General features: G+C 60.5%; 183 protein-coding genes and 10 pseudogenes (1 of these 193 cut by a window edge). 116 read left to right on the top strand and 77 right to left on the bottom strand.

Annotation, left to right across the window (positions count from 1 at the left end; all coding sequences use genetic code 11):
* Positions 1 to 313, bottom strand: the 5' portion of a protein-coding gene (locus tag SB753_RS18710) for a phage holin family protein (protein WP_410801256.1). Its footprint begins 74 nt before the window's first position; 313 of the gene's 387 nt are visible here — the first part of the coding sequence; its start codon is at positions 311 to 313; the stop codon falls past the left edge of the window.
* A gap of 139 nt (positions 314 to 452) precedes the next feature.
* Positions 453 to 755, bottom strand: coding sequence for a YqjD family protein (locus SB753_RS18705; protein WP_006047848.1), 303 nt, complete (start codon positions 753 to 755; stop codon positions 453 to 455).
* A 341-nt stretch (positions 756 to 1,096) separates the two neighbouring features.
* Between SB753_RS18705 and SB753_RS18700 the strand changes: the two genes are divergently transcribed.
* On the top strand, positions 1,097 to 1,735 hold the full coding sequence (locus tag SB753_RS18700) for a peroxiredoxin (protein ID WP_408484339.1): 639 nt from the start codon (positions 1,097 to 1,099) through the stop codon (positions 1,733 to 1,735).
* 178 nt (positions 1,736 to 1,913) lie between these two features.
* Here SB753_RS18700 and SB753_RS18695 read toward each other — a convergent pair whose 3' ends face one another.
* Positions 1,914 to 3,104 carry an acyl-CoA dehydrogenase gene (locus SB753_RS18695; RefSeq protein WP_410801253.1) on the bottom strand — a complete coding sequence of 397 codons (1,191 nt, stop codon included), beginning with the start codon at positions 3,102 to 3,104 and terminating at the stop codon, positions 1,914 to 1,916.
* A gap of 94 nt (positions 3,105 to 3,198) precedes the next feature.
* Here SB753_RS18695 and SB753_RS18690 point away from each other — a divergent pair, with 94 nt between their 5' ends.
* A complete protein-coding gene (locus SB753_RS18690; RefSeq protein ID WP_408127436.1) occupies positions 3,199 to 3,984 on the top strand; it encodes an IclR family transcriptional regulator in 786 nt (261 codons plus the stop codon).
* 110 nt (positions 3,985 to 4,094) lie between these two features.
* Here the strand turns inward: SB753_RS18690 and SB753_RS18685 are convergent, their stop codons facing one another.
* Positions 4,095 to 4,928, bottom strand: a complete 834-nt coding sequence (locus tag SB753_RS18685) for a diguanylate phosphodiesterase (protein WP_410801251.1) — start codon at positions 4,926 to 4,928, stop codon at positions 4,095 to 4,097.
* 322 nt (positions 4,929 to 5,250) lie between these two features.
* Between SB753_RS18685 and SB753_RS18680 the strand changes: the two genes are divergently transcribed.
* Genes SB753_RS18680 through fahA form a run of 3 tightly spaced genes read left to right on the top strand, consistent with a single transcriptional unit; the run spans position 5,251 to position 9,291 of the window.
* The gene (locus tag SB753_RS18680; protein WP_020069745.1) at positions 5,251 to 6,615 is read left to right on the top strand and encodes an MFS transporter; all 1,365 of its coding nucleotides are present in this window, start codon (positions 5,251 to 5,253) and stop codon (positions 6,613 to 6,615) included.
* A 31-nt stretch (positions 6,616 to 6,646) separates the two neighbouring features.
* Positions 6,647 to 7,993: a homogentisate 1,2-dioxygenase gene (gene hmgA / locus SB753_RS18675; protein ID WP_410801249.1), complete on the top strand. Its 1,347-nt coding sequence runs from the start codon at positions 6,647 to 6,649 to the stop codon at positions 7,991 to 7,993.
* Positions 7,990 to 9,291: a fumarylacetoacetase gene (fahA, locus tag SB753_RS18670; protein ID WP_410801247.1), complete on the top strand. Its 1,302-nt coding sequence runs from the start codon at positions 7,990 to 7,992 to the stop codon at positions 9,289 to 9,291. The genes hmgA and fahA overlap by 4 nt, the downstream gene beginning before the upstream one ends.
* Positions 9,292 to 9,358: 67 nt before the next feature.
* On the opposite strand, the gene SB753_RS18665 is transcribed toward fahA, so the two are convergent.
* Together SB753_RS18665 and SB753_RS18660 are read right to left on the bottom strand one after the other, a co-directional pair.
* The gene (locus tag SB753_RS18665) at positions 9,359 to 10,525 is read right to left on the bottom strand and encodes an MFS transporter (protein WP_410801374.1); all 1,167 of its coding nucleotides are present in this window, start codon (positions 10,523 to 10,525) and stop codon (positions 9,359 to 9,361) included.
* A gap of 239 nt (positions 10,526 to 10,764) precedes the next feature.
* Positions 10,765 to 11,588, bottom strand: a pseudogene (locus tag SB753_RS18660) (crotonase/enoyl-CoA hydratase family protein).
* A gap of 96 nt (positions 11,589 to 11,684) precedes the next feature.
* On the opposite strand from SB753_RS18660, the gene SB753_RS18655 reads away from it, so the two are divergent.
* A complete protein-coding gene (locus tag SB753_RS18655) occupies positions 11,685 to 12,299 on the top strand; it encodes a plasmid fertility inhibition factor family protein (RefSeq protein ID WP_410801245.1) in 615 nt (204 codons plus the stop codon).
* Here the strand turns inward: SB753_RS18655 and SB753_RS18650 are convergent.
* Positions 12,296 to 13,321, bottom strand: coding sequence for a 2-hydroxyacid dehydrogenase (locus tag SB753_RS18650; protein ID WP_310065756.1), 1,026 nt, complete (start codon positions 13,319 to 13,321; stop codon positions 12,296 to 12,298). The genes SB753_RS18655 and SB753_RS18650 overlap by 4 nt on opposite strands.
* A 518-nt stretch (positions 13,322 to 13,839) precedes the next feature.
* Between SB753_RS18650 and aspT (SB753_RS18645) the strand changes: the two genes are divergently transcribed.
* The 4 genes from aspT (SB753_RS18645) (at position 13,840) to SB753_RS18630 (ending at position 20,463) form a co-directional block, all read left to right on the top strand.
* The gene (aspT, locus tag SB753_RS18645; RefSeq protein WP_410801243.1) at positions 13,840 to 15,522 is read left to right on the top strand and encodes an aspartate-alanine antiporter; all 1,683 of its coding nucleotides are present in this window, start codon (positions 13,840 to 13,842) and stop codon (positions 15,520 to 15,522) included.
* Positions 15,523 to 15,608: 86 nt separating this feature from the next.
* Entirely contained in the window at positions 15,609 to 17,291 is a 1,683-nt protein-coding gene (gene aspT / locus SB753_RS18640) for an aspartate-alanine antiporter (protein ID WP_410801372.1), read from the top strand.
* 92 nt (positions 17,292 to 17,383) lie between these two features.
* Positions 17,384 to 19,048, top strand: a complete 1,665-nt coding sequence (locus tag SB753_RS18635; RefSeq protein ID WP_020069754.1) for a bifunctional aspartate transaminase/aspartate 4-decarboxylase — start codon at positions 17,384 to 17,386, stop codon at positions 19,046 to 19,048.
* Positions 19,049 to 19,239: 191 nt separating this feature from the next.
* Positions 19,240 to 20,463, top strand: a complete 1,224-nt coding sequence (locus tag SB753_RS18630) for a pyridoxal-phosphate-dependent aminotransferase family protein (protein ID WP_027804906.1) — start codon at positions 19,240 to 19,242, stop codon at positions 20,461 to 20,463.
* Between the two features lie 19 nt (positions 20,464 to 20,482).
* Here the strand turns inward: SB753_RS18630 and SB753_RS18625 are convergent.
* Positions 20,483 to 20,707: pseudogene (locus SB753_RS18625) on the bottom strand (hypothetical protein); the annotation flags it as partial.
* Between the two features lie 5 nt (positions 20,708 to 20,712).
* Here SB753_RS18625 and SB753_RS18620 point away from each other — a divergent pair.
* A complete protein-coding gene (locus SB753_RS18620) occupies positions 20,713 to 20,901 on the top strand; it encodes a PAAR domain-containing protein (protein WP_131317737.1) in 189 nt (62 codons plus the stop codon).
* Between the two features lie 188 nt (positions 20,902 to 21,089).
* On the opposite strand, the gene SB753_RS18615 is transcribed toward SB753_RS18620, so the two are convergent.
* Positions 21,090 to 22,301, bottom strand: coding sequence for an MFS transporter (locus SB753_RS18615; RefSeq protein WP_310354254.1), 1,212 nt, complete (start codon positions 22,299 to 22,301; stop codon positions 21,090 to 21,092).
* Between the two features lie 375 nt (positions 22,302 to 22,676).
* Between SB753_RS18615 and xdhA the strand changes: the two genes are divergently transcribed.
* The 3 genes from xdhA to xdhC are packed head-to-tail and all read left to right on the top strand — an operon-like array spanning position 22,677 to position 27,247.
* Positions 22,677 to 24,230 carry a xanthine dehydrogenase small subunit gene (gene xdhA, locus SB753_RS18610; RefSeq protein WP_310354256.1) on the top strand — a complete coding sequence of 518 codons (1,554 nt, stop codon included), beginning with the start codon at positions 22,677 to 22,679 and terminating at the stop codon, positions 24,228 to 24,230.
* Between the two features lie 47 nt (positions 24,231 to 24,277).
* A complete protein-coding gene (xdhB, locus tag SB753_RS18605) occupies positions 24,278 to 26,641 on the top strand; it encodes a xanthine dehydrogenase molybdopterin binding subunit (RefSeq protein WP_410801240.1) in 2,364 nt (787 codons plus the stop codon).
* 6 nt (positions 26,642 to 26,647) lie between these two features.
* Positions 26,648 to 27,247 carry a xanthine dehydrogenase accessory protein XdhC gene (gene xdhC / locus SB753_RS18600; protein ID WP_310354260.1) on the top strand — a complete coding sequence of 200 codons (600 nt, stop codon included), beginning with the start codon at positions 26,648 to 26,650 and terminating at the stop codon, positions 27,245 to 27,247.
* Between the two features lie 165 nt (positions 27,248 to 27,412).
* Here xdhC and SB753_RS18595 read toward each other — a convergent pair whose 3' ends face one another.
* The 3 genes from SB753_RS18595 to SB753_RS18585 form a co-directional block, all read right to left on the bottom strand.
* Positions 27,413 to 28,366 carry a LysR substrate-binding domain-containing protein gene (locus SB753_RS18595; RefSeq protein ID WP_087751526.1) on the bottom strand — a complete coding sequence of 318 codons (954 nt, stop codon included), beginning with the start codon at positions 28,364 to 28,366 and terminating at the stop codon, positions 27,413 to 27,415.
* Positions 28,367 to 28,567: 201 nt separating this feature from the next.
* Complete coding sequence (locus SB753_RS18590) at positions 28,568 to 29,212, bottom strand: 2-hydroxychromene-2-carboxylate isomerase (RefSeq protein ID WP_020069762.1); 645 nt, start codon at positions 29,210 to 29,212, stop codon at positions 28,568 to 28,570.
* A 99-nt stretch (positions 29,213 to 29,311) separates the two neighbouring features.
* Positions 29,312 to 30,811 carry a TAXI family TRAP transporter solute-binding subunit gene (locus SB753_RS18585; RefSeq protein ID WP_410801237.1) on the bottom strand — a complete coding sequence of 500 codons (1,500 nt, stop codon included), beginning with the start codon at positions 30,809 to 30,811 and terminating at the stop codon, positions 29,312 to 29,314.
* Positions 30,812 to 31,500: 689 nt separating this feature from the next.
* Between SB753_RS18585 and SB753_RS18580 the strand changes: the two genes are divergently transcribed.
* Both SB753_RS18580 and SB753_RS18575 read left to right on the top strand, forming a co-directional pair.
* On the top strand, positions 31,501 to 31,854 hold the full coding sequence (locus tag SB753_RS18580) for a BON domain-containing protein (RefSeq protein ID WP_020069765.1): 354 nt from the start codon (positions 31,501 to 31,503) through the stop codon (positions 31,852 to 31,854).
* Between the two features lie 369 nt (positions 31,855 to 32,223).
* Positions 32,224 to 32,472, top strand: coding sequence for a hypothetical protein (locus SB753_RS18575; RefSeq protein ID WP_020069766.1), 249 nt, complete (start codon positions 32,224 to 32,226; stop codon positions 32,470 to 32,472).
* A 90-nt stretch (positions 32,473 to 32,562) separates the two neighbouring features.
* On the opposite strand, the gene SB753_RS18570 is transcribed toward SB753_RS18575, so the two are convergent.
* Together SB753_RS18570 and SB753_RS18565 are read right to left on the bottom strand one after the other, a co-directional pair.
* Positions 32,563 to 33,351, bottom strand: coding sequence for a sulfite exporter TauE/SafE family protein (locus tag SB753_RS18570; RefSeq protein ID WP_087751523.1), 789 nt, complete (start codon positions 33,349 to 33,351; stop codon positions 32,563 to 32,565).
* A gap of 223 nt (positions 33,352 to 33,574) precedes the next feature.
* On the bottom strand, positions 33,575 to 34,222 hold the full coding sequence (locus SB753_RS18565; protein WP_088173058.1) for a LysE family translocator: 648 nt from the start codon (positions 34,220 to 34,222) through the stop codon (positions 33,575 to 33,577).
* Positions 34,223 to 34,489: 267 nt separating this feature from the next.
* On the opposite strand from SB753_RS18565, the gene SB753_RS18560 reads away from it, so the two are divergent.
* The 5 genes from SB753_RS18560 (at position 34,490) to SB753_RS18540 (ending at position 40,942) form a co-directional block, all read left to right on the top strand.
* Positions 34,490 to 35,383 (top strand): LysR substrate-binding domain-containing protein, encoded by an 894-nt coding sequence (locus SB753_RS18560; protein WP_204520303.1) that lies wholly within the window; start codon positions 34,490 to 34,492, stop codon positions 35,381 to 35,383.
* A gap of 295 nt (positions 35,384 to 35,678) precedes the next feature.
* Positions 35,679 to 36,662: a hydroxymethylglutaryl-CoA lyase gene (locus SB753_RS18555; protein ID WP_131317726.1), complete on the top strand. Its 984-nt coding sequence runs from the start codon at positions 35,679 to 35,681 to the stop codon at positions 36,660 to 36,662.
* Entirely contained in the window at positions 36,659 to 37,897 is a 1,239-nt protein-coding gene (locus SB753_RS18550) for a CaiB/BaiF CoA transferase family protein (protein ID WP_087751519.1), read from the top strand. The genes SB753_RS18555 and SB753_RS18550 overlap by 4 nt, the downstream gene beginning before the upstream one ends.
* 62 nt (positions 37,898 to 37,959) lie before the next feature.
* Positions 37,960 to 39,441 (top strand): MFS transporter, encoded by a 1,482-nt coding sequence (locus SB753_RS18545; RefSeq protein WP_020069773.1) that lies wholly within the window; start codon positions 37,960 to 37,962, stop codon positions 39,439 to 39,441.
* A gap of 415 nt (positions 39,442 to 39,856) precedes the next feature.
* Entirely contained in the window at positions 39,857 to 40,942 is a 1,086-nt protein-coding gene (locus SB753_RS18540) for a glycosyltransferase family 4 protein (protein ID WP_027804908.1), read from the top strand.
* Positions 40,943 to 40,988: 46 nt separating this feature from the next.
* Here SB753_RS18540 and SB753_RS18535 read toward each other — a convergent pair whose 3' ends face one another.
* From SB753_RS18535 to SB753_RS18520, 4 genes are all read right to left on the bottom strand, one after another.
* The gene (locus tag SB753_RS18535) at positions 40,989 to 43,385 is read right to left on the bottom strand and encodes a PIG-L family deacetylase (protein WP_410801234.1); all 2,397 of its coding nucleotides are present in this window, start codon (positions 43,383 to 43,385) and stop codon (positions 40,989 to 40,991) included.
* Between the two features lie 122 nt (positions 43,386 to 43,507).
* On the bottom strand, positions 43,508 to 43,960 hold the full coding sequence (locus SB753_RS18530; RefSeq protein WP_027777968.1) for a GDP-mannose mannosyl hydrolase: 453 nt from the start codon (positions 43,958 to 43,960) through the stop codon (positions 43,508 to 43,510).
* A gap of 73 nt (positions 43,961 to 44,033) precedes the next feature.
* Complete coding sequence (locus tag SB753_RS18525; protein ID WP_310354268.1) at positions 44,034 to 44,183, bottom strand: hypothetical protein; 150 nt, start codon at positions 44,181 to 44,183, stop codon at positions 44,034 to 44,036.
* Between the two features lie 125 nt (positions 44,184 to 44,308).
* Entirely contained in the window at positions 44,309 to 46,309 is a 2,001-nt protein-coding gene (locus SB753_RS18520; RefSeq protein ID WP_410801232.1) for a hypothetical protein, read from the bottom strand.
* 788 nt (positions 46,310 to 47,097) lie between these two features.
* Between SB753_RS18520 and SB753_RS18515 the strand changes: the two genes are divergently transcribed.
* From SB753_RS18515 to SB753_RS18475, 9 genes are all read left to right on the top strand, one after another.
* A complete protein-coding gene (locus SB753_RS18515; RefSeq protein ID WP_204520310.1) occupies positions 47,098 to 48,081 on the top strand; it encodes a helix-turn-helix domain-containing protein in 984 nt (327 codons plus the stop codon).
* Positions 48,082 to 48,167: 86 nt separating this feature from the next.
* Positions 48,168 to 49,715 carry a mannose-1-phosphate guanylyltransferase/mannose-6-phosphate isomerase gene (locus tag SB753_RS18510; protein ID WP_408192927.1) on the top strand — a complete coding sequence of 516 codons (1,548 nt, stop codon included), beginning with the start codon at positions 48,168 to 48,170 and terminating at the stop codon, positions 49,713 to 49,715.
* A 52-nt stretch (positions 49,716 to 49,767) separates the two neighbouring features.
* A complete protein-coding gene (locus SB753_RS18505; RefSeq protein WP_310354273.1) occupies positions 49,768 to 51,153 on the top strand; it encodes an undecaprenyl-phosphate glucose phosphotransferase in 1,386 nt (461 codons plus the stop codon).
* Positions 51,154 to 51,221: 68 nt separating this feature from the next.
* The gene (locus SB753_RS18500; RefSeq protein WP_020069782.1) at positions 51,222 to 52,361 is read left to right on the top strand and encodes a polysaccharide biosynthesis/export family protein; all 1,140 of its coding nucleotides are present in this window, start codon (positions 51,222 to 51,224) and stop codon (positions 52,359 to 52,361) included.
* A 49-nt stretch (positions 52,362 to 52,410) separates the two neighbouring features.
* A complete protein-coding gene (locus SB753_RS18495; protein ID WP_020069783.1) occupies positions 52,411 to 54,645 on the top strand; it encodes a polysaccharide biosynthesis tyrosine autokinase in 2,235 nt (744 codons plus the stop codon).
* A 98-nt stretch (positions 54,646 to 54,743) separates the two neighbouring features.
* Positions 54,744 to 55,862, top strand: coding sequence for a GDP-mannose 4,6-dehydratase (gene gmd, locus SB753_RS18490; RefSeq protein WP_020069784.1), 1,119 nt, complete (start codon positions 54,744 to 54,746; stop codon positions 55,860 to 55,862).
* A 5-nt stretch (positions 55,863 to 55,867) separates the two neighbouring features.
* Positions 55,868 to 56,824, top strand: coding sequence for a GDP-L-fucose synthase family protein (locus tag SB753_RS18485; protein WP_408413455.1), 957 nt, complete (start codon positions 55,868 to 55,870; stop codon positions 56,822 to 56,824).
* A gap of 25 nt (positions 56,825 to 56,849) precedes the next feature.
* On the top strand, positions 56,850 to 57,992 hold the full coding sequence (locus SB753_RS18480; protein ID WP_131317712.1) for a glycosyltransferase family 4 protein: 1,143 nt from the start codon (positions 56,850 to 56,852) through the stop codon (positions 57,990 to 57,992).
* A 64-nt stretch (positions 57,993 to 58,056) separates the two neighbouring features.
* A complete protein-coding gene (locus SB753_RS18475) occupies positions 58,057 to 59,388 on the top strand; it encodes a glycosyltransferase WbuB (RefSeq protein ID WP_410801228.1) in 1,332 nt (443 codons plus the stop codon).
* A 31-nt stretch (positions 59,389 to 59,419) separates the two neighbouring features.
* Here SB753_RS18475 and SB753_RS18470 read toward each other — a convergent pair whose 3' ends face one another.
* Complete coding sequence (locus tag SB753_RS18470; RefSeq protein ID WP_087751509.1) at positions 59,420 to 59,914, bottom strand: hypothetical protein; 495 nt, start codon at positions 59,912 to 59,914, stop codon at positions 59,420 to 59,422.
* Between the two features lie 183 nt (positions 59,915 to 60,097).
* Here SB753_RS18470 and SB753_RS18465 point away from each other — a divergent pair, with 183 nt between their 5' ends.
* On the top strand, positions 60,098 to 60,712 hold the full coding sequence (locus tag SB753_RS18465; RefSeq protein ID WP_408470188.1) for a putative colanic acid biosynthesis acetyltransferase: 615 nt from the start codon (positions 60,098 to 60,100) through the stop codon (positions 60,710 to 60,712).
* 169 nt (positions 60,713 to 60,881) lie between these two features.
* Complete coding sequence (locus tag SB753_RS18460) at positions 60,882 to 62,615, top strand: FAD-dependent oxidoreductase (protein ID WP_410801226.1); 1,734 nt, start codon at positions 60,882 to 60,884, stop codon at positions 62,613 to 62,615.
* Positions 62,616 to 62,713: 98 nt separating this feature from the next.
* Here the strand turns inward: SB753_RS18460 and SB753_RS18455 are convergent, their stop codons facing one another.
* Positions 62,714 to 63,931: a glycosyltransferase gene (locus SB753_RS18455; RefSeq protein WP_410801224.1), complete on the bottom strand. Its 1,218-nt coding sequence runs from the start codon at positions 63,929 to 63,931 to the stop codon at positions 62,714 to 62,716.
* The gene (locus SB753_RS18450; RefSeq protein ID WP_410801222.1) at positions 63,928 to 65,370 is read right to left on the bottom strand and encodes a hypothetical protein; all 1,443 of its coding nucleotides are present in this window, start codon (positions 65,368 to 65,370) and stop codon (positions 63,928 to 63,930) included. Before SB753_RS18450 ends, SB753_RS18455 begins: the two co-directional genes overlap by 4 nt.
* Positions 65,371 to 65,648: 278 nt before the next feature.
* Here SB753_RS18450 and SB753_RS18445 point away from each other — a divergent pair, with 278 nt between their 5' ends.
* Complete coding sequence (locus SB753_RS18445) at positions 65,649 to 66,797, top strand: acyltransferase family protein (protein ID WP_020069793.1); 1,149 nt, start codon at positions 65,649 to 65,651, stop codon at positions 66,795 to 66,797.
* Positions 66,798 to 66,857: 60 nt separating this feature from the next.
* Here the strand turns inward: SB753_RS18445 and SB753_RS18440 are convergent, their stop codons facing one another.
* Positions 66,858 to 68,060, bottom strand: coding sequence for a glycosyltransferase (locus tag SB753_RS18440; protein ID WP_204521183.1), 1,203 nt, complete (start codon positions 68,058 to 68,060; stop codon positions 66,858 to 66,860).
* A 370-nt stretch (positions 68,061 to 68,430) separates the two neighbouring features.
* Between SB753_RS18440 and SB753_RS18435 the strand changes: the two genes are divergently transcribed.
* A complete protein-coding gene (locus SB753_RS18435) occupies positions 68,431 to 69,684 on the top strand; it encodes an oligosaccharide flippase family protein (RefSeq protein WP_408484282.1) in 1,254 nt (417 codons plus the stop codon).
* Complete coding sequence (locus SB753_RS18430; RefSeq protein WP_410801370.1) at positions 69,684 to 70,757, top strand: glycosyltransferase family 4 protein; 1,074 nt, start codon at positions 69,684 to 69,686, stop codon at positions 70,755 to 70,757. The genes SB753_RS18435 and SB753_RS18430 overlap by 1 nt, the downstream gene beginning before the upstream one ends.
* 19 nt (positions 70,758 to 70,776) lie before the next feature.
* Here the strand turns inward: SB753_RS18430 and SB753_RS18425 are convergent, their stop codons facing one another.
* The 3 genes from SB753_RS18425 to SB753_RS18415 form a co-directional block, all read right to left on the bottom strand.
* Positions 70,777 to 71,844, bottom strand: a complete 1,068-nt coding sequence (locus SB753_RS18425; protein WP_410801220.1) for a hypothetical protein — start codon at positions 71,842 to 71,844, stop codon at positions 70,777 to 70,779.
* An 89-nt stretch (positions 71,845 to 71,933) separates the two neighbouring features.
* On the bottom strand, positions 71,934 to 72,569 hold the full coding sequence (locus SB753_RS18420) for a hypothetical protein (protein WP_410801218.1): 636 nt from the start codon (positions 72,567 to 72,569) through the stop codon (positions 71,934 to 71,936).
* Positions 72,570 to 73,804: 1,235 nt separating this feature from the next.
* Positions 73,805 to 74,107: a hypothetical protein gene (locus SB753_RS18415; protein ID WP_410801216.1), complete on the bottom strand. Its 303-nt coding sequence runs from the start codon at positions 74,105 to 74,107 to the stop codon at positions 73,805 to 73,807.
* Positions 74,108 to 74,153: 46 nt separating this feature from the next.
* Between SB753_RS18415 and SB753_RS18410 the strand changes: the two genes are divergently transcribed.
* The 4 genes from SB753_RS18410 (at position 74,154) to SB753_RS18395 (ending at position 80,311) form a co-directional block, all read left to right on the top strand.
* On the top strand, positions 74,154 to 75,875 hold the full coding sequence (locus SB753_RS18410) for a hypothetical protein (protein WP_410801214.1): 1,722 nt from the start codon (positions 74,154 to 74,156) through the stop codon (positions 75,873 to 75,875).
* Between the two features lie 1,274 nt (positions 75,876 to 77,149).
* Entirely contained in the window at positions 77,150 to 78,304 is a 1,155-nt protein-coding gene (locus tag SB753_RS18405) for a glycosyltransferase (RefSeq protein WP_408170264.1), read from the top strand.
* 58 nt (positions 78,305 to 78,362) lie between these two features.
* Positions 78,363 to 79,304: a glycosyltransferase gene (locus tag SB753_RS18400; protein WP_088173034.1), complete on the top strand. Its 942-nt coding sequence runs from the start codon at positions 78,363 to 78,365 to the stop codon at positions 79,302 to 79,304.
* A 74-nt stretch (positions 79,305 to 79,378) separates the two neighbouring features.
* Positions 79,379 to 80,311 carry a glycosyltransferase gene (locus SB753_RS18395; protein WP_408170261.1) on the top strand — a complete coding sequence of 311 codons (933 nt, stop codon included), beginning with the start codon at positions 79,379 to 79,381 and terminating at the stop codon, positions 80,309 to 80,311.
* On the opposite strand, the gene SB753_RS18390 is transcribed toward SB753_RS18395, so the two are convergent.
* Positions 80,305 to 81,390, bottom strand: a complete 1,086-nt coding sequence (locus SB753_RS18390; RefSeq protein WP_410801211.1) for a hypothetical protein — start codon at positions 81,388 to 81,390, stop codon at positions 80,305 to 80,307. The two genes, SB753_RS18395 and SB753_RS18390, sit on opposite strands and share 7 nt — an antisense overlap.
* 79 nt (positions 81,391 to 81,469) lie before the next feature.
* Positions 81,470 to 82,333: a hypothetical protein gene (locus tag SB753_RS18385; RefSeq protein ID WP_410801209.1), complete on the bottom strand. Its 864-nt coding sequence runs from the start codon at positions 82,331 to 82,333 to the stop codon at positions 81,470 to 81,472.
* On the opposite strand from SB753_RS18385, the gene SB753_RS18380 reads away from it, so the two are divergent.
* Positions 82,316 to 82,738 carry a hypothetical protein gene (locus tag SB753_RS18380; RefSeq protein WP_410801207.1) on the top strand — a complete coding sequence of 141 codons (423 nt, stop codon included), beginning with the start codon at positions 82,316 to 82,318 and terminating at the stop codon, positions 82,736 to 82,738. The genes SB753_RS18385 and SB753_RS18380 overlap by 18 nt on opposite strands.
* 65 nt (positions 82,739 to 82,803) lie before the next feature.
* On the opposite strand, the gene SB753_RS18375 is transcribed toward SB753_RS18380, so the two are convergent.
* On the bottom strand, positions 82,804 to 85,056 hold the full coding sequence (locus SB753_RS18375) for a polysaccharide biosynthesis tyrosine autokinase (RefSeq protein WP_410801205.1): 2,253 nt from the start codon (positions 85,054 to 85,056) through the stop codon (positions 82,804 to 82,806).
* Between the two features lie 604 nt (positions 85,057 to 85,660).
* Between SB753_RS18375 and SB753_RS18370 the strand changes: the two genes are divergently transcribed.
* The 4 genes from SB753_RS18370 (at position 85,661) to SB753_RS18355 (ending at position 91,470) form a co-directional block, all read left to right on the top strand.
* Complete coding sequence (locus SB753_RS18370; RefSeq protein WP_410801203.1) at positions 85,661 to 86,590, top strand: polysaccharide deacetylase family protein; 930 nt, start codon at positions 85,661 to 85,663, stop codon at positions 86,588 to 86,590.
* Between the two features lie 345 nt (positions 86,591 to 86,935).
* Positions 86,936 to 88,495: a NosD domain-containing protein gene (locus tag SB753_RS18365; RefSeq protein WP_410801201.1), complete on the top strand. Its 1,560-nt coding sequence runs from the start codon at positions 86,936 to 86,938 to the stop codon at positions 88,493 to 88,495.
* A gap of 346 nt (positions 88,496 to 88,841) precedes the next feature.
* Positions 88,842 to 89,486 (top strand): SCO family protein, encoded by a 645-nt coding sequence (locus SB753_RS18360; protein WP_408201164.1) that lies wholly within the window; start codon positions 88,842 to 88,844, stop codon positions 89,484 to 89,486.
* Between the two features lie 25 nt (positions 89,487 to 89,511).
* The gene (locus SB753_RS18355) at positions 89,512 to 91,470 is read left to right on the top strand and encodes an RICIN domain-containing protein (RefSeq protein ID WP_410801199.1); all 1,959 of its coding nucleotides are present in this window, start codon (positions 89,512 to 89,514) and stop codon (positions 91,468 to 91,470) included.
* A 508-nt stretch (positions 91,471 to 91,978) separates the two neighbouring features.
* On the opposite strand, the gene SB753_RS18350 is transcribed toward SB753_RS18355, so the two are convergent.
* A complete protein-coding gene (locus SB753_RS18350; RefSeq protein WP_410801197.1) occupies positions 91,979 to 92,614 on the bottom strand; it encodes an FMN-binding negative transcriptional regulator in 636 nt (211 codons plus the stop codon).
* A 184-nt stretch (positions 92,615 to 92,798) separates the two neighbouring features.
* On the bottom strand, positions 92,799 to 94,361 hold the full coding sequence (locus tag SB753_RS18345; protein ID WP_204520328.1) for a hypothetical protein: 1,563 nt from the start codon (positions 94,359 to 94,361) through the stop codon (positions 92,799 to 92,801).
* Between the two features lie 928 nt (positions 94,362 to 95,289).
* On the opposite strand from SB753_RS18345, the gene SB753_RS18340 reads away from it, so the two are divergent.
* Positions 95,290 to 96,333: a hypothetical protein gene (locus SB753_RS18340; protein WP_410801195.1), complete on the top strand. Its 1,044-nt coding sequence runs from the start codon at positions 95,290 to 95,292 to the stop codon at positions 96,331 to 96,333.
* Positions 96,334 to 96,409: 76 nt separating this feature from the next.
* Here the strand turns inward: SB753_RS18340 and SB753_RS18335 are convergent, their stop codons facing one another.
* Entirely contained in the window at positions 96,410 to 97,384 is a 975-nt protein-coding gene (locus SB753_RS18335) for an FkbM family methyltransferase (RefSeq protein WP_020069815.1), read from the bottom strand.
* 219 nt (positions 97,385 to 97,603) lie between these two features.
* Positions 97,604 to 99,136: a methyl-accepting chemotaxis protein gene (locus SB753_RS18330; RefSeq protein WP_410801193.1), complete on the bottom strand. Its 1,533-nt coding sequence runs from the start codon at positions 99,134 to 99,136 to the stop codon at positions 97,604 to 97,606.
* A gap of 404 nt (positions 99,137 to 99,540) precedes the next feature.
* Here SB753_RS18330 and groES point away from each other — a divergent pair, with 404 nt between their 5' ends.
* Positions 99,541 to 99,831: a co-chaperone GroES gene (gene groES / locus SB753_RS18325; RefSeq protein ID WP_006047749.1), complete on the top strand. Its 291-nt coding sequence runs from the start codon at positions 99,541 to 99,543 to the stop codon at positions 99,829 to 99,831.
* Between the two features lie 52 nt (positions 99,832 to 99,883).
* The gene (groL, locus tag SB753_RS18320; RefSeq protein ID WP_020069817.1) at positions 99,884 to 101,524 is read left to right on the top strand and encodes a chaperonin GroEL; all 1,641 of its coding nucleotides are present in this window, start codon (positions 99,884 to 99,886) and stop codon (positions 101,522 to 101,524) included.
* 177 nt (positions 101,525 to 101,701) lie between these two features.
* Here the strand turns inward: groL and cysC are convergent, their stop codons facing one another.
* From cysC to SB753_RS18305, 3 genes are all read right to left on the bottom strand, one after another.
* Positions 101,702 to 102,316 carry an adenylyl-sulfate kinase gene (gene cysC / locus SB753_RS18315; protein ID WP_410801191.1) on the bottom strand — a complete coding sequence of 205 codons (615 nt, stop codon included), beginning with the start codon at positions 102,314 to 102,316 and terminating at the stop codon, positions 101,702 to 101,704.
* A gap of 17 nt (positions 102,317 to 102,333) precedes the next feature.
* Positions 102,334 to 103,545 (bottom strand): chondroitin 4-O-sulfotransferase, encoded by a 1,212-nt coding sequence (locus SB753_RS18310; protein WP_410801189.1) that lies wholly within the window; start codon positions 103,543 to 103,545, stop codon positions 102,334 to 102,336.
* Between the two features lie 266 nt (positions 103,546 to 103,811).
* Positions 103,812 to 104,672, bottom strand: coding sequence for a hydroxymethylpyrimidine/phosphomethylpyrimidine kinase (locus SB753_RS18305; RefSeq protein ID WP_020069820.1), 861 nt, complete (start codon positions 104,670 to 104,672; stop codon positions 103,812 to 103,814).
* A 285-nt stretch (positions 104,673 to 104,957) separates the two neighbouring features.
* On the opposite strand from SB753_RS18305, the gene SB753_RS18300 reads away from it, so the two are divergent.
* The 8 genes from SB753_RS18300 to SB753_RS18265 all read left to right on the top strand — a co-directional run bounded on the left by SB753_RS18300 (position 104,958) and on the right by SB753_RS18265 (position 111,961).
* Positions 104,958 to 105,128 (top strand): rubredoxin, encoded by a 171-nt coding sequence (locus SB753_RS18300; RefSeq protein ID WP_006047743.1) that lies wholly within the window; start codon positions 104,958 to 104,960, stop codon positions 105,126 to 105,128.
* A 244-nt stretch (positions 105,129 to 105,372) separates the two neighbouring features.
* Positions 105,373 to 106,782 carry a hypothetical protein gene (locus tag SB753_RS18295; RefSeq protein ID WP_410801187.1) on the top strand — a complete coding sequence of 470 codons (1,410 nt, stop codon included), beginning with the start codon at positions 105,373 to 105,375 and terminating at the stop codon, positions 106,780 to 106,782.
* A 228-nt stretch (positions 106,783 to 107,010) separates the two neighbouring features.
* Positions 107,011 to 107,589, top strand: a complete 579-nt coding sequence (locus SB753_RS18290; RefSeq protein ID WP_020069822.1) for a YqgE/AlgH family protein — start codon at positions 107,011 to 107,013, stop codon at positions 107,587 to 107,589.
* A gap of 10 nt (positions 107,590 to 107,599) precedes the next feature.
* A complete protein-coding gene (gene ruvX, locus SB753_RS18285) occupies positions 107,600 to 108,040 on the top strand; it encodes a Holliday junction resolvase RuvX (protein ID WP_128587340.1) in 441 nt (146 codons plus the stop codon).
* On the top strand, positions 108,027 to 108,566 hold the full coding sequence (pyrR, locus tag SB753_RS18280) for a bifunctional pyr operon transcriptional regulator/uracil phosphoribosyltransferase PyrR (RefSeq protein ID WP_410801185.1): 540 nt from the start codon (positions 108,027 to 108,029) through the stop codon (positions 108,564 to 108,566). The genes ruvX and pyrR overlap by 14 nt, the downstream gene beginning before the upstream one ends.
* Before the next feature lie 86 nt (positions 108,567 to 108,652).
* A complete protein-coding gene (locus tag SB753_RS18275; protein ID WP_410801183.1) occupies positions 108,653 to 109,678 on the top strand; it encodes an aspartate carbamoyltransferase catalytic subunit in 1,026 nt (341 codons plus the stop codon).
* 93 nt (positions 109,679 to 109,771) lie between these two features.
* Positions 109,772 to 111,052 (top strand): dihydroorotase, encoded by a 1,281-nt coding sequence (locus SB753_RS18270; RefSeq protein WP_410801181.1) that lies wholly within the window; start codon positions 109,772 to 109,774, stop codon positions 111,050 to 111,052.
* Between the two features lie 69 nt (positions 111,053 to 111,121).
* Positions 111,122 to 111,961 carry a lysophospholipid acyltransferase family protein gene (locus tag SB753_RS18265; RefSeq protein WP_410801179.1) on the top strand — a complete coding sequence of 280 codons (840 nt, stop codon included), beginning with the start codon at positions 111,122 to 111,124 and terminating at the stop codon, positions 111,959 to 111,961.
* 12 nt (positions 111,962 to 111,973) lie between these two features.
* Here the strand turns inward: SB753_RS18265 and SB753_RS18260 are convergent, their stop codons facing one another.
* A complete protein-coding gene (locus SB753_RS18260) occupies positions 111,974 to 112,858 on the bottom strand; it encodes a symmetrical bis(5'-nucleosyl)-tetraphosphatase (protein WP_410801177.1) in 885 nt (294 codons plus the stop codon).
* Positions 112,859 to 113,061: 203 nt separating this feature from the next.
* On the opposite strand from SB753_RS18260, the gene SB753_RS18255 reads away from it, so the two are divergent.
* The 17 genes from SB753_RS18255 to SB753_RS18175 all read left to right on the top strand — a co-directional run bounded on the left by SB753_RS18255 (position 113,062) and on the right by SB753_RS18175 (position 133,115).
* Positions 113,062 to 113,973: a GDP-mannose 4,6-dehydratase gene (locus SB753_RS18255; RefSeq protein ID WP_410801175.1), complete on the top strand. Its 912-nt coding sequence runs from the start codon at positions 113,062 to 113,064 to the stop codon at positions 113,971 to 113,973.
* A 408-nt stretch (positions 113,974 to 114,381) separates the two neighbouring features.
* A complete protein-coding gene (gene rfbB, locus SB753_RS18250; protein ID WP_410801173.1) occupies positions 114,382 to 115,443 on the top strand; it encodes a dTDP-glucose 4,6-dehydratase in 1,062 nt (353 codons plus the stop codon).
* A gap of 10 nt (positions 115,444 to 115,453) precedes the next feature.
* Entirely contained in the window at positions 115,454 to 116,347 is an 894-nt protein-coding gene (gene rfbA, locus SB753_RS18245) for a glucose-1-phosphate thymidylyltransferase RfbA (protein WP_410801368.1), read from the top strand.
* Positions 116,332 to 116,883, top strand: a complete 552-nt coding sequence (rfbC, locus tag SB753_RS18240) for a dTDP-4-dehydrorhamnose 3,5-epimerase (protein ID WP_410801171.1) — start codon at positions 116,332 to 116,334, stop codon at positions 116,881 to 116,883. The genes rfbA and rfbC overlap by 16 nt, the downstream gene beginning before the upstream one ends.
* A gap of 11 nt (positions 116,884 to 116,894) precedes the next feature.
* Positions 116,895 to 117,821, top strand: coding sequence for a dTDP-4-dehydrorhamnose reductase (rfbD, locus tag SB753_RS18235; RefSeq protein ID WP_410801169.1), 927 nt, complete (start codon positions 116,895 to 116,897; stop codon positions 117,819 to 117,821).
* Positions 117,822 to 118,123: 302 nt separating this feature from the next.
* Entirely contained in the window at positions 118,124 to 119,542 is a 1,419-nt protein-coding gene (locus SB753_RS18230) for a mannose-1-phosphate guanylyltransferase/mannose-6-phosphate isomerase (protein ID WP_410801167.1), read from the top strand.
* A 1-nt stretch (position 119,543) separates the two neighbouring features.
* Positions 119,544 to 120,365 (top strand): ABC transporter permease, encoded by an 822-nt coding sequence (locus SB753_RS18225; protein ID WP_131320506.1) that lies wholly within the window; start codon positions 119,544 to 119,546, stop codon positions 120,363 to 120,365.
* Between the two features lie 4 nt (positions 120,366 to 120,369).
* Entirely contained in the window at positions 120,370 to 121,146 is a 777-nt protein-coding gene (locus SB753_RS18220; RefSeq protein WP_408484227.1) for an ABC transporter ATP-binding protein, read from the top strand.
* Between the two features lie 254 nt (positions 121,147 to 121,400).
* Positions 121,401 to 122,783, top strand: coding sequence for a phenylacetate--CoA ligase family protein (locus tag SB753_RS18215; protein ID WP_410801165.1), 1,383 nt, complete (start codon positions 121,401 to 121,403; stop codon positions 122,781 to 122,783).
* On the top strand, positions 122,780 to 124,360 hold the full coding sequence (locus tag SB753_RS18210) for a polysaccharide deacetylase (protein ID WP_408484223.1): 1,581 nt from the start codon (positions 122,780 to 122,782) through the stop codon (positions 124,358 to 124,360). The genes SB753_RS18215 and SB753_RS18210 overlap by 4 nt, the downstream gene beginning before the upstream one ends.
* Positions 124,357 to 125,478 carry a non-hydrolyzing UDP-N-acetylglucosamine 2-epimerase gene (wecB, locus tag SB753_RS18205; RefSeq protein WP_410801163.1) on the top strand — a complete coding sequence of 374 codons (1,122 nt, stop codon included), beginning with the start codon at positions 124,357 to 124,359 and terminating at the stop codon, positions 125,476 to 125,478. Before SB753_RS18210 ends, wecB begins: the two co-directional genes overlap by 4 nt.
* Positions 125,471 to 126,694 carry a glycosyltransferase gene (locus SB753_RS18200; protein WP_410801161.1) on the top strand — a complete coding sequence of 408 codons (1,224 nt, stop codon included), beginning with the start codon at positions 125,471 to 125,473 and terminating at the stop codon, positions 126,692 to 126,694. Before wecB ends, SB753_RS18200 begins: the two co-directional genes overlap by 8 nt.
* The gene (locus SB753_RS18195; protein WP_408484218.1) at positions 126,691 to 127,824 is read left to right on the top strand and encodes a glycosyltransferase; all 1,134 of its coding nucleotides are present in this window, start codon (positions 126,691 to 126,693) and stop codon (positions 127,822 to 127,824) included. Before SB753_RS18200 ends, SB753_RS18195 begins: the two co-directional genes overlap by 4 nt.
* Positions 127,825 to 128,000: 176 nt before the next feature.
* Positions 128,001 to 129,041, top strand: a complete 1,041-nt coding sequence (locus SB753_RS18190) for a glycosyltransferase family 2 protein (RefSeq protein ID WP_408484216.1) — start codon at positions 128,001 to 128,003, stop codon at positions 129,039 to 129,041.
* Between the two features lie 81 nt (positions 129,042 to 129,122).
* Positions 129,123 to 129,473 (top strand): 4-amino-4-deoxy-L-arabinose-phospho-UDP flippase, encoded by a 351-nt coding sequence (locus SB753_RS18185; RefSeq protein WP_408484214.1) that lies wholly within the window; start codon positions 129,123 to 129,125, stop codon positions 129,471 to 129,473.
* Positions 129,474 to 129,606: 133 nt separating this feature from the next.
* Positions 129,607 to 132,093, top strand: coding sequence for a hypothetical protein (locus SB753_RS18180; protein WP_410801159.1), 2,487 nt, complete (start codon positions 129,607 to 129,609; stop codon positions 132,091 to 132,093).
* A gap of 68 nt (positions 132,094 to 132,161) precedes the next feature.
* Entirely contained in the window at positions 132,162 to 133,115 is a 954-nt protein-coding gene (locus SB753_RS18175; protein WP_408484210.1) for a class I SAM-dependent methyltransferase, read from the top strand.
* Positions 133,116 to 133,412: 297 nt separating this feature from the next.
* Here SB753_RS18175 and SB753_RS18170 read toward each other — a convergent pair whose 3' ends face one another.
* The 10 genes from SB753_RS18170 to SB753_RS18125 form a co-directional block, all read right to left on the bottom strand.
* A complete protein-coding gene (locus tag SB753_RS18170; RefSeq protein ID WP_408484208.1) occupies positions 133,413 to 134,426 on the bottom strand; it encodes an acyltransferase in 1,014 nt (337 codons plus the stop codon).
* Positions 134,427 to 134,665: 239 nt separating this feature from the next.
* Positions 134,666 to 135,424 carry a glycosyltransferase gene (locus SB753_RS18165; protein ID WP_408484206.1) on the bottom strand — a complete coding sequence of 253 codons (759 nt, stop codon included), beginning with the start codon at positions 135,422 to 135,424 and terminating at the stop codon, positions 134,666 to 134,668.
* 16 nt (positions 135,425 to 135,440) lie between these two features.
* Positions 135,441 to 136,457: a glycosyltransferase gene (locus tag SB753_RS18160; RefSeq protein WP_410801157.1), complete on the bottom strand. Its 1,017-nt coding sequence runs from the start codon at positions 136,455 to 136,457 to the stop codon at positions 135,441 to 135,443.
* A 69-nt stretch (positions 136,458 to 136,526) separates the two neighbouring features.
* Positions 136,527 to 137,366: a hypothetical protein gene (locus SB753_RS18155; protein WP_408484202.1), complete on the bottom strand. Its 840-nt coding sequence runs from the start codon at positions 137,364 to 137,366 to the stop codon at positions 136,527 to 136,529.
* An 87-nt stretch (positions 137,367 to 137,453) separates the two neighbouring features.
* Positions 137,454 to 138,245: an SDR family NAD(P)-dependent oxidoreductase gene (locus SB753_RS18150; RefSeq protein ID WP_408484200.1), complete on the bottom strand. Its 792-nt coding sequence runs from the start codon at positions 138,243 to 138,245 to the stop codon at positions 137,454 to 137,456.
* Positions 138,242 to 139,309, bottom strand: coding sequence for a glycosyltransferase (locus SB753_RS18145; protein ID WP_408484198.1), 1,068 nt, complete (start codon positions 139,307 to 139,309; stop codon positions 138,242 to 138,244). The genes SB753_RS18150 and SB753_RS18145 overlap by 4 nt, the downstream gene beginning before the upstream one ends.
* Positions 139,306 to 141,636 carry a glycosyltransferase family 4 protein gene (locus tag SB753_RS18140; RefSeq protein WP_410801155.1) on the bottom strand — a complete coding sequence of 777 codons (2,331 nt, stop codon included), beginning with the start codon at positions 141,634 to 141,636 and terminating at the stop codon, positions 139,306 to 139,308. Before SB753_RS18140 ends, SB753_RS18145 begins: the two co-directional genes overlap by 4 nt.
* A gap of 58 nt (positions 141,637 to 141,694) precedes the next feature.
* Positions 141,695 to 142,627 (bottom strand): phytanoyl-CoA dioxygenase family protein, encoded by a 933-nt coding sequence (locus tag SB753_RS18135; RefSeq protein WP_408484194.1) that lies wholly within the window; start codon positions 142,625 to 142,627, stop codon positions 141,695 to 141,697.
* Between the two features lie 24 nt (positions 142,628 to 142,651).
* Positions 142,652 to 144,601, bottom strand: a complete 1,950-nt coding sequence (locus SB753_RS18130) for a glycoside hydrolase family 99-like domain-containing protein (protein ID WP_410801153.1) — start codon at positions 144,599 to 144,601, stop codon at positions 142,652 to 142,654.
* Between the two features lie 14 nt (positions 144,602 to 144,615).
* Positions 144,616 to 145,608: a glycosyltransferase family 4 protein gene (locus SB753_RS18125; RefSeq protein WP_410801151.1), complete on the bottom strand. Its 993-nt coding sequence runs from the start codon at positions 145,606 to 145,608 to the stop codon at positions 144,616 to 144,618.
* A gap of 464 nt (positions 145,609 to 146,072) precedes the next feature.
* On the opposite strand from SB753_RS18125, the gene SB753_RS18120 reads away from it, so the two are divergent.
* The 5 genes and pseudogenes from SB753_RS18120 to SB753_RS18100 all read left to right on the top strand — a co-directional run bounded on the left by SB753_RS18120 (position 146,073) and on the right by SB753_RS18100 (position 151,900).
* Positions 146,073 to 147,032, top strand: coding sequence for an NAD-dependent epimerase/dehydratase family protein (locus SB753_RS18120; RefSeq protein WP_408484187.1), 960 nt, complete (start codon positions 146,073 to 146,075; stop codon positions 147,030 to 147,032).
* Positions 147,033 to 147,132: 100 nt separating this feature from the next.
* A complete protein-coding gene (locus SB753_RS18115; RefSeq protein ID WP_410801149.1) occupies positions 147,133 to 148,155 on the top strand; it encodes an MraY family glycosyltransferase in 1,023 nt (340 codons plus the stop codon).
* An 11-nt stretch (positions 148,156 to 148,166) separates the two neighbouring features.
* Positions 148,167 to 150,041, top strand: a complete 1,875-nt coding sequence (locus SB753_RS18110) for a polysaccharide biosynthesis protein (RefSeq protein ID WP_410801147.1) — start codon at positions 148,167 to 148,169, stop codon at positions 150,039 to 150,041.
* A gap of 467 nt (positions 150,042 to 150,508) precedes the next feature.
* Positions 150,509 to 151,587, top strand: a pseudogene (locus SB753_RS18105) (IS5 family transposase).
* Positions 151,588 to 151,729: 142 nt separating this feature from the next.
* Positions 151,730 to 151,900 (top strand): IS1096 element passenger TnpR family protein, encoded by a 171-nt coding sequence (locus SB753_RS18100; RefSeq protein ID WP_410801366.1) that lies wholly within the window; start codon positions 151,730 to 151,732, stop codon positions 151,898 to 151,900.
* Positions 151,901 to 153,594: 1,694 nt separating this feature from the next.
* Here the strand turns inward: SB753_RS18100 and SB753_RS18095 are convergent.
* Positions 153,595 to 154,065: a hypothetical protein gene (locus tag SB753_RS18095; RefSeq protein WP_410801364.1), complete on the bottom strand. Its 471-nt coding sequence runs from the start codon at positions 154,063 to 154,065 to the stop codon at positions 153,595 to 153,597.
* A 2,241-nt stretch (positions 154,066 to 156,306) separates the two neighbouring features.
* Between SB753_RS18095 and SB753_RS18090 the strand changes: the two genes are divergently transcribed.
* A complete protein-coding gene (locus SB753_RS18090) occupies positions 156,307 to 157,275 on the top strand; it encodes a hypothetical protein (RefSeq protein WP_408484179.1) in 969 nt (322 codons plus the stop codon).
* A 564-nt stretch (positions 157,276 to 157,839) separates the two neighbouring features.
* Complete coding sequence (locus SB753_RS18085) at positions 157,840 to 158,502, top strand: NERD domain-containing protein (protein ID WP_408484177.1); 663 nt, start codon at positions 157,840 to 157,842, stop codon at positions 158,500 to 158,502.
* A gap of 3,223 nt (positions 158,503 to 161,725) precedes the next feature.
* On the opposite strand, the gene SB753_RS18080 is transcribed toward SB753_RS18085, so the two are convergent.
* The gene (locus tag SB753_RS18080) at positions 161,726 to 162,301 is read right to left on the bottom strand and encodes a hypothetical protein (protein WP_410801145.1); all 576 of its coding nucleotides are present in this window, start codon (positions 162,299 to 162,301) and stop codon (positions 161,726 to 161,728) included.
* A 1,277-nt stretch (positions 162,302 to 163,578) separates the two neighbouring features.
* Here SB753_RS18080 and SB753_RS18075 point away from each other — a divergent pair.
* The 6 genes and pseudogenes from SB753_RS18075 to tnpC all read left to right on the top strand — a co-directional run.
* A complete protein-coding gene (locus SB753_RS18075; RefSeq protein ID WP_410801362.1) occupies positions 163,579 to 164,763 on the top strand; it encodes an integrase domain-containing protein in 1,185 nt (394 codons plus the stop codon).
* A gap of 162 nt (positions 164,764 to 164,925) precedes the next feature.
* Positions 164,926 to 165,321, top strand: a complete 396-nt coding sequence (locus SB753_RS18070; protein ID WP_410801143.1) for a hypothetical protein — start codon at positions 164,926 to 164,928, stop codon at positions 165,319 to 165,321.
* 541 nt (positions 165,322 to 165,862) lie between these two features.
* Positions 165,863 to 166,258, top strand: coding sequence for an IS66-like element accessory protein TnpA (gene tnpA / locus SB753_RS18065; RefSeq protein WP_410801141.1), 396 nt, complete (start codon positions 165,863 to 165,865; stop codon positions 166,256 to 166,258).
* Entirely contained in the window at positions 166,255 to 166,500 is a 246-nt protein-coding gene (tnpB, locus tag SB753_RS18060) for an IS66 family insertion sequence element accessory protein TnpB (protein ID WP_410801139.1), read from the top strand. The genes tnpA and tnpB (SB753_RS18060) overlap by 4 nt, the downstream gene beginning before the upstream one ends.
* Positions 166,403 to 166,603: an IS66 family insertion sequence element accessory protein TnpB gene (tnpB, locus tag SB753_RS18055; RefSeq protein WP_410801137.1), complete on the top strand. Its 201-nt coding sequence runs from the start codon at positions 166,403 to 166,405 to the stop codon at positions 166,601 to 166,603. Before tnpB (SB753_RS18060) ends, tnpB (SB753_RS18055) begins: the two co-directional genes overlap by 98 nt.
* 51 nt (positions 166,604 to 166,654) lie before the next feature.
* A pseudogene (gene tnpC / locus SB753_RS18050) lies at positions 166,655 to 167,650 on the top strand (IS66 family transposase); the annotation flags it as partial.
* Between the two features lie 95 nt (positions 167,651 to 167,745).
* Here the strand turns inward: tnpC and SB753_RS18045 are convergent.
* Both SB753_RS18045 and SB753_RS18040 read right to left on the bottom strand, forming a co-directional pair.
* Positions 167,746 to 168,744 (bottom strand): tyrosine-type recombinase/integrase, encoded by a 999-nt coding sequence (locus tag SB753_RS18045; RefSeq protein ID WP_410801135.1) that lies wholly within the window; start codon positions 168,742 to 168,744, stop codon positions 167,746 to 167,748.
* Positions 168,737 to 170,896, bottom strand: coding sequence for a tyrosine-type recombinase/integrase (locus SB753_RS18040; protein WP_410801133.1), 2,160 nt, complete (start codon positions 170,894 to 170,896; stop codon positions 168,737 to 168,739). The genes SB753_RS18045 and SB753_RS18040 overlap by 8 nt, the downstream gene beginning before the upstream one ends.
* A 153-nt stretch (positions 170,897 to 171,049) precedes the next feature.
* On the opposite strand from SB753_RS18040, the pseudogene SB753_RS18035 reads away from it, so the two are divergent.
* The 3 genes and pseudogenes from SB753_RS18035 to ltrA form a co-directional block, all read left to right on the top strand.
* Positions 171,050 to 171,241 (top strand): annotated as a pseudogene (locus SB753_RS18035) (IS66 family transposase); the annotation flags it as partial.
* A gap of 37 nt (positions 171,242 to 171,278) precedes the next feature.
* Complete coding sequence (locus SB753_RS18030; RefSeq protein ID WP_410801131.1) at positions 171,279 to 171,974, top strand: sensor histidine kinase; 696 nt, start codon at positions 171,279 to 171,281, stop codon at positions 171,972 to 171,974.
* A 659-nt stretch (positions 171,975 to 172,633) separates the two neighbouring features.
* Positions 172,634 to 173,944, top strand: a complete 1,311-nt coding sequence (ltrA, locus tag SB753_RS18025) for a group II intron reverse transcriptase/maturase (protein ID WP_410801129.1) — start codon at positions 172,634 to 172,636, stop codon at positions 173,942 to 173,944.
* A 412-nt stretch (positions 173,945 to 174,356) separates the two neighbouring features.
* On the opposite strand, the gene SB753_RS18020 is transcribed toward ltrA, so the two are convergent.
* Positions 174,357 to 175,325 (bottom strand): AraC family transcriptional regulator, encoded by a 969-nt coding sequence (locus SB753_RS18020; RefSeq protein WP_410801127.1) that lies wholly within the window; start codon positions 175,323 to 175,325, stop codon positions 174,357 to 174,359.
* A gap of 85 nt (positions 175,326 to 175,410) precedes the next feature.
* Here SB753_RS18020 and SB753_RS18015 point away from each other — a divergent pair, with 85 nt between their 5' ends.
* On the top strand, positions 175,411 to 175,767 hold the full coding sequence (locus tag SB753_RS18015) for a nuclear transport factor 2 family protein (protein ID WP_042320185.1): 357 nt from the start codon (positions 175,411 to 175,413) through the stop codon (positions 175,765 to 175,767).
* Positions 175,768 to 176,555: 788 nt separating this feature from the next.
* Here the strand turns inward: SB753_RS18015 and SB753_RS18010 are convergent.
* The gene (locus tag SB753_RS18010; protein WP_410801125.1) at positions 176,556 to 177,452 is read right to left on the bottom strand and encodes an AraC family transcriptional regulator N-terminal domain-containing protein; all 897 of its coding nucleotides are present in this window, start codon (positions 177,450 to 177,452) and stop codon (positions 176,556 to 176,558) included.
* Positions 177,453 to 177,595: 143 nt separating this feature from the next.
* Between SB753_RS18010 and SB753_RS18005 the strand changes: the two genes are divergently transcribed.
* On the top strand, positions 177,596 to 178,375 hold the full coding sequence (locus tag SB753_RS18005) for an SDR family NAD(P)-dependent oxidoreductase (RefSeq protein WP_410801123.1): 780 nt from the start codon (positions 177,596 to 177,598) through the stop codon (positions 178,373 to 178,375).
* Between the two features lie 595 nt (positions 178,376 to 178,970).
* Here the strand turns inward: SB753_RS18005 and SB753_RS18000 are convergent.
* Together SB753_RS18000 and SB753_RS17995 are read right to left on the bottom strand one after the other, a co-directional pair.
* Entirely contained in the window at positions 178,971 to 180,083 is a 1,113-nt protein-coding gene (locus SB753_RS18000) for an NADH:flavin oxidoreductase (RefSeq protein ID WP_410801121.1), read from the bottom strand.
* Positions 180,084 to 180,118: 35 nt separating this feature from the next.
* A complete protein-coding gene (locus SB753_RS17995) occupies positions 180,119 to 181,003 on the bottom strand; it encodes an alpha/beta fold hydrolase (protein ID WP_408492792.1) in 885 nt (294 codons plus the stop codon).
* 114 nt (positions 181,004 to 181,117) lie between these two features.
* Here SB753_RS17995 and SB753_RS17990 point away from each other — a divergent pair, with 114 nt between their 5' ends.
* The 5 genes from SB753_RS17990 (at position 181,118) to SB753_RS17970 (ending at position 188,035) form a co-directional block, all read left to right on the top strand.
* Entirely contained in the window at positions 181,118 to 181,609 is a 492-nt protein-coding gene (locus tag SB753_RS17990) for a winged helix-turn-helix transcriptional regulator (RefSeq protein WP_410801119.1), read from the top strand.
* A gap of 1,181 nt (positions 181,610 to 182,790) precedes the next feature.
* Positions 182,791 to 184,497, top strand: a complete 1,707-nt coding sequence (locus SB753_RS17985) for a M14 family zinc carboxypeptidase (protein ID WP_408492791.1) — start codon at positions 182,791 to 182,793, stop codon at positions 184,495 to 184,497.
* A gap of 499 nt (positions 184,498 to 184,996) precedes the next feature.
* A complete protein-coding gene (locus SB753_RS17980; protein ID WP_410801117.1) occupies positions 184,997 to 186,190 on the top strand; it encodes an amidase in 1,194 nt (397 codons plus the stop codon).
* A gap of 76 nt (positions 186,191 to 186,266) precedes the next feature.
* A complete protein-coding gene (locus SB753_RS17975) occupies positions 186,267 to 186,992 on the top strand; it encodes an HAD family hydrolase (protein WP_220032419.1) in 726 nt (241 codons plus the stop codon).
* Positions 186,993 to 187,051: 59 nt separating this feature from the next.
* The gene (locus SB753_RS17970; protein WP_410801115.1) at positions 187,052 to 188,035 is read left to right on the top strand and encodes a threonine/serine dehydratase; all 984 of its coding nucleotides are present in this window, start codon (positions 187,052 to 187,054) and stop codon (positions 188,033 to 188,035) included.
* Positions 188,036 to 188,053: 18 nt separating this feature from the next.
* On the opposite strand, the gene SB753_RS17965 is transcribed toward SB753_RS17970, so the two are convergent.
* A complete protein-coding gene (locus SB753_RS17965) occupies positions 188,054 to 188,788 on the bottom strand; it encodes a GntR family transcriptional regulator (protein ID WP_084167059.1) in 735 nt (244 codons plus the stop codon).
* Positions 188,789 to 189,128: 340 nt separating this feature from the next.
* Here SB753_RS17965 and SB753_RS17960 point away from each other — a divergent pair, with 340 nt between their 5' ends.
* Complete coding sequence (locus SB753_RS17960) at positions 189,129 to 189,425, top strand: LysR substrate-binding domain-containing protein (RefSeq protein WP_408492879.1); 297 nt, start codon at positions 189,129 to 189,131, stop codon at positions 189,423 to 189,425.
* Here SB753_RS17960 and SB753_RS17955 read toward each other — a convergent pair.
* From SB753_RS17955 to SB753_RS17945, 3 genes are all read right to left on the bottom strand, one after another.
* Positions 189,399 to 190,139, bottom strand: a complete 741-nt coding sequence (locus tag SB753_RS17955) for an SDR family oxidoreductase (protein WP_110402813.1) — start codon at positions 190,137 to 190,139, stop codon at positions 189,399 to 189,401. The genes SB753_RS17960 and SB753_RS17955 overlap by 27 nt on opposite strands.
* Entirely contained in the window at positions 190,136 to 191,293 is a 1,158-nt protein-coding gene (locus SB753_RS17950) for an alkene reductase (RefSeq protein WP_408492786.1), read from the bottom strand. Before SB753_RS17950 ends, SB753_RS17955 begins: the two co-directional genes overlap by 4 nt.
* A 65-nt stretch (positions 191,294 to 191,358) precedes the next feature.
* Positions 191,359 to 192,063: a type 1 glutamine amidotransferase domain-containing protein gene (locus tag SB753_RS17945; RefSeq protein WP_410801113.1), complete on the bottom strand. Its 705-nt coding sequence runs from the start codon at positions 192,061 to 192,063 to the stop codon at positions 191,359 to 191,361.
* Positions 192,064 to 192,481: 418 nt separating this feature from the next.
* Here SB753_RS17945 and SB753_RS17940 point away from each other — a divergent pair, with 418 nt between their 5' ends.
* The 7 genes from SB753_RS17940 to SB753_RS17910 all read left to right on the top strand — a co-directional run bounded on the left by SB753_RS17940 (position 192,482) and on the right by SB753_RS17910 (position 199,650).
* Positions 192,482 to 193,168, top strand: a complete 687-nt coding sequence (locus tag SB753_RS17940; RefSeq protein WP_410801111.1) for a type 1 glutamine amidotransferase domain-containing protein — start codon at positions 192,482 to 192,484, stop codon at positions 193,166 to 193,168.
* Positions 193,165 to 193,476 carry a DUF1330 domain-containing protein gene (locus SB753_RS17935; RefSeq protein ID WP_410801109.1) on the top strand — a complete coding sequence of 104 codons (312 nt, stop codon included), beginning with the start codon at positions 193,165 to 193,167 and terminating at the stop codon, positions 193,474 to 193,476. Before SB753_RS17940 ends, SB753_RS17935 begins: the two co-directional genes overlap by 4 nt.
* Positions 193,477 to 194,155: 679 nt before the next feature.
* Positions 194,156 to 194,977, top strand: a complete 822-nt coding sequence (locus tag SB753_RS17930; protein ID WP_410801107.1) for an alpha/beta fold hydrolase — start codon at positions 194,156 to 194,158, stop codon at positions 194,975 to 194,977.
* Between the two features lie 218 nt (positions 194,978 to 195,195).
* Complete coding sequence (locus SB753_RS17925; protein WP_410801105.1) at positions 195,196 to 195,624, top strand: DUF3331 domain-containing protein; 429 nt, start codon at positions 195,196 to 195,198, stop codon at positions 195,622 to 195,624.
* 5 nt (positions 195,625 to 195,629) lie between these two features.
* Positions 195,630 to 196,028, top strand: coding sequence for a BON domain-containing protein (locus SB753_RS17920; RefSeq protein WP_408492878.1), 399 nt, complete (start codon positions 195,630 to 195,632; stop codon positions 196,026 to 196,028).
* Between the two features lie 227 nt (positions 196,029 to 196,255).
* Positions 196,256 to 198,517 (top strand): catalase/peroxidase HPI, encoded by a 2,262-nt coding sequence (gene katG / locus SB753_RS17915; protein ID WP_410801103.1) that lies wholly within the window; start codon positions 196,256 to 196,258, stop codon positions 198,515 to 198,517.
* A gap of 323 nt (positions 198,518 to 198,840) precedes the next feature.
* Positions 198,841 to 199,650, top strand: a complete 810-nt coding sequence (locus SB753_RS17910; RefSeq protein WP_410801101.1) for a helix-turn-helix transcriptional regulator — start codon at positions 198,841 to 198,843, stop codon at positions 199,648 to 199,650.
* Positions 199,651 to 199,837: 187 nt separating this feature from the next.
* On the opposite strand, the gene SB753_RS17905 is transcribed toward SB753_RS17910, so the two are convergent.
* The gene (locus tag SB753_RS17905) at positions 199,838 to 201,292 is read right to left on the bottom strand and encodes an amidase (RefSeq protein ID WP_410801099.1); all 1,455 of its coding nucleotides are present in this window, start codon (positions 201,290 to 201,292) and stop codon (positions 199,838 to 199,840) included.
* Between the two features lie 136 nt (positions 201,293 to 201,428).
* Here SB753_RS17905 and SB753_RS17900 point away from each other — a divergent pair, with 136 nt between their 5' ends.
* From SB753_RS17900 to SB753_RS17885, 4 genes are all read left to right on the top strand, one after another.
* Positions 201,429 to 202,331: a LysR family transcriptional regulator gene (locus SB753_RS17900; RefSeq protein ID WP_410801097.1), complete on the top strand. Its 903-nt coding sequence runs from the start codon at positions 201,429 to 201,431 to the stop codon at positions 202,329 to 202,331.
* 171 nt (positions 202,332 to 202,502) lie between these two features.
* Positions 202,503 to 203,906 (top strand): NAD-dependent succinate-semialdehyde dehydrogenase, encoded by a 1,404-nt coding sequence (locus tag SB753_RS17895; protein ID WP_410801095.1) that lies wholly within the window; start codon positions 202,503 to 202,505, stop codon positions 203,904 to 203,906.
* Between the two features lie 60 nt (positions 203,907 to 203,966).
* Complete coding sequence (locus tag SB753_RS17890; protein WP_410801093.1) at positions 203,967 to 205,082, top strand: alkene reductase; 1,116 nt, start codon at positions 203,967 to 203,969, stop codon at positions 205,080 to 205,082.
* 63 nt (positions 205,083 to 205,145) lie between these two features.
* A complete protein-coding gene (locus SB753_RS17885; RefSeq protein ID WP_410801091.1) occupies positions 205,146 to 205,916 on the top strand; it encodes an alpha/beta hydrolase in 771 nt (256 codons plus the stop codon).
* Positions 205,917 to 205,925: 9 nt separating this feature from the next.
* Here SB753_RS17885 and SB753_RS17880 read toward each other — a convergent pair whose 3' ends face one another.
* Complete coding sequence (locus SB753_RS17880) at positions 205,926 to 206,915, bottom strand: SDR family oxidoreductase (RefSeq protein WP_410801089.1); 990 nt, start codon at positions 206,913 to 206,915, stop codon at positions 205,926 to 205,928.
* A gap of 150 nt (positions 206,916 to 207,065) precedes the next feature.
* On the opposite strand from SB753_RS17880, the gene SB753_RS17875 reads away from it, so the two are divergent.
* On the top strand, positions 207,066 to 207,203 hold the full coding sequence (locus SB753_RS17875) for a LysR family transcriptional regulator (protein ID WP_410801087.1): 138 nt from the start codon (positions 207,066 to 207,068) through the stop codon (positions 207,201 to 207,203).
* Positions 207,204 to 207,388: 185 nt separating this feature from the next.
* Positions 207,389 to 207,811 (top strand): annotated as a pseudogene (locus SB753_RS17870) (LysR substrate-binding domain-containing protein); the annotation flags it as partial.
* Between the two features lie 883 nt (positions 207,812 to 208,694).
* On the opposite strand, the gene SB753_RS17865 reads toward SB753_RS17870, so the two are convergent.
* The 5 genes from SB753_RS17865 to SB753_RS17845 form a co-directional block, all read right to left on the bottom strand.
* Positions 208,695 to 209,303 carry a TetR/AcrR family transcriptional regulator gene (locus tag SB753_RS17865; protein ID WP_042317837.1) on the bottom strand — a complete coding sequence of 203 codons (609 nt, stop codon included), beginning with the start codon at positions 209,301 to 209,303 and terminating at the stop codon, positions 208,695 to 208,697.
* 514 nt (positions 209,304 to 209,817) lie between these two features.
* On the bottom strand, positions 209,818 to 211,155 hold the full coding sequence (locus SB753_RS17860; protein ID WP_114196660.1) for a dicarboxylate/amino acid:cation symporter: 1,338 nt from the start codon (positions 211,153 to 211,155) through the stop codon (positions 209,818 to 209,820).
* A 109-nt stretch (positions 211,156 to 211,264) separates the two neighbouring features.
* Positions 211,265 to 211,879, bottom strand: coding sequence for a 3-isopropylmalate dehydratase small subunit (gene leuD / locus SB753_RS17855; protein ID WP_408492772.1), 615 nt, complete (start codon positions 211,877 to 211,879; stop codon positions 211,265 to 211,267).
* The gene (leuC, locus tag SB753_RS17850) at positions 211,876 to 213,294 is read right to left on the bottom strand and encodes a 3-isopropylmalate dehydratase large subunit (protein WP_410801084.1); all 1,419 of its coding nucleotides are present in this window, start codon (positions 213,292 to 213,294) and stop codon (positions 211,876 to 211,878) included. The genes leuD and leuC overlap by 4 nt, the downstream gene beginning before the upstream one ends.
* Positions 213,295 to 213,298: 4 nt before the next feature.
* Positions 213,299 to 214,177, bottom strand: a complete 879-nt coding sequence (locus SB753_RS17845) for an alpha/beta fold hydrolase (protein ID WP_408492770.1) — start codon at positions 214,175 to 214,177, stop codon at positions 213,299 to 213,301.
* Between the two features lie 114 nt (positions 214,178 to 214,291).
* On the opposite strand from SB753_RS17845, the gene SB753_RS17840 reads away from it, so the two are divergent.
* The 4 genes and pseudogenes from SB753_RS17840 to SB753_RS17825 form a co-directional block, all read left to right on the top strand.
* Entirely contained in the window at positions 214,292 to 215,194 is a 903-nt protein-coding gene (locus SB753_RS17840; protein ID WP_408492769.1) for a LysR family transcriptional regulator, read from the top strand.
* Positions 215,195 to 215,969: 775 nt separating this feature from the next.
* Positions 215,970 to 216,284: a hypothetical protein gene (locus tag SB753_RS17835; RefSeq protein ID WP_410801082.1), complete on the top strand. Its 315-nt coding sequence runs from the start codon at positions 215,970 to 215,972 to the stop codon at positions 216,282 to 216,284.
* Between the two features lie 13 nt (positions 216,285 to 216,297).
* Positions 216,298 to 216,711, top strand: coding sequence for a hypothetical protein (locus SB753_RS17830; protein ID WP_410801080.1), 414 nt, complete (start codon positions 216,298 to 216,300; stop codon positions 216,709 to 216,711).
* Between the two features lie 87 nt (positions 216,712 to 216,798).
* Positions 216,799 to 217,194: pseudogene (locus SB753_RS17825) on the top strand (DEAD/DEAH box helicase family protein); the annotation flags it as partial.
* Between the two features lie 35 nt (positions 217,195 to 217,229).
* Here SB753_RS17825 and SB753_RS17820 read toward each other — a convergent pair.
* The 4 genes from SB753_RS17820 to SB753_RS17805 all read right to left on the bottom strand — a co-directional run bounded on the left by SB753_RS17820 (position 217,230) and on the right by SB753_RS17805 (position 220,975).
* Positions 217,230 to 218,024: an ABC transporter substrate-binding protein gene (locus SB753_RS17820; protein WP_410801078.1), complete on the bottom strand. Its 795-nt coding sequence runs from the start codon at positions 218,022 to 218,024 to the stop codon at positions 217,230 to 217,232.
* A 62-nt stretch (positions 218,025 to 218,086) separates the two neighbouring features.
* A complete protein-coding gene (locus SB753_RS17815) occupies positions 218,087 to 219,547 on the bottom strand; it encodes an FAD-dependent oxidoreductase (RefSeq protein WP_410801076.1) in 1,461 nt (486 codons plus the stop codon).
* Entirely contained in the window at positions 219,544 to 219,846 is a 303-nt protein-coding gene (locus SB753_RS17810) for a (2Fe-2S)-binding protein (RefSeq protein ID WP_410801074.1), read from the bottom strand. Before SB753_RS17810 ends, SB753_RS17815 begins: the two co-directional genes overlap by 4 nt.
* Positions 219,830 to 220,975: an NAD(P)/FAD-dependent oxidoreductase gene (locus tag SB753_RS17805; RefSeq protein WP_410801073.1), complete on the bottom strand. Its 1,146-nt coding sequence runs from the start codon at positions 220,973 to 220,975 to the stop codon at positions 219,830 to 219,832. The genes SB753_RS17810 and SB753_RS17805 overlap by 17 nt, the downstream gene beginning before the upstream one ends.
* Before the next feature lie 101 nt (positions 220,976 to 221,076).
* Between SB753_RS17805 and SB753_RS17800 the strand changes: the two genes are divergently transcribed.
* Complete coding sequence (locus SB753_RS17800; protein WP_408492763.1) at positions 221,077 to 221,994, top strand: LysR substrate-binding domain-containing protein; 918 nt, start codon at positions 221,077 to 221,079, stop codon at positions 221,992 to 221,994.
* Between the two features lie 164 nt (positions 221,995 to 222,158).
* On the opposite strand, the gene SB753_RS17795 is transcribed toward SB753_RS17800, so the two are convergent.
* A complete protein-coding gene (locus tag SB753_RS17795) occupies positions 222,159 to 222,521 on the bottom strand; it encodes an IclR family transcriptional regulator C-terminal domain-containing protein (RefSeq protein ID WP_408492762.1) in 363 nt (120 codons plus the stop codon).
* Between the two features lie 497 nt (positions 222,522 to 223,018).
* Here SB753_RS17795 and SB753_RS17790 point away from each other — a divergent pair.
* Positions 223,019 to 223,844, top strand: a pseudogene (locus tag SB753_RS17790) (alpha/beta fold hydrolase).
* Between the two features lie 533 nt (positions 223,845 to 224,377).
* Here SB753_RS17790 and SB753_RS17785 read toward each other — a convergent pair.
* The 3 genes and pseudogenes from SB753_RS17785 to SB753_RS17775 all read right to left on the bottom strand — a co-directional run bounded on the left by SB753_RS17785 (position 224,378) and on the right by SB753_RS17775 (position 227,425).
* Positions 224,378 to 225,772, bottom strand: a complete 1,395-nt coding sequence (locus tag SB753_RS17785; RefSeq protein ID WP_410801071.1) for a dihydrolipoyl dehydrogenase family protein — start codon at positions 225,770 to 225,772, stop codon at positions 224,378 to 224,380.
* 105 nt (positions 225,773 to 225,877) lie between these two features.
* A pseudogene (locus SB753_RS17780) lies at positions 225,878 to 227,331 on the bottom strand (NAD(P)/FAD-dependent oxidoreductase); the annotation flags it as partial.
* The gene (locus SB753_RS17775) at positions 227,300 to 227,425 is read right to left on the bottom strand and encodes a hypothetical protein (RefSeq protein WP_408417651.1); all 126 of its coding nucleotides are present in this window, start codon (positions 227,423 to 227,425) and stop codon (positions 227,300 to 227,302) included. The pseudogene SB753_RS17780 and the gene SB753_RS17775, both read right to left, overlap by 32 nt.
* 143 nt (positions 227,426 to 227,568) lie before the next feature.
* Between SB753_RS17775 and SB753_RS17770 the strand changes: the two genes are divergently transcribed.
* Complete coding sequence (locus SB753_RS17770) at positions 227,569 to 228,006, top strand: SET domain-containing protein (RefSeq protein ID WP_408417650.1); 438 nt, start codon at positions 227,569 to 227,571, stop codon at positions 228,004 to 228,006.
* Positions 228,007 to 228,044: 38 nt separating this feature from the next.
* Here the strand turns inward: SB753_RS17770 and SB753_RS17765 are convergent, their stop codons facing one another.
* The 4 genes and pseudogenes from SB753_RS17765 to SB753_RS17750 form a co-directional block, all read right to left on the bottom strand.
* On the bottom strand, positions 228,045 to 228,254 hold the full coding sequence (locus SB753_RS17765) for a hypothetical protein (RefSeq protein WP_408417649.1): 210 nt from the start codon (positions 228,252 to 228,254) through the stop codon (positions 228,045 to 228,047).
* 308 nt (positions 228,255 to 228,562) lie between these two features.
* A complete protein-coding gene (locus SB753_RS17760; RefSeq protein WP_408492759.1) occupies positions 228,563 to 228,928 on the bottom strand; it encodes a type II toxin-antitoxin system VapC family toxin in 366 nt (121 codons plus the stop codon).
* On the bottom strand, positions 228,922 to 229,140 hold the full coding sequence (locus SB753_RS17755) for a ribbon-helix-helix protein, CopG family (protein ID WP_408417655.1): 219 nt from the start codon (positions 229,138 to 229,140) through the stop codon (positions 228,922 to 228,924). Before SB753_RS17755 ends, SB753_RS17760 begins: the two co-directional genes overlap by 7 nt.
* A 1,030-nt stretch (positions 229,141 to 230,170) precedes the next feature.
* Positions 230,171 to 230,617 (bottom strand): annotated as a pseudogene (locus tag SB753_RS17750) (ATP-binding protein); the annotation flags it as partial.
* Between the last annotated feature and the right edge of the window lie 69 nt (positions 230,618 to 230,686).

Here is a 230,686-nt window from a genome sequence, read left to right as displayed (position 1 = left end):
GCAGACCACTGCGCGCTTTTAGCGCGCAGATCAGTCCGGCAATCGCATAAACCAGTGTGATGCCGGCAAGCGCCTGCCACCGGTATGTGTCCCAGAACGCGATGGCGACCAGCGCGGTAAGAGCGATCAGGGCCATGGTGGTCAGCATCATCGCCGCAAGGCCAAGAAAGAGCACGCCCAGAAGGCGGTCTTTTTCCTCAGCCAGTTCAATGCCGACCAGTTCAAGGCGTGTTTGCAGAATGGCAGACACCGAACCGATGATGCGGCGTAACGGGCTATGTAGTTCGCGCTGCGAATGTGTGTCGGTCGTCATGGCTGTGGGCGTTGCGCGTGGTGGCCTAAGCGGCGCGTGCAAACGTGCGCGCCAAGATAAGCGGACCGGCCGGACATGCGCCGGTCCGCTTGATTCGCTGGCAAGCCGGACTTAGTTCGTCCGGCAACGTGCAATGGTGTTACTTGCGGTTGATCAGCAGACCCAGCAACACGCCGGCGCCCGCAGCAATGCCGATGGATGCCCACGGATGCTCGTGAACGTAGTCGTCGGTTGCGCGAGCAGCCTTCTTGCCTTTCTCGACCACGACGACTTGCACGTCGGCAGCTTTTTCCCGGGCTTGCTTCAGACGGGACAGCGCCGTTTCGCGCAGTTCCGAAGCGCGCTCGCCCGTTGCGCTTGCGGCCTGTTTCAGCAGGTCTTCCGCGTCCGCGAGGACGGTTTTGATATCCGACATCAATCTCTCCTTGTTGACTTCCGACATTGACTGCTCCCCTTTTCGTCTCACGCCACGCGTGAATCCTAACCAAAGAAACGGCGGCTGGCGAGCGCACTGCCCGGTCTGCGGAGCCGAACGCACGAACCGTTCCCGGCGAGGCTCAACACTTCCGGACAACATCTGCATGACTCTCACAGATGATGTTAGTGCATGATTGAGTTGATCTGTCCCGCAAAGTTTCCACTAAATCGGCGAAAATTACAAAAAGGCATAAAGTAGTGAGCCGATGTTCGTTCGTCATGTACGGTCGCTGCCGTATGCTTTATCTTTGCCAAGCGCTGCGGGCAAATGCTCGCGCTGGTGTCCGAATACTTAAGGAGATGCACATGAGTCTACGTCTTGGCGATACCGCACCGGATTTCGAGCAGGAATCCAGTATCGGCCGCATCAAGTTTCATGAATGGCTCGGCGACAGCTGGGGCGTGCTGTTCTCGCACCCGGCCGACTTTACGCCGGTCTGCACCACGGAACTCGGCCTGACTGCCAAGCTCGCCGAGGAATTCGAGAAGCGCAACGTGAAGACCATTGCGTTGTCGGTCGACAGTGCCGAGTCGCACAAGGAGTGGATCAAGGACATCAACGAGACGCAGGCCGCCAACGTCGGATTTCCGATTCTGGCCGATGGCGACCGCAAAGTGTCCGAGTTGTACGACATGATTCACCCGAACGCCAATGAAACGCTCACGGTCCGCTCGCTGTTCATCATCGATCCGAAGAAGAAGGTGCGTCTGATCATTACGTACCCGGCAAGCACGGGGCGCAACTTCGACGAAGTGCTGCGCGTAATCGATTCGCTTCAGCTCACCGACAACCACTCGGTTGCAACGCCCGGCAACTGGAAGCAGGGCGACGACGTCGTGATCGTGCCGTCGCTGAAGGACGAAGAGGTGATCAAACAGAAATTCCCGAAAGGCTACAAGGCGCTGCGTCCGTATCTGCGCATGACGCCGCAGCCGAACAAGTAAGCGCGGGCTTGGCGCAAGGCCGAAGGCATTAAAAGGCAGAAAGTCGAAAGCAGAAAGGCGGAAGCCGAAAGTCGCGCCATACACGGACAAAAGGCCGGTTCATCGCGAACCGGCCTTTTACTTTTGACGCAGGAGCAAACCGCGCTGCGACAAACCTCGGTTTGCCGTCAGAAAGGCTTTAGAAAAACGCCTGGATGCCCGTTTGCGCGCGTCCGAGAATCAGCGCGTGAATGTCGTGCGTGCCTTCGTAGGTGTTGACCACTTCGAGATTCACCAGATGCCGCGCGATGCCGAACTCGTCGGAGATCCCGTTCCCGCCCAGCATGTCCCGCGCGAGCCGCGCAATGTCGAGTGCCTTGCCGCATGAATTGCGTTTCATGATCGACGTGATCTCGACGGCCGCCGTGCCTTCATCCTTCATACGACCGAGGCGCAGCACGCCTTGCAGCCCGAGCGTGATCTCCGTCTGCATATCGGCGAGTTTTTTCTGGATCAACTGGTTTGCCGCGAGCGGCCGGCCGAACTGCTTACGGTCGAGCACGTACTGACGCGCGGTGTGCCAGCAGGATTCCGCGGCTCCCAGCGCGCCCCACGCGATGCCGTAGCGGGCTGAGTTCAGGCACGTGAACGGACCGCGCAGGCCGCTCACTTCTGGAAAGCGGTTTTCTTCCGGTACGAACACTTCGTCGAGCACGATCTCGCCGGTGATCGACGCGCGCAGGCCCACCTTGCTATGGATGGTCGGCGCTGAGAGTCCCTTCCGACCCTTCTCGAGGATGAAGCCGCGAATCGCGTCCTTGCCGTTTTCCTCGAGCTTGGCCCACACCACGAAAACGTCGGCGATCGGCGAATTGGTGATCCACATTTTCGAGCCCGACAGCGAATAGCCGCCGTCGACCTTCTTTGCTCGCGTCACCATGCTGCCCGGATCCGAGCCATGATTCGGCTCGGTCAGTCCGAAGCAGCCGATCCATTCGCCGGTGGCGAGCTTCGGCAGGTATTTCTGCTTCTGTGCCTCGGAGCCGAACTCGTAGATCGGCACCATGACCAGCGAAGACTGGACCGACATCATTGACCGGTAGCCGGAGTCGACGCGCTCCACTTCACGCGCGATCAAGCCATACGCCACGTAGTTCAGCCCGGGACCGCCGTATTGCTCCGGAATGGTCGGACCGAGCAGGCCCAGTTCGCCCATTTCGCGGAAGATTTCGATGTCGGTCTTCTCGTGACGGAACGCTTCCAGCACGCGCGGCTGCAGCTTGTCCTGCGCATACGCCGCGGCGGCGTCGCGCACCATGCGTTCGTCTTCGGTGAGCTGCTGATCCAGCAACAGCGGGTCTTCCCAGTGAAACTGCGCGGCCTCGGCCATGACGTATCTCCTGATTCTTTGCTTGATTCAAGCTTGACTAGAGTTCCGCTATGCAGAACAATGTTTTGCAAACCACGACTGAGTGTATCACCCGATGACGCCCGCATCCACTGTGTCCGATCCGCTCGACGAGCGCAAATTCGTTGTCGCCCTCGCACGCGGGCTCGATTTGCTGCGCGCATTCAAGCCTGGCGAAACGATGCTCGGGAATCGGGACTTCGTCGAACGCACGGGTTTGCCCAAGGCGACTGTGAACCGTCTCGCCTATACGCTGACCGTGCTCGGCTATCTTCGGCTCGATGAGGCGTTGGGAAAGTACGCGCTCGATGCAGGGGTGCTGTCGCTCGGGTTTGCGCTGCTCTCGGGCACCGACACGCTCGAACTCGCCCGCCCGCACATGCGCGGGTTTGCGCGCGAGGTAGGCGCGGCTGTTTCGCTTGGCTGCCGTGACGGGCTCGACATGATCTACCTCGACACGATACGCAGCGAAACCGCGCTGACGCTCGGCCTCGCGCCCGGCTCGAAACTGTCGATGCTGACGAGTTCCATGGGTCGCGCATATCTCGCTGTGCAACCTGTCGACGCGCGCGCCGCGTTGCTTGCGGAACTCAGGAAAGCGGCGGGGAGGGGCGGTGCGGCGCTGGTGGCCGACGCCGTGAAGGAAATCGCCGCCTTCGAAAAGGAGCGTTGCTGCTATTCGTTCCGCGCCTGGCACGACGACGTCAACGCGGTTGCCGTGCCGTTTCGCGAGCCGCGCGAAGGGCGCTGGCTCGTGCTCAGTTGCAGCGGGCCGGCTTCGTCGATGGGAGAAGACGTGTTTCGGGAGAAGGTTGCGCCGCGGCTCAAAGCGCTTGCGCGGCGCCTCGGTGACGCTGGCTGAGGATTCGCGTTCGAGCCGAGTGGCTTGCATCAAGCGCATCGACCGCATCATCCGCATCAATCGGATCAAGCCAGGGGAACCGCCCCGAGCGGATCAAGCCAACCCGCGAATCAAGCCGCGCGGTCGTGATAATGCGCATTGAACAGCGGCCCTTGCACGAAGCGCACATCGTATTGCTGCAACGCTTCGAATTGCGGTTCGTCCATCACGCGATTGAAGATCAGCGGAATCCGCAGCCGGCTCGCGTATCCCACTAACGGCTTGACCGTCGCGTCGCGCAACGCGGTCGCCGCATCCATCTTGATGAAGTCCAGCCGAGCGGTGTCCGAGACCGACAGAATCTGCCCCGCGTTGGACAGGTTGCCTGCCACCTTGAAGCCGTAGTGCTGATAGCTCTTGGTCAAATAGCCGAGAAACGTCTTATGCGCGACCGCGGCTGCCGGCAGTTCGATCACTATCCTCGACGGGTTCAACCCGAACGACGTGAGCACGCTCGAAAAGTGCCGCCCGTGATCGTATTTCACGCTCTTCAGAAGCCGCTCGTGTACGCGTAGAAATAGCAGCCCGTGCCGTTGTGCGCCGAAGAAATTGACCGAGTGGAGCGCGCGCGACATGCGGTCGAGCGCAACGACTTCCTGGTCGTCGGCGATGCGGTCGAACGCGTCGAACATATCGAACGGCGCGGCGTCGAGCCGTTGCGTGACAGCCTGGAAGCCCAACTCATCGCCGAAACGGTCGACGTTTTCCACGTCCGACGACATCGATTGCGCCAGCGCATGCACGCTGATATCGAAGATCGGTTCGTAGGCGCTCGTGAGCTCGAGGTCGTGGAACCGGGCGAGCGCAATCTCGCCGTGCGCGCCATGTCCCATCGCCAGATGTGTGCCGAGGAACGGTTGCTCAGAGGCGCGGGCAACGAGGCTGGGAATGGTCGGCGGAATCATTTAGGCGAATGGGTCAGGTGAGTGGTGCGTTCGCTCGAGACTCCAGACAGAGCTCATGCGCCGCATGCTTCGATGGTAGCAGTCCGCATCGCGCGCACATGAACAAAATGCTGCTAACGATATCCGCCAGCCCTTGCCTGGCGGCGGCGCCGCGCGTTTGTTGTCCCGCTTCCAGGGTATACGTTAATTTCACTTAACGTAATTAGTTTTACCATGCGTAAATTGCCGCGCGACTGACGAGAGCCGACTCGCGCCGTTTCGTGCAATTTGCATTGGCCCGCAGCCGCCGACATTCCAACCATTACACGCGGAGACAATTCCCATGAGCGCCAAGCCGGCATCAGCCGCCACTAACGTGATCGAAGTCGAGCGGGTGCTCGGCGAGACGCATCACCCGGCATTCCAGTTCATGCTGCTCGCGCTGTGCGGACTCTGCCTCGTGATCGACGGCTTCGACGCGCAGGCCATGGGTTACGTCGCGCCGAGCGTGATCGGCGAATGGCATGTGTCGAAGGCGGCGCTCGGCCCGGTATTCAGCGCAAGCCTGTTCGGCATGCTGCTCGGGGCATTGGGGCTGTCGGTGCTGGCGGACCGCATCGGTCGGCGTCCGGTGCTGATCGGTGCAACGTTTTTCTTTGCGCTGTCGATGCTGGCCACGCCGTTTGTCTCGACGATTCCCGCATTGATCGCGCTGCGCTTCATCACGGGCCTCGGCCTCGGTTGCATCATGCCGAACGCGATGGCGCTAGTAGGCGAATTTTCGACGCCCGCGCATCGCGTCAAGCGCATGATGCTGGTGTCGTGCGGCTTCACGTTGGGCGCGGCGCTGGGCGGCTTCATCAGCGCTGCGCTGATTCCGGCCTACGGCTGGCGCGCGGTGTTCTGGGTCGGCGGCGCGGTGCCGTTGGTGCTGGCGGTCGCCATGCTCGTCGCGCTGCCCGAGTCGTTGCAATTTCTCGTACTGAAGGGCCGCAGCGAGCGCGCGTTGCGCTGGCTCGCGAAGTTCAATCCCAGCCTGCCGATCGATGCGAACACACGCGTCGTCGTGCGCGAGAAGGGCAATGCCGGTGCGCCGGTCGCGGAGTTGTTCCGCGCGGGGCGTGCTCCGGTCACCTTGATTCTGTGGGCGATCAGTTTCATGAACCTGATCGATCTGTACTTTCTGTCGAACTGGCTGCCGACCGTCATGCGCGATGCCGGCTATTCGCCGGGCACCGCGGTGATCGTCGGCACGGTGTTGCAGACTGGCGGCGTGGTCGGCACGTTGCTGCTCGGCTGGTTCATCGAACGCTTTGGTTTCGTGCGCGTGCTGTTCGTGTGCTTCGCGGGCGCGGCACTCGCTGTCGGCACCATCGGCAGCGTGGCGCATGCTTTGCCGTGGCTGCTGATCGTTGTGTTTGCGGGCGGCTTCTGTGTAGTCGGCGGGCAGCCAGCGGTGAACGCGCTCGCAGGCCACTTTTATCCGACCACACTGCGATCGACGGGCATCGGCTGGAGCCTCGGAATCGGGCGTATCGGCTCGGTAATCGGGCCGCTGGTCGGCGGTCAGCTGATCGCGCTGAACTGGTCGAACGAATCGCTGTTCCATGCGGCCGCGGTGCCGGTGCTGTGTTCCGCGTTGCTGGTGATCGCGCTCGCCGCGGCGACGCGGCAACGCAGCCGCCCGTCCGAACCGCAAACCGCGTGAAGTGATGTCTAGGGTCAACGGAGAATCTTGCATGGATACCTCAACACGTCAGCCGAATACCGTCAGGTCGCGGCTCGAGATCGAACCCGGCTATCAGTCGGGCTTCGGCAACGAATTTGCGACCGAGGCTTTACCGGGTGCGCTGCCTGAAGGGCGCAATTCGCCACAGCGCGCGGCCTATGGTTTGTATGCCGAGCAGTTGTCCGGCACCGCTTTCACCGCACCGCGCGGGCACAATCGGCGCACCTGGCTGTACCGCATTCGTCCCGCGGCAGTGCATAAGCCGTTCACGCCGTTGCCTTCGGAGCGGCTCGTCGCGAATTTCGCCGAAGTGCCGCCGACGCCGCCAAATCAGCTGCGCTGGGACGCATTGCCGATGCCAGGCGAGCCGACGGATTTCGTCGACGGCTGGGTGACGATGGCGGGCAACGGCGCCGCCGAATCGATGAGCGGCTGCGCGATTCACCTGTACGCGGCGAACCGCTCGATGACGGACCGTTTCTTCTACAGTGCCGACGGCGAGTTGCTGATCGTGCCGCAGGAAGGGCGCCTCGATATCGCGACGGAACTGGGCCGGCTCGAAGTGGGGCCGTTCGAGATCGCGGTGATTCCGCGCGGCGTGCGCTTCGCGGTGAGCTTGCCGGACGGCACGGCGCGCGGCTACATCTGCGAAAACTTCGGCGCGTTGCTTCGCTTGCCGGACCTCGGGCCAATCGGCTCGAACGGCCTTGCCCATCCGCGCGACTTCCTCACGCCGCATGCGGCTTACGAGGACCGCGAAGGCGACTTCGAACTCGTCGCGAAGATGAACGGCAATCTGTGGCGCGCGGATATTGGACATTCGCCGCTCGACGTGGTCGCGTGGCACGGCAATTACGCGCCGTATAAATACGACTTGCGGCGCTTCAACACCATCGGCTCGATTAGCTTCGACCATCCGGACCCGTCGATCTTTCTGGTGTTGCAATCGCAAACCGACACGCCGGGCGTGGATTCGCTCGACTTCGTGATCTTCCCGCCGCGCTGGCTCGCCGCCGAAGACACGTTCCGCCCGCCATGGTTTCATCGCAATGTCGCGAGCGAATTCATGGGACTCGTGCACGGCGTCTACGACGCGAAGGCCGAGGGCTTCGTGCCGGGTGGCGCGAGCCTGCATAACTGCATGTCCGGCCACGGCCCGGACGCGGATACATTCGAGAAAGCTTCGCACAGCGATACGTCGAAGCCGGTCAAGGTCGGCGACACCATGGCGTTCATGTTCGAAACCAGGACGCTGATCAAGCCGACCCGTTTTGCGCTCGAGACTGCGCAACTTCAGGCGCACTACTACGAGTGCTGGCAAGGTCTTAAGAAACACTTCAACCCGGAGCAACGATGAGCGCATTGAGCGATCTTCAGGCGACGCTCGATCCGTCGCGTAGAAGTTGGGTGCAGTCGGCCAACGAACCGAGCAACGATTTTTCGATTCAGAACTTGCCGTTCGGCATTTTCAGCGACAGCAAAGACGACACGCCGCGCGTGGGCGTTGCGATTGGCGATGAGATCGTCGGTCTGGCCGCGCTGGAAGCGGCGGGATTGCTCACGGTGCCCTCGAAGGGCGGCGTTTTCGCGCGCGATACCTTGAACGAGTTCATCGCGCTCGGCCGCGACGCATGGCGCAGCGTGCGCATCCAGTTGAGCAATCTGCTTTCGCGCGACACCGCGACTTTGCGTGACGACGCTGCGTTGCGCGCGGAGGCGCTGGTGCGTCAGGCCGACGCGCGGCTCCATCTGCCCGTGCAAATTCCAGGCTACACGGATTTCTATTCGTCGAAGGAGCACGCAACGAATGTCGGCTCCATGTTCCGCAATCCGAAGGATGCGCTGCTGCCGAACTGGTCCGAGATGCCGATTGGCTACAACGGACGCGCGTCGTCGGTCGTGGTGAGCGGCACGCCGGTGCGCCGGCCGAACGGTCAATTGAAGCTGCCCGATCAGGAGCGTCCCGTGTTCGGCGCGTGCCGTAAGCTGGACATCGAGCTGGAGACCGGCTTCGTGATCGGCGGCGGCAACGCATTGGGCGAGCCGATCGCCTGTACCGATGCCGAAGCGCATATCTTCGGCATGGTGCTGTTGAACGACTGGAGTGCGCGCGACATCCAGCAATGGGAGTACGTGCCGCTCGGCCCGTTCAATTCAAAATCATTCACGACCACCATTTCGCCGTGGATCGTCACGCTGGATGCGCTCGAGCCTTTCCGCGTCGCACAGCCCGTGCAGGAGCCGGAGCCGCTTGCGTATCTGCGGCACGACGGCGAGCATGCATTCGACATAGCGCTGGAAGTAAAACTACGTCCGCAAGGCGCGAAACAGGCCACGACCATTGCGCGAACCAACTTCAAGTACATGTACTGGACGATGGCTCAGCAACTCGCGCATCACACGGTGGGGGGGTGCAACACGCGAGTGGGCGACCTGATGGGCTCGGGCACGATCAGCGGGCCGACGGAAGACTCATACGGCAGCCTGCTCGAACTCACGTGGAACGGCAAGAAGCCGCTGGAATTGAACGAGGGCGGCACGCGCAGCTTTATCGAAGACGGCGACGAGTTGACGCTCTCGGGTTGGTGCCAGGCAGACGGTTATCGCGTGGGGTTTGGAACGTGCGTCGGCGAGATTCTGCCGGCGAAGGCGTGAGGTAGAAACGGCCGCGCTAGCGCGAAGCGCGCCGGCATGAACCGGCGCGAGCCCGCGCGGGCCGCTGTCAACCCGCCACCGCCATCCGCTGCGTGCGCCGGTCGATGGACACCGACCACAGCGTGAGCACGAGCGCCCCGATCGAGGTGGCGACGCCGACCCACGGCAGCGTGGTCAACGGCGCGCCCGCGCCGATCGCCATGCCGCCGAGCCATGCGCCGGTTGCGTTGCCGAGGTTGAATGCGCCCTGGTTCAACGTCGACGCAAGATTCGGCGCGTCGCTCGCGCGGTTGACGATCAGCATCTGCAATGGCGGCACGATTGCAAATGCCAGAACACCCCAAACGAAAACGGTGATCATTGCCGGAACTTCGGCATGCATGGTGCCTGCGAAGATCGCGAGAATCACGACGATGGCGAGCAGAAAGGCCACAAGCGACGGCATCAGGCGCCAGTCGGCGAGCTTGCCGCCAAGCGTGCTGCCGACCGTCAGGCCGAGCCCGAACAGCAGCAGCACGAGTGTGACGGCGTGCGGCGTGAAGCCGGTCACGTCTTCGAGAATCGGCGTGATGTACGTGAACGTGGAGAAGAGGCTCGCTGAAGCGAGCACGCTGATGCCGAGCACCATCAACACCTGCGGATTTTTCAGCACGCTGAATTCGCGCACGAGGCTCGCCTTCTGCATCTCGATCTGCGCCGGCAGGCACACGGCGAGCGCGGCAGCTGCGGCAATGCCGATGGCCGTCACGGCCCAGAAGGTCGCGCGCCAGCCGACAGCCTGGCCGAGCGCGGTGCCGAGCGGCACGCCGAGCACATTCGCGAGCGTGAGGCCGGTGAACATCAGCGCGATGGCCTGCGCGCGGCGGTTCGGCGCGACGAGACCCGCGGCGACCACCGAGCCGATGCCGAAGAACGCGCCATGGCAGAACGCCGTGACGATCCGCGCGGCCATCAACACCGCATAGCCCGGCGCCAACGCGCACAGCAGATTGCCGACGATGAATACGCCGATCAGGCTCATCAGCGCTTTCTTGCGCGGCATGTTGGCGACCGCGATTGCCACGATCGGTGCGCCGATGGTCACGCCAAGCGCGTATGCCGAGACCAGCATGCCCGCTGCCGGGATCGAGACAGACAGGTCGCGGGCGACGTTGGGCAACAGCCCCATGATGACAAATTCGGTGGTGCCGATGCCAAAGGCGGCAACGGCAAGAGCAAGCAGGGGCAAAGGCATGGCGGCAGACGGTGGATCGGCGCGGCGCGAAGCGTCGCGCGGCCGGCGCGCGTTTTCGGGACGAGAGCGCATGCGCCGTGCGGGATGCAAAACAGTCAGGGATTCTACCTAAGTCAAAACGATAGTGCTGAGCGCCGATGCACATGTTGTTTTTCGCTGAACACCGCGGGATTCCACGCCGCTTGAGTGTGTACGACCCGCGGTGCCGATAGCTGCAGCCACTCCTTTTCCGCGCCCCGCTAGTTGCTTCCTTCATGCGAATCCGGCGTCTCGCCGTGACGTCCAGCGCCTTTTGCAAAACGCGCGGCACCGGCGATACCTTCGTCGAATACAGCCCGATATCCGCCGGCGCCTTCGCGCTGGAGTGCCTCGGCCAGGTCGCCGAGCATGCTGTTTTCGAGCACCGAAAGGCGGTCAGCCAGTAGCGCCGCCTGCGGAATGCTGCGAGATCCGCGGCCAGTTGCTCTGCCGCAGCGCGCGCCTCGCCCCTTGCGACCACACGGTTAACGAGGCCGAAACCGAGCGCTTCCTGGGCGCTCACCGCACGTCCCGTCAGAATCAGATCGAGCGCGCGCGACATGCCGATCAGCCGCGGCAAGCGGATCGTGCCGCCGTCGATCAACGGAATGCCGACGCGCCGGCAGAACACGCCGAGCACCGCATCGTCCTCCGCGACACGTAGGTCGCACATCGCAGCCAGTTCCAGGCCGCCTGCCACCGCATAGCCCGCGATGGCCGCGATGACCGGCTTCGTGGAGCTCGTGCGCGTCGGTCCCATTGGGCCAGGTCCGCTGCCGTCTGCGTGTATTTCGTTGCGGAGGTTTTCGTCCGCCAGCGCGCTCAGATCCGCGCCCGCGCAAAAGGTGCCGCCTGCGCCGAACAGCACTGCGGCGCGCCACGCCGGTTCAGCCTCGAAGCATTGGAACGCGGCGCTCAAAGCGTCGGCGACAACGCGGTCGACAGCATTCCGCCGCTCGGGGCGCTCAAGCACGACCGTTGCTACGCCGTTATCCTGGTTAGCCTCTATGCGCACATATCGATTGAAATTCAGGGTGTCTTTCATCGTTGTGTCCTTGAAGGTCCGCGTTCGCCCGTCAGTTCGGGCGCTTGTGCCGCGCTCGTCGGCACTCATGCAGAGCAGTTAATACCGTGGCTTGACATGCTTCTTTCACAATCGACTCGTAGCGTTAGCGCTCTCTTAACGCGCTGGCGAACCTTCGCCGGCTCTTCGAGCCTGCCTTTGCCTCTAATCAATTCATCGTCCGGAACTGCGCCGGCCTGCGCTGAGACGGCCTGGATCGTGCCGCTGCATCAACATTCATGGTACGACCATGTGCGCCTGAAACGCGTGTTCGTCGCCGACGGCACCCGGCATCAGGTCGTGCTGGTCGACGTGCGCAAGCTGCTTGCCTGCGCCGATCGCGACAACACCGACTACGTTCTGAAGCCTATCGCCGAATGGCATGCGGGCAAGGTGCGGGGCATTCGCGAATTTCTCGATCCGGACAATCCTCGTATTCCGCAGATGCCCTACGTGACGATTTGCACGCGCCGCGCACCGGGTCTACTGGGTTGGTTCGGTTTCGAGCGCGAGGGTGTGGTGGCGTTTCGCAATGGCCAGCATCGCGCACGTTATCTTGCCGACGCCGGCGCACGCTGGTTTCCGGTGGAAGTGCACGAGCGCGAGGCGGCCTTGCTGCGTGAGATGTGCGGTGCGCCGGACGACGCCCGCACCGCGATCCGCCCCGTTTCGCTGAAGGTCGGCGGCGTCTAGCTTGCTGTGCCCGCTGCGCTCGTTGTGCCCGTTGCAGAGACCGTGTTGCGAGGCACACCCGTTTGCCAGGCGGCGACGTTATCGAGCGTGGTCTGCGCGATCTCGTTCATCGCCTCGCGTGTGAAAAACGCCTGGTGCGCGGTCACGATGACGTTCGGGAACATCAGCAGACGCGCGAGCACGTCGTCTTGCAGCGGGAGATTCGAATGGTCTTCGAAGAAGAGACCGCCTTCTTCCTCGTAGACGTCGAGCCCCAGATGGCCAAGCTGGCCGTCCTTCAGTGCACCGACCAGCGCATTGCTCTCGACGAGTCCGCCGCGCCCCGTGTTGATCAGCATAGCGCCGCGCTTCATTTTGGCCAGCGCGGCGGCGTCGATCAGATGGTAGGTCGACGGCACCAACGGACAGTGCAAACTCACGATGTCCGATTCCGCCAGAAGCGTGTCGAGCGCGACGTAGCGCGCGCCGAGCGCGAGCAGGTCGCTCGCGGGCGTGCCGGGGTCGTGCGCGAGAACACGCATGCCGAAGCCCGCCATGATGCGGCCGAACACGCGGCCAATCATGCCGGTGCCTATCACTCCCACCGTCTTGCCGTGTAAATCGAAACCGAGCAGTCCATGCAGCGAGAAATCGCCTTCCCGTGTACGGGCGACGGCGCGCGGAATGCGCCGGTTCAGCGCGAGGATCAGGCCCACTGCGTGCTCGGCCACCGCGTGCGGCGAATAGGCGGGCACCCGGGCGACCGCGATGCCGAGACGTTCAGCCGTTGCGAGGTCCACGTGGTTGAAGCCCGCCGAACGCAAGGCAATCATCCGCGTGCCGCCTGCATATAGCCGCTCCAGCACGGCCGCGTCGACCAAGTCGTTGACGAATGGGCACACCACCTCGTAGCCCTGCGCCAGAACAGCAGTTTCGCTGTCCAGATGCGATTCCTGGAAATGCAGCTCATAGCCATGGCGGCTGTTCGCTCCAGTGAAAGTTTCGATGTCGTACTGGCGGCTGCTGAAGAGAATGATGCGCATCGCGTATCCCCATGAACGTTTCGCGGCGCTCGCGAATTCCCGGCTAATGCCGACGAGTCAAGTCTGCCTGGAGCGAATGAGTATAAGGGAGCTATCGCAATAAGCAATGCGCTAAAGCGAATGCGGATGGAGTTTGTTTAGGTCCGCGCTCTGTGAAGTCAAGTGTTCATGGCAAAAAAATAGCATTGACAGGGATACTAAACTTTCATAATTTAAAAAAGCTCGTGAATCACCGCTCCATTCATGAGTAAAGGCATTTCGTGCAAACCGCACTTGCGGTGTTTCACCCTGCCGGGCGCATCAAGCGAAGTCCGGTCAGCAATTTGTTCCGTCTAATGACGCAGTAGTCAGCGCGGCATTCGTGATTTGCTGCGCGCTATCTTTGCGCCATATGACGCCATTCCATCTTTTCCGCGGGATAGCTGATTTAAGTCAACTATCGACAACTGCAACGGGCTTAATTTCTCTACGTAGATATTTAGCAATTTGCGAATAAATTCAAAAATCGGCTAGTCAACATGATCGGTGAATTGCTGAGGACTCAACCGGAGATCGCTCTGTTCACGAGCCTCGCAATCGGCTATTTGATTGGCTCTTTTCGTATTGGTCCTATCCAGCTGGGCGGTGTTTGCGGCACATTGATCGTTGCGTTGTTACTTGGCCAGACAGGCGCGCGCCTCGCGCCCGATCTGAAGAACATCGCCTTCGCATTGTTCATCTTTGCGCTGGGCTTCACCGGTGGGCCGCAATTCTTCGCCAATATCGGTCGGGGGTGGCGCTATGGGCTGCTGTCAGTGGTCGAGATCGTGTCGGTGCTCGTGCTGATCATGATCGCGGTGACCGTCATGCGGCTCGATGCCGGCACTGCGGCTGGTCTGCTGGCCGGCGCGGCGACGGAGTCGGCCGTGATCGGCACGGCCTCCGAGGCGATTGCCAGGCTCGGCTTCGACGAAGCGCAGACGCTGCGTCTGCAAGCCAACATCGTCACCGCGTACAGCGTGAGTTACCTGTTCGGGCTGATCACTATCGTCCTCTTCACGAGCCAGTTTGCACCTTTGCTGTTGCGCATCGATTTGCGCGAGGAGGCGGCGCGCGTATGGCGCAAGCTAGGCGGCGACGGAGCGTTGAGCGAGGGCCAGCATGCCGCCGCACCGGCGCTGGTGGGCCGCGTTTTTCGCATCGGCGCGGCGCATGGTGCGACAGTTCTCACCATCGAACAGCAGCACGGCTTCAATCTCACCATTGAGCAGGTGCGGCGCAACGGCGCGAATGTGCCGGTAGATCCGCACCTCGCGCTGGCCTCGGGCGACATTGTGCTCGTCGCGGGCCGCCGCGAAGCGATCGTCGCCGCGGCGCCCGATCTCGGCGATGAAGTCGACGGCGCCGGCTTCGGCCAGGTGCTTGCCGAGAAACTCGACGTCGTGTTGACACGGCGCGACGCGCACGGTCTCACGGTTGCCCAGATGCGTGAGCGGGCACCGCCGGACGAGGCGCGTGGCGTCTATATCGCGGCCGTCACGCGACTGGAGACGACGATACCCGCGTTGCCCGGCACCGAACTGAATCGCGGCGACGTGCTGACGCTGGTCGGCGCCAAGGCCGATGTCGAGCGCGGCGCGCGGCGTCTCGGCTATGTGCTCGTCGCAACGCAAAAGACCGACTTCGTCTATCTGGGCCTCGGCGTGCTGGTCGGCATGGCGATTGGCCACCTGGGCGGGCGCATCGGCGGCGTATCGCTCGCATTGGGCACCGGCGGCGGCTGTTTGTTGTCCGGGCTGCTGTTCGGCTGGATCCGCTCGCGCCATCCGCTCGTCGGCTCGCTGCCTCCGGCGGCTGCGCAGATTCTCAAGGACTTCGGGCTCGCCACGTTCATCGCCGCGGTGGGATTGTCGGCGGGACCGGACGCCATCAAGCTGGTGCGCGAATACGGCCTCGCGCTGCCCGCAGCCGGCATTCTGATGGTGCTCGTGCCGGGGCTGCTGTCGTTGTGGATTGGCCGCATGTTCCTCAAGCTCGAAACGCCGATGCTGCTCGGCGCCATCGCCGGTCAGCAGTGCAGCACGCCGGCAATCACCGCGCTCGTCGGTGTGACCGGCAACTCCACGCCGGTGATCGGCTACACGATCACCTACGCGCTTTCCAACATCTTTCTGCCGTTGATGGGACCGGTCGTGGTCGGCCTGGCCGGCAAGCTCAGCTAGCCGGTCGGATTCACCGCGCGGGGGTCGAACACCCGCGGCGGGCAGTGTCGGGTAATTAGCATCGCAAACTATTCAGCGAGGACATGATGGACTGGCTACATCACATATTCCAGAAATCACCTGAGATCGCGCTGTTTTTGTCGCTCGCGGCTGGCTACTTCATTGGCCAGATCAACTTCGGCAAGTTCCAGCTGGGCGGCGTCGGCGGATCGCTGCTGGCGGCGGTGGTGATCAGTCAGGCAGGCGTGACGATCGACAACGGCGTGAAGTCGGTGATGTTCGCCGTATTCATCTACGCGGTCGGCTACGACTCCGGTCCGGGTTTCTTCAATTCGCTGAACCGCAAGACGCTGCGGGAAATCGCGATGGCCGTTTTCCTCGCGGTCACCGCGCTGATCACTGTGGTGGTCTGCGCAAAGCTGTTCCACCTGAACAAGGGGCTGGCGGCCGGGCTCGCTGGCGGCGCGCTGACGCAGTCGGCGATCATCGGCACTGCGGGCGACGCGATCGCGCGCCTAGGGCTGCCCGCCGACGAGGTGAAATCGCTGCAATCCGACGTTGCGATCGCCTATGCGGTGACGTACGTGTTCGGCTCGCTCGGCGCGATCATCGTATGCGTGAATATTTTGCCGAAGTTCATGGGGCAGAGTCTGCGCGATGCCTCCATCGAAGCAGAACGGGAGCTCACCGCGGGCGCGCCGGCTCGCGGGCCAGGACAGCTTCTGGCGTTGCCGGAACTGGTAGGGCGCGCGTACCGGATTGACGTCAGCGCGGGCAAGACGGTGAAGCAGGTCGAGACGCTGCATCGCGACATGCTGACAATCGAGCGCGTCAAGCGAGGCGGCCATACGCTCGATCCCACACCCGACCTGGTACTGGATCACAACGATGTCGTGCTCGTCGTGGGCCGTCGCGAAGCCGTCGTCGAGTTCGGCTCGAACGGCAGCGAAGTTGCAGACATTGGCGATGTCGGCGTCGTCATGCAAACGCGCGAAGGCGTATTCACCCGCAAAGGCATGAACCACACGACGATCGCGGCCGCGAGGGAAATGGTGGATCGCGACATGCGCCATGGCGTCTACCTGCAGGGCGTGACGCGCGCCGGGCAGCCGCTGCCGCTGCTGCCGGAAACCCATCTGGAACATGGCGACGTGCTGACGTTTTATGGCTCGCCGAAAGACACCAAGCGCGCCGTGGAAGCCGCGGGTTACGAGCTGCCGTACAGCAACAAGACCGATTTCATCTACATGGGCGTCGGTCTCGTGCTCGGCTTGCTGATCGGGCTCATCGTTATCAACGTGGGTGGAATTCCGCTCACGCTCGGTTCAGGCGGCGGCTGTCTGCTCGCCGGCCTGCTGTTCGGCTGGATGCGCGGCAAGCACCCCATGTACGGCGTGATGCCCACGGCAGCCTCGCAACTGCTGAAGGACTTCGGGCTCGCGGCCTTCGTCGCCGTGGTCGGTCTGAATTCCGGCCTGCAGGCCGTGGTCACGGTCAAGCAGAGCGGTATGACGATCTTCCTGCTCGGCGTGTTCGTCACGCTGTTCCCGCTCCTGCTCACGATGCTGTTCGGCCGCTACGTGCTTCGCTACAACAACGCGGCCATTCTGGCAGGTGCGCTGTCGGGCTCACGTAGTGCGAATCCGGCTTTTGGCGGCGTGCTGGACAAGGCGGAAAGCGCGGTGCCGACCGTGCCGTTCGCCATTACCTATGCAATCGCGAACGTCGCGTTGACGTTGCTCGGCCCGCTCGTGGTGGGACTCGTGTAGCAAACGCGTTGTATCGATCTCTTCGCGCCGGCCGCGGCATCGCGCTAATCAATGCCCGGCGGCGTCTTTCATCTGGCTCAGGAGAACACATCATGGCAAAAGAGAAGGACGACAAGAAACATGGCGACATGGCACAGCCGGGTCTTGCCGCGCTCAGCCCGTTCGAGCTGAAGGACGAACTCATCAAGGCTGCGGGCGGGGGCGCAGTCGAGCGGCCAGCCAATGCGTCGATGCTGAACGCCGGTCGGGGCAACCCGAATTTTCTCGCAACGATACCGCGCCACGGCTTCTGGCAGCTCGGGCTCTTCGCCATGCGCGAGTCGGAGCGCTCGTTCGCTTATATGCCTGAAGGCGTCGGCGGATTTCCGCGGCGCGAAGGCCTCGAAGAGCGCTTTGACCTGTTCCTGCGCGAAAACAAAGGCGTCGCGGGGATCGACTTCTTGCGCGGCGCGGTATCGTACGTGCGCGATCAGCTGGGGCTTTCCGCCGGCGACTTCCTTTATGAAATGTGCGAGGGGATTCTCGGATCGAACTATCCGGTGCCCGACCGGATGCTCAAGCTATCCGAAGTTATCGTCGGACAATATCTGCGCCGGGAGATGATCGGCCGGCATCCGTTCGTCGGCGAATTCGACGTGTTCGCGGTGGAGGGCGGCACGGCGGCCATGACGTACATCTTCAACACGATGCGCGAGAATCACCTGATCAAGCCGGGGGACACCATCGCGCTCGGCATGCCGATCTTCACACCGTACATCGAGATTCCGCGGCTGAACGACTACCAGTTGAATGTGGTGAATCTGAACGCCGGTGTTGAGAATGGCTGGCAGTACACCAAAGAAGAACTCGACAAGCTGCGCGATCCGAAAGTGAAGGCCTTCTTTCTCGTGAATCCGAGCAATCCGCCTTCGGTGAAAATGGACGACGAGAGCCTGCAGTACATTGCCGACATCGTCAAGGAACGGCCCGATCTGATTCTGCTCACCGACGACGTGTACGGAACATTCGCCGACGATTTCGTGTCGCTGTTCGCGCTTGCGCCGAAGAACACGATTCTCGTGTACTCGTACTCCAAATATTTCGGTGCGACCGGCTGGCGTCTCGGAACCATTGCGACGCATCGCGACAACGTGCTCGACAGGCTGATTTCGGAACTGCCGAAAGACGTGAAGAAGCAGTTGCACGAACGTTATGAGTCGATCACCACAGAGCCTGAAAAGCTTAAATTCATCGACCGTCTGGTGGCCGACAGCCGCACCGTCGCGCTGAATCACACGGCGGGGCTGTCGACGCCGCAGCAGGTGCAGATGGTGTTGTTCTCGCTGTTCTCGCTGATGGATACGCCCGACGCATACAAGAACGCGCTGAAGCGCCTGATCCGCAAGCGCAAGCAGGCGCTTTATGAGGAGGTCGGCATTGCATTCGACGACAGCGACCCGAACCAGGTCGACTACTACACGATTCTCGACGCCGAGTACCTTGGCGAACGGATGTTCGGGCGCGAGTTCGTCGATTGGCAGTTGAAGAGCACGCAGCCTACCGAATTGCTGTTCCGGCTCGCGCGCGAGGCTCGGGTGGTGCTGTTGCCGGGGCTCGGCTTCGGCACGCAGCATGCGTCGGGGCGTGTGTCGCTGGCCAACCTCAACGAGTCGGACTACCGGCAGATCGGACGCGCGGTGCGGCGGCTGATCGAAGAATACGTCGAGCGTTTCAATGCGGAAACCGGCAAGAAGCTCGATAAGACCAAGGTGAAGTGAGGTTTTGCCGCGGTGCGGCCAGGCGCGTCGCCTACGCGCGTTTGCGGCGCCCGCCGGTAAGGCACGGTCAAAAAACTTGCGCAATTGCTCGGATCGGTGAATGATCGGACGACGGCCTCGCCAGTGTCATAGCTGGCGAGGCCGTTGGCTCCTGTGCATTCCATCTTTGCGCTTTCCTTCAAGTACCGATCATGCCGACTTCATCATCTAACGTTGCGTCTACTGCTGTGCCGTGTCCGGTTGTCGAATCGCTCGACGCCATTCTTCCCGAAGAGCCGTTACTGATGATGGGCGCCGGCCCCGTACCGATTCCCGCAGCGGTCGCCAAGGCCAATACGATCGTCATCAACCATTTGGGCGCAACCATGGTGAAGGTGATCGGTCAGGTGAAGACGATGGCGCGCTACGTGTTCCAGACCAATTCGAAATGGGTGCTGGGCGTGGCGGGACCCGGTTCGGCCGCGATGGAAATGGCAATCTCGAATCTCGCGTGGGAAGGTACGCGCGTGCTGAGCATCAAAAACGGCTTTTTCAGCGGGCGCATGGCGGAGATGGGCCGCCGCGTCGGCGCGCGAGTGACGGAACTGGAAGTGGCCGACCGCACGGTGGCGAGTCTCGACGAGATCGCCGAGGCAATCCGCCGTGAGCGACCGGAGATCGTCACGGTGGTGCAGGGCGAGACTTCGAATACGGTCTGGAATTACCAGCTGAAGGACATCGCCGCATTGGCGAAGGCGGCAGGCGCGCTGGTGATCGTCGACGCGGTGTGCACATTGAGCACCATGCCGCTCGCCATGGACGCGTGGGGTATCGACGCGGTGATCACGGGCGGGCAGAAGGGCTTGTCGTCTATTCCGGGAGTCTCGCTGATTGCGTTTTCCGATGCAGCCTGGGAGCGCGTGAAAGGACGTACCGCGCCGAATGCGCACTGGTGTCTCGACGCGTCGCTCGCCGAGAACTTCTGGCATAACGCGGGATATCACTACACGGCGCCCGTGTCGGGCGTGCTGGCTTTACATGAGGCACTGCGGCTCGTGTGCGCGGAGACGCTTGAAAAGCGTTTTGCGCGGCACCTCAAGTGTTCGGTGGCGTTGCAGGAAGGCGTGACCGCGCTCGGCTTGCAGCTATATGCGCCGGTCGCTTGCCGGCTGAATTCGGTGGTGGGCATCGAAGTGCCCGCGGGGCTGAGTCCAGGTGACGTATGCGCGCATATTTCGCGGCAGCATCAGGTCGAAATTTCGGGGTCGTTCGGATTGCCGATTGTCCGGATCGGGCAAATGGGCGAGCAATGCCGCGAGCACAATCTGTTTCGCACTCTGCACGCGCTGGGCCGGACGATGGTCGATCTCGGGGTGAAGGTCGATTTGCCCGCCGGGGTCGCGGCGTTGGAGCGGGGATTGTCGGAAGGGAAGTAGAGGGCTGGGAACCACTCCGCTAATGCGACACGCTCGAAAGTCCGCCTGCCGGAGGTAGTCTTGACGGCGGACCACTGTCGGTCAAACTGAACGCCGACATGGAACTCGGACAGTGGAACGTCTTCAGCACATCGCTCGTCAGTGGATTGGCAACGCTGCCCGCCCGCACAATGTTGAATATCGCTTTGCGCCCGCCGAAGTTGAACGCCACGCGCGTACCTCCGGATGTAGCTGTTCCCAGCACCAACGATGATCTTCGATGGTCGTCCGGTCGCCCGTATGGGCGACGAAGTCTTCTGCCCGCGGCATCCGGAAATTAGACCGAACCTAATTGTTGCGGGTGATGAGTCGATGATGGACGACAGCCTTCCTGTTGCTCATCATGGACATCGTGCGACATGTGGTTGCCGATTGATTTCCAGCCTGTCGCAACGATGATCGCTTTAGCCGCTCGACAAACGCAACTTGGGGCGACTCGAGGCCGAGCGTTCCCACGAGTACCAGCTGAACGTACGACTACCTGCTCACCAAGGCCAGGCGTTCCACGGCGCTGGTCCTGATTACACCGCTGCCTGCCCGGAGCCACGGAACTCAAGTGTGAGTTGGTGCGTTGAGCCGAAAAGCCCTCAAAGCGCCGCAGGCATCTTCCCAACCTTCACATCCCGAAGATAAAGAAAACTGGAAAGCCCCACAGCCGCTGCAGCGGCAATTGCTGCAAACAGAAACACTGACCCATATCCAAACTCGCCGGCAATATACCCCGCCAACGGCCCCGTAATTCCCAGCGACAGATCCAGAAACACCGAGTAGGCCGACAACGCCGCACCTCGGCTCGCGGGCGGTACGAGTCCGACTGCCTCGACGCCGAGCGCCGGAAATACCAACGCAAACCCGAATCCGGTCAACGCCGCCCCCACGAGCGCAATATGCGGCTCAGGCGCAAGCCACAGCATCAGCAAGCCGACACATTCAAACGAAAACGAAACAATCGCGACCCGGAAACCTCCGTAGGTCTTGATCGTGTTGGCGAACAGCAGCCGCGCGCCGATGAACAGCGTGCCGAACACCGTCAGCGACAACGCCGCGTTCGGCCACTGCTTCGCCGCATAGAACAATGTGATGAACGTCGCAATCGATCCAAAACCGGCCGAGCCGAGCGCGAGGCCGATGCCGTGCGGCAGGACGCGCGTGAACACGCTTCGGTACGACATCCGTTCGCCGTGCACGATTGGCACGGATGCCATCGGCCGCGCGAGGTAGAAGCCGAGCGCCGCCAGCAGAATCACTAGAATGCCGAGCGCCGCAAATCCGACCGTCCGCTCGATCGCAACGCCGAGCGGCGCGCCGACCGCCAGTGCGCCATACGTGGCGATGCCGTTCCACGAGATCACTCGCGCGTTGTTGCTCGTGCCCACTCGGCCGATCCCCCACAGAATGGCGCCGGTGCCGCACAGACTCTCGCCGAATCCGAGCACGAGCCGGCTGCACACGAGCAGGCCAAGGCTCAGCACGGGCCAGCGTCCGCACAAAACCGCCAGCAGCAAAAGAACGCCGCTCGCGCCGCATCCGAGCAAGCCGATCGTCACCGTGCGCTTTGGTCCCAACGTGTCTGCCGAACGTCCTGCCAGCGGCCGCGACGCCAGAGTCGCCAGATACTGCACGCTGATCGCCGCGCCCGCGAGCACCGCGCTGTAGCCGAGGTCGTCATGCACGTAGCCTGGCAGCACCGCCAGCGGAATGCCGATCGTCAGATAGCAAAGAAACGTGAAAAAGACGACCGGAATGATCTGCATGGTCGTGGCGAATTCGCTGCGGGGTGTCGCTGTGTCGGTGGACATGGGGAAAACCAGACTTGAAAACGGCGGGAAGGCGTGATTTTCCCATGGAACCGATTCTCTTGCAGCATTTGCTTAATAATTGGTCAGACGTAAGCCGGTGCGAAGCCCAGATAGTGGGGCGTCGGACGCTCAATTTGCCCTCGGCGAAGGGCGAAATGCTCACCGCGCGCCCTACAAAATGGCTGAAATCAAGCGTTGCACCAACAAACATCTAAAACCAGCCAACCCAATATAAGCCCACAGCGCGCCAATTCCATCTCGATATCGCATTGCGCATATGTCCCGCATGCGACCCGGGCTATGGGTTGTATTTATTGACGGTGATAGTTTTCGAACCATCCCTGCTGGACAAAGAACATTCGAGAGCGATAAGACATGACTGAGCCAATCCGCTTTTACCATCGCAACGCGATCCGCGAATTCAAGGACGCGCCTGTCACCCGCACGGTCCTGCAGTATCTGCGTGAAGATGCGCACTGCACCGGCACCAAGGAAGGCTGCGCCGAAGGCGATTGCGGCGCGTGCACGGTCGTGGTCGGCGAGCGCAACGAAAAGGGCGGCGTCGACTTCAAGGCGGTCAATGCCTGCATCCAGTTCATGCCGACGCTCGACGGCAAGGCGCTCTTCACCGTCGAAGATCTGCGTCAGCCCGACGGCTCGCTGCATCCGGTACAGCAGGCGATGGTCGAATGCCACGGCTCGCAGTGCGGTTTCTGCACGCCGGGCTTCGTCATGTCGATGTGGTCGCTCTACGAAAAGCACGGCCACGAGCATGGCTGCGCAAACAGGACGGTGCCCTCGCGGGAAGCAATCAGCAACGCGCTCACAGGCAATCTGTGCCGCTGCACCGGCTATCGTCCGATCGTGGATGCGGCCGTGCGCATGTTCGAAGTCCCCGCGCCCAAGGCACCGGTGAATGTGGAGGCGCTCGCAGGCGCGCTCGCGACGCTGCAACGCGACGACACGTTCCATTACGAGCACGCCGGCCAGCGCTTCGACGCGCCGCGCACGGTCGAAGCGCTCGCACAGATCAAGCAGGCCGAGCCGGCCGCGCGCATTCTCGCGGGCAGCACCGACATTGGCCTGTGGGTCACCAAGCAGATGCGCGAACTCGGCAATGTCGTGTACGTTGGACAGATCGCCGAATTGCAGAAGCTCGAAACGCGTGCCGACTGGATCGAAATTGGCGCGGGCGTGACGGTAGAAAACGCCTACGCGGAGATCGCAAAGCAGTATCCCGAGCTTACGGAAATGTGGCTACGCTTCGCTTCGCTGCCCATTCGCAACGCGGGCACACTCGGCGGCAACATCGCGAACGGCTCGCCGATCGGTGATTCGATGCCCGGTCTCATCGCGCTCGGCGCGCGCGTGATTGTCCGAGGTGGCGACGTCGAACGCGAAATGCCGCTCGAAGACCTGTACGTCGCGTACCAGAAGAAGAATATGGCCGAGCACGAGTTCGTCGTCGGCCTCAAAGTGCCGACTCGCACGGGCACGCGTGCAAAGCTGCAATTTCGCACCTATAAGCTGTCGAAGCGCTTCGACTCGGACATCTCCGCTGTGTGTGCCGCATTCTCGTTTATCGCGGACGGCGAGTTGATTCGCGAGCCGCGCATCGCGTTCGGCGGCATGGCAGCGACGCCGAAGCGCGCAACGCACGCAGAAGCCGTGCTGCGCGACGCCGAATGGCATGAATCCACCGCGCAAGCCGCGATGCTCGCGCTCGGCAATGACTACGCACCGCTTTCCGATATGCGCGCGACCAGCAATTACCGTCTCGAAGCTGCAAAGAACACGCTGTATCGCTTCTGGCTCGAAACGCGCCCCAACAATCCGTTGCCGAAAAGCTCGCTCGATGTGCGCGCGGTGGTTGCGGCGTGCTCGACTGCGGACGCCGGTGTCGCCGGCAATGTCGTGGCAAATGCCTGAAGCGCACGAAGCGCACGAAGCGCACGAAGAATACGGAGAACACAACAATGAATCAGCATGCTGAACCCTTCCTGAAGGACACTCAGGCGCTCGACGACTTCACGCAGGTTCATGTGTCGCGCCCGCATGAATCGGCGCATCTGCACGTGAGCGGCCGCGCGACTTATACCGACGACATCCCGACGGTCGCAGGCACGCTGCACGCCGCGCTCGGGCTGTCGAGCAAAGCACACGCGAAAATCGTGTCGGTGTCGCTCGACAAGGTGCGCGCGACGCCCGGTGTGGTCGCTATCTTTACCGCGGACGATATTCCCGGCGCCAACGACGTCGCGCCGATCGTCCACGGCGACGATCCGATTCTCGCCGAAGGCATCGTTCAGTACGTCGGTCAGCCGGTGTTCATCGTGGTCGCGACGTCGCACGAAACCGCGCGGCTCGCCGCGCGCCGCGCGGAGATCGTCTATGAGGAATTGCCTGCCATCCTGACCGCGCAGCAGGCGCGTGCCGCCAATCAGCACGTGCTGCCGCCGATGAAACTCGCGCGCGGCGAGGCCGGCACGAAGATCGCACGCGCGTCGCATCGTGAGGCTGGCGAAATGCTGCTCGGCGGCCAGGAGCAGTTCTATCTGGAAGGGCAGATTTCGTATGCCGTGCCGAAGGACGACGACGGCATGCACGTCTATTGCTCAACGCAGCATCCGACTGAAATGCAGCATCTTGTCGCTCACGCGTTGGGCATTGCGTCCCATAACGTGCTGATCGAATGTCGCCGAATGGGTGGCGGCTTCGGCGGCAAGGAATCGCAGTCGGGTCTCTTCGCGTGCTGCGCAGCGCTCGCCGCGTGGAAGCTGCTGTGCCCCGTCAAGCTTCGCCCGGATCGCGACGACGACATGATGGTGACGGGCAAGCGGCACGACTTCCACTACACGTATGAAGTCGGCTACGACGACAAGGGCGTGATCGAAGGCGTGGCCGTCGACATGACCTCGCGCTGCGGTTTTTCGGCCGACCTGTCCGGCCCGGTGATGACGCGCGCGCTGTGCCACTTCGACAACGCGTACTGGCTGTCCGATGTGACCATCGACGGCTTTTGCGGCAAGACCAACACGCAATCGAACACCGCGTTTCGCGGCTTCGGCGGTCCGCAAGGTGCGTTTGCGATCGAATACATCATGGACAACGTGGCGCGCTCGATCGGCGAGGATTCGCTCGACGTGCGCCGCCGCAATCTGTATGGCAAGACCGAGCGTAATCAGACGCCGTATGGCCAGATCGTCGAAGACAACGTGATTCACGAACTGATCGACGAACTGGAAGCGACTAGCGAATATCGCGCGCGCCGCGCAGCGATCAACGAATTCAACGCCAACAACGAGGTGCTGAAAAAAGGCCTCGCACTGACGCCGGTCAAGTTCGGCATTGCGTTCAACGTCACGCACTTCAATCAGGCCGGCGCGCTGGTGCATATCTACACCGACGGTTCGGTGCTCGTGAATCACGGCGGCACCGAAATGGGCCAGGGCTTGAACACGAAAGTCGCACAGGTCGTCGCACATGAACTGGGCGTCGGCTTCAACCGGATTCGCGTGACGGCAACGGATACCAGCAAGGTCGCGAATACCTCGGCGACGGCGGCTTCGACGGGTTCGGATCTGAACGGCAAGGCTGCACAGGACGCGGCGCGCCAGCTACGCGAACGGCTCGCCGCGTTTGCCGCCGAGCGTTTTGGTGCCGGCGAGGTGAATGCTTCCGACGTGCGCTTCGCGCATGACCGCGTGATTGTCGGCGAGGCAGTGGTGCCGTTCGAAGAAGTCGTCGCAAAGGCTTATCTCGCGCGAATCCAGCTGTGGTCCGATGGTTTTTACGCGACACCGAAGCTCTACTGGGATCAGGCGAAGCTGCAAGGCCGGCCGTTCTATTACTACTCGTATGGCGCGGCCGTGTCCGAAGTGGTGATCGACACGCTGACCGGCGAAATGCGCGTGCTGCGCGCGGACGCGCTGCATGACGTAGGCGCGTCGCTGAATCCGGCGCTCGACATCGGCCAGGTGGAAGGCGCGTTCATTCAGGGCATGGGCTGGCTCACCACCGAGGAGTTGTGGTGGAACGCCGGCGGCAAGCTCATGACGCACGCGCCGTCCACGTACAAGATTCCGACTGTCAACGATACGCCGCCGGTTTTCAACGTGCGTCTGTTCAAGAACCGCAATGCAGAGGACAGCATTCACCGCTCGAAAGCGACTGGTGAGCCGCCGCTGCTGTTGCCGTTCTCGGTATTCTTTGCGATTCGCGACGCGGTGTCGGCAGTCGGCGGTCATCGGGTGAATCCGCCGCTCAATGCACCTGCCACGAGCGAGGAAATCCTCAGGGCGATCGGCGCGGTGCGGGCTGCCGCGTCGGCCGCAAGGTGATTGAAGATGAACGCGATCAACCACTGTTCTTCGATTCGCATCGGCCGGCGCAGCGAGGTCGACGAGTCCCGTCCCGCGCCCATGCACATCGTGCTGTTCGGCGCGGGCCATGTGGGTCATGCGCTCATTCAATTGCTCGGCAACCTGCCGTGCGTGGTTCAGTGGGTGGACGAGCGCGATGAACTGTTCCCCGACGAAACGCCCGCGAATGTGCAGATCGAAGCCACCGACACGCCAGACGCGATCGTCGATACGGCACCGCCCGGCGCCTGGTTTCTGGTGATGACGCATAACCATGCGCTCGATTTCTCGCTCGCTGAACGCATCATGCGGCGACGCGATTTCAGCTACTTCGGCATGATCGGTTCGAAGACAAAACGCGTGAAGTTCGAGCGGCGCCTGCTCGCGCGTGGCGTGGAACTTGAACGGTTGCAGCAGATGACATGTCCGATCGGCGTGCCAGGTATCGTCGACAAGGCGCCGGCCATGATCGCGGTGGCGGTATGCGCGGAGTTGCTGCAGGTTCGCGGGCGGCGAGCCGCGGTTCAGCCCGCAACGGCAAACGGAACGCAAGCGGCGCTTCAACCTGTGGCGGCAAACGTCTGAAATGGATTGGCTGCGTTTAGCGCCGTTAGTACCATTAGCCGAAGCGACCTGATCGATTAAGTCATCCGCACGACAACATCAGCCGCCGATCACTCGTTAACCGTCTCAATCGCATGGACGCCTCATCGCTCCATTAGCGCGTTCGCCTCGCCCTCAGGTGGACCCTTACCGCGGCTGCTTCGCGCGCCGAACCTTCTGCGCGACCAGCCCGTCCGACACCTGTGACATCAATGCGCGCAGCCAGCCGAGATCGCTCGGGCGATCCGGCTGCGGATGCCACATCTGATAGCACTTGATACGCGGAAAGGGGATGGGCGCCTCGACAACCGCGAGCGGCAGAATGCTCGCGTAGTGCGTCGCGAAGCGCCGCGTCGTCGTGAAGATCAGATCGGATTGCAGCAGCGTCTGCGGTACGAGGCCGAAGTACGGCAGCGTGGCGACGATGCGCCGCTCGGCGCGCGCTCTCGCAAATCCGATGTCGATGGCGCCACCGCGCGCGCCGCTATAAGGAGTCGGTGCAAGATGCGGCGCCGCGAGATACGCGTCGCGCGTGAGCGGCGCGCGCGCCAACGGATGATCCGCCCGCATCAGACACACAACTGTGTCCGAAAACAGGTCGCTGCGCTCGAAACGCGGATCGGGCTTCGGCCAGTTGCCGATTACCAGGTCGAGTTCGCCCGCATCGAGCGAGGCAGTGTGGTCGAGCATCGGGCTCAGCGAATCGATTTCGAGCCGGGCGTGCGGCGCCGCCTCGCGGAACTGCGCGATCACGGTCGGCATGAAGAAGTCGTTCAGATAATCCGGCGCGGCTACCCGAAAGGTGCGGCGCGAACGGCCGGGGTCGAAGTCGCCGTGCGGCGTGGCCACGAAATCGACCTCACGCAACACCCGTTGCGCGGATGCAAGCAGCGACTCGCCATATTCGGTCGGCACCATGCCCGACTTGCCGCGTACGAGGATGGGGTCGTTCAGCGTCTCTCGAAGCTTACGCAGCGCAGTGCTGATTGCGGGCTGCGTCTGGTTCAGGCGCAGCGCGGTTTGCGTGACGCTGCGCTCGACCAGCAACGTGCGCAGCACACGCACGAGCCAGATATCGAGGGAGGCGGCGGTGTCGTCCATGGAAAAGAGGGAGGCGAAGTCGAGCGGGCGTCACAAGAATCCGCACGAGAGGCGATCAGCACGCGGTCTATGCGTGGCGCAAAGGTTATAACCTTAGGCCCGATTGCACTGCGGCCGCCATAGCGGGCGCGGTATGTCCGGCATCAGCAGCGCCCGGTCCACACGCGCGCCCCACGCACTCCACTGCATCGAACCGAACGCTCAGATGTTGGGCAAACCCGACGGCAGCGCACTGATCCGCTTCACTTCGCTCGATTCCAGCCAGTTGGGCGTGCGTGCGCAGTACAACACCATCGGCAACGCATCTTCGCCCCAGAACAACTGGTCGTTCAGCCGGAAGGTCGGCACGCCGTACACGCCGAGGCCGATGGCGTCGGCGGTATTGCGCTGCAACTGCGCCTTCACTTCTTCGCTCTTGATGAGTTCGGGGCCGTCCGGTATGCCCACCCGTTCGCACAATTCGGCGAATGCCGCGTCGCTCGACGGATCGCGGCCTTCACGCCAGATGAAGCGGAAGATTTCGCGCACACAGACCACGTCGGCCTGAGCGGCAGTGGCGAGCAGCAGCGGCTTCATGGAGTCGAAAGGATGAGCCGGCGGCATCTTGTACGGTATGCCGAGTTGCTCCGCGCGAAAGAGCGCGTGCCGGTACAGGAAGGTGCGTTTGGCCGGCACGCTGTAAGCCGGCCGTTGCCCCCAGTGACGATACAGGTCGTTCAGCACCACTGGCGTGAATGCGAAGTCGAAGCCCGGCCATTTGTCGTGTTGTTCGAGCAGCAGATACGTGAACGGCGAGACGAAATCGTAAAACCACAGGGGCTGCGCGGCGTCGATGCCAACGGTCATATGTGTCTCCCGGATTGCCTGTCCGACAGATCGGCGGTTGCGTCTGCCAGATCGTCGGAATTGTAATGATCTTACGCGGTGCGGCGGCGGCTTGCACCGTCAATCTGGTTTGCGGCGCTCGTCGGCGCGTGTCTCGCCGATCTCTGCGGCTTCGTCCGGCGCGCCAGGCGCGGCGGCCGCGTCGCCGGCTTCGGTCACCGCGTCGAAGTCCTGGCCGGCGCCTTCGTCCGGCTCTTCCTCGGACATCTCGCGCTGCGCTTCGCGGCTTTGCATGAGCCTTGCCCGCACGAAACCGATGTGCTCGCGCAGCACATAGAACTGATCGGCATAGGCGAGCGGCATCTTCAGACCATTCACCGAGTCTTCGATCGCGTCGAGCCGTCGCAGAAGCGACGCGCGCTCGGCCGGCGAATGGTCGCTAAGCGCGCTGCGCTCGATAGCGATCAGTGCGCCATACCAGCGATAGATGCGTGACCTCACCCGCCATGCATACAGCGACGGCACGAGCCGCAGCGCCGGGATCAGCAGCACCACGAGCGGCACGACCACCACGAGCAGCCGGTCGGCAAGGCTCGCGAGCCAGAACGGCAACAGACGGTAAAGGAAGCCCTTGCCCGACTTGTAGTAGCGCGCGGCGTCGTCGCTAATCGTGAAGTCATGGGCCAGCGGGGCAGGGAATTCACCCGCGCGCTGCATGATGTTGGCCCTGCCGTGCACTTCGCGCGCGGCTTCGATCAGCAGGTCCGACAGCGCCGGGTGCAGCGAGTCGCGCGCCACCAGTTCGGCGGTCGGCGCGACCATATGGATCGGCGCGGACGGCAGGTTCTTACCGAGATCGAACGCGCCCATCGGCAATTCGAGTTGCGTCAGGTACGGAAAGCGGCGGGTGTATGCGTCGGCCTGCGTGAAATCGTAGAACTGCACGTTTGGCGTGCGGTAAAGCTTGCCCATGACCGCGGGTTGCGCGGAATCGCCGGCGAGGAAAGCCGCGTCGACCTTTCCGGAGATGAGGGCCTGCGCCGCGTCTTCGCCGGATAGCGGCAGCAGTTTGGTCGCGCCGCCCGGCTCGATGCCGTTGGCCTTCAGGAGCGCGAGCGCCAGTTCCCGGGTGCCGCTGCCTTCGGCGCCGACTGCGAGCCGCTGGCCCTTGAATTCGGAAAGCCGCGCGACCGTCGGCCCGTGATAGAAGATCGCGAGCGGCACATACGACACGCTGCCGAGCGACATCAGGCCGTTGCTTGCTGCGCCGGGCGCGACGCCATCCTGCACGAAGCCCACGTCGACGTTCGAGTTCGGGTCTGACAGCCGTTTGAGATTTTGCAGCGAGCCTTCCGACGGCAGAACATTCAACGTGATGCGGTTGCGCGCGAGAATCTCCTTGTACTTTTGAGCCGCCGTCCAGAAGCTGCTGCCTTGCGGACCGGCGCTAATGGTGAGCGTGCTGGGCGGCGCGGGCTGGATCAGACGCACCGCGAGCCAGATCGCGACGACAGCGATCAGCACGATCGGCCCGAACGACACGGCCAGATCGCGCCACGAGATCGCGACGAAACGGGCAACGAGGTGGGTAGGGTGTTTGCGGCCGGTGGCTGGCTTCATCGGATGACAGGACGGCTACGGTCCGGAGTGAACTGGATGGGGCGCTGCGCGTGGCGCCGATGGTACCTGAGATTGCTGCGGCGGCGGAATGGACGACTAGGCAGGGCGCGGAGAAACCCGTAACAAAAAGTGACTACCGGGTAGCGGCCAAGCGGCGAGCGCGGGGCGAGGAGCGCGCAATGAAGGCTCGGTGACCGGCGAGAGCTTCGCCGGCAAGCAGAGCGCAGGCGGCCATTAAAAAGCGCCGCGGCGACAAGTGCTTCAGCAGGTTAAGCACATATAAGAAGCACGTGAACAGCATATGAACGCCTGCAAACATCCGTATTTAACTCAGCCCCCTCGCATCGAGCACAACTAAACCCTTTGCGCTTCTGGCGCGGCTAGATTAAATTGTGCATCGCTGCCGCGAACACACGTTTCGCGCGGCGCGACCCGGCACGACACACAAGAACCGGGCGCGTCTGCGAATATCGCGGCTTGCCGGTCTGCGGACCGCATCGCATGAGCGTCTTCGCCATCGCGTGCGGCACATGGCAGCCGGCCTCCCTTCGCCTCTCGCATCTCGTGTCGCAGCCACAGCCGGCTATTGCCTCGCCTCGCGCCTCGTCGCGCCTCGGGCATGGCCGCAGGTAGTCGTAACGAAGCCGCTTATTCAAGCGGTCCAATGTGAAGCTAAGGAGAGAAGCAATATGAAATCGGTCGGTTTTCTGAAGACGCTGGGCTCGGTGGTGGCAATGGTGGTGGCATGCAACGTCTATGCTCAGGCAAGCGATGCAACGGCAACGGGCACGACAGCCGCTCCCGCCGCCACCGCGAAGGCGAGCAAGAAGGCCAATAGCCAGCTGGGTCGCAAGGTGCGCGCCGCACTCGCCAAGACGCAAGGCATCGACGTGTCCAACATCGCGGTGCGCGCCCGCGGCGGCGCCGTGACGCTCACGGGCTCGGTGCCCGATCAAGGTCAGATCGACGCGGCCGGCGAGGCAGCGAAGGGTGTTGCCGGCGTGACGTCGGTGTCGAACAAGCTGAACGTGATGCAGCAGTAAGTGCGGCGAGCGGGCGCATCGGTAAGCCCGCTGTGACGGCGCACTGATCAGGCGGCTAGCGGCGCGGCAATCAGCGCGCCTCACAGGGCGCGGCTTGTGAGGTGGCGGTGCCGCGTCGGGCGTTTTCCGACGCAACGCACCACTTCGATGTGCACGAACGAAAAAGCTCCGGCAGCCATGCCGGAGCTTTTTTGTTTTGTGCGAATTCGTTGAAGAAACGGCAGCGGCAAAAGGGTGACGACAAAGCGGCAACGACGGTTTCATCAGACGCTGCACTGCAAGCCACGCGCCGTCGCCCAATGTGTGGGATGACACATTGGCGACGCCGCGCCAAGCGTACCGTATGCATGAAGAACCGGAGTCAACGCCATGCAAACTACGCTCCTGCGCTATACCGATCTGCCCATCACCGACCGGGCCGCATTCGAACTGGTGTGCGCGCGGCACGGCTTTGCGCCCTCGCATTTCGACGTCAGCATTTGCGCCGATCCCGCCGATGCTGCTCACGAGCGCCTCGTCACCGTGCGACGTGGCGGCTGGGCTCAATCGTATTACGACCGCCAGGGTCAATGGGTCAGACAGTTCGAGGCCGATCTGACCTGCCGCTTTTTCAGGTGACGGCGACGGCGGGAGCCCGGCATCGGGGTTGCGTCATCAGTCTGAGACAAGGCGAAAATCAGACCGGCCTGACGCCAGCATCTCGCGGCTTCACGCCAGCACCAGACGCACGCCTACCAGCGTGAGCGTCGCCGCGAGCAGATTGCGCAGCAGCGCATCCGGCGCGCGCGCGGAGAGCATGCTGCCCACCGCGATGCCAGGCAGCGACCCCACGAGCAGCGACAGCAGCATCGACCAGTCGACCGAACCGAGCAGCCAATGGCCCGCGCCTGCCAGCAGCGTAAGCGGTACCGCATGCGCAATGTCGGAGCCGACGATGCGGGTTGTCGGCAGCATCGGATAAAGCAGCAGCAAAACGGTCACGCCGATTGCGCCCGCGCCCACCGAAGTCAGCGATACGAGCACACCGAGCACCGCGCCCGTCAGCATGGTGAGTCCGAGCGTGCGTCCCTGGCTGGGCGTGCGTTGACGGTGCGCGCCCAGCGCCGCGAGTTGCGGGCGGAACACGAGCGCGACTGCCGTCACCAGAAGCGCGATCCCAAGCACGATCTGGATCAGTCGGCTCGCGCCCGGCGTGTCCATCCCGTAGCGGTGCAACAGCACCAGCGTGACCGTCGCGGCCGGCACGCTACCGGCGGCGAGTCGCAGCGTCACCTGCCAGTCCACGGAGCCTTTCAGGCCGTGCACCAGCGTTCCGGTCGCCTTGGTGGCAGCCGCGTACAAAAGGTCAGTGCCGACTGCGGTCGCCGGGTGTACGTTGAACAGGAGGACCAGGATCGGCGTCATCAGCGAGCCGCCGCCAACGCCCGTCAGCCCGACCAAAAAGCCGACGAACAGGCCGGAGGCGGAGTACAGCAAATCGATATGGGGAAGAGCCATTGATGAGACCGCTGGCGGTCGGTGGATTGACCGTGGATTGACAGTTAGGGCACGGGCGGCGCGCGTGTTCCCCACCGCCGACGCAGGTCGGCAGATCGGGCATCAGGCAACGCTCGGCGCAGCGAAAGCCGCTATTGTCGCAAAACTGACGCGCGAGCGTACGAACGGCGCGGAACGCGCGCGCCGGGGCCGTCCGCGCGAGGCTTAACGCGCTGCTCAGCGCTCACAGCGCGCGACGAATTTCGACGACGCCGAAGGCCGCGAGCATGATCCCGACGAGCCGGTCGATCGCGAGCCGCAATTTGCTGCCGATAGCGTGCCGCGCGAGCGAGACCACCGTCACCAGAAAGCACCACCACGCGATCGAGCCGCAGAAAACGCCGCCGACCGTCGTAAGCGCAATCGTCGACGAAAACGCGCCGCGCGGCGCCAGCGTCGTGAACAACGCGGCGAACATGATGACCGTCTGCGGGTTGGTCAGCGTGAGCAGCAAGGAACTCGCGTAAGCGCGCAGCGCCCCCGCACGGCCCACTTGCGCGAGCTTGCCGTTCCCGTTCGCTTCGCCGTTGGCCGCGTCGACCGGGGGCTTTTGCAGCAGCGTGCGCACGCCGAGGTACAGCAAAAACAATCCGGCAAGCAGATGCAACGGCCGGTCATATGCCAGCATGAACTGCGAAATGCCGACGAGTCCGAGCGCCGCGATCAGACCATAGAACGCGTCGCCGCTCGCAATGCCCAGGCCGATCGCGAGTCCGGCGCGCGGGCCGCCCGTCAGCGTGCGGCGGATGCAAAGCATACCCATGGGCCCGACCGGCGCGGCAATCGCAAGGCCGACGCCGGCAGCGGTAATGAAGAGGCTGGTCATGGACATGGCTATTTCCGTGAAGTGGTCATGGTCGGTTGCGATAAGTCACCGGGCGGGCCGCATGCATCGCGAAACATTTAGAGAATGCGTCGGCATCCGCGAGCATCGCTCAGCATAGCGAGCGCGCAAGCCGCGAGCAAGCGGCCAGCGGTCCAAGAGCAGAGCCGGCGCACAAGCGCTGCGCATGAATCGACCGTGGATACCTTGGCATCAGGTCGGGCACCGCTTTACTCGGGCATAATTTTCCCCACTCTAACTTTGGAGCCGTCCCGCATGTGGCAGATCGATCAGGTGACGTTGCGCTTGTTCATTGCCGTTTGCGAGGAAGGCACGATCGCGCGCGCCGCGGAACGCGAGTTCATCGCGCCGTCTGCGGTCAGCAAGCGGCTCGCCGATCTCGAGGCGCTCGTCGACGTCGCGCTGCTTTCGCGCAGTCAGCGCGGTGTGCGCGCCACTGCCGCCGGCGAGGCATTGTTGCGGCATGCACGGCTCATCATGCGCAGCCATGAACGCATGCAGGCCGAGCTGAGCCAATATGCAGCCGGCGCGCGCGGCCATGTTCGCGTGCTGGCGAACGTGTCGTCGATGGTCGAGTTTTTGCCCGAGGCGTTGTCCGAATTTCTAAAGGCGAACCCGCAGATACGCGTGGATGTCGAAGAGCGCGTGAGCACGGAAATCGTTCGGGGCCTCGAAGAAGGCGTGGCCGATCTCGGCATCTGCCGCGACGTAGTGCCGATGGGAAGTCTCGACGCGCTGCCGTATCGAGCCGATCACCTCGCGCTAATCGTGCCGCGTGGCCATCCACTTGCCGGCGAGGCGGCCATCGGCTTCGAGCAGACGCTTGCGTTCGATCACCTCGGGCTCTCGTCGAATGCGTCGGTCAATGCGCTGATGCAGCGGATCGCGGCTGAGAAAGGACGCGAACTCAACTATCGCACCTACGTGTCGACCTTCGACGCCGCCTATCGTTTTATCCAGGCCGGCCTCGCGGTAGCCATTCTGCCGGGCGAGGCGCTGCCCCGTCATGCCGCCGACGAATACGGGATCGTCGCCGTGCCGTTGCGCGAAGCGTGGGCCGAGCGGCGCTTCGTGATCTGCGTGCGCGACCGCAACGCGTTGACGCTCGCCGCGTCGCATCTGCTGGAGCATTTGCTGCGCACGGTTTGAGGCATGCGCAGAGGTAGCGTCCCGGCTTCCGGTCCGCTGCGGAACCAGGCGGCTTAACCGCTCATCAATATGCGATTCAAGCGACGCGCATGGTCGCGCAGGTCCGCGCTTCGCATCCTCTGAAAAGCCCTTAAGGGTTTCCCCTTTGCGACGGCGCATGCCCGTCCCGCTTGAGTCGCCGGCCATCGTCAACGGCGATGGAGTGCTTCGTCAACGCAGACTTTGCGACGCGGCATCGCGCAGGCACGCTGTGATCCGTGCTTCATTTCCCCGCATTTTCCGCAGGATTCAAAACATGAGTGATATCAGGGAGCGCGTCGTCGTGACCGAGGTCGGCATGCGCGACGGTCTGCAAAGCATCGCCCAAACGATGCCCACCGAATCCAAACGCCGCTGGATCGACGCCGCCTATGCCGCCGGCGTGCGGCACATGGAAGTGGCTTCCTTTGTGCCGGCGAAACTGCTGCCGCAAATGGCCGACGCCGATGAGGTCATTGCACACGCGCTGGGTTATGGCGATCTGATCGTGACCGCACTCGTGCCGAACCTGAAAGGCGCGCAACGTGCGCTCGAAGCGGGCGTGCATCGGATCGTCGCACCGATCTCGGTGAGCGCCGCGCACAGCCTCGCGAACGTGCGCAAGACGCCGGCCGAAATGATCGACGTGTTCGCGGCAATGCGCGAGGCGATCGACAGCGCGCCGGGTGCAGGCACGCGGCGTGTGGAGCTCATTGCCGGTTTGTCGACGGTATTCGGCTGCACGCTGCAAGGCGCGGTGCCCTATGAAGACATCGCCGCGATTGCAGGCGACGCGGTGCGCGCAGGCGCCGATGTGATCGCACTCGGCGATACGACCGGCGAAGCGACGCCGCGCCAGGTCGGCGAAATTATCGAAATCGTGCGCGGCGTGGCGGGCGACAAACTGCGCTCGCTGCATCTGCACGACACGCGCGGCCTTGCGCTCGCCAACACGTTGGTCGGACTGCAACACGGCATTCGCGAATTCGACGCGTCGCTCGCCGGGCTTGGCGGTTGCCCGCACGCGCCTGGCGCGACCGGCAACGTCAACACCGAAGATCTCGTCTTCATGCTCGAAAGCATGGGCTATGAAACCGGCATTGACCTCACGCGTCTGATCGCGTCGCGTGCAGTGCTCGCCGATGCATTGCCCGGCGAGCCGCTTTACGGTTATCTCGCGCGTGCCGGCTTGCCCACGCAGTTCGCCGCTTCGAGACAGATCGAATCTTTACCCTCTTCGTGCTCACAGGTGCTGCAATGAACGCCCATTCCGCTACCGCCAGTTCCGCCACTGAAGCGCCGCAGCAGAGCGCATTGCCGCTTGCCGGCATTCGCGTGATCGAGTTGTCGCATATGGTGATGGGCCCGACCTGCGGGATGATTCTCGGCGACCTCGGCGCAGAAGTCATCAAGGTCGAGCCGCCGCGCGGCGACGGCACGCGCCGCTTGCTCGGCACCGGCGCCGGTTTTTTCCGCACCTTTAATCGCAACAAGAAGAGCGTCGCGCTCGATCTGGATAGCGAAGCGGGATTGGCTGCACTTCACAAGCTTGTCGATACTGCCGACGTGTTCGTCGAAAACTTCAAGCCGGGCCGCATGGCGACGCTCGGTCTCGACTATGCGTCGCTGCGCGAGCGCAACCCGAAGCTGATCTACGTATCGCATAAGGGCTTTCTCAATGGCCCGTATGAACACCGCCTCGCGCTCGACGAAGTCGTGCAGATGATGGCGGGCCTCGCGTATATGACCGGTCCGGTGGGCCGCCCGCTGCGCGCGGGCAGTTCGGTCAACGACATCATGGGCGGCATGTTCGGCGCGATCGGCGTGCTCGCGGCACTGCACGAACGGCATGCGAGCGGGCGCGGCAAGGAAGTGCAAAGCGCGCTCTTCGAAAACTGTGTGCTGCTGTCCGCGCAGCACATGCAGCAGTACGCCGCGACCGGTGTGCCGCCGGCGCCGATGCCGGAGCGCATCAGTGCATGGGCCGTCTACGACGTCTTCACGCTCGCGAACAACGAGCAGATGTTCATTGCCGCGACCGGCGACGGCCAATGGCGCGCATTGTGCGCGATTCTCGGCCGCGGCGATCTGCTCGCCGACCCGCGCCTCGCAACCAACAACGACCGCGTGCTCGCGCGCTCATGGCTGCTGCAAACGTTGGGCGACACCTTGAGCCGTTTCGAAGGCGCGGCGCTCGTGCCGCTGTTCGAGCGCGACCACATTCCGTTCGCGTCGATTGCGAAGCCCGAAGAACTTTTCGACGACCCGCACCTGAAAGAAAGCGGCGGCCTTGCTCGCCTCACGCTAGACGACGGCAGCGAAACCGCCATGCCGTTGCTGCCTATTTCGATCGACGGCGCGCGTTTGCAGCCGCGTCAGCCCATCGCGAAGATCGGCGAGCACACGGTGGCGGTATTGCGCGAGCTCGGTTATGACGAGGCGCAAATCGCGCTGTTGAACAACGACTCGAATCGGGCGCCACGCGAGGCTGCGTGATCCGCAGCGCGCACAGTCAATCAAGCTTATCCGGCGCAGACCGGCATTCAAGGAGACAGACGATGAAGTCGTCGAATCAGACGGTGTATGCGACAGCGGTCGGCGATGCCGGCGCCCTCGGCTTGCCCTCGGGCGCAGGTGCATCGGCGGGCAGCCGTGCAGAAGAAATAGCGCTGGGCGGCGCGCGCATTTCGGCGCGGCTCGACCGCTTGCCGGCCACGCGTTCCATCTGGAAGCTGGTGATGTTGTTGAGCCTCGGGCTCTTCTTCGAACTGTACGACCTCATGTTCTCGGGCTATATCGCGCCAGGGCTCGTGCGCAGCGGCATTCTGACCGCGACGACGCACGGCCTGTTCGGCACGAGCGGCGTGGCGAGCTTCATCGCCGCGTTGTTTGCGGGACTCTTCATTGGAACCGCGGCTTGTGGCTTTCTCGCCGACCGCTTCGGGCGCCGCGCAATTTTCACGTGGTCGCTGCTTTGGTACACGGCGGCGAACGTCATCATGGCGTTTCAGGACACGGCGCTCGGGCTCAATCTGTGGCGTTTCATCGCGGGCATCGGCATAGGCGTGGAGATCGTGACGATCGGCACGTACATCTCCGAACTCGTGCCCAAGCACGTGCGCGGCCGAGCGTCTGCGTGCTCGCAGGCAGTCGGTTTTTGCGCAGTGCCGATCGTCGCATTTCTCTCGTATCTGCTGGTGCCTCATCAGTTCTTTGGTCTGGACGGCTGGCGTCTTGTCGTGTTGACCGGCGTGGTGGGCGCGATCGTCGTGTGGTGGATCCGGCTCGGTTTGCCGGAGAGCCCGCGGTGGCTCGCACAAAAAGGCCGGATCGACGAAGCGGACGCGATCATGACGCGGCTCGAAGCGCGAGTCGAACGCGAATACGGACGAGCGCTGCCGGAACCCGCATTGCCGGAGCCGGTTCGGGCCCGCGCAGCATTCCGCGATCTGTTGGTGCCGCCGTACCGCAAGCGCACGCTGATGCTCATCATCTTTCATGTATTCCAGACGATGGGCTACTACGGCTTCGCCAACTGGATCCCGACGCTGCTGATCAAGCAGGGCATTACGGTGACGACGAGCCTGATGTACGCAAGCATCATTGCGGTGGCGGCGCCGCTCGGACCGTTGCTCGGCTTGCTGATTGCCGACCGTTTCGAGCGCAAGACGGTGATCATCTTCATGGCAGCCGTGAACGTGGTGTGCGGCCTGCTGTTTAGCCAGGTTCGCGAGACGGTGCTGCTGGTCAGCCTCGGCGTGTGTCTCGTGCTCGCGGGCAACATCATTTCCTATAGCTATCACGCGTATCAGGCAGAACTCTTTCCGACGAGTATCCGGGCACGCGCAGTGGGCTTCGTCTATTCGTGGAGCCGGCTGTCGGCAATGTTCTCCGCATTCGTGATTGCTGGTTGCCTGAGCCGCTTCGGCGTAAATGGCGTGTTCGTGTTCATATCTGGTGCGATGGCAATTGTGATGCTCGCTATCGGCACGCTGGGCCCGAAGACGCGCGATGTCGCCTTGGAGGACATCTCGAAGTAGGGTCTTTCTTTGGTTCCTGCCTCGCGTATAGACCGTCAGATGCCGCCGCTTTCATCGCCCGTTTCGCCAATGTGCGGTAGCGCTCATTAACGCTCGTCAGACATTTGGCGAAATGGTGTAATGGATCGGCCGGCCCATTCGGTCTCCAGAAGAAATTCACCGCCCAAGTGGGCGATACCGCTCATTTCGAAGCCGAAGAAGTCTTGGACTTGGCGCAAACTTGCAGGATCTTGGGTGTAACGTTTTCTCGCGACGAGAACCGGTGCATTGGCCGGTCGCGTGTTGCGGAAAGGGCGCGCGTTGCAAAGGCGTGCGCCACATACAAACTATCGGATGAGAGCGCCCAGTGTGGCGTTGTTCGCTGGGCCGACTCATCTATCCGCTGCAAAATGGGCGGTCATCAGAGAGATAAATCGTGAGGATTCTTCAACTGGTTCACGCACCACGATTGTCCGGGGCAGAAGTACTCGTAAAAGGTCTTGCGATTCACCATCAGCGTGCCGGACACGAAGTTTGCATGACTTCGCTGTTGCCGCAGCAGGACGACTTCGTCGCTATTCGAGCCGAGCTCGCGGCGGCGGGTGTCATGTGCCGTTTTCCCGATGTGCGGCACGGCAGGATCGGCAAACTGCTGCACCTGTATCGCGTGGTGCGCGAGTTTCGCCCGGATTTCATCATTGCGCATGCGACGCTTGCTGCGCTGTACGTGCGTCTGTTGCCAGTGCACACCCCTATCGCATGGGTGATGCACTCGGGCGTCAACGACTTCGAAAACGGTGCGCTCAAGCGCGCCGAACGCCTGCTATCGCGCCGGGCGAGAGCCATCATCGGCGTCTCGCAGCAGAATATCGACGACTACATGCGCGAGATCGGCCGGCATCCTTCGATGGTGGTCATTCCCAATGGCGTCGACGCGTCGCTATTCGCCGGACACGACAGTTCGCCCGCACCCGACAGCGCGGTGCCTTCGAAGCAGATCGTTCAGCTCGGCCGATACATAGAAGGAAAGAGTCAGCTGGACACGGTTCGCGCATTCGAGCGTGTACTTCAGGTCGAACCCGAAGCGCGTTTGCTGCTGTGCGGCGTGGTCGAGGAACTCGATTATCACCGCGCAGTGGTGTCGCTCGTGAGGCAACTTGGTCTGGAGAGCAAGGTCAGCGTATGCGGACCGCGCTCGGACGTTGCCGCGGTGCTGCGCTCCTCGCGCGTGTTCGCGATGCCATCGCGCTTCGAAGCCCAGAGCATAGGATTTCTGGAGGCGCTCGCGTCGGGAATTCCGGTCGTGGCGAACCGCATTCCTTCATTCGGTTTCGCGAGCAATCTGGCCGGCGTGAATCTCGTCGACACGACGGACGTCGACGCCTATGCCCACGCGCTCGTCAAGGCATTGGAAACGCCGCGCGCGCACCGGCAACTCGCCGGTTATACGCTGCACGACACCGCGGACCGCTACATGTCGATCGTGCGCAAGTTCGCTCAGCCGATGCAGGTATCGGCCTGAGTTGCCCCTGAGTTTATTCTGAGCTTAAGGACCGGCGCGCCACGCGTTATTGCGCGAGCCGGTCTATTCTCACCGTCTCCGAAAACAGCCCTGGTAGCTCGCCGAGATCGTGCGGCGCGCCCAGGGCGAAGCCGTTCTCCAGCGGATAGCGCGATAGCGCCGGTGCGCCGCCAGTAAAGTAAAAGTCGCCGAGCGTCGCGTCGGTTCTGCGATAAAGCACGAGTGCAGCGCCATGCGTGTCGCGCACATAGCCAGGGAATACATCCGACCACGACATGCCGCGCAACGAAGCTACGTGCACCGGCGTCGCTGCGGATGCAGCGAGGTCGAGTGTGGCGATGTCGATCAGCGTGTCAGCGTCGGTGCCATTTACACGCGGCGTGACCAGCATTAGCGTGTCGCGATCGTCGCCGCGCGACGACGCGACCGTCGTCTTCACGAAGCCCGGCACGAAGTTAGCCGGCAACATTCTGCGTTCGCCGATGCTCATCCGCGCCCCGACGTTCGAGATGACCGTGAGCGACATGCGTCCTTGCGCCGTCTCCATGGCGACGAGCGACGAGCGCGAGCCCGCGTTGCCGAACGGCAGCAACGCAGCGTTCTGTGCGAGGCCTCGAGCTTGCGCGACGAGCACAGGGGCGGTGCCACGATCTGCAGCGCCGGCAGATGACGCGATCCACAAGTCAAGGCCGCTGTCTGCGCGCTTTTGTGCAATGAGCACACTGGCTCTACGCGTGCCGGTGAAATCCGCAGCCACGTATTGCTGAGCAAATTCGGGTTTGAATGCCGCGTCCGTTTGCAACCAGAGGCGGGGTGCATCGAAACGATCGCCCAGACTGCGCAGTAGCCAGAAGGCCGTGCCGTTCTCTCGCGCAGTAACAACCATCAGGTCAGTTTTGCCGTCGCCGTCGAAGTCGCCGAGCAGGAAACGCGCGCTGTCGAAGCACAGTTTGTCGCCCGCGCAGCTCGCCGCGGTGGCGTCCGGGTCGAACGGCACTGCGGCTGCATACCAGAGCGCCGGGGGCGCGGTTTTTTCGAGCGACGCTGCGTAGACGTTAAAGCCGGGACCATCGTGCTGCCGCTGCACATAGATTGCGGATTGTGCTCCCGTGCCCGTCACGTCTGCGTACATTGCGGTGGCAAGCCGGGGATCGTTTGCCTGGATGCGTTGCGTCGTGGCCCAACGGTAACGCGTGGTGAGCGCGGTGCACCCGCGCATTGTCAGCTTGCCGTCGTTTTCACCGAGGCAATGGCGCATAGGCGTATAGACGAGGCCGAAGTCCCATGGCGTCCAGCGTTGCGCAAGGTCCCACTGACCGCAGCTTTCCGAGCGCAGATAACCGTCGCGCTCGGCGATGCATTGCGACGTCGCCACGCTGACAAGCGCCGCATTGCGCGCGTTGCCGGGATAGACCGGTACCGGCTCCCATCGCCATTGCTGCGCGGCGGATCCATTGCATGCGGCGAGCGTGGGTGCACGGCCGGGCCCGCTTGCGGTTACGCAGCGATTCGTCGCGACATTGAATAGCTGTATGGGACGCGCCTGGAAGTCCGGCACGCGGCGATCGCTGCGATCCGCGAATGCATAGCGCCGCGCGATCCAGTTGCCGTCCCACTGAAACTCGCCGAATACATGCGACGACTCGCTTCCGTCGATCGAAAAATAGCTCGCGACAATGTCGCGCTTGCGCTGCACTTCGGTCGCGGGAACATTGGCCGGCCAGCCGCCCGTCGGGTATGTCACGTGATAGACGATCGGCACGCTCTTCGCGAGAGACTGCGCAACATGACGCGCAATGCGTGCGGCAACGATGTGATCCGGATGTTCGACAAATGGTACGGTGTCCGGATTAAGCGTGTAGATCAGCGTAGCCTGAGCGAGAATTGCCTTCAATGTGGCCGACAGCGTATCGCGGTCGTATTTCATGCGCCCCGAGCCGTCCGTGCTCATCGGATACGAGAAAAGCGTTGCGCGCTGCTCCCACAGCAAGCCGAGCGGCTGGCGTCCGCCGCGCACGCCTCCGCCGGGCAGCCGCAATTCGAGCAGGCGAACCTGGGGCTTTGCTTTCAACACCATTTGATGCACGAGCTTGCCGGCAATCTCGACGTTCGATTCGCTCCACGCGTCAGGCACCCCCGCCATGCGCGAATACGCGAGCCGGGAGGCCCGTTCGCGCGTGAGCACGTAGGAGAAGTTCGCACCGTTTGCGCCGCCGATCAGATGCACCGTAGTGATGCACCATCCGGCATCCAGACGCTCGCTGATCGCGGGATCGACAAACAGCAGATCGTCGTCGAGATGCGCGACGACCGTGACGAGTGTGCCCGCCTTGCAGGCGGCTGCGCGCGCTGTCGCTGGGAACATGGCGCACACGAGCACTGCGAGCACCGCGACAAGCGCAATGCATGATTCCCGAACAGAACTGGCTACTGCTGATCGCATGTCGATTCGAGCCGTTAAAAGTGGGCTCGATCATACTGCAATGGTCTGACGTTCCACGTTGCCGGGATAACACTGCGCGCGACATGATGCCCGCGCTTCGCCGGTCAGCAATATCGGCGCGACTAGCGGAAGTACGCCTTGGTGTTTTCGTGGACGTCCGGGTGAGCGAGCAGCTCGGCGGGCGTGAGCCACAGATAGTCGCTGTGCTGATCGGGCCGCCCGATCTGCTGCGTGTTGCCGGGCGACAGCGCATAGGCGAGCACGATGTAGTGAGTCGACACGCCGGGCTCTGCCGCGAAATTGTCGCTGTAATGATGTTCGAATACGCCTTCGAAGCGCGCGGACGAACGCGCAAGCTTTGCGATACCTAGTTCGGCGTCCGCAATGCGCGCGAACGCGGCGTCGAGCGTTTCATCTTTCAGAATGCGGCCGCCGGGCACAAACCACGTGCCGCGCGCGGGCCGGTTCCGGCGATGGCCGATCAGGATTCGTCCGTCCGCGTCCCTCACGATCAGATCGATCGCGACGAGTGGCGTTAGACGAACAACGTCGAGAAAGTCGATCTCCGTCAGCATTTCAGTTCCTTAAGCGAAGGTGCTATGTCCGGCGCGACTCTTCTGTTGCAAGCGCCCGGATGGCTAATGATCGCTAGTAATCGCCGCGGCTGTCATCGTCGCGGGTCAGCTTCTCGGCTACATAGGCGAACAGCAACAGGAGCACGAGTGTGCCCGCCGCCGCAAGCACAAACGCGCCGGCCACCGCCGCGAGTAACAGCTTGATCCATGCAACGCCGTTCATTGGGCGGCTCCAGCGCGTCGATAAGAATGCTAGCTTTACCGGCGCGGAGTTTTTGTGCGCTACCTAGCTATCGCGGCGGTTTCGCCGCGCGATGTCGCGTACCGATCGCGTCATGCGTCCGGACCCTATCGGGCAACGTAGCCTTCCGGCGCAGTCACCGCGTCCTTGAACACGTCGGCGTTCCTGGACAGCACATAGAGAGGCGCGGGCGACAGTTTCAGGTTCGCCACGCCGTCGCGATACGGTACGGCCGTTGCGTTGCCCATCATGTCGAGCGCAGTGACTTCGCCGCTCGTGCCGGGTGCGTCGACACGCAAGCGGTAGTCGACGCTTTGTCCCGCGTTGAAACCCGTTTTCGCGCTCCATCGGCCGTTGTCGTGAGTCCACAGCGCAGTCACGATCTTGCCGCCGCCAAGCCGTCTGAACGCATATGCATGGACACCTGCTGGCAGGCCCTTCAAAGGCCCAAGCGTATTGGTTCCGTCGATGATGCGTGTCATTGCCGCAACCGCGAGCGCCGCGGGTTTTGGGCTGATCCGCGAGGGACCATATGCGCCTTTCGCGTGTTCGAGCTCGAAGAAGATGCCGTAGCCCGGCGCGGCATCCGGCATGTCCGCGAGATAGAACACGTAGGTCATGTCGGCGCCCTCGCCGAGCAGGATCAAATGCGTGCGGGCGACAACCGCGGCTTGTGCGTACAGCACGTCCGCGCCTGGATAGTTCTTGCCGTACGATTCGCCGATGTCGTAACTGATGCCCGTTTCGGTAACGAAGAGCGGCGCGCCCGGCTTCAGGTATTGACGCATTTCGTGGCGCAGCGCACGCATCGAAGCAGCCAGTGCTCCGGACACGGTGCCCTCATTGCGTGTGTCGGCGACACGCTCCGGCGGATGCGATGGCGTGGTGCCGATGTCGTAATAACCGTGAACGGTCATGCCGTCCATATAGCGTCCGATGCCTAGCGGACCCAGACGGCGCATCCACGTCACGTTGCCCTGCACCGATGAATACGTGAGCCCCATGACCACCGCATGCGGGTCTGTCTGATGGATGCCTTCCCACACTGCCTTGTACATCGCGACGAAATTTGCGTCGCTATCGCGCCACGGCAATCCGCCATCCGCGTCGGGCTCCCACGTCACCTGATAGTAGTTGTCACGCTGCTTCGGAAAATACGTGGTGCGGACCCGGTTCGATTCCGTGCCGACCTTTGCCATGTAGTCCTTCATCTGCGCGAGTGAAGTAGGTGCGTAGCTATGAGTCTCCTTGCCCGTGGGGCTTGCCCACTTCGGGATGCCGTCGAGCTGGATCAGACGCATGATGTCGCCGCGCTGGAAGTACGGCGTGAGCTGCTTCGTCGCGGGATTGAAGGTGCCCGGCTTATCGGGCTCCTCCATATACCAGTTGCGATTGTCGTTGGCCCACGTCAGGCCGAGCGCGGTATAGACCGGACGGTAGCCGTCGCCGTCGCAGCAATGCTGGCCGGGCGCGAGATAAGCGGTGCCCTGGCCGCCAAAGCGGTGCAGGTCGTCGTAGGGAAACCGCACCGGGGGCAAGGCCGGCGCGTTATCGGGCAGTACCCCGAAGGTCGCGATTCCTGCGGGACGTGTGCCGCGCGATTCGAGCTGGCCTCGCGCACGTTCGAGCGAGGCCGACACGGCAAAGTAACCCGCTACGGTAGATGAGCAACTTAGCGTCGCCGACGTCGTGCCCGCCGCGACGCCGAAGCTCCCACTTGCACGCACAACGTTCCACGTGTCGCGTATCTGCCAGTTGAGCGTGTCGTTTTGCGGTGCGCGCGTGGTGATGACGAGCGTGAACGGTTTCGACGCGGCGAAGAGGCGCGTGCCGTCGCTGGGCGTGTCGGCTTCGATGAGATCGCCGTTGGATGCCGCGCGCGTCTGCGATGACGGCGCCGAGCAGCGCAGACCTTGACCCGACGGCGCTTTAAGATCCGCTGGCGCTGCGGATGCGGCCGCGGCCGCAGCGGCTGCGTCGCATTGAGCCGGGAAACACCACAGTAGGGTGACGACGGCGAAAAAGAGGGCGGCGGGCCGCGTTGGAGCGCGCGCTCCGGATGGATCGCTCAAGCTCCGCGTTGCGCCGTATTTGCTTCGATTCGACATACATTCCCCCGTGCGGTTCGCGGCGTATGTGGACGCGCGAACGTCGTCAAACTGCTAATTCACCAGGTCAGAGCCGCCTCGGTATAGCGTCCGTTTCGGCGTGTTGCGGAAAGCGCATAGTGCAATTCCGCAATTTCGTGGCGGTTTCCGCCGGTTTCCGGTCTCGCGCCTTACGCTTCTGGTCCGTCATTTGCGCTGCCCCGTTATCCGATGTTATTTCGATGTTTCAGGTCTGAAACATTAATCGGCATCTTTATATTCAAGTCGCCCAATAAGAACAAATTAAATAATTTAAGTGAGCAGTAACGCGCCTATATTAGACACTTCTTTGCGCTATTGAAGTGCGTGGTGTCCATCGAACTCGCGAAGTTGCGCAGCAAGTTGGGCGGCGAGCCTTGGCGCGGAGGAGAAAACATCTGCACATCGCGCAGAAACCGGCAAAAACAGCTTTATAACAGCGACCGGCGCGCGCGGATTGGATTGTAACCGCCCTTTTTTGAGTCGTGATCCAGTGTGCGGTGGCGAACGAAATGCGCTCCTGGTTTGCACTAACATTCGCACAACGCCAATTCAATGATATGCGGAATCGGCAATTAATTCGGTGCAATTCGGTGTCGGCAGAATATTGCCGAAAATCACCGGCGAGCCACCCCTGTCAATGCGCCAACATGTCAACACTATCGGTCATGGCGGCTAAATACTTGATTTAGGGTGGCTATGATGCACTGCTCGGAGTCGGCCCGTAGTGGCCGTGACGGTGAAGGAAGCCGTTTTCTGGTGAGGAAGCTATGACCTGCGCGAGTCTCGAGTCAGCAATGCTGCGCTGGGTGCACGCACCGAACAAAGGGATGCGTCGCATCGCGATATTGATGTTCAACGACTGCTCGCTGCAAGGCGCCGGCGTCGTAGCCGAAGTGTTTCAGGCGGCGAACGATCTCGCGTCCACGGGCTCCGGCGGCTGTTCTTATGACGTGTGTTTCCTGTCGGCAGACGGCGGCATGGTGACTTCATCGTCGGCTCTGCGAGTGTGGACGGATGGTCTCGACGCGAGACATTACAGCGGCTTCGACGCGTTGTACGTGGCCGGCGGCAAGGGTGCCCTGGCCGCTGCGAAGGACGAACGCCTGATTGCCTGGTTGCGCCGCGTGCGTCACAACACAGGGATGATCCGGCCGATCGCGGAAGGGCGCGCACTGCTCGACGCGGCATACGTGCCGGACGCAACCGGCGGCAGCGAGTTGCGCGAGCCGTCGGCACTGCCGCGCCAGACCGAGCAGACCGCCGACGCAGGCGATCGTCTCGAGTCCATGCGGAGTGCGCTCGCAATGATCAAGCGCGATCTGGGCGCCGCGACCGCGCGCACCGTTGCGGAGCGTTTGCTGGCCGACTCGTGCTCGAACCTCGGCCCGCTGCTGAGCGAAGACGGCGCGCTCACGCCGGGTGACAAGGTCCGCGCGGCGGCGCGCTGGCTGCAGGAAAACTGTCAGCAGTCGATTTCGATTGCCGACGCTGCGCAGTTCGCGGCGATGAGCGAGCGCAACTTTCTGCGCCGCTTCAAGATGGAAATGGGCATTACGCCCTCCAGTTTTCTGCTGCACGAGCGTCTCGCGGTGACGTGCAGTCTGTTGACCGAGTCCGAACTGCCGGTCGACAAAATCGCGCGACGCACCGGCATGGGCAACGGTGACAGGCTCGCGAAGGTGTTTCGCAAGCGAATGAGAATTTCGCCTACGGAGTTCCGGATTCAAAGCCGCCGCATGGTGGGCCAATAGCCTCGACGGCGCGAACCGGGCCCGCCTGATACACGCAGTCGCCACGTCTGCTCTGGCGTTATTGAAGAATCATAAGGATTACGAATATGTTGACTCAGGGAACCGAAAACGGCGCGTCTTCCAATGCGAGTGGCGAGGCAACCGGCGCGCGTTGCACGCGCATCGTCCCCGTCATCCTTGCGGGCGGATCGGGCACGCGGCTGTGGCCGGTGTCGCGCGAGAACTATCCGAAGCAGCTTATCGACGTGGTGGGTTCGGATTCTCTGCTGCAAGCCACTGCGCGGCGCATGAACGGATTCCCGTCGAACTGGCAGGTCGACGCTTCGCCCATCATCGTTTGCGGAGAAGAGCACCGCTTCGTGATTGCCGAGCAGTTGCATGAGAACGGTGTCGAGGCGCGCCTGATCGTCGAGCCCGCTCGTCGCGATACGGCGCCCGCGCTTACGCTCGCGGCATCGCTTGCGTGTGCGGACGGTAAGGACGGCATTCTCGTCGTGATGCCGGCCGATCATTCGATCGCGGATCTCGGCGCATTGCAGGCCGCGCTGGAAAGCGCAGCGCTTTACGCGGAACGAGGCGCGATCGCGACGCTGGGCGTGCCGCCCACGCGGCCGGATACCGGCTTCGGCTATATCCGTATCGGTGCCGCGTTGCCCGACGGTGGACATGCGATCGACAGCTTCGTGGAGAAGCCAGCGGAGGAACTCGCTGCGAAGTACGTTGCCGCGGGAACGTACTGGTGGAATAGCGGCATCTTCATCGTGCGTGCGAGCGTGTGGCTCGATACCCTCGCGCGCCTCCAGCCCGAGATGCACGCTGCATGCGAGCGCGCGTTCCGTGACGGGCGCAGCGAAGGCGCGTATTTCCGGCCGCTCGTTGACGCGTTCCTCAGTGCGCCTGCCGATTCGATCGACTACGCCGTGATGGAGCGCCTGACCGATACACCGGACGCAAATGCGACCGAGGCCGCTCACGCAGACGGCGCATCGCCGGCGGGTGTGGTCGTCAGGCTGGAGGCCGGTTGGTCCGATCTGGGTTCGTGGGATGCGGTGTGGGCCGCGATGGAGAAAGACGCCAACGGCAACGCAGGGCGTGGCCGCGTGACGTTCGAAGGAGCGGTGTCGAGCTACGCGCATTCCGAAGGACGCCTTGTTGCGTGCGTCGGCACGACGAATGTGGTGGTCGTCGAAACCGCTGACGCGGTGCTCGTGGTGGACCGCTCGCATGTGCAGGACGTCAAGGGTCTCGTGTCGCGCATCAAGGCGCAGCACGCACCGGAAGCCGATGCGCATCGCAAGGTGCATCGCCCGTGGGGTTTTTACGATTCGATCGATCACGGCGAGCGCTTTCAGGTGAAGCGCATCGTCGTGTCGCCCGGCGCACAGCTTTCGCTCCAGCTGCATCATCACCGCGCGGAACATTGGGTCGTGGTGCGCGGCACGGCGCTCGTCACGCGAGGCGAAGAGCAATTCCTGCTGAGCGAGAACGAGTCGACTTACATCCCGCTCGGCACGCGCCACCGGCTCGAAAACCCGGGCAAGGTGCCGCTCGAAATTATTGAAATCCAGTCGGGTACTTATCTGGGCGAAGACGACATCGTGCGATTCAACGACAACTACGGCCGTTGCTCATAGGCAGCGGGCCGGACGGGTTGCGAACAGGAACGGCCAGTACGAGGTAAGCAAAATGCGCAAGTTTCAGGATTTGCTCGCGCGAATGTTCGATGTCGCGTTGGTGCTGGCGGGTGCGGCGGTAGCGTCGCAGATCCGCTTCGATTACCTCGCTCAATCTGGTTTCTATTGGGCGCTGGTGATGTTTGCCGCTGCCTTCGCGCTGGCGATCTTTCCCGCGTTCGGCGTGTATGAATCGTGGCGCGGCCGCTCGAAGCTGATGCTGGCCGGTCAGGTGTCGCTTGCATGGCTGATCGTGCAGGGCAGTGCGCTCGTGCTCATGTATTCGCTGCATCGGATCGACTTCGTGTCGCGTTTGTGGTTCTCGTACTGGACTGCCGTAACAGGTGGCTTGCTGATCTCGTACCGGCTCATCACGCATGCGGTGCTTGCGCGAGCACGCAGTGCGGGCATGAATCTGCATCAGGTGGCGATAGTAGGGAGCGGCTCGCAATGCGACGCGATCATTCGCCGTATCGAATCCGCACCCACCACGGGCTTTCGCGCGACTGCGGTCTACAACACGAGCCCGGAGAAGTCGCCGGTCACGAGTACGCGGGTGCCGGTGTTCGACAGTGTGGATGCGCTCGCTGAATACATCCGCACGAACGATGTTCACGAGTTGTGGCTGATGTTGTCGCTCTCCGAAGAGCCGTTGATCTGTTCGCTCGTCAGCGAGTTCCGCGACGATCTGGTGAACATCCGTTTCATGCCCGACGTGCGCAGCCTGGCACTCTTCGAAGGCAGCGGCGTGATCGACCTTCTCGGCGTGCCGGCGATCAACCTGGTTGCGTCGCCGCTGTCGGCGAACTCAATGCTGAAGAAGGAGATCTTCGACCGCCTGTTCGCGGCCGCCGCGCTCCTTTGTCTCGCTCCGGTTCTGGTTGCGATCGCCATTGCGGTGAAGCTGTCTTCGCGTGGGCCGGTGTTTTTCAGGCAGAAGCGCAAGGGTGCGGACGGACGCGTATTCACCATCTACAAGTTCCGTTCGATGCGCCTGCACACCGAAGAAAAAGGCACCGTCAAACAGGCCACGCGCAACGATCCGCGCGTGACGAAGGTGGGTGCGTTCCTGCGCCGCACGAGCCTCGACGAACTGCCGCAGTTTTTTAACGTATTGCGTGGCGACATGTCGGTCGTTGGACCGCGTCCTCATGCGCTCGAGCACGACGACCTCTATCAGAAAGTGGTCGCGGGCTACATCAATCGCTATCGGATCAAGCCGGGCATTACAGGTTGGGCGCAAATCAACGGCTTTCGTGGCGAGACCGACCGCATAGAAAAAATGGAACGTCGCGTCGAACATGACCTCTACTACCTGGGGCATTGGTCGTTCGCACTCGACATGCGGATCATCGGCGCGACGATTGTTGCCGGACTGGTGCATCGAAACGCTTACTAGTTGTTAACAAAGCACGCGGGGCGTCGCCTTATCTGGGGAACGCCGCTCCCGCGCAAGGAGGAAATGTTATGAGCTCGCTTGGTACACGCACGGGAAGTCTTACGGTTTTCGCCATCGCTGCATTGCTCGCGGGCTGCGCCGCCGCGCCTGGTCAGCGGATGGACACACCGGCCATGCTTCAGGAAACAGGTGGCGATTTCAGCACCGAACCCGCGCAGCAACAGACGATACCGATTACCGATATCAATCTGTCGCTGGTGCGCAAGATGCGCACCGAGCAATCTACTGCCGCATTGCCGCCCGAAACACTGGCGCTTTTCGGCAAGCCGACCCCCTATCGCGTGGGCCCCGGCGACGTGCTGCAAATCGTCGTGTGGGATCACCCGGAACTCGCGGCAGCTTTGGGCCAGCCGGCGCAGAACGGCAAGACGACCGACGCCGCATCGGGCTTTCTCATCGACGAAAAGGGCGATGTGCAGTTCCCGTACGCGGGCACGGTGCACGTGGCCGGCAAAGACGTCGGCACGATCCAGAAGGAACTGTATAGCCGCCTGAGCAAGGTCTATCAGAAGCCGGAAGTGACCGTGCGTGTAGCGTCTTTCCGCGCTGCGCAGATTTACGTAGACGGTGAAGTGCGCACGCCTGGCACGCAGTCGATCAACGACATTTCGATGTCGCTCACGAGCGCGATCAACCAGGGCGGTGGCTTCAGCCCGAATGCCGATCGCAGCCGCGTCGAGCTGGTTCGTAATGGCGTCACGTATCAGCTGAACATGGACGAGCTGCTCAAGCGCGGACACAACCCGTCGAACATCTATCTGCAACCGGGCGACGCGATCCGCGTGGCTTCGCGCGAAGACAGCGGTGTCTATGTGATGGGCGAAGTGAACAAGCCTGCGACGATCACGCCGATGCGCAACGGTTCGCTGACGCTTTCGCAAGCCATTTCGGATAGCGGCAGCTTCGATTCGAACACAGCCGCCACGCGGCAACTGTTCGTGATCCGCAACTCGACGAGCGATTCGCCGCAGGTCTATCACCTCGACGCAACCTCGCCGGTTTCGATGATTCTCGCCAACCAGTTCGAGCTGCAACCGAAGGACGTGGTGTATGTCGGTCAGGGCGGACTGGTTCGCTTTAACCGTGTGTTGAACCTGCTGCTGCCGGCAATCAATGCGGCTGTGACTGGTGCCGTGCTCGCGAAATAACGACCCTATAACGTAAATCAGAACCGCCGGGTTCCGCTGGGTGACCAAAATGGCAATCAATTTCGAAAACCGCTACACCGACGTGTCCGGACCGGACGAGCTTCATCTGTCGGACTATCTCCGCACGATCGTGCGGGGCTGGCGCACCATTGCTATGGTGACGCTGATCGCGCTCGCGCTGGGGTGCGCGTACGCTTTCCTGGCCCCGCCAACGTATCGAGCGGATGTGTTGTTTCACGTCGAGGACAAGACGGCGAATGCCAACGCGAACGGCAAGGACTCCTTGCCGCCGCTCACGGGGATGTTCGATACGAAGCCTTCGACCGCGGCCGAAATCGAGCTGCTCAAATCGCGTCTCGTGACCGAGGAGACCGTTAAGAAGCTGCATCTCGACATCACCGCTACGCCGCGCTATATGCCGGTTATCGGCAGCCTGATTGCCGGGCTCGTGAACGGGCAGTGGGGCTTCAAACTGCCGCAGTTCATCAATCTGTCCGGCTACGCATGGGGCAATGAAAGTATCGCGGTGTCGCGTTTCGACACGTCGAAAGAGATGTACGACACGACGTTCACGCTGATCGCCGGCAACGACCGTTCGTATGTGCTGCGCGACAAGAACGGCATTGCGATTCTGTCTGGCCACGTTGGCGAAACGGTGGAAACCGACACGGCCGACGGTCCGATCGCCCTGCGTGTCGATTCGCTGACCGGCGCGCCGGGCTCGCAGTTCGAGTTGTCGCGTGCATCGACGTTGAGCACGGTTGATCGTTTGCAGAAAGCGCTCGTCGTGCAGGAAACCACGCTGCAGTCCGGCGTGATCCGCGCGAGTCTCGAAGGCGGCGACAGCGCGTTGACCGCAGCGATCGTCAACAGCATGGCGCGTGAATTCGTGCGCCAGGACGTTGCGAGCCGTTCGACGGAAGCCGAGCACATGCTCGCATTCCTCGATCAGCAATTGCCGGGCTTGCGCAAGGAGCTGGACGACGCCGAACAGCGCTACAACAAGTTCCGCAATACGCACGGTACGGTGGATCTTGGCGAAGAGAGCCGCTTGCTGCTTCAGCAGATCGTCGACAACAAGACCAAGCTGCTGGACCTGCAAACGCAACGTGCGGAGATGTCGCAACGCTTTACTGCGAACCACCCGGCGGTCGCCTCGCTGGATGCGCAAATCGCAGCACTGCAGGGCGCGCAGACCAATATGAACCGCAGCGTATCGGTGATGCCTGACACGGAGCAGACCGCGTTGCGTCTGTTGCGCGATGTGCATGTCAATACCGAGCTCTACACGAACCTGCTCAATAGCGCGCAACAACTGCGCGTGGCGAAGGCGGGTCAGGTCGGCAACGTGCGGGTGGTCGATTTCGCCGAGGCGCCGGATGAGCCGGTCCGTCCGAAGCGCGTGATCGCAATCCTGATCGCGCTTGGCGGCGGCCTCGTGCTCGGCATCATGCTGACCTTCTTCAAGCGCGCGATGTACGGCGGCGTGGAGCGTCCTGACGAGCTCGAAGCGGTGCTGGGCGTCCCGGTGTTCGCCGTGGTGCCGCGCAGCCAGACGCAGTTGCGGTTGCAGGAAAACGTCATGTTGCGCCGTCGCGGCTTGCATGTTCTCGCCCAGCAGGCACCGGAAGATATCGCCGTCGAAGGCGTGCGGAATCTGCGTACGTCGCTGCAGCTTTCACTCGACCACGCACCGAATAACGTGGTGATGATCACGGGTTCGCGGCCCGACGCGGGCAAGTCGTTCCTGTCGGTGAATCTGGCGGCACTGGTGGCGTCGGCAAACAAACGCGTGCTGGTTATCGACGGCGACATGCGGCGCGGTGACGTGCACTCGCATTTCGGCATCGCGCATCAACCCGGTTTGTCGGATGTGCTGAGCGGCGGCGATCTGGCGTCGATGATCCAGCGTGACGTGCTGCCGGGTCTGGACGTGCTGGCGAAGGGCACGCTGCCGTCGCATCCGTCCGAACTGCTGATGAGCTCGCGCTTCGAGTCGATGCTCGAAGAACTGAAGGCGCGTTACGACCTGGTGATCATCGACACGCCGCCGGTTCTCGCGGTGACCGATTCGACACTGATCGGCAAGCATGCGGGTACGACACTGCTGGTGGTGCGCCATGGCCGTCATCCGGTGAATGAAATTGCGGAGACCGCCAAGCGTCTTCGTAATGGAGGCGTCGGACTCAGAGGTGTATTGCTCACTGATGTGCCGCAGGAAGGAGCATTCCTCGGTTCGGGTTATCAGGGCGGCTATTACGGATACGACAGTATCGCGGGTTGAAAAGACAGTATCGCGGGTTGAAAGACAGTATTACAGGTTGAAAATCGGGGCTGAGTTTTCTCGCCACAAGTACTAAAAAGTTCAAAAGGGGAAGCTTCATGAAACGCAAGGTCGCGCTGATCACGGGGATCACGGGGCAGGACGGGTCGTATCTTGCCGAGCTGTTGCTCGCTAAGGACTACGAAGTTCACGGCATCAAACGCCGCTCGTCGCTATTCAACACAGATCGAATCGATCACCTGTATCGCGATCCACACGATCCGGAACAGCGGCTCTTTCTGCATCATGCGGATTTAACGGATTCCACCAGCATTCTGCGCGTGATTCAACGCGTGGAGCCGGACGAGATTTACAACCTGGCGGCGCAAAGTCACGTTGCAGTATCGTTTGAAGAGCCGGAATACACGGCTAACGCGGACGGTCTCGGCACGCTGCGTATTCTCGAGGCTATTCGTATCCTGGGACTCCAGAACAAGACGCGCTTTTATCAGGCGTCGACTTCGGAACTGTATGGCCTCGTCCAGCAGGTGCCGCAATCGGAGACCACGCCGTTCTATCCGCGCAGCCCTTATGCAGTGGCGAAGATGTTCGCGTACTGGACGACCGTCAACTATCGCGAAGCCTATGGCCTTTATGCATGCAACGGGATCCTGTTCAATCACGAATCGCCCGTACGCGGCGAGACCTTCGTGACGCGCAAGATCACGCGTGCCATTGCACGTATCGCGGTCGGCATGCAGAAAACGCTGTATCTCGGCAATCTTTCCGCGTTGCGCGACTGGGGCCATGCGCGCGACTACGTCGAGATGCAATGGCGCATGCTCCAACAGGAGCGGCCGGAGGATTATGTCATCGCCACTGGTGTGCAGTACAGCGTGCGTCAGTTCGTTCAGCACGCTGCCGCCGAACTGGGCGTTACCGTGCGTTTCGAAGGCAGCGGTGTCGAGGAAATCGGCATTGTCGAGAAGGTGGAAGGGCGCGAAACCAGAATGTCGCCGGGCGACGTGATCGTGCGTGTCGATCCGCGCTACTTCCGTCCAGCGGAAGTGGAGACGCTGCTCGGCGATCCGTCCAAGGCGCATGCGCAGCTCGGATGGCAGCCGACCACGTCGTTCGCTTCGCTCGTCAAGGAGATGGTTCGCTCCGACTTTCAGATTGCACGTCGTGACGCGCTCGTCACGCTCGCCGGTTTCACGGCGCTCGAACATCACGAGTGACTGCGATGAACAAACATTCACGCATTTTCGTCGCGGGGCACCGCGGCATGGTCGGCTCTGCGCTGGTCAGACGGCTCGCTGCCGCGGGCTATACCAACGTGATTACCCGGTCGCGCGTCGAACTCGATCTCACGGATCAGGCAGCCGTGAACCGCTTCTTTCAGGCGGAGAAGATCGATGTCGTGCTGCTGGCCGCGGCGCGCGTGGGCGGCATTCTTGCCAACGCGTCGCGGCCGGGCGAGTTCATCTATGAAAACCTGGTGATCGAAACCAACGTGATTCACGCGGCGTATCGCGCACAGGTGGAACGGCTCGTCTTCTTCGGATCGTCGTGCATTTATCCGAAGCAGTGTCCGCAGCCGATTCGCGAGGAATATCTGTTGACCTCGTCGCTCGAGCCGACCAACGACGCGTACGCGATTGCGAAGATCGCGGGCGTGAAGTTGTGCGAGGCGTACAACTGCGAATACAACACGCAATACGTGTCGTTGATGCCGACCAATCTGTATGGCCCGAACGACAACTACGACCTGAACAGCAGTCACGTGTTGCCGGCGCTTTTGCGCAAGGCGCATGAAGCGAAGCTGAACGGAGCGGACACGTTGACGGTGTGGGGCTCGGGTACTCCGCGCCGCGAGTTCCTGCATGTCGACGATCTGGCAGCGGCCACGTTGTTCGTGCTTGAAAACAACGTGACCGAAGGTCTCTTCAACGTGGGCGTCGGCGAAGATCTGTCGATTCGCGAACTGGCGGAATGCATTTGCAAGGTGGTGGGTTTCGGGGGCGAACTGGTGTTCGATGCATCGAAGCCGGATGGCACGCCGCGCAAGCTGCTCGACGTCTCGCGTCTTGGGAAGATGGGCTGGCGCTCGACGATCGGACTCGAGCAGGGAATCGCATCGACGTATCGGGATTTCGTCGAATCGTATACCGGGTCGGCGACTACGGCTGCCATGCAATGACGCCTTGTCGAGGAGCTGCATAAAAATGTCTGCATCAGTCACCATCTTCCACAACGTCGTATGGTCGCGTCACAAAGGTGTCGTCTTTTCTGCGCTGCATAATATTTCGGCATCCGGAGCAATTCGCTATTCGATGGTCCAGATCGCCGATACCGAGCACGACCGCATCGGCTTCTCCGATGTCGATTATTCGTACCATCGGTATCCGATGCAAAAGCTGTTCGACGGCTGCTACGAAGACGTGCCGACAATCAAGATGATCGCCCGGCTCACATGGGAGGTGCTGAAGGCCAAGTCCGATCTGATCGTGCTTCCCGGCTATCACCGTCCGGAATATTGGGCGATGCTTGCGGCGTGCATCGTGACGGGCAAGCGGCGCGCGGTGTTTTGCGATTCGACAGCGCGGGATCGGCCGAAGAAGCTCATTACGTCGATTCCAAAGCGCGTGTTCTTTTCGCTGTGCGACGGCTATTTCGGGTTCGGCGAACGCAGCCGCGAGTATCTGCTGTCGCTCGGCGCGAAGCGGGAGAAGATTTTCGTGCCGTGTCAGGCTGCCGCGTTGCCGGGCTCGTTTTCCCCGGAACGCGCGTTAGTGGAGCGCGTCGCCGCGCGCGCCGGCAATCCCCCGGTTTTTCTGTACGTGGGACGTCTGTCGGAAGAGAAGGGCATCGGCACGCTGATCGAAGCGTTCGCCGGCCTGCGCAAGCGTATTCCTGCAGCACAGTTGCGCATTGTCGGCACGGGGCCGATGGCCGACGCATTGCACGCGAAGGTCGCGGAACTGCAACTGACCGGCGCGGTGACTTTCGCCGGCAGTCTGCAGGACGAGCCGCTCACGCGGGAGTACTACGGCGCGACGTGCATGGTGTTGCCGAGCTATAGCGAGCCGTGGGGCCTCGTGGTGAACGAGGCGCTCGCGCACGGTTGTCCGGCAGTGGTCAGCGAAAGCTGCGGTTGCGTGCCGGAGCTCGTCGTCGATGGAGTGAGCGGCTATTCGTTTACCGCCGGCGACGTTGCCGGATTGCAGCGCACGCTCCTGAAGGCGATGGAGGCTTTCGCCGATGCGAGCGGCACCGCTCACCGGTGCATGGATGTAATTCGTCGTTTCGATCCGCCTTCTGCAGCCGCCAATATTGCCCGGGGCTGTGCGCTGATGCTGAGCGATTGACGGGCGTCGCGGCGTCGCCGCGAGGTCGCGGCATAGCAGCCTTAAACACGTTCAGACACGCACAATGAAGATCCTGATCTACGGCCTCAATTACGCGCCCGAACTCACGGGGACTGGCAAGTACACGGCAGAAATGGCCACGCTGCTTGCGAGCCGGGGGCACGACGTCCGCGTGGTATGCGCTCCGCCTTACTACCCGGATTGGCGAGTTTCCTCGGGGTATACATCGTGGCGCTATCGTCGGGAAGAGCGCGACGGTGTCACGGTATGGCGCGCGCCGCTATGGGTGCCTTCACGCCCGAGCGGCGTGAAGCGGATGATTCATCTGGCCAGCTTCGCGGCAACGTCTTTGCCGTTGCTCGCGTTGCAGGCCTTCTGGCGCCCCGATGCAGTACTGTTGATCGCACCGACCTTGATGTGCGCCCCCGCGACGATCGCGCTCGCTAAGGTCGCCCGTGCGAGCGCGTGGCTGCACATTCAGGACTATGAGGTCGACGCCGCCTTTGAACTCGGCCTGCTAAAAGGCTCGCGTGCCGCGCGGATCGCGCGCTGGATCGAGAGCCAGTTATTGCGCCGCTTCGATGCAGTGTCGTCCATCACGCGGCAAATGAGCGCGCGTGCGTCGACAAAGGGCGTCGAGCCTTCGAAAGTGGTGTGCCTGCCCAACTGGGTCGACGTGTCAGCGGTGTTCCCGCTGTCGCGGCCGAGCGAGTATCGAAGCCTGCTCAACATATCCGACGAGCAGAAGGTCGTTCTGTACTCGGGCAACATGGGCGCGAAGCAGGGTATCGAGACGCTTGCGGAAGCGGCGGCCTCGCTCGCGTTTCGCCCCGACGTCACGTTCGTGTTCTGCGGTAGCGGCGCCGCGAGAGAGAACCTCGTCAAGCGCTGCGCCGCGTTGCCGAACTGCATCTTTCTTCCGCTGCAGCCGGTGGAGCGCCTGAACGAACTGCTTAATCTTGCGGACATTCACGTGCTGCCGCAACGCGCCGATGCGGCCGATCTCGTGATGCCGTCGAAGCTGACCGGCATGCTCGCGAGCGGTCGCGCGACGATTGCGATGGCACGGCGCGGCACGGCGCTTCACGAGGCGGTGCATTCGCGTGGCGTAGTGGTGCCGCCGGATAACGTGAAGGCGCTGGTCGGCGCTATCACTGCACTGGCAAACGACTCGCAGCGGCGAGCTGCGCTCGGCCGCGCCGGGCGTGACTATGCGGAGAGCACGCTGTCGCCCGATTCGACGATCAGTACGTTCGAAGAACGCGTTGGAATGCTGTGCCGCGCGGCAGGAAGAAGGCGTGCGAAAGCGAGCAAGACGTATTTCGACGCAAGGCCTTCAGCGGTGGCGGTGCCGCACGCAAAGCCGGCTACTACGGAGGATGCCGCGCCGGACTGAACCGGCATGCGGCCTTCTCATGAATGCGCAATCACCACGGCGACCGGTAGACGGAGCGCTTACCCGTTGCGTACGGGTCGGTGTAGGCGGCCTTAGCGGCGCCGTCGGGCAGCAGCTTGTCCGCCGCGCGTTGGCCGGGGGCCGCGTCGGCCACGCGCAACTGGCCGTTGGCTGCGGCAGGCGCCTTGCGCTTACCCGCGGCGCCCTGCTGACCGGCTTGCTCGCCTCCGATAACAGTCATGCGTTGCTCGTCCATCAACGCCGCGCGGCGTGCGTCGTCGATATTGCCGCCTCGTGCATCGGCGGCGCCGTATCCGTCGGGCGCGCCGAGCAGCTTCTGCTCCCGCTTGCGCTGCACGGCGCGGCGATCGATGGGAGCTTGCTGGGGCGCGCCATAGCCGGTCGGCGCGGTGGCGGTCATTGCCGGTGCTCGCGCGGGCGCGGCGTTCTGGGCGAGCGCGGGTCCTGCGCACGCGGCGGCAAGGACGAGCATGCAGGTGGCAGTACGTTGAAGCGAAGTGGTCATTGTGGTCCCCGGGTTAATACAGTTGTGGTGAAGATATCGTGCGCCAGAATCCATGCACGTAGCCGCCAAAACGCTTGCCTGGACCGACACGTTTGAACGTACCTTGGCGGCCAATGCCACTCTCAGCAAACTAATCAGTATCCCTGTGTATATACGCAGGAAAGCAAGGTATGGAGGAAGATGATGGGCAACATTGCTGACGATCCGCGGCTCGCATGTGCGCCGCAAGCAGAAAGCGGCGCCGCCGAGCGCCGCGTCATCGACCTGAGTCTCGCCGGCAAGGGGAATTACCGCGCGGGGCGCAGTGCGCTCGTAGAGCTCATCTGGTTCTTCGTGGAAGCCTGCGTGATCAACAACAAGCTACTGCCGTTCTCATTCGTGCGAGTGGCTTTGCTGCGCCTCTTCGGCGCAAAGATCGGTACAGCGTGCCGTTTCGTGCATCCATTGCGCGTGAAGGCACCGTGGAATCTCGAGGTCGGTGACAAGTGCTGGTTTGGCGTCGACGTATGGATCTACAACCAGGCTCTGATTCGCATCGGCTCGAATGTTTGCATCTCTCAAGGGACGTTCCTCACGGCCGGCTCGCATGACATGAGCACCACGATGGACCTGCGGGTGGCGCCTATTGTGATCGAGGACGGCGTGTGGATCACGTCGAAATGCGTCGTGCAAATGGGCGTGACGATCGGCCGCTCGGCAGTCGTCACGCCGCTGTCTGTCGTACATCGTTCGCTTGAAGCCGAGGGCGTGTATGGCGGAAATCCGTGCCGTTTTTTACGGAAGAGGTTTCTTTCGTGACCTGAAGCACAGAAGTAAAGCCGCAGCGTTTATACGCTGAGGAGACCGACGTGGTGGCAACCGGAGAAAAGGCACATCCGGTCACGGCATATGGGCGCGTTGCTCGCGAGCCGCTCGCTTGCGAGCCAGCGACGCCCCACAAACATTATGAAGAATACGGGAGCTGCGGATGTTCATCGATACTCGCAATGTCGAGCAAAACACGGTCATTGAAACGACGGTTTGCATCATCGGGGGAGGGGTCGCGGGCATTACGCTCGCTCGCGAAATGTCGCGGATCGGCGTGGATACCTGCATGCTTGAAAGCGGCGGCCTCGTTCCCGACGAGGAGACACGCGACCTCTATCGCGGCGAGAACGCCGGGCTGCCGTACCGGTTCGCGGACGGCTCGCGCAGCCGCTATCTTGGCGGCAGCAGCAACTGCTGGGGCGGCTGGTGCCGCCCGCTCGATCCGTGGGACTTCGAGAAGCGCGACTGGATTCCGCATAGCGGCTGGCCGTTCGGTCTGGACGAGCTCGCGCCATACTATGCGCGCACGCACGATCTGCTGAAGCTCGGCCCCCAAACCTTCGACCCCGCCTACTGGGAGCGCGAGATCGGCCGCCCGGACGTGCGCCGCATCCCGCTAGGTACCGGCGATATGCGCGACACTGTCGCTCAGTTCAGCCCTCCGGTGCGCTTCGGCAAGGTGTATCGCGAGGAACTGGCGCGCTCTACGCGCGTGCGCGTGTTTCTGTACGCGAACGTTCTGAACATCGACGCGGATGCTCAAGGCACGACGATCACACGAGTGCAGGTCGGCACGCTCAGCGGCCGCAGAATGGCGGTGAAGGCGCGCATCTTCGTGCTGGCGACGGGCGGAATCGAGAACGCGCGCCTGCTGCTTGCTTCGAACAACGTGCAGGCGGCGGGACTCGGCAACGCGAACGATCTGGTGGGACGCTACTTCATGGATCACCCGCGCATGATGTCGGGGAAAGTGCGTTTCCTGCCGGGCGTTGCGCGCAACAAGCTGTATGACATCAAGTACCACTACCAGAACCCGGCTGTCTCGGCACACGGTACGAAGATCTCTTCTCAGTTCGCGCCGAGACCGGAGATGATGGAGCGCGAAAAACTGCTCAATTCTCGCGTGTGGCTTTATTCGCGGTGGTACGGCGAAGGCAGTGCGGGCTCCGAGGCGCTGATTCGCTGCAAGGAAGCGCTGATGCACAAGGACCAGCCGGGGCGCAGCCTGAAGGCGGACATTGCGACGATGGCGGCGCATCCTCTGCATACGGTGGGATATGGCTTGACGCGGCTGCTACAGTGGCCGGCGCTGATCACCGACGTCACGCTGCAGGCAATCGTCGAGGCGGTGCCCGATCCGGACAGCCGCGTCACACTGAGCGCCGATAAACGCGATCAGTTCGGCATGCCGCGCGTGAAGGTCGACTGGCGCCTCGGCGACCAGGTGAAGCGTACCTTCGACAAAACGTTCGACGCGCTCGCGAAGGAACTGCGGCTCGCACGTGTCGCCGAAGTCCAGCTCGATGCGCCGCTCCAAGGCAGGGCTTGGCCGCAAAAACTGGAAGGGACGTGGCATCACATGGGCACGACGCGCATGCATGATTCGCCGCGCGAGGGCGTGGTCGATCGCGATTGCAAGGTACACGGCATCAGCAATCTTTACATTGGCGGCAGTTCGGTGTTCCCGACTGTCGGCGCGAACTTCCCGACCATTACGATCGCCGCGTTGTCGTTGCGGCTCGCCGGCCACCTGGCCCGGCAGCTCGACGTTCCGAACATCGTCGGCAATACGCACGCGGAAGCGGCCAATAGCGGTGTTGCGCCGGCGCAGTCGCCGGTAGAGACGCTGCCGATCGCGGCCTCGACGTTGACGCCGTTGATGAAGGAGCAGTGAACCGGCAGTGCAATGAAAAGGCGACGGCGCGGTGAACGCGGCGTCGCCTGGAATAAAAAAAGGCGGCGCTTATATAAGCGCCGCCTTTTTTATGGATGTCAGCGAGCCTGCTGAGTGGCTTTGCGAAAAGCGGGGAGCGTGGCCTTCTCTGCTTCGTCGTGGTGACCGCCTCTCGTTTCAAGCAAAGTGGTCAACGCGCTCACCATGGTTTCGATCCTGAAGCGGGCGTTGAATGTGCGCGCGGCTTGCACACGCATCGCTTCACGAGCAGCGTCGTCCAGTTCGAGCCAGCGAACCAGGCTCTTTTCGGTGCCCTCGACGGTGTCCGGTCCGATCAACCCAGCGCCGTCTTCTTCGATTTCGCGCCACACGTTGACCTTATCGGAGATCAGCGCGGGCAAACCGCAGCCGAGTGCCTCGGCCACCGCGACGCCGAAGTTCTCCTGATGTGACGGCAGCGCGAATACGTCGCTTGCGTGAAAGGCTCCCCACTTCAGATCGCCCTGCAGCATACCCGGCAAGCTCATGCGATGTGCGATCCCGGCAGCCTGCGCCTGAGCGCGCAGACTCGCGGCCCAGCCGGTTTCATCCGGGCCGGCGACCACGAGATGCAGCCTCTCGTCACGTTTGGCCACGCGAGCGAATGCGTCGATCAGCAGATCACAGCCTTTTTTCGCGTGCACTCTGCCGAGAAACAGCACGACGCGTTTGCCGCGTGCGCTGGGTACTGCCTGCAAAAACGCTTCGCGTACCGACGCTGCGTCGACCTTGGGCACCGTTGTTCCGAACGGCACGATGCGCTCGCGAGCGCGATAGAGCCAGAACGATTGGCGGGCCCTGGTGCGTTCTTCTTCGGTGGTGAAGATCACAGCGCGCGCGTCGCGCAGCACACGATACTCAGCCCACGGCCAGTAAAGCCACTTCTTCAGATGCTTGAGCGGATATGCCTCTTTGAACCACGGGTCCAGCATGCCGTGCGTGTACACGTAGTACGGCACGCCGCTGTCATGCAGCGCTTTCCATGTCGCAAAGCCATGGTATTGCCACAGGCCGTGCACGACGACGGCGTCGAAGCGCTTCGCATGATTCGCGAGCCACGGCGCGAGATAGGCGCTATAGCTGTAGCGGTTGGTCGTGGGTCCGAACGCATGAACCGGGAACGGAAAAGCCGCGAGGTATGGATCGTCCGGGGCATCGCAGGTGGCAACTTCGACTTCATGACCGGCATCCTGCATGGCCACGCCGCTACGGCGAACGCCTTCAACTGGACCGCCGGCGCGCGGATCGATGCTTGCAAGCACGTGTAGGATTTTCATCGCGCGATATCCGGTCGGTTGGAACCCGGCAGCCGTGCCGTCTGCGACATGCCCAGCGTACTGGCGACATCCGTGCGGCCCATGCCCGGTTGCATACGGCGCGGCAAGTCAGGCGAGGCGGCGGCCCGCATGCGGCGCGCGGCGCTCATGCGGTTCGCGCGTGCCGGCAGCGCGCGCTGCAAACGCGTGTAAGTGGCAATCATCAAACCGAGTCCAATGCCGAATACGAGCCCCGAAAAGCGAGGCCCAAGTGGATTGCCGCCAATAGAGGTGGCCGGCAGCGCGGCGAACAGCATGATCGCGCGGCCGAGTATCGGCAGCATGGGCGCATCGGGCACTACCGAGCGCCAGTAGCGATAGGCGAAGAAACAGAGCGCGAGCGCGCCGAGTGTGGCAAGAGGCATCGCGATACCGAACACGAGCCCGCCCGCGAACAGCTGGTAGACCCAGAAGTTGTGGCCCGCAGCCCATTCGTTGATCGCGTAGAAATCCTGCTTGCTGAACTGGCCTGCAAGGTCCGGCAGGTAGTCCGGCGAATAACGGTAGTAGTGCCCGTAGCCCGCACCGAACAACAGCGTTTCCGGCGAAGCGGTGACCTGGTCATACTGGTCACGCATTTCAGCCAGACGCGTGATGGTGGTCGGATCCTTGCCGGAGATGGTTGCTTCCGCCACGAAAATGCGCTGCGTCCAGTGCTCCGCGACATTGGGAACCGCCAGTACCGCGATACCGGCCACGCCCGCCAACACCACGACAACCATGAGGCCACGAGCGACGGCACGCCAGATCTGCCGCATCGACGGCGCGCTCAGTGCCATTGCTATCACGAACAGAAGCACCGTACCGATCAGCAGGCTGCGAGTCACGCTCAGCAGTTCGACAATCACGGTGCCGGCAAAGACGGCGATGGTGAACGGCGAATAGCGTTTGGCGACCACGAATTCGTGAAGCAGCACGCCTTGCAGTCCGAGCAAAGTTACGGAGATGATGCGAAAGCGCGCGTCGTCCAGGCCGCCGCTCGTCGCGAGACCATAGACGAAGGTGAACACGAGACTGACTACGTTCGCCGCGAACAGCGCTTTTTCGAACTGCGCGATTCTTTGCTCGCTCCACGGTCTGCACGCGACAAGATAGCCGAGCAGGAAAAGCATGAACGGCAGCAGCACGCGTAAATAGTTGCCGCCGTCGTTATCCTGGATGAGTTGCGCAACGACACTACCGAATACGCACAACAGCAGGCTCGTGGTGACGATCGTGCGAAGCCGGGAGCGCTCGTGAAAGCGCGGTGCAATGAGCAGGAGGGCGAGCCCCGCTGCCACTGCTGGAGCGACGAATATGAATTGGGCGAAATGGCCCGTGGTCGCGTTGGTAGCCTTGTAGTCCAGCGCAAGCGGTAATAGAAAAATCCATATCCAAGGTGCTGCATACTGATGGCGCATTCTTTTTTCCTCCCCGTCGCCGTTTGCCGTCGTCTAAGCGGACGGTCTCGCGTCGGGTCATTGTGAGCGCAACTTTGTGCTTGCGGATATCACAAATTGCTGTTCGTCTCCGCCTGCCTGGATTCTGGCGACAGTGGAAAGGGCTATGCCTGCAAGACGCACGCAAGCTCTCGTTTATTGTCGGTGAATGCCTTGATCTTGGCGGTCGCTTGTACCTGCCGACACCGAAGATGCAAAGACGGGGGATGCGACCGAAAAAACGGAAAGGGGAAAACAAAATGAAGCTATTTGGCGGGACGGGACCCGCGAAAGCCGGACGTGCGATCGAACTGGACTTCGTTCGTGGCATCGCAATCATTGCGGTGATGGGCTTTCACTTTCACGCTGTTCATACCGACAATGTACTCCTTCAGATTATCGAGTATCCACTCAAGAACTTTGGACGAGAGGGCGTCAATCTCTTCTTCACATTGAGCGGCTTTCTCGTCGGAGGCCTGCTGCTTCGGCAATACGCTGAAACGGGTCATGTCGACGCGCGCCGCTTTATCGTGCGGCGGATGTTCCGTATCTGGCCCGCGTATTACGTTCTGATTGTTTTCCATGTGCTGGCCGGCCGGCATCCGTGGAATACATTTCTTTTCCAGAACATGACGCATCTGCAGAATTACCTCGGCACTTCGATCACGCAGACATGGAGTCTCGCGGTTGAAGAACATTTTTATCTCGTGCTGCCGGCGCTGCTTCTACTTTTCTCACGCTTGCGACTCGGTGCGTGGACCATTATCGGCGTACTGTCGGCAATCTGTGCGGTAACGCTCACAGCGCGTTGCTTTGCGGTGGCAGGCGGCGACCTGCAAGGGGCGTTTGCTTATACCCAGTACCGCATCGACAGCTTGCTGATTGGCGTGATCCTGTCCGCGATCTACTGGATGAAGCCGGGCATCTATCACCAGATCGCTAAGCGCAAGTGGCTGCTGATTGGGAGCGTCGCGCTGCTATGTGCATGGCTCGTATTGGCGACGAGCAACATCGCACTCGACGAAAGCATTGGATACACGATCCAGGCACTTGGCTTTGCGGCGCTGATCGTGCTGGTTCTGGAGTACTCGGGGTCGCTGCGCACGACATGGATTTATCGCGGCGTGGCCTGGGTGGGTCTGTATTCGTACGGAATCTACTTGTGGCACTCTCTCGCGCTCGCCCCCGGCGACATGGTGATTCGCAAGGCCACCGCGCTTGGCTTCGCGCCCAGCGTCATCTGGATCGTTGCGCTCACGGCGCAGTTCGTCATTGCAATCGTGATTGGTTATGTGACTACGCGCGCAATCGAATATCCGTTCCTGCTAATGCGCAACGCGTTGTTTCCGGAAAAGCGCAGCAGCTCGGTGCGCGAGGAAGTGCCTGTGGCCAGCGGCCAGTTGTCGTGAGTAAACGCATGATGTGCGCCGGCGTGACCGGCGGCGCACATCATGCGGACGGCGGTTAAATCACGCCATCTGTTGCAGCAAGGTTTGCTTGAATTCGCCGAGCGTATTCCGCGACAGTAGATTGTCGCGCGACGATGCCGTTGCATGTTCGTGCGGCCACGAAGTCATTGTTTCGGCAATGGCCTTGCCGATCGACGCGGAGCTCAGGTCGCTCAGTATCGGTCCCAGTTCGCAGCGCCTGCTGAACCAGCCAATGAGCCCGTCTTCTGTTGCGATTACCGGCTTGCCGAATCGGTAAGCCTGCACGAGCACGCCGCTCATGCCGTAATGGCCTTTGTAGCCGAGCCATACCGCGTCGCACGCGGAGAACAGATCGCGCTCCATGTCGATGGAGATAAACGAATCCAGCACGAGCGGCGCGGGCGTCAGACTGCGAACGTGATTGCGCATGAAGTGCCGCGTACCTGGATCCTGTTCGCCTGCAACGATCAGCGTGGGGGCGCTCTCGAGACGCGTCATCGCATGAACGAGTTCGTAGATGCCTTTGCGCTCGGTAATCGCACCGTACACGAGCAGGTAGCGTTGCGCGGGATCGAGCCCGAGCCGCTCGCGCGCGAGTGCAGGGTCTTCCGCGCGTTCATCCGGGAAAGGGTCGGCCACATACTCGACCTTTGCACTGTCTTTCGACGTATTGAGCGCCGCCCATTCCGGCAAGGTGGGATCGATGCTCAGTAACGTGCGCAGTCCCGGCGTGCGAACCGCGCGTTTGAACAACTGTGCCTTGATGGCGTTGACGAGCGGACGATCGGGCGCCTTGATGCCGACCTTGTGATGATGAAACGTCGAGCGCATCGTAATGCCGACCCACGGCGTCTTGCCGAACGGCGAGCCGAGAAACGGCAGTCCATTGAAGAAATAATCGGCATAGGGCACGACGACCAGCCGGATCGACTGAGTGCGGCTGAGAATGCGATATGCACGCTGGAAATAGTTGTGAAAGCGCCAGTACTGATTGCGCTCGCGCAAACGGTGAGTGCGGCTTTCGTCCGGATCGACAAAAGCGATCTGCTGATCGGGGCGGTTGGCTGCAGTGATCTGTTTGGCGAGCCGGTGATCTTCGTTGGCGCACTCAGTGACCAGAATGCACGGATAGCCGGCCTCTGCGCAGGCTTGCATCGTCCACTCGGCATACCGCCACCGGTGGCCGGTGAGATTGGGCTCCACGATCAGGACAAAGTCAGGTTCGATCACGTCGGTAGGCATAGTGAAAATAGGCGTGCATGGGTGGACGAATTGCGTCAGCGGGTTCTCCGCAGCGAGCGGAAATGGCCCGAGCCGCGGGCTCTGCCGTGGCGTCAGATGAATAACGGTAGCACTCGCCACAGCATGAAAAACACCTATCTCTCGCGTTGTGTGGGTAAACGTACTACCAGACAAAGGCTTGGGCCGAAGCCGCCTGGTTGATGGCGGTTGACGGCGAATGTCTCGCGGTATGGTCCTGCTTACGGTGATAGATGAACCGTCGCCAGCTTGCTGGCGGGACCAATTCCAATCAGGCGCCGCGGCGTTCACAGCGAGTCACGACACGCTGGTTAAACCGCTGCAAAGCGCTGCAATTAGACGGAGAACCAGCTTGCGGGCGATCAGGCTTCCCGCGCTCTCGATAGCCAGCAGTTTCGGCGCGAGCGCGGCGACATGGGTGTTATTGCAACAGTTCGCGGTGCGTGGACTGGTGGCCATCAAATTTCTTGCGATCGGCCGGATGCTCGGGCCGGCGGCGATCGGCAGTGTGAGCGTGGCTTTGCTCGCGGTCGCGATTGCCGAGGCGCTATCCGACACGGGACTCGCGCAGGCAGTCATTCAAGGCGAGCACGCACCGACGCGCTCGCAACTCGGCGCGGTTTGGACCACACTAACGACGCGTGGTCTATTGATTTCGCTGTTACTGGTGGCGCTCGCGCCGTTACTGAGCAGCCAGTTTCATCTCGACGGATCGCTCGTGCTCATCCAGCTTGCCGCGTTGCTGCCGCTGTTGCGCGGGCTCGCGTCGCCGACCTATTACGTGGTCCAGCGCGAGCGGCGCTTTCAGCATATCGCGGGGGTTGAGGTGGCAGCGGCGTTTGTCGACTGCTCGGTCGGCCTTGCGCTCGCTTATCTCGGCGCGGGCGCAGCTTCGGTACTGATCGGCCTCGTCGCCGGCGAATCGCTCAAAAGCGTGCTGACGTGGGCCACCATGACACCCAGGCCGCCGGTGCGCCCGGTGTGGTCCGGCATTGGCCAGTATGTCGGCTTCAGTCGATGGATCTGGGCGAGCAGTGTGATCAACCTGCTGCTCAACCAGTTCGACAAGGTGGTGGTCGGCAAGCTGCTCGGACCCGCGCAACTCGGCGGCTATCAGATGTCGTCGCGTCTCGCGCAGATGTTGCTGGCCGATGCGGCGATCGCGATGTCGCAATACCTGTTTCCGACTTTTGCCGCGCATCATCGCCGCGATCCCAAGGCGGCGTCGCGCCTCATCAGGGTTTATCTGCTGGCGGCCGCAATCGGGCTCGCTGCGTTTGTCGAGGTGCTGCGGCTGATCGCGGAGCCAATGTTCTCGCTGATTCTCGGCGCGGCGTGGCTGCCCGCGGTGCCGCTCTTCAGAATACTAGTCATCAACATGGCAATCGGCGCTTTGATTGCGGTGCTCGTTTCGTATTTGCGGGCAATCGGCGATGCCAAAGCGACGGTGCATGCATCGGCGATTCAGGTAGTGGTGCTGCTGATCAGCGCGCCGCTCGCGGTTCGCTGGTGGGGCGTGACCGGTATCGCATGGTCGATGACACTGGGCCTCGGCTGCGCCGCGGCGTGGATGCTTTATAGAACCTTGAGAGCAAGGACTGCATGATGCGCGTCTTCCATCTCGTACTTGCGCCGCGCTTGTCCGGCGCCGAAGTGCTCGCGAAAGACCTCGCGCTCGATCAGTGCGCTGGCGGCATGGCGGTATGCGTGGGGTCGCTACTGCCTGCGCATGATGACTTCGCTTCGCTGGCGAGCGAGTTGCAGGCGCACGGTGTGCAGTGCTGGTTTCCACAGAAACGGCACCACGCGGCACGCAAACTGTGGAATCTGTTCGTCGCGGTGCGGCGGTTCCGCCCAGACGTGATCTTCGCGCATGCGACTATTCCGTCGTTCTACGCGCGTGCGTTGCCGCTGGGCGTGCCTGTTGTCTACGTGATGCATTCCGCGACCAACGATTTCGAGCGCCCGCTGTTCCGGCGCATCGAACATCTTCTGTCGGGGCGCGCGAGCGTCGTGATCGGCGTATCGCAGCAAGGCGTCACGGACTACATCCAGGCAATCGGCGTGCATCCGTCGATGACGGTGGTGCCGAACGGCGTCGATCTAGCCCGCTTCGCATTTACCGACGGTGCGCAGCGAGCTGCAAGTGTTCCGCAGATCGTTCAGATCGGCCGATACGCGTCTGTCAAAAATCAGCTGCTCACGGTGCGCGCTTTCGGGGAAGTGCTCAAACAGATCGACGACGCACGGCTCGTGCTGTACGGCGTAGTGGAGGACCCCGACTATCAGCGCGCGGTCGTTGCGCTCGCAACGGAGCTGGGCATCGCAGAGCGTGTCGTGGTCGCCGGGCCGCGCAGCGATGTGGCGACCGTGCTCTCCGAGTCGAACGTTTTCGTCATGCCTTCGCGTTCGGAAGGGCACAGCGTCGCGTTTCTGGAGGCGTTGGCTTCGGGCGTGCCGATCGTTGCGAGCAGGATACCGGCGTTCGCATTCGCCAATGGTTTCCCCGGCGTGCAATTGGTCGATACCGACAACGTGAGCGGTTACGCCGACGCCATCGTAAAGGCGTTGAGCGAGAAGCGCGTGCAAAGATCGCTTGTGGGGCTCACGCTGAGAGACACGGCCGAGCGATATCGCGCGATCGCGCGACAAGTGTGCCCGGCAGTGTCGGCGCGTTAAACGCGGAGCCGGGCGCGCTTTAATGATGCAAGTTGATGTCGCGTGTATCGGGCGCAGTGCCGGTTGCCGGCTCGATCGTCCGCGCACTATCTAGTGCCGACTCCTGTGCCGCAAGTGTCATCAGATGCCGCGCTTCCTTGCTGCTCGAATCGATACCGAGTGCGCTGCCTGCATTGAGCGACACGCAATCCCACCGGCCGATGTGGCCGCAGCCTCGCGCAAGACTCAACAATGCGTCGCGCTGCTGTTCGCGTGTTTTGACGGCCGCGCGCAGGTTCTGAGCGTCGCGGCTTTGAGGTTGTACCGCGATCGCCGCGGCGACGCGCGCCTTCGTCGCAGATAGATTATTGTTCTGAAGGCTTGCACGCGCGGCACGCAGATGCCGCGCCAGGTCGGCACGCGCTTTTTCTTCTGGGCTGAGCGGCGGTGCGACATCCGGATTGCGTTTTGCTTGCGCGGATGCAGTCGTGAGAGCGGCGGTGGCCGGCGCAGCGGACATGGTCCCGGCAGCCGAAGCGGCCGGCGCGGTGCGGCGCGCGGGCAACGACGCGAACGCGGCTGACTCCGCGGTCGTTGCCGCTGGCAACTTGGGCGCCGTGTCGACGCGCGGAGCGGCAGTGACCGCTGTCGCGCGCGCAGGCGCAGCAGTTTCAGGACGCTGCACCGCCAGGACCGGCGGCGCGCTCTTCGGTCTGCTGATCGCACCCGACACCGTTATGGGGTCGCCGTCTGCCTCGCTGTCCTGGTTGTGTATGAAGCCGACGTAGACCGCCGAAGCCACGATTAGAGCGGAGGCGGCCAGAGCCAGCGGCTCGCGCATCCGTTGATAGGTGCTCTGCACGATGGCTGCATCTTCCACCACAGCATATGGATTGGCGAGCGCACGTGTCGGGTTCCAGACTCTTCGCGTCGGTAGGCGCCGCGCTTTCGGCGGCCGCGCGTCGGTGAGTCGCACGGTAAGCGTGGGCACCATTGCGGCGTACGCAGGCACGTTGCGCGCATGACATGAGGGGCAGGGAACGTCGCGGCTCACGAGCGGTGCGCCACATTGTTCGCATTCCGAATAATAGTTTTGGTCTCTATTCATGTCGTTATATCCGCGATGTTGCCGAAGGCGTGCGGCGCGCTCCCCGTAGCCGGCGTAGTGGACGCCGCAAGCATGCTTGCGGCGAAGGCTCACTGCGCAACGACATAGCCTCGTGCCTGCATGCATGAGCCGTAGGCGGCCCAGTAGCGGGTCATGGGTGGCTCGGGCGCCGGTAGTGGCGGCAGGGCGGCGGTGCCCGGTTGCGACGCGCCCGCAGCGCTTGCCGTGGTCGCTGGCTCAGAGGCGGGCTGCTGCACGATTGCCGCGGAAGGCGGCAATGCGGCAGATGCAGCGTGCCCCGCATCTGCGGTTTTGGGTGCCGCTGGAACTCCACTGGCGGGTGCCGCACGAGTCGCAGACGCGCCATTGCTGGCTGTGGCGGCACCGGGTTTCGGCGCCGAAGCCGCGTTGGGCGCGGCCGGCGCTGTGCCATCAGGCAGCGCGGGACCAGCAGGCGCGGCTGAGAACGTGCTCGGCGGTAGCGGCGGACGCGATGGTGCGCCAGTAGAAGACGTCTTGGTTGCCGTTGGCTTTGGCGGCGGCATTTGCGCCTCGCGCACGGTGTTGACTTTGGTTTCCTTATTCGCAGACGCGTAGCACAACGCACTGTCGACGCTGCGCTGATACGCGGTTTGACTTCGAATAGGGTAGATGAGCGGCTGCCACGCTTGGGCTGCGTTGCTAACCGCCAGTAAGGTCATCAAGGTATAGGTTTTGTATCCCATCGCAGTGGCTCCCGCAGCGATGTTGAGCCGTTAGCCGGCAATTGCGCTTCGCGGTGCGTTCTAGTCGCTCGATTGTCGCCGCAATGCGGCGGCTCACTGCCCGCGAAGGCTGCTTTCTTCAGCGTACCACTCTGGTGCGTAATATCAGTGCGTTGCGTAACACACGAAAACGCCATGGTGCAGTCGAATCAGGACAGTCCGCAATGGTCTTTCGCCTCGGTTAAACACTACGCAATACGCGTACCTGTGTCACGCATTCTTCGAAAATTGCTAAGTTCCTTCTGGCGATGCGGCCGAAAACGGCGATCAAATAATTCTAAACGCAACAGTTATGGCCTTATCCGCCGACGAATAGAGCTTTTACGTTTTCCGAGCAATGCGGAGGCGAGCTTTTCGTACAGAGGCGAATTGGGGAACGCACAGGCTCGTCAGGGCAAGTACGGTTTCAATTGCTACTTATTGAAGCGTGCCCCCCTTGGTTGCAGTTTTGAAACGTTTATAATTCTCCCGCCGAGACGCTCAGTAACTAATGCTGCAGCGTTCTCCACAGACATCGGTTCTGAGTAACTTTTTCTTATTGGCCTTTTGCGCCGAGCATTTGCCGCGGGGCCGCGCTAATGGCGCAGATTCTCAAGGCGTTTGTCGCTTGCTTCGTTTCTGCGGCCAGTCTGTGATTCATGTGGCGGACGTTACACCAACGAACAGATTGATCGTTGATGAAAAGCCATTTGGCTGAAGTAGTAGGTTAGCCATCCTAATCATTGAATGTTAGGAACGGCGGCGTTCGCACAGCCGTGATTTTTGTTTCGCACCGCGCGCATAGGGCACAGCCGCGCCGGCCCTCGATCGTCCCGCGTTTGATGCTGCAAGACGGACCACATTGCGTCCGGGGGACAGCTTTTCTCTCACATCCAATAAGACAAAGGCGTGACGGCTCTGCCGATCCTGCCTACTTTTTCGGGGATAACTTCTCTTCACAAAGACAGGGACATGGTTAGATATTCGAGGTTGGTAGGAATCGCGGCGACGACGGCGCTGACATCCCTGGGTGCTCAAAGCGCGCAAGCGCAGCCAAGTACGATTACGGTTGCGGGTCAACAATTCAAGCTGTGCGCGCAAGAGAACGGCAAGTGCTCGTTTCTCGGCACGGCTTCGGTGGTGTTCGGCGCGGTCCCGCCCGATGCACCGTCGACAATGTTGACGAGTCCCCGTACGTTCAGTAACGGCGTCGGGTGTTATGTCGGCTCCGTTTCGCAGGCCGATCCCGCGTTCGGATACAACAAGGCGTGCTGGATGAGAGCCGCGGGAGCGACGCCGTCACCTGCGCCCGCGCCCGCACCTGCGCCCGCACCTGCACCTGCACCTGCACCTGCACCTGCACCTGCACCTGCACCTGCACCCGCGCCAACGCCAACGCCAACGCCAACGCCAACGCCTGCGCCAACGCCCACTCCCGCGCCCGCGCCCGCGCCCGCGCCAACACCGACACCAAGCACTACACCGTCTTCGTCTGCAGCGGCGTCTACGAGCGCTGCCATCTCATGTGGCAACCCGACGCAAACGGCGGGCGGAACTGCTAACGGCGTGATCAGCGCCGACACGCCGACCACCGACGGTCTGCGCGTGTTTCCGAACAACGCCGCGTTCAAGATCGCCATTACGACGAACGCACCGAACGCCGACACCGTCGTCTGGTCAATGGCGGACTCGAATGGCGCAATCAAGACGCAGGGCAGTTTCGCCGTGAGTTCGGGCGTGCAGACCAACACGCTGTCATGCAAGTCGACGTGGGCCGGCTACGGCGCACTGACTGCTACGTTGCGCTCCGGCGGCGGCACGCTGCCCAGAAGCGGGACGCGACCGGTGGGCATCGCAACGTTCGGTGTTCTGCCCGATCTGAGTTCCGCGATCGGGACCGTCGCCTATGCGCATCAGGATCAGCACCGCTTCGGTATGCAGGGCTTCAACGGCAATATCGCGGCACTGCATGCGCTCGGCATCTCGTGGACGATCGACGATCGGCAAGTGTCGGCGATGGAACCCAACGGTCCAAACACCTACACGCCGAGCGTGAACGACCTGGATCCGTTCTATAAGGCCAATCCCGATCAGATGCGCATTGTGCGTCTCGACGGTTTGCCTGCGTGGGACTCGAAGACGGGGCAGTTCAACGACAGCTATTACGCGCCGTCGAACATGCCGGAATTCCAGAACTTCATGGCAAAAGTCGGCACCGATACGAGCGCAATTCGCGCCGCAAACTATCCGAACCAGCAGAAGAACTACTATCAGGTAACGTGGGAACCGAGCCTCGGCTGGGCAGATAGCGACGCGAATTTCGTTGCCATGTACAAGGCCGCATACGAAGGTATTCACTCGACAGATCCGAACGCGATCGTGATGGGTACGGGTAATCCATTCGCCGCGAATTGCGACACCTGCACGACCGGATATCTGAAGAAGTTCGGTGCGCTGGGTCTGTGGAATTACATCGACGCCGTGTCGACGCATGGTTACTGGAACGCCGGTACTTATCCGGCACATCCGCCGGAATTGCAGGACTCCGACCCGGACCCGGCGAACCAGGCCAACGCGCTCGACAACCAGATGACGCAATTGCGTTCGGTGATGCAAGCGGGCAAGCCGAACATGAAGCTCTTTTTCACCGAAGCGGGTACCAGCTACGATCCGGGCCTCAGTTATGGTCCGACGGTGCCGTCGCAGAACCAGTTGTTCGCTCACGCGGCAGTCGGCGTGCGCGCACACATCATCGTGCTCGGCGGCGGCGCGCAGGTCACCACACTGTTCTACGGCCCCGACTATCCGGGCGAAGTGGGCTACGGCTCGTTCTTCGATCTGAACAACTCGCAAGGTGCATTCGGCGCGACTAATCTGTCGCCAAAACCGGAGGCAATGGCATTCGCCACGATGACCCGCGTACTCGACGGCACTAATACGCTCGGTCGCGTAAAGGGCACGCCGTCGGGCGCATTTGTGTACGCGTTCCAGCAACTCGGCAACGGCAAAGTGGTGACGGCCGCCTGGGCGCATAGCAACGCGCAATGGCCGGCAAGCAACGGCGCGTACAGCCAGACCTACTCGAGCAGTTATACGTTGCAGGTCGACAATGCGGGCACGTCGGGCAATGTGACGAAGATTGATGGATATGGCAATGTCAGCACACTTCCGTATAGCAACGGTGCTGTGACGTTGACGCTTACTGAAATGCCGCAGTACATCGTGTCGAATAACGCGACGGTGGCGAAAAACAATTCAACGGTGCCACTCGGTTATACCGGCCAATAACCGCGCCTAAATAAATGCACTGAGTTAAGTTCGACGCGCGCCATTGAACATGGTGGCGCGTCGATTCGCATTTGGTGGGGATCACAGCGGTCTGTGAAAAGTACTGAATGTAACGCTCGTCTATTTCTACCGACGTCGGGCCGGCAAGCACATCAGCGCCAGCATGGGTGTTGCGATGCTGAGCCTATTTGTTGTGTCGGCGCGCTCTTCGCCGGCCGGTCAAACGCTCTATTGTCTGAAATGCTTGCATGGACACGCTGAGTGCGAGAAAGATGCATAGCACCCGTGCGACGGAGAACGCGCGCTTGATCTTCAGGGTCATCGGAATCGTCGTCAATGCCGCACTCCACAGAGATTAAGCCAGGCGAACTCAAAAAAATGGCAAGCAAGCCGTCAACGTGTCACCTTCGCGTAGAACCTTCTGGCCTGGTTGCGGCGCCTTGTTATAAGTAAGTCGCCTCCTGACGCTGAGATGAGCAAACCATTCAGTGCGGCTAGCTATTCCCGCTTGCCTCGAAACGGCTAGAGCGAGGCGGCCATCCAGCAGCGTGGTCTGCCTGTCTTTTCGCCTAAGCATACGTTGCCGTTCTAGCCGTGGCCTGCCGTTGTCTAGATCAATCCAACGGCCTCGGCGTCATCTGAGCGTGCGCCCCATTGCCATGGCACCGTACTCTCCAGCAAGGCGCGGACCAAGCATAAAACGAAATGTCGCCTTAAGGTAATAATATTATTTGACGGTACTTGTTACTGTTGACTGCAATACTTACCGCGCGATGTGTCCTTCCGCACGGAGCGAGACATTTTAGGCTCTTATCGTCACGCAAGGTTTCCGCATTCTACTGTTTGCTACTCGAAAGATTCAGGCAAACCTGCTTGCCCGCTGTGCTCCATCCCGTTTTGCGCAATACGCTGCTTGCAATAACAGTAAGCCATCCCTGGTTGCTTGTTGGTCGACAAGCACGAATCCGAAAAGTTGAAAGTCTCGCGCTATTCGCGAGCCTGAATTGCGTGTTCGCGTTAAGTGGTACCAATCCCTTGCATTGCTTCGCGTTTTGCGGCTCCAACGCAGTTTGGCGTCGGCATGAAATAAACGCGGCGTCGTGAAATCGGCGATTTCACGACGCTTCGCATGATTTATAAGTTATGCAGATTAATTTTCGCATTTTGCGTTTTAAAACGAACGCAGGCTCCAGGTCATTGGATAAATTTGGCGCGTACCTGGGCGGCGAGCACGGTGGATAACTTGGCAAATCGTTAATTGGCGCGGGAGCCCCATGAGAATCGTTCACGTTACCGAGGCATTCGGAGGAGGCGTTCTGTCGATGCTCACGGAGCTTTGCAATCGCGCAGCGGCAATCGGCGCACATGTCACGGTCCTTTATTCGACACGGCCGGAAACTCCGAAGAACTTCATCGAACTGTTCCACCCCAAGGTCGACCTGGTGCACGTGTCCATGTGCAGGGACGTCCATGTCCGCAAGGACTGGTCGAGCGTGTGGGAACTCGCCAGACACATGCGGCGCTGCGATCCGACAGTGATCCACCTGCACTCGTCGAAGGCCGGCGTATTGGGGCGAGCGGCCGCCAGAATTGCGACGCAAAACGCGAAGGTTCTGTACTCACCGCACGGCCTTGCATTCTTACGTCGCGACGTCTCTCGCGCGAAGCAGCTCGCGTATCTGATGTTCGAGCGCATGGCCGACATGATGGGAGGGACTGTCGTTGCGTGCTCACCCGGAGAGTTGCGCGAAATTGAAGAGAAGGTTCGAGTAAAGGACGCAACGCTGATAGAGAACGGTGTGGACATCAGCAGTATTCCGCTGCGCAAGAATCGCGAGGACGGAAATGTCGTCGTCGGAATGAATGGCCGTGCGTCGTTTCAGAAACACCACGAGCTCTTTATCTCTCTCGCGAACACGTTGCACGACGCAACCACCAGGTTTGTCTGGATTGGCGGCAATAGCGAAGAACTGCCCGACGCGAGTCAGGCGTCGGCGCTCACGTGCAGCGGCTGGCTAACGCGTTCGCGCGCGCTTTCGTTGATGTCTGAGCTCGACGTCTACGTGCAGACTTCACGCTGGGAAGGCATGCCTGTAGCGCTGATCGAAGCGCAGGTAGCTGGCATTCCAGCGGTCGTGACCGACGTGGTCGGCAACCGCGACGTGGTGGTTCACGGCGTCACGGGGTTCGTTGGGTCGGATGAGGAGATGCCGGGTTACCTGAAGCAGCTCCGTGGCGACCGGAAGCTGAGGGAACAGATGGGTGCGGCCGCACGTGAGCTCGCGGTGGCGAAGTTCTCGATGGACACCATCTTTCACAGATGGCTGAACACCTATGAGTCCAGCGGAGAAAAACACGTCAAGGAAGTACTGGACACCCATTCAATTGTCCCTTGCGATATCCAGCCCAACCCGGACAAGTCATTGTAGTTCCGGCGCACGATCTGAACGACTAGTTGAACGCACCAACGATTTACGGGGACCAACCGTGTACAAAATCTTCTTGCTACATCCCGGCCGGGCTAATTACCCCGAACTCGTGGCATATCAGGACTACTACGCCGCACGCGGTGTGGATGTGGTCGCCGGCACACTGAGTGACTACAAAGCGCTTGCGGATAAGGCAGATTTTCTCGTGTGGGCGATCATGGGCTTCTATCCGAAGCAACTGGCGTCCGATTTCGTCATTCACGACTACAGGTCGCTCTCAGTGGGCGGCTCTGCTGGCCTGAAAGACATCGCAAAGCGATATCTGAACGCGCGGCCCAACTTGCGGATCTTCCAGAATACGCGCCAGCAAAACATCATGAAGTTCAATGACGACGTGCCCTCGGTGATCCTCCCAATGGGTGTTCCGAAATGGATCTTCGAGGTGCCGCAACAACCGCCTGATGCCGAGGATATCGCCGACTTTTGCTATATCGGCGACATGAGCTTCGAGCGGGGCTTTCATCTCGTCATTGAGGCATTTCTTGAGAACTTCCGCGAGGTGGATGCTTCGCTGCTGCTCGTCGGCAAGCCAGAGCCACGTCTTTACGAGCGGTACGCCGGTAAGCGCGGATTGGTGTTCGCAGGCGCGTTGCCACAGCGCGAGGCACTTGGCCTGGTTGCAAGGTCGTCGATTGCGGTGTCGTATTTCCCGTACCACCGTCCGCATTGCTACCAGACGCCGACCAAGCTTCTCGAATACGCTGCGCTTGGAAAGAAAATTCTGTGCAATGACTCTCCGTCGAACGTCGCGTGCTGCGAGGATTTGCACATCAACAGCATCATCACCAGCTCCTCCATTTTCACCGGTATGACCGCCGCCACCATCGAGACGGCGAAGCCAAATCAAAGGGCAAATTTCACGCAGCTCGCGTGGGACAACGTTATCGAGAAATCGAACATCAATAGCTATATTTCGCAAAAAATAAACTTTAGCCAGTAGGACGCAACGCCTTCGCAAGCAAAGAGTTCGTCGACCACGTGGGTGCCGAGTGTGAGCAACGGAGGTAGGAAAAAGTGAAACTGTTTATTTTGCATACGGGCAAGGCGAACTATCCAGAGGTGGCCGCGTACACGGAGTATTTCGAAAAGAACGGCTATTTCGTCAACTCAGGCACGATGGCTGACTACCGGAAAATTGCGGACCCGCACAACTATGTGCTTTGGTGCATCATGGGGTTCTATCCAAAGAGATTGCCCTCGCGCTACGTGATTCACGACTACCGCTCGTTGTCGGTGGGCAGCTATATCACACTGAAAGACGCGGCGAAGAAGTTGCTACAGCCGCGTCCAAATCTGAGAATCTTCCAGAACGAGTCAATGCAGAAGCTAATGGACTTCGACGACAGCGTCGAAACCATTCTGTTGCCCATGGGCGTGCCCGACTGGATCTTCTCCTGCAAGGGCTCGCGTAACGGGGCGCTGCCGACGGGAACGTTTTGCTACATGGGCGAGATCACCCGTGAGAGGGGCGTCGATGAGTTTCTTGCAGGTTTCGCGTCCGCGCGGCGCGGTTCCGAAACGCTGGTACTTGTCGGTGCCGTGGAAAAGGAGATTGCCGACGCCTATCAAGGAGCGCCTGGCCTGATATTCACTGGAAAACTACCGCAACGGGATGCTCTCGAGGTAGTAAAGAACTGCGAGTACGCCATATCGACGATTCCGTACTCACGCCCCTATAACGTCCAGACTCCGACGAAACTGCTCGAATATGCCGCGTTGGGCAAAAGGATCATTTGTAACGACTCACCGTCAAACCTCACTGCGGCAGCCGCATTCGGGATTCTCTGCAAGGTCACGGGGCCCGACATCTTTGCAGGAATAGGTCAGCTGTCGGATGAGACAGTGCCGGCCAACGACCCTTCCAGTCTCGAACATCTTCGGTGGAATAACGTCATTGCGTCATCGGGAATCGACCGCTGCCTGAACGCCGCGCTGCGTGTTCATTGACCATCGTGGGACCTGAGCCATCTGCGCTCTGGCTGGCCGAAATGGAAGCGGACGCCCCGGATCGCGGCGACATGAGGCGCGTCCGGCTCGCGCTCCAATCGCGATGAAAGCAGCAGATACATTAAGAGCGGCGAAATCGGCGACAGGTGACGGAGAAACGACCCATAGTCGGGTTCGAAGATCGCCTGAGTTGCAAGAAAGCTGACGATGAAGCAGAAGCACAGCTTCTCAAAGCGAGCAGGCGCTGCGACCGCACCTCTTTTCTGATACCGCGAGAACATCGAGGCGAGAGTAAAGAACGTGCATATTCCGCCGATGGTCTGTGTCGCCACCCCCGAGAGAACCAGCGGCAAAGGCAGCAGAAAGGTGCCCAGAATAAGCATGGCGTTAGTCACATCCGAGACCATATTGCCGCCGGGAATGATCTGCACGATAAGCGAGCCGACCTCGCTCGGATCTCTCGACTCGTTGACCATCTGCCGTGCGAAGTCCAGCGTTTCGCCATATTGCATACGAAAGTTCGCGGCTACGCACGCGAACAAAATGACAGCCAGCAATGCAAGAAAAGGCGGCCTGCGCAGAACAGCGGGCCCGAAGTACAGAAACAGCGCCGGCGCTAACGTGATGGCCCAGTAGGTGCGAAAGAAGATGGCAATGAGCGCGACGCAAACTGTGAATACGACAACGATGAACCGCGAGTCCTTGCACTGCAGGATGAAGAGAACCGCTAGCGATATAACGATCTCCTTCGAAGGCATACCAATGTAGACCGTCTGCGCAAAGAGCCAGAAGCAGGCCAGCAGGAATTCCATGTAAGTTAACGACGTCACTCCTGAGCGCCAGATCGCAAGCACGAGCCCAACTGTTGAAGCGAAAAATCCGATCAACGATATTCCCGGCGTGCTAATGCCGAGGGACCGGAAAGTCCACGCAAGGTTGTCGAAGGAGTCGCCAAAGGCCTCGAAGCGGCTAACCGTCAGCATTCGTTCGAGGATAACTTGCTCGTCGAGCAGGAACTTGGCCGGCAGCACTGTTTCATGGGCGATGGAAACGAAGCAAAGAAGGGCGAGCAGAAGCATCCAGATTGTCGCCGACACGCCGGGACTCGCGCTTCGCCCGATCAGCCCGGGTACTTTGACAATACGCACGTTCACCCCCTTAGATTGCAACCGAATCCCGCGGCTTGATGCTCATGCCGCCTTTCGCCACGTTCACCGAATAGTAGATGCCGACGCATGCCACAAGCGTTCCCGATAGGCTGAGAAGCAGAACAACCGACATGAAGTCCAGCTTGAAGACGCTCGTGAAGGCGAAAATGATAAATATGCTGACAGCGCTCATCAGTTGAATCACCAGATCGAACTTCTGCTGCTTGAAGACGATAAATACCTGCGCAAGCGAACCGAACACGGCCATCGTCAGGAAGTACGGCGAAAACAGCATGTAAACGTGCATCGACTGCTGCCAGAGGTCTCCCATCTTGAAGTTGATGATGAGCGCGAGACCGAGGTAGCCAGCTGCAATGAGCACCACGCTCAGTGGCATTAGAACCAGAGAGAACGATGTTGCCGGATTTCTTGCGCCGCGCACGTCCGTTCCTCTTTCGACCAGATCGATGAGATCCCGTCGGAACACTGCGCCGAGGCTCTGTGACAGGAGAGACGCAGGGAAATAGCCGACGCGATAGGCAAGAGCAAACACGCCCGCGTCGTGGGGAGCGAAAGCAAGTGGCATGAGGATCGCGATTGAATAGATTACGACCGAATTGAGTGACGTTGTCGGCAGCGAGAATTTGGCGTAATCGAGTTGCAGCCGGGAGAACTTCAGGCACTCCGGCGAAAGCATCGACCGGGAGGTGAAAAGATAGCCAGCCAGCGGAACGGCGGCTGAAGCAAAAAACACGAAGCTGTACACCGCGAAAATATCCGGCCCGCTCCACGGGTGTCTGGCCAACATCATCAGTGCAACGAATGCCACTGCAAAAGCGACATTCGGAAATGCGCGTTGCACGGCGATGCTCACGTACTTGCGCTCGCTTGCCAGTGCAGACGACAGTGCCTGCTGGAGGAATACACCGCTCGCCAGCACCACTACGGTCAAATACCTCTGCTCGCCACTGACCACCGCGACGGCGGCGAGCAGCAGTGCGATCGCCATGGCGACGCAACTCGAACTCACCAGCGCGCGAACGGCAAGCGTTTTATCCGCGGCCATACAGGCCACTTCGAGCCGCAAGCCCAGAACCGAACCGGCGAAAAGGCCAATCGCATTCAACTGGCTGAAGTAACCGAGCTCGCTCGGCCCGCAGAACTTGCCAATCAGTATGACCGCAATGAAGTTCGCGGCCTGACTGAGCACAACGCCCGCGATGCTAACGACCGAATGCTTTACATTGACGATCATCTTCTATTCGGAGTTCGGTTTTGACAAAGCCGTACCGGTTATGCCGCATCGGCCACACAGGCTTTCCGCGGCATGCGCTTACGCACGGGTCAACTGCCGGATTTGGAGTCGCCCGAGGCGGTCGCGTACTGATACGACAGATATCGGTTACGGCCTGCATGCGAACCCAAGCTGTAGCGATAGGCGGCGGGATGGAAGGCGTTGAAGATCACGCCTTTGACTTCCACGTTCGCATGCCTGAGTTGCTTGACGGACTCGCGTACTTCTTCGACCGACGTCGTGCCAAAGCGTGTTGCAAGGAACACAGTGCCGCAGCGGTGCGCCAATACGGCGGCATCGGATACCGCGAGGACGGGCGGAGTATCGATCAACACCATGTCGTATCTGTCGCCTACCGACTCCAGGAGGCGGGACATTGCATCGCCCATCAGAAGCTCCGCGGGGTCGGACGGTGTAGTACCGTTGGGGAGGAAGTCGAGTCCGGGCGCTACGTTACGCTGCAGGGCGTCGTCTAACGTGGCACTCTGCGTCAGAACGTCCGCGAGCCCTGGTTGCGATTCCTTGCTGAAATACTCGTTCAGATGGCCCCTGCGCAAATCAGCGTCGATTAGCAGCACACGCCTGCCCGATCCGGTCATCACGGCTGCCAGGTTGGCGGACAGAAATGATTTGCCGATCTGTTCGCTCGGACCGGTGAGCAGCACGCGATTGTTTCCCGCTTCCACCATTGAAAGCTGCAGCACAATGCGCAGACTGCGTAGACTCTCGACAGATGGATCTCCCGGAGAATGCGTGGCGAGCAACAGCAAGCCCTCGTTCCGTTTTGGCGATTCATGCTCGAGCGCTGCTTGCGTGCGCGAAACCGGCACGGTCGCATAGACAGTCAAACCAGTTTCCTGCTCGATGTCCTGAGGATTTGTCACGCCGCCGCGCAGTATGTGGCGCATGAAGGTCACCACTATTCCCAGGACGAGGCCGAGTGCTGCGGAACCTGCGATCAGCAGCGGCTTATTAGGCTTGATCGGCTCCTTCGGTACGACGGATCGGTCGAGCAGTCGCACGGTGCCGACTTTGCCTGCCCGCACGAGTTTCAACTGTTGCATATTGTTGAGCATGCCGACGTAGAGATCGTTATTGACGCGCACATCGCGCATCAGGCGCAACGACTCCTGTTCCAGTTCCGGCAGTGACGTCATTCGCTGCGAAACAGCGGCCTCTTTGGCGCTCAAGGCCGCAAGCTGCTGATCGACGGCACGAACCGACGGGTGCTCACTCGTGAAAAGTGCGGTGAGTTCGGAGCGTTTCTGCTTCAGTGCCAGTGCACTAGCCTGTAACTCGACGCTTTCGCGTAGATAGGTCTTGCCTTCCTCGCTGATGTCGAATGTGCCGCGCTTCATCCGCAACGCGTTGTAGCTGCGCTCGGAATCTTCAAGTTCGCTTTTCAGTTGGGGAAGTAAGTCGCTGAGAAATGCGAGCGATTTTTCGGCCTCCGCTGCCTTGCGCGCGATGTTTGCCGCGACGTACTCGTCGCCGATGTTGTTCAGGATCTTCGCGGTCAGTTGCCGGTCGGTGCCCGTCAGCGACGCGCCAATAATGCCGCTCTGCTTGCCTTTTTCAACGATGAACAGCTTGTCTTGCAGGTTCTCCAGCGTCTTCAGTCGTGAATTCCTCACCAGCAGGAATTCCGTGCCGGGATTCGCATTGAGTGCCTGCACGCGCAACGTTATCTTTCCCGTGCTCTCGTTGGAAACGATCGTCTCGCCTACACGTCCGTAAATCGGCGCCTCAAGCTGCTTCTGTTCGACAACATAGCGACCTCCGCCGAGCGAGGTCAGCTTGAAGTCGTCGCCTTCGAGATCTTCTGGAACATCGAACGTCCCTACGTTGATCGACTCGCTGCCCCACGCATAGCCGCCAGGTCCGAGCAAGCCGGGCTGCGACAGGCCTTTGTTCCAACGCGCAATCCAATTGCCGATCAGTGGAAAGCGCTTCGGCTCCGCGCTTATGTAGAGTTTGAGATTGTCGACCGCATTTCCTACCACCATGCGCGAGCGCAGTACCTCGATCTGAGCGGTGGTTTCCGTTTTGACGTCGAAAAGGCTTGATACGTCGCCAAGCAGACTCTTGGTATTGGTGGGGCTCTCCTGTTCTACCTGAAGGAGAATATCGGACTGGTAAACGGGCGGTGCGAGAAGACTGTAGGCCACGCCCATTGCAAGCACCATGCTCGCGATTGCCAGAACGAGCCACCGGTTCACCAGGACTACGTCGAGGTAACGGACCAGATCAACGTCATTCTGGCGGGAGCCGGCAGCCTGCGATTTTGGAGAAAACTCGTTCATAGGGAGCCCATCATCGAAGAGGTTTAACCGACCACCCGCACACATGGATGTGCGAGTGCTGATGCCAGCAAAGTTACGTTGCCGCACGCTATTCGTCTGCGTATCGGCGTCAAGCGTCGCGGCCCATTACTTTCCGCCCGAGTTGCGAGCGTCGTTCGAACCCCCGGAATATGCCGACGAAAGTCTTTCCATCGCTTCAATGGAAGAGGGCGGCAAACAAGGCTCATACATTGTCGGAATGCTGCGACTCGTCAGACGCGGATCGTGCCTGAATGAAACCGGGTCGCGTGTAGAACGGTGTGAAGGTGGACTAGCGCGTGATGCGCACCAGTCAGCACTGCCAAAGTCTGGGGTGCCATTTTCGACGCGTATGTTCGCGAGCGCACAACCTGAGCGGGATCATTTGCGCTGCATAGGCGCAGCCCCACTGTGCATAAGATATGAATATGCGCTTTGTCGGCGACGGTATTCGCGAAAAGTAAAACCGTTAGCGGTGAATGCAGGCAAGCAGCGTCTTTGTGGTTAACCGCACGTTCGGGCCTTATTGGGAACGGTATAAGGAAGCGCTCAACCCGTGCTGTATTTCGTGACCTGAAGAGGCGACATGAAACCGAAGCGACTAATGCGCACGATTTTTACGCACGCCATTTTTCTCAGCGGCTTACCGGCGCTCACACGCTTTCTGCTGTGGCGAGACCGGGTTGCGGTACTTCTTTATCACGATCCCGATCCAGCCACGCTTGATTCACACCTTGCGTATTTGAAGCAGTATTGCGACTTTGTTCCGATGTCCGAAGTGAACACGCCTGGAAAAGGTCGCCGGCGCGCGGCGCTCACATTCGACGATGGCCATGTTGGAAACGCGGCGCTGTTGCCGATTTTCATCAAGCATGGCGTTCGTCCTACTATTTATATTTGCAGCAGCATCGTGGCACATGAGCGCACTCACTGGTGGCTCACGCCGGGCGCCCAGCATGCGGGCGTCAAGCGTCTGATCAAGCTTCCCAACGCGCAAAGGCTCGAAGAGTTGGCGCGGTACGGGTTTCAGCAAAATGCACGCAGCGACGAAGCTCCGGTCAGCGGACTCAGCGAAGACCAGATAGAAGCGATGCTGCCGTACGTGGATTTTCAATCCCACACGCGTTTTCACCCGACGCTCACACGCCTCGACGATCAGGAGTGCATCGAGGAACTCGCGCAATCGAAGCGTGAGGTTGAAGAGCTTACCGGGGCACCCTGCGAACACTTCGCATATCCCTATGGCCGGTATGGGTCGCGCGAAGTGGCGATGCTCAAGGCGACCGGATACAAGAGTGGACGCACTACAGCAGTCGGCTGGAACGACGAAAAAAGTGATCCGTTTCGTCTGAGCGCATTCGATATCGAAGACGATTCGTCATTGCCCTGGTTTGCTGCGCAAATGACCGGAGTGCCGCTCGCGTGGCGAAGGCTACCTTTGGGCGCGATGAAGTCGATATTGGTCAGGACGTTTCACTTCGCTCGTGTCGGCAAGCCGCAGACGAATGCCGGCTAATTGATCGGTAGGGTGCAGTGGGTGATGTTGCCATCGCATCGCGGCCGATGCTTGAGTCTTCTCGACGGCAAACCGTTTGTACTCGAACCTGCGGGAATAATTGTGAGCGAACAGAGGCGCAACTTCCTGACGAAGTTAACCACGACCGCAGGCGCGGCAGTGGCGGGATACTTTTCGGCTAAACCGGCAACTGCGTCGAATGCAACAAATACACGCGGGCCGAGTGGCGAAGCAAGCGTGCTGGACTTCATGTCGCCCGAAGCACGCGCTGACGCACGATCTGGCGCGCCGTCCGTCGATCACAGCGCTGCGATACAAGCGGCATTTAGCAGCGGCGCCGCAGTCGTGAATGTCCCTGGCGGTCACGTGTTCAAGGTGATGAAGCCGCTCAGGATTGAGAAGGCAATTCGTGTAGTCGGCGGCGGCGAGTTGCGATTTACAGCGGGCATCGCCAATGCAGCGGCGATCACGGTGACTGCTCAAGGCTGTGAATTCGACGGAGTCTATCTCACGAACCCGAACATGCTTCAGTCGAATATCGGCGAACGCAACGTCGGCATCATGTTTCGCGCGAGTCTCGGTTCCGTGACGCGCTCGACCATCCGCTATTTTCAGAACGGCATTCAGGTCGAGTCGACGGGCGAGTACCACGACTTCATCATCGCCAATAACAGGGTTATTGACTGTATCGGCGCTGGCGGCGGCCCGACGCAAAAGTCAACTTATGGCGAGGATCGCGGCGACGGTATCACGGTCTGGGGTTGCGCAGCGACGATCACCGGCAATCTCGTGACAGCCAGAGCCGGTCAGGACTGCCGCATCGGAATACACATGGAAGGGCTGGCGAACTACCATGCCGACTCTTTCCCGCTGCAGGACAACATGTGCACGGTGGCGGGCAACGTCGTGCGAGGTTCGTTCCGGCGCAGCATCGTGACGGAGAATGTCAATAACTCGACCATTACGGGCAACACCTGCGAGGGCGCGAAGTGGTGGGGCATAGCTATCGTCCGATCGCTGGCGTGCTCGGTCACGGGTAACACGGTGATATTCGACCGCGCCGCAACCGACGGCACCGGGTCCGCATGGGACCCGATTCACGCAGGCATTGCCGTGTATGGCGGAGCCGTGCAGTGCGTCATATCAGGCAACACGGTCGACCTCACGCGCGGTCATGCGAGAGCCGCAATTTGCTTGATAGGCTCGGACACCGATAACGCGGTCTCAGTGGAGCAGCGGGCGACGACAAACGGCACGGCTCGTGTGACGCTGACATTCGCAAATCCTGCGGTTCAACTCGGCCAACTTATTACTGGACCAAGCGTGCCGTCAGCAACCTTTGTCGTGAGTGTTGCTGAGACCGCGCTGGTTGCGAGCAACCCGATACGCGCCGGCTCGCCGCTATTGACTTTCATATGGCATGAGCGCGGACAAGGCACAGCGGTCACCAATAACAGTGTGCTTTGTAATGCTGCGGATGGCGCAATTGGCATTCTCGCGCTGTACCAGGATTCGCCGTCGATTCTAGGCAATAACCTGCGCTACATGGGCGCGCACGGAATCCATTGTCTGGACGTGTCCGACCCGGTAATCAACGGCAATACCGTGCTTGGTCAAGAGAGCCCGAAAAATGGCATCTATCTGGAGTCGAGCGCGACGGGGGCCGTGGTAGTGGGAAATGTTGTCGAGGGTTTCAGCGGGCCTGGAGGAAGTGGAATTGCGGCGGCAAATCGCGTTGGCGGTGTTGTGTCGGCCAATCTCGTTCGCCGTTGCGAGACGGGCATGAATCTGAACGGCTGCACTGCCATGTCGGTGACCGGGAACAGTGCAATGAGCTGTGGGACGAGTTATTCGCAGGCACGCGGTGCCGGCATGCTCCTGGCAAGCAACGCCAGTGCGGGCTGAGAAAAAAACATCGCGGCACGCGAATCAATATAGATCACGGCAACGCTTCGCATTGCCGGATTCTTTCATTTGGCCGAAGTCCAGAGCCGCCGCGTGTGGACAAGTTTCACGTCACGAAGCACCAGGAAGTGTGGGGTACTAAACAAACCGTCGTCGCCGTCTTCGCATACGATCGAATGCCGTCGACGTTAATCGCTGCCTCCAAACACGTAACCGGTTCGCCGCCTCCGGAACCGAAGCAACGTAGCGATCGCCGACTCACCCGACGTGTTCATTGACTGCCGCGCCAAACGCTGTTTGCGAAGGCGAGTGTGCAGTTCTATGAGCTTTTGCGGAGGACGACGCCTTGTTTCATCCCAAAGCTCTCATGCGCGCTGAGCCTGGCGAGTCCACGCCGGTTGAAAGATCGTCGCGCCGCGTCTTCCTGCGTGATGCCGCAATGCTTGCACTCGCGGCGGCGCCTTTGTCGTCGTACGCACAGCATGGGACGTCGGGGCTCGTCACTCCGCCAGTTCGTCTGGAAGACACGCGGCTGGTCGATCAGACCGGTACAGAGCGATCGCTGAACAGCATGCTGCTAGATGGCGTGACGGCAGTTCAAACCATCTATACCGGATGTAGTTCCGTATGTCCTCTGCAAGGAGCGCTGTTCAGCGCGGTGCAGCAACGGTTGCCACAAACTCGTGGGCGTTATCCGGTTCGATTGCTCTCGATTGGGATCGATCCGCTTTCCGACTCACCGTCCGCGCTGCATGAGTGGCTCAAGCGTTTTCAGGCCGGGCCAGCATGGACTGCTGCGACTCCGACACTGCGAGACGTCGACGGAATGCGGATGGCGCTTGCAGGCAGCCGCTTGCCGCTCGGCAACATTGCGGATCATGCAACCCAGATCTACTGCTTCGATGCAAGCGCGCGGTTGCGCTGGCGCAGCGCGGATCTTCCACGTGTAGACGAAATTTGCAATGCGCTGGGCGCATTGGGGCGCGCGTAGTTCAACGTTAACTGGAGCAGAGATCATGGCGCCAATTCCGTTTGTCAGATTCATCTGGCTCTATGCAGGCAGATGCGTGAATGCACTTTGCGTCGCCGCTATAGCGTTCGCGCTTACCACGTTTGCGACCCGCGTAGAGGCGCAAACGGTAGGTCCGATCACGCTGAGCGGTATGAATCTGTGCGCGGACGTTGACTCTGCATCGACAACGGGTGGCGCCTCGGTCATTTCCTGGGGCTGTTCGGGCGGTGCAAATCAGCAGTGGCGGCCCGTACCCACCGGATCTCAGTTCCATTTCGTAAATCAGAACAGCGGCCTGTGCATGGACGTGACAGGTGAGAGCTTGAATGCTGGCGCCGCCATCATCCAGTGGGCGTGCAACGGTCAGACGAACCAGACATTTACTGCGAAGCCGCAAGGCAACGGCTATGCGATCGTCGCTGCGCACAGCGGCATGTGTCTGGCGGCGCAGAGTCTGACTGGATGGGGTCAGCAAGTACGACAGCAGGTATGCAATGGGAGTGCTCTGCAGACGTGGCAGTTGAGCGGCCTGAATGTGAAGACGTTGCCGTCGAAGTGGTCGGCGCCTGTCGGGGTGCCGATGGTTCCCGCGGCGGCCGCCAATCTTCCCGACGGCAATGTGCTGGTGTGGTCGTCGGATATGCTTCTCGACTTTACGTCCGGTGAAATCACGCCGGGAAAGACCTACACCGCGGTCTTCAATCCAACCACGGGAACCAACAAGCAGGTGCTGGTCAGCAACACCGGGCACGATATGTTCTGCCCCGGTATCGCGAATCTGCCGGACGGTCGCCTGCTGGTGAACGGGGGATCGAGCAGCTCGAAGACGAGCATCTACACGCCTTCGACCGGTCAATGGTCGTCGAGCAACCTGATGAAGATCCCACGCGGCTATCAGGGGACCGTTACGTTGAGCAATGGGAGCGTGTTCACGCTCGGTGGTTCATGGAATGGCGGCGAGGGCGGCAAAAACGGCGAAACGTGGACGTCCGGTTCGGGCTGGCAAATCAACGGCGCGATACTCGCCGACTACATATTGACCCAGGACGCGGCGGGCATATTTCGCGCCGACAATCACGCGTGGCTGTTCGCGGTGTCCAATGGACGCGTTTTCCACGCCGGTCCGAGCCAGGCCATGCACTGGTTCGACACCGCGGGTAACGGTAACGTGACCGATGCCGGCAAGCGCGCGAACGATACCGATGCGATGAACGGGAACGCCGTCATGTACGACATCGGCAAGATTCTCGCGGTTGGTGGTGCGCCAAGTTATGAGCAGTCAAATGCGACTTCGAATGCGACGCTCATCGATATCAGCACCGGCACAGCGGTCGCCACCGCGCTGCCTCCGATGAGCTATACGCGGGCCTTCAGTAGCAGCGTTGTGTTGCCGAACGGGCAGGTCGTCGTGGTGGGCGGTCAAGCCTTCGCGCAGCCTTTCTCGGACGACACTGCTGTGCTCACTCCGGAGTTGTGGGACCCGACGACGAAAGTCTTTTCGCAGCTGGCGCCGCAAGCCGTGCCGCGGACGTACCACAGCGTTGCGCTGCTGCTGGCCGATGGCCGCGTGCTGAGCGGAGGCGGGGGACTGTGCGGCGGGTGCGCGACTAACCACACAGACATTGAAATACTCACGCCGCCGTATCTACTCAATGCGGATGGATCGGCAGCGACACGGCCGACCCTCAGTAACGTGCCGGCCGATGCACAGCTCGGTACTTCCATCGCCGTGAAAGCGAGTAGTGGTGTCAAGGCATTCGCGCTCATGCGCCTGTCGTCCAACACGCATGCCGTAAATAACGAGCAGCGACGCGTGCCGTTGAGTTTCACGGTAGGTACGGCTGGCGAATTCATTCTGAAGATTCCGGCCGATCCTGGTGTTGTCGTGCCTGGCTACTACATGCTCTTTGCGTTGAACAACAACGGTGTGCCGAGCGTGTCACGCACGCTGCGCCTGCACTGATGACTACGTCGACAACCTTACGCCAGGCGATTCGGCTGACGATCTGCCTGGCGATACTAAGCAATGCGCATTTCGCGCATGCCGACCTGAGCTGCGCTCCGGGCGATATGGGCTGTGCGATTTTCACTGGGCAACGTGCGGCAGTAGCGCACCTGCGCGACGACAATCAATCGCTGCCGGAGTGGACCACGCGATGCGTGAATTGCCATACACGAACGGATCCATCGCCCGGCTTTGCACCGCCCCTTACTCGTGGCTACTTGCTCGATGCAAGAAGCCGCCGGGGCGGGCCGCCCAGTCGGTACGATCCCGTTGCCTTCTGTCGGGCAGTCAAAGACGGCATAGATCCGGCAAGCGTGGTGTTGCGCAAGTCCATGCCTCATTTCGAGCTATCGAGTGCCGAGTGTGCAGCGCTTTGGCGCTTTGTCACTAACCCGTAGTGCGCTGAACGCATAGTGCACATGTCGCCCAGTGGCCGACATGAGGAGGGCGCCGGGGCCAACATGACTTACTGCTTATGCGGCGCATGCTCGAGCATCGCATTGGCGATACGATGATTGCCGTTTTCCTTCAACGCTTCGGCCGCGCCCTCGATATCGCGTGCGTCCTTATTCTGGCTTAGCTTGCTTTTGCCGACGAGCCGCGTGATCTCGATCTCCAGGCCGACAATCGCTTTGAGCATGGTGTCGATATATTCGCTCGGCGCATCTCCCATTTTCCATGGACGAGGCTGGCTCGCCTCATGTGTGCGAGTCAGGCGCGCCACGAGGCCTCGCACGTATTTTTCATCGTCGCGAATCGTGATGCGGCCGTGCGCGTGCACCACCATGTAGTTCCAGGTGGGCACCTGTCTGTGCGTTTCCTGCTTGCTCGGGTACCACGTGGGCGAAATATAGGCATCGCCCGCATGGAAGACGACGAGTACTTCATCGCCGTTGGTCACGTCCTGCCACAGCCGATTGTTTCGCGCGACGTGCGCGTGCAGCACGCCGAATTCGCCTTCTTCCGGCGCTAGTTCGAACGGAATGTGGTTGGCGTCCAGACCGCTCGTGCCGTGAGTGATCAGCGTGCCGAAGGGATTGTGCGCGATGAACGCATGCAGCACGTCTTTGCGTGCTTCGTTGAAATGGTCGGGTACGTACATGGCTGCTCCGTTGAGTTCTGTACGCAGTGTGCGCCAAAACTCGTTTCGCCTGTAGAGCCAGCTTCGGGCGATTTCTTCAGGCCAGAGTCGCAGCGCCGCGTGTCGGTGTTTCGTGAAAAAGGAAATGGCCTCCCGCCAGAAAGCAGCGGGAGGCCATTTCGTACATCGAACTCGGGCAGGCGGATCAGCTATCCGCGTGGCCCGACGTAAAGTTCGTGAATGCGCCGTACGGCGGATTCAGCGCGGTCCCGTTGGTCATAATGCCGAACGTGTTGTTGCCGCTGTCGAGCACGTAGTACATGACGGACTGAATGTTGTGCGTCTTGCGAGCCGCATAGAACGAACCCAGTTGCGACGTAATGTAACTCGCTCGATATGTTTGCGACTGCTCCGGGCCGGTGTTCCACTCGGTGATGAAGAACGGCACACCGTATCGGGCCTTGCAGTACGCAGGCAGGTTGATGCCCGGACCCGCGCCATCGGTACCGATGTTGAAGATGTCGCCATACACTTCATAGTTGTGCCACGTCGTGATGTCCCAGCGCACCTTCGGATAGCCGCCGCTGCCGTCGGGTTGCATGCCGTCCCACAGCGCGTCCGAGGCGCCGACGTCGGCGACGCAGAAGTTGATACCGCATTTCGCGCCGGGCTGCGCGGCTTTCACTCCGTCGATCATGCCGCGCATTGCGCCGCGCATGGTGGGCCAGTTCGCATTGTTAAAGTCGAGGGCCTTCGTTCCTGCGTTCGTCGAATCGATGATGATCGCCCTGTCGCGCGTCAACTCGTTTCCGCATTCATAGAACGTCACGCCGTAGGGCTTCAGCGCGTTGGCGATTGTGAATGCCGGTCCATACGTGGCGTTATACGCAGCGGATTCGCCTGCGAGCAGTCTGCCGCTGCTGTCGTAAAGACCCAGGTTGACCAGCACGAGCAGCGTCATACCCGCCGACTGGAACGCCTGTGCCAGTTTGACCACAGCATTCAATTGATTCGGATCTGCCGTGCAGCCGACGCGGTAGCTCGTGCAGCCCAAGCCCTTCAGGATCGATATGAGTTGCGTCGGCGTGTACGTGTAATCGAAGTGGCCGTTAATGCCGAAGAAGCTTCCTGCGGTCGCAGCGGTGGCAATACGCGGATCGCTACATGGCAACCATTGGGCGGCCACCTCTGCGTTCGCGTAGAACTGTCCGCTGGTGTTGCGGCAATAGATCTTGCCGCCGTACCAGAGCACCAGCGACACGTTGTAGTTGTTGCCCACAACTGCGCCGTTCCGGGAGATAACACCGTTGGTCAGCGTCCACACGGCGCCGGTCTTGTCGACAATGTTGGGAGCCGACGGCATCGTCGTGCCGTCCGGCGACGTCGTGCCTTGGCGCGGGTCACTCGTAGACTGCCACGTCGATCCAGTCCACTGATAAAACTGTGAGCTGGTGTTCTCGACGTAAATGTTGCCGTTGAAGCACAGCGCGAGAATCACGTTGTAGTTGTTCCCGGCCTTCGCGCCGTTGCGATAAGCGACACCGCCCGAAAGAGTCCAGGTGGCGCCCGAGCCGTCGATCAGGGATGTCGCCGGCGGCATCGCGGCGCCGTTCGGCGACGTGCCTTTGGCCGTTGCGTTCGTCTTTTGCGCCGCAGAATTAGCGGTAATTGTGCCGCCTTCTTCTGCGCCACCACCGCCGCATGCGCTCAAAATAACACTTCCGCTCAGTGCCGTCAGTGCGCCAATAAACTGTCGTCTTTTCAACATTTTGAATTATCCGCTATCGAAAAAACCCCGAAAAAATTTATAAATTTGATCTTGTATTTTGTTAATTACTGATCTTGAAACCAGAAAATCTTTGTTTTTATTCGCACTACTGATCGTCTATAAAATATCAGTGCTATTTGGTGCGTCATGCCGTGCGTCTGCCGAAGCGGTTCGCGCCGCTTTAATGAACGAGGCGGTTCAAACAAACGCGCACGAGCCAGTCGAAACGGCCGGGCCGATTGGCGCGTCGGGGAATCATCAACAGTGGGGTCAACCGAACTGTTTGCCGGAACCGCGGATCAGAACGGTGTCCATGCAAACGTTTGCTGGGAGCGAACCCGCAATGCGTAAAATTTGCGGGGTTGCTACTGCGAACGGGGTAGATCTTACCCGCAAGACTCGTCGGACAAAACGAGAAATAGCAAATTCCCGCCAGAAAGCAAGATCGTTTCCGATTTCGCGGGTTGTCCCAAATAAGTTTTACTTTCTCCTTATCGTATGGGGACTGGTCGCCCTGCATTTTTTTCGCTTTGACCCCAAGAGACGGAGGTCATATTTTCCGCTTTCATGCGCGTCGGCTTAGCTTCCCGCCGCCACACCCTCGCGTGGCAAAAACGACACGAATGCCTGCGTTCAGCACTTTCGGACACGGGCGCCCTGGGCTCCTGTGAGATTGGCGCGTTCTAAGGTGATGCAACTTCGCAAAACGATTTGGCGCATGCTAAGCTGAACTTAAAGATGGAGCGTTAATTCACCCAATACTGGTTTAGGCGTTTGAATGGTGGGCATCGTAAATGTCCGGGTATTCGCCTGAGCGTGTTGTTTTCGCGCGTGAAGCTTGACCGGAGATTGTCGAATGTCGCAGGTCAATGACGAAACCAGTTACGCGAATGGAAAAGACGAAGTGAAAAGACGGCCGCGAGTGTTAATGTGCCCTTTTAGAAATCCTACAAACCGCTACATCGACATTCAGAAGGATCTATATAGATCCGCCGGCTACGATGTGTTCCCGCTGTCAATCAGGGGACTGCTGAGCGGCGGGTTGGCCGATCTCTTCAAGCCGGAGAACATGCTTGTATTTCATTGGCTTGAATACCGGGCGTTCAGGCGTCAGAAAGGCACGGCACAACTTAGCGTGACCGGCTGCCTGCTGCTGGCGTTCTACTGTTCATTGATGTTGATCGGGCGAGCCAAGGTCGTGTGCTTCGTACATGATCAGGCAGTGCACGATACGGTCGGCTTCAACAGGCGCCTGTCTATGCGGATCATTGCGCTCGTGCATCGTCTTGCCGATGTCCGTGTTGTACACGCGCCGGACTTTCAGGCTCGCTACCGTGCGCAGTATTTACCTCATCCGCTCTATTGGGACGCTCCCGGCCATCCGCCGGGTACGGCGAAGGCCCGCGGCGCGGCGCCGCTTTATACGATGCTCGGCGTGATTCGTCCATATAAGCAGATCGACGCGGTACTCGATGTTTGGCCGGGCGATTGCAAGCTGCACGTCGCCGGCCACGGCACCGAAGCCTATCTCGCGACGTTGAACGAAATCATTGACAGCAAATCGCTGCGAGAAGCCGTGCGCATCGATTCGAAGTTTTTGACCGACGCAGAGTTCGCGCAAGGCATTGCGCAGAGCGACGTGTTGATCTTGCCCCACGCGGCTGACTCCATGCTCGTCAGCGGCGTCTTCTTTGAAGCCATTGGTCTCGTGCCGGTTCTGATCGCACGATCGACACCTTTCATGGCGTGGGCTGCGAGGAGGTTCGACAACGTCATGCTGTTCAATGACGTAAGCGAACTTCCTGCCATTCTGAAGTCGGTCAATGAGTCGTGGCAGACCATTGCCAGCAATGCGGCCAAGCGCAAAGCTGTCGACGAGTTCGGGTGGAACGCCTGCTCCCGGCAGTACGCGCAGTTTTTCGAGTCGGTCGTAGGGCATACGAACGCTGTCGAAAAACCGGTCACTGAGTGACGCTGTGAGCCGGTAGCGCGTTGTTAGGTTCGTTGGTACGTGGTTAAAGCGGCTCGCTTGCGGCAAGCCGCTTTTGCTATCGCGCGAGTGACGCCGTCTTCGTCGCGAAGATATCGACGTAATTTAGTGGATCGTCGCGCCATTTTGTAATGGTGCTCCGCAGGCGCGCTGCGATTGTTCGCATGGGTTCCGTCTCGGCTGGTATTCCCGCCTTTGCGTCGGTTTCTTCAACCTTGCCGTAAGTGAAGTGCTCCTCAAGAAACTTAAGCACGACGTTGGGATCGCCCCCTAACCGCGCCATATGATATGGCGACCATTCCACGAGGATCGCATCGGCTTTCGCAAGCGTCTTGCTGCCGCCAGCAAAGACGTAGGGTTCCGCACCCTGTGTGTCGACTTTCGCAAACACAGGGCCGGACAACTGAATAGGAAGATCGTCCAGCCTTGCGCAGCGCACTTCGATGATCTTGCGACCCACCTCGTTCTGTTTTGCCGGAAGGTTAGTTTCGAAGTGAAGGCGGTGGTCGCCCAGATTGCCGTCGGCAATCTCGAAGGGCAGTACTTCCTCTCGTTCGTGCAACGCGAGTTGAAAAGTCTCTATGTTGGGTGACGGGCAATTTTCCGCAATGTTGCGTAGAAGATTGCGGTAATTGACCGGTTCCGGTTCAAACGCATAACACTTCACGCGCTCGTTGTGCTGCGCAATCGGTATGGTCGTCATGCCGATGTTCGCGCCGATGTCGAGATATGTTCCTCCCGAACCGGCGAAGAACAATTTCAACTTGTCGGAAAGCTCAGGCGCCCAACGCCCGGTCTCGGCGTATTTCTTCAGAATGCTCAGATCATTCGAACTGCTGACCATCGTGCCGTACTGTCCATTTGCCGAGAACCGCACAACGTTCAGCTTCCGTGAGAGGCTGGACAGGTAGAGATAGCCATACTCTCTCGCGAGCGAGTTATCTTCCAGGAGGGACTTTGCCATCACATGCCGAAGCCTCAAGGGAAGCATCGAGGTTACAGCGCCAGCGGCGGAGAGAACGAGTTTCTTCATGAGAAACAGAATACAGCAACCCTATTTCCGCAGCGTTTCCACATCTCCTCTCTTTCGGCAAAGGCATCAACGAAATCGGCCAGGCCTGGTAAGCGGACGACACGACAATGACCGCAACGCCGCGCTGGTGACGCAACAGGCCCGGGGCCGCTATATGAGCGACGCAACGTTAGATAACGGTTGATCTAGCGTCGCGCCGCGAACCCTCCGGCCCATGTATCAGGCGGTGCGGAAAACCGATACGGCGGTGCGCAATTGCTGCGCTTGATGTTCGAGAGAGCCGGCGGCCGCAGCCGCCTCTTCGACTAACGCGGCGTTCTGCTGCGTCACTTCGTCCATCTGTGTGATCGCCTGATTGATCTGCTCAATGCCGCGGCTCTGTTCGTGCGACGCCGATGCGATCTCGCCCATGATGTCCGTCACTCGCTGAATCGCGATGCCGACCTTCTCCATAGTTTGCCCTGCGCTCGCGACGAGTTCGGCTCCTGCCTCGACCCGCGAGCCCGATGCCTCGATGAGCGCCTTGATATCTTTGGCGGCACTCGACGATCTTTGCGCGAGACTGCGGACTTCGCTTGCGACGACGGCAAAACCCCTGCCTTCCTCGCCGGCTCTCGCGGCTTCGACCGCCGCGTTGAGCGCAAGAATGTTCGTCTGAAACGCAATGCCTTCAATGATGCCGATGATCTCGGCGATTTTGCCCGAGCTCTCCTGAATCCCGCTCATCGTGTCCACGACTTGGCCCACGATCCTGCGTCCTTCGAGCGCGACCTGATTTGCATTGTCGGCGAGTCCGTTCGCGTGCCTCGCGTTTTCCGAGTTCTGCTTGACGGTCGCGGTCAGTTCTTCGATGCTCGCTGCCGTTTCCTGCAGCGACGCGGCTTGCTGCTCGGTCCGTGCCGAGAGGTCCGTGTTACCCGCTGCGATCTGACTCGTCCCACTCATTACGGCCTCGGAACTCGTGCCGATGCGGACCACCATGTCGAGCAATGACTGCCGCATGCGTGCCACCGATGCGAGCAAGCTCGTTTCATTAGCGCCCGTAACGACGATCGGAAGACTCAGGTCGCCGACCGACATGCGGTGCATGGCCTGCGAAACGTCGGCGGGTTCGCCGCCAAGTGCGCCGGTCACGCGGCGAATGATTTGCCAGGCAAGTGCCGCAATACCCAGAATCGCAACCGAGATCAGGGTGATGAGGAATGCGCCCGTTCGCCAGAACGTCGCGCTGATATCGGTGGTGAAGATGCCGGTTCCAATCCACCATCCCCACGGCTTGAACTCGACCAGTCCGTTGATCTTTTCTACCATCTCGCCGCTGGTGGGATGCTTGGCGAGCACCGTCATGATCGGAATATGTTCGCGCGCGAGCATTTCACGATAGAGGTCGCCGTCGGGACGGCCGTCGGGTGCTTTTCCTACGTTGATCTTGCCGACGGTCGAAGCTTTGCGGTGTACTAGGGTGAGGCCGTCGGGAAGGCGAGCCCAGAAGTAGCTCTCGTCCGAATAGTTCAGTTGGCTCAACGCCTCTTTCGTCGCGGACTGCGCCTGCTCGGTCGTCAACTTCCCGGCCACTTCCTGGTCGTGGTAGTACGTCGCGAGGTGTTCTGCCATTCGCAGCAGATTGGTGATCTGTGCGCGCTTGTCGTCGAGCATCGCTTGTCTGACGCTGTAAAGACTGTAGGAACCGACAACCAGGAGCGCGACGAGCGCCGCGAGCGCAAGTATCGTCAGGCGCGTGGAAACCTTCATTGGAAGCCTCAATTGTTCAGTGGTCCCGGCGCCGAACCGGTATAAAAAGCGCGCAGGTTTCTCATCAACGGCACGGCGCGCCGATACTGTATTAGGGTTTCTATGGATTCGATCACGCGCGCCCCTTGGGTTGGCGGGAAGGTCGAGAAGATTTCTTGTGAGTGAGCAGGTTCGGGTTTCTCCCTGCCTTGGCCGCCTCGGATCTGGTGGAGTGGGCGGACTAACTATCCCGTGGCGGGGCAGAGCATGTAAATCTCAACTGTCCCCACATCCCTTCTTGAATTTGTCACCACCCGTCCATATAATTAGCACTCGCTGCACGAGAGTGCTAACAACTTCGCCGGTTGGCTCGGCCAGCCGGGTTTTCCAAGCGTTCTTCAGTCTCAATCAAGAGAGGAGTATGTATGAACCTTCGTCCTTTGCATGATCGCGTGATCGTCAAGCGTCTGGATCAAGAAACCAAGACCGCGTCGGGCATCGTGATCCCCGAAGCCGCAGCAGAAAAGCCGGATCAGGGCGAAATCCTGGCAGTCGGCCCGGGCAAGCGTGACGACAAGGGCGCACAGATCGCCCTCGACGTGAAGGTTGGTGACCGCGTCCTGTTCGGCAAGTACGCAGGCCAGACCGTCAAGGTCGACGGCAACGAACTGCTCGTGATGCGCGAAGAAGACATCATGGCCGTGGTGAACAAGTAAGCGCAAGCCGCTACTTCCCCGGTTATATCTCAAGAATTCAAGGAGTTAGAAGATGGCAGCTAAAGACGTCGTATTCGGTGATTCCGCCCGTGCCAAGATGGTCGAAGGCGTGAACATCCTCGCGAACGCTGTGAAGGTCACGCTGGGTCCGAAGGGCCGCAACGTTGTCCTGGAACGCAGCTTCGGCGGCCCGACGGTCACCAAGGACGGTGTGTCGGTCGCAAAAGAGATCGAACTGAAAGACAAGCTCCAGAACATGGGCGCGCAAATGGTCAAGGAAGTGGCTTCCAAGACCAGCGACAACGCAGGTGACGGCACCACGACCGCAACGGTTCTGGCTCAGTCGATCGTCCGCGAAGGCATGAAGTACGTTGCATCGGGCATGAACCCGATGGACCTGAAGCGCGGTATCGACAAGGCCGTGGGCGCTGCGATCGAAGAACTGCGCAAGATCAGCAAGCCTTGCACGACGAACAAGGAAATCGCACAAGTCGGCGCGATTTCGGCAAACAGCGACTCGTCGATCGGCGATCGTATTGCTGAAGCAATGGACAAGGTCGGCAAGGAAGGCGTTATCACCGTCGAAGACGGCAAGTCGCTGCAAGACGAGCTGGACGTCGTCGAAGGTATGCAATTCGACCGCGGCTACCTGTCGCCGTACTTCATCAACAACCCGGACAAGCAAGTTGCCGTGCTCGAGAACCCGTTCGTGCTGCTGCACGACAAGAAGGTCTCGAACATCCGCGATCTGCTGCCGGTTCTGGAACAAGTCGCCAAGGCTGGCCGTCCGCTGCTGATCATCGCAGAAGACGTCGAAGGCGAAGCACTGGCAACGCTGGTGGTGAACAACATCCGCGGCATTCTGAAGACGGTTGCCGTGAAGGCTCCGGGCTTCGGCGATCGCCGTAAGGCCATGCTGGAAGACATCGCGATCCTGACCGGCGGCCAGGTCATCGCTGAAGAAACCGGCCTGACGCTCGAAAAGGCAACGCTGGCAGAACTGGGCCAGGCGAAGCGCATCGAAGTGGGCAAGGAAAACACGACGATCATCGACGGCGCTGGCGAAGCTGCAAACATCGAAGCGCGTGTCAAGCAAGTCCGCACGCAAATCGAAGAAGCTACGTCGGACTACGACCGTGAAAAGCTGCAAGAGCGCGTTGCCAAGCTGGCAGGCGGCGTTGCAGTGATCAAGGTTGGCGCTGCGACCGAAGTCGAAATGAAGGAAAAGAAGGCACGTGTCGAAGACGCACTGCACGCAACGCGCGCAGCTGTGGAAGAAGGCATCGTTGCTGGCGGCGGCGTTGCGCTGATCCGCGCACGTACGGCGATTGCCGGCCTGAAGGGCGCTAACGCCGATCAGGACGCAGGTATCAAGATCGTCCTGCGCGCAATGGAAGAGCCGCTGCGCCAGATCGTCACGAACGGCGGCGAAGAAGCCAGCGTCGTGGTGGCGGCAGTTGCTGCTGGTCAAGGCAACTACGGCTACAACGCAGCAACCGGCGAGTACGTCGACCTGGTTGACGCTGGTGTCGTGGACCCGACCAAGGTCACGCGCACTGCGCTGCAAAACGCAGCATCGGTGGCAGGTCTCCTGCTGACGACCGACGCAGCTGTTTGCGAACTGCCGAAGGAAGACGCACCGATGCCTGGCGGCATGCCCGGTGGCATGGGCGGCATGGGCATGGACATGTAATTCATGTCCGCTCCCCGGTTGCGCCTCGTACAGAGGTTCAACCGGGAGCCCATGGAAAAGCGCGCCGCAAGGTGCGCTTGCCAAAGAAAAAACCCGCAATCAAATGCGGGTTTTTTTGTTTCTGCGTTTCTGCGTTTATTCGTTTCTGCGCGACGAAAAGCGGTCAACTCCTTACGGCTAAGCCTGTTGCGCGAGGCAATGCTCGTGCAAGTACCGGAAGATGCCCGCTACGCTTTCGGCCGGCGTCAACGTTGCGGTGTCGATTGTGATATCCGCATCGAGCGGCGCTTCGTAAGGCGCTGATACGCCTGTGAACGATGCAATTTCGCCGGCCAGCGCCTTTGCATACAGACCTTTCGGGTCGCGGCGCGCACATATTGCGAATGGCGCGGACAGATATATCTCCACAAATTTGTCAGCGCCCACGATGTCGCGCGCCATCGTCCGGTCGGCCTGCGTCGGCGAGATGAGTGCAGTAATGACGATAAGTCCTGCATCGTTCATCAACTGGGCGACATGCGCGACACGACGGATGTTTTCGTGGCGGTCGTGCTGGTCGAAGTCAAGATCGCTGCCGAGGCCGTGGCGAACGTTGTCGCCGTCGAGTACGTAGCAGGCCCGGCCTTGGCAGACGAGTTGCCGTTCCAGTTCGAACGCGATGGTCGACTTGCCTGCTCCCGAGAGGCCGGTCAGCCAGATCGTGACCGGCTTCTGGTGGAGAAGGCGCATCCTGTCCGCGAGCGTAATGGCACCGTGAAACCGTTGCACCGGGCCGCCGAGCTGCTGTTTCATTGTGTGTTCCTGAAGGCTTAAACGCAGTGCCAACCCCGGCGCCATACGCCGGCGTTATGAAGCCGTTCGGCCGAACCGGCCACGGCGACATGAAATCCGTCCGGTGCGTCCGGCGGCAAAGCGATCGAAAAGCCGGCGTACGCGCTCGGGTAGCCGGCGCTTGCAACATCCGGCCGATGCGCGCCGGTTGAGCCGCTCGCAATGACCTCGCTGCCGATGCGCACTTCGAGTCGCACACTTTGTTCCGGGCGACTGAGGTTCACGGCCCAGCCGGATACGACACCGTCGCACACCGAGTCGACAAAGCCGTCGTACATATCGGCAAACGTTCGCGCTTCGCCCTGCGCGAACCGCAGGTATTCGTTGATTGGCGCGAGGTCGAAACGGCTGATCACGCCGTGTACTTTGACAAGGAACGCTTCGTCGAAGCCGAATACCACCGAGCTGTGAAGGTACGGATTCTCGAGCTGACTAATTTCTGCCTGGATCACGTGAACCAGATTGAGGGCATTCGCGAACACGCTGCCCGACTTATGCGCGTCGCTTTGAATTTCGCGCTTCGCGTATTCGAAGATCTCGTAATCCAGGCGATTTTCCTGAACGAATTTCTGTTTCGCGCTTTCGCTCAACTGACCAATGTTTTTCGCCGAACCGCTGGTAATGTTCGTCTCAAAGTAGAACGGCAATTTCATTCCGGTTTTGGCACAAAGCCGGAGGAGAAATTCGCTCATGTTTTCGCAGATGCCGACTGCGCTGAAGTGATGCTGCAGGTTGGCTTTCGCAATACCGAGACTGAGTTCATCTGGTGCCGGATGACCGCTCAACATTTGCACGAATACATTTTTGCCGCCGAGCGACTCGCTCACCCACTCGTCGAGCGAAAGGGCGCCGCGCAGCACGAGCGCTTCGGTTGCCGACACGCTTGCACCGCGTGCCACATCACCGTTTTTTCCGTTCAGTGCATAGCGATAATGCGATATTTGCCGGGCGAGCGGATCTCGCAGAATGGTGCAATAGGCGAGCGGCGTCTTGAGACTTCTATGAATACCGTACGGTTGATGACCGCCGCCAATACGCGTTTGAAGTAGCTTGGCACGGCACCGGTCCCAACCGTCGCCGGTCCATTCGAATACGGTGAATTGATCTTTGCCTTTATTCAGGTCGAAAAATGAAATCACCGTGGATCCCCCGCTTTTGGGCGGGTGAATGAAAAACGTGGGCGATGACATATGAAATATGACGATATTTCGATTCCTGAGTGTATCGCGCGCGTTTGTCTCTCGTTGTAACGTTTAATTACGCGACGGATTCTGCATTCGGGGCCGGGACGTCATTTACAGGCCGCTGCCGCGGCGACAAAGATGGCGTCAGATGCGCGAACCGCCAGGAGACAGGAAAACGCCGCAGCACGGGGCTACCGCGCACGCCGGGCGAGGTGCCGGCGCGCGAACGTCGAAACAGGCGATGGGCGGTAAGGCGAAAAGAGGAGAGCGCGTCAGTGCCGCGCTTCGCCGGGCGCCGCGTCCTTGCCGCTTGCCGGCGGCGTTTCGTCGTCGCTGCTGCGAGCCCAGAAGAACCGGTCCGGCATATACGCGCCCATACCCGGCCGGAACGCGCTGCGCACCGCCTGGTACAGATATTCCTGAGCCTCGCGAACCGCCTCTGCCGGCTCCTGGCCATTGGCAAGAAGTGCCGCGATGGCCGAGCCGAGCGTATCCGTCAGGCCCATGATGCGGTGACTGCCGCGATCCCACATGTCCTGACGCAACTGGCCGTCTTCGCTGAAAAGCGTGTTGACCAGCCGGTGCGTGCCGGTTTCCGTCGACAGAATGTATTCGCAGCCCTGCGACAGCAGATGCGAGATCGCGGCGTCGAGGCTCGGTGCTTCGGCGTCGCCGTCTGGCTGGGCGAGCGCGAGCAGGGTGGCCGAGTCGGCGACCAGCAAGGTGGTTTGCGGCGCGAGCAGGTCGGCAATGGCTTCACGCAGTTCATCGGCGGCGAGGACGTGCTCGTCGTCGAGCGTGAAGTCGGGGGCAAGAATTAGTGGAATGTCGTCGTAATCGGCCACTACTTCGGCGATCGCGCTCACTACCTCGGCGCGCGTGCAGGCGCCGACCTTGAACGCTGCAATCGGCATGTCCTCGAGCAACATGCGCGCCTGGGTCGCGACAACCTCCGGGTCGAGCCCGTTGACTTCGTCGCAACTCGCCGAGTCGCGCACGGTATAGCCGGTGAGCACGGAGACGCCATGACAGCCCATGCTGGCAAGGGTCAGCAGGTCGGCTTGCAGGCCAGAGCCGCCGGTGGGATCGGAGAGGCCGAAGGTGAGGACGATCGGAGGCGTGTCGCTGGGCATGAAGATTTACAAAGGAGCAGTATTTTTGGCGCGGTGAGTGCGCAAGCGGCTCAATTATGCGTCCTAAAACGGCCCGGGGGCGTTTTTTCGCATCCCCGTCGGCTTCGTCCCATTCTTCCTGGCTAACCTGTGGCGCGACGCCGCACGCAGCGGCACTTTTCCCATCCGGCATTGCCGAAGGTCGGCGGGCACAGGGACTGCGCGTTTGCGATTGCTAGGCATTGGGGCGGCAACACGGTACCATCATGGCTCCCGTTTCCACGGACTTCACGACGCGATACAAGAATGGAATATCAAAGCTGGATGTGCCTGATTTGCGGCTGGATTTACGACGAAGAAGCCGGTTTGCCGGACGAGGGCATTGCGCCGGGCACGCGCTGGGAAGACGTTCCCATCAACTGGACGTGCCCCGAGTGCGGTGCGCGCAAGGAAGACTTCGAGATGGTCCAGATCTGAAGTCGAACGGCGGCCGGCGTCGCCCCGCCGAGGTGTGGCATCGCGCCGGAACGTCCTCGCGCTGGCCGTGTCCCAACCGCAGGTTGACGTTGCGTAGTCTGTCATGGCGCATTGGTCGGTCTGCATTTGTCCCTGTGCAGCTGTCATCGCGCATTTGTCATTGTTCAGTTGCCGGTCCGCGCGTTAGGCGCTCAGTCTGCGCGCGGCGCCAATCGGCGGCCCGCCGACTTTCCGTCGCCAACTCATGACTCTTCGATCCGCAGCACCTGTTTCCTTCGACGCATTGCCCAACCCGCGCGGCGGCGCTGTTCGCCCGGCGGAACTTGCGCTAGCCGAAGCGCTGCTGGCGTTCGAGCAGCACACCGGCTGCACCACCGCGCTGGTGCGCGCCTCGCACGCACTGCGCAGCGCGGGCTGGCTGAGTGCCACCCGTTTTACCGACGCGCTCGTGCGCCTTTCGCCCTTGGCCGCGGGCGATCCGGCCGAGGCCGAGAACGTGCGGCCGGCGTTCGGCGCCGCGCTGCGCGACTTCCGTGCGGCGCTCGAGCGTCACAATCTGCGGGAGCTCGCCTGCTCGCCCACGCTCTTTAGTCATTACCGCGAGTTGTGTGCCGATCTCGGCGAACACACAACGGCTTCTCCCGTGGCTTTCGAAGACCTCGCGCTGACCGCGCGGCCCGTGCCGCCCGTTTTGTTTCACGCACAGTCGGCCGAGCAGCTGGCTCATCTGCGTGCGCGCTACGAACGCGCGCTGCTCCCGGTGCTGCGCTCGCAGCCGGATACCGGCAGCGTGGCGGCGCGCGCGGCCACCAACGCCGCGCTTGACGAACTCGACGCGGTGTTCACTGAACTCGCCGGTCCCGATCCCTATGACTTCTGGCGTCTTGCCAAGGCCTGCGCCCGTGCATTGCGGGTCAGCGGACGCGCGGCTGGTGAGCCCGACGCGCGGCGTTTTTACGCGCGCTGCAATCTCGCGCTAGCCGATCATGCGCGCGGCATCGAGCGCGCGCAGCGCTCGCTGGTGCGAGCTACCCTCGCGTTGCTGTGGCGCGATTACGCGCTGTTCGGCGCCGCCGCAGAAGACGCCGATCAGGTCGAGGTGCTGCACGACTACGGCTTGACCGTCGATTGGCACGTCGCGGGCACGCAGACATCGGAAATGCTTTGGGAAGCCGGAGCGGTGGAGGCGCAATCGGTCAGCGCGCACACTTCACTGACACGCGAACTTGGTGTGCTGAGCGTCAACGCGCATGCGTACGAGGATTTTCTACAAACGGCCGACGCCGCGATCTCCGCGCTCGCCGAACACGCGCGGGCCGCGGACCAGCCTGAGAAGGCCGATCCGAGCGAAGCGCTCCAGGCCGGCGACGCCGCATACCGGCTCGGGTCCGCAGCTTGCGCGCTCGGCCTCGGCCATGTCGCTCTGCTGGCCGATGCGCTGGGACTCGCGTGGCGCCGGCGCGCTCATGCCGGCGTGTCGACGCCTGCGGTGCGTGCTCACGTGATCGTCGACGCACCCGCCGCCAGTGCGCTGGAAGGCGCGGCCGAGGCATTACGCGCCACGCTGCACAAGGTGGCGGCGGGCGTGGCGCCGCCGGCCAGCGGCGCAGCGCTGAGCGCGCTTACGCGGTCGATCGAGCAGGGCGGCGCGTAACGCGCGTCAGGAGCGCCAGAGCCGCGCAAGAAGCGCATCAGGTAGGCAACTATGCAGGCAAGCCCGCAGGCAAGCGCGCAGGCCCAAACTGCACCGTGGCAAGGCCCGCGTGCGTGATAGAGTGCAACATGAATCGCCGTCGATGGCTCGCGGCACGCTCCATGACTTACGTCGCCGTTCCACGCTCGAAGCCCGCCATCCTGCACCGTCTTTGCTAAAATCCGAACTATGTCCAAGAGTACCGATCGCATCAATCTGACCAACCAGTTCCTGATCGCCATGCCCAACATGGCGGATCCGACGTTTTCAGGAACGGTGGTCTACCTTTGCGATCACAGTGAGCGCGGCGCGCTCGGCCTCGTGATCAACCGGCCGACCGATATCGACCTGGAAGCGCTCTTCAGTCGCATCGACCTCAAGCTCGAAATCGAGCCTCTCCTTCATGTACCCGTGTATTTCGGCGGCCCGGTGCAAACCGAGCGCGGCTTCGTGCTGCACGACCCGAAAGACGGCAACACTTATACGTCGTCCATGTCGGTGCCGGGCGGTCTCGAAATGACCACGTCGAAAGACGTGCTCGAGGCGGTTGCAAGCGGCACGGGTCCCGAACGTTTTCTGCTCACGCTCGGTCACGCCGGCTGGGGCGCGGGTCAGCTTGAAGAAGAGATTTCGAAAAACGGCTGGCTGACGGTCGAGGCCGATCCGAAGATCGTGTTCGACGTGCCTGCCGAAGAGCGTCTCGAAGCCGCGCTCGCGCTGCTCGGCATTTCGCTGTCCATGCTGTCGGGCGAGGCCGGGCACGCATGAGAGGCGCTGCATGAGCCTGCCGGCCGGACGTGAGGCGACGCTGCTTGCGTTCGACTACGGTGAAAAGCGCATCGGCGTGGCGGTCGGCAATTCGCTGACGAAGAGCGCGCGGCCGCTCGTGATCGTGCAGAATCGCAGCCGTGAATATCGCTTCGCAGAGGTCGGCAAACTGATCGCCGAATGGAAGCCGGACGCGCTCGTCGTCGGCTTGCCGATGCATCCGGACGGCACGCCGCACGAAATGACGCAACTCGCCAAACGGTTCGGCAATCAATTGAACGGCCGCTTCAATTTGCCCGTCACGTGGATCGACGAGCGTTATTCGTCGGTTGAGGCAAAGTCGGGTATCCGCGAGGGCAAGGGCCGTGCCGACATGCTCGACGCCGAAGCCGCCAGCATCATCCTTCAGCAATATCTAGACGGACTTTCCGACCATCATGAGTTCCATTGACGCCGAAGCGCTTTATCGCGCGTTGCTCGACCAGATTCGCGCCGCGTATGGCGACGAGTTCGGTGCGGCACAAAACGGTGCCGAGGGCGCCGTGCTCGCCGGCATTTACAGCGGCGGCGCGTGGCTCGCCGAACGGCTCGCGCATGATCTGAAGCTGGCGAGTTTCGGCGTAGTGAATGTCGCGCTGCATCGGGACGACTACGCGAAGAAAGGTCTGCACTCGCAGGCGAGCCCGACCTCGCTGCCTTTTTCCGTCGACGGCCGCCGCATCGTGCTGGTCGACGACGTGCTGTACACCGGCCGCACGATCCGCGCAGCGCTCAATGAGCTCTATGACTACGGCCGCCCGGCGGCGGTCGAACTCGCGGTGCTCGCCGATCGCGGCGGGCGCGAGTTGCCGGTGGCGGCGCGCTTCGTCGGCGGCGCAGTGGATGTGCCCGCGGACGCGACGCTGGTGCTCGCGCGCGAGGAGAGCAGCGCAGGCCAGCCGCGTTTCACCTTTCACACCGAAGCCCGCGCCGATTGAGCACGGCATCGGGCGCGAGTGCGCATGCACCGCGACTCGCAGCCCGCCGCACACACGTTGAAGTCCGTTTCTCCAGCAGGTAACTCATGAACACCGCGAACCAGGCCTCTCACGACCAAGCCGATAGCGCCACCGAGCGCTTCCGCTACGGCTTCCTGAAGGGCAACCCGCAGCTCACGAAAAACGGCGAGCTGAAGCATCTGTTGTCGATTGAAGGTTTGCCGAAGGCGATCGTCAATCACATCCTCGACACGGCGAGCCAGTTCGTCAGCGTGACGGATCGCGAGGTCAAGAAGGTCCCGCTGCTGCGCGGCAAGTCGGTCTTCAATCTGTTCTTCGAGAATTCGACGCGCACACGCACCACGTTTGAAATTGCCGCGACACGTTTGTCGGCTGACGTGCTGAATCTGAACATCAACGCTTCGTCCACGAGCAAGGGCGAATCGCTGCTCGACACGATCAACAATCTGTCGGCGATGCACGCCGACATGTTCGTCGTGCGTCATGCGTCGAGCGGCGCGCCGTATCTGATCGCCCAGCACTGCGCACCGCACGTGCACGTGATCAATGCCGGCGACGGCCGTCATGCGCACCCCACTCAGGGTCTGCTCGACATGTACACGATCCGCCACTACAAGAAAGACTTCACGAATCTGCGTGTGGCGATTGTCGGCGACATTCTGCATTCGCGAGTCGCGCGCTCGGACATTCACGCGCTGACCACGCTCGGCGTGCCGGAAGTGCGCGCCATCGGCCCGCGCACGCTGCTGCCGGGCGGCCTCGAACAGATGGGCGTGCGCGTGTTCCACAACCTCGACGGAGGGCTGAAGGACGTCGACGTAATCATCATGCTGCGTCTGCAGAACGAGCGAATGAGCGGCGCGCTGTTGCCTTCGGCGCAGGAGTATTTCAAGAGCTGGGGCCTGACGCCGGAGCGGCTCGCGCTCGCCAAGCCCGATGCAATCGTGATGCACCCGGGCCCGATGAATCGCGGCGTCGAAATCGATTCGCAGGTGGCCGACGGTCCGCAATCGGTGATTCTGAATCAGGTGACGTTCGGCATCGCGGTGCGCATGGCGGTGATGGGGATCGTCGCGGGCAATAACGATTGATCCGGCAAACGCATGCGTGCGGACCCAGAACGACGCACGCGCGGCAGACAACGCAGAACCTGGCCGAATCCGGCTGATACATTAAGGCAGCGCATGAAGATTCATATTCAAGGCGGCACGCTGATCGATCCGGCAGCGGGTACCGAACAGCAGCAGGACGTTTTCATCGAGGCGGGCAAGATCGTCGCGCTCGGCAACGCGCCCGCCAATTTCGAGGCGACGCAAACCATCGACGCGCGCGGTCTGCATATCGCGCCGGGTCTCGTCGACCTGTCGGCGCGTCTGCGCGAGCCGGGCTATGAACACAAGGCCACGCTCGAATCCGAAATGTCCGCGGCGCTTGCTGGCGGCGTGACGAGTCTCGTTTGTCCGCCGGACACCGATCCGACGCTCGACGAACCCGGCCTCGTCGAAATGCTGAAGTTTCGCGCGCGTAATCTCGACCAGGCACATGTGTATCCGCTCGGCGCGTTGACGGTCGGCCTGAAGGGCCAGGTCATCACCGAAATGGTCGAGCTCACGGAAGCCGGCTGCATCGGCTTTTCGCAGGCCGACTCGCCGGTGGTGGATACGCAAGTGCTGATGCGTGCGCTGCAATATGCGAAAACCTATGGCTACACGGTGTGGCTGCGTCCTGTCGACGCGTATCTCGGCAAGGGCGGCGTGGCCGCGAGCGGTGCGCTCGCGTCGCGGCTCGGCCTGTCCGGCGTGCCCGTCGCGGCGGAAACCATCGCGCTCCATACGATCTTCGAACTCGTGCGTGTGACGGGCGCGCGGGTGCATCTGTCGCATGTGTCGTCGGCGGCGGGCATCGCGCTCATGCGCGAGGCGAAAGCCGAGGGCTTGCCGGTTTCGTGCGACGTCACCGTGAACCACGTGCATCTGATCGACCTCGACATCGGCTACTTCGACGCGCAGTTCCGGCTCGACCCGCCGCTGCGTCAGCAGCGCGATCGCGAAGCGATCCGCGCGGGTCTCGTCGACGGCACCATCGACGCGATCTGCTCCGATCACACACCGGTCGACGACGACGAAAAGCTGCTGCCGTTTGGCGAAGCCACGCCGGGCGCTACCGGCCTCGAGCTGTTTCTGTCGCTGACGGTGAAGTGGGCCGACGAAGCCGGCGTGCCGCTTGCGAAGGCGCTCAACCGCATCACCGCGGCGCCGGCCGCCGTGCTCGATCTGCAAGCGGCCGGCAGCGTCGCGGTAGGCAGCGTGGCCGACCTCTGCGTGTTCGACCGTCACGCGCATTGGCGCGTCGAGCCGCGTGCGCTGAAGAGTCAGGGGCATAACACGCCGTTCCTCGGTTACGAATTGCCGGCTCGCGTTCGCGCGACCATCGTGGCCGGCCGCGTCGCATTCGAGCAGCGCTAACGTGCGCGGCATGGCTCACGCATCGGCCAGTCTGGAATTCGCATCGACCCGCAACGGAAAGCTCCGAACATGAAGCTCGCGTTACGCAAGGCTCGTCTCATCGCGCATCTGCTGCACGGCATGTGGATCGTGGCGACGCGCTTTCCGAAAGCTGACGCGGACCGGCGTCACGCGCTCAACCGCGAATGGTCGCTCAAGATGCTGCGCCTGTGCGGCATGCGGCTCGTCGTGCATAACGACGGCGCGCGGCTCGATCGCGGTGCGCTGGTCGTGGCCAATCACATCTCATGGATCGACATCTATGTGATCAATGCGTGGCGGCCCACGCCGTTCGTGTCGAAAGCGGAGATCCGCCAATGGCCGTTGGTCGGCTGGCTCGCGCAGCAACTGGATACGGTGTTCATACAGCGTGAGAAGCGTAGCGACGCAAAGCGGATCATGCATGAGCTGTCCGACCGTTTGAGCGCGGGCGAGCTAATGTGCGTGTTCCCGGAAGGCACGACGTCCAATGGACTCGCGCTGCTGCCGTTTCACGCGAATATGTTTCAGGCGGCGGTGTCGGCCGCCGCGCCGGTGCAGCCGCTATGCATCATGTACGAAGACGCGCACGGCCGGCAGTCCACGGCGCCTGCCTATATCGACGATCTCTCGCTCGCGGACTCGCTAGATCTGCTGCTGGGCGGCGGGCCGTTGACCGCACATGTGTACGTGTGTGCGCCGCTTGCGGCGGGCGTGGACCGCCGTGCGTTGGCGGCGCAAGCGCAAGGCGTAATCGAAGCCGCGTTGCAGGAGATGCGAGGCGGCACGGCAACCAGCGGCGCGCTCGTCGTGGAGCAGGCGGAATCGTCCACATCCGCCGAAACAATGATTGAACCCGCCGACAGCTCGGCCCGCTCGCCAGGCGTCTAGATCCCGTACCGCCTAATTGCCCCCGCTCGATCGGCAGTTGTCGCATTGGACCTGAGTGAGTGTGCGCTCGGCCGGGTTCTGCGCGAGCCGCACCGCTGAAAGCTTTTCGCCCCACACGCAGCCTGAGTCGAGTCCGATCAGGTTGTCGCGCAACATCAGCCCCAGCGCGGCCCAATGGCCGAACACCACGGTCACGTTCGCAGTCTTGCGCCACGGCACGTCGAACCAGGGCATGCAGCCGGGCGGCGCGGCGTTCAAGCCGCCGCTGCTGCTGAAGTCCATCGCGCCTTCCGCATTGCAGAAGCGCACGCGCGTCAACGCGCTGCACGTGACGCGCAGCCGTTCGATGCCCTTCAGGTTCGGCGTCCATAGGCTCGGCTCGTTGCCATACAGGCCGGCGAGCGTCTCCTTCCAGTTCGGCGCGCGCAGCGCCCGCTGCAATTCGTCGGCGAGTTCGAGCGTGAGGCTCACGTCCCATTGCGGCACCACGCCCGCATGCACCATCAGCATGCCGTTCTCGTAATGCGCGATGGGTCGGTGACGGACCCATTCGAGCAGGTCGGCGGCATCGGGCGCGGAGAGAATTTCGTCGATCGTGTCGCCCTTTTTCGACTTGCGAATTCCCGCCGACACCGACAGCAGATGCAGATCGTGATTGCCCAGCACCGGCACCGCGCGATCGCCGAGCGCGATGATGTCGCGCAGCGTGGCAAGCGATTCGGCGCCGCGGTTGATCAGATCGCCCGCGAACCATAGCGGCGTGCCGGCTGGCGGCGCGGCCTTCGCGAGCAGTCGCTGGAAAGGCGTGCGGCATCCTTGCAGATCGCCGAAGGCAAGAGGCACAGGGAACTGCTGCGAAATTGGCGGAGGGGATGAAGGCGCGGTGGAGGGTGTCATCGAGGGAATGTTTGCGGTTCGATACACGCGGCGGCGCACGGAGCGTGCCGCGTTGGGCAATGCAGCAAGCGAGCGTGACATAATAGCCCGTTTGAAGCGCCGGTATCGCGCCATGCTTGCGCTGCCGCTGTTGTCGGGGCACGCAATGAACGACCAGCGCGATATTGCATCACAACAGGATGACTCTCGTGAACGGAGAAAGCATGTCGTCTTCCCATGCGAAGCAACCGGTCCGCACGCTCGTCACCGGGGCGAGCGGCTTCACTGGCCGCTATCTGGTCGATAACCTGCTTGGTCGCGGCCATACCGTGATCGAAACCTTCGCCGGCCGCGACGAGCGGGAAACGCCCACGCGTTTGAGGCTCGATATCACCTCGCCGGAAAACTGCAGGCGCGTGATCGAAACGGCGCGGCCCGACTTTATCGTTCATCTCGCCGCCATCAGCTTTGTCGGCCACGACGATCCGCTCGACTTCTACCGCGTCAACGTGATCGGCACGCTGAACCTGCTGGAGGCGTGTGCGGCGACCGGCCATTCGCCGCGCAAGGTGCTGATTGCGAGCAGCGCCAATGTGTATGGCAACGTGACGAGCGACGCGATCGACGAAAGCTTTCCGCTCACGCCGGTCAATCACTACGCGGCCAGCAAGGCGGCCATGGAAACGATGGTGCACACCTGGTTCGACCGGCTGCCCATCCTGATCGTGCGTCCGTTCAACTACACGGGCCGCGGACAGGCGTCGAACTTCCTCGTACCGAAGATCGTCGAGCACTTCGCGCGGCGCGAGCCCTCTATCGAACTCGGCAATATCGACGTCGCACGAGATTTTTCCGACGTGCGCTACGTGGCGAGCGCTTACGAGGCGCTGCTCGATTCCGAGGCCGCTTCAGAGACCGTGAACGTGTGCACTGGCACGCCCTATACGTTGCGCGAGATTCTCTCGGCCGCAAGCGACCTGACCGGCCATGAGTTGCAAGTGCACATCAATCCCGCTTTCGTCCGGCAAACCGATGTCAAGGTGCTCGCCGGATCGCCCGCGAAGCTACGCTCGCTGGTACCCGAAGTCCAGGCCATTCCGTTCATGGATACGCTGCGCTGGATGCTGGCCGCCTGAAACGCAGGGATCGGGCGCTCGCTCGTCCTTCATTGCTGCCCGCTCCGCAAGGGGCGCGGCCTTCAATCAATCCTTTTCGACAACGCTTCACGGTGCGCCGCGCGCTGCCGTGAGGTAACGCGTCGTGCCGCGACAGATCGCATTGGCGCGGAGCGGCGATCCGGTAAGCATGAGCCGCTCGCAAACGGCGTCGGCAATTCCGCCCGAATCAAAACTTGTCAAGCTGTTTCAAGTTGTTAGGGTTCTAGTTTTTGTTCAGGGCCGCTTTATAATCGGGGCTTTTATAAGATTGGCGTCTGAGCGTCCGCTTTGTTGCGGAGTGCAGCCGCCGAGAGAATCAGACTCCACAATGCGCGCGGGCCGGCCGACCAATGCCGGGGCTGTCGCAAATATCTGGAAGGGAATTTCATGATCCTGGTTACGGGCGGTGCCGGCTTTATCGGCGCCAATTTCGTGCTCGACTGGCTGAATACGTCGGACGAAGCGGTGCTGAATGTAGACAAGCTGACCTATGCCGGCAATCTCGGCACGCTCAAGTCGCAACAGGGTAATGCGAGGCACGTGTTCGTGCGCGCGGACATTTGCGACCGTGCCGCCATGGACGCGCTATTCGCCGAGCACAAGCCGCGCGCCGTGCTGCACTTCGCGGCCGAAAGCCACGTGGATCGTTCGATTCACGGCCCGGCCGATTTCGTGCAGACCAACGTGGTCGGCACGTTCACGCTGCTCGAGGCCGCGCGAAGCTACTGGAACACGCTCGGCGACGCGGACAAGACCGCATTCCGCTTCCTGCACGTCTCGACCGACGAAGTCTTCGGCTCGCTTTCCGCCACCGATCCGCAATTCTCCGAGACCACGCCGTACGCGCCGAACAGCCCTTACTCCGCGACCAAGGCCGGCTCCGACCATCTGGTGCGCGCCTACCATCACACGTACGGCTTGCCCACGCTCACCACGAACTGCTCGAACAACTACGGTCCGTACCAGTTCCCCGAAAAGCTCATTCCGCTGATGATCGCCAACGCGCTCGGCGGCAAGCCATTGCCCGTATATGGCGACGGTCAGAACGTGCGCGACTGGCTGTATGTCGGCGACCATTGCAGCGCGATTCGCGAAGTGCTCGCGCGCGGCACGCCGGGCGAGACGTACAACATCGGCGGCTGGAACGAGAAGAAGAACCTCGACGTCGTGCACACGCTGTGCGATCTGCTCGATCAACTGCGCCCGAAGGCGGGCGCTTCGTATCGCGATCAGATTACGTATGTGAAGGACCGTCCGGGCCACGACCGCCGTTATGCGATCGACGCTCGCAAGCTCGAACGCGAACTCGGCTGGAAGCCCGCGGAAACGTTTGAAACAGGTCTTGCAAAGACGGTGCAGTGGTATCTCGACAATCAGGCGTGGTCTGACGAAGTCGCTTCGGGAGACTACCGGAAGTGGGTTGAGACCAACTACGCGCAACGCGCGTAAGGGCACGGCAATGGCGCGCAAAGGCATTATTCTCGCGGGCGGTTCGGGCACCCGGCTCTATCCGATCACGCATGTCGTCTCGAAGCAGTTGCTGCCTGTCTACGACAAGCCGATGATTTATTACCCGCTCTCCACGCTGATGGTGGCGGGCATTCGCGACGTGCTGATCATCTCCACGCCGCAGGATACGCCGCGTTTTGAAGCCATGCTCGGCGACGGCAGCCAGTGGGGCATGAACATTCAGTACGCCGTTCAGCCTTCGCCGGACGGCCTCGCGCAAGCGTTCATCATTGGTCGCGAGTTCGTGGGTAATGACCCCTCGGCGCTGATTCTCGGCGACAACATTTTCTACGGCCACGACCTCGCTAAGCAGCTCGAGCGCGCGAACGATCAGGCCGAAGGCGCGACCGTGTTCGCATATCACGTGCACGATCCAGAACGCTACGGCGTGGTTGAATTCGACAAGCAGTTCCGCGCGTTGTCGATCGAGGAAAAGCCGGCCAAGCCGCGCTCGAACTATGCGGTCACCGGCCTGTATTTCTACGACAAAGCGGTGTGCGACATCGCCGCGGAGATCAAGCCGTCGCCGCGCGGCGAGCTTGAAATCACCGACGTCAACTCGCATTACCTCGCCAATGCCGCGCTGAACGTCGAGATCATGGGGCGGGGCTATGCATGGCTCGACACGGGCACGCACGATTCGCTGATCGAAGCCGCCACGTTCATCGCGACCTTGCAGAAACGCCAGGGCCTCGTGGTCGCGTGTCCCGAGGAAATCGCGTACCGCCAGCAGTGGATCGGCGCCGAGCAGTTGCTCGCACTCGCCGCGCCGCTCGCGAAGAACGCGTATGGGCAGTACCTGCAAAACATTCTTACGGACCAAGTGGCATGGCCATCCAAGTAACCGCTACTGCGCTGCCTGAAGTCAAGATCATCGAACCGAAAGTATTCGGCGATGCCCGCGGCTATTTCTACGAGAGCTTCAATGCTGTCGAGTTCGCGGAGCACGTGGAGAGCGACGTCACGTTCGTACAGGACAATCATTCGCGCTCCGCGAAAGGCGTGCTGCGCGGCCTGCATTATCAGATTCAACATGCGCAGGGCAAACTCGTGCGCGTGGTCGAAGGCGAAGTGTTCGACGTCGCCGTCGACATCCGCAAGAGTTCGCCCAACTTCGGCAAGTGGGTGGGTGTGAAGCTGTCGGTGGAAAACCATCGGCAACTGTGGGTGCCGCCTGGCTTTGCGCATGGTTTCGTCGTGCTGTCCGAGTCGGCCCAGTTCCTCTACAAGACGACCGACTACTGGTTCCCCGATCACGAGCGCAGCATTGTGTGGAACGATCCGGCTATCGGCATCGAGTGGCCTATCGATTTCGAGCCGCTGCTGGCCGCAAAGGACGCGGCAGGCAAGCGTCTTGCCGACGCCGAAGTCTACGCATAAGGGGCGGCCGGATGAGCGCACAGGATGCCAAGCGGAAGATTCTCGTCACCGGCGTGAACGGCCAGGTCGGGTATGAGCTAGCCCGCACGCTGCAAGGGCTGGGCACGGTGGTCGCCGTGGACCGCTCGACCATGGATCTCTCCAATCTCGACCAGGTCCGCGCCGTGGTTCGCGACGTGAAGCCCGCGCTGATCGTCAATCCCGCGGCTTACACGGCGGTCGACAAGGCGGAAGCAGAGTCGGAGCTTGCAATGCGCATCAACGGCGAAGCACCGGGCGTGCTGGCCGAAGAGGCGAAGAAGCTGGGCGCCGCGCTGATCCACTATTCGACGGATTACGTGTTCAACGGCGAAAAGGAAGGCGCTTACGTCGAGACCGATCCCACGGATCCGCAAAACGCGTATGGTCGTACGAAGCTTGCCGGCGAACAGGCGATTGCTGCGACGGGCGTGAACCATCTCGTGCTGCGCACCAGCTGGGTCTACGGCACGCGCGGCAAGAACTTCCTGCTCACCATGCTGCGCCTGGGCGCCGAGCGGCCTGAGTTGAAGGTTGTTGCCGACCAGTTCGGCGCGCCCACCTGGTGCAACACCATTGCTACGCTGACCGCGCACATGAGCGCGCAGGCGTTCGCTGCGCAAGACAGTGCGTCGTGGTGGCGTGAGCGCTCGGGCGTCTATCACCTGTGCGCCGGCGATTCGACATCGTGGCACGGTTTCGCGTCGGCTATCTTCGAACTCGCCGACCTGCCGAACCGGCCCAATACGCTGCCGATTCCTGCCGCCGACTATCCGACGCCCGCAAAGCGTCCGTCCAATTCGCGCATGTCGAACGAAAAGCTCGCGCAGGTTTTCGGGCTCGCTGCGCCGCATTGGCGTGACGCGTTGAAGCTGTGCCTGACGGACGGTTTCCCCAAGTCGCCAGCCGCGCGTTCTTAAGGCCGTCGGCGCATGGTGCCCGGCCGCCGGTTGCAGGCGTGAACGTATCTGTGCGGCTCGCGGCACAGCGTGTCGCCCGAGCCCTCACTTGCTGACGATACTGAAAGAGGGCGAGGGTAGAATATTGATCGTCCGGTGACGCTTGTTCGGCTTGCGATATAGCGCGCCGCGTATTGCGGATAAGCGCGACACGCTCACATCGTCGGCCGGTTCGCGGGTTCTGCTGAGCATCGCGTCGCGGCATGCCGCACATGCAGGAAATGATGCGATCAAGTAATAAATACGGTATGGAAGGGGAGCCTGTGAGTATGTTGCCGATCATCCTGTGTGGTGGGGCGGGGTCGAGACTGTGGCCTGTCTCGCGCGAGTCGCACCCGAAGCCGTTCATCCGTCTCGCGGATGGCGAGAGCCTGTTGCAGAAGGCTTTTCTGCGCGCGGTCGCGCTGCCCGGGGTGAAGGAAGTATTGACGGTAACCAATCGCGAACTGTTCTTCAAAACCGAAGACGATTTCCGCGAAGTGAATACGAAGGGCTGTGCCACTTCGTTCATTCTGGAGCCGTTCGGCCGCAACACGGCGGCCGCCGTCGCGACAGCGGCGCTGCATACGGCGAAAGTGCACGGCGATCAGACCGTCATGCTGGTGCTGGCCGCCGATCATCTGATCGCCGATCAGCCAGCCTTCGCAAAGGCGGTCGTCGCTGCGCAAAAGCTTGCGCAGGCGGGCAAGGTGGTCACGTTCGGCGTGCAGCCGCAAACGCCCGAGACCGGTTATGGCTATATCGAAGCGGACGGCGAGAACGTCGTACGTTTTGTCGAAAAACCGTCGCTCGAAAAAGCCCAAGAGTATCTGGCCTCGGGCAAGTTCCTGTGGAATTCGGGCATGTTCTGCTTCACCGCGCGCACCATTCTCAAGGAGATGCAGCAGCATTGCCCCGAGATACTGGATGCCGCAGCCGAATGCATGGAGAAGTCGCCGTCGGCACAAGGCACGGACGGCGGCGCGCAGATCCGCCTCGAGCCGGGCTGTTTCGGCGCGGTGCCCGATGTGTCATTCGATTACGCGGTGATGGAGAAGTGCGAGCACGCCGCGGTGGTCAGCTGCGACATTGGCTGGACCGACGTCGGGTCATGGACCGCGCTGAGCGATCTTTCCCCGGCGGACGCGAGCGGCAACCGCGTGGAAGGCGAGGCGCTGCTCTTCGACGTGAAGAACTGCTATGTGCGCGGCGGCAACCGGCTGATCGGCGCGGTCGGCGTCGAAAATCTGATCGTGATCGACACGCCCGACGCGTTGCTGCTCGCCCACAAAGACCGCGCTCAGGACGTCAAGCAGATCTTTGCCGAACTGAAGTTGCGCGGTCATGAAACATACAAGGTGCATCGCACGGTGCACCGGCCTTGGGGCACTTACTCAGTCCTCGAAGAAGGCCCGCGCTTCAAGATCAAGCGCATCGAAGTGAAGCCCGGTGCGAGCCTCAGTTTGCAGATGCATCACCACCGCAACGAGCATTGGGTGGTGGTGAGCGGCATGGCCAAGGTCGTCAACGGAGAGAATGAGTTCTTCGTATCGACCAACCAGTCGACCTATATCCCGGCGGGTCACAAACACCGCCTTGAAAATCCGGGCGTCGTCGAGCTCGTGATGATCGAAGTGCAAAGCGGCGAATACCTAGGCGAAGACGATATCGTCCGCTTCGAAGACATTTACGGACGTACTTGAGATGGACATTACCTTTATCAACGACAGCAGCGAAGACCTGACGCGGCACACGCAAAACGACGATCTGATCGTCGGGATGAAATCGGTGCGCGTCTGGGGCACGCTCGGCTGGCATGACATCCGTCAACGCTATCGCCGTTCCGTGCTCGGGCCGTTCTGGTTCACGTTGAGCACGATCATCATGGTCCTCGTGCTCGGCGCGCTGTACTCCACGCTGCTGCACCAGCAAATCTCCGACTACCTGCCGTACCTCGCAGTCGGTCTCGTCGTGTGGGCATATCTGGCCTCGGTCGCCAACGAAGGGTGTCTCGCATTTATCGGCGCGGCGTATCTGATCAAGCAGATCCGGCTGCCGCTCACCGTGCACGTATGCCGGATCGCGTGGCGCAACTTCGTGATTCTGCTGCATAGCCTGCCGGTCGTAGTCGTGCTGCTTCTCGCTTTTGGACGCTGGCCCGGCTGGGAGTTTTTGCTCGTGCCGTTCGCGCTGGGCATCCTGTTGCTGCATGGCGTCTGGCTCGGCGTCACGCTCGGCGTGCTATGCGCGCGCTTTCGCGATATTCCGCCGATTGTCACGAACCTGATTCAGGTCGTGTTCTTTTTCACGCCTGTCATGTGGTCGCCGGAAATTCTCAAAGAGCGTGGCTGGATCGCCGACTACAACCCGCTCTATCACCTGATCGAAACGGTTCGTGCGCCGCTGACCGGCCGTCCTACGCATTGGGAGTCGTGGGCCTGGTCAATCGGCTTGTTGATCGTCGGTTTTGCATTCGCGCAATTCCTGATGAAGCGTTTCCGTAATCGCGTTCCTTACTGGCTTTGATATTGTGAGTTCTTCATCGATTGTCGCTCGTAACATCTCCGTCGAATTTCCGATTTACGAGAACTCGCATCGCTCGCTCAAGAAAGCGGTGCTCAACCTCACGACGGGTGGCCGAATCGGCCAGGACGCGGGCCGCCATGCGATCGTCAAGGCGATCGACGACCTGACCTTCAGCTTCACCGAAGGCGATCGGGTGGGCCTCGTCGGCCACAACGGCTCCGGCAAGACGACGCTTTTGCGCACGCTGTCCGGCGTGTACGCGCCGGTGCGCGGCGAACTGAAAGTGCACGGCAAGATCGCTTCGCTGCTCGACGTCTCCATGGGCCTCGACCCAGACGCGACCGGCTTCGAAAACATCTATCTTCGTGGCATTCTCGACGGTCTGAAGCCGGCGCGTATCCGCAGCAAGATCGACGAAATCGCCGACTTCAGCGAACTGGGCGATTACCTGAATCTGCCGGTGCGCACCTATTCGAGCGGCATGATGCTGCGCCTCGCGTTCGCCATTTCGACGAGCGTGGAAGCGGACATTCTGATCATGGACGAGTGGTTGAGCGTCGGCGACGCCGAGTTCAGCCTCAAGGCGGCCGAGCGCCTCGAGAGTCTCGTCGGCAAGGCGTCGGTGCTGGTGGTTGCATCGCACGATCCGTCGCTCGTTGCACGCGTGTGCAACCGCAAGATTTCGATGGAGCACGGCCGGATGATCGCGGACGAACCGGTGATCCCGCCCGCACAGAGCGAAGGCCCGCTCGTCAGTCATACCGCGCAGTTGCCGCACTGACGTCGAAGCTCCGCTGAGGCGGCGCTGACGCCGGCGTCGCAAGCGCAGCGAGCCGTACCGCGGTTAAGCTTGCGGCATCGCATATTGCGAGTCGCCGAAGCGGATCGCGCCGGTCGTAGTGCTATGCGCATCGTCCGTTTCAGGCGAAGCTTCGCGCTTAATATAAATCGTGCCGTCGAAGCACCCGTGCATCAGTCGCGGCGCTTGCGGCGGTAGCAGTCAGGCGCAAGAGAGGCGCAATAAGGTTCGAAGCCATGCGAGCTAATCATCCATTCCTGCGTTATTCCGAGTCCTTGTTCGTGCGCCAGCCGTTTCGCACGCTGAAGGGTTTTGCCGGCGGCTACATTGCCTATCCGATCGCGGAGAGCCGCGAAAAGCGCAGCGTGCGTCCGAAGATTCAGGAACTGCGCGAGCATTACACGTTGCCCGTGCCGCATCGCCGGCGAATTGCACTCGAACGCCTCGCGGGCATGCTCGAATTTGCGGGCGCCAAGGTGCCGTATTACCACGACCTCTTCAAGGTAAAGCAGTTCGATCCGGCGAAGGTCAAGCAGGACCCGCGTTATCTGGAAGAGCTACCGTATCTGACCAAGGACGTGATCCGTGAGCAGGGCACGCGACTCTTGTCGGGGCCGCTCGAAGCCGGGCAGCATCACGCGTGCAAAACCGGCGGCTCAACCGGTTTGTCCACCACGGTCTACTACGATCAGGAAGGCGCGGATTACTCGTCGGCGGTCACGAACTATTGCCGCGAGCGCATCGGCAAATTGCGCCATCGCTCAGAGCTTCACTTTGCATGCCGTTTTCCGGATCAGGTGATTCCGGAATGGCCGTCGCGCGAAGACTTCAAGTGCTTCGCAATGAACCGCAGCAATATTTTCTTCGACCGGATCGACGATCAGGGTCTCGAAGAAATGTGGCGCACACTCAAGCGCCGCAAACCATATCTCGCGCATTCGCATCCTTCGACCATGTACGCGCTTGCCTGTTATGTGCAGCGTAAATATGGCGGCGGCAAGGGATTTCAGGTGTTCGAGTCGAGCGGCGAATTGCTCGAGCCGCATACGCGCGAGATGATTGCGTCCGCGTTGCGTTGCCGGGTAATCGACCGTTATGGCCTTGCGGAACTCGGCGTGATGGCCTACGAACTCGACGGGCACGAGGGCGGTTTCCAGATTCTCGAATCGGAAGGATGGCCTGAAAGCCGGGTCTCTGAAGGCAATCCCGACGGTGCGCATGAACTCGTGTTCACGGGCTTTCGCAACAAGCTGATGCCGCTGATCCGCTACGCGACGGGCGACCTCGCCCGTGTTCAGGAAACCGACAAAGGATTCTTCCTGACCGATGTGGTCGGCCGTATTCACGACGTCGTGCCGATCAACGGCGTCGCGCATCCCACGCATCACATTCAGGACATGCTCGATCATCGCGTCGGCGGCATTCAGGAGTTTCAGATCGATCTGCGTACTTCGCCGCCTACGTTGCGCATCGTGCTCGAGCCCACCGCGAATGCCGACGAAACCACGGCCAAGTTGCGGCACTTCTGGCAGGACGCATTCACGATTGCCTATGTGGGCCACGACGATTTCGTGCGGGTCGGCAGTCGGGCTAAATTCCGTCACGTGGTGACTGCATGATCGGCGTACTGTTTTCCAACGCGAGCGCGGTAGCCGGCCGACATGTGCTGGCCGCTGTGCGGCGCTCCGTGAGCAGCATGCAGGCGCAGGCCGTATCACGCGGCGCATTACGCTCCGCTGCCTTGAAGCTGATCCTGGCAGTGGACTTACCTCAGGAGTGGGACTCGGATCTCTTCGAATGGCTGCATGCCGGGCCGCCGCGCAAGCTGATCCTGTTTGGCCGCGTGCCGGCCTGCCTCGCACGCGAGTTCAACATCGAATCAACGGCCTGGTCGTCGGAACTCGAGGCCGACAGCCGCAGCGAAGCGGCACCGTCGCGTGAATCGAGAGAGAGCCGCGCTGCGGTCTGCTACGGTCAGTTGGCTGAACAGCTGGGAGGACGCGCGTGGCGCCGTCCTTTCGAGCGTTTCGATTTCGCGGACGAGTGGAACAACCTCGGTTTCGGACGTATCCGCCACGACGGCTCGGTGTGGGCCGTGGCGCAGGCCGCGCGCGCGCCTGCCGAAGCCGAATTGGCGTCGGTGCAGGTTGGCGGCGAACGGCAATTTTCTTATGCGGCGCTGTGGGATATTGGCGCCATTAGCGTGCTGTGGGTCAACCGCGCAGTCGGACCGTGCGATTCGTTCGAGTGGCGCATCGTCGAAAACTTCCTTTCGGGCTACCGTGCGAGCGAGTTGCCGTGTCAGCCGGTGCTCAGTGAGATACCTTGGGGCTACGACGCCGCCATCACTTCACGGCTGGATTGCGACGAGAGCGTAGAGGCTTCACGCCCGTTGTGGGAAGCGTACCAACGGCTCAACGTACCCTTTTCGCTGGCCGTTGCTACGCAAAATCTTGTGCGCCCCGAAGAGCACCGGATCCTGTGGGAGCTTCTCGTCGACCAGGGGCAAGGGGCCGTGCTGTCGCATACGGCCACCCACGCGCCCAATTGGGGAGGCAGCTACGAGGCGGCGCTTGAAGAGGGACGTCAGTCGGCGCAGGCCTTGCACATCGTGACGGGCAATCGGGTGCGTTATGCGGTTTCGCCGTTTCACCAGTCGCCACACTATGCTTTGCACGCATTGGCCGACGCCGGCTACGAAGGCTGTATCGGTGGAATTATTCGCAATGATCCCGAGTTCGTGCTCGCGCGTGGCGGATTGCTTGCCGGGATGCCTGCCGGATTCGTCGGCCATAGCCAGCAGTGCATGCTTCACGGCGATTGCATGCTCGCAGACCGCGACCCGCTCGCGGTGTTCAAGCAAGCCTTCGATCTTGCCTACGAGACGCGGACGTTATTCGGCTATCTCGATCATCCTTTTTCGCCGCGCTATCAATATGGTTGGATCGACGAGGCGTCGCGCATTGCCGCGCATGAACAGTTGATCGCCTATATCCGCGGCCGTACCCGCCATGCAGTGTTCATGACGGCGGTAGACGCGCTCGATTTCCTGCAGTTGAAATCGCGGGTGCAGGTCATCGAGGAAGTCGGCGCATTCCGGATCGTGACGCCGGCCGCGGCGAATGTCCCGTATGCTTTGGGCGTCGAGTTCGCGGGCAGTCACCTCCAGATCGAGCCAGGGAAGCCATTGCAATGAAAATCATGATCGTAATGGGCACGCGGCCGGAGGTAATTAAGCTAGCGCCGGTCGCGAAGATGTTGCGTACCGAACTCGATACGGTCATTTGTGCGAGCGGCCAGCATCGCGACATGGCTGCGCAGGCGTTCGGGGTCTTCGGCATCGAACCCGACATCACGCTCGACACGATGACCGCGGGTCAATCGCTCAATGCGCTTTCCGTGCGTCTACTGGACGGCCTCGACAAAGCCATCGACGAGGTGCGTCCTGATTGGGTAATCGTCCAGGGCGACACCACGACGGCTTTTTGTGCAGGCCTAGCGGCGTTCCATCGCGGCGTTCGCGTGGCACATGTGGAGGCTGGATTGCGTACTGGCGACCTGTCGAGCCCGTTTCCTGAAGAGGCCAATCGCAGCCTGCTAAGCCGGATCACGAGCCTGCATTTTGCGCCGACGGGATTGGCGCGGCGCAGCCTGTTGGGCGAGGGTATAGCGGAAGAAAAGATCGTGGTGACGGGCAACACGGTGGTCGATGCGATCGCTGAAGTGCGCCGCAGTTGGGGCGCCACGCCGCCGAAAAGTCCTCTTCCGGCATGGCCGGGTGGCGAGCAGGAACACATCCTCGTGACCTGTCACCGGCGGGAAAACTTTGGCGACGTGTTGCAGAGCATCTGCGCCGTGTTGCGCGATTTGTGCCAGCGGTACAGCGCTTATCGCTGGATTTTCCCAGTTCATTTAAATCCCGCAGTACGCGAACCCGTGTTGCGTGAGCTGAATGGCATCACGAATCTAGAGTTGATCGAGCCCGTGGATTATCCAACCAGTCTTTATCTGATCAGCGGCAGCGCGCTAATCGTAAGCGACTCCGGCGGCATACAGGAAGAGGCGCCCACGTTCGGCGTGCCTGTTGTTGTCATGCGTAATCACACCGAACGGCGGGAAGGCACCGACGCCGGTTTCGCGACGCTTGCCGGACAGGCGCCGGCTAACATCGAGAGCGCGGTCCGTGGTTGGCTCGACGATCCGCAACGGCGCGCGGCGTTGCGCAATCGGGCCAATCCGTACGGCGACGGACTCGCTTCGCAGCGCATCCTGGACAGTCTGATGGGGCGTCCGGTCGAGGTGTTCAGTGGTTGAGCGTCACAACGCCATATTCGCAGCGCGAGATTGCGTACTCTTTTCAACCGCCGACTGGGACGAACCGTACTGGACCAACAAGCAGCACACGGCGAGCCTCCTGGCCGAGAGAGGATGGCGCGTGCTGTATGTGGAAAGCGTCGGTTTCCGCGCGCCCAAGGTTGGCAGCGGACGCGATTGGGCACGCCTGTGGCGGCGTTTGTGGCGGGGCGTGCAGTCGCTCGTGCTCGGGCCGCCCCAGCGTGCGGTCAACATTTGGGTGCTGTCGCCGTTGATGGTGCCGGCGAGGCATCATTCGCCGCTCGTCCGGGCGGTGAATCAGGCGTTACTGCGCTTTTCCGTCCAGCGTTTCGCGAAGTCACGGCGTTTCAAGGAAACGGTCGTGTGGACCTATCACCCGTTCATGATCGAGGCGATCTCCACGTTGCCGCGCGGCCCGCTGGTGTATCACTGCGTCGACGACATCGCGGCGATCCCCGGCGTCGACGTGGCGGCCTTCAATAGCGCTCAGCAAATGCTGCTGGCTCGCTGCGACGCCGTGTTCACTACCGCCAGATCGCTGCAGGAAAACTGCTCGCCGCACAACCCGAATACGCACTATTTCGGCAATGTGGTGGATGACGCCCATTTCGGTCAGGCATTGGAGTCCGGTTCGCTGCCGGCTGATCTGGCGGACATACCGGAGCCGCGGCTCGTCTATCACGGCGTGCTGTCGGATTTCAAAGTCGACTTCCCGCTGCTGTTGAAAACTATGCAGGCGCGGCCAGACTGGCATCTAATCATTATAGGCGCTGAACGGGAAGGCCAGCGCAGCGAGCTGTTTGCGCAACTCGGCCGGCTGCCAAATGTGCATGTGCTTGGATACCGTCAGTATGAAAGCCTGCCGCACTACTTGCGTGGCATGAAGGTTGGAGTCTTGCCCACCTTATTGAACGACTACACCCGCTCGATGTTTCCGATGAAGTTCTACGAATATCTCGCCGCTGGTTTGCCGGTGGTGTCGACGCCGCTCGATTTCGCTAAGGAATCTCGCGCGGGACTTGAAGTGGGAAGCGACGTTGCCGTTTTCATCTCGGCGATCGAGAAGCAGCTTGCGCGTGGCAAGCTGAGTGCCGACGAAGCTCGGGCGGCGGTCGGCGAGAACACATGGGAACGGCGTCTGGACAAGATGCTGGCAATCACGTTTGGCACTTGCGACGCGGAGCCGCTCATATGAACGTCGTCCATGTTTATCGAACCTACTTTCCCGATCCGCCAGGTGGTTTGCAGGAAGCGATTCGGCAGATTGCGTTATCGACGCGTGCCTGCGGCGTCGAGCCACGCATTTTTACGTTGTCGCCGATGCCTCAGCCAGCGGACATCGAGTTTCCAGAGGGTCGAGTGGTGCGCGAAAAGTCGTGGGCGGCGCCCGCGTCGTGCGATCTCGGCGGCCCGGCAGCGCTGTTCAGGTACCGCGAGATGGTCGACTGGGCGGATGTCGTGCATTTCCATTTTCCGTGGCCGTTCGCCGATGTGCTGAATCTGTTTGGCCGCACGAAGAAGCCGACCGTCATGACGTATCACTCGGACATCGTCAGGCAGAAGGCGCTGGGCGCTGTCTACGGTCCGCTTATGCGGCGCACGTTGCGCAGTATGTCGGCGGTCGTGGCCACGTCGCCAGCGTATGCGCGCACGAGTGAGACTCTGACGGAGTGCGTGGCGAAAGACCGGCTCAAAACGATCCCGCTCGGCATCATCGATTACCGCGACGAACCTTCCTCCCCCGGCGCGCAGCGTGACATCGGATACCGCTTGGGTCTTGTCGGAGGCGAACCGTATTTTCTCGCGCTCGGCGTGCTGCGTTACTACAAGGGCCTGCACACGCTGATCGAGGCGGCGCCCGGCATCGACGCAAAAATCGTAATCGCGGGTTCCGGTCCGGAGCGTGGGCGCCTCGCGGAGTTGGCTGCACAAAAGAAGGCGACCAACGTCGTTTTCGCAGGACAGGTGTCGCATGAAGAAAAGGTCGCCTTGCTCAAAGGCTGCCGCGCGATGGTGCTGCCGTCGCACTTGCGCTCGGAAGCCTTCGGCATGGTGCTGGTCGAGGCAGCCATGTTCGGGAAACCCGCAGTGTGCTGCGAGGTGGGCTCCGGAACGTCCTACGTCAACCAGGACGGCGAGTCGGGCTTCGTCGTGTCGCCGGAGCGTCCCGACGAACTAGGTCGCGCAATGAACACGCTGTTGCATGACAGCGCGCTGGCCGTCCGCATGGGCCAAGCCGCGCGTGCACGCTACGAGGCCGTGTTTTCGGGCGACGCATTGGGCCGCGCATACGCAGCGTTGTATAACGAAGTCGCGCGAGGTTGAGTCGACCTTGAGTGCAGGTTGAGATGGAGGCGTTGCGCTGTCGCCGACTGCCTGCATGACACCGTGATCCTTCCGCAGCGATGCTCGCAGTGGTGAGGCGCGTATACTGTGACGTTCTGTGAAGGCAGCAGGCGAGACGGTGCACCAAGCAGCGCAAAACACACGATACAACACACATGAACTCAAGTATCTCGAACAAAGCTCCGTCTATCGCAGTAGTCATTCCGTCCTACAAAGTTCGCTCGCATATTCTCGGCGTGATCGCGAAGATCGGACCGGAAGTAGACCAGATTTATGTAGTGGACGATTGCTGTCCGGAGAACAGCGGCGACTTCGTCGCGAATAACTCCACTGACCCGCGCGTGCGTATCGTGCGGCATACGGTCAATCAGGGCGTGGGCGGGGCAGTGATGTCGGGCTATGCCGAAGCGATTGCCAACGGCGCGGACGTGATCGTGAAGGTGGACGGCGACGGCCAGATGGATCCAAGTCTGTTGCCGCAGTTCGTGACGCCGATACTTGACGGCTGGGCCGACTACACTAAGGGCAATCGCTTTTACGATCTGACGCATATCACGCGCATGCCGGCCATGCGGCTCATCGGCAACGCTGGACTGTCGATCCTGACTAAGATATCGACCGGTTACTGGACAATCTTCGACCCTACCAACGGTTACACGGCAATCAATGCCCGCGCCGCGGCGCACTTGCCGTTTGACCGGATCAGCCGACGCTATTTCTTCGAAACGGACATGCTGTTTCGCCTGAATACGCTGCGCGCCGTTGTCGTGGATATTCCGATGGATGCTGTCTACGGTGATGAGAAATCAAACCTGAAAATTTCGAAGGTTCTTTTCGAGTTCACCGGCAAGCATGCAAAGAACTTTGCGAAGCGGATTTTCTACAACTATTTCCTGCGTGACATGACGGCCGCGACGTTCGAACTGATCGTCGGCGTGATCCTATTTATTTTTGGTGTGTGCTTTGGCGCGGTTCACTGGATCAGCGCGATCGCATCCGCCACGCCGACACCGCTGGGAACAATCATGCTGTCGGCGTTGCCGGTGCTCATCGGTTTGCAGTTGTTGCTAGGGTTTCTCAACTACGATGTCGCCAATGTACCGTCCCGGCCAATCAGCCGATTCCTGCCTCTCAACCCGGCACGCGCGTCTCTGCAGCTTCTTCCGGAAGATGGTGCACGAGAGCGCACCGAATAGGCCTGTATGGGCGTGTCCGATTAACCCGCATGCGTGCCGACGCCAATCCCTCCACCGCGATCTCACTTAGAGCAGCCAAAAATGACGCCTCTTCAAACCATCTGGGCCATTGCGTGTGCCTGCATCATCGCCATCGGACAAATCGCCTTCAAGAAAGCGGGCATGGAAGTGCAAAGTGCCGGCACGTGGTTCTCTCCGCGCGCCGTGCTCACCGTTTTCTTCGCGCTCGCAATTTACGCCGTTGCGACGCTGCTGTGGATCAACCTGTTGAGGTTCGTGAATCTGAACAAGGCGTATTCCTTCATGGCGCTGTGCTTTATCATCGTGCCGATTGCCAGCCATTTCGTGTTCAGGGAAACGGTCACCGCAGGGTACACGATCGGAACGACACTCGTTGTCATCGGACTGGTCATCGCAACGCGGTTCGGTTAGCCGTCTGCACTCGCTGCCGAAGTTCACTTGCTCGCGGCGGAATCGAAACAACCCTGTTGTATTCGTGTTGACACAATCGAGCAAGTGAGTTCGAAACCTTCACTGCGTGGCGCATTACTTTTAGCTGGTCAAGATGCAAAAGCTTCTAGTAGCGATTTTCTTTTTGGCAGCTTGCGTCGGTGTGTCGCCGACACGTGCTGCAACCGCTTCCTCGCAGGAATCGCGCGCGTTTCTGGATAACGTCGAGGTCAACGCGCACGCGCGCACGGTCAAACTCTCGGGATGGGCCGAGTCGGTGCACGGCGCTTCGGAACATATGAAGCTGATCGTGTCCATCGGGCACCAACAGATCGATGTCGCCGACATTCAGCGTTATGCGCGTCCCGACGTCGCTGCGGCCACCGGTCGGCGCGACTGGCTCGACTCCGGCTGGACCGCGACCGTTCCGATTCCGGCCTCGTTGTTAAGGGGTGAACGCAGCTTGCGAGTAAAAGTGCTTTTCGAGCACGACGGAGAGGTCGATTGCAAGCCCTCGGCCCCCGCCTTCACCACGCTGGTGATCGGCGCGGATACGTCGCGCCACACTGCGACGAAGGTGATCGTGCTTGTTGGGTTAGGGATGCTCGTGCTGTGCTTTCTGTTTGCGTCCCCTATCAGCGCAGCGGTATCGGCATCGACGGGCAGTCTCGTCGGCCCGACTGCGCCGCTAGCAGCCGGAGTCGTTCTCGGGTTTGCCACGCTCGTCGCGCTAGGCGTGTCCGGTACGTCAATCGGTATCACAGACGAAGACATCCCGATCGACGGCATCCTGGCAACGGTTCTGGAGGGGCATAACGAACAGATTAGAAGCGACGAATGGCGCGTGCTCACGCCCATGTCTATCGGGCAGACCCGCCATGATCCACCTTTCCCTATAGTAAATAAAAACCTCGGCCCGAATGGACACAACATGCTCATTCCGGGGATGACGTCAGTGCCGGTACTAGGTGTGCCGGCGTTGGGACGCCCGGCTACGTGGGGCTACTTCTTTTTGCCGTTGCCGCAGGCATTGGCATGGCAATGGTGGTTACCCGCTTTCGGCTGTCTGCTCGCGATGTGGGCCTGCTTCTCGGTGCTGTTCCGCGCGCAATGGCGCCTCGCCTTTTGCCTTTCGCTTTGCTTCGTCATATCGCCGTATGTGATCGCATGGTCCTACTGGCCTGCGTATGTGACCATGTTTGCGGCGTCCGCATTCTCGGCGCTGATAACTTTGCTGGGAAGAAGTGCAAGGTGGCTGAAACCTCTCCTGGCTGTGGTTCTCGGTCTCTCGGCGGCCGGATTCGTGCTGACGTTGTATCCGGCATGGCAAGTACCGCTTGGCTACCTGTTCGTGATGCTGCTCGTGGCCGTCGTAATTCGAGACTGGCGATCGTTGGACTTGTCGATTGCCGCATTGCTGTGGATTCTTGCTGGTCTCGCGCTCTCCGGCATGATCGTTGGTTTCTGGTGGCTGGAAGCGAAGGAGGCTGTCGCCGCGATGCTCGCCACGGTCTATCCAGGCAAGCGGACCGCGGTGCCCGGTGGCACCATCGATCTCTGGTTCTTCGCGCGCGGTTTCACGAATTTCACGACGCTTTATGCCAACCTCAAGGATGCTTCGAACCAGAGCGAAGTGGCGTCATTTCTGTATCTCACCGTGCCGGCCATCTGCGGCGTCATCGCCAACTGGAAGTACCAACGGACAAACCGTCCCGTCTTTATCGCGCTGTTCGCGTTTCTCGCGCTTGCGACTGTTTATCAGTTCGTTGGTTTTCCGGTTGGACTCGCGCAATCGAGCCTGTGGGGCCGCACTTTCCCGACTCGTGTCGACATCGCGACGGGACTCGCGACGATCGCGCTGATCGGAACGGCGTTTGCGCGAGACCGTGACGCGGGCGTCGGCGAAACTCCGCAGCGTGTCACGCAGATCATGGCGATCGTCGCGGCGCTGGGATGGACGGCGTTCATCTGGTTCAGTCTCAAGTGCGCGCCGACCGTGGTCCACGAACTGCTAGGTCCGGAGGCTGTGCTCGGCATGCTGGTTGTTGTGGCATGGTGTTCGTATCTTCTAGCTGCCCGATTTGCCACCGGCTTTTTCCTGTCCTTCGTCGCATTCTTGGTGTTCTCCGTGGCAACCTTCAATCCTTGGGTGGCGCTCTCAGTTCCAAGCACAGCTAATGGCGGGGTGCAGCGGAATTGCGAAAGCGGAGAAGGCCGCACGTTGGTCATTGGCTCGAACGTTCCGGCGATGACCATGATGGCGTCCGGCTGTCCGGTGATGAATGGCGTATCGTACTACCCGCAGATGAAGGTATGGGATGCACTGGATCCGGACAAGCAAAACGTCTTCTCTTATAACCGCTATCAACATCTATTTTTCAAACTGGCGGATTTGCAGGACGCCAAACATCCGGTCGTCACCGTTCCTCAGGGTGACGTGATCATCGTAACGGTCGATGCCCGCCACTTTGACTTTAGCCGTCTGCCTGTCAACTACGTCACCGTGAAGTCAGGAGAGGCGCTGGATCTGCCGCTGAACCCAACGTTGAAGCCGGCTCCTTCTCTTATCCAGGATTGGTTAAGATTCGAGGTCGCGCGCTAACTGGCGTCGTATCGCGCGGCGCGGCCGTAGATGCCGCCAACGCCACTCAGCAAATCATGGAGGTGACTATGTCGGGTGTGGACGAACTCAGCGATCTGATCGCGAGATATCCGGAATTAGAAGCGCTGGTTGCCGAACGGGACGAATACAGGGCAAGACTGCAGGCCTACGTCCCCCACTTCGCCGGGTTGGGGGATATTCCGCCCGGACATTTTTATTCGCCTATTCCTTCACTCGACGATGTGCGTAAGGGAGAGGGCAGACTGTTCGACACAACGCACAAGGCGATGCCGGGCGTCGATCTACGTGAAAACGAACAGCTTCGCCTGCTGCAGCGATTCGCCGGGCTGTACTATGGCGACATGCCGTTTCAGGCGCAGAAGGTCGAGAATCTGCGTTATTACTTCGAAAACCCCATGTTTTCTTATGGTGACGCGATTTCGCTCTACTCAATGATCCGGCATCTGGAGCCACGTCAAATCGTGGAGGTGGGCTCTGGTTTTTCGTCGGCCGTCGCCCTCGACACAAACGACCTGTTTTTCAACGGCCAGATACAGACCACCTTTATCGAACCCTACAATGAGCGGTTGCTGTCACTGCTCAGCCAGCAGGACAAAAGCAAATCGAACATCGTCGAATCCCCTGTGCAGGATGTCGATCTGGAAGTGTTTTCGTCGCTCGACGAAAACGATATTCTGTTCGTGGATTCCACGCATGTCAGTAAGATCGGGAGCGACGTCAACCGATTGTTCTTTGAGGTTCTGCCGTCGCTGGCCAAGGGTGTGTATGTGCACTTTCACGACATATTCTTGCCGTTCGAGTATCCACCGCAGTGGATCTACGAAGGGCGAGCATGGAATGAAGCGTACGTGCTCCGAGCGTTCATGCAATATAACCAGACTTTCGAGATTGTCCTCATGAACGCGTTCATGGGTATGCACCACGGCGATTTCTTCCGGGACAAAATGCCGCTTTTCATGAATAACACAGGTGGCAGTTTCTGGATCCGAAAGACGGCGTAATCGGCTGACCCGCCACGCCGACGGTTTTCCAGCGTTCCGTATCGCTCGTCGCTGCCTATGGTTAGAACGGTGCAACGCAAGAGGCGAAATCGCGTCGGTGATGACCTTGGTTCGAATAATGAAGACTTGATTATCTATTATCTATTGCTTTTGCCTCATCAACCGCAGCGTGGCTGATGGTGATGAATTTGCTTCGAGGTTCGCTGAACGTTTCTGAAACTTCGGGCTCTTGGCATTGCTGCCGATCTGCGACAATTCCGAAGTCGCTAGACCGGGCAGCAACCGGCAAACGCCGGGCTAGTCGGGGCACATGATCCGCACGCCGGGCATGCGCTCCATACTGACGACGAGCACCATGGACGTTGCCAGCGCTGCTGCGCAAGCAACCAAGTAGTAGAACCACGCCTGATGGCTGAATATCATCTGCTGAGAATGCGAAAAGAAGAACTGCACAAGCAGCAGATGTACGAAATAGATGCCCATGGTTCGCCTCGCGACCGCTGATACTGCTTTTCGGGCGGCGATTGTCTTGATCTTGTCGAACGCGCATTGAAGCGCGATAAACGACGCAGCCGACGCAATGATGACAGTCGGGGACGAATACTCGAAAAAGGCCATGGTCGGCGTGCCGTGCGAACGAGAAGACAGCGCTGCTCCGATGATCGTTGCGCCTATCGCCATCAAAGCGATAGTGGCTGATACAAAAAGACCGGTCGCATCGACGCGCCTGAACCGCTCGTAAAGCATGGCTCCCAAGATCGGATAGCCCGCATAGAGAGGCACAAAAGAAAAGTCGATACCTAGTGGCGCCTTGCCGAACAGACCGTAGCAGAACGGATTAATGCTCGCGCCAAGTAACCATACGGCCAGAATCAGCAGCTTTTGCGCATCCGTCGAGTTTCGGTAGAAGCCGGTGAACAACGGAAGGCACGCGTAATAACCAATAATCGTGTACACAAACCACAAGTGGATCGCGGCGGGATAGTAGAGAATCCGAACGAACCAGTTGCCGACTTCACCGTGCTCCGCGAAGGTCACGCGCGCGAGATAGACACAGGACCATAAAACGCCGGGAATGAGGATCCGTTTAATCCGCTTGAACACCGAGGAGGCCGACGCGTCGCGCGTCAGCAGAAGGGCGCCCGTGGCGAGAAAAAAGAGAGGCACGCATATCGAGGCAAAGCCTCTGTACAACAGCGCGGCATCCCATTGCGGGCCAAAGGTAACGAAGCCCGGCGCAGACACATGTACCATGATCACCAGAGTGATCGCAACAAACTTGACGAAGTCGAGAGACTCGTCGCGCGTCAAAGGTCTGCCTCCGCCTGCCGTCTGCATTTATTTTGCAATGTCGGGATATGTCTTAATTTTTCGGATTATACAGTTGGTAAGGGATGGTAGGGGATGAGATTGCGGCGAGCAAAGGCATCGACGCGTGCGTGGTCTTGCGGTGTTAGCGGCGGGTGTCTCTTACAAGGCGCGAGACTTCGGAACGCGGAAGCGGAAAGGACTAAGGATCAGTCAAAGCCGACGCACGAACGCGAAGTCGCTTACGCGGCGTCTTGCCCTTTAATCGAGGTCATTGTCTCGTATTTCAGATTGAAGAATCCGCAATATGCGGCGAACCAAGGCATCAGCACTCGCGTGTAGCCCTGTGTATTGAAGCGTCTCAACGAGCAATAGATCGGGCGACTTATATGGCCGAATACTTTGCCTTCTTTCTTGGCAAGGGCTTTGACGCGGATCAGAAAATCCAAGTTCTCGCCAAGCACGATCTGCTCGTTATAGCCTCGGCTGCTGTCATAGAGACGGCGATGCACATAGCTCTTTCCAAACGGCCGACGTAGCAGGACCTTGATGAGTTCGAGTACCCAGAACACGAACAATGCCCTTGCCTGCGCCACGTCAGGCATCGTGCGAATCGTACCGGCGACGCTGTTCCTCGCGTGCATTGTGTAGGAGATGTCAGAAAGAAAGGTCGGGGAAACCCGGTTGTCGGCGTCGAGGAAAATGAATGTAGTGCCTTGGGCGACGTGCGCGCCGGAGTTCCGTGCGCAAGAAACGCCGGGCTCATATTCGTGAACGAGTCGGACATTCAGCTTGCGTGTGTGACATGCGAATTCCCATACTACTTCGTTGGTGTTGTCCGAAGAATTGTTGTCCACGACGACAACCTCAAAGCTGTCTGTACTGACGGTTTGGGCCGCGAGATCGTGCAACAAATTTTCAATGTAACCACTCTCGTTGTGACAGGGAATGATCACCGAGAATTCGAATGCGGGGTGATCCGACAGACCTGAATGAACCATGCCGTATATCCAGGTCCTAGCGCATATTGCGCTTGATCAGATCGACGAACGGTACCAGGGGGCGCGGCGAGAGATGACGCCGCGAAATGTCCCTTGACAATGTTTCGCCATGTGCCGGCGAACGCAGTGCGTCTCTGACAGCGCTGCGGATGCTGTCCTCGCTGCGTGGGTTGATCGTGCGCACGTGCGAGCCCATATGTTCCGTAGTCCACGGTCCTTCGGACAGAACGAGCGGGCGGCCGGCGAGTGCGGCCTCGAGCGCGGAGGTGCCGGGCGGTTCCAGAGACGCTTCCAGAAAAAGCGTGCAGCTCTGCACGGCCGAGCAGAGAATCTCCGAGGCCGGCGGCATTTGTGGAATGAACAAGAAGTGACTCGGCGCGGCCGCGCGGCACTCGCTGAAATACGCTTCGTCGTTCGGGTGCCCGATAAAAACAACCGGAATATCTAGGTCCTTCAGTGCATTGATCGCCGTGAGCTGATTCTTCGTTCGATTCAATACGCCTACCCACAGCACGTAGTGGTCGAGCCCGTACATCTTTTTAAAGATGCCTGGATTGGTGACATTGTAGAACTTAGAATTTACGGGGACGGGAATCTCAAGTATCTGCTCGTCGTCGATCGGAACGTATCGGCGAATATTTTCTAGTTCCGACTCGGACTTAAAAATGATCGTGTCGGACAACCTGAAAAAACTGGCGACCAGTTCCCGCTCTTCCGGCGTGGGAGCAGCGTTCCACCAGAGATTGGGCCACAGAAAAATCTTCTTGCGCTGCGATCTGGCGCGTTGCAACATGACCAGCCCATCCGCCTGCACGGAGAAGTGCAACACAGACGAGTACGATGACAGCGGTTTGCTCGAAGGTCCATAAAGGTCGGCGTCAACACCGAGTACACGCAATCCCTCGATCAAGGTTAGCAACTCCGTTTCGCCGCCACCGGGGTTCAGGAAAGCGCTGTAGTACGTGGTTATAAGAAGTCTTGGATTATCCATGCATATTCTCGTGCTGACGCCCGCGGTCCGGGTACTGAACATGACGGGCCATGCCGTCATGTTCCATGGCTGTGACGCACTATACAGGAACCGTGTCCGGGTGACCGCCCCTCAGCCGTAGTATGGTGCCGTGTGCCTGTCGGGTAGGCGCGGATACAGATTCGCATCGATGATTGGACACTTCATTGCATGCAGTCGCGCGGTGAGATAGTGTTCGGAGAGAATCGCTCGCGCCTTGCCCTTGAAGAACGCGAAATTACGTGCGTCGGGGTGCTTGGCGCTATGCCAGTGAAGCTGATACTCGGGAAACCTCGGATCAGATTTTCCAAATAGCCAGCTGCTGATGTAAGCCTTCCAATTTTCCGAAATCTTGTTGGTGGAACCCCAAAACGTTCGATAGTCGGGCGCGAAGATCTCTTCCTCCCGCAATGGGAAAGTCAATTTCCCCAGCTTCTCGCAGACATTGAACGGAATAAAAAATACGTTGCTTCTGATCCAGCTTGTATAACGGATACCCAGCAGCTCGACATCGCGCGGGAAATCGTCGAGATAACCGATGCATTCGCGCGTCAGATCATGACCGTCCACAAGCTCCCGGTTGAAGAAGTCCATATATCCGACGCCACCGTCGCGGTAATTGCGCCGGAAGAACGTGTCGTTAGCGAACAAGATGAGATCGTTATCGTCCAGATTCAGTTTGTGTTTGGCAAACCTGTAAGCGTGGTCCCAGCCCGTGAATTCCCCCAGCGTGTTGTCGCCGGAAATCTCCCAGATTGGCTGATCCAATTTTTCGTGGGGCGGGTTGATCTTGTTGTCGACGATTATGATCTGCAATCGGCTGTCGGGCAGCATTCTGTCCACGATCTTGCGGATGTGCGCAATCCCTTCGTCCGCGAAGGTGCGTCCATAGACCAGAAACAAAGCGATAACACGTGTTGCGCCAACTATCATACTAAATCTCTATGTTAAAAGAGGCGATTTGCGGCGCCCGCATCAGGCGACATCCGGATAATGTTCGTTCGTTGCCACCCACGCAATTCACTTTGGAGTTACCGACAGATAACCACCGTCAACGACCAGATCCTGAGCAGTGATTCTGGCACCGTGCTCGGAGGCGAGCAGCGACACCACTGCCCCAATGTCTTCAGGGCGCGTTAGTTGTCCGACCAAAGTCGGAAAAATGTTCCGCACTGCAAATTGGTCGAGGCTCTGGGCGGGCAGGGTGGATGCCTTGACATGGGGTTCGAGAAAGCCTTCGACCTTCTTGGTCATGCACAAACCGGGTGACACGGAATTGACGGTCACGCCCGAGTCCGCGCATTCGAGCGCGAGACTCACCGTCAGGCTCCGAACGGCGGCCTTCGCGGCAGCATATTCCGGCCCAATCGCGAGTGGCTTCGAACCCGCCACGCTTGCAATATTGATCACTCGGCCCCAGCCACGGATTTTCATTGCAGGAACGAAAGCTTTGCAAATACCTACGGTGCCCATGACGTTCAGGCGGAAGCACGCCTCCCATTTCTCGTCGCTCGTGTCCCACCAAGATTCGTGAGCGCCGCCGCCCCCCGCGCAATTAACCAGCACGTCAACCTGAACCCCGGCCTTCGACACTCCTTCCGCCAACTGTGCGCGACCCGCAGTGGTGTCGATATCAGCCACGACCACCACGATGTCGCCGCCCGGCTGACGACTCAGCCGCTCGACGCTGGCGCGCGCCTTTGCGGTGTCGCGGGCATGCAGCACTAACCTGTGGCCGTCCTGCCGCAGACGTTGTGCGATTGCGAAGCCTAGGTCTCCGGTCGCGCCTGTAACCAGTGAAGTGCGTGTCATATGGAGTTGGCGGTCCTCGTTACCTCGTTGAATAGATTGAGCCAAACCCGATCACTGGCCTGCTCGAGCGTTTCGAGCGCGCGGGCTTTGCCCACCATGGCCTTACGCTGCCGCCACGCATTATCGAACAGCCGGTCCGCGATGGTGCGCGCAACGGTGTCCAGCGGCTCGTCATTATGAAACTCACCGACGCCTGCGGCCAATTCGTCGATGGCGGTTCCGCTGCGCGCGAATACCGGCAAGCCGAACTGCATGGCTTCGAGTGCTGGTACGCCGAATCCTTCGTGGAGGCTCATCGAGAGGAGTGCATCGGCTTTGTCGAAGCAAAAGAAGAGATCGCCGTCGTCCAGCATGCCGGCGAAGCTCACATAATCGAGTACGCCCAGTTCCCTGCCGAGATTGAACAGATACTTTGAGTATTCATAATTCGGCATCGTGCCGACCACGGTCAACGTGATCTCAGCGCCTCGCGCTCTCGCGGCGGCCACGACGGATAAGGCATCCTCAAGCTTTTTGTGAGGAACGACGCGGCCCACCACCAACAGGTTGCGCGAGCGGCGCTCAATGTCGCGCGGCGCCGACCTATAGCTGAAGGCCGGCATGTCCGCGAACACGGGCGGCACAACGGCGATGCGGGAAGCACCAGTGTGCGTTTTCAGCTCCGCGGCCGTCAGGCCAGAATTGGCGATCAGCATATCGAACGCTTTCAGCTTCGACATCTGAGCAATCCCGGCGCCGCACAATTCGGCGGTGCGCGGGTCGAATTCCCGCAGCAGTTCCGGATCGGTAATGCCGTGGAAATAGCACACTTTGCGGCACGGAAGCGCGAGCAAGCGGTCAAGATACTCGTCGTAGATCGAATAGCTGACGAGCAGCAGATCATCTGCCGTAATGCTATTGAATAACTGTTCGACGTGACTGACGGTGCGCGCCGATTCGTCGAAGCGCTGGCTGAACAGTTGGACCGGCAAACCGCTGCGCGCCGCCGATCGGGCAATACCAAAGCAATGGTTACCTACCGCGTCAGCACTAAAAATATCGGGCGCGTAAACAAGGAGTTTCATCGGTTTCGTATCTCCGCGTCAATACTCTCGATGCGCTCCGCGTAGCGGCGCGACACGGCGGCGATCGAATAGTCCTGCTGCAGACGCTGCTGTCCGGCTGCGGCAATTCGGTTGCGCGCGGCGGCGTCCTCGAACACGCGGCGGATTTGTTGCGCCGCCTGCGCCACGTCCGGATCGCACCAATATTGGCCTTCGTGGAACAAATAGTCGCCGGCTTTCAGCGGAACGAGCTCGCCGTCAACGAGAAACGCGGTCTCCGTGTCGCAGTAATCTACGTTGCCCGAGAAGTTGGTGACGACGACGGGTTGCGCCAGCAACATGGCTTCGGCGATGACGCGGCCGAAACCTTCGCTTCGATGCAAAGAAACGTAACTGTCGAGCGATGCCATGAAGTTGATCAAGTCCTGCCTCGTGAGCTTCTCGGACACGATGCGAATTCGCCAATCGCGCGACGCCATGTCCCGAATGCGCTTCCAGATCGCGTCATCTTCGCGGATGTTCATGCCTTTGATCACGAGCCCGACGCCGCTAATCGACGCGTCGAAAGCCTTCTGGAAAGCCTGCACGCCAGCGAGCGGATTTTTGCGTGTCAGCCAAGAGTTGCCGTCGAACATCAGATAAAACAGAAAGTCGTCTTCCGGCAAGCCAAAGCGCCCGCGCACCCGCTGCGTGGGAGCGGGGATGTCGACGGCCATTGGCATGTGATGCACTGGTGTGTCACCAAGTTTGCGGAACGCCGTCTGCACGAAACGGCTCTGCGCCCAGATCTCGTCCACGAACTGATGAACGCGCGCAAATGCGGTGGGCCACTGCGGAAGTTCCCATGGCCACGCGCCGACCTTGTAGGTGGCGCTATCGATCAGATTGCGCCCGCCCTCAAGCGAGAGGCGCATCATTTCCGGCGGCGGCAGACAGAAGACACTGACACGATATTTCGGCTCCAGAGTCAACAGTCGCGTGACGGAGGTGTCCACCTTGGCGGGCCCGGCTATCGGCGCATTGACGAATGCGCGGGGCACGGAAGCAAGTTCCAACGCATGTCCCATCATACGCGCGTCTTCCGCGAGACCCAGAATGCCTTGCGGAAAGCCTATGATGTTCACGCCAAATGGATGGGACCGAGCCGCCAGGTTCGACTGAACAACAAAACGCCTGACCACGCCGTCCGAGTCGACTTCGGGTTCGATGAGCAAATTGCGCAGCAGCGAGTATTCGTGCCGTCCGGCTTGGTTCCACCAGTGGACTATGCCGCATATGCCTTCGAACTCGCTGCGGTTGAATGTGTTAATTAAGTCGTCGCGCTCGTTCCAGACGAGCTGCACGAAATACGGCAACCAGATTCCGTCGATGTAATCGGTCGGCCTCGAGGTGATAAGCTCGTTCAAGAGTTCGTCGGTCGACCACTGTATCTCTGGGTAGTTCGCCTGGCCTTCTTCCTGCCACCAGTTGACGAACGCGAACTGCCCTTTAAGGGTGCTGCGGCTCAAATGGGCGTGCAGATCTGGACGCTCCTTCCACACGAGATTCAACAAGCGCGGCAGCGCGAGCGGTGCGGTGCCTTCCTCAATTTCGAGTTGCCGCAGTTCGTCGAACACGTCGCGCGGCGACCAGTCGAGCGTCGGGTATTCAGTGGAGTGAAGTTGCCACCACCCCAGATAGGCCAGTTGCCCTCCGAGCGTGTGGACAGCGTAGTTTTGCCGCAGGCCGCTTCTGTGTCGCCAGATCACGTCGAGCATGCGAGGCTGCGCCAGCATGGTGCCGCTATTCTTTTCTAGCGTGGACAACTCTTCGACGATATCCTTCGCTGACCACGGCATGCGCGCGTATTCGACTGCACCATGCGTTTCCCACCAACGCAGGTAGGCAAGGCGGCTACTGGGCATATCGAGATCAAAGTCGCGGCGCAGATCGTCGCGATCGTTTCGAAGAACATGCAGAAAGTAGGGCAGTTTGATCTGCTGGTTGTTATCTTCCGCTGGAGGTTTCAGCAACAATCGCATCAGGCTCGGGCGTTCTAGGCTGCTCGAGTCGGTGTAGCGAAGCCAGAAGCCGATGGCCTTCGTAAATGATGTGCACAAGGCCTCATCGCTGATTGCGTTGAGGCTCGCGCGATCCTGCTGACGCAGTGCCCACTTGAAGTCCGGATAGCAGCGTGCGCCGATCGCTTCCCACCAAAAATAGATGGCGAGCCGGTCCTGCAGGGACCGACCGCTGTATTGCTGAAGTTCAGGCAGAAATTCCAGCAGGAAATAGATGCCGTTGGGGAGCGCGAAATCAACACTCGCGGACGGGTGGCCAAAGCCTTCAAGCCAGTCGGTTCGATGCATCGGATAGTTATCGCGTTATAGGAGCAATCAAGGCCGCGGCGCGGATCGTCCTGTCTGATTAAAACGAAAGATCAGAGTTGAGGTAGTTCGCCTGTTGCCCAAACTCTGTCGCCAGATGATCGATGTAACGCCGTGATCCTGCCGTTTTGTAGCGCCAATCGGCTCGCTCTGTCGGCAGTTCGCGTGCGCCATAAAAAACATCCTGCGATCCGATCTGCATGTCCGGCGGCGTGACGCGCATGACGAGTGAACGGCGCGTGCGCAACGGGTCCGATGCAGGTGCCTCGCCATGCGGCATGTCGGGGTGCCACAATACGACGTCGCCTTTTCTAGCGAAAATGGGCTCTTCGGCCAATCCCGCGTGCGCATATTGTTGGCGCAGAGCAGTTTGATATGCGTCGAAAAGTGCCGGCGAATCCGGGTTGATCGTCTCTCCGCGCCTATAAACGGTGCTTAGAATGGCCGGGCGATCAAGCTCGGGGAGCGCATGCGCTTTCGGCACGAGCGTGAGCGGGCCATTCTGATCGTCGATGTCTTCGAGTACGAACCAGATACTCATATGCAAGTGCTCCGGCTGGGTACAAAACACCGGCGCGTCGCTTGCGACGCTGCGTGCCGCGCTCTGTTCCTTATACGACGACGAGAACACTACCGCTTCGCCGAGGAAGTGGTCCGCTATTTCAGTGACGAGCGCGTGCGTCGAGAAAAGGCCTATCAGTTCGGGAAGCCCGCAATGCAGGTTGGCGAGGGGCGGCAGATAGCCGTGCGAGTTCATGTGTCTCGCGCACACATCGGTGTTGCCCTGCTTGAAGCGGGTCAGCGCCGCAAGTGCGGCGTCGCATCTGGCTGGCACGGCGCTGGTGCCGCGCACAATCGTATAACCTTGGTTGACGATGTCGAGGACGTGTAGAAGAGCTGGGGAAAACGCCTTTTCACGGACGCCATTGTCCCGGCCGAATTCCGAATCGATGAAGTTCCTATTGGAAATCATGCGCATCTCCACGTTCCGCTTGCATTACAGGTTTGCAACGTCGATCTCTTCGATTTGATAGCCCTTTTTGCTCGCGAAGACACCAAACAGACGCTCGATCGCATGAGCTAGCGTTCCGTCCAGCTGGCCGGTTTCCAGTTCGAAGCTTTCACGTTCCAGTTTGAGGTCGAGCAGATCGTGCAAGGCATCGACCCTGAACCAGAACATCGAGCCAGACGGAAAGTGGATGTTGTAATTGCCGATCAGCGAGTCCTCGCCAATCTTGCCGAGAATCGCGTCAAGCCAACTGATGTTGCCCGCATGAATTTCTGGCACAGAAAGATCTGTGAGGGAACCCTTGGGTGCGAGCAGGCCGACACGCTCGTTCTTGCAAAAATAATCAATCACCTTCTTGCCGCAGTGCTCCGAGCCGGCGAGGCAACCCAGCAACGACGAGCGCCAGGTGTCGCCGTCCACGCGATGCAGCGAACGTTTCGTGTGAAGTTTGCAGCAGTATTCGTAACCGCGGCTCACCACAGCTCCGTATGCCACTAGGAACGGGCGTATATCGCGACCGATGTTCTCAACCGGCAGCAAATAGGTATTTAGGCCGCTGTCGATGAATTTTTGCAGGTATGCGCGATCCACGCCTTGCTTGAACGTCACAAAGACATCAGGTTGACCGATATTTTTGGCGTACGAAATCATGCTGTCGGCGAGATCTTCGTAGTAAAGGTGCAGAACGACAGCAGTGTTGCTCTTCTTGACGAACCCGGCGTTGTGTTCGTTGTAAAAGTTATCCGCCGCAGTCTTTTTGCGGTAGCGGCGCAGCACGTTCGCCGTGGCATGCAGGTAGGCGTAGCCGTGGTAACGGTCCGGCTCTAGGTGCGCGCCTTCGGCCCATTCGTTCCACGCGTTGATGAAAAGAAGGCGCTTACCCTCTTCGTGCCTCATCGTTGTCTGACACGCGTCGTTAAGCCACTTCGCATAGTTCTGTGGGGTGGACTTAACAAACGAGAATCCGGCACCCGGCTTGCGCGCTTCGTTGTCCCAAGAGGGCATCACGGTCTTGAAGGTGAGGTGATCGTCGGACGTGATCTTGCCGAGACGGTCCGCCACTTCTTCGTAATCGTAAATCTTGCCCTTGTACGTCTTGTTCATGATCACGTGCTGCTCGGTGATTTCCTTCGCATGCGACTGATGCGGGGGAAATTCGACGGCGGCATCGAAACCGAATACGGTGGGATCGGTGATGTTGAACGATTTCGCCGCGACCAAATAGACACCCGGCAGTCCGACTTCTAGCGCACGCGCCCGCCAGCGCTCGGCCGTGGCGCGCGCGTCGGGCAGCAACGTGACACGGTAGACAATCAGAACCGGCTTGCCGTCTACCCTAATGTAGCGTTCGTCGCGGAAAGCCTCGACAAGCGAGTCGAAGAAGTTGATGTCGTCTTCGGGGCTGTGATTCTGCGAGATTAGGATGTCGTCTTCGAGACCATCCCAGCGACGCGACCAGTTTTCATTGGCCCACGAGACGCAGAACTTAATGTCGATTTCCTTATGCTCGAGCAGGTTCTGCAGCGGCTTTTCAAGCAGACGTTTACCGCCGAACCAGTAATGATGGAAGCAGAACCCGCTGATGCCGTAGTGCTTCGCGAGTTCCGCCTGCTGCTGCATGACTTCGGGAATGCGCAGATCATAGAAGCCCAGTTCGCCCGGCAGATGCGGCTGGTGATGTCCGACGAATTGCGGTACTGCTTTCGTGACGTTGGTCCACTCGGTGAAGCCTTTGCCCCACCACAGATCGTTTTCATGAATCGGATGAAACTGTGGAAGATAAAAAGCGATAGCCTTGATATTCAACGCGTCGGGTTCGACGAAGTCAAGAGCCTTCGGAACGTACCGCACATTCCAGCCTTTAACGCCCTGCGCCTGATCGAAGCGGTCCTGCATGTATTGATCGACCAGATCAATTTTGTCTTCGTAAAAGTTCATTCCGTTTCCCTTCGTCACTTCACTACCGTATTGTAGATTTGGGGCAAGCGCACAGTCGTGGTGGCCCACGAGTACTCCCTGCCAACTGCACTGGCGGCACGCTGGCGTTCGCGATCGCTCCCAGCGCTGGTGTTCAGCAACGCCTGCGCGATGTGCTGGGCGATATCGTTGCTGTCGTTCGGATCCACATAACCCGCGCAGTCACCGAAATATTCCCGGGTCGATCCTTCGGAGGTAACCAACAGCGGTACGCCCTGCGCGGCTGCTTCGAGCGCTGCAAGGCCGGGCGTTTCGAGCGTGCTCGGCAGACAGAAGAGCGAACATGCCTGGTAGGCTGAGCGCAACAACTCGGAGTCGTGGGGCAATGGGCCGATATAGGTGGCCTGCGAACCAGCCTCCCGCATCACTTCTTGGAAGTAATTTTCATCCCGGACATGGCCCACAAGTAGCAATTTTTGGTCCGGATGCGACTTCATTGCCTGAGCCAGACGTAACTGGTTCTTGCGCGGTTCTATATTCCCGACGTTCAGCACGAAGGGCGTATTCGTGCCGATGTGTTGCCGGAAGAGTTCAGGATCTAGCCGATCAAAAAAGACATCGTCCACCCCGTTGTAAACGGTCACGAATTTCTCACGGGGCAAGTTCAAAACGCGCGCGAGCGAGTCGCATTCGATCTCGGAGTTAGTGACGACGCGGTCGGCAAGGCCAAGTTGGGCGCGGATCTCGTCGACCGGATAGAGATGCCGCGTTTCTTCAGTGATCCATAAGCTGGACGACACGACAAGTGGCAATCCCAAGCTCTTGATGAACGCACAGAAGTGGGACGAGCCGCCGACGCACGAGAAAAAATGAACGACGTCGTGGTCGAGGAAATGCGGCTTCCATGGGTCGAATAGGCTCACTTCTACCCCATGCTGCGGTAGGTGTTTCGCGTAAGCGAGCAACTGGATCTCGCCACCGCCTGGGGTATGGAAGGCCATCGGATACGTGGCAAACAACACTTTCATATCGAATGTTCTTTCTGTGGCCTTGTAGGATTGAGGATCCCGGTCAGTAGCCGGAATCGCTTAATGTTCACGTGCCGCGGTGGTCGCAGAACACTGTATTTGCTCGTATCTCGGGCAGTGCACCGCTGTAGCGACTACCGGGCAACGAGTCTGCGGCGCCCTGACGTGTTCTCGTGTTTTCGGGCGTGCCTGTAGTAAAACGACGCGCAAACTTTCGCCGAATGACAGCGGCGCAGCGGATACAAAGCTTCCCGAATGCTCGAAGAACGGGTAACCCGGAATGATACAGCGGAAACCAGCTGATTTCCGAAGTTGAGTTCCAGCGGCCGTACAATGTCGCCAGAGCCGAACTCGATCCCAAGGGTGAATTTTACCGTAACTTAGATGCTGCCCGGCTTGTCGGCTTGTCAGGCATGTCCGCCGACGGCCTGCGCGGCAGTTTCGTCCCCGTCCCCAATCACTAAATGTCTCAGAATGTCCTCGTCACCGGCGCCAATGGATTTATAGGTAAAGTGGTATCGATCGCGCTGCGCGAACGCGGCGACGTAGTCACCGGGATGGTACGGCGCCCGTCCGGCCTACCCGTAGGCATTCGCGAGTGGGTCGTCAGTGAGGACGACTTTCAGGGACTCGAAGGTACATGGCCTAAGTCAATGCGGTGCGACAGCGTCGTCCATCTCGCCGCCCGCGTGCACGTGATGCAAGACAACACGGCTGATACGCTCGCTGCCTATCGCTCTACCAATGTCACGGCTGCACTGCGGGTCGCCGCTGCTGCACGGCGTGCCGGCGCCCGCCGACTCGTGTTCGTGAGCAGCATCAAGGCGGTGGCGGAGGGTAGCAGTGGAAGGCCAATCGCCGAAACCGACGAGCCGCAGCCCAGCGACCCTTATGGCATTTCCAAGCTCGAAGCCGAGCGCGCGTTGATGGAGTACGGCCGTGAGTCCGGCTTGGAGATCGTGATACTTCGGCCGCCGCTTGTCTACGGGCCGGGCGTTCGAGCCAACTTTCTGCAACTGATGGACGCGATCGCGCGCGGCGTGCCGCTGCCGATTGGCGCGATCACTGCTCGCCGCAGTCTCGTCTTCGTCGATAACCTTGCGGATGCGCTCGTGCACTGCACCACGGATCCGCGAGCGGCATGGCAGACCTTCCACGTCACCGACGGCCGCGATGTCAGCGTCTCCGAACTCGCGCGGGCTCTCGCAATGCAACTGCATGCGCCCGCTCGGCTAGTGCCGGCACCGGTGGGACTGCTAAAGCTCGCGGGCCGGCTAACGGGGCGCTCGGCTGTGATCGACCGGCTGGTCGGCGAACTTTGCCTTGACAGCTCCCATATATGCGAACTGCTCGGCTGGTATCCACCCTATACAGTAGAACATGGTCTGCTGAAGACGGCCGCCTGGTATCGGGCCACGCATTGACAAACCGTCATCCATGCTTGGTTTAGCAATCTATTACGTCCGAACCGTCCCTGAGTTTTCACATCCAGTCTGTCTTAAACCTGCCGTCAACTTATTTTCGATGCCAACCGATTCGCTCGCGGCTCATTTTGTGCCGCATCTGCTCCTGTGGGGCGCCGCCGCTTTCTGTGCGTGCGCGGCTATTCTATGGGCGCTGCTCAGAACGGGCCTCGCCTGGCGCCTCGCCACCGATATTCCCAACGACCGCTCCCTGCATACGCGCCCGACGCCGCGAGTCGGCGGCTGGGGGATCGTGCCCGTCGCCGTCGTACTGATCTGGCTCGCCGCACCGGCGCTATGGCTACCAGCGCTGGTCGCTGCGCTGCTTGCCGCGCTGTCGCAGATCGACGACCGCCGCGGTCTGCCGGCCCGCGTGCGTTTCGGCGGCCATGCGGCGGCTGTGGCGGCGCTCATCATCGTCTATCCGGCCGACGTGCCGTGGTGGGTGCTCACCGTCATGGCGGTTTTACTCGTCTGGCTGGTCAATTTGTATAATTTCATGGACGGCTCGGACGGTCTGGCGGGCGGGATGGCGCTTTTCGGCTTCGGCGGCTATGCAATCGCCGCGTCGATTTCGAGCCATCCGGATGCGGCGCTCGCAAGCGCGTCCATCGTGATCGCCGGCGCTGCGGCCGGCTTTCTGCTTTTCAATTTCCACCCAGCGCACATCTTTCTAGGCGACGCCGGCTCGATCCCGCTCGGCTTTCTTGCCGGCGCTCTCGGCTACTGGGGCTGGCGCGACGGCGTGTGGCCCGTGTGGTTCCCCGCAGTGACCTTCTCGCCGTTTATCGGCGATGCATCGGTCACGCTCGCCAAACGCCTGCTGCGCGGCGAAAAGTTTTGGCAAGCGCACCGCGAACACTATTATCAAAGACTGGTGCAGTCGGGATTGGGGCACGCATCGACGGCGCGAGTTTGGTATTTGTTCATGGCCGCGGGCATAATGCTTGCTTTATGGGCGCTGAATTTTGCTGTCCCGAATCAATGGCTGGTTGTCGTCGCGTGGGCCGTCGTCCTCGTCGTCGCCGGACTGTGTATTGATCGGCGGTGGCGGCGCCATGTGTCCCGTTCCGGGCAATCCTGAGGTTCTGCGCAATGAAGAGATTCAAAGCCCGTTGGCTTTCGTTCAGTGCGTTTGCGTTCGACCTGTGCGCGGTGGCCTTGGCGTGGATGCTGGCGTATGTGATCCGCTTCAATGGCCCGGTGCCGGGTCCGTTCTGGTCGAGCGGCTTGCATGCCCTGATATGGGTGCTGCTGATTTACGCCGTGATGTTCCGCAGCTACGGGCTGTATCGCGGCATGTGGGTGTTTGCGAGCCTGCCCGACCTCGTGCGGATCGCAAAAGCCATCGGCGTCGGCGCACTCGTCGTCATGATCGCCTCCGCGCTGTTGCAGCCGTCGCCCATCGTGCCGCGCTCCGTGCTGATCGTCTCGCCCATGCTACTCTTCCTCACCATGGGCGGCTCTCGGGCGCTCTATCGGGCAGCCAAGGAGTTCTATCGTTACGGCGGCCTCGTCGGCCAAGGCAAGCCGGTGCTCGTGCTGGGCGCGGGCAACGCGGGCGCGAACCTCGTGCGCGAATTGAAGCGCTCAGGCGAGTGGCGGCTGGCAGGGTTGCTCGACGACGATCCGGTCAAGCAGGGCCGCGAGATTTATGGCTATCGCGTGCTCGGTGCAATCACCGATCTGCAGAAAATCACGGCCGATCTGAAAGTCGAGCATGTGATCATCGCCGTGCCGTCGGCCTCGGTGGAAGTGCACCGGCGCATCGCAACGCTGTGCGTGCGGGCGGGCGTTCGCGCCATGACGCTGCCGGCGCTTACGCCGCTCACGCAAGGCCAGGCGTTCCTCTCCCGCGTGCGTCAAATCGATCTGGAAGACCTGCTGGGCCGCGATCCGGTGATGATCGACACAGATCACGTCGAAGCGCTGCTGAAGAACCGCGTGGTCATGGTCACAGGCGCGGGCGGCTCGATCGGCTCGGAATTGTGCCGGCAGATTCTGCGCTTCGGCCCGGTTCAGTTAGTGGCGTTCGACGTTTCGGAGTTCTCCATCTACCGGCTCAACGAAGAGTTGACCGACAGGTACCCGGAAGTGTCGGTGGTGCCGATCATCGGCGATGTGAAGGATTCGCTGCTGCTCGACCAGGTGATGGAGCGCTACAGTCCGCATATCGTCTTCCATGCCGCAGCGTACAAGCACGTGCCGTTGATGGAAGAGGTGAACGCCTGGCAGGCCGTACGCAACAACGTGCTCGGCACGTACCGCGTGGCGCGCGCGGCGATCCGTCATGACGTAGCGCACTTCGTGCTGATTTCCACGGACAAGGCCGTCAATCCGACCAACGTAATGGGCGCGAGCAAGCGACTTGCGGAGATGGTGTGCTCGTCGCTGCAGCAACAGGGCACGCGGCGCACGCAGTTCGAGACCGTGCGCTTCGGCAACGTGCTCGGCAGCGCGGGCAGCGTGATCCCGAAGTTTCAGGAGCAGATTGCGCGCGGTGGCCCCGTCACGGTCACGCACCCGGAAATCACGCGTTTTTTCATGACCATTCCCGAAGCGTCGCAACTTGTGCTGCAGGCGTCGAGCATGGGGCACGGCGGCGAGATCTTCATTCTGGACATGGGCAAGCCGGTGCGGATCGCCGATCTCGCGCATGATCTGATCCGTCTTTACGGCTTTACCGAAGAGCAGATACGCGTCGTGTTTACGGGCCTGCGTCCTGGCGAAAAGCTCTATGAGGAACTGCTCGCCGATGACGAAACTACGACGCGGACCCCGCATCCAAAACTGCGCATTGCAAAGGCGCGTGAAGCGCCGGACAGCCTCATCGACAACCTTTTGCCATGGTTAATGCAGCACCGCATTCCCACCGACGACGAGGTTCGCCGCGACCTGCGCCGTTGGGTTGCCGAATATCAGCCGGCCACCTCGAGTGCACTGCGCAGCGTGCCTGCCGTGGCTAGCTGAGCCTTATGAGCATCGAGCAGCGGTGTGCAAAGAGGATCTCTGACCGCTAAATCGATCGGAGAGCGGCTCCTCGGGGTGAGACATCGACGGTGGTTGCACAGCGGCCACCCGCCTATCAAATATTTTGAAATGTGAAGCAAATGGTTTCTGGCATTATCTTCGGGACGGCAGGGCAACGAGATCGCCGGCACGGAAGCCGACGACGTTGACGCCGCCGCCGCCGCTGACAAGGCTTGCATACTCCCGGATACGGGGCTGTCGATAACGACGACACGCTCCACCTGTCCTCTAAAGACCCTCGAAATGCAGGATGATCGCACGGCGCGGTAACGCTGGATTGTGTATCCGGGACATCGGTTCGTCTATCAATATGGCATAGCAGGCTGTTGAATTTGGATCCCGAGTAAATGGGGTTTGAAGCACGGGCGTTATGGATATCGTGTTCATGATCTTTGTCGGCGGAAGCGATGCCCGGAATGGATGAGATGCAGGAACCGTTGTTCACGACGGTCAAGCTGGAGGACTTCGTCCCGGCAGACCACCCGTTGCGACCGATCCGGTTGCTGGTGAATCATGTGTGAAACGGCTTAACGGGCTGTTCAGCGCCATCTACGTGGATGACGACCGCGCCTCGATTGCGCCTCAGAAGCTGGTGCGGGCGCTGCTGTTGCAGGTGGTCTACTCGGTGCGCAGCGAGCGCATGCTGATGGAGCCGATGCAGTACAACCTGCTGTTCCGCTGGTGCGTCGGACTGGCGATTGAGGACGCTGTGTGGGATCACTCGGTGTTCTCGAAGAACCGCGACCGGTTGCTCGAGCATGAAGTCGTGGAAGCGTTCTTCACCGAAGTCATGAACCTGGCGGACAAACGGGGCCTGTTGTCGAGAGAGCATTTCTCGGTAACGTCACAAGAGCTTTCGCCCCAAGGACGGCCCGGACGATGGTCCACCAGCCAGCGGTGGCCGCAACGCCGACACTGACTGGAAAGGCGAGCGACGTAGCAATGCCACGCACGAGTTGACGACTGACCCGGAGGCGCGATTGTGCAAGAAGAGCCACAAGAACCCGGCCATCCTGTGCTACCACGGGCACATGCTGATGGAGAACCGCTCGGGGCTGGTGGTCGGCGCCGTGGTGAGTCACGCGGATGGTTTCGCCGAGCGTGCCAGCGCACTGCAATTGCTCGACTGCGTGCCAGGCGCTCATGCAAAGACAGTCGGTGCCGACAAGGCACGTGACACCCGCGACTTCGTGAACGATTGCCGAAGTCGAAACGTGACACCGCATGTCGCGAGTAACGATGAGCGTAGGGGCGGCAGCGCAATCGACGGCCGCACTTCGCGGCATGCGGGCTGCCGGATCAGCCAGATCATCCGCAAACGAATTGAAGAGCACGTGGGCTGGGCAAGACCATCGGACGGATCCGGCAGACGGCCTATCGCGGTATCAAGCGCGTCGACCAGCACTTCAAGCTGTCGATGGTTGCGAGCAATCTGACCCGCAGAGCCCGAATGCCAGGTGTGGTGCCGCAAGGAGCGGCGCGATGAGCCGCTACAGCGCGAAGACTGCACGCCACAAGGGCTGCATGCGTGCGCATGCCCCGTGCAGATTGCGCGGTGAACCGGTAATTCAGCGGGAAATCGCACGCGCAAGTCTCCTGAACATAGCGTTGGTCCTCATGACGGAGCGCTGTTCAACAGCCTGCTAGGCGATGACTGGCATTATGGCTTTCATCTGAACGAGTGCATGCAAACGGACCACGAGCCCTACAGCGAAGCGTGGATCGGTGCCGGAGAACAGGCGTGTCCACCCGAGGACGTCGGCGGCATTACGGATATCAAGAGATGTTGCGCGCTCTGAGCGTGCAGCCAGAGTCTGACGAAGCGAAGCTTTATCAAACTACTTGGCACGGCGAAGATTTTGCTGCCCAGTTTGACCGACGGGCTAAGTCGACGCTGCTGCGCATGGCGTGAACAGCTGCGGTAAAAAGTAGGCAAGCTTTAAGCCTTGTTCTGCGATATATCTAAGACCCAGTGGGGTATAACTAGCGCCTACGGTTCTGCGAGGGGTGTAACCCCCTGTTGTCCGCAGTAGTCTGTCGGCGTCCACACCCTACGTGCCGCGAGCGGCTCGCCACGTTTTCCCGATGCATCTCTAACCGCTTACGCAGTCGAGGGCTCCACGCTGCTCTTCGCAGGATTCCAGCATGCCCGGATCCGGACACTGCTCGCCGCACCCGCACCTTGGTGCAGCCTTGACTTTTCAATGACGTCGGCAAGATGGGATCACCTCAGCCGATCGCATTGAAACATGGACCCTTTGACGAAGCGTTATTTCAAATCCAATAAAAATCAAGGACTACAGAGGAACGACGCGTCGGCAACTTCTTGCCGCAAACTACCCGCGAGGCTCGCCGACTCAGAAATCGCTCACTTGGAAACCGTCGCGTCTTACTTGTTGAACACTGAACATCGAGAGCTGCCCGATTATTTGGGATCTTCATATTGGATTGCTCGCGCCGTATCGATCGGGGAGCAGTTCGAGCTTGTTTTACCTCAACGGCAACGGCTAACCGCGTTGCTCGCGATGTTTACGAGTCTAGCGCAAGCGAGGCGGCGTGCACCTGAAGAAGTGCGGCGGCGTGCGGCCAGTGATGCTTGCTGACCGGGAACTGCGTTTGTTGAACTGCGGTGATTCGATCGTTGCAGACACCCTTACGCACTGCCGATCACGCTGAAGCGGTGGGACTCTGCCTGCCTACGTCGTGACCAGGTTGTCAACGGCACCCAAGAATCGGTAGACGGTGTATCAATTTACAGGTGCCGATGACAACGTAGTTGGCGACCTTGGCGCGGAGAAGGAGGACGCTGCCAAGCAGCACGAGTCTTTACTGCAAAAGACGATCGAGACGTGATAAATAATCCTGAATAATATTATCCCGTGAGGCGAAATGAGTGGGCATCGTATTTGACGATCTGCACCGCTCGCGAAACAGTCGTGCGAATGATCCAACTCCTCTTTCTTGCGCCTTGAAGTAACCCGGTGCAGCCGTTAGTCCCAGAGCCACGGCGCCTCGCGAGTTCATGCAGACGTAGGCACAAGTTTCCTTCCCGCGAGCAGGGCCTCGCCGAGCAGAAGGAAGCCCTTCGCATTTGCGTGTGCGGGCGCGTCCAGCACGTCGATGCGTACCCGGGGAAAGGGGGCGCGCACCGCTGTCTCGTAGAGGCCTGCTCCGCCTCCTGTCAATACGATCGACCTCAACCTCGAAGGAGATGGAGTGCGATCACGGATTATTTCCAACGCAGCGTTCACTACGGCTCGTGAGCTTTCAACCAACGGAGCGAGGTTGATGCCCTTGCCGTAGTGCAGAAGTGGCCTCTTATCGCTAAGGCATCTGCCAATGCGTTCCATATTGTCTACAGAGCCGCGCTCCTGGTTCGCGATCAACGATCCAATGGTTCTATAGACCTGCCATGCACCGCCCCGGATGTGGCCCGAACATTGGTCGATTATCTTATGGTCACAATACAGCAGCCAGCTAGTCTCGGAGTAGCCTACATCGATGAAGAGATGGCCGTGCTCCGGGTCAAAGCGGCCATCGCCGGAATTGGAGAAGGTTCCGAGCGATCCGAGCAGCGGGGGAACGACTTTACCGATCGTACGTGGACCGGACCTTGGCCAAAATCGAGAGCGCCTGTAAATGCATCGCGAAGATATCTGAAGTATTCCGCGGTGAAGTGGGACGGGAGGCCAAGCACCATGCATTCGATGTCGGTTACAGCGGCGCGATATAGTGCTCCGCCGAGTAGCGCGGTGAACATGGGCGTCAAGCAGAAACTGTCAAATAACGTTCGCGTTAGGCTTGAACACGCTGACAACGACTCTACTTCGGGGCCGACTGCATAATGAGAGCCTTGCACCTCGATTAAAACAACGTTCAACCCGTCGGCCACGCGTTCTCTGGTTCGCGGTAACTCAAGATCAGGTACAAGAGGCGCGAGCGACGGGAAGCTCACGGTAGAAATATCGGATCCTGTACGCAGCGCACCTTTGGTGTGGCCGTAACCAATGTCGACGCCAACCGCTGATACTTTTCATTAACCCTCCTCTTTAAGGGGGAAATCCTGCTGATTTCGGAGGCTAAGTTGCACGGTGCTTCACGGCCCGTTCACCCACTACCGTTGCCTGCCGTGCGTCGAAGTCAACCGTCTGTGTTCAATCAACTGTATCTAATCGGTCAGCCTGCCCTGCAGGCAAATGGCGACATAATCGGCGCAGCTTTCAAGCAGAGCGGGGCGTTTAAATGCGGGCGCTTTCCAGTTGTGTCCGCTCAATGAAGACTTGGCCAACGGTTTCAAATCGACGACGCTCCTTCGTTGTCTTTCGGCTGCGTACACGGCAAACCGGCACCCGCGCGCGGGATAACTACTTCCGGTACCCCATGTCGTTAGCCCGCCGGCAAGGACCCAAGACAATGTCTGAGAAGATGGGCTGACCACTCCGGTCCATCTCCTCGACCGTGCCCAGTCGACAGCCGTTTGGCGCATGCCTCGGTTTTGACTGTCGGTCACTCAAATGTCGCGGTACCGTCAGCAGACTAACGGTAGGGGCAGCGACGCTGCCGTTACCGCATCCTATTGATTTCGTTTATTAAACGAGCTAATTCGCGAAATTCCTATTAATCGATCCACAGTACAGAATTCGCAAATCGGGAGCCGCGCACGCCCCGTCTTACACAGAAAAGGATCGTGCTCCGCCGACGCAGCGTACCCGGCAGTAGGCCCCAACGATGGCGATTCGCACCGTGTTGACACTCTTGCAAAGCACACTTTCCTGGCCCGGCCAACTCGGTGAGCCGACGCGATGGAGCCGGCACCGCTACGCAGGACCAAGCCTGCGCGCAAAAAAACGAGCCATGGAGAGTACCCCGCGTGACACCGTTACGTGAGCCAGCACGCGCACACGGCAGTTGACGCCTCCAAACATCGTCTCCAGAATTGGCGTGCGGCGCAACCGCGCTGATGCTCCGTCCCGGCGTCCCGGCGCGATTTTCTCTACAACAGATTCGCAGTCGTCGAAGCAGGCTCGAGGATCGCGAGCAAGGCGGTGCAGCACATCGGCGACGGACTCGTGGTCGTTCAGTTCGGCAGGCGCGCTGCGCAAATCGCTTTATAGAGGCGGTGTGGAGCGCTAGTGCGCTTAGGCGCCGGCGGCATCGCTGCTACGCATTCAATGAACGGAGGTTGACCATCATGAATCTCGGTTTGTTCGTCCTGCTTGTCCTGGCGCCGATCCTGGGTTACGGTGCCTACATGAGCAATCGCGGGCGCAAGCGCGATAGGCAACGGCGGCACCGGCGTATCACAGGCAGCTTGTGAAACTGAATTGGCATTGCCGGCTTTGATTCCCTGGACGTCCTCTCCCACGGGCCGCGCTGCTGTCTATTGAGTCGCTGCGCAACGAGGCGGAAAGAGCGCCGCGAGCAGATTGGCCGTTTGTGCCACGCACTTCCGCTGCTATTTTTTGTTGATGCGCCAGCATGTGCACCAGTCGACGCCGGCTTGTGCTCCGTCCGACATTAAGACGACGTCTGGTCAAGTGTGGCGCGCTCACGTTCATTCAAGGAGTGATGTCGAGCGAAGCGGAATGAGCTTCGACCTCAGGTTCCTGGCACTAGGCGCCGCAGTTGTCATTCGTGGGTCAGTCTTGAATCGACGCTAACACTTATGTGCTATGCGCGGCGTGCCCCTTATTTGCGAACCTTGCGCCGTTGATCAATCAATCGAGAATTCGCAAATCAGCCTGTTTCATCAATTAAAACAGAACGATGCGGTGGTAGCGCGCTGCTGGCGCCATCGTGAGCCGGCTCACGGGGCGGCAGTACATTTATAAGACAGACGCCCCAAACCGACGCGGGCCGAGTCAAGCTGCCGTGGACTCGGCAGAACCGAAGCGCTCGGCCATCTTGTCACAAACTCTCGGGAAAGCGCGAAAGACGCATCGGCGTGGTAACGACATCTGATGGCCACAAGTATGAAATCCGCGCACGCGTGCCCTTCTGCATTCAGACTGGCGGCAGTAGCCGGCGGGTACGCATGTCATGCCTCCAGTGCCACGTGACTGCCCGACGGTTGACCAGCCGTCGTCTTTTTTTGAAAGAGGGTATCTTTCATGTCCCATTCGGTCGCCATTTGAGCGGCAAGTCGCGTATCGTAACGCATTGCCTGCAGATTGCCGCAACACCGGATCAAGCGTGAGACAAAACCATGACCCCCGATGGACTGCTTCGACAACTCAGAAAGCGCAATTGCTTCATTATTGCCCATTATTATAAAGACGGACTGATCAAAGGAAAATGGACTACGCAAAAGGGCGCACTTGCCGCGCTCGGCGTTAGTCAGGCCGAACTTTCGCTGGCGCTTAACGTGGCTGCTCTGCCTGCCGGGGTAATCGGCTTGTTTGAGTCGCCCACCGGGGTAACGCCGTATTCCGTGCGGGTGATACGCGAGGTTATCGCGCGGGATGGTCTTCAGACCGTGCTTCAGCGAATCGGCGAGCATGTCGCGGCTGGCAGGAAGCTTTCAGCGCGAGCGGTGCTCGCAACGATAAATGGGCAAGGGTCTGTGTCCAGGCGCGCGCTGCGCTGCTTCGGCAACCCTGAGAACAAGGTTCTGAAAAAGACGCTGGACTCACCGAGAACCATCTCCGACAGATATCACGTCGGTGTAACCAGAGGAGAATGGACCAGTTACAGCGGCTGCGCCCGTGCGCTTGACATTTCGCGAAAGAACATACGCGATGCGGTGCATATCATGGCGCTTTGGGGTAGCTTGCCAGTTCATATCAGTGAGGCCGGACTGACTTTCACTGTTGGACGAAAACTTCTCGCGCTAGACCAGGAGTTGGGCCGGCAAGTGCTATTTCAGTGTGTGAGAAGTCTAAGACCTGGAGTAAGGGAGGCGACGGCCGAAACTGTTCTTCGGGAGTTAAACGGGCAGAACGTTCACCCATCGGACCTTTCTCGCATTCGCATCAGGAAGGGTAGGGGGACGCGGCGACTCATTATTGAGTGCAGCGACGCCGGCGCTCTCTTCGCGTACCGACGCGACCTGGAGCGTGCAATCCGCAGCGTGATGAAGAGAGTTTCTGTTAGTCCAGAGTACATCGAGGCGGAACGGCTCATCTCCAATGATCCAAGCTTCAAAGCGGTGCTCCTGCAAGGATCCACTCGCTGATCGCTAACAAAGGCAACTTCCATTGCAAGCTTTACCTTGCGTATCAGTGCATCACAGCAGCTGAAAGCCACAATACATAGTGAATTGGGACTTGGGCCGGCCCCGGTTCAACCGTGCTGCCGCGCTTGCCGGCAGTGTGCGATGCCCGACAGCGTTTCGTCTCCAGCTTTGTCGACGGCGTGACGTGTCCGGCAAAGTGCTGTTTTCAGACAACTGTCCAGTTCGCTCCTGCCCGATCCCGTCTTCTTCGCAGGCCTCACGCCCTGTTATTTCGATATGCTAAAAGTTTAACTCCCTTCTCTGTCAAGTGGTAAGCGCTAACGGCCGCTGACTGGATGGCAGGCAATAGGGTTCATGAACGACGCTCTCCGGTTGCTCCTTGTCCGGGAGCGTTGCCTTGACTTCTGATTGCCGATGACAAGCTGGAGTTATCGGCAATCCTTTTGCTCTGCGACGCAGCATCACGCCAATTTGCTGGTGAATTGACGGTTGTATTCGCCAGCCGTCGAAGTCGTGAGTGAATCGCCGTCCGATAACCCTCTTCAGTCCACGAAAGGAGAACAAATGAAACAGGGCAAGACGTTGTTTTCTGTTGGGAATATAGATGCATACGGTGTTGGCGCGTGCTCCCATGAACTCGCGCCGGACTTCAGGCGACTGGCCGACGATCGCGATGGCTGGATGGCGCATCGACGCCGTTTGTCCCTTTCCTTGTCAAAAAGCGTTGCAGCGCTACTGCGGACAATGTCTGACCGCGCATTCGTCGTACGCCGCGGCGTGATGCTTGAGCACGCGCCCGGAACGCGTAATCCGATGACGTGGGTGGATTGTCTTGCCGTGACTGGGTTCGGAACATTTGTCATTGGCCGATACGATTGGACGGGCACTGTAAAGCGCTCATTAAACGACGATGAACTGCTCGTCCATGACAAGGTCGGTGTCGTTTCTGTCCAGACGTCTCCACTACGCAGGGCAAAGCCCGCTTTGCGACACCTGCGTGCGTTACTCGCCGAATATGGATGTCCGGTTGAGTCCATTGCAATTTTCGCCTCCTCGCAGTGCGTGCTCGATCCTGCGCTGCCCGAAGCGATCCTGTATCCATCTGAACTTCACCATTTCATGCGCACGCGATTGAACCGTTTCCGCGCGAGCCATCTTCAGCATCTCGATGCCGTGAGACTCGCCGCCCATTTGGAACTGCGATGTGTGGATTGGGGCGAGAGTTGACACAGGCAAATGGTGGTTGCTGAGCCGTCGGAAGAAGAGCGTGCTACGCAGCCCTCCGATGCGCCGCCGTGATCTCAGGCGCGAACAGAAAACCCAGAGCCAGCATCGATGGCCGTTTCTATCGCAAGCGGCGCGTTGGCCTCCACCGATTGCGACCGACCTCAGTAGTTGCTCTGATCGATGGCCTGGACGCGCCGCTCGATCATCGCGTGGACGGTACTTTTTCGGTCATCGTCCCGGTCACGAATGTCGAGCGAAGCTGTCAATCATCCCGATCGCAAAGGCGTGGAGTAAGGATCAGAAGCAGCAGTTCGGTCGCTTCTGTCACGCGCTCACTGTCGCTTCGCTGGTGGGTTTCGTTGGGTACTGGCATTCAATCAGCAGTTGGACGCGGGCGCTATTCTGAACGAGGCCGCGCTCGCGGCGATCATTGTGCTAACGTTTACTGAGGGCATGGATTTCATGAACGGAGAATGACTATGGGCTTCGGTGTAGTTGCGCTAATCCTGACTATTGCGATTTGTGCGTATGGCAAGCACATGAGTGACCTCGGCCGCAAGGCGGATCGCGAACGCCGGCGTCCGCGCGTTCGACGCTGATTATTGACGCGGACCGGCTTTCACTGTTCCATCTTTTCTTGAAAGGCTGTACCTTCGGGTGTGGCCTTTTGCTTTTTATGGCCCGTTTATGTCCGAAACCCTTGATTTGCCGGCCGCGCCGGCTTTGTATTGGCGCATTCTCATGAACTCAACCCGGTTGCCGCAGCCGGTTTTTTTGTCCCGACGGATCGATACGCGCAATACAAGGCGGTTCCATAAATTACAAGGTCAGTGCGAGCAAGCGTTGGCTTGGAAGCCTTGCTGGGCAAGGGGCGGCGGGTTTTTGCGCGTCGCGAGGACCGTTAGCCGGCTAACGGTCCTTTTGCATTCATTAGGTCGAAACGTTTGCGCGAGTTTCATGCCTTTATGAGATTCTCCCGTAGAGCCGTCCCGAGTTGGAGGCCGTGTAGGCGTGACGAGGCGTTAACGTCTGTGTCTCTCGGAAACCTGAGGCTGGTCCAGGCGAGGCGCCAAGCCGATTGCCGTGTGAGCTTCGACTTCATCTAGAAAAGCCAGGACGGCATCTCGTTGCATCCTACCTTACGGACGCAACACACTTTGATTGTGAACCGAGCAGCTACATTCGCCCGGCACCTCGTTAGATACGCCAGAGACATGCCTGATGACGCCGCAATCCCGGGCGATGTCGACCTGAGCGAGAGTTCCGGCAAACGTACGATCAGGATGGAATCAGTTGCCGGATGCAACGCTATGCTGGACGAAAAGCTATGCGGTTTTGCGAAGCTTTTCGGGTTAAGGCCGTGAGCCGGCTCGTCCACGGGTCTGGATTCGGGGAGGCGACGTGCGCACTGTGCGCATCGAGAAGGGCTCGTTGTTTCAACGCGAAAGCGGATCAAGATCTCGCTCGGCTCCCTCAGCCCGAGATCGAGTACGTTGCCGAGCTAAGGTCTTCGTTGCCCTCCCGACCCGCACATCGCGTTCGCGCCGACAGTGCACTGATAATGTCCGTCGACCATTTCGTACCACGGTAGGCAACGGACTGCGTCAAACGTCCTGTCATTCGCGCGCGGGTCAGTTGTGCAGCGCTTCCTTGACTTCCGCCTGCCGTGTGTATGATGAACTAACAAAAATTACCTCAACGTGCCATGCAACGTATGACGCGGCGTCACCGCAATGTGTTGAAGAAAAAATCTCATACTGCACTCGTCGCGCTAGCGTTTTTGCCGTCGCGGGTCTGCGCTCAAGGAACCGACTTTTGCGACCTGGTGCTTGACATCGCTAGGCGGTCGGGGGCATACGGTGAAGTACAGATCATCGGCGATCCAATACGACAATCGCTCATATCGCCGGCGTCATAACCCGGCGCCGAATGCGGCGCCCTGAAACGGTAGTACGCTACGTCTGCAATACCGACGTCCTCGATGCCGGATAATCTCGGCGTGCGCGCTGTTCGTTCAACTGAATGACCTTGCCGGTTCTAATCCATGAAGAGGCCCGTTGCGTCGGGGCGCCGCTTTTTGATTGAATATCATGCACAACTAGGCGGCAAGCAGCGTCGCCAGCAGTGGGCCGTTTCTGCCACGCACGTCCTGCTGCTTTTCCCCTGAAGGCACAGTATGGAGGCCATTTGACGCTGGCCTGCGCCGTATCACACGATAAGACGAGGTGTTGTCAACAGTTTCGTGCTAACGTTTACTCATGAAGTGATTTCGAGCGAAAGGAATGAGCATGGATATCAGCTTTCTAATACTGGGCGCCGCAGTTGCCATGTGTGGACTTAGCTCGCTGATGGAGCGTAACGCACGCAAGGTTAAGCGGCAACGACGTCGTCCGGGCATTACTCGCTAGTCATCGACCATCGGCTTCCGCTGGAGTAGTCGCTTGTCAGTCTTGCTTGCGCCGAGGAGATGTTGTTGTCTGGCGGTAAGACAACGCGTAATGGGCCGCCGGCCCGAGCTGCGTCGGACTTTGCGTGCTGGCTCTTACGCGAGTTCGAGTTTTGCGAGGGCGCTGCGGGTAGACCCTCATATGCGGCGCAGTTGCCTGTGCGTATCCGAGCTGTGGAAGTAGCACTTACTAGAAATAGAACGCAAGCATTGAGATCTAGCTGGCACCGAGGCATCGTAGGTGCCAAACAGCAACGTGACGGAATACTGGTTTAGATTCGTATCGCCCATCGCCGGTTTTGCTCCCTGTGCTGCCCATGTAGTTCAAGCCATGATTAGTTAAGACCGGGGGGGGCGGATCTCCTCCAGACTGCGGGAAAGCTGTTGCAACTAACCATGAGCAAGTCGGATTCATGCATGCAGACAATTTCCGATCATCATCAAGAGCTTGCGAGGGGCGTCGGATGTACATGCATGGAGACCTTCCTCACGGCTGGCTCAAGCTCATAGGGCGGAGTGTTTGATCCTCCGAGTACGGCACAGCCCCGGCAGTCCATAGTTCGCCAGCGGGGTACGCAGCACGCGAAGACTGCCGCATTTCGTGCCTCCCTGTCCGCCGGTCGAGCGCACAGTCCTGAGCGTCAAGGCCCATAAATTAGACTGAAAATCCTTTACTGAAGGCCTGTGCGGCGAAGAGCACGGCGCGGATTTTTAGAGTTAGTCCTTCCACCGTGCGAAACTCTGAAGCGTTCGACGTCACCGGTGATGACCAACGCTTCAGACCTCATTTGTCCCGGACGGCGCGGCACAATACCGGCATCTCCAAACGCTTGACCAGTCTACGCTCAACGGCGCAATCCTGTCGCTCGCGGCCTTCGCCGGAAGGTCAGCGTTCGGGAATGTCCAACCAAATGAAGCAGTCATGGAAGCAGTGCACAGCTTGTTGTTTGGAGAAAGGAATGTCGTCGTTTCGGTGGTGCCGTGATAACTGGAAACGACGTTCTTGATGAATTGCACGGGATTGCCCGACAACAAGCGCTCAGATTCCCTGGAAGAAACGACGTAATCGAAGGCGTGCGTGCCCGACCTCGTCCGTCTGGGCCGTGCCAAAAACGCGGACCTCAGGCCGGGCTGTGGCCGACGGCGCCTATTCGCGAACGCGTGCTGCTTCGAAGGAACAGGCGCGACGACGTGGTGACATTGCTTTATACCAGCGGCGCCGCCTGGAACATCGCCCCGCGCTTCGTCGAGGCTGTCCTTGACCAGCGCATTTGGCGGCCCTACATGCTCGACGATCCAATCCTGCTCGGGGTGCGTGAGCTTGCCGCTGACCGTTTCGCCCACAATCGTCACCCGATCATCGCATCCATAGCGTGCTCGAGCGGCAGATCGTCTGATAGAGGCGGACGTCCCTTGCGGCGCGCTTGCGCCTGTCGTCCTTCACCGGAATGGACAGACCTGACTCCTGGGACGGCAGCGGCGCTTGATGTTGCTGACTGAAGATGTCCAGTTGCCATCCGCTGATTCGCTCGCTTCTTGCCGCGAACATCCCTGCGGCGCGCTGTTCCGGTTGGCCTGAACCTCGGCAGCACCTGCTGCGTTTTCACCAGCAACTCGCTTGGTCCCTCGACCTGCTCGCGCCACCGCTCCATCTTGCGCTGCTTGCGCGATCGTCGCATCGCGCGCGAACTTATTGCAGGCGAGCTTCGGCTGGTGCCATGCCGGGCCATATCGCCGGCAAGAGTGTTTCGTGCCGATCATATTGAGCGCTGTACAGGCCAGCATTATCGCCAGGTTTATCTGCTTGGAAGCATGTCGTCACATCAGGCGACGCGGTTGCGTTTTCCGCAACGAGGCGCCGACGCACCTCGACGCCGATTCTTCGCGTCGCTCGAGACGGCCATCTTTACTGAACGCAACGCCTTGGCCGAAAGCTACCGCAAAATCGCGACCTTTTCGCCCGAACTCTCGCGTCGAGAAACTTAATATGACTACACCTATCTGCGTCAGTGACGCATCGACCTGAGTGCAGCGCACTCCATTTCCTGAGCTAGTCGCCCGGCGGGGCGTCCACCTTCTGCCTGGCAGTTAAGCCAGAGCCGGCGTCGCAGGTCGCGTTGGAGAAACTGAGTTCTCCGCGACCCGCATGGCGGCTGGTCTCCTAACCAGATTGCAATTCTGTACTGACTGAGAACACGTTCGTGCGGACATGGCGAACGTCCAGACCTGCTTTCCGTCAACGGCGTAAAGCCATGCCTGACCCACGCGATCCGATATCAATGCGACCGCGGTGAGCAGGCTTTCCGAACGGGAAATCACTTGCACGTTATGTGCGGATTTCTAATTCCATTCCTCTCGGCCCGCGCAGCCGAAAAAGAAAAGCGCAACAGGAATTGCCTGGCTCGACAGACGTGAGTCTGCGGTCGGGTAGCCTCGTGCCGGCCGATGCCGGCGCGAGGATCATCAGGCGGCAGTGCTTCCCTGCGCCGGGTGAATCAACTCTCTGATCTCTAAGATCCCGGAAAGCAAAGCGTGCAGGTCCTCATCAACCCGCGGCGTCCTCTTGATAGGGGAGGATGCCGCCTTTCACGAAAACGACTGTGAAGATCCAACTGAACTTCTCGGCGCTGATGGAAAACGCGGGGCTTCCGCAACGGCTCACGAACGAACTGGCGGAGCTTTTTCAACGACATTTAACAAAAGCGCACAGCAAAACCCGCGTTACATCGAACGCCATATCAATCAAGACCCAAAAGTATCGCGTCCAGAGTCTGGTCGCCGGCTTCCGCGAACTTCGAAAAGGAGGCTTCGCCATCCAGTCGCCGTGGAACCTCGCAGAGAAACACATCGGCTATCTCGTGACCCTCTGGATCAACGAAAAGAAACAATCGCCCGGGACGGTCGAAAACAAGCTCACCTACTGGCGTACGCTAGCCGCCTGGATGAAAAAGCACCAGCTCGTCGGCACAATGGACGACTACATCAAGCGTCCCGAAGGGTATCGTCGCTATTACGTTGCGCGGGAGGACAAGTCATGGGAGGCGGCGGGAGTCGAGCTCGATGACGTGATCGCCCGACTATGCGAGCGCGACCGGTGGGTCGCCATGCAGGTTGAGCTTCAGGCGACATTTGGCTTACGTGCACAGGAAAGCATGCTCCTGCGTCCGCTGCAGTGTCTTCGAATTTCAGGCTACCTCCAGGTAATCGATGGCACCAAAGGCGGACGTCCGCGAGCTGTTCCCATCGATGCTGAGTGGCAGTACGAGGTGCTTATCCGCGCCGCAAGGCTCTCGAACCCCCGCACGGGGTCAATGATTCCGGAGCCGTGGTCATTGAAAAAGTGGTATCGCCACTTCTACCACGTCTTGCAGAAAGAGGGGATCACCCGCAGCGCCCAGGGCGTCACGGTTCATGGGCTTCGCCACGCGTACCTGCAAAAGATGTATGAACGGACAACCGGCGTACCCGCGCCGATCAAACGGCCCGATCATCGCCCTGATCCAGCGCTTCACCAGGCGGCGATGCAGCGGCTCGTCGAGGCAGCAGGACATAGCCTCGCCGCGAAGGCGACTGCCTACATTTCGACTTTTGCCATGGTCGAACGTCTGTCGCGGCCCGTCATTTCTGGGGAGCAGGCGATAGCGGCCCTTACCGCGGCAAACGGTAACAAGTCAGAGGCGGCCAAAAACCTCAACATCTCCCGGCAGGCACTTTACCGGATCCTGGCGAAGTGCGCCCATCTTCTGCCCACTGCGCCGGTTTCGTGTGGGGGCTTGATCGCTTTGGGCGATTCACGGGCCGACCCCCAGCGTTGACTCAGGCCGCGAACAGTCCACGAGGCGACCGTGACAGCCGGCGGGAACAATCACCGGAGCGGGCGCGTTGGCTATCTCGAGACGTGCTCTTTATAGGCTCGTTAACCCGATCGATTCGGTCAAATGCCGCGCATTTAGCGACTTTCCACAATTGGTGGCTCGATGAAAATGGAAAAAGCGTTGGAAAAACAAAAGAGTGGCCGGCCGCGGGCAGAGCCCCTGCTTTTAACGCGTGCAGAAGGGAACGGAAACACAGCTTCTGAAAAGCCATTCGACCAGCGGACTTGTCAGTGTGTGGTACGTGACGATGACGCCGGGGCGAGCAAAGTGAGCAGTTTAGGTAACGGCTCTTCCGCGGTGGCGGTGCACGGCGCGGATGGATTCGACATGACGCATGTCTTCCCCGGTACGCGGCCGTCCAAGCCCAGCTCCAATGCCTTGAGCACCGTGAGCGCCGCCGGTTTTGCGAACTTTGTGTGTTTGGTCGGTTATTGCGTTTTTCGCAAATCAGTCCGTTTTGCCAACCAAATCAGGACCATGCGGGCGGGCAGGTTATGAACGCACGAGCCTGATCCGGCTAACACGGCGGCAGATGTTTTGTCGCGCGGACGTCTGCAACGATGCGACACACAGCTGACTTGCCGCCGACTCTGCGGACGCGAGAGATGGGCTCCGTGCGCTTCGTTTCGCACGAGGAGCGGCAGTGCGGCATTTCCGATACCGGGCAGGTCGCACGCAAAACGTGCGCTGAGCTCGACGGCTTTGTATCTTGTTTCTTGAAAGGCGGTGTTTTCACTGCGCTATTCCGTCGCCATCCGCAGCGCAAGTGGGTTTGGTATTGATTGGACCTCAGACGATTGCAATTCAGGTGTTTCAAAAACGGCGCCTTGCTGTGATGCCCCGGTCTTACATCGTTGCTTTCCGGCACCATCAGGATCTGCGATCCATCGCAGAAGGCGCAACGACCGGGTTTGTTTGCAACTAATGTCGCTAAATCGTATTTCCAGCGTAACCGTCGGCCCCCGACCGTATAGACGGCTGATGAAGGCGAAGCCATGCTTTCCCGGGGCACAATTGTGACTGTGTCCACAAAGGAATCATGGACAGAGTGACTGAATTCACCGAAATCAAAGGCGCCCGGAAGTATCGTCGGCGTACCGTGGACGAGAAGCGGCGGATCGTCGAAGAGGCGTTATCCAGTGGACGTTCGGTGGCAGAGATTGCGCGCAGTCACGACCTGAATGCGAATCAGCTGTTCGACTGGCGCAAGCAGTATCTGGATGGGCGCCTTGGCGTGAACGGTCGCGAATGCGCGTTGCTGCCAGTCACCGTGGATGAGGCCGGTGGCAGCGGCGTGGCCGAACCGGCAGCATGTGTGCCTCCGGTATCGATGCCCGGCAAGATACGTATCCAGTTGCCACAAGGCGAGATACACGTTGAAGGGAGCGTCGATCCCGACACGCTGCGCGTGGTGATCCAGTGCCTGAGCCGATGATTGATCCGCTCGCAAACACGCGCATCTGGGTTGCCGCCGGATTTACGGATATGCGCTGCGGCTTCGACGGCCTGGCCACGAAGGTGCAGACCGTGCTGGCGAAAGATCCATTCTCTGGCCACATCTTCGTGTTCAGGGGCAAACGTGGCGACCTTATCAAGTTGCCTGTACTGGCGCGACGGCGGCCTATGCCTGTTCGCCAAACGCCTGGAGCGCGGGCGCTTTGCGTGGCCTCGTGCTGACGGCGGTGTTGTTTCGCTGACCAGCGCTCAACTTGGTCTCCTACTCGAAGGTTTCGACTGGCGACAGCCCGTCGATGCAGCCCGCCCCTCCAGCGCTTTGTAAACGTATGTGACAACGCAGGCAGGGCGCAATGCACGCGCGTAAACTGCTTGCATGGCATCCAGCGACGCTACCCTTCCGGACGATATCGAGGCCTTGAAGGCTCTCTTGATCGCGCGTGAGGCGGCGTTACGTGAGCACGAAGGCGAGCTCACGGGTCTGCGCGACACTGTAACGATGCTCCGGAAGACACTCGCCGACCGGGCGCTCGAGATCGAGCACCTGAAGCTGTGGATCGCGAAGCTGCAGCGCATGCAGTTCGGGCGCAAGTCGGAGAAGATTGATCGTCAGATCGAGCAACTCGAATTGCGTCTTGAAGATCTGCAGGCCGACGATGGCGCGGCAACGGTCGACACACCAACAAGGCCTCGCTCTGAGACCGGCAAGTCGACTGGACGCAAGCCGCTTGCGCAACATCTCCACCGCGAAGACGTTGTACATCAGCCCGAGGACGCGTGCTGTCCGCAATGCGGTGGCGCGCTTGGCGACCTCGGCGAGGACGTTTCCGAGCAACTCGACTATGTACCGGGGCATTGGCGAGTGATTCGTCACCGCCGACTCAAGAAGGCCTGTACTTGTTGCGATTGCATTGTGCAGGCGGCTGCACCCAATCGGCCAATCGATCGCGGCATGCCCGGACCCGGGTTGCTCGCACATGTTCTGGTCGCCAAATTCTGTGACCACCTTCCCCTGTACCGACAGTCAGTGATCTATGCGCGAGACGGCGTGGAACTCAGCCGTTCGACGCTTGCGGACTGGGTCGGCCAGTGCAGTGCGTTGCTCCGGCCACTGGTCGATGTCGTTCGCCGATACGTGATGGCCGCCTCGAAGATCCACGCGGATGACACCCCGGTACCGGTGCTCGAGCCCGGCAATGGCAAGACCCGTACCGCACGTCTCTGGACATACGTCCGGGATGACCGGCCGGCGGGCTCCAAGGACGCGCCAGCGGTCTGGTTCGCATACAGTCCTACAAGGGCTGGAGAATATCCGCAGGCCCATCTGAAGGACTTCAGGGGAACGTTGCAGGCCGATGCGTTCGCTGGCTATGTTGCGGCCAAATTTATGTGGCGGCGATGTCTTCGAGTCAGGGCTTATCCAATTCCCCTGACTCGTGCCCGCACATAAAAAATGCCAGAGAACAATTAAAGTTGCTTCAGAAACGTCATCAGTGAAGGCAGCGTGGTCGCGCGCCTTGATGCTGCGGGCAGGCCCGAGATGTCGACGCGAGCAAGCGCCTTTGCCTTCATTTCCAGGTCGACCTCGGCGTAGATGTGTGTCGTATCCAAAGAGACATGCCCTAACCAGGCTCGGATCGTGTTGATATCGACGCCGGCACGTAGCAGATGAACCGCGGTCGTGTGTCGAACCGAATGCGGACTGATACGTTTATCTCTCATCGCAGGATGTGACTTGGTCACGAGCTTGGCATATTGGGTGACGACACGATGTATACCGAACCGTGTCATCGGCTGATTTGTCCGTCCACGGAACACGGTGTCGTCTGCACTACGCCCGGCTACGAGTTGAGTCAAGATGGAGGACGTCGTCGGCCACAGGGGACACACACGCATCTTGTTTCCTTTGCCAAGTATGCGAACGGAGGACGGCTCGGTGAGCTGCAAGCGTCCGATGGTCAACTTCGCAGGTTCATCGGCGCGAGCTCCGCTGTTGTACAGGAACAGAAGCAATGCATAGTCGCGTGCCCCGATTGCCGTGCGGCGGTCTGGCGCTGCCAGCAAAGCATCCATCTCTGACTTCTCGAGATAACCGATCAATGTCCTGGCCGTTTTTTTGAATGGAATTGACCGTACCTCGCTACACCAAGACAGATGAACTGGTGAATGCATGCCGATGAAGCGGGCCAGAGAATGGAGCGCGCTCAGCCGCAGATTCCGGGTGGCGCCACCGCAATGCCGATCGCATTCGACGTGATCCAGGAACTGGCGCACGATGGTTGGCGAAAGATCCTCAACAGTCATCCGGTCGATCGCAAAGCCGCCGAGTTTGGCCGCGAACGGTAACAATAAAGTCAATGTGTCGCGGTAACTGGCCTGCGTGTTGGGCGAGAGGTTCCGTTCCGCCACCATATGCTCAAGCATGAAGCGCCGGATCCAGGGGCCAAGCAGGTTCCTGTCATTCATGATCGTCTCCACACTGCGCGTACTGTGCGAAACGCCGGCTTGCTTCTGCGAGCAACTCCGGTGTCATGCGCAGATATCGCTGCGTCGATTTGATATCGACGTGCCCCAGGTAGGTCGCTAGTTGCGGGAGCAGGCGTTGTACATCCTTGCCATCGCGATACCATGCAAGAACCCGATGTACTGTCGCGGTATGTCTCAAATCGTGCAGACGCGGTGGGTGCAGCTCTCCCTCGGGGCACTCGATTTTAGCCATCTGGCGCAGGCGCTGAAACAGGGTAATGACTTGCGAATACGGCCACCCGTGCCCAGTGCGCGAAGTGAACAGGCGCGAGTTATTGCCCTCAGGCATCGGCAGGCCCCGACGGCGCTCGATATGCGTGGCCAATTCCGTCGACAACCGTTGCCCAATCGGTACCAGACGAGTCTTGAAGAATTTCGTGTCGTGCACGGTGATGACACGGTCGATCAGGTCCGCATCCAGAATGGTCAACCGCAGCGCTTCGCCGATGCGCAACCCGCTGCCATACAGCAGGAGAATCAATGTCCTGTACATGGATGCCTGCTGTGGACTACGGTAGTTGTACAGCAGAGGCGTCGCGTCGATCAAGCGGCGGAGCTCTGCGGTCGAGTACACATAGGGGGTCTGGGGCGGCGGCAGCTTCGGCACGTTTGCGGGAAGCGGACATGTCTCGCTGTATCCCCTGCTGATGGCAAAGCGGTACAGGCCTGCAAGCACGTTGTATTTGAGCCGCCATGTAGCTGTAAGTGGCCCCGTTCCTTGTAGAAATTCCACGACGGCATCCGGCCGGACGTCGGCAATGCCGACATTCCCCATCTGATGGGCAAACTGCCGCAAGAGTCGGTCGGCAGCTTCAAATCGCAGGCCCAACGACCGTTGCATTGCGACGTATGCTGTCACCACGTCGATCAGCTCCATGACAGATCTCCCAGATCGAAGTCGCCGACTTCGCGTAGCGCGCATATCGACCTTGGCATAAGTCATTGTGGCAGATGCACTATGGTGGCCGAGGTGGTCGCCAATCTCCTTGAGACTTAAACCCTGATCGACCAGGCGTGCAGCACAGGCGTGGCGCAATGCGTGCGGGCCCCGATGCTTCACCTCAATTCCCAGCGCTTTGAACCTGTCATTGACCAGGTCGAATACCGCCTGCGGAGTCAGTGGACGATGTGGCGCGTGCAGTCCAAGAAATATCTGCGGTGCAGAAGCCGGCGGACGCACGGTGTCGATATAGCTGGCCAATGCTTCGGCGACCGTTGGCAACAACGGATAGACCTGCGGCTGCCGGCGTTTCAGGCGAAACACATGCAGTGTGCGTCCAGCCCAGTTCACCTGATCAAGGCGCAAAGCCACTACCTCCCCGCGGCGCATGCCATAGATCGATAGGAGCATCAAAATCGCGCGGTTTCTGATGTCAGCTGGCTTGTCGGTCGCGGTGGTTGCCAGGATCTGTTGCATGTCGGTCCATCGTGGCGCATATGGTAGGGATTCCTGCGTGTAGACACGCGGCGTGCGTAGTGCCGCGGCAAGTCGTGAGTCGCATAAACCTTGCGTTGCCGAGTAACGCAAATATATCCGGAGGGCACCCATTACACCCTTCATCGATATCCGCCCCCACCGCGACGCATTCTGAATGAAGTAGGCGTCGATATCATCAGGCTGCAGATCCTCCAGGCGGCGATCGGTGTCTACGCACCACTGAAGAAACTGCGTGGTCCTGCTTTGCCACTGAGCGACCGTGGAAGGAGTGAACCCTCGCTCATCGCGCATCCATTTGACGTATCTGTCGAGCTGGCCCTGAAACGGGAGAACGATAATTGGCTCACGCCACCACCCGAGGAACCGTAACCACGGTCGGGCGGCTGCGATCATCCGGCATTCCATCGTGACGCCCGTATGCATCGATGCGCGCTTGCGCGCGATCTCCTGCAGCAAACTGACATCGACGCCTTGCGATGCAGTCGCAGGCAGCAGGCGAGCGACCCAAATGAGCTCATTTCTTTTTATACACAGCGAGCCAGGCGTTGCACCCAACTCGGCGCAGTGGCGTAAATATCGCTCCCGCTCCTGCAAAAACGGCGCTTCGCGATGGCGACTCCCTTCGACCTTTGCAAGGGCTGGTTTCTTGGACATGACAGACCTCCGAACGACGATTGGAAGGTCACAAAGCGCCGAAATTTATGTCACGTCAATAGCCAGGGCATGCCCCATGTTTCCTCGGCGCCTATCGGTTGCCGCCACATAAATTTGGCCGCAACATAGCCGCTGAAATGTTATGCATAACATTTCGCAGGGTACAACGCGATCTACGAAAGTGGTGATGTGCGGGAGGCTGCATGCATGGCGCACGCGCGTCGAAAATTCCACGATCTGTTCGTCGCGCGCAGAAACGAAGTCAACACTGAAGCGTTGCGCTGGATCGGCGAACTGTACGCAATTGAGACCGCAATTCGAGGCAAGCCACCGGACGAACGAAGACGTTAGTCCGGTCGAACTGCAGCCGCTCGTCAATGCGTTGAATGATCTGCTGAACCGGCTCGACATTGCATCACGTGCACAACGCACCTTCGTTGGAGATGCCGCGCATGAACTTCGTTCGCCGCTGGCTGCGCTGAAACTTCAGGTCCACGCGGCCGAGCGTGATGGCTCGCTGACTAGTTCAGGGACGTTCGAGCGCATCAAGGGACGACTCGACAGGATGATTCACCTCGTGCACCAGTTGCTGATTCTTGCACGCGAAGACGCGCCCCGCGCTGATCAGTTTGAAGTCGTCAGTTTACGGGGACTCGCGGAGCGTGCCGTAGGGGACGCTTCGTTTCTTGCCGAAGCGAGGAAGATCGATCTGGGCCTGGACTTCGCCGATCCTTTGATGGCTGACGATCCATATAACATCTACGCAAAAGTCGCCGGTGTCGAGGTTCTGTTGAACAACGTGATCGACAATGCTATCCGGTACGCGCCGGAACACGGGAAGGTCGACGTAATACTTTCGCGCAACGGATCCGAGGTCAGCGTTACGGTTGTCGATAGCGGTCCCGGAATTTGCGAGCACGAACTGGATCGGGTTTGCGACCGCTTCTATCGCAGCGCAGGGACAAAGGAGCAAGGCAGCGGTCTGGGACTGGCAATTGCGGCGCGCATTGCCAATCGGCATAACGCCACGCTTTGCCTGAAGAACAACAACACCGGCCGGGGCTTAGCATGTCTTTGACAGGGCTGCGCAGCGCCTGAAGAAGTTAATCGGCATCGACGGAGTATATGGCGCCGCCCCAGTGCGCACTGCTGGGTCATGTGTATGTCGAAGGCTCGCGCCGATGTCCGCAGCGGCTCGCAAAGCTGCCGTTGCTGCAGCCCTCGTCCGAAAGACCGCTCCGGGTGTGCGCCGTGAAAAGGTGGCGCTTTCCAGTGGGTGTAAGTCCCACCCGGCAAATGCTCCAGCCGGAAGCAACCGGAGCAATCGTGGAGGTAACGAAACGGTTGAAGCCTTCGGTGATGCGTGTCACGAATTGGTGGCAGCGCGAGTGTGCAGGCCGTAACGCGAGTGAACGCCGAGCAAACCTCGAAAAGGTCGATGCGCAGGCCGACCCGGCAACCCTATCGGGGAAGGCTGATACGGCTGGGTGAATGAGCAGGCTGGACGCCCAGTCGCTGCGCCGGGGTAGTGGCGACAGCATGTACACAAGGAAAGCGTACGCAACACGGGAAGTCCCTCGGCGTGGTCAGGGATGACCAACCGGACGCCCGTGAGGGACAGGCCGGGCGCCTTGGGATGACGGAGAGGCCCGTAGTACCGATGAAGCCGGGTAACGCTGGTGGAGGGAAGGGGCCTCAGTTCAAGACAAACGCAACAAGTAGTGAGGGACCTGGAGATTGGGCAACCTATCAACTCCGATCAGTGTTCAGAAGCTGCAGATGGCGTTACACGCGAAAGCGAAGGCAGAAGCCGGGTATCGCTTCTATGCGCTGTACGACAAGATCTACCGCGAGGATTTGCTGGCGCATGCGTATGCCCAGTGCCGTTCGAACAAGGGCGCGCCGGGTGTCGATCGGCAAGACTTCGCGGAGGTCGAAGCGTATGGGGTGCAGAAGTGGCTCGGCGAACTGGCGCTTGCGCTCAGGCAGGAGAGTTACGGGCCGGACCCTATCAGAAGAGTGTTTATCCCGAAGGCCAATGGCAAGCTGAGGCCACTGGGCATCTCGACCTTGCGAGATCGGGTGTGCATGACAGCAGCGATGCTGGTGCTCGAACCGATCTTCGAAGCGGACCTTCCACAAGAGCAATACGCTTATCGCGCGGGGCGAAACGCCCAGCAAGCGGTGATCGAGGTGGAAGAGCGACTGCATCGAGGGCAAACGGACGTCGTTGACGCCGACCTTGCGGACTACTTCGGAAGTATTCCACACGCCGAATTGATGCTGTCGCTCGCGCGGCGCATCGTTGATCGGCGCGTGCTGCATCTGATCCGGATGTGGCTGGAATGCCCCGTTGAAGAAACCGATAACCGAGGTCGGAAGAAACGCACGACGGAGGCCCGGGATAGCAGACGTGGCATTCCGCAAGGCTCACCCATCTCACCACTGCTGGCGAATATTTATATGCGCCGGTTTGTGCTGGCATGGAAGAAGCTCGGACTTCAGCGCAGTCTTGGTAGTCGAATCGTGACCTACGCGGATGATCTGGTGATCCTGTGCAAGACGGGTAAGGCTGAGGAAGCCTTGCTGCGTCTGCGCGAGATCATGGGGAAGCTGAAGTTGACGGTCAACGAGGAGAAGACACGAATCTGCAAGGTGCCGGAAGGCGAATTCGACTTCCTGGGCTACACGTTTGGGCGGTTGTACTCTGCGACGACAGGGCAGGCCCGTATGGGCATGCGGCCGTCGAAGAAGAGTATTCGGCGTATGGTTGAGAAGATTCATGCGATGACCGCTCTTAAGACAGTGTGGCAAGAGACCACGGAACTGGTGGGCAAGTTGAACCGCACGCTACGCGGCTGGGCGAACTACTTCAATGTAGGCACGGACAGACGCGCGTATCGGGCGCTCGACAACTACACCGCTACGCGGTTGCGTCGGTGGTTACGCAACAAGTACAAGGTTAGACGTCGCAGGGGCGGGACTTATCCATCCCAGCACCTCTACGGGCACTTCGGTCTCGTGCGTCTGACTGGTCCCTGGTTGTGAACCTGCCGTGTACGAAGGCGTGCTGTCTTGTCCGAGAGCCGGATGCGGGAGATCTGCATGTCCGGTTCGACGAGCGGGATGTGGAAACGGAGTTAGGGCGAGGTTATTAGGGCACCGCCGAACGAAAGAGGCGGCAACAGACAAACCGAACCTACTGCTACCGCGCCACATCTCGACTCTACCGTAGGACGCACTGGCGACTGGCCGTTTCCGGGCAGCGAAATCCCACTGGCCGCTTTCCGGCGATGAGTTTGAAGAGCCGACAGACGCAACTCGACGGCGGATTCAACCGTCGATACGACAAGACTTGTACGGCAGGTTTCACGTTGCAACGGACGTTCGCCTGGCTGCACTGGAAGGCGGGATTTCGGCCTCAATGGACACCGAAGGATGTCCGCCCGGATCACTGGCTTTACGCGGTGAAGAGTCGGCGTGACGCCTGACTAGCGTAGCGGCTAGGTGAGCAGCCGACCGAGCGGCTGAAGGCAGTACTAAAGGCACTCGGCGACTGAAAACCTATCTCAAACGCGATTTGGCTCATGTTCCGCGTGCCCTTAAGCAGTTCGTCTTTAGCGATCGCGATACGCCAACGCTGCAAGTACTCGATAGGCCCTAAGCCCACGGTTTGACTGAACCGATGGCTGAGACCAGAGCGCGATATACCGCAAAGGCGCGCGAGCGAAGCGACGGTCCACGCCTCGGCCACTTGACCGTGTAGGATCGTCAAGGCACGCGCAACTACGGGGTCAGCCATTCCTGCAAGCAAGCCCGTCTGCATGGGGTTCAGCCGAAGCGCCTCACTACGCAATATTTCCACGAAGATCAACTCCATTAGACGCTTGGTGACGAACTCGCTACCCGGCCCGGAAGACTTTGCTTCGCGTTCGTTCATCGCGAGCAACGCGCGCAATTGGCTTGAGCCGGGATCGTTCGACGATACGCACACCACCTGCGGCAGTAAATCGAGCAGCATTTCCTCGTTCGCCATCCCGAAAACAAAACGGCCTCCGCGGAGCGTCATGGAGGCACCCGTGCCGTCACCGAGCGTCATGTCGGTGTGGCCTGCGTTGGCCGCGATCTCTTCGCTGTCTCGAGGTTCTACACCCGGGTCAGAAACCAGTGCGAAAGTCGTTGACGTTCGGATGAGCGCGAAATCCGCCTCTTTCAAACGAAGCGGTGGCATTCCTGGCCGTAGAAGCAGGCACTCTCCGCGCTGTACCCAACAGAACAGGACGTCGTCTCTTTGACGAAACGAAACGCCCCAGCGTCCTGATGCGTCGATGCGGGCCCAAAGAGTCGCCTGCGGCCGAAGCAACCGAATCAGGTCAAGAAAAGGATCCACGCAATTTGGACAGATGGTAAAGAAGTTTGGTCTTTTCATTATATCCCGTTCGCTCGCAGCGGCTTATCGTTCTGCCTGTGGTCCGAGTGGTTCCACGACTTCGGGCAATACTTAAAGGACGGCTATGACAGACTCAAACCCGCGGGATCTTTTTACCGTCTACCAGGACGCCTGGGCTGACATCGCTCACGCCGACCGTGAGCGATTGATTCGTTCGAGCGTGGCCGAGGAAGTTATTTTTACAAGCCCAAATATCGAGGGGCAGGGAATCGAAAATCTCCTGAACCATATCGAGGACTTTCAAGGGAAGTTTCCAGGAGCTTATTTCCGCGCCAATTCCGTTCTGGAACAGCACGGGCAACTGCTCGCCGAGTGGACGATGTTCAGCAAGGACGGCACGGAATTCCTGACCGCCCACAGCTACGCCCGATTCGATGGGACAGGGCGCTTTACTCGACTGGCGGGATTTTGGAGGCTGTGACGTCAGTGCCGGCCGGTTCCGAGCGAACGATGGCCAGATAACTGGGTGCAGGCGACGTTAGACTGACCTTGCTCGCACAGCGGCGAACGGCAGTTTCTCGCCGAGTGAGGCAGCGCCACCGGCAATTCGCTCGCGGGAGGCCAGCAATTGAGCGAGCGCGGACGATTCCTTGGCTAATGCAAAAAGGGGGCGACCTCGACCGGCGGCTCCTTGGCCGACTACTGCCTGGCGCATCAGACCGTAGACGAGGTACCACTGTCGTTCGGTCGTGCCACATCATTGGCTTAAACGACCGCCCGTCAATCCCAACGACGATGATTGAGATGAGCGATAAACGGCTGGGATGAGAGTGACGCACCTGCCATGACGGCGCGTGTTCGTTAGCTTGAGGCGTGCTATCGTCGCGATTCAGTTTATTTGACAAGGTCCGTTCATGAGCGTCGTCCGCGATAGCAACGGCCAAGACCGTACCGATTTCAAGCCCAATATCATGATCTACGGCGTCGGTTACTATGGTGCGGAGGCTGTGCGCATCCTCGTGAAAAAAGGCTGGCCGATCGTCGCGGCGGTGAACCGGGCAGGCCCAAAGATCGGCAAGGATCTGAGACAGCTCGCGGGGCTAAAAGAAGACCTGGGTGCCATCGTACAAGTCTGCGAGACCGTCGATTGCGCAACTCTCGGTGCGGATACCGCGTTAGTCGTGCGAGCCGAGAGGCTGAGCCTCAACTTTGCCGCCTACCGGCGTCTTTTTGGAGCCGGCATTAATGTCATCTGTCACGGCTCGGAACCTACGCGGCCTCGCCGATCGTTTTCACATGTGCTAACTCCTTTTTCGGCGGAGCGCCGAACATCCGCGTGTATTCGCGGCTGAACTGCGACGGACTTTCGTAGCCGACTTCAAATGCGGCGGTTTGTACACTCATGGACTGCGACAGCAGCAGTCTGCGTGCTTCCAGCAAGCGCAATTGCTTCTGGTACTGCAAAGGCGGCAGGCCGGTCAGCGCTTTGAATTGCCGATGAAACGCCGACTCGCTGAGCTGCGCCAGCTTAGCGAGGTCTTCCACTCGCACGGGTCGCGCATAATTTGCCCTCAGGTTATCGACCGCGTGCGCGAGCCTGTGCGAAGGGCTCTGGATTGACGCGAGCTTCGCCACTTCGGCGCCGTTTGGTCCCGCGAGCAGCCAGTAACTGACCTCGCGCATGATCATCGGCTGCAGGATGGCGGCGGCATCGGGAGTATCGAGCAGACGCACGACACGCAGTGCGCAGTCCGCCAAAGGTCCGTCGAAATTGGCGACGAAAACTCCGCGGCTTGCATCGCCCGACGGCACCGGGGCGGACCCCATCTCATTGGCCACCGTGCGGATCGCCGCGAGATCCAGTTGCAAAAGAAGAACCAAGCAAGGTTTGTCGGGGCTCGCCTCGAACACTTGCCCCCTCGACGGCGTTTGAACTCCGATCACAAGCGCCTGCCCGGCCCGATATTCCAACTGTGCGCCGCCGAAGCTTGCCCACTTTGCGCCCTGAGCGACGATGCACAAGGCGGGACTCGCCGAGCGCAGCGTCGGCGGTCTTGGCTGATCTGAGCGAAGAATGAAGACGCCCTCGAGCGGTGTCGCGTACGGACTCTCGCCCGGGCACCTGTCGGTATAGCGAAGCAAGGCGGTGGCCAATCGGCTTGGCATGGCTGATCGATGCGCTAAGAATGGGGTCGGCCCATCATAGAACAGTGGAGCAGAATCAGGCAATAACCGGGCAGGTTCGGGCATTCACGTGGCGAGGACGCGAGCGGAGAATTAAAGCTAACCAAGCCAACAAGAGGTGTCAGATGACAACGACCAGCACTGAACGCACCGGTCCGAAGATTGCGATCGTTACCGGTGGAAGCCGAGGCATTGGCCGCGATACGGTACTGAGACTTGCCGCTTGCGGCGTCAACTCAATTTTCACGTACAACGCCAATCAGGTCGAAGCCGATAAGGTCCGTGCACTCGTCGTCGAGGCGGGCGCGAAGTCGATTGCGCTGCAGTTGAGCGTAGAGAACGCAGCCACGTTCGACGCTTTCGTCATGCGAGTGAGTGAAGCACTCGATAGCTGGGGTGAAAAGCGCTTCGATTATCTGGTGAACAATGCCGGCACCTCTTCCGGGTCAAGCTTCGAGGCCGGCACCGAAGCAGAGTTGGACGCGCAGTTCGCGGTTCATTTCAAGGCGCCGTTCCTGCTAACGCAAAAGCTTCTGCCGCTGATCCGCGACGGGGGACGCATCGTTAATATCTCGTCGGGCCTCGCACGCTTCGCGTTTCCGGGGCGTGCCATCTACGGCCCGATGAAAGCGGCCGTCGAAGCACTGACGCGTTACATGGCGCTCGAACTGGGGCCGCGCCGAATCACGGTGAACGTCGTGGCGCCGGGTGCAGTGGCGACGGATTTCAGTGGCGGCATAGTGCGTGACAATCCACAGGTCAACAAAGCCGTCGCAGACCACACCGCGCTTGGGCGCGTAGGCTTGCCGACCGATGTCGGGCCGGTGATCGTGGCACTTCTCTCGGACGAGTTCGGCTGGGTCAACGCACAGCGGATCGAAGTAGCTGGCGGAATTCAGATCTGATTCTCGATTGGGAACGCGTCGATGCGCTGCTTTAGTGCGGCGGCGTCCGCCGCAGATCCCGCCTGAGATTGTTATGACCTGCTGTAACGGACCATTCGCGACGCCATTCGGCCGTTCAACATCCCGTCAACATTTTCAACTTTCTCGGACCGGCATCTCCGACACCAGAGCAAACTCTAAGAGCGCTTCTTGCGCGACGCGGAATTCCTCGCAGGGGCTTCCGGCGGCCGTCCGCTTTCTGATTGCGGCCGCCTTTTGAGTGTCCCGGCGACAAGCCAAACGAAAGTCTCTAACTGGCCGCCCAGCGCCTCATGCAAATTGCGCAACGAGCCGGCGCAGCCAAGGAAGGCCGGCCGGCCGAACACGACGCACTGCCGCCTTCTGAGCGAAGTGAAGTAGGTGTCCGGTAGGGAAGTGTTGCAGCGGTCGCATACATCAGGCTGGAGACGCCTTTCTGCATCGGAGAGCAGGTGTTGATTTCCGGTAAACGCCAGCGCAGTCGGGAGCACGGGCCAGACCTCGGCCCAACCCAAAGCGCTTCCCTGAACTGTGACGGACCCGAGCGAGCGGGTGTTCTGGGCGCCAGGCCACCCAATCAGCGTAAGGTCGAAAATGCGGTAGGACTGAAGTCCTCGATATCGTCGACGCGCCCTTGCCGGATCTTCTCGAGCCACGCTGGGTCCTGCAGCAAGGCGCGACCGACCGCGACGAGATCAAATTCGCCGCGCGCGAGCCGCGTGAGCAGATCGTCCAGCGAGGCGGTGCGCGCACCGTTGCCCGCGAACGAGTCATACACATCGCTACCGAGCCCGACCGAGCCCACCGTAATGGCCGTGACGCCCGTTACTTTTTTCGTCCATCCCGCCAGGTTCAGATGCGGATCGACTTCGGGAAAGGCAGGCTGCCAGTACGCGGGTTGCGATAGATGGAACGCGTCGGCGCCAGCGTCAGCGAGCAGGCCGAGCCATGCTTCGAGCGCTTGAGGCGTGCCAGCGAGCCGCGCGCGGAAGTCCTTCGGCTTCCACTGCGACAGGCGCAGGATCACCGGAAATCCGGGGGCCACAACCGACCTGATCGCTTTGAGAATCTCGACTGCGAATCGCGAACGATCGAGCAGCGTTTTTCCACCATACTGGTCGCTACGCTGATTTAGATCCTCGGAGAAGAACTGATTGATCAGGTAATTGTGGCCGCCGTGGAGTTCGACGCCGTCGAAACCCAGGCGTTCGGCATCGGCGGCGGCTTGCGCGAACGCGCCGACCGTGTCGGCGACGTCGGACTCGCTCATCGGCTGGCCGACGCGCTCCCCGGTCATCGAAAGTCCCGATGGGCTTTCGTATCTCGCCGACAATGACCTTTCGACCCGTGTATTCGAGCGCTTCTGGCCGACGTGCGACAGCTGCGGCGCGATACGCCCGCCGGCGGCATGTACATCGTCCACAACCTTCTTCCAGCCGGCGAGCACCGCCTCGCCATAGAAGCGCGGGACGTCCGGATCGTCGAGCGCGGCCGGGCGGCCGACGCCAGTTCCCTCCGTGATGATGAGGCCGACGCCGTGCTCTGCGCGTCGGCGGTAATACGCTGCAACGTCGGCGCCGGGTATGCCGCCCGGCGAGAAAGAGCGCGTCATCGGCGCCATGATCACGCGATTCGGCACGGTCAGGCCGTTCAGATGATACGGGCTGAAGAGAATGTCAAGGTCGGCCATCGGTTTCTCTCGCGTTGGGTTAACGAAGCGATCGGCTACAGGGTGTCGATCCACGCGCTAATCGCGGCGTTCACGTCGTCGCTGCGGTCTTGCATGATCCAGTGACCGGTGTTGGTCCATACATCCACCTTTGACTTCGGATGCGAGAACCACGGGCGCATGCGCGTAGCCTGCTCGGGATCACGGCACAGGTGATAGAACGGGACGCTCAGGCGCTTGCACAACGCCGCGCTCGCTTCGCCAACGCCGACCTGGTCTGCACCGAAGAACAGTGGGCCGAACGACTCGCGCACGACATGCTCGGGCATTCCCTGTACACGCCGCGCGTGCCAACGCTTGAACGCCGGATCGGTGTTGCGGTCATAGACGAGCTGGAACAACGCCGGGACGACGGTGGCGGGATCAGCCGTTTGCAGACCGTGCGTGATCTTCGCGAACAGCTGAACGGCGGGGCCGGAAAAGCCGAGCGCGCCGTCGACGGACACGACCGCGCTGACCAGATCCGGACGCTTCGCGGCAAGCCGGGCCGCGATCTGCCCGCCCATCGAATGTCCGACGAGGATGAATTCCTCGCCAGGGTACTTCGTCGCGATGAACGACTCGATGTCCGCGACATAGTCGGCGGGCGTATAGGCGCCGGGCGGCAGCAGCTGCGACCTGCCATGTCCGCGCAGATCGAGCGCGACGACACGGTAGCGGCTTTCGAAGAATGGCAATTGCCAGCTCCAGTCGTGGGAATCGCAAGTCCAGCCGTGAATAAACATTACGTTGGTGCCCGTACCCATTTCCGTTGCGAACAGCGCGGCATGCGTCGGCGATGCGGCGATGGCTTCACGTTCGCCCACGGTCGCGGCTACCGCCGCCGCGCCAGCAATCTTCAGGATGTCGCGGCGCGACACCCTCGACTTTGAAGAGTTCATATGGTTTCCTAAATGACGGGATAAGACTTTCGATGCAGATTGATCGACGGCTGTGCGTAACGCGCGGGCCTGCTTGTCAGATGCCCAACAATTGTGTTGACGCTATGTTATACATTGGATATCTACGGTCAATTACGCACCTTGAGGTGCGTAGATATACAGGAGGATATCGGCATGGCTCCCGAGGTTGACGATGTGTTCTTCGCGGACTGCGCCGCTCGATCGTTTTTCGATCAGGTCGCGAACAAATGGTCGGTAATGATTCTTACGATGCTGACGCAGAAGCCGACGCGCTTTAATGAACTGAAGCGCAGGCTGGAAGGGGCTACGCACAAGGCGCTGACCCAGGCGCTGCGGCGTCTCGAGCGCAACGGTCTGATCTCGCGGCAGGTGCTCAACACGTCACCCGTCGCGGTCCAATACTCGATCACCGATCTTGGCCGCACGCTCCAGGTTCCGTTCGGCGCGGTATACGACTGGTCGATCAAACATTTGCATGAAATCGAGACTGCACAGCTGATCTACGATCAGCAAGTGCTGCAGGCTGAGGAGGAACAAGTGCCGGCACTCCTGAATGCCAGATCGGTCCGTTCCTGCGCGACATGATCGGACCAATAAGTCGTGGATCACTCGCCACTCCCGGAGGCGGCCGTCGGACGAACTGCTGCAGAGGAGAAGGCGGCCTCTAAGTGATCCTCGACGCATTTTGATCTGTGCCAAAAAGGGCCGGTTTTCAGTGATCAATGAGACGGTCGGATGTCTTCATAGGCACGGCATCGAATGACGGTTTGTGGCGGCGACTACTGCCCGATGCGTCCGGATGAGTCAGTGCCTTGGCCTCGTCGTTGACACAATTAATTCGGCTTGTCCAAGTCATGCGCAGCAAGGCACTTGTAGCTCCTCGGCACGTCCGGACGTCACGGATTGATGAACTTATTGCCGCAACGTTACAGATTTAATACGCATCTACGGCGGGATGGATACCTTTTCCCGACAATTTCGCGATCAGCACTAGGGCGATTCGCGACGCTCGCGCGTCTTGATGGCGGCAGGTTGAGCCACACACAGACGCCAACAGCATGGCTCGATGACCGTCGCTGCATGCCGTACTGCTTTAGATGCCTCGTGCTAAATGAAGCGGACGTGTCAGCGCCACGCTGGAAACGTGAGTGGCTTGATCCGACAGCCGAATTCTGTAGCGTGCACCACAGGCCCCTTGAAACGGTGCCGGCGTCCGTGTTCCGGCTATCAAATCACTTCGACGCCGCGCTTCGGAGGATCAGCCGCTGTCGAGAAAAATGCTTGTTTCGGGCCACCGACCGCCTGCGCTAGCAGAATTAGTGGACAGCATTAGCGATCAAGTGGACACCGCTAGCAAAATTAACGATCTCCAACACGTATTGTTGATTGCCGGGCATAACGTACCTAAAGAGTCCCCGCAGATTCTTGACATACGCAAAGGTCCGCTCTATTTTATCGATTATCGATAAGTGGGTGACGGCATACTGCTTGGTCCTATCCAATCTGATGTTCTCAGGTTTGATGTGAACGGTACATTGATCGACACGGCGCCCGCCATATCGATGTTTCGGAGCGTTGCGGACCAGGTCGCGTCCAAGAGCAGCCTACGGCCCTGCGTCTCCGGGGATGCGGTTCGATCAGCGCATCTTATGGGAAGGGGGCACGCGGCCGCTCGCCTGGTTGTTCATGATCGACCAGCCTTGCCTTTCCCACGCCCTTCGAACTTGGCATTGGCAACATACCACCAACAGAAAAAGGAATCGCGCATGACGTCCCCGACCGCCGTTGCCTATCCCACACCCTTCGAACTCGGCAATGGCAACCAGACCACCACGTGGGCCGAATGCATCGCCTTCTACGAGCGGCTGGCCGGGCGATTCCCGGGTGTGCTGCGATGGTGGCGGGTAGGCACGTCTGACACCGGCCTTCCGATGCACGCCGGGTTGGTGACGTCCGACGGCGTGTTCGACCGCGAGACCTTGCGCGAGCAGGGGCGTCCAATATTCTTCAACAATAACGGCATCCATGCCGGCGAGCCCGAGGGCATCGACGCCTGTATGGCGCTAGTGCGCGACTTCTGCCTCGAACCCGAACGGCTGGCGGCGCTGGGTAAAACGGTGTTCCTGTTCATCCCGGTCTACAACGTCGATGGCTGCGTGAACCGCCAATCCACCTCGCGTGTCAACCAGCTAGGCCCCGAATCATTCGGATTTCGGGGCAATGGTCTCAACCTCGACCTGAACCGCGACTTCATCAAATGCGACAGCCTGGCCGCCCAGATGTTCAACCGCTTCTTCACTGCCTGGAATCCGGATGTGATGGTCGACACACACACCGCCAACGGTGCCGACTACGTCTATGCCATGACCCTGATCCCGACCCAGCCCGACAAGCTGGGCGGCGACTTGGGAAATTTCCTGCGTGAGCGCATGCTGCCCGCGATCTACGGCGAGATGCAGCGGCGGGGCTGGCCGACCTGCCCCTACGTCAATCTGCTGGCCGAGACGCCCGACGACGGCATCGAAGATTTTCTCGATCTGCCGCGCTTCTCCACTGGCTACGCTGCGCTGCACCACACTATTGGCTTCATGCCCGAGACACACATGCTCAGGCCTTTCGCCGACCGTGTGGCCGCGATGCGCACGCTGCTCGAGGTGGTGCTGGAATTCAGCGTAGCGAACGCGGCGCGCATCCAGCAACTGCGGCGCGACGCGCGGGCCGACGCCGAACGCCGCACGCAGTGGCCGCTGCGATGGCGCAACGACCACGCACGCCCGGCGCGCCTTCGCTTTCAGGGCTACTCGGCGGTGCGCACACCAAGTCGGCTGGGTGACTATCAACGGATCGCATATGACCGCAGACAGCCGTGGGAGAAGGACATCGTCCACTTTGACCGCTGCGTCGAGGAACGGGTGGTAACGGCCCCGAAAGCCTACCTTGTTCCCCAAGCCTGGCGAGACGTGATCAAGCGGCTGAAGTGGAACGGTGTCGCGCTGCAGCCCCTCGACGCCGACCGAGTGTTCGATGCGGCTCGAGTGTACCGGGTGGTGGAGGTTGGGATCCGCGCGACAGCCTATGAAGGCCACATGTTTCATGACCACGTGCTGCTGAGCACGCACTGCGAGGCCATCCGGGCGCGCGCGGGCGACATGCTGGTGTCTCTCGACCAGCCCCAGGCCCGCTACGCGGTGGAGACGCTGGAACCCGAAGCGCACGACAGCTTCTTTCGCTGGGGGTTTTTCAACAGCGTGCTGGAGCGGAAGCAGGACCACATCTCGGCGTATGTCTTCGAGGACACGGCCTTGCAGATGTTGGCCGACGAGCCGGCGCTGCGCCAGGCATTCGACGACTGGAAGGCGGCGCATCCGGCACAGCTGTCCGACCAACAAGCCGTGCTCTGGTTTCTGTTCACCCACGGCCGGCGCCATGCCGAGCCGGAATGGCGGCGCTATCCAGTGGCAGCGTTGATTTAGTCGGAAGCGACAACCGTCGCCGCTGGTCACTGCTCATCTGATGGCGACGGAGAGTTCATCCGCACCGGACACGAAATAATGACGATCAACTATCGCGTGGTGCGAGTGAGGTTCGCGGTAGCTCTGTTCCACCTTGCATCAGTTGCATGGCACTCGCCTCCAAATTGCTTCAAAGAAGGGTTCAAATCACGCTAACGCTAGCCGTGAAGCATCGGCTGATGCCTCTTCGACGAGTCGGAATCGGCGCTCGATCCGGAACACCAGTACGAGGTTCTTCAGGTGCTCAGGCAAATCGCGCTCGGAGCGGCGTCGATGATTATCGTCTCCGCACGAGATCAAGTTCGCGCGCGATGTTGGCAGGGGGGGCGTCTCCTTCTCGACAACGGCAAAGTGATTGATGATGACACGCCGGCGGCGCTGTAACGCCCCACCAAGCGAGCGCCACGCGAGTTCTCTAGATCACGTAGGTTGACCGAACACCATCTCAGCCCAGGATGCCATGCCAGATACTACTCAGCCCCGTTCGTTCTATCGTTGCTTCGTTCCCTATCCGGATGCCAAGGTACGCCATGCGCCAGATGGGCCGCTGTCCGGCCTGTCCTTCGGTGTGAAGGATCTTTTCGACGTAGAAGGCTATCCCACGGGATGTGGCAATCCCCACATGCTCGCGTTGTCGGGTGTAAAAGGCGTAAATGCAACCGCGGTCAACATGCTGTTGAACGCCGGTGCGCGTTTCGTCGGGAAGACACATACCGACGAGCTTGCTTTTTCGATGACCGGAAAGAACGTCCATTTTGGAATTCCTGTCAACGGTGCGGCTCCGGACCGAGTTTGTGGGGGATCCAGTTCCGGGTCGGCATCAGCCGTTTCCAATCGGCTCTGCAGTTTCGCCATCGGCACGGACACCGGTGGCTCGGTCCGTGCGCCATCGAGCCACTGCGGACTTTATGGGCTGCGTCCCACCCATGGCGGCGTGAGTCTGGAGGGATGCATGCCTTTATCTCCGAGCCTTGACGCATGCGGTTGGTTCGCACGTGACGCAAAGACGTTGAGTCTTGTCGGCGGCACGCTCCTAGGCGCTGACTCGTCCACTCTGTCGACGCCTCGGGATATCGTCGTTCCGCTCGAGTTCGAATCCGAATTGCGGCCGCATACTGCGGCTGTGTTCTTCGACACGCTTGCTAGGGTCGCAGCCCGACTTGGAGCCAACGTTTACCGCAAAAGAATCTCGACTCATTCCGTCGATGCACTGTGCGATGCGTTTCGTCATATCCAGGGATTTGAAGCATGGAGAGGCTTAGGGCACTTTCTGGATGAGCATCATTTCCAGCTAGGAGAGACGGTACGGGATCGGTTTGATTGGTCGCGCGGCGTGACGAGCGCGCAATATGAAACCGCGTCGGAAACCAGAGCGAAATTTGGCAATGGCCTGGCCAACCTTCTAGATGACAACACGGTGATTGCCGTGCCTTCCATGCCGGACGTCGCTCCATTGATTAGCGTGACCGACAGCGAACTGGACGCCTACCGGTTCGAAGCCATCCGGTTGCTGTGTGTTTCGGGCCTGTCGGGTTGCCCGCAGGTGTCCATGCCGATCATGCAGATTCAGGGAATCCCGCTGGGCTTTTCATTAATCGGTCCCCGCGGCAGCGACACAGCGCTTCTTTCCCTGGCGGTCACGATCTCCGGTTGAGCCAGCCCTCAACTGGTCGTTGACGAACCGATCACGAATAGGTAAGTTATCGATTATCGATAAAAAGGAGCGAATCGTGACGCTTGACCTTACGCGGTTTGACGCAATCACCTTCGATGTCTATGGCACGTTGATCGATTGGGAGCCGTCGATCATTGCGATGTTCCAGAGCGTTGCGGACCAGCATCAGGTCGAACTCTCCCGTGACGAGGTACTGCTTGAGTTCGACCGGGCGAGAGCCAGATTGCAGCGTATCCGGCCGGCACTTTTGTACCCCGATGTGCTGCGCGAGGCGTACAACCAGTTCTGCGAACGCTACCGGATTCCGGCGAATGATCGCGAGCGCGAGATGTTCAGTCGGGCGGTCATGCTCTGGCCGGCGTTCGACGATGCCGTCGAGTCGCTCGCTTATCTCCATTCGCATGTGAAGATAGGTTTGCTGAGCAACATCGACAACGACTCGTTGAGCTACTCGGTGCGCAAGCTGCGCTTCAATCCTGACGTGGTTGTTACGGCACAAAGCGTGGGTGCGTACAAACCGGATCATGCTCACTTCCATTCGGGTTTGAAGGCATTTTGTGATCTGAAGATTTCGCCGCATCGGATTCTGCACGTGGGGCAAAGTCTGCGTGCAGATGTGATTCCCGCGAACGTCCTCGATCTGAAATGCGCCTGGATTCGCCGGCCGGGACGCAGCCTGGGCTCACGCTCGGAGGACGCTGTCGGTGCACGGCCTGATGCGGAATTCGACACGATGCATGACTTCGCGCTCGCTTTGCGGGCTCAACTCGCGATTTCGTAAGCCCGACGACAGCCTGCATCTGGCTAAAGACATGTAGTGACTACCTCACATCAAAGGCAATGCTCGATCTTCAACTGCCGTGCCCCTCCGAAGTCCAAGCCGCAGCTGACCGTCTTCGAGGTATAGCGAGGCCAACACCCTTACTTCGATCGGAACGGCTCAGCGCGCTCTGTGACGGTGATATCTATGTGAAGCTCGAGAGCTTGCAGCGGACCGGGGCTTTTAAATTCAGAGGTGCGTTTAATTGCGTGTCGCGGCTCGACATGGCCGAATTCCCAGACGGGGTTCTGGCCTATTCGACAGGCAATCATGGACAGGCGATAGCGACGGTGGCAATGATGCTTGGCACACAGGCAACCGTGGTCATGCCAACGGATGCGCCTTCCATCAAAATTGAAAAAGCCCGGCAGCAGGGCGCAAGAATCGTGCAGTACGATCGCACGCGGGAGCGCCGGGAAGAAATTGCTGAGAAAATCGGTCGCACGGGGCGTTATGTGACGATTCCGCCAGGAGACCACCGTCACGTCATTGCAGGGCAGGGCACGGTAGCGCTTGAAATCCTCATCGAACTCGGCTCCCGTCGCGTGGACGCGCTCGTGGTTCCCTGCGGCGGTGGCGGGTTGGCAGCGGGGACGTGTCTTGCTCGAGACCTGGTGTGCTCTTCGTCGGAGGTCTGGGTCGCCGAGCCGATCGATTTCGACGACACCAGACGCTCATTGACCTCGGGTAACAGGGAGCTCAATCCAACGGGCAAAACTTCGATCTGTGATGCACTGCTTGCGCCGACGCCTGCCGGATTGCCCTTCGAAATCAACCGCGGAGGTGTTGCCCGAGGGCTTGTGTCCGATGACGCGCACGTACTCAAGGCAATGCAATTGCTGTTTGAAGAGTTTCGCGTTGTTGTCGAGCCGGGCGGCGCTGTCGCTGTGGCGGCGATCCTGTCGGACCCCACTGCTTTGCGAGGGAAAGTCGCCGCTTTGGTTGCGTCCGGCGGGAACGTCGATTCAGGGTTGTGCGACGAAATTATTCGCGCGGCTCGATGACAATTGACCTGACATCGCTTAGGTCTGCAGTAGCGCGACGATAGCATCGCCGGTCGCCGAGATATGCGACGCCAGAGTCTTTTGCGCGCCCCGAACATTTTTTGCACGGCACAGCGCGACGATTTCCCGATGATCGGCTTGCGAATTTGACTTGTATCCGGAACGCATCCAAAGCATTCGCAGATAGGGCTCCAGAGCAAGCCGCAATTTCTCCAGCATTGCCAGCGTGCGGGGCCGCACGGCCCGCGAATAAAGGAGGCTGTGAAAACTCAGATTGAGCTGAAGCTGCTCATTAAGGGTCCTCGCCTTGTCCAGTCGCATAATTATCCGTTCAGCTTCTTCAAGATCCGTATCGGTCAGGCGGCGGATTGCCGCCGCGATCAGGATCGATTCCAGTGTGATGCGTAATTCGACGATTTCCCGCACGTCGTCTTCTGATAGACATGCGACGATAGCGCCGCGCCGAGGAGCGATTTCGACCAGACCTTCCTCGCCAAGGAGGCGCAATGCTTCGCGTACAGTCACCTGACTGACGGCGAACTGCTTGGCGAGCGCGTCTTGGCGGAGCGGCTCGCCCTGCTTGAGCAGGCGCCCAAAGATCGCTTCGCGCAGCGCGTCGGCCACGAGGATCGATGCCGGTTGGCGCCGGTCCTGTGCTGCGCGTGCCAATGTTGATAGCTGCTCCATGACGATGTCCCCGTTCTGTACCGGCTGTATGTTGACATATTTCGTTGGTCCGCCGGACGGATTCATCGATAATCGATGTCTGATCGGCGTTGCCGATCAACGGCAGTTGCTTAATCGTTGATTTCGGTAGCGCTCGCCTTTGGGACACGGAAGAACTTCTGCTGGCGCTTTCCATCAAGCCTTTTCGTGCAGTCTGCAATTCGCTAGCGACCCGGTTTGAAGTCTGGCATGTTGTCACCCCAGATTGCCGCTTGCCGGACGAATCGTGGACATGCGGAACGGTCGCTCAGAAGACGGACAAAGACGTGCGCGTAACAACGCGGCTGTCCCACCTCATCAAGCGCGCGCGCCGAAGGCGGCTACAGCTGGCCCCTGATTAGGCGGGGGCAAGCCGCAGCGTTACAGGATCGATCCGGTGATTGCAGGAAGCGATCCGGCGTTGGTTCTCGAGGCGGCGTGCGCGGGCCAAGGTGTCATGCTTGCGATGGACATGAGCATGGAAGCCGAAGTAAAGGCAGGCCGCTTATGCCGCGCGCTGCCGCGATGGGCGGGGCCCCCGCAGGAATTGAACGCGCTCTACCCGCAAGAGTGCGTCCGTTGGCCGAAGGTCCGCGCTCTCGTTCGTTACCTGCAGGAGAGGTCAGATCCATCGCCGAAGCAATATCACGAGCTTGCGTCAGAACTCCTGACGCGTAGGCCGTAAGACGATTTCATTGATGTCTACATCGTCGGGTTGCTCGATCGCGAAAGCAATTGCTCGCGCGACGGATTCTGTCGGAATCGCCAGCTTGTAGAAGTCCAGTACGGTGTCTTTCGCGGTTCCCGAGGTGCTGTGCTTCAGTTCGCTCTCGACGGCTCCCGGTTCGATCGATGTAACGCGGATCGCTGCGCCCACCTCTTGCCTAAGCCCTTCGGAAATTGCTCTCACCGCGAACTTGGTTCCTGAATATACCGTCCCGCCCGGCGCAAAAACCTTGATTCCCGCAACGGAGCTGATGTTGATGACGTGTCCGCTACCTTGCGCGGTGAAGCGCGGCAGCACGGCCGCGATGCCATACAAGGTGCCCTTGATGTTGACGTCGATCATCGCGTCCCATTCATCCGTGTTCACCTCGATCATCGGCCGGATCGGCATTAACCCGGCGTTGTTCACGATCACGTCGATGCGACCGAAGTCTCCGACGGTGGCGGCGACGACCGCTTCCATGTTCGCTTTGTCCGTGACGTCCAGTGCATACGATCTGGCCGCCCCTCCAGAAGCGAGGATGTCGGCGACGACTCTCTGGAGTAGATCTGTCCGGCGGGCGGCGACTGCTACCCGTGCGCCGCGAGCCGCGAGATAGCGCGCCGTAACGGCACCGATGCCGCTGCTCGCTCCGGTGATCAAAACGACCTTATTCTCGATGTTGGTTCTCATGCTGTGGCCTCTGTAGTGTGGTCCTGACGTGATTCGACGTACATGGGATAGTCGGTGAAGCCGCGTGCCCCGCCGCCATACAGGGTCGCGCCGTCCAATGGGTTCAATGGCCAGCCATTCGCGAGACGTTCGGGAAGGTCGGGATTGGCAATGAACGGCCGGCCGAACGCAATGAGGTCGGCTAGACCCGCGTCAATCAGACGGGTGCCGCGTTCCGCGGTGTAACGGCCAGCGTAGACAATGCGGCCACTAAAGGCGCTTCGAACGTCACGGCGAAAGCTGTCGGGCAACTCCGGAGCGTTGTCCCAATCGGCTTCTGCAATGGAGAGATACGCAACGCCCTCGGCCTCCAGAATCCTGATTGCTTCGAGATATGTGCCATGCGGGTCTTCTTCGACCAGGCCGATGTACACGCGGTCCTGATCGGTGCCTGTAAAAAGCGGCGTGAAGCGCACGCCAAGGCGACCGGGACCCACCACCTCCATGACCGCATGCACGACCTCGCGGAGAAAGCGCAGACGGTTGGTCAGCGAGCCGCCGTACTGGTCGTCACGGTGATTGGCGTGCGCGGAAATGAACTGGTTGATGAGGTAACCGTTCGCCGCATGAATCTCGACGCCGTCGAAGCCCGCGCTCAACGCATTCCTTGCGGCCTGCGCGTACATCCTGACCAGTTCTTCTATCTCGGTTCGGCTAAGCGCTCTAGGATCAGACGGTTCTATCAGGGTGCCGGTTTCGGGCCCGGTGGCGATGAAAGCTTTGACTTTCTCCGCACGGATTGCCGAAGGGGCAACCGGCGAGCCGCCATGAGGTTGAAGCGCCGTATGCGACACCCGGCCGACGTGCCATAACTGCGCAAACATCACGCCGCCCGCCGCGTGTACTGCCTGAGTGACCTTGCGCCAGCCAGAGATCTGGGCGTCGCTGTAGATCCCCGGGGTCCATGCATAGCCTTGTCCGCGAGGTTCGATTTGCGTGCCTTCGCTGACGATGAGCCCCGCGCTAGCGCGTTGGCTGTAGTAAGTCGCCATCAGGTCCGTTGCGGCATCGCCATCGGGGCTACTTCGCTGCCGCGTGAGCGGCGGCAGGACGATCCGGTTTTTGAGGACATGTGTGCCGAGCGTCACGCGCTCGAAGAGTTTGCTGTGGTTCATGCCATATCTCATAAATGTATTTGTGCTTCGACTCGTCGCGCCGATCGTTGCGACATGCCTTGCGCTTACGCTTTCGGGGCAGCAGCCGCAACAAGAGCCGGATGCTGAAGCAGACGGGCAGCGGCGGGCCCGGAGGAGGCCGGGTTCTGGCCAGTGATCAGCAGGCCGTCGGTGACGACATAAGGGGACCAGTCGGCTAGTTTCGAATAAATGCCACCGTTGGCCTCAAGCACGTCTTCGACGAGGAACGGCACAACCTGGGTGAGCCCGACGGCCTCTTCTTCCGAGTTGGCAAATCCCGTTACTTCCTTGCCTTCGACGATAGGCTTTCCTTGCGGCGTCACGACGTGCCGCAATACGCCTGGCGCATGGCAGACAAGGGCTGCCGGCTTCCGGGCGGCGATGAACGACTGGATCAGTCTGAGCGACGTTGCATCTTCGGCCAGGTCCCAAAGCGGGCCGTGACCACCGGGGTAGAAGACGGCATCGAAATCGTCGGACGACACGCTATCGAGTCGTGCCGTGCTCGCAAGCTGCGCCATTGCATCGGCGTCGCCTTCGAAACGACGGGTGAGGTCTGTCTGATTCGCGGGCTCGTTGCTTTTTGGGTCGAGAGGCGGCAAGCCACCCTTCGGCGAGGCCAGGACGATGTGCGCACCGGCGTCCTTGAACATGTAGTAGGGCGCTGCCAGCTCTTCGAGCCAGAATCCGGTCTTGCGACCTGTATTTCCAAGTTGGTCGTGTGAGGTGAGAACCATCAGTACTTTCATGATCGTTGTCCTTCGAGTGGTTGGCGTCGTCATTCGACGGCACGGTTGGTCCCAAGCAATACGCAGATGGACCAAAGAGCTTTCGTTTAGAGTAGACCGGTCGGCTAGTAATGCCTTGGCGTTTGTCGGCAGCAAACACGCCGAGCCGACCCGGCATCAATGGTTGGCGTTTCGCAAGCGTGGCGCCTTGGTGCCACGCGTTGAACTATACACGCTCTACGTGCCGACTTGATGCAACTCGTTATCCTATGAGTCGCACTCACTAGCTGCCGGGTGGTCAATCGATTGTGTATTTTAATTTTTACTAGACGACCGGTCTAGGAAGGGCTACAGTGCGCTCGTTGAGGTTGCGACGACGCGGCCAGTCTCAAAGGCGAGCCGTATTTTTATCTTGATGATGCAACATGAGGGTAAAGCAATGAAGATCCTGATAGTACTGACGTCGCACGACCAGCTGGGCGACACTGGTCGTAAGACGGGCTTCTGGCTGGAGGAGTTGGCTGCCCCGTTTTATACGTTCGAGGAAGCAGGCGCGGCCATTACGCTGGCTTCGCCAAAAGGTGGCCGACCACCGCTTGACCCGAAAAGCAATGAATTGGCGAATCAGACCGACAGCACACGCCGGTTCGAAGCGGATGAAAAAGCAATGGCCGCACTTTCGGCAACGCTGAAGCTGTCCGATGTGGTCGAGGCAGACTACGACGCCGTCTTTTATCCGGGGGGGCATGGTCCGCTATGGGATCTGGCTGAGGACCCGCATTCCATCCGTCTGATCGAGAGCTTCATCGTGTCAAACAAGCCCGTCGCTCTCGTCTGTCACGCGCCCGGCGTCCTGCGTCATGTGTGCGCACCGTCAGGTCGGCGGCTCGTCGATGGAAAGAAAGTCACCGGTTTTGCCAATTCCGAGGAGGACGCCGTTGGGTTGACGAATGTCGTGCCATTTCTCGTCGAAGATGAGCTGAGGGCGAAAGGCGGCGTGTATTCGCGCGGTCCAGATTGGGGTTCCTATGTCGTCGAGGACGGTTTGCTTATCACCGGGCAGAACCCAGGATCGTCTCCTGCAACCGCACGTACCCTGATCGACGCCTTGGGAGCCGGGAAATGACGGCGTACGTCGCCATCGTGCGCGAACAGACGCTTGATGCAACGTCTCTCGGCCGCTATCGTGAATTGGCGCCCCTCGCGCGACACGTGCATCCCGTGACTCCTATAGCCTTCTATGGTGAGCACGAAGCGCTCGAAGGGGCGTCGGCCGAGGGTGTAGCGATTCTGTCCTTTCCTACTATGACGGCCGCGAGGGCCTGGTACGCCAGCGACGAATATCAGGCCGCGCTGCCTCACAGACTAAAAGGCAGCGTATCTCGTGTTTTACTCGTGGCGGGTAACGATGAAGCCTCTGGCGCATCGGGCTAGGCTTTCAATGGCGTATCTGAGAAGGTGGTTCATGGCAATCCTTCTCGCCCAACCTTTTTATTACACGGAGATTCGAATCGTTCACGCCATGCTCGCCGCCGTGCGGCACCGTTGGAGCCTTGTCCCAAAAACCAGACCAAGTCATAGAAACCCGCGATAACCGGAAAAATCTGGATGCCTCACTGCACGAGATGGCATTGACTTTCCCGCCGCTACAAACAGACAACTGACAGAAATGGTATTGCGAGCGCAACAAATGAGCAGTTTTATAATTTAGTAATCCGAATCACAACCCGCAGGGATCTTGCTGTCATTCAGCGATTGTACGAGGCATTCGCACGACGAAACCGTCCTTAACAACAATCAAGCAATCTGAACTACAGCTGATATTCGCGTCCGCAGCATTCGGAACCATGCGATGCGGGGGATAGGGGCGATGTGGCGCCATGCTTCCCACGCATGCACAGCAATGTCACAAGCACGGAGAAAACTTTTGGCTCACTCATTGAAAACGCCGACGACAGCGCCATCGGCAAATCGCCGCCAGCTACTCACCGCGGGCGCAAGCGCGGCCGTTGCCGCGATCGCGGCGCCTGGCGTCGCGTTCGCAGCGGCATCCGGTGGCGGCGGCAGCCACGCGGGCAACTCATCTCATTCACAGCACGGAGAGCGGCACACCATGAACACGGTCACCACGAAAGACGGCACGCGCATTTTCTTCAAGGACTGGGGCACGGGTAAACCGGTCGTGTTCTCGCATGGCTGGCCGCTTGACGCCGACGCATGGGACCCGCAAATGATGTTTCTCGTGCAGAAGGGCTACCGCGTCATCGCCCACGACCGGCGTGGCCACGGCCGCTCGGAGCAGCCGTCGCATGGCAACGATATGGACACCTACGCCGACGACCTGGCCGCCGTGATCAACGCGCTGGATCTGAAGGAAGCCACGCTCGTCGGCCATTCGACAGGTGGCGGCGAAGTCGCTCACTATATAGGCCGCCACGGCAGTTCGCGGGTAGCGAAGGCCGTGCTGATCGGCGCTGTGCCGCCCATCATGGTCAAGACAGAGGCGCATCCGAACGGCTTGCCGATGTCCGTGTTTGACGGCATTCGCGCCAACGTGGCGGCGAACCGCTCGCAATTCTACAAAGACCTCGCAGTGCCTTTCTACGGCTATAACCGTCCGGACGCGAAAGTCTCGCAAGGCAACATCGACGAGTTCTGGCGCGAAGGCATGCTCGGCTCGATCAAAGGCCAGTACGAATGCATCAAGCAGTTTTCCGAGGTGGACTACACCGCCGACCTGATGAAGATCGATGTGCCCACACTGATTCTTCACGGCGACGACGACCAGATCGTGCCCATCGGCGGCTCGGCTCGGCTGTCGGCCAAGCTCGTTAAGAACGCGACGTTGAAGGTCTACGCCGGCGCACCGCACGGCATGTGTACCACGCTTGCCGACAAGGTCAACGCCGACCTGCTCGAATTCCTGCAGGGCTAGATCCGGCGAGGCGCGCGCCGCGTTGCAGCGGTGCGGCGCGCGTCCGCCAGAACCGTCGGTTTCGAGCAATACACCGACACGCGGCAATTCTTCCGCGCAGCCAGAGTTAGCTGGATGCGCGAAGTTTTTCTCTCTTTCGGAGGACCATCTTGCACGATAGCGGCCTTCTGCTGGACACGAGCCACGTACTAGCGTCATCGACCATCTGGGACCACGTGATGCGAAATCTGTTGGGACTTTCCGGGCAGATATTTCGCGAAGAAGCGGAAAAGAAAGATGCGTCGTCGCAACACGCGCGCATCCGCGTACTGGAGCGCCTGAGCGCCAACACGATCATTGTCCTCTGGCAGGATGCGACCCGCTGCCACTATAACGATCAGACATGGATACGCTGCAGGGCGCGCGCTCGTGGTGTCTGTGCTTTGGGCGGTGAAATCATCCGGCGGGGTGACATCGTTTATAAGCCGCAGGCGCGCCGTCACACCGTAGCAAACGGTCACGCAATGATTCTGGCGAGTGAAGTCGCATACGAGCACGCTGAGTGCGGCGGCGACAAGGCGAGCGCATTTAGACCTCCAGAGAGAGCTGAAGGTAATTTGAATGGCGGTGGACATGGTGTCTGCCAACAAATCAGGAGATTCACTTGAAAAAAATGAAAGCAGCGTTCGCGCGCGTCGCCTGCATGGCGCTTCTCGTGCTGGTCAGTGGCGCTGGGGTTGCATTGGCCGACGAGGCGGATATCGCATATCTGCCGCCTGTTCAGCCTTATGTGGCGCCGCCGAAAGACCCTGCAAAGGCGCAGCGCGCAGCGCAAAAAAAGGCAATGCGCGTTGAGAACCGCCATCTTGCCGCAAGCGTGCGGAAGTCGCTGGTCAAGGCAGGTGATATTGACACGGCGCACGTGTCTGTCCTGGCGAAGTCCGGGACGGTAACACTGGCGGGGACGGTGCCCGACGTATCGCAGATCGACCTCGCGCAACAGCGGGCGCGGCAAGTTCCGGGGGTGACAGAGGTCTCAAACCGGTTGATCCTCGGAAGCGAAGGGCACTAAAGCGGCATCCACCTTCCTGGCGGCGCCGCTCGGGCTCGCTCGACGACGTGGAAACCGCACTGCCGGTGTCACGCGGTATTGCGGGCGCAACCGCTGCCAACGTCCCGCGGGGTTCGATGCAGTAAGAATGCCTTTTCGCGATCTTTATCTCCCTTGCAAGCCCGGCAAAGTGTGTCGGGGCAGCAAGAGCGAGCACCGAAAACAGCTTAAAAAACAGGACCAACCTGATGTCTGATACCTCGAAGTGCCCATTCAATCACGCGGCCGGCGGCGGCACCACCAACGGTGACTGGTGGCCTAAAGCGCTGAGACTCGACCTGCTGAGCCAGCACTCCAGTAAGTCGAACCCGCTCGATTCGCAATTCGACTATGCGCAAGCATTCAATACGCTTGACCTCTCTGCGCTCAAGAAGGACCTGGCCGCCGCCATGACTGACTCGAAGGACTGGTGGCCTGCCGACTTCGGTCACTACGGTCCGCTTTTCGTTCGCATGGCCTGGCATAGCGCCGGCACTTACCGTACGGGTGACGGACGCGGCGGCGCAGGACGAGGGCAGCAGCGTTTTGCGCCGCTCAACAGCTGGCCCGACAACGTGAGCCTCGACAAGGCGCGTCGACTCCTGTGGCCAGTCAAGCAGAAGTATGGTCAGAAGATCTCGTGGGCCGATCTGCTTGTCCTCGCGGGCAACGTCGCACTCGAAAGCATGGGCTTCAGAACCCTGGGTTTCGCCGGTGGCCGGGAGGATACATGGGAACCCGATCAGGACGTGTATTGGGGCAACGAAAACACCTGGTTGGGCGGCGATGTTCGCTATGGAAAGGCGGCGGCAGACGGCGGGGAAGGCGTGATCGTCGCCGATGAAGAACTGCACGGAGTCGAGCAAAGCCGCACGGATGCGGGCCGCAATCTTGAAAACCCGCTCGCGGCAGTGCAGATGGGCCTCATTTATGTGAACCCTGAAGGCCCCGACGGCAATCCCGATCCACTTGCGGCCGCGCACGACATTCGTGAGACGTTCGCCCGCATGGCGATGAACGACGAAGAAACGGTTGCCTTGATCGCGGGTGGCCACACCTTTGGCAAGACCCACGGCGCGGGCCCCGCCGACAACGTGGGACCGGAGCCGGAGGCGGCTGGCCTTGAAAACCAGGGCCTCGGATGGCAAAGCACGTTTGGCACTGGCAAGGGCGCCGACACCATTACCAGTGGGCTCGAAGTCACGTGGACCAGCACGCCCACTCAATGGGGAATGGGCTTCTTTGAGAACCTGTTCGGCCACGAATGGGAGCTGACCAGGAGCCCGGCCGGGGCTCACCAGTGGGTTGCGAAAGACGCGGCCGAGACGATTCCGCACGCGCATGATGGCTCGAAGAAGGTCCGTCCTAGCATGCTGACCACGGACCTCTCGCTGCGGTTCGACCCGGAATACGAAAAGATCTCGCGCCGTTTTCTGAAGCATCCTGATCAGTTCGCCGATGCGTTTGCTCGTGCCTGGTTCAAGCTGACGCATCGCGACATGGGCCCTCGCGCACGGTACCTCGGTCCGGAAGTGCCGACGGAGCAATTCGACTGGCAAGACCCGATTCCGCCGGCCGATCATCCGCTACTGAGCGACGCGGACATCGCCGCGCTCAAGCAGGAGATCGCCGGATCAGGGCTTACCGTGACTGAGCTTGTGTCAACGGCGTGGGCTTCGGCCTCGACGTTCCGCGGGTCGGACAAGCGCGGCGGTGCCAACGGCGCACGCATCCGTCTCGCGCCCCAGAAGGATTGGGAAGTGAATCGGCCACAACAGCTGAAGCGAGTATTGGACACGCTGGAGGGCATTCAACGCACCTTCAACGGCTCGCAGAATGATGGCAGGAAGGTATCGCTTGCAGACCTGATCGTTCTGGCGGGAGGCGTTGGCGTCGAAGATGCCGCGAAAAAGGCCGGTTACACGGTGTCGGTTCCGTTCGCCGCGGGCCGCACGGATGCGTCGCAGACACAGACTGACGTCGACTCGTTCAAGGCCCTGGAGCCCATCGCGGACGCATTCCGCAATTACAGAAAGCGCGGCGTGCGGGTGCACGCTGAGGCTCTGCTTATCGACAAGGCGCAACTGCTGACACTCACTGCGCCGCAAATGACAGCACTGATCGGTGGCTTGCGGGTGCTGGGTATATCGACGGACATGGAGGCACACGGTGTATTCACTGACCGTCCGGGCGTGTTGAGTAACGATTTCTTCGTCAATCTGCTCGGCATGGACACGCAGTGGAAGCCGGTGTCGACCGCGGGCGACGAATTTGTCGGTATTGACCGCACCACCGGCAAACCGAGATGGATCGGCACACGGGTTGACCTGGTGTTTGGGTCACACTCCGTGCTGCGAGCGCTCAGCGAAGTGTATGCAAGCGAGGACGGCAAGGATAAGTTCGTGCACGACTTCGTCGCAGCGTGGACGAAAGTCATGAACCTCGACCGCTTTGATCTGCGTGCAAGCTGATTTTCGACGGACTCGCCGGCCTGTCGCTGGCGAGTTGCCGCAGGAGCAACAGATCGCGCGCGTTCGATGGAGTCAGGCGCACCGCGCGTCTTGTGCCACGTATGCGGTCGATCCTCCAAGGGACAGCGGCCGCTGCGCAGGCCCGACACTTCAGCGTGAGCTGCAGCAAGAGTCTTGACCGTGGCAGGGCCGGCCGCGGCGCATTGACAGGACGCACGTCCCGCGATCTGATTCGATTACTCAGTCCAACGGCGGCTACCATGGGCTGGGGTTAAAGCACGCTGTGTTTCGCCGCCTGACAATCAACTGATACCGACTCAACAATGTCCAGACGACCCTCTCCCGAACAACGCCGTGAGCTCGGCTCTTTCCTGTCGAGCCGCCGCGGGCGCTTGCAGCCTGCCGACTTCAATCTGCCCCAAGGCGGGCGCCGTACATCCGGTCTGCGACGTGAAGAAGTCGCCATGCTCGCCGGAGTCAGCGTGAGCTGGTACACATGGCTCGAGCAGGGCCGCGACATCCAGCCGTCCGCAGACGCGCTGCGCAGACTGTCGGCCGTATTCAAGCTCGGTGCTGTCGAATCTGCGCACCTGTTCGCGCTCTCCGCTCGGGAGCTCTCGCAGGTCGCGACCGGAAGCGGCGTCAGTGAGGGGCTGGAACTGCTCGTACGGTCGATCAACGTCCCGGCGTACGTTCGCAATACGCGCCTCGACATCCTTGCCTGGAACGACGCGATCTGCGATCTCTTCGTCGACTATGGATCGCTCGAGCCGCACGAACGTAATACGTTGCGTCTGCTGTTCCTTTACAAGCCGTACCGTACGCTCATCCTCGACTGGGAACAGATGACCCGGGGCATGATATCGGCTTTTCGTGCGGCGCGCGCGCAGGCACCGGACAAAGCTCCGTTCGACAAACTGGTGAGCGAGCTTACGGAGCTAAGCCCTGAATTTCGTGACTGGTGGCAGGACACAGACGTAAAAGGTTTCGACGAGGGCGACAAGCGCCTTCGGCATCCTTCAGGCGGCCACATCGAATTCACATACGTTGCACTGACCCCGACGGGCAGGCCAGACCTGTCACTCGTGACCTACCTCCCGCGATTTTCCGGGGCTGGCGATTCCGACGCGTAGGGTCATGAGAGTCGGCACCGAGGTGCACGGTTGGCGGCTGCGGATCGACACAATCAGTCTGAGCTTGTGCCGATCCCAAATTGCCGGCTGGCGAGTCTGAAAGCTTTTGCGGTTGAGCGGCGGAGCCAACGTCAGTTGATGTGCCTCCGTCACCGACCCCCGTCTTCGATGGCCCCCGGCGTCTCTCTTACTTCGACCCGTTTCCCGCCCACAGCATCGGCCGCCGATTGGCCCATGGCCGGGCCTGCTCGAGTTGTCCGGCAAGCCGCAGCAGGCTGTCTTCCCGCGCGAATCCTGCTGCGAACTGCATGCCAATCGGCACACCGGTTGTGGGGTGCACTTCAAGCGGAACAGACATGGCCGGGAGGCCGGAGACGTTGAAGGGCGGTGTGAACGGTGAATGCTGGAAGACCCGCTGCGTCCATTGGAGACCGCTCATCGATTCGGCGCCAGCCCCGTAGGCGCCGATAGCTGGTGGCATCTGCGGCAGAGTGGGCGTGAGCAACAGGTCTACGTCCTCGAACCATGTCCCGACTGAACGCGTGACCGTGTTGCGCATCGCTAGCGCCGCGGCGAACTCAGATGCCTTCTCTTCCTTGCCATGTTGAAAACAGGCCAAAGTAGCCGGTTCGAGCGTCGTGTGGTCGATCGGGCGGCCGGTTGCAGCGGCGAGACCCTCGATCCATCCGACGAGTGTTGCCGTCCATATGGTCGCGTTCATCTGCACGAAAGCGTCCCACGAGACGCCAAGCGGTGGCTCAACTTCAATGACGGTATGCCCGAGTGCTTGGAGGAGATGCGCGGTGGCTGACGTGGCGGCTGAGATAACCGGATCGGTACGCTCGCCGCTCCATGGATCGAGCATCAAGCCGATCTTCAGCTTGCCGGGATCGCGGCTGACTTCCGACAGGAAGCTTCGTGCCGGTGGAGCAGTAACGTAGGGCTCACCGATGGCATGGCCCTGAATCGCGTCGAGCAGTGCCGCGCTGTCCCGCACGCTGCGGCTTACGCCTAACTGCACGCCGAAACCGGCGAATACCTCATCGAGCCAGGGACCGTTCGAGCTGCGGCCTCGCGTAGGTTTAAGCCCAAACAGCCCGTTGTACGCGGCAGGCACGCGAATGGAACCTGCCGCATCGGTCGCATGAGCAAGCGGGACTGCGCCCGCTGCGACCGCTGCGGCGGCACCGCCGCTCGACCCGCCGGCACTCAAAGAAGGCAGCCACGGATTACGGGTCGCGCCTTGCAGCGTGGACTCGGTCGTCGTGCTGAATGCCATTTCCGGCGTCGCACTACGTCCTATCGTGACCAGTCCCGCATCGCGAAAGCGCGACATCAACCATGAATCCTCGGTAGCGACGACGCCTTTGGCGAGCCGGCTGCCCAGCTCAAGCTTTTTGCCTTGCATGCTGACCGCAAGGTCCTTGATCAGGAACGGCACGCCGGCGAGCGGGCCGCCTGAAGCAACCGCGTGGCCGCTTTCGGAAGCCGGCCAGCTTTCGATGACCGCATTGATGTCCGGGTTCACAACTCTGATCGCCTCGAGCGCGAGTTCGGCAAGCTCGGCTGAAGTAACCTCGCCGTTTGCGATCAGCTGTGCGAGTCCGATGGCATCGTATTCCGTGTATTCGCCAAGTTTCATTTTTCCTCCGTGTTGATGGAGGAACGATAGGGCAGATGGCGCCAGGGGATTAGTCCGCGATCGTGGCAAGGATTGAGCCATGAGTGGGACAATGTCCGGCAATACGACAAGCTATCCATCGGATACCCGCGCTACCATGACCAGAGATCTCAACGACACGCTCATCTTTGTTCGCGTTGTGCAGGAGGGCAGCTTCACGGCAGCGGCGAATGCCTCACAGATTCCGAAGACGACCGTGAGTCGGCGCGTTCGCGAGCTCGAAGCGCACCTCGGGGCGGCCCTGTTACACAGAACAACGCGAAAGCTACGGCTGACGGAAGCAGGGGCGGCCTATTTCGAGCGGTGCAACGCAATCGCCAGACAGCTCGACGATGCCGAAAACGCCGTTCAGCAGATTCGTGGAACGCCGGGAGGGTGGCTGCGCGTGACGCTGCCGTATTCGTTCGGCGCCACCTGGATTGCGCCGTTGATCGCTGGCTTCTGTGCGCGCTACCCCGAAATGCGCGTCGATATCATCGCGACGCATGTGCCGCTCGATCTGATCGGCGAAAACGTCGATGTCGCTCTGCGCCTCGGCGCGCTTCCTGACTCGAGCCTGGTGGCGCAGCGGCTGGGCAGCTTTTCGACGTCGATCTACGCGAGCCCCGCCTACATCGACAAGCACGGCGCGCCCGACAGTCCAGAAGATTTGCACCGCCATGCGGCGCTTGCGCTGCATCAGGCGCGCACCGATGGCGGCTACGCATGGCCACTGCGCATGGCCGGACGCAAAGCAAAGCAGTTTGCGGTCGATCCGGTGATCGTCGCCAGTGATCCGGTGCTGCTTCTTGACGCCGCGCGGGCCGGCAACGGCGTGTTGCTGGCCATGGAGGCGAGCATGGCTCCAGAAGTCGCAGCGGGACGCTTGTGCAAAGTGTTGCCGGACTGGACTGGTCCGCAGCAGGATCTCAATGCGCTGTTTCCGAAGGAGCGCGTGCCGTCGCCGAAAGTGAAGGCGTTTCTTGCTTATCTGAAGACTCAGCTACGGTTCCACCCGTGACCGTCATAGCTTGCGCGGTGCGTGAGACAACGCATCGAGCTGGGCTTCCAGGCCCCTACCAGTGACTGCCACTCATAGGATGACAAGACGCCTTCTTGACCCGAATCGGCACGCTTAAAGTGACGTCAATGCAGCAACTTACCCACTGTCCTTAACGTCACCGAGGTAACCATGTCGAATCTCAGCAGCCCCCTTACGATTGGCGCAACGTCGCGTAATCCCGCCACCGGCGAGTTCATCGCCCACTATGCCTTTCAGTCGGCAGACGACGTGGAGCGCATGCTTGAGAACAATGCCGCAGCGTTTCGCCTCTGGCGTGCAACGCCGATGACCGAGCGCGTCGCGACCTACCGCCGCTTGGCAATCACGCTGCGGGAGCGGTCGAAAGAGCTTGCATCGTTGATTACTGCGGAAATGGGCAAGACGTTGGGCGCCGCACGCGCGGAGGTCGAGAAATGCGCCGCAGCGATCGACTGGATCGCGGTGAACGGCCCCGCGTTCCTGGCTGACGAGGCTGCGCCGGTCAAGGGCGATGACGAAGTTTATGTTTCCTATTTGCCGATCGGCTCGATTCTCGCCGTCATGCCGTGGAATTTTCCGTTGTGGCAGGTCATTCGTGCATCTGGGCCGATCATGCTATCGGGCAACGGTTTCATCCTGAAACATGCGGCCAATGTGATGGGCTCGGCGTATGCGTTGCAAGACGCTTACGAGGCCGCCGGCTTTCCGGTCGGACTGTTCACGAATCTGAATGCCGATAACGAAACGGTTGCGCACGTGATCGAAGATCCGCGCGTGGCCGCCGTCACCCTGACGGGCAGCATGCGTGCGGGCTCGGCCGTGGCATCGACGGCAGGCAAGGCGCTCAAGAAGACGCTGCTGGAACTCGGTGGCGCCGACGCCTTCATCGTGCTGGCCGACGCGAACATCGACCTCGCGGTCAAGGCGGCGATCGAGGCGCGCTTCCAGAACGCGGGGCAGGTCTGTCTAGCTGCAAAGCGGTTCATCGTCGAGCAGCCTGTCGCGGAAGAGTTCACACGCAAGTTCGTCGAGGCGGCGCGCAAGGTTGTGGCGGGTGATCCTCTGGACCCGGCCAGCACCATCGGACCCATGGCGCGCGCTGACCTGCGCGACGAATTGCATGCTCAGGTGGAACGCACCATTGAAGCGGGTGCAACGTTGCTGCTCGGTGGCAACAAGGTCTCGGGCGTAGGCAACTACTATGAACCGACCGTGCTCGCGGATGTAGCCCCAGGCATGGCAGCGTTCGACGAAGAGACATTTGGTCCGGTCGCCGCGATCACCGTGGCCGAGAGCGCCGAGCATGCGATTCAGCTTGCCAACACGAGCGACTACGGTCTGGGCGGCAGTCTGTGGACCAGCGACGTAGCCCGCGCGCAGCGCATCGCCCGTCGGCTCGAAACGGGCGGCGTCTTCATTAACGGCTTCTCGGCTTCCAACCCGCGCATTCCTGTCGGCGGAGTCAAGAAGAGCGGATTTGGTCGGGAACTGTCGCACTTCGGTTTGCGCGAGTTCACCAACGTTCAGGCGGTCTGGGCCAAAACGGTCGACTGATTCGACGCGATGGCAATACAAGACATCGAATTATTCGTTACATAGTTAGGATAACAAATCATGAAAAGTTCTTCTGTTAGCCCCGTACTTCAACCCGTGACGATTGGCAGTCTGCAACTGAAGAACCGCATCGTCATGGCGCCGATGACACGCAGTCGCGCCGACGATGCGGGTGTGCCGCCCGGCTACGCAGCCGACTACTACGCGCAACGTGCAGGCGCTGGCCTCATCATTACCGAAGCGACCAATATTTCTGCGCAGGCTCGCGGCTATCCTCGCACCCCTGGCATCTGGACGGACAACCAGGTGGCGGCGTGGACGCGCGTCACCGAGGCAGTTCATCGCCGTGACGGCAAGATCTTTCTGCAGTTGTGGCACACCGGACGAATCTCGCACCCTGACATGCACGATGGCGCGATGCCGGTCGCGCCCTCGGCCATCAAACCACAAGGCCAGATCCGCGTTCACGACGGCATGAAGGAATTCGTCACGCCTCGCGCGCTTCGGACCGAAGAGATCGCTGCCATCGTCGACGATTATCGCCATGCGGCCGTCAATGCGAAGCGTGCAGGATTCGACGGAGTCGAGATCCACTCGGCCAATAACTATCTGCTCGAACAGTTCGTCCGCGACAGCACGAACCAGCGCAATGACGAGTACGGCGGCTCTATTGAAAACCGGCTGCGCTTCCCCCTCGCGGTGGTCAAGGCGGTACTTGAAGTCTGGCCAAACGATCGCGTTGGCATCCGGATCTCGCCCGCGACGACAGCGCCGGGCGAAACGCCTCTCGACGGCGACCCAATGGCCACCTTCGGTGCTTATGTACGCGCGTTGTCGCAACTCGGGCTGCTGTACATCCACGACATTGAAGGCGTAACGCAACTGGCTCGCGACACCGACAGCGGCGTGAGCTTCACTGCGCTGCGCCGACAGTTCAACGGCGCGTACATCGCCAATAACCAGTACACGCTGAGGCTCGCTGAGGAAACGCTCGCTGCAGGTGACGCTGATCTCTTCAGCATCGGGCGGCCATTCATCGCCAATCCCGATCTGGTTGGACGGCTGCGAGTCGGTGGTCCGCTCGCCGAGGCGCCAAAAGAATACTGGTACGGCGGAGATTCGACGGGCTATTCCGACTGGCCCGAGATGCACCGCGAACCTGTTGCCGACGCGTGATTTATCGCGAGATCCACTAATCCAACACCCCAAACTTTCTTGCTAAAACGACTGGAGCCTTTCATGAAAACGACCACCCGAGTTCGCCGTTTCGCCACTGCCATCGCGTTCGGCGTGGCAGCACTTTCCGCACAGATCGCCACCGCTGCCTCCGTCAAGAACGTTGTCCTGGTCCACGGATTCTTTGCTGACGGTTCCGGCTGGCAGGCCGTATCGAAGATTCTTGCCCGCGACGGCTACAAGGTGTCGGTGGTCCAGGAACCTGAAACTTCATTCAAGGACGACGTCGCGGCGACCACACGTGTGGTCGATGCGCAGGACGGCCTGAGCATTCTCGTCGGACACAGCTATGGCGGAGCGGTCATCACCGAAGCCGGCAACGATGCGCGCGTCTCGGGCCTCGTCTACATCGCCGCCTTTGAACCCGATGCCGGTGAGAGCCTGAAGGATCTGACCACCAAAATGCCTGCCGCGATCAAAAGCATCAAGGAGACGGACGACGGTCATCTGTACATCGATCCCTCGCGGTTCCATGCCGACTTTGCAGCCGATGTCCCGGAGCCAGAGGCCGCATTTATGGCTTCTTCCCAGGTGATGCCCGCCGTCGGCTCGTTCACGGCGCCTGTCATGCAGGCTGCGTGGAAATCGAAGCCGAGTTGGGCGGTCGTCGCGGCGTCCGATCGGACTATCAATCCAGACCTTGAGCGCTGGATGGCAAAGCGCGCCGGCAGTAAAGTGACCGAAGTCAATTCGAGCCATGTCGCGTTTCTTTCACATCCCGAAGAAATTGCGAAGATAATCGAGCAGGCGGCTGCGGCAAGCGGCAATCGTTGAACTGTTCGACTAGCGCGCGGCTTCTTGCATGGGTGACCGGCCGCGCGTTGTGCCGCAATAGGGCAGATGGCGTGCATCGCGCTCGTCGTCAGCCCCGTTGTTACCCAAGCTAACGCGGGGGCCGGAGACCTCACTACTGCACCGCACCCCGGCGGGCGGCGGCAGGATCGCTCGGTCGTATCCGACGACGGACGGGAAGTGCAATGCGGCATGCCGGGCGTGGGGAGGAATACAATGCCGCGCATGCATGCGCGGTACGCAAAAGATCTTGCACCAAGGAATCTGATCCTGCTCGAAGTAAAAGCGTCCGGATGGCTCGGTCGGGTTTTTGGTCGCCAGCCAGACGATGCCTGCGGCCGCCTGTTTCACCGTGCGATAGCCCGAGTGGTTGTTAAAATCGGTGGCGGTGTAGCCCGGATCGACCGCGTCGACCTTGATGCCGACTGACGCGAGCTCTTTTGCAAAGGCCAGCGCAACAGCGTTCAGTGCCGACTTGGAACTGTTGTAGCCGAGAATATTCACGCCGTAGCACTGGTTTGCCGGGTCGGACAGCCAGCCCATAGATCCGAGTCTGCTGCTCACCATCACGACGGTACCCCGACCAGCAGATTTCAGCAGCGGCACGAACGACTGAGTCACCCGAATCGGGCCGAAGACGTTCGTCTCATACACAGCACGGATGTTTTCGATTGGTTGCTGGCTGGGCGCCGCGTGAGGGTCGCCTGGAATGTCGGCGTTATCAATAAGCACATCGAGTCGGCCGTCCTCATCCCGTACTCGCGCCGCAGCGGCACGTACGCTTTCGTCTCGGGTCACGTCAATAGTCAGGAGCCGGACGTCATGGCCCTCCGCTACCAAAGACTTCAGGGCTGCCTCTCCGAGCGCCACGTCGCGGCAACCAAGCCAGATACGATATCCCAGTCGACCGAGTTGTCGAGCAGTTTCGTAGCCGATGCTTTTGTTAGCGCCGGTGATCAGGATGGTTCGAGCGGTGTTCATGTTTTTGTCCTCCAGAATGAGCCTGCGCCCGCTGTAATCTGAACGGCCCTTTTTTAATCCTGTAGAACTCGGACAGACCGATCGCCATGCCGAACAATCACCGTGACGAATCGAATCTTGATCTGCTCCCGGTCTTCCTCGCTATCGTAGATGCTGGAGGTTTTCGGGCTGCCGGCAAACGGTTGCGGCTGTCCCCCCTCCACCGTGAGCGAGCGGATCCCGCACCTTGAAGCGCAGTTGGGCGTGCCTTTGCTGATCCGCACGACACGCAGCGTCATGCCAACGTAAACCGGACGCACGCTTGCTACCCGTGTCGCGCCACTGATGGCTGAAACGCGTGCCGCGTTGTGTGATGCCGCTAGTTCTCAAAACCTGGTGCGTGGGCTTTTGAAACTCAACGTGACGGGCGCAGTGATGGTTGATATCCTGCCGCCGATCATCGATCGCGTCATGGAAGCGCATCCGAGGTTCGGGTTGAAATCATGGTGGATGACCAGCTTGTCGATATTGTGGCAGTGGGTTGCGACGCTGGCATCCGATTCGGCGAGCATCTTGCACTAGACACCATGGCCTTGCCAATTGGGCCCGCTCACCAGCGGATGGCGTGGGCGGCTGCTCCCGGCTACCTGGCCGCTCGCGGTGTTCCCGAACACCCGAGCGACTTGCTGAACCACGAATGCATCCAGTTGCGTTTTCCGAGCGGCGCCCTTGTCGAGTGGTTATTTGAGCGTGGCCCGCAAACGGTCCGACTCGATCCGCCTGGCCGCCGCATCGTCGGTGTGGATGGTGTTTCGGCAGCAATCCGATTTGCGCGCGAAGGACGGGGCGTCATCGGCACCTTCGAAAACTGGTTAACCCCCTTTTTAGAAAGCCGAGCTACATCACGTCTTGCATGAGTGGTGGCATCATTCGAAGGACCTCAACTGTATTCCTCGAGCAGATTGAACTCCGCTCCGCTTAAAGCATTCATCGAATTCGTTAAGGGGGAACAGAACGCTACCCGAGGTTAGCCTGTGGCGGCGGACTGTCCCAAATCGCGTCACGCTGGAGATGACGTGGCTTAACACCTTGTCCGGTAGCCTGTGTTCAGTTCTTTCATGGAAAACTGCTGTCGAAGCCCAATAGCCGCTAATCGTTTCTGTAGTTTCTGTAAATTGCGCTAATGCAAGAATGCTGGTTCGCGTTCGATCGTCGCCCCTGCGCGGCCCGCGAACGGAGCGGCGCGACCGGCGACTAATCGACGAACTCTCGAACAGTGGGGCTTGCTACGCATGCAAGCCAGTTGGCGCCGCACTCGGTGCATGCCAGCATTGGGAGCGCGTCTTTCGTCTTGCCCGAAACTGCCTTGCAAGGTAAGCCGTGGGCAAGACCGAAGTGCTCAGTGATTGTTGATAGCCGCGGCCGTCCGCTCGGTGACGGCCTTACCACCTGTGTGGCGGCGGAATAGGGCGACCCTCTGCAGCCGCAGCGAAAGAAGTCCCGGCTTTCGCGGATGTCAACGTGGGTTTAGCTACGCAAGACCTTATTGGCCGCGGGCGCCTTAGCTTCAAGAGCCTGATGTGTGCGCCCGCGCCACTGACGCGGCGATCGCGGGCGCCGAGCTTGCGGTTTGAAGCCAACCAGGGATCACTGACACCGGCGGCTCTTGGCAAAGAGTCAGCACTGACATTTGCGATTCTCCATAGAGACTCGCCCCGGTTCCGGATTTTCCGGTGGTGCACTAGACGATCGAAAGATTCTGCGCCATGCGGTTTAAACAACAACAACGGGCCGCCGCCATTAACGTCTGGCGCCTGTTATCCCAAGCATGCGCCGGGTCGCCTTCAGAGCCCGCTCGAACTGATCATCGTTGCGCTCAATTTTTGCCATGACACTGGCACCAAGCCACAGGGAATACAGCGCCGAAGCAACGTCCAGAGCTGGTTGGGAGACCGCCACAGAGCCGTCCGCGACCCCGGCTTCGATTGCGCGGGTTAACCGCGAAATGATTCCTGCTGTACCCTCTTTGAGGACCAGGCGCATCGCTTCAGATAAGTCAGCCACTTCAGCGCCGAGTTTGACGGCCAAACAGCGGCCCTGATAGTCGAACGCCAACTGGTGCTCCCGCCATCCTGCCCAGTAAAGCATAAGCCCTTCGGCTGCCGTCAGACCATGCTTCGAAAACATCTCATCCATGTTGCGATGGTAAGCCTCAAAATAGTCTGAGAGCAAAGCTTCGCCAAATGCATCTTTTGATGCGAAGAAATGATAGAAGGAGCCTTTTGGCACGCCCGCCTCTTTCAATATCTCGGTAAGTCCGACAGCGGTGAAGCCCTTGCGACTCATACGTCGCTGACCGGCCGCTAGTATTTCTGACCGGGTCTGATGTTCGTGCGCTGCTGGCTGCATAATTTTCTCCGCGTAGACCGGTCGCTTAGCTAAGGGAAGCAGTTTATGACCCCCTATGATACACAATACCGGCGCGAAGGAGATCGGGGAAGACGCCGGCGGCAGACCAGTCGGTCTAGGCTCCACGGGGTGGTGGTAGAAGGTTCCGGCACTGAACGAGCAAGGCGAGCAAAATCCCGCAGCCCGGTCCTCAGGCATGACGTTTCGCGTCGGCCCCCTCGGAAAAAAACCTCCTGGAGATGGGGAGTCCGCTAGCCCGGGCGTTCGCATCGGTCGATTGTCTGTGGAGAGCGCACCAGCATCTGCATTCGTTCCGCAACAATGTTGCTCGTTGCGGCACAATTACAGAGTTCAATTCATCCCAATGCGAACGATGCGAAGAAGCAGATCTGCTTCGGCTCGAAACTAACCGGTGTTGAATGCTACAGGTTATGCTCAACGGCTTTGTTTTGGGCAAGCGCATCGGCATGCGCCATGATCTCCATGCGCGATCCTGATGGGTCACCCGACTTGATCATTTGTAAGGGACCGTCTCGCGATCATTAGCGGTCGGTTCGCATGGGCCCGGTGAATGCAAACAGCCTTCGACCTGCCCGGCATCGCCCAACGCCATTGCGAGTTTCGTTCGATCAAGCCCGCCTTCCCACGCCGATACCACGATCGTCGCCACGCCATTGCCCACGATGTTGGTCAACGCTCTGCATTCGGACATGAAGCGATCGATGCCGAGAATTAGCACCATCGCACTGACAGGAACGGTCGGCACGACGGACAGGCTTGCAGCAAGCGTGATGAAGCCCGCGCCCGTCACCCCCGTCGATCCTTTCGAGGTCAGCATCGTGACGAGCAACAGCGTGATTTCCTGCGCGAAGGACAGCTGCGTATTGGTCGCCTGCGCGAGAAACAGCACCGCGAGCGTCATGTAGATGTTGGTGCCATCCAGATTGAACGAGTAACCGGTCGGCACGACTAGCCCCACGATACCGCGCGGGCAGCCCATACGTTCGAGCTTGTCCATTAGTTGCGGCAACGCCGCTTCGGACGTCGACGTACCGAGCACGATCAGCAGCTCGTCGCGGATATAGAACAGGAAACGCCAGAGACTGAACCTGCACAGACGCGCGACGATGCCGAGCCCGATCGCCACGAACAGAAATGCGGTCAGATAGAAGGCGCCAATGAGCTTGAGCATCGGCAGCAGCGAGACGATGCCGTATCGGCCGATCGTGAAGGCCATCGCGCCGAAGGCGCCGATCGGCGCGAGACTGGTGACCATGCGAACAATGCGGAAAAACGCCTTCGAGAGGGTCTCGACCAGGTGCGTGACCGGCGCGGCGGGCTCGCCCATCAGCGCCAGCGCGGTGCCGAATAGCATCGCGATCAGCAGCACGGGAAGGATATCGCCCTGAACCAGCGCACCAACAAACGTTTCGGGTATCACATGCGCGATGAATCCGGCGATGCCGTCGCCATGCGCCGCCTGCGCCGCATAGCCCGACACGGCGCGCGCGTCGAGCGTCGCCGGATCGACATTGAAGCCCTTGCCAGGCGCGAGCACATGCGCGGCGAGCAAACCGATCGCCAGGGCAAGCGTGGATGCCGCTTCGAAATAGAGCAGCGCCTTGCCGCCGACACGGCCGACCTTCTTCATGTCCTGCATGCCGGCGATGCCCGTCACGACCGTGCAGAAAATCACCGGCCCGATAATCATCCGCACGAGCTTGATGAACAGATCGCCGAGCGGCTTCAACGCAACCGCGGCTTGCGGTGCGAAGTCGCCGAGTAGCACGCCGGCAATAATGGCAGCCAGCACCTGGACATAGAGAATCGTGTAGAACGGTTTGCGTTTCATGTGTCTCCTCGTTGATTGAGGCAAAGGGAAGCCCTTCCCTTCTTCGATCGGAGGGGAATCGGCCTGGCGAAAACAGGGACGCCGCTGCCGCGCGCGGCGGGAAGTGCGGTTACATCACTTGCGCCCAGGGATGCCGGGCGAAATGCAACCGCTCGAATGCTTCGATCTCGGCAAGGGAGTCGAGCGTCAGGTCGACGGTATCCATACCTTCGATCACCATGCGCTTGTGGCGAGCGCCAATCGGATACGCATACCGCTCACCCGACGCGGACCTCACCATCTGCTCTTCGAGATCGACCGACATCGATATGCCGGGCGTTTCGATCGCCTGGTGTGTCAGCGCATCGATGGCGTCGGGCTCCAGTTGCACGAGCAACAGACGGTTATTCATTGCGTTGAAGTAGAAGATTTCCGCAAAGCTCGGCGCGATGACGGCCTGGAAGCCGTATTGCTGCAATCCCCACACAGCGTGTTCGCGGCTCGACCCGCAGCCGAAGTTCGCGCCGCCGATCAGGATGCTCGCGTTCGCGTAAGCGTTCCGGTTGAGAACGCAGTCCGCCCGAGGCGCACCCTGCTCGTCGAAGCGCAGGTCGTACAACAGACCGTCGGCGAGCCCGGCTTTGTCGATGATGCGCAGGAACTGCTTCGGCATGATCTGATCGGTGTCGAGATTGTCGATCGGCAACGGCGCGGCGCTGCCCTGAATGATCGTGAGTCGGGTCATGATGCAGGTACCTCCAGCGTGCGGACATCGGTGATGCAGCCGGTCAGCGCGGCGGCCGCCGCCATCGCCGGACTCATTAGATGCGTGCGGCCGCCGCGTCCCTGGCGGCCTTCGAAATTGCGGTTGGTGGTGGACGCGCAGCGTTCTCCGGCGCCGAGCACGTCGTCGTTCATCGCGAGACACATCGAGCAGCCTGGCTCGCGCCATTCGAAGCCCGCGTCGATTAGCGTCTTCGCGATGCCTTCCTCCTCGGCCGCCCGGCGCACGCTGCCCGAGCCAGGCACAACCATCGCGCGCACGCCTGCCGCGATGTGCCTGCCGCGCACGATGGCGGCCACGGTGCGCAAGTCTTCGATGCGTCCGTTGGTGCACGAGCCGACGAACACGCGGTCGATTCGCGTGCCCGCAAGCAACCGATTGGCCGTGAGTCCCATGTAGTCGAGCGCGCGACGCAGCGATGCGGCGGCGCTGGGCGTCGTTTGCGCGGCTTCGTCGGGGATCGGTTGATCGATGGCGATAGCCTGGTCAGGACTGGTACCCCAGGTGACAAACGGGGCGATGTTCCGCGCGTCGAAGCGGTGCTCGGCGTCGAAGTGCGCGCCTACGTCGGAATGCAGGCCTCGCCAGTCCTCGATTGCGGCTTTCCACGCCGTATCGTCGAGTGACGGCGTGTGGGCGCGCACGTATTCGTAGGTAATCGCATCAGGCGCGATCAGCGCGGCGCGCGCGCCGACTTCGACCGTCATGTTGCACAAAGTCATGCGCGCCTCGGCCGAAAGCGATGCGATCGTCGAACCGGCGAATTCCACGGCATAACCACGCGCGCCTTGCGCGCCGATCCTGCTGGTGATCCAGATGACGACATCCTTCGACGACGTGCCATACGGAAGGGCGCCATCGATCGTGATGCGCATGGTCCGCGCGACCCGGTACACGAGCGTTTGCGTCGCGAGCACGTGCTCGACCTCAGACGTGCCGATGCCGAAGCCCAGTGCGCCAAGCGCGCCGTACGTAGTCGTATGACTGTCACCGCACAGCACGACCATGCCGGGGCGAACCAGCCCGAGTTCGGGCGCGACGATGTGCTCGATGCCTTGCAGCGGGTCGTTCTCCCCAAAAAGCCGGATGCCGGCGCGTTCGCAGTTGCTCGCCAGGTTCCGCGCCTGCAACAGTGACGCTGCGTCGCGAATCACGCGCGGCGACTCGGCGTGGGTTGGAATGATGTGGCTCACGACGGCGAGCTGCTGTCGCGGACGGCGCACCGCGCGGCCGCGTGCATTGAGCGCGCTGAATGCTTGCGGGCTGGTGTACTCGTTCATCAGATGCAGATCGGCGTACAGCAGCACGTTGAGTTCGTCGATACGCGACACGGTGTGCGAATCGACAAGCTTCTGGTAAAGGGTTCGTTCGGACATGGGATTACTCGGTTAGAAATGGCAGCACGCGTTCGAGAAGCTGGCCGGGCGCTTCCTCGGGGATGTAGTGGCCGCAAGGCAGCGCCTCGCCCTGCACGTTCGGCGCATACGCCCGCCACTCGGCGAGCGGATCGAAGCATTGTTCGATCACGCCTTCGGCACCCCACAGCGCCATGAAAGGACAACCGATCCGCTGCGGCGATGCGAGGGTCGCGCGGTCGTGTTCGAGGTCGATCGTCACGCTCGCGCGATAGTCCTCACAGATGCCGTGAGCCGTATCGGGGTCGGACAGACAACGGAGATATTCCGCATAAGCCGCCGCCGTGAACGGAGCGAGACCGGCACTACGCGCACCGATGGTTTGCCTGAGATATAGATCGGGGTCCGCACGGATGAGCGTCTCGGGGAACGGAGCGGGACGCACCAGCACGAACCAGTGCCAATACGCGCGCGCGAAGTCGAACGAGGTCTGCTCATACATCGCGAGCGTCGGCGCGACATCGAGCGTCACGAGGCGCGTCACGACATCCTGGTGATCGAGCGCCATGCGAGCCGCGACGCGCCCGCCCCGATCGTGGCCGATCACCGCGAACGATTCATGTCCCAGCGAGCGCATGAGTCCGATCTGATCGAGCGCCAGGCGGCGCTTCGCGTAGTTCACATGATCGGCCGTGCCCGGCGGCTTGCCGCTGTCGCCGTAGCCGCGCAAATCGGCAGCAATCACTGTGAAATGCTCCGCCAGCGTCGGCGCCACCTTGTGCCAGATCACATGAGTTTGGGGATGCCCGTGCAAGAGCAGCAGGGCGGGGCCGCGCCCGCCCTGAATTGCGTGAATGCGTACGTCGTCGACGGTCGCCGACACGCTCCTGAAACCTTCAAACATGGTTGTCTCCTGATCGTGATTCGAGTCTAATTGATGAATCAAACGATTTGATTTCCTTGAAAGCATTCCGGCCGTAACTTAAAGGAATGAATCGGCGGATCTTGGAGCACGGAGATGGATGGTTTCTCGGACCTGAGCCTGTTCGCACTCGTGGCGCGGCACCTCAATCTGGCGGCGGCCGCGCGCGAGCTAGGCGTGACGCCGCCGGCGATCAGCAAGCGGCTGGCGCAACTGGAACGGCGCCTCGGTGTGCGCTTGATGAACCGCACGACGCGACGTCTGAGCCTCACACCGGAGGGCGAGCTCTACTTATCGAGCGGCTCGCGCATTCTGGACGAGTTGTCGGAACTGGAGCATCGCGTCACGCAAAGCCGTGGCGAACCGACCGGCTTGCTGAAGGTGAATGCGTCGTTTGGGTTCGGGCGCGCGCGTATCGCGCCGGCGGTGTCGGAGTTCGTCGAGCGCTATCCGGCAATGAAAATCCTGCTGCAACTCACGGACCGGCCGATGAGTCTTCAGGACGAGGGTTTCGATCTCGGCATTCGCTTCGGCGAGGTTCCCGATGCGCGCATCAACGCGCGGCTCCTGCTCGAGAACAGGCGAATCGTGTGCGCGTCGCCCGACTACGTGGCGCGGCACGGCAAGCCTTCGGTGCCACACGATCTGACACGGCATGCGTGCATTGTTCTCCGCGAGAACGAGTCGGCTTACGGCACATGGCATTTCTCTCGTGGCAAGCGCACGGAGACGGTCAAGGTCGATGGGGCGTTGGCCAGCAACGACGGCAGCGTCGTGCTTCATTGGGCGCTCGAAGGTCGCGGACTCGTCGTGCGATCGCAGTGGGAAATCGAGGGACATCTCGCCCGCGGCCAACTAGTGCCATTGCTCGCGGACTGGTCGCTGCCGGATGCCGACATCCACGCGATCTATCTGGAGCGCAACCAGCTTTCGGTCAAGCTGAGGACCTTTGTCGACTTTCTCGGCGAGTATCTCCGTAGGCCCTGGACAATCAGGTAACAAGGCCCCAAGGGCAGCTACCTTGCAACCGGAGACGATAATTCGACCCGAATGCGCCTGATTTTCGGGTGGAGATCTGGACTCCGACGTCAGCTATTTTCATGTTGCGATTCAATAGGTCCGCAGGCTTCATAGCGCATGAAAGTGACCCTTACGATCGGATGGCGGGTCGCGTGCGGAGCCGACGCTTTAACGTCCGAGCGGCGTGAACGTGGACGGCCAGCGATTCGGCCATGCTGTTGACATAACGCCTGTCGTCCGCAGCCTCAGCGGCTGTGCTGGCACAACCCATGGGGCAGTCGCGGTTGCTCGGGCGCCCTACACGGCCGCGCGCACACCCCGGTGCCATCGCTCGTCATTGCATTGAGGTTGCACCGGCATTTGACCTGACGTAGCGTAACCGTGTTATTTCAGATGGGCATGTTAATTCATATGGCCGAGAGAATCATGGTCAATGAGCACATCGTCCGTAGCGGGAACGAGGCTGATGCAAAAGCCGCGATCCAGCGAGTGTTCGGGCGCGTCGGCTGGGACGTCGAGAAAATCGACCGGCCCCACGCGGGCTCCGGGTTTTCGCTCTCAGGCCACGGCGAGCGGGACCATGCCGTGCTGAAAACGTTGGCAGAGGGTCGCGCGGATCGCGTCACGTCACTCTCTGCGCAGGCGCTGCTGGAAGCGCGCAGGCACGCAGGCCGAAAGCACTGCCCGGTTGTGATTTACGGGTGGGTAGCGCCTCGACCGCCTCATCGAACGATTGAAGGACTTTCACCGGAATATGGCGATCGTGTGCCGTCGCGCTGATATCCCCCATGGACTGCTTTACGTAGATTTCGATGGGTTCACCGGTCTAATCGACGACGCTGCCGTGCGAGCGCAGCACCATTCCCATTCCTCGCCGGCACCGTTGGTGCTTTCCGGTCTTGCCCAGTGGATGCTGAAGCTGCTGCTCGCGGCCGACCTCGGTTGCGCCGGGCTCATCGACGCGCCCGACAAGCGGTACCGGACTGCAACCGAACTGGTGACCGCGGCTCGGGCGTCAGTGATGAGTGCGACGCCTAATCAACGCACTGAGGCAGGAGCGTTTCATTGAGACGGTGCCGACGTTGCGGCTCGTGCAACGACGCCGGCTCGCGGAACGCTGGAAGGCGGCCTACCAAAAACCCGTCGTCTCCCTGAACATGAAGTTCGTGAATCCGGGCTTCGAGCCGCAGGCGCAGCTCGAGAAGCTGCTGCAAAGGGAAGAGGCGATCGGCGGTCTGTTTTACGCGGCGAAGATACTCGGCTTTGACCACGTGCATGGGGCTGGTCCTGCCGTCTGGGTATCAGGTTTCGACTCGGCGCTCGCGTGGCGGGGCCTGCGGCCTGCGCTCGAGGGTGAATGTGCCGACGTGATCCTCCGTCAGCACGCTTATCCACGCTCGCTTACGCGCGGTGCCGTGCAGGTCGGCAACGTGCGCGTTTCTCACATCATCCAGACGTGGCTCGATGTCTCCGCGCATGCCACGCGCGGCGCCTGAGCTTCCCCAGGTGCTGCGAGGCTACCTCGACACTGTTCTGCGTGCGGACTGAGCGGAGACGCGCAAACCCATCAACGTCGGCACCGGATGACTGCAATTGCCGCATGGCATGTCAGGTCGTGCGACGTCGACACCGGGTGTGGAAGTCGACCCGTCGGATTGCGCTGCATTGAATCGGCGGTTTCGTCCCGGCTTTTCAGCGCAGATCGACAGGAATGCGACTGTGGGATCATCGGGAGTCACACCTTTCAGACGCCCAATGGCACGTCCTCCGATTTCTTCCGAAGCCTCAGCCCGCGCGAAAATCAGCTTGCAGCGATCGACGCCGTTTGCGCCGAGTTCAGGGTCGCTGATCGCGCGACGGTCGTTAAAGCCTGCGGCACAGGCAAGACGTCGCTTGAGCCGGAGATCGATGCGCTCATGGGCGCGCGCTACACGCTGGTCCTCGCACCGACACTTGGCCTGCTCTCCCAGACAATCCAGACCTGGCTGCGCCAATACGCGAAAAGGAACGGTTGTTACTTTCCGTACATATCGAAATCGAAGTACTTGGCTTCGATCGTGCGATACGTGCCGTCCTTGAGCAATTCAGCGATTGCACCGTTCAACGCATCGCGCAGTTGCGGCTCCGATTTGCGCACGCCCGCCGCATCGCCGTCACCCATGATCTTCGCGTCGTAGACCACATCGCCTGCGAATGAGAAGCCCTTGCCGGCCGGCGTTGCGAGAAAACCCAGCTTGCCCTGCACGGCGTCCATCAGCACGGCATCGACGCGGCCCGCCGTCAGATCGGAATAAGCCTGGTCGTAGCTCGGATACGCGACCACTTCCACGCCCGACGACGCCCACTTCTCGCGCGCATAGGTCTCCTGCACCGTGCCTTGCTCGACCGCGACGCGCTTGCCCGCGAGCTTCGACGCTTCAGGCAGCAGATGGGCGCTGTCCTTCGCGATCAGGCGCGTCTGGTTGCGGTACAGCCGGTCTGTGAAGTCGATCTGTTCGCGGCGTTTCGCGTTCGCCGCCATCGACGACAGGATCACGTCGAACTTGCGCGCCCGAAGACCGGGAATCAGTCCGTCGAAGCTGCTTTGCACCCACACGCACTTCGCCTTCAGTTTCTCGCAGAGTGCATTGCCGAGGTCGACGTCGAAGCCCACGACCGTGCCGTCTTTTGCGATCGATTCGAACGGCGGGTACGTCGGATCGACGCCGATGCGGATCGTGTTCCACTCCTTGGCCGATGCCATCGTGCTCGCGGCCATCAGGGCGAGCAGGGCGGCGCTCAACATCGTCTTTACGCGTGTGGTCTTCATAGAGGCTCCGTGTGTCATGAGTGTGATGCGGTGTGGTGTCGTTTCGTCTGCAATGGATGGGATCAACTGGGAAATTCGCCGCGGGTGAAGTCGTCGCTGAGCGCGATAGAGTCGGCGATTTCGTCGACCGTAACGGGTTTGATCGGCGCGCGAATGCGGTAGTAGCCCACGTCGCCGACCGCGCGTTCCTGCACCTGCGCGATGAGTTCGCCGACCGTCGCGCCACACCATCGGCCCTGACACGGACCCATGCCGCAGCGTGAAAACGCCTTCATCTGGTTCGGCCCCTGACAGCCAATTGCCGCGATGGCGCGAATCTCGCCCGCGGTGACTTCCTCGCAACGGCACACGATGACGTCGTCGGTGGGACGGCGCAGCGCGGCACGCGGCGTGTAGAGCGTATCGAGCAGCGGGCGCACGGCGAGATGCCGTTTCATCGCGAGCCGCGAGCGGCGGCCTTGCGCATCGCGCGACGCGGCATCGAGCGCGCCGAGTTCGCGCGAGATATCGAGTGCTGCAAGCGTGCCCGCATGCGCAGCCGCTTTCGCGCCGCCGATGCCCGCGCCGTCGCCAGCAATCCACACGTGCTCGACCGTGCTGCGTCCGTGTGCATCGGTGCGAGGGCGCCAGCAGGCCGACGAGGCATCCCATTCGTGCTCGCAACCGAGCGAGCGGGGCAGTTGTGTCGACGGAATCACGCCCTGATGCAGCAGCACGAGCGAGGTATCGATCGAACGACGCGTGCCGTGTTCAACGGTGAAATGCACGCGCTCGGCGCGGACTTCGGCTTCGATCGAAAACGCACTCGCGCCGCGATAAATGGGCATGCCCGCGCGCTTTACCGCGCGCATCATGCGCAGACCCTTCAGCAGATAATCGGCGCCCGTGAGCGCGGGCAGCGCATGAGGCAGGGCGGCGCGCCAGGCATCGCGCGGCGTTGTATCGATGATGGCGCGCACGCGGCGTCCCGCATTCAGCAACTGCGATGCGAACAACCACAGGAGCGGTCCGCAACCGGCGAGCACTGCGTCCTGCGATGGCGCGAGTCCCGACGATTTGAGCAGCGTTTGCGCCGCGCCGATACCCATCACGCCCGGCAGCGTCCAGCCGCGCACCGGCCACGGACGCTCCTGCGCGCCCGTCGCGACGAGCACCGCGCGCGCCGAGATGTCGAGCGTGCCGCCAGGTTGCGCACCTTGCGCGCGTCGCGTGAGCATCGCGACGGCGCGGCCGTTTTCAAACGCGATCTGCCATACAGCGCAACGCGCCAGATGCTTCGCGCCGCTGGCATCGAAAGCTGCAATCAGCGTGCGACCGCCGATATACTCGTCGCCGAACAGGTGCGCATCGCTGAGCGGAGACTGCGCGGCGTTGCGATAAATCTGTCCACCGGGCGCTTCGCCTTCGTCCGCGACGATCACATCGAGACCCGCACGGCGCGCAGCGATCGCCGCCGACATGCCCGCCGGGCCCGCGCCGATGATCAGCAGATCGCACGTCAACTGTGATGGACGCTGCATCATGCGAGCCTCGCCTTGCCCGACATTGCGCGTACACGCATGCCGTCGCAGACGCGCGTCATGCACGCCTGCACGTTCGGCACGCCGTCGACTTCGACGAGACAGTCAAAGCACACGCCCATCATGCAGAACGGTCCGCGTGGCGCGCCGCTAACGGGGGTGGTCCGGCAGGCGAGCGCGCCGCTTTCGAGCATCGCCGCGGCGACCGTGTAGTGTGATGGCACATGCCGGTGCGTGCCGTCGATATCGACGCGCACGGTCGGCGCCGGCAAGGCGACGAGAGATTCAAAGTACGTGGGCATCGGTCGAATTAGAGAAACGCGTCGCGACGAAGGGATCAAGTATTGCGGGGTGCGCGCCGCCCGCGATCCACGGCGCGATCACGTCAGCGTGGGCGGCGGCGAGCGTCACGCCGCTATGGCAGATGGCGAGGAACGCGCCCGGATGCGTGGACGATTCCTCGTAGACCGGCAGGCCGTCCGGCGTCATGATGCGAAGCGCGCCCCACGCCCGTACGATGCGCGCATGCCCGAGCACCGGAAATGCGGTGCGTGCGCGGCGCGCGATATCGGCCATGACGGCGCGCGTCTGGCCGTCGTCGAAGTCGACGGCTTCGGCCGAATCGCCGAGTAGCACGGAGCCTTCGGGCGTCTGCCGCACGACGAGCGTCGGATAGTCGAGAAACGGCGCGAGCCGCTCCGTCACCATGATCTGGCCGCGCAGGGGCGTGATGGGTGCGAGCATGCCGACCATCGGCGCAAGGCGTTGGTTGTCGAGGCCTGCGGCGAGCACCACGCGTTCAGCTTCGAGCGTGCCGTGCGGCGTATCGATTTCGAAGCGCGCCGCGTAGGGGCGGATTTCGCGGACTTCATGGTGCGGCAGATACGTGCCGCCCGCAAGCGCGAAGGCCTGCTGCATCGCGCGCAAGGTATAGAGCGGGCTGGCGTGTCCGTCATGCGGCGAGTACAGCGCGCCCGCCAGCTTGTCCGATGCCGACGGCACGCGCGCCTTCAGCGCATGGATATCGAGCACCTCGTAAGTGAGCGACGCGTCGCGCGAGCGAATCGATTCCAGCAATTGCTGGCCCGCCTCGATCTGCTCGATGGTTTCGCACAACTCGATGCCGCCGGGGCGCTCGAAGCCCGCATTGACGCCGGCCTTGCGCTGCAATTGCGCGGCGAATGCGCCCCAGCGCTCGGACGATTCACGCGACCATTGCGCGTAGGGCAGGCACCGGCCGCCCTTGCCTTGTACCCAGACGAGCCCGAAATTGCCACGTGCCGCACGATGCGCCGAGTCTGCGCCGTCGCATACGGCCACGCGTTTGCGTGCACGGGCGAGTCCATAGGCGATGGCCATGCCGACGAGTCCTCCGCCGGCGATCACGATGTCGAAGCGGCGTGCCGTGTTATGAGCCAGCTTATGCTGCATGAAATGGGTTTGCTGCCTGTTTTGCAAGTCGAGACCGAACTTTGGGCGCTGCAAAAAACTGCGTCAAATGCCAGTTTGTCGGTCACCTATAATCCAATGTTATGGACACTTCTGAACTCAAGATTCGCCAGATCGAGGCCTTTCGCGCCGTCATGCTTCGGCACACGGTCACCCGCGCCGCGCAGTCGCTGCATATTTCGCAGCCTGCGGTGAGCCGCCTTATCGCCGATCTGGAAAGCCGCGTCGGCTTCGTCCTGTTCGATCGTCAGCAGGGACGGCTCACGCCCACGGCGGAAGCGCGCGTGTTGTCGGAGGAGGTGGAGCGCGCGTTCGTTGGCATGGACCGCATCGCGCAGGCGGCGCGGCAGATACGCGCAATGCGACGCGGGTCGTTGCGCGTCGCGGGTTCACCCGCCGTGGCGCTCGATTTGCTGCCTGCGGTGATCTCGCGGTTCGTGGAGAGGCATGCAGGTATCGACATCAGTCTGCTCACGCATAGCGCGACGACGGTCGCGGAAAAAGTCGCGTCCGGACAGTGCGATGTCGGCGTGATCGCGGAGCCGATTCCGCATCCTGCCGTCAAAAGCGAACGCCTGGCGAATGCGGTCATGCGTTGCATCGTGCCGCGCGGGCATCGGCTGGCGCGAAAGGCATCGTTGACTCCCGCGGATTTACGCGGCGAGCGCTTCGTGTCGTTTCCGCAGAGTTTCGATGCACGCAGCGCTATTGACCGCGTTTTCGTCGATGCACGCGTCGCGCGGGATCTCGTGATCGAGGCGCAACTCTCGCAAGCCATCGTCGCGCTCGTCGCCAACGGCGCGGGGGTCGCGCTGATCGATCCGGTCACCGCTGCATTTGCGCGGCAGCGTGTGGCCGTCAGGTCATTCACGCCCGCCGTGCCGGATCATTTCTATATCGTGACCAATGCGTCCAGGCCGTTCTCGCTTGTGGCAGAGACGTTTTGCGGCGCCATGCGGGAAGCGTTCGAGCGCGCGATAGCTGATATCCGCGAAAAATAGCTCGTGATTCCGGCGCCTGTCCTTGCGCGTGCGTCGGCATATTGAGTCAGAGCTATTGCAGGCGGAACTGCATTAAGGAGCCTAAGGCGCTCTGCACAGTGTCAACCCTGAGACGACGGCGCAACGGACCACGGGTCATCCCGTTCCACATGCCACCGACTGCTCTACACCCCAATTGCCGCAGCGGTCTTCGCTACCGCGTTGCCCGATTCTTCAAGCCGTGCCGGGTCATAGCGCGACTCCCGCATCGAGATGCAAATGCTCGCCGTCGGCGCGCCGTCTGAATCGATGGCCGGCGCACCGATCGTGCACACCGCGGGACGATACTGCGAGAGATTCACCGAATAGCCGGGTCGCCGGATGCGCTCGAGTTCCAGACGCATCTCCGTGGGATCGGATGGCGTTGTGTCGCTGAACTTGGGCAAATCACGGCTCAAGATTTCGTCGACGTCGGCTTCATTCATGTACGCCAGTACCGCCAACCCCGTCGCGGTCGCGTGAAACGGACTCCGATCGGTCTTTAACACCGCCGCGCGGAACGGCAGTCAAACCTCCGCTCAGCACCGAGAAACTGACAGTCACCCACCTGGCGCCCTCGTCGCATCCCTCCGCGCGCACTAACACCCAGTGTGCTTCAAAGGAGCTTGTTGCGACATTGCCTTTAGCAGGGCGTCAGCCATTAACTGACGCAAACGCCCGGCACTGCGACCTTCTTGGAAGAGGTGTGGCGAAGTTCCCGAGGACGGATAGGCAACTGGCGCAAGGCTCGCTCGCAACGTGGACACGGTACCTGGAGGTCCCGATGGCAAGCGATCAATCCTGTACCGCTGCTCGGCGGGGCGCGCTGCCCCTACTCTCCGCAACTCGCGTTAGAGCCATTAAGAACATTTCAGCGTCTTAAGTTGCGACCAAAACTAACATTGGCATAGTTGCCGGAAGCGTAGCACGACGCTCCTCCTCGAGCGATGCACCGACAGCAGCGACATGAGGACAAGGTCCATTTATCATCACAAGGAACTCGCAGATGAGCCGGATCACTACGCCTGACGGTACGGAGATTTTTTTACAACGACTGGGGTACCGGTCAGCCAATCATCCTGGTCAGCGGGTGGCTTGTGAGCGCCGACATGTGGGAATACCAGGCGCATTTTCTCGCCAGCAATGGATTTCGAGTGATCGCCTATGATCGTCGAGGTTTCGGACGTTCTAGCCAGCCGTGGTCCGGCTACGACTACGATAGTCTCACCAGTGATCTGGACGAGTTGATCAGGCAGCTCGACCTCACTGACGCCATCCTGGTCGGCTACTCGATGGGCGGCGGAGAAGTTGCAAGATACATCAGTACTCGTGGATCGAAACGTATCGCCAAGGTCGTTCTGCTCAGTGCGACTACCCCTTTACTAGTGGCGCGGGCCGACAACCCGGCGGGGGTGCCCGGGGACGTCTTCGATGGGCTGCGGGCCGGCATTGTTAAAGATCGCGCCGAATTTCTGGTGAGTTTTGGCCGCGCTTTTACTGGGGCCGATCGCGACCCGTCCGCGGTCACGCAGGCGATGCTCGACTGGACATTCGATATGGCAATTAAAGCGAGCATCAAGGCGACGCATGACTGCATTGCCTCCTTTTCGGAAACCGATCTGCGTCCCGACCTGGCAAAGTTCGACGTCCCTACATTGGTCATTCACGGCGGCGCAGACCCTGTTGTGCCAATCGAACTTTCAGGCAAGAAGTCCGCCTCGCTTATTCCGGATGCGAAATTCATCGTCTACGACGGCGCCTATCATGCTCTCTACTACACGCATAAGGATCGCCTCAATCAGGACATATTAAGCTTCGCTCGATTGTCGTAGGATCGCCACTGGAGACGGCCGGGCGACTTCCGGGATCCCACAGGAATCGGGCACGACCGTAGGAATTGTTAGCGTTAGCAGCATCGCATGCGCCAAGTGAGTGGTTGCGGACACGCGGCTGGCGCTTGTGGGTCGCTAATGCAGTTTGAACGAGCAGCTGAGCCCCCGCGAGTCGTCGCGGCCGGTCGTGGCCGCCGGCCTGTTGCTGCCGGCCTGTTGCTGCCGGTCGCCCACTACCCGTGCGCAGCCATTCGAGTGGCCGCTCCAGTCAAGATAAGACAGTCCCTTCGAGCTGAATATTGAACGGCGCGGAAGGGTCGGCAAGGGAAGCTCGCCGATCTACGCGATCAGCGGCGAGCCCGCTCCTCCGACGAACTTCCGGGGGCGGCCAGTGAGAGACGTTGAACCAGGCAGTCAAGCAGGCGTTGAAACGTCTGCTCCGCCTCAAATAACGTAAGCGCCTGGTCGAAGATGTGGGTAGCCGTTCTCCAATTTTCACAGTGACAAGCAAAGAGGTTGACCGCTGCAAGTCTCTATCGCGGCTGCTTATTAGGAGCATGCTGCGGCACCTTCGCAAGCAGGATGTTGAGGCCTTCGGAGATCAACGGGTGCGCAATGATTGCATCGCGCACGGCCGTATAAGGCAATCCGCCGAGCATCGCCATCTGCACCGCAGTCACTACCTCGCCGGCATTGGCGCCCAGCATCGCAAAGCCAAGGATAGCGTCTGACTGCGCGTCGATCAGCATTTTCATGAAGCCCTTCGTCGCGCCGTTCGTCCGCGCCCGCGGCACCGCCGCCATCGGCAGCTTTGCAACCCGTACCGCGATGCCGCGCGCCTTCGCGTCGGCTTCGCTGAGACCGATGCGACCGATGCGACCGAGTTCCGGCTCGATAAAGAGCGCATACGGAATGATTCTGTCGCGCGTCGTTTTCGCATCTGCCCCAGCGAGTTGCGAGTGCAACACGCGGTAATCGTCGAACGATGCGTGTGTGAACATCGGTGTCCCTGCCACCTCGCCGATGGCCCATGTGCGCTCTGCCGTAGTCGCGAGACGTTCGTCCGTTTTGATGAAGCCGCGCGCGTCCACTTCGACCCCAGCGGCGTCGAGGCCGATACCGGACGTGACAGGGGTGCGGCCTGCCGCGACCAGAAGATGACTGCCGCTGACCATGCTGCCATTCTGCAGTACAACTGTCACTGACTCTCCCGACTTGCCCGTCACGCTGGCGGGTTTCACACCGGTTCTGATATCGATGCCTTCCTCTTTCATTGCCGCCTCGATCGCCTCTGTGACGTCCTCGTCTTCACGCATCGCCACGCGTGGCGCATCCTGTATCAGCGTGACCTTGCTGCCCAGTCTATGGAATGCCTGCGCCATTTCGAGCCCGATATATCCACCGCCGAGAATGATCAGGCTTTCGGGTAACGTCGTCAGCACCAGCGCTTCGACATGCGTCAGCGGCTCGGCGGCCTTTAGCCCGGGCACGTCCGGAATCGCCGCCGTCGTGCCCGTGTTGATGAGAGCATGCTCGCCTTCGATCATTCGCAGATCGCCATCATTCGTTTTCACTTCGAGCCGGCGCGGTCCGACAAAGCGGCCCGTGCCGAACACGAGTTCGAGGCCGGAGTCACGCAATGCGTTGCGGTTGATTTCCACCATACCGTCGACCACGGCTTTCACGCGCTGCGACACTTTGGCCATGTCTGCGGCCTTGCCATCCTCTCGATGCAGTATGTATTCAGTGCGCGCCGTCTGGATCAGCGTCTTGGTCGGTATGCATGCCACGTTGATGCACGATCCGCCGATCATGCCTCGTTCGATGACGGCAACCTTGCGGCCCGCCTGAGCGAGTTCCATCGCCAGTGTCTTTCCACCCTTGCCACCGCCAAGAAATACATACTCGAAATGCTCGATCGTTGTCATCGCGGAGTTCCTTTTTGCCCGTCAACTACCATCGCCCGACATGGGCGGTACCTTGAAAATCAGCACTAGCGTCATGTGCTGCACGCCAATCCATCACGACGGCGCTTACGCCTGAGCGACCGATCGCTCCAGATGACGATGAATCTGCGCAACGACGGCAGCACCGTCTCCCACTGCCGCGGCGACCCGTTTTGTCGAGGTGGAGCGGACGTCCCCCGCACAGAACACGCCGCGCACGCTTGTTTCGTGCTCTTGCAACCCAGCTCCGGCGGCTTCGCCCGTACGCACGAAGCCGTTTTTGTCGACGGCGACGCCGCATCCGCCAAGCCACGATGTGTTGGGAGATGCACCCGTAAACAGGAACACGTGTTCCGCAGATACAACCGACCGTTGCGTCCCGCTCAAAAGCTCTACTTCCTCGAGTGTCGTGGTGCCTCTAAGCGCGGTGATCTGAGTGCCGTACGTCACGTCGACATTGTCCAGAGTAGCGATACGATCGATGAGATATTGCGACATACTGGCCTTCAGGTTTTTTCCACGTACCAGCATACGAACTCGTCGCGCGCGCGACGCTAGGTACACGGCGGCCTGTCCCGCGGAGTTTCCGCCGCCGACCAGCAATACGTCTTGTCCGGCGCAAAGCTTCGCCTCGACGGGCGAGGCGCAATAGTATGTTCCTCGTCCCTCGAAGCGTTCCAGCCCTGAATGTCGGGTCTGCGATAAGCCGCGCCCGAAGCAATAACGATCGTTCGGGACCGGATGGTCACGGCGGAGCACAACCGCAGCGCGAACGGCGTTATGCCGCAATCGAGGCTTTCCGCCTGAGCGGGAATGGCTACGTCGGCTCCGAATTTCTGTGCCTGTACGTACGCGCGGGCGGTGAGCGCATGCCCCGAAATCCCTGTTGGGAATCCGAAGAAGTTTTCAATGCGAGCGCTGGCACCGGCCTGTCCGCCCGGCGCACTATGATCGAGTACGATGACTCTCAGCCCCTCGGACGCGGCATATACGGCTGTCGCCAAACCCGCTGGATCCGCTCCAACGATTGCGACGTCGTAAACATCCTCCGGATCGAAATCAGGGAGCCAGCCCAAGGCGTTGGCAAGCTCCGCCTCATCGGGTGCTCGCAAGATGGTCCCGTCTGGATGCAGCACGAGCGGGTAGTCGGAGTCATCGCGTACCCGCTTTGCTACGTAACGGGCTGTCTCGTCGTCTTCTGACGACGCGCCGATGACTGCATGGAGAACATTGTTACGTCGCAGAAAACTTTGCAATGCGTGGAGGCGGGCGTTATGCGGTTGGCTGACTATAACGATCCCATTGCCTCGCTCGATAAGAGCAACCCGCCTGAGAATAAGAGCCCGCATAATGCGCTCACCCAGCTCTGCTTCGGCGATCAGCAGCGCCCGGAGTCCGTCGGGCAGGATGTGAATTGCCGATACGTCCCCGACAGCATCGCCATCTACTATGCATCGACCGCCGGATAGCTGTCCGACTTCTGCAACGAAGTGTCACGGACCGTTTTCGCTAACGACGGCATGACGCCGTCTTGCGGATCTTGTCCAGCTCGACCGCGGCTTCCCTCTGCCGGGCCTCTTCTATCAGCTTTTCCAGTTGCTGTTTTTCTGCAAGCAGTTCTATGTATCGAGCCATCGTGTTGATTTTCCGTCGGGTATGATGGACGATTCTGCCAGGCGCGAATCGTTGTCAAGCGTCGACTCTGGCTGGCGAGGCGCGATGTCTGATCGGCTGCGCCAACGGTAGGTGAACTTCAACATCCGCAATATCGAACATCGATGAAAAGAATTTCTGTGCGCCGCTCTACCGTCCACGGTCGCGGCGTCTTTGCTTTGCAGCCACTAAGTGCAGGCGAGCTCATCATCGAGTACACCGGTACGGTGATGAGCTGGAAGCGCGCGGTAAGCCGCCATGCGAAATTCGGCACCGAGGGGCATACGTTCCTCTTCGGGCTTGCCGATGGTCGGGTCATCGACGGGTCCGTCGGCGGGAACAGCGCGCGATGGATAAACCATGCGTGCGTCGCGAACTGTGAAGCCGTCGAGTCAGAGGGTAGAGTGCTCATACACGCGCTCGCGAATATTCGGGCCGGCGAGGAACTGTTCATCAGCTACGGTCTGACGACAGAGGGTCGCGCCTCCGCATCGGTAAGAGCGCAGTACGCATGCCGCTGCGGTCACCGTCGGTGCCGCGGAACGATGCTGGCTGGTGCGTGAATAGCAGGGCGATGTCGGCGATTACCCGGCTTCGGTGCTCAGGTCTCTGGAATGCCGCGTTCGAGGTCCGCGATGTTCTGGACCGCAGCGGTGTACGAAACGTAGGGCGTTGCTCCATGCACTTCGACTGTAGCCGACGCGTCGCCCACGGCATCGCGCACTGCGGCAATGGTTCGAGTGAACGCTTCACCCTGAAAACGGGCTTCCTGTTCGGCCGACGTGCCGGCCAGGTTAATCGTGATCTGCATGAATGTTTCCCGTTTGGTTTTGGGGGCCGCACGTTCCCTGTTCGCGCCGCTTTATAAGACCAAGTAGCGGGAGCGCGCGGATACAGCAAGCTTTTCCTGTGTTAATCGTCGTTGAGACCAGACGCTTTAACGAGCGCTGAAATAGCCTCATCCTTCGCTTTGAAGCCAGGCCGAGCAACGTCGCCGCGCGAGTACCGCGACCAAGCGTTGTGCTACTGCTGACCTGCTTCGCGAACCGGCGCCACTTCATGCCCATGCGTCGCGGCTCGGTAAGCTTGCTCACCAGGCGCTCATGGGTAGCTTTTCCGCTAAATCTCGTATGGGACCCGTACACCGGGCTCGTCCGCGGGGAAATCCTTCGTATTGCGCGAAACCAACAGCATTGAATTCACTTGTGCGGAGGCCCACACAATCGCATCGGGCAGTCGAATTCGCCTTTGTTTGCGAATCTCTACCGCCCGATTTGCGATCGCAGCGTCGAGCGCAATCACGTCAAACGAACCGAGCCACGTGCGAACAGCCACCTCATCTTCGGGTGTCGTGCCAACAAGGACCTCCATCCAGGTGATCGTGCTAATAGTACGATACTCATAGCGCCCAATTTCTTTCTTTGCCGCGCCGACACCGTTGAGGTAGTCGATTAGGACGTTCGTGTCAAAAAGCGCCCTTACCATTCTGAGCGAAGTTCCTGTTGGTATTCGAGACCGTCAACTTTCTTGCTTTTCCACAGCCCGAAAACGTCGGCCCCACGTGCTCGCTTGTGTTGCGCGATATAGGCCTCGATCGCGTCGCGGATGACAGCGGCGCGGGGACGTTGCTCCGTCTCCACGAGGACCGCCAACTCTTCAACTTGCGCATCAGGTAGATCAACTAGGATTCGACTCATCATCGCCTCGTTTCGTGATATACATATCGTATATCATTTTGAGATTTGACAGCAAGCGGTTTTCGAACGCTCCGCTGGAATGTCGGCATTTTTGGACCTTACCTTAGTCGAATCCATCGTCGAACGCGGCGGCTGCTTGCCGACCTACCAGTGTGGGACGGGGCGGCAGCGCTGTCGCCTGACCTTGAAAAGCTCAGCCTGTACGCCGAGCAGCGAACTGGGTATGCGATTCCGTGGAATGCTCATCGTCCGTTCGGGGCCGCGTATTGCCGATCGTAGACAGGCAGTGATCGGCCGATGCTGTTGAAAAAGCCGCTGTCGGCCTCTCTTGCGAGGTTTTAGAGGGCGTTCTTGCCATTGACCAGAGGTCGCGAGCGGCTTGTAGTTCGATCTGAGAGGTCAATTTTCGCGCGAGCAAACAGAAAAAATCTCGAAACGACTTTTTCAATAACATCGGCCAGGAGCCGCCGGTCGAGGCGTCTATCCACTTTGCATGCCCGAGGTCTCGTCCGTCCCCGCGCAATGACCGGTTTCCGGCGAGAAAATTGACAGCGGTATTGCCTCGAGGCGGCCAGTTGCAGCCGTTCGCTCCTGTCGGCGCATGGTCATTCGAGGGGCGGCTCCCCGACCCGAAATGGACGATCGATATGCTTCACAACGGTCATTTGAATGGTGCATCATCGATACCGGTCCGTGTAACGGATGACGCGGACATCCGCAGGCGCCGTATCTGTCAAAGTGGCAAAGCATCCGCCGTTTGGGCGGCGCGGTTAGATTCCCTGGCACAACGCCGATAAGGTGACTACGATTCTGTCCGGGGGGTAAGCGCACGGTTCCCGCGCCTCCGGTAGGATTGCGGGCCGTTGGCATCTACCCTCCGCGGAAGGAGCAGATATGTCATCCTCGTCATTAAGTGGTCCGATACAACTCACGCCTTCTCGCCCTCAGTCGTCCAGGTGTTGATTTGCACGGAATCCTGACCCACGATTTGCATTGAATTCTGACCCACCCGTTGGACCAGCTTTGCGGGTTATTCGGTGGGTGTCTGGATCTTCTTTCTCTCCTTCTTTGGCTGTGTTGTGCTGTTTCTGAAACGGTAGCTATCGTTGCCTGTTTCTACAATGTGGCAGTGGTGCGTGAGCCGGTCGAGCAGCGCTGTGGTCATCTTTGCATCGCCAAACACACTGGCCCACTCAGCGAAGCTCAGGTTGGTGGTGATGATGATGCTGGTTCGTTCGTAGAGCTTGCTGAGCAGGTGGAACAGCATGGCACCGCCGCTCTGGCTGAACGGCAGATAGCCGAGTTCGTCGAGAACCACAAGATCGGCATACATGAGCCGCGTGGCGAGCTGTCCGGGCTTGCCCACGAGCTTCTCCTGTTCGAGCGCATTGACCAGCTCGATGGTGGAGAAGAAGCGCACGCGGCGTCGATGGTGCTCGAGGGCCTGCACACTGATCGCGGTTGCCAGATGATCTCGTACCGACTGTCAACGCTTGTTCGCGGTCTTCGAATGACGTTTTACGCCGGTTCTGGCATGGGCTGATTC

Origin of the sequence: Paraburkholderia sp. SIMBA_053 (genome assembly GCF_046534895.1) — a bacterium.
Taxonomy (GTDB): Bacteria; Pseudomonadota; Gammaproteobacteria; order Burkholderiales; family Burkholderiaceae; genus Paraburkholderia; species Paraburkholderia caledonica.
The sequence above is the reverse complement of the archived record's forward strand: the minus strand, read 5'-3'. Positions and strand labels throughout refer to the sequence as shown.

Bases quoted from the DNA above. Each gene is read 5' to 3' on its own strand.
- SB753_RS18705 (WP_006047848.1), bottom strand. From the start codon at position 755: ATGTCGGAAGTCAACAAGGAGAGATTGATGTCGGATATCAAAACCGTC.
- SB753_RS18700 (WP_408484339.1), top strand. From the start codon at position 1,097: ATGAGTCTACGTCTTGGCGATACCGCACCGGATTTCGAGCAGGAATCC.
- SB753_RS18695 (WP_410801253.1), bottom strand. From the start codon at position 3,104: ATGGCCGAGGCCGCGCAGTTTCACTGGGAAGACCCGCTGTTGCTGGAT.
- SB753_RS18690 (WP_408127436.1), top strand. From the start codon at position 3,199: ATGACGCCCGCATCCACTGTGTCCGATCCGCTCGACGAGCGCAAATTC.
- SB753_RS18685 (WP_410801251.1), bottom strand. From the start codon at position 4,928: ATGATTCCGCCGACCATTCCCAGCCTCGTTGCCCGCGCCTCTGAGCAA.
- SB753_RS18680 (WP_020069745.1), top strand. From the start codon at position 5,251: ATGAGCGCCAAGCCGGCATCAGCCGCCACTAACGTGATCGAAGTCGAG.
- hmgA (WP_410801249.1), top strand. From the start codon at position 6,647: ATGGATACCTCAACACGTCAGCCGAATACCGTCAGGTCGCGGCTCGAG.
- fahA (WP_410801247.1), top strand. From the start codon at position 7,990: ATGAGCGCATTGAGCGATCTTCAGGCGACGCTCGATCCGTCGCGTAGA.
- SB753_RS18665 (WP_410801374.1), bottom strand. From the start codon at position 10,525: ATGCCTTTGCCCCTGCTTGCTCTTGCCGTTGCCGCCTTTGGCATCGGC.
- SB753_RS18655 (WP_410801245.1), top strand. From the start codon at position 11,685: ATGCTTCTTTCACAATCGACTCGTAGCGTTAGCGCTCTCTTAACGCGC.
- SB753_RS18650 (WP_310065756.1), bottom strand. From the start codon at position 13,321: ATGCGCATCATTCTCTTCAGCAGCCGCCAGTACGACATCGAAACTTTC.
- aspT (WP_410801243.1), top strand. From the start codon at position 13,840: ATGATCGGTGAATTGCTGAGGACTCAACCGGAGATCGCTCTGTTCACG.
- aspT (WP_410801372.1), top strand. From the start codon at position 15,609: ATGGACTGGCTACATCACATATTCCAGAAATCACCTGAGATCGCGCTG.
- SB753_RS18635 (WP_020069754.1), top strand. From the start codon at position 17,384: ATGGCAAAAGAGAAGGACGACAAGAAACATGGCGACATGGCACAGCCG.
- SB753_RS18630 (WP_027804906.1), top strand. From the start codon at position 19,240: ATGCCGACTTCATCATCTAACGTTGCGTCTACTGCTGTGCCGTGTCCG.
- SB753_RS18620 (WP_131317737.1), top strand. From the start codon at position 20,713: ATGATCTTCGATGGTCGTCCGGTCGCCCGTATGGGCGACGAAGTCTTC.
- SB753_RS18615 (WP_310354254.1), bottom strand. From the start codon at position 22,301: ATGTCCACCGACACAGCGACACCCCGCAGCGAATTCGCCACGACCATG.
- xdhA (WP_310354256.1), top strand. From the start codon at position 22,677: ATGACTGAGCCAATCCGCTTTTACCATCGCAACGCGATCCGCGAATTC.
- xdhB (WP_410801240.1), top strand. From the start codon at position 24,278: ATGAATCAGCATGCTGAACCCTTCCTGAAGGACACTCAGGCGCTCGAC.
- xdhC (WP_310354260.1), top strand. From the start codon at position 26,648: ATGAACGCGATCAACCACTGTTCTTCGATTCGCATCGGCCGGCGCAGC.
- SB753_RS18595 (WP_087751526.1), bottom strand. From the start codon at position 28,366: ATGGACGACACCGCCGCCTCCCTCGATATCTGGCTCGTGCGTGTGCTG.
- SB753_RS18590 (WP_020069762.1), bottom strand. From the start codon at position 29,212: ATGACCGTTGGCATCGACGCCGCGCAGCCCCTGTGGTTTTACGATTTC.
- SB753_RS18585 (WP_410801237.1), bottom strand. From the start codon at position 30,811: ATGAAGCCAGCCACCGGCCGCAAACACCCTACCCACCTCGTTGCCCGT.
- SB753_RS18580 (WP_020069765.1), top strand. From the start codon at position 31,501: ATGAAATCGGTCGGTTTTCTGAAGACGCTGGGCTCGGTGGTGGCAATG.
- SB753_RS18575 (WP_020069766.1), top strand. From the start codon at position 32,224: ATGCAAACTACGCTCCTGCGCTATACCGATCTGCCCATCACCGACCGG.
- SB753_RS18570 (WP_087751523.1), bottom strand. From the start codon at position 33,351: ATGGCTCTTCCCCATATCGATTTGCTGTACTCCGCCTCCGGCCTGTTC.
- SB753_RS18565 (WP_088173058.1), bottom strand. From the start codon at position 34,222: ATGTCCATGACCAGCCTCTTCATTACCGCTGCCGGCGTCGGCCTTGCG.
- SB753_RS18560 (WP_204520303.1), top strand. From the start codon at position 34,490: ATGTGGCAGATCGATCAGGTGACGTTGCGCTTGTTCATTGCCGTTTGC.
- SB753_RS18555 (WP_131317726.1), top strand. From the start codon at position 35,679: ATGAGTGATATCAGGGAGCGCGTCGTCGTGACCGAGGTCGGCATGCGC.
- SB753_RS18550 (WP_087751519.1), top strand. From the start codon at position 36,659: ATGAACGCCCATTCCGCTACCGCCAGTTCCGCCACTGAAGCGCCGCAG.
- SB753_RS18545 (WP_020069773.1), top strand. From the start codon at position 37,960: ATGAAGTCGTCGAATCAGACGGTGTATGCGACAGCGGTCGGCGATGCC.
- SB753_RS18535 (WP_410801234.1), bottom strand. From the start codon at position 43,385: ATGCGATCAGCAGTAGCCAGTTCTGTTCGGGAATCATGCATTGCGCTT.
- SB753_RS18530 (WP_027777968.1), bottom strand. From the start codon at position 43,960: ATGCTGACGGAGATCGACTTTCTCGACGTTGTTCGTCTAACGCCACTC.
- SB753_RS18525 (WP_310354268.1), bottom strand. From the start codon at position 44,183: ATGAACGGCGTTGCATGGATCAAGCTGTTACTCGCGGCGGTGGCCGGC.
- SB753_RS18520 (WP_410801232.1), bottom strand. From the start codon at position 46,309: ATGTCGAATCGAAGCAAATACGGCGCAACGCGGAGCTTGAGCGATCCA.
- SB753_RS18515 (WP_204520310.1), top strand. From the start codon at position 47,098: ATGACCTGCGCGAGTCTCGAGTCAGCAATGCTGCGCTGGGTGCACGCA.
- SB753_RS18510 (WP_408192927.1), top strand. From the start codon at position 48,168: ATGTTGACTCAGGGAACCGAAAACGGCGCGTCTTCCAATGCGAGTGGC.
- SB753_RS18505 (WP_310354273.1), top strand. From the start codon at position 49,768: ATGCGCAAGTTTCAGGATTTGCTCGCGCGAATGTTCGATGTCGCGTTG.
- SB753_RS18500 (WP_020069782.1), top strand. From the start codon at position 51,222: ATGAGCTCGCTTGGTACACGCACGGGAAGTCTTACGGTTTTCGCCATC.
- SB753_RS18495 (WP_020069783.1), top strand. From the start codon at position 52,411: ATGGCAATCAATTTCGAAAACCGCTACACCGACGTGTCCGGACCGGAC.
- gmd (WP_020069784.1), top strand. From the start codon at position 54,744: ATGAAACGCAAGGTCGCGCTGATCACGGGGATCACGGGGCAGGACGGG.
- SB753_RS18485 (WP_408413455.1), top strand. From the start codon at position 55,868: ATGAACAAACATTCACGCATTTTCGTCGCGGGGCACCGCGGCATGGTC.
- SB753_RS18480 (WP_131317712.1), top strand. From the start codon at position 56,850: ATGTCTGCATCAGTCACCATCTTCCACAACGTCGTATGGTCGCGTCAC.
- SB753_RS18475 (WP_410801228.1), top strand. From the start codon at position 58,057: ATGAAGATCCTGATCTACGGCCTCAATTACGCGCCCGAACTCACGGGG.
- SB753_RS18470 (WP_087751509.1), bottom strand. From the start codon at position 59,914: ATGACCACTTCGCTTCAACGTACTGCCACCTGCATGCTCGTCCTTGCC.
- SB753_RS18465 (WP_408470188.1), top strand. From the start codon at position 60,098: ATGGGCAACATTGCTGACGATCCGCGGCTCGCATGTGCGCCGCAAGCA.
- SB753_RS18460 (WP_410801226.1), top strand. From the start codon at position 60,882: ATGTTCATCGATACTCGCAATGTCGAGCAAAACACGGTCATTGAAACG.
- SB753_RS18455 (WP_410801224.1), bottom strand. From the start codon at position 63,931: ATGAAAATCCTACACGTGCTTGCAAGCATCGATCCGCGCGCCGGCGGT.
- SB753_RS18450 (WP_410801222.1), bottom strand. From the start codon at position 65,370: ATGCGCCATCAGTATGCAGCACCTTGGATATGGATTTTTCTATTACCG.
- SB753_RS18445 (WP_020069793.1), top strand. From the start codon at position 65,649: ATGAAGCTATTTGGCGGGACGGGACCCGCGAAAGCCGGACGTGCGATC.
- SB753_RS18440 (WP_204521183.1), bottom strand. From the start codon at position 68,060: ATGCCTACCGACGTGATCGAACCTGACTTTGTCCTGATCGTGGAGCCC.
- SB753_RS18430 (WP_410801370.1), top strand. From the start codon at position 69,684: ATGCGCGTCTTCCATCTCGTACTTGCGCCGCGCTTGTCCGGCGCCGAA.
- SB753_RS18425 (WP_410801220.1), bottom strand. From the start codon at position 71,844: ATGAATAGAGACCAAAACTATTATTCGGAATGCGAACAATGTGGCGCA.
- SB753_RS18420 (WP_410801218.1), bottom strand. From the start codon at position 72,569: ATGGGATACAAAACCTATACCTTGATGACCTTACTGGCGGTTAGCAAC.
- SB753_RS18415 (WP_410801216.1), bottom strand. From the start codon at position 74,107: ATGGCAGCGCTCGTAGACGCCGCTGCAGACGAAGACGGTGTAGTGCTT.
- SB753_RS18405 (WP_408170264.1), top strand. From the start codon at position 77,150: ATGAGAATCGTTCACGTTACCGAGGCATTCGGAGGAGGCGTTCTGTCG.
- SB753_RS18390 (WP_410801211.1), bottom strand. From the start codon at position 81,390: ATGCTTCTGCTCGCCCTTCTTTGCTTCGTTTCCATCGCCCATGAAACA.
- SB753_RS18375 (WP_410801205.1), bottom strand. From the start codon at position 85,056: ATGAACGAGTTTTCTCCAAAATCGCAGGCTGCCGGCTCCCGCCAGAAT.
- SB753_RS18370 (WP_410801203.1), top strand. From the start codon at position 85,661: ATGAAACCGAAGCGACTAATGCGCACGATTTTTACGCACGCCATTTTT.
- SB753_RS18355 (WP_410801199.1), top strand. From the start codon at position 89,512: ATGGCGCCAATTCCGTTTGTCAGATTCATCTGGCTCTATGCAGGCAGA.
- SB753_RS18350 (WP_410801197.1), bottom strand. From the start codon at position 92,614: ATGTACGTACCCGACCATTTCAACGAAGCACGCAAAGACGTGCTGCAT.
- SB753_RS18345 (WP_204520328.1), bottom strand. From the start codon at position 94,361: ATGTTGAAAAGACGACAGTTTATTGGCGCACTGACGGCACTGAGCGGA.
- SB753_RS18340 (WP_410801195.1), top strand. From the start codon at position 95,290: ATGTGCCCTTTTAGAAATCCTACAAACCGCTACATCGACATTCAGAAG.
- SB753_RS18335 (WP_020069815.1), bottom strand. From the start codon at position 97,384: ATGAAGAAACTCGTTCTCTCCGCCGCTGGCGCTGTAACCTCGATGCTT.
- SB753_RS18330 (WP_410801193.1), bottom strand. From the start codon at position 99,136: ATGAAGGTTTCCACGCGCCTGACGATACTTGCGCTCGCGGCGCTCGTC.
- groES (WP_006047749.1), top strand. From the start codon at position 99,541: ATGAACCTTCGTCCTTTGCATGATCGCGTGATCGTCAAGCGTCTGGAT.
- groL (WP_020069817.1), top strand. From the start codon at position 99,884: ATGGCAGCTAAAGACGTCGTATTCGGTGATTCCGCCCGTGCCAAGATG.
- cysC (WP_410801191.1), bottom strand. From the start codon at position 102,316: ATGAAACAGCAGCTCGGCGGCCCGGTGCAACGGTTTCACGGTGCCATT.
- SB753_RS18310 (WP_410801189.1), bottom strand. From the start codon at position 103,545: ATGTCATCGCCCACGTTTTTCATTCACCCGCCCAAAAGCGGGGGATCC.
- SB753_RS18305 (WP_020069820.1), bottom strand. From the start codon at position 104,672: ATGCCCAGCGACACGCCTCCGATCGTCCTCACCTTCGGCCTCTCCGAT.
- SB753_RS18300 (WP_006047743.1), top strand. From the start codon at position 104,958: ATGGAATATCAAAGCTGGATGTGCCTGATTTGCGGCTGGATTTACGAC.
- SB753_RS18295 (WP_410801187.1), top strand. From the start codon at position 105,373: ATGACTCTTCGATCCGCAGCACCTGTTTCCTTCGACGCATTGCCCAAC.
- SB753_RS18290 (WP_020069822.1), top strand. From the start codon at position 107,011: ATGTCCAAGAGTACCGATCGCATCAATCTGACCAACCAGTTCCTGATC.
- ruvX (WP_128587340.1), top strand. From the start codon at position 107,600: ATGAGCCTGCCGGCCGGACGTGAGGCGACGCTGCTTGCGTTCGACTAC.
- pyrR (WP_410801185.1), top strand. From the start codon at position 108,027: ATGAGTTCCATTGACGCCGAAGCGCTTTATCGCGCGTTGCTCGACCAG.
- SB753_RS18275 (WP_410801183.1), top strand. From the start codon at position 108,653: ATGAACACCGCGAACCAGGCCTCTCACGACCAAGCCGATAGCGCCACC.
- SB753_RS18270 (WP_410801181.1), top strand. From the start codon at position 109,772: ATGAAGATTCATATTCAAGGCGGCACGCTGATCGATCCGGCAGCGGGT.
- SB753_RS18265 (WP_410801179.1), top strand. From the start codon at position 111,122: ATGAAGCTCGCGTTACGCAAGGCTCGTCTCATCGCGCATCTGCTGCAC.
- SB753_RS18260 (WP_410801177.1), bottom strand. From the start codon at position 112,858: ATGACACCCTCCACCGCGCCTTCATCCCCTCCGCCAATTTCGCAGCAG.
- SB753_RS18255 (WP_410801175.1), top strand. From the start codon at position 113,062: ATGTCGTCTTCCCATGCGAAGCAACCGGTCCGCACGCTCGTCACCGGG.
- rfbB (WP_410801173.1), top strand. From the start codon at position 114,382: ATGATCCTGGTTACGGGCGGTGCCGGCTTTATCGGCGCCAATTTCGTG.
- rfbA (WP_410801368.1), top strand. From the start codon at position 115,454: ATGGCGCGCAAAGGCATTATTCTCGCGGGCGGTTCGGGCACCCGGCTC.
- rfbC (WP_410801171.1), top strand. From the start codon at position 116,332: ATGGCCATCCAAGTAACCGCTACTGCGCTGCCTGAAGTCAAGATCATC.
- rfbD (WP_410801169.1), top strand. From the start codon at position 116,895: ATGAGCGCACAGGATGCCAAGCGGAAGATTCTCGTCACCGGCGTGAAC.
- SB753_RS18225 (WP_131320506.1), top strand. From the start codon at position 119,544: ATGGACATTACCTTTATCAACGACAGCAGCGAAGACCTGACGCGGCAC.
- SB753_RS18215 (WP_410801165.1), top strand. From the start codon at position 121,401: ATGCGAGCTAATCATCCATTCCTGCGTTATTCCGAGTCCTTGTTCGTG.
- SB753_RS18210 (WP_408484223.1), top strand. From the start codon at position 122,780: ATGATCGGCGTACTGTTTTCCAACGCGAGCGCGGTAGCCGGCCGACAT.
- wecB (WP_410801163.1), top strand. From the start codon at position 124,357: ATGAAAATCATGATCGTAATGGGCACGCGGCCGGAGGTAATTAAGCTA.
- SB753_RS18195 (WP_408484218.1), top strand. From the start codon at position 126,691: ATGAACGTCGTCCATGTTTATCGAACCTACTTTCCCGATCCGCCAGGT.
- SB753_RS18190 (WP_408484216.1), top strand. From the start codon at position 128,001: ATGAACTCAAGTATCTCGAACAAAGCTCCGTCTATCGCAGTAGTCATT.
- SB753_RS18185 (WP_408484214.1), top strand. From the start codon at position 129,123: ATGACGCCTCTTCAAACCATCTGGGCCATTGCGTGTGCCTGCATCATC.
- SB753_RS18180 (WP_410801159.1), top strand. From the start codon at position 129,607: ATGCAAAAGCTTCTAGTAGCGATTTTCTTTTTGGCAGCTTGCGTCGGT.
- SB753_RS18175 (WP_408484210.1), top strand. From the start codon at position 132,162: ATGTCGGGTGTGGACGAACTCAGCGATCTGATCGCGAGATATCCGGAA.
- SB753_RS18165 (WP_408484206.1), bottom strand. From the start codon at position 135,424: ATGGTTCATTCAGGTCTGTCGGATCACCCCGCATTCGAATTCTCGGTG.
- SB753_RS18160 (WP_410801157.1), bottom strand. From the start codon at position 136,457: ATGTTCAGTACCCGGACCGCGGGCGTCAGCACGAGAATATGCATGGAT.
- SB753_RS18155 (WP_408484202.1), bottom strand. From the start codon at position 137,366: ATGATAGTTGGCGCAACACGTGTTATCGCTTTGTTTCTGGTCTATGGA.
- SB753_RS18150 (WP_408484200.1), bottom strand. From the start codon at position 138,245: ATGACACGCACTTCACTGGTTACAGGCGCGACCGGAGACCTAGGCTTC.
- SB753_RS18145 (WP_408484198.1), bottom strand. From the start codon at position 139,309: ATGAAACTCCTTGTTTACGCGCCCGATATTTTTAGTGCTGACGCGGTA.
- SB753_RS18140 (WP_410801155.1), bottom strand. From the start codon at position 141,636: ATGCATCGAACCGACTGGCTTGAAGGCTTTGGCCACCCGTCCGCGAGT.
- SB753_RS18135 (WP_408484194.1), bottom strand. From the start codon at position 142,627: ATGATTTCCAATAGGAACTTCATCGATTCGGAATTCGGCCGGGACAAT.
- SB753_RS18130 (WP_410801153.1), bottom strand. From the start codon at position 144,601: ATGAACTTTTACGAAGACAAAATTGATCTGGTCGATCAATACATGCAG.
- SB753_RS18125 (WP_410801151.1), bottom strand. From the start codon at position 145,608: ATGAAAGTGTTGTTTGCCACGTATCCGATGGCCTTCCATACCCCAGGC.
- SB753_RS18120 (WP_408484187.1), top strand. From the start codon at position 146,073: ATGTCTCAGAATGTCCTCGTCACCGGCGCCAATGGATTTATAGGTAAA.
- SB753_RS18115 (WP_410801149.1), top strand. From the start codon at position 147,133: ATGCCAACCGATTCGCTCGCGGCTCATTTTGTGCCGCATCTGCTCCTG.
- SB753_RS18110 (WP_410801147.1), top strand. From the start codon at position 148,167: ATGAAGAGATTCAAAGCCCGTTGGCTTTCGTTCAGTGCGTTTGCGTTC.
- SB753_RS18090 (WP_408484179.1), top strand. From the start codon at position 156,307: ATGACCCCCGATGGACTGCTTCGACAACTCAGAAAGCGCAATTGCTTC.
- SB753_RS18085 (WP_408484177.1), top strand. From the start codon at position 157,840: ATGAAACAGGGCAAGACGTTGTTTTCTGTTGGGAATATAGATGCATAC.
- SB753_RS18075 (WP_410801362.1), top strand. From the start codon at position 163,579: ATGGAAAACGCGGGGCTTCCGCAACGGCTCACGAACGAACTGGCGGAG.
- SB753_RS18070 (WP_410801143.1), top strand. From the start codon at position 164,926: ATGAAAATGGAAAAAGCGTTGGAAAAACAAAAGAGTGGCCGGCCGCGG.
- tnpA (WP_410801141.1), top strand. From the start codon at position 165,863: ATGGACAGAGTGACTGAATTCACCGAAATCAAAGGCGCCCGGAAGTAT.
- tnpB (WP_410801139.1), top strand. From the start codon at position 166,255: ATGATTGATCCGCTCGCAAACACGCGCATCTGGGTTGCCGCCGGATTT.
- SB753_RS18045 (WP_410801135.1), bottom strand. From the start codon at position 168,744: ATGAATGACAGGAACCTGCTTGGCCCCTGGATCCGGCGCTTCATGCTT.
- SB753_RS18040 (WP_410801133.1), bottom strand. From the start codon at position 170,896: ATGTCCAAGAAACCAGCCCTTGCAAAGGTCGAAGGGAGTCGCCATCGC.
- SB753_RS18020 (WP_410801127.1), bottom strand. From the start codon at position 175,325: ATGAAAAGACCAAACTTCTTTACCATCTGTCCAAATTGCGTGGATCCT.
- SB753_RS18015 (WP_042320185.1), top strand. From the start codon at position 175,411: ATGACAGACTCAAACCCGCGGGATCTTTTTACCGTCTACCAGGACGCC.
- SB753_RS18010 (WP_410801125.1), bottom strand. From the start codon at position 177,452: ATGCCAAGCCGATTGGCCACCGCCTTGCTTCGCTATACCGACAGGTGC.
- SB753_RS18005 (WP_410801123.1), top strand. From the start codon at position 177,596: ATGACAACGACCAGCACTGAACGCACCGGTCCGAAGATTGCGATCGTT.
- SB753_RS18000 (WP_410801121.1), bottom strand. From the start codon at position 180,083: ATGGCCGACCTTGACATTCTCTTCAGCCCGTATCATCTGAACGGCCTG.
- SB753_RS17995 (WP_408492792.1), bottom strand. From the start codon at position 181,003: ATGAACTCTTCAAAGTCGAGGGTGTCGCGCCGCGACATCCTGAAGATT.
- SB753_RS17985 (WP_408492791.1), top strand. From the start codon at position 182,791: ATGACGTCCCCGACCGCCGTTGCCTATCCCACACCCTTCGAACTCGGC.
- SB753_RS17980 (WP_410801117.1), top strand. From the start codon at position 184,997: ATGCCAGATACTACTCAGCCCCGTTCGTTCTATCGTTGCTTCGTTCCC.
- SB753_RS17970 (WP_410801115.1), top strand. From the start codon at position 187,052: ATGCTCGATCTTCAACTGCCGTGCCCCTCCGAAGTCCAAGCCGCAGCT.
- SB753_RS17965 (WP_084167059.1), bottom strand. From the start codon at position 188,788: ATGAATCCGTCCGGCGGACCAACGAAATATGTCAACATACAGCCGGTA.
- SB753_RS17955 (WP_110402813.1), bottom strand. From the start codon at position 190,139: ATGAGAACCAACATCGAGAATAAGGTCGTTTTGATCACCGGAGCGAGC.
- SB753_RS17950 (WP_408492786.1), bottom strand. From the start codon at position 191,293: ATGAACCACAGCAAACTCTTCGAGCGCGTGACGCTCGGCACACATGTC.
- SB753_RS17945 (WP_410801113.1), bottom strand. From the start codon at position 192,063: ATGAAAGTACTGATGGTTCTCACCTCACACGACCAACTTGGAAATACA.
- SB753_RS17940 (WP_410801111.1), top strand. From the start codon at position 192,482: ATGAAGATCCTGATAGTACTGACGTCGCACGACCAGCTGGGCGACACT.
- SB753_RS17935 (WP_410801109.1), top strand. From the start codon at position 193,165: ATGACGGCGTACGTCGCCATCGTGCGCGAACAGACGCTTGATGCAACG.
- SB753_RS17930 (WP_410801107.1), top strand. From the start codon at position 194,156: ATGAACACGGTCACCACGAAAGACGGCACGCGCATTTTCTTCAAGGAC.
- SB753_RS17925 (WP_410801105.1), top strand. From the start codon at position 195,196: ATGCGAAATCTGTTGGGACTTTCCGGGCAGATATTTCGCGAAGAAGCG.
- SB753_RS17920 (WP_408492878.1), top strand. From the start codon at position 195,630: ATGAAAGCAGCGTTCGCGCGCGTCGCCTGCATGGCGCTTCTCGTGCTG.
- katG (WP_410801103.1), top strand. From the start codon at position 196,256: ATGTCTGATACCTCGAAGTGCCCATTCAATCACGCGGCCGGCGGCGGC.
- SB753_RS17910 (WP_410801101.1), top strand. From the start codon at position 198,841: ATGTCCAGACGACCCTCTCCCGAACAACGCCGTGAGCTCGGCTCTTTC.
- SB753_RS17905 (WP_410801099.1), bottom strand. From the start codon at position 201,292: ATGAAACTTGGCGAATACACGGAATACGATGCCATCGGACTCGCACAG.
- SB753_RS17900 (WP_410801097.1), top strand. From the start codon at position 201,429: ATGACCAGAGATCTCAACGACACGCTCATCTTTGTTCGCGTTGTGCAG.
- SB753_RS17895 (WP_410801095.1), top strand. From the start codon at position 202,503: ATGTCGAATCTCAGCAGCCCCCTTACGATTGGCGCAACGTCGCGTAAT.
- SB753_RS17890 (WP_410801093.1), top strand. From the start codon at position 203,967: ATGAAAAGTTCTTCTGTTAGCCCCGTACTTCAACCCGTGACGATTGGC.
- SB753_RS17885 (WP_410801091.1), top strand. From the start codon at position 205,146: ATGAAAACGACCACCCGAGTTCGCCGTTTCGCCACTGCCATCGCGTTC.
- SB753_RS17880 (WP_410801089.1), bottom strand. From the start codon at position 206,915: ATGAACACCGCTCGAACCATCCTGATCACCGGCGCTAACAAAAGCATC.
- SB753_RS17875 (WP_410801087.1), top strand. From the start codon at position 207,066: ATGCTGGAGGTTTTCGGGCTGCCGGCAAACGGTTGCGGCTGTCCCCCC.
- SB753_RS17865 (WP_042317837.1), bottom strand. From the start codon at position 209,303: ATGCAGCCAGCAGCGCACGAACATCAGACCCGGTCAGAAATACTAGCG.
- SB753_RS17860 (WP_114196660.1), bottom strand. From the start codon at position 211,155: ATGAAACGCAAACCGTTCTACACGATTCTCTATGTCCAGGTGCTGGCT.
- leuD (WP_408492772.1), bottom strand. From the start codon at position 211,879: ATGACCCGACTCACGATCATTCAGGGCAGCGCCGCGCCGTTGCCGATC.
- leuC (WP_410801084.1), bottom strand. From the start codon at position 213,294: ATGTCCGAACGAACCCTTTACCAGAAGCTTGTCGATTCGCACACCGTG.
- SB753_RS17845 (WP_408492770.1), bottom strand. From the start codon at position 214,177: ATGTTTGAAGGTTTCAGGAGCGTGTCGGCGACCGTCGACGACGTACGC.
- SB753_RS17840 (WP_408492769.1), top strand. From the start codon at position 214,292: ATGGATGGTTTCTCGGACCTGAGCCTGTTCGCACTCGTGGCGCGGCAC.
- SB753_RS17835 (WP_410801082.1), top strand. From the start codon at position 215,970: ATGGCGATCGTGTGCCGTCGCGCTGATATCCCCCATGGACTGCTTTAC.
- SB753_RS17820 (WP_410801078.1), bottom strand. From the start codon at position 218,024: ATGAAGACCACACGCGTAAAGACGATGTTGAGCGCCGCCCTGCTCGCC.
- SB753_RS17815 (WP_410801076.1), bottom strand. From the start codon at position 219,547: ATGATGCAGCGTCCATCACAGTTGACGTGCGATCTGCTGATCATCGGC.
- SB753_RS17810 (WP_410801074.1), bottom strand. From the start codon at position 219,846: ATGCCCACGTACTTTGAATCTCTCGTCGCCTTGCCGGCGCCGACCGTG.
- SB753_RS17805 (WP_410801073.1), bottom strand. From the start codon at position 220,975: ATGCAGCATAAGCTGGCTCATAACACGGCACGCCGCTTCGACATCGTG.
- SB753_RS17800 (WP_408492763.1), top strand. From the start codon at position 221,077: ATGGACACTTCTGAACTCAAGATTCGCCAGATCGAGGCCTTTCGCGCC.
- SB753_RS17785 (WP_410801071.1), bottom strand. From the start codon at position 225,772: ATGACAACGATCGAGCATTTCGAGTATGTATTTCTTGGCGGTGGCAAG.
- SB753_RS17775 (WP_408417651.1), bottom strand. From the start codon at position 227,425: ATGGCTCGATACATAGAACTGCTTGCAGAAAAACAGCAACTGGAAAAG.
- SB753_RS17770 (WP_408417650.1), top strand. From the start codon at position 227,569: ATGAAAAGAATTTCTGTGCGCCGCTCTACCGTCCACGGTCGCGGCGTC.
- SB753_RS17765 (WP_408417649.1), bottom strand. From the start codon at position 228,254: ATGCAGATCACGATTAACCTGGCCGGCACGTCGGCCGAACAGGAAGCC.
- SB753_RS17760 (WP_408492759.1), bottom strand. From the start codon at position 228,928: ATGGTAAGGGCGCTTTTTGACACGAACGTCCTAATCGACTACCTCAAC.
- SB753_RS17755 (WP_408417655.1), bottom strand. From the start codon at position 229,140: ATGAGTCGAATCCTAGTTGATCTACCTGATGCGCAAGTTGAAGAGTTG.